The sequence below is a fragment of the Streptomyces sp. WP-1 genome, from assembly GCF_030450125.1.
GTDB lineage: Bacteria > Actinomycetota > Actinomycetes > Streptomycetales > Streptomycetaceae > Streptomyces > Streptomyces incarnatus.
This window is the reverse complement of record NZ_CP123923.1, coordinates 7,450,498-7,618,767: the sequence shown is the minus strand read 5'-3', so window position 1 is coordinate 7,618,767 and position 168,270 is coordinate 7,450,498. Positions and strand designations below refer to the sequence as shown.

The window sequence follows — 168,270 nt, the reverse complement described above, 5'->3', positions numbered from 1 at the left end:
AAACACCACCCACACCCACACCCACACCCACAACGCACCCCGGATTCCCCGCGCGTGGCTGATACGGCACACCCGTCACCGGCACGTGCCCGCTGGACTCATCCCCCGGCGGGCAACCAGGTGCCGCGCAGGCCCAAGGGAACTTCGGTGCGGCCGGTGCCCGCCGAGACGACCAGGCCGTGGTGGGGGCGCGCGATGGACCGGTCGTCGATGCGGGGCAGTTCCACGCGGGCGTCGTTGAGCCGGGTGCGCCGCACCGTCCCCGCGGTGAAGACGGCGACTGCCCGGGGCAGGCCGTGTTCCGTGCCGTGCGGGGCGCGGCCGGTGGGGCCCGCACCGAGCGAGAGGGACGGCCACCGCATATAACCGAGGACGACGCGGCCGTCCGGAGTGTCGTAGGCGTTGACGGTGTGCCACAGCCAGAACGCCTCATCGTCGACCCAGCGGACCGGGCAGCCGTCGCGGGGAATCAGGGCGATGCGCGTGGGCTGCTCGGGGCGCCAGGCAAGCTCGGAACCACCGTTCAGGGCGGCGGCGAGATCGAAGAAGGCCGGTTCCAGAACCAGACAGCGGCTGGTGCGGGCCATGTCATGAATCAACCGGGGGCCCGCAGACCTCGTCCATGGGGGTGGGACCTCGGCGGGCGACGTTCGGGCGGGCCGTGATGCCAGCGGGCCGCCACCCGCCGGAGGTCTCCTCGCTGAGGGCGTCCAGGCCATCTCGCCCACCTGCCCCGACCGACCTGCCCGGACACCCCGCCGACGCCCTCCAGCAGATCCTGCTGCCCGGCCAGGATCGCCTCCAGCAGCTCCCCATGGTTCGCGAGCAGATCCTCGATGTCCATGCCCGGATCCGAACCACCACCGACCAGGTCACCGATCAGACCGACCAGGCCCAGCACCGTCCGGATCGCGTCCAGGAACCGCGCCTCACCACCAGCGCCCCGCGCCCTGCTGCCCGCCAACGCCCGCGGCAACGAGGCCACGGTCACCGTGGTCGACCCCCGCTCCTACATGACCTACCTGCCGTTCCTGCCCGAGGCCGCCGGCGGCAACGTCGCCGACCGCAACCTCGTCGCCCCCCCCTGCGGCCCACCCTCAAGAAGGCCGACGTCGTCACCGGACACGTGGTCGCCGTCGACCACACCTGTAAGACCGCGACGATCGTGCCCCCGGCGGGTGACGAGTACGACCTCCCCTTCGACTACCTCGTCGTCGTCACCGGCTCGGTCTCCCGCACCTTCCCCATCCCCGGCCTCGCCCAGCACGCCATCGGCCTGAAGACCGTCGAGGAAGCCGTCTCCCTGCGCAACCACGTGCTCTGGCAGCTCGACAAGGCCGACTCCACCACCGACCCCGACGCTCGCCGCAAGGCCCTCACCTTCGTCTTCGTCGGCGGTGGCTTCGCCGGTGTGGAGGCTGTCGGCGAGATCGAGGACATGTGCCGTGACGCGGCGGAGAACTACCGCAACATCGGCCGTGAGGACATGCGCTTCATCCTCGTCGAAGCCGCGAACCGCATCCTGCCCGAGATGGGCCCCGACCTGGGCGTGTGGACGAAGGAGAAGCTGGAACAGCGCGGTGTCGAGGTGTACTTGGAGACCTCGATGGAGTCCTGCACCGCCCAGCAGGTCCTGCTGAAGAACGGGGTGGAGACCCCCGCCTCCACCATCGTCTGAACCGCCGGAGTCAAGCCCCGCACGCGTACCGCCAGGCCAAGGTGCTCGGCGACAACATCGTCGCCCGTCTGCGCGGCCGGCGGCAGAAGGAGTACAAGCACGCCAACCTCGGTGCGGTCGCCAGCATCGGCGTCCACAAGGGCGTCGCGATCATGTTCGGCAAGATCAAGCTCAAGGGCCTGCCGGCCTGGTGGTTCCACCGCCTCTACCACGGCGCCATGGTGCCCACCGTCAACCGCAAGGTCCGCGTCTTCCCGGACTGGACGCTCGCCATGTTCATGCGCCGCGAGACCGTCGCGCTGCCGGAGATGGCCCACCCGCGGGACGCGTTCATCGACGCCGCCCTGCCCGGGCCGCAGCCGCGTCGCGCCGATCGAGCCGACGGGCTCGCGCTCGTCACCGGCAAGGGCCACGCTGATGGCGTGACTTCCACTCCATGACAGCGGGGTCCACTGGCGCAGGTTGACGTCACTTCAGCACGGAAAGGTCCGACGCGCCGATACCGCTTCATGACACCTTGGACAGGCAGGTCGAGGCCGCGCAGGGCAAGTCAGCATCCGTTCTTCGCACGGCCTGGTGTTGTGCGGGAACGCGCAGCAACCGCTCGGCCTTCTCCAGGGCCTTGCGCTCCTGGAAGGCCGGTTCCCGCGGCGTGTCACCGTGGGAGGCGGATGTGGATGGTCTTGCCCTGCCCGGGGCCAGGGGTGATGGCCACCGTGTCGGCGAGATGGCGGACCATCGGCCAGCCGAAGCCGCCGGTGCCCCCGACGAGGTCCGGGGTGCGGGGCCGCGGGTGTGCGGGGTTGAGGTCGCTGACGGCGATGTGTACCGCATCGGTGCCGGCCGCGAGTTCGAGGGTGTAATGGCCGCCGCCGTGACGCAGGGCGTTGGTGGCGAGTTCGGAGACCACGAGGGCCAGGGTTTCCGCCGGCTCGGGAGTCGGAGCCGGGTCCAGACCGTCGGCGAAGGCGCGGGCGGCCTCACGCGCATGAGCGATGTCGCCAGGACCGTCACCCACGACGACGGCAGAGGCTCGGGACTATCTGGTGCGCGCCGTCGTCTCCGTGTCACCCATGTGCATCCCCCCCGGCCCCGGATCGGATCGGATTGTGCCACCGGTTCAGCTTGTGCCCGCCGAGCCGGGATACAACCCGGGAACACACTCTTCCGGATGCACTTACGGCAGAACACCAAATGCCCGCCCGGGAGAAAATCTGTCGCGGTGACAGTAGACATTGCCTTGCCGCAGAGCTACAGTCTTGCTCGTACTCAGGAAGTCGCAGAGAGTACGGCAGACACGAACTGCCGTGCGAGCAGGTGAAGCAGGACACGGCTCTCAGGGGTCGTGAGCAGTACCCGTGGTATCCAGCAGTACAGCCGAGTAACCGAAGGTGAGGAGCGAGACGCCATCAGGATCGCCCGGGCGAGGAAGCACTCCGCCCGGGTACCGCAGGCCCCGGATTGGAAGGTGGTCCCCGGTCACGCATCCGCGATCCCCGCAGCCCCGCCCTCCCGGGCGGAAACTGCGGACACAGAAGACCGGCACAGTCGGCCGGTAGATGGTGTTGCAAGCTCGGGGCCCGGACGCCGCACGGCGTCCGGGCCCCCCGACGCGTCCGCTGAAGGAAGAGGTCTATGCCCCCTGGCAGTTCCCGCCCCGTCGACAATCTCGATGACGACGACTACCCCGCCTACACCATGGGCCGGGCCGCCGAGATGCTCGGCACCACTCCCGCCTTCCTCCGCGCCCTGGGCGAACACCGCCTGATCACCCCCCTGCGCTCACAAGGCGGTCATCGCCGCTACTCCCGCTACCAGCTGCGCATCGCCGCCCGTGCCCGCGAACTCGTCGACGAGGGCACCCCCATCGAAGCCGCCTGCCGCATCATCATCCTCGAGGACCAGCTCCAGGAAGCCCAGCGCATCAACGAGGAACTACGCGCACAACACCACCAGGCGCCGTCGAAGACCACTGCCTGACCAGAACACCGGGCCCGGCAGACGCCGACCGCCGACACGACAAGACCAACACCACAACTCCGCACACACCGCCCGGCAGAACATGCCACCCCAGCGCCCCAAGCTCCGCCCCCACCGAGGCCGACTCCGGGCCCGTGTTTCGAGTGCGGTGTGGCAGGGGGCGGCCTTCTCGTTCGTGTGCAGCGCTGGCGGTGAAGCCGCGCAGTCGGTTCGGCATCGGGTGCCGCCAGGAGTGGACAGACGGGACCTGCGCCCCGCTTCAGGGTCGGTTCCGCCCGTACCTAGCAGGCGCTGGAGATCCAGTCCCCGTTGGTGCGGTGGCGGTCCAGCCCCAGGGCCTCGAACTCGTCCTCGCCCGGGCTCCTTCGTGCGCCAAGCCGCCGCAGCGCCTGCGAGACGGGGCTGACCGCTCGCCAGAATCGCTTCCTCGTCGGCTTGTCCAGCGGCCCCAGCGCGAGTGAGCCCTCGGCCCAGACGGCGGCTCGTTGCTCGCCGGCTCCCCCGAAGTATTCCGCCTCCGCATAGGCGATGGGCCCCGCGGCGGACCATTGAGCCAGCAGGGTGTCGAAGCCCCCTGGCAACCGCCAGAACCCCAGGTCTTTTCCCCCACAGCCGTCCGTGGCGCCGTCGAAGACCTCATCGGTCATCGGTATCAGCGACAAGCCCTGGCCGAGAGGCACCACTTGGGATCCAGGAAGCTCTCGCGACACTGTCCGCAGCATCTCGTCGCCCGCGATGACCGCCTGCAATTCGTAACTCACACCGCACCCTCCCCAATCGAACGGAGGTTCAACCCATGCCCCACCTGCGGATCCCCTCCAGCTGGACCATCGCTTCTGCGAACTCGTCGACCCTACCGGGCAGTTCGGCTTTGAACAGGCACCCAAAAGACTTGCGACCGCCGCCCACTCGGGCACATGGCCCTGAGCCCCGGCGGCCATGAACCCATCACCCATCGCACAGCTCACCCTGGCGCAGAGGAAAGCGCAGGGCGCGGCCGGACCGGGTGCCGGGGCAGACGACCTGGACCGCGTGGACGGGGGAGCCCGGAGTCGAGAGGTCCAGGGCTATCGGCTCATGACCGGTGACGACCTGGATCCGTCGGGCGACGTCCACGACCTGGACGGCGAAGCCGCCCGCCTCCGGGGTGAAGTAGGTGATCGCCTCCGACCATGCGGACAGGTGTCGCGGGGGCGGCGCAGGGATGGACGGGGCGTGCAGCCAGGCGAGGTCGCTCGGGAAATCGTCCCGGGTCCCGGCGATGGTCGCCAGCCGCGACTGCCCCGCCTCGGTCAGGGCGCGGGTCAGGGCGATGGCCGGCCGGATGTGACAGCCGCCGCCCGCAAAAATGACCGGGGCGTCCTCGGAGCACAGGTAGGCCACGCACACCGGGAGGTTGTACGGGCCCTCGACCAGCGCCGCCTCCAGGCCCATCCCGGCCGCCGTCAGCCGGTCGATGACGTCCCGGGCGTGCGGGTCATCGACCGTCGTGGGGTCGATCGACGTCCGCAGGCGACCGCCGCACCGCTGATCGCGGTGCAGTACGTCCCGCTCCACGACCTCGAACAGGGCGTGCAGCAGGGCCTCGTCGCGGGTGTTGCCGCACACCAGGCCGGTGCTGGTCGCGCGCAGTAGGTCCGGCGTCCGCTCGGGCCGATGCGCTCGGCGCCGCACCAGGTCGACGGGCAGCAGCACCTTGTCCCCGCTCAGGAGGCCGGTGCCCGGTGTCCAGTCCCACTGGATCTGGGCGAGCGTGCCCTCCGGGAACGGCACGGTGACCGGCAGCGCGGAGACGGGGTAGTCGGGCAACGAAGGCGCAGGCGATGATCAGCACGTCGGGCAGGGCCACGCCGCACCACATCAACATCGAACGCGCTCAGGCATGTCACCAAGTGAACACCACGGCCCGGGGCATCGGCCCCGGACCATGACGTATCTCGAAGTGACGTGAACTGTTCGCAACACCCCAAAGCGGCAGGGCCGTCAGGCGGCCACCGGCTGTTCGCGGTCGGCCGACCCAGCCCGCGCCGCCTGCCCGTGCTCGCCCTTCTCCCGCTCGCCGCCCGGGGTGCCCGGGGCGGAGCCGCGCAGGGTCTTGAGGGCGACCACCAGGCCCGCCGAGGCGCACACGCCGGCCGCGACGGCGATCAAATAGAGGAACGGGTTACCGATCAGCGGGACCACGAAGACGCCGCCGTGCGGGGCGCGCAGGGTGGCACCGAAGGCCATCGACAGGGCTCCGGTGAGCGCGCCGCCCGCCATCGCCGACGGGATGACCCGCAGCGGATCGGCCGCGGCGAACGGGATCGCGCCCTCGGAGATGAACGAGGCGCCCAGGACCCAGGCGGCCTTGCCGTTCTCCCGCTCGGTCGCGGTGAACAGCCGGCCGCGCACGGTGGTGGCCAGGGCCATGGCCAGCGGGGGCACCATGCCCGCCGCCATCACCGCGGCCATGATCTTCATCGCCGAGTCGCTCGGGTCGGAGACCGCGATCCCGGCGGTGGCGAAGGTGTAGGCGACCTTGTTGACCGGGCCGCCGAGATCGAAGCACATCATCAGGCCGAGCAGCGCGCCGAGCAGCACGGCGTTGGCGCCGCTGAGCCCGGACAGCCAGTCCGTCATGCCCTTCTGCGCGGTGGCGACGGGCTTGCCGATGACGACGAACATCAGGAACCCGACGACGGCCGAGGAGATCAGCGGGATCACCACCACCGGCATGATGCCGCGCAGCGCCTGCGGTATCCGCACCCGCTGGATCGCCGTCACCACCGCGCCGGAGATCAGTCCGGCCGCCAGACCGCCGAGGAAGCCGGCGTTGATGGACAGCGCGATCGAACCGCCGACGAAGCCGGGGACCAGCCCGGGGCGGTCGGCGATGCCGTAGGCGATGTAGCCGGCCAGGACCGGGACGAGGAAGGCGAAGGCCACCCCGCCGATCTGGAACATCAGCGCGGCCCAGTTGTCGGCCTGGGTCCAGACGAAGTGGTCCATGACCGAGGGGGCCTTGTTGACCTTGTAGCCGCCGAGCGCGAAGCCGATCGCGATCAGCAGACCGCCGGCCGCGACGAACGGGACCATGTAACTGACGCCCGACATGAGCCACTTGCGCAGCTTGGTGCCGTAGCCCTCGCCGGATTCACCGGTGCGTTCGACCGGGGTGCCGGCGGCGGCCGGGGCGGTCGTCTCACCCCGGGCGGCCTTCTGCCGGACCTCGGCAATCAGTTCGCCGGGGCGGTTGATGCCGGCCTTCACGCCGACGTCCACGGTCGGTTTCCCGGCGAAGCGGTCCTTGCCCCGCACGGGGACGTCGTGGGCGAGGATCACGCCGTCCGCCGCGGCGATCAGCGCCGGGTCGAGGCGGGTGAAGCCGGCCGAGCCCTGGGTCTCGACGACGAGTTCGACGCCCGCCTCCCGGCCGGCGTTCTCCAGCGACTCGGCGGCCATGTACGTGTGCGCGATGCCGGTGGGACAGGAGGTGACGGCGACGATCCTCAAGGGGTGCCCGGGGATGGGATCGGCGGTGGCGGGGCCCGCTGTGTCCTGCGGGGCGGGTGCTTCCGAGGTGGCGGGGGCCGCGTCCGGCGCGCCCGCCTCCGCCGGTGCCGCATCGTCGGCCGGAGAGGTCTGCGCGGCGCCCGAGGCCGCCTCACCCGAGGGCGGGGCCGCCTCCGTCTGCGCCGCGGCGGCCTCCCGCGGAGTCACGTCCCCCCGGATCAGCGCCGCCGCCGTCGCAGTGTCGGCGGCCGAGCGCAGCGCGGCCGTGAACTCGGCGTTCATCAGCTGGCGGGCCAGGGCGGACAGGATCGTCAGGTGGGCGTCGTCCGCGCCCGCCGGTGCGGCGATCAGGAAGACCAGGTCGGCGGGGCCGTCCGCGGCGCCGAAGTCGATCCCGGCGGCGCTGCGCCCGAAGGCGAGCGTCGGCTCGGTGACGTGGGCGCTGCGGCAGTGCGGGATGCCGATGCCGCCGTCCAGGCCGGTCGGCATCTGCGCCTCGCGGGTGGCCACGTCGGCGAGGAAGCCCGCCAGGTCGGTCACCCGGCCCAGGGCCGCCATCCGCTCGGCGAGGGCGCGCGCCGCCGCTTCCTTGGTTTCGGCGGACAGGTCGAGGTCGACCAGGTCCGCGGTGATCATCTCGCTCATCGCGGGCTCCTTCGCACGCGTGTCGCCCGAGCGGCGGGGGAAGCCGGGGCGGGGGTGGGGACGGGGATGCCGTGGGGGGCGGCGGGGGCTGGGGCCGGGGCCCCGGCACGGGTGCCGTCGGGCGCGGCGGAGGCCGTGTGGGCCGCGGGCGGGGAGCCCACGGTCGGGCTCCGGGTCCGGGTTCGGCGCTGGGTTCCCCGGAGAGCGGTGGGGGCCGTAGGGCGGGTCATGGCGCGGGGTCCGTCAGGGGGCGGTCGAGGGGGACGTCGGCCGTCACCGTGACCGCCGCCGGGGACAGGTCGGCCGGGGTGGGCATCACACTGCCGGGCAGCTGGACGGCGGCCGCGCCGTGGGCGACGGCCGAGGCCAGAGCTTCGGGGCCCGCGCCGCCCGCGATGAGGAAACCGGCCAGCGAGGCGTCGCCCGCGCCGACGTTGCTGCGGACGGCGGCCACCGGCGCGCCGCCGTACCAGGCGCTCGCGCCGGTCACGAGGAGTTGCCCGTCGGCGCCGAGGCTCGCCAGCACCGCGCCCGCGCCGAGCGAGCGCAGGTCCTCGGCCGCCTTCAGCGCGTCGCCCACCGTCGCCAAGGGGCGCCCGACGGCCTCAGCGAGTTCCTCGGCATTGGGCTTGACCACGTCCGGGCCCTCGCGCAGCGCCGCCAGGAGGGCGGGCCCGGAGGTGTCCAGCGCGACGCGCACCCCGGCGGCGTGCGCCCGGGCGACGAGGTCGGCGTACCAGGAGGGGGCGAGGCCGCGCGGGAGGCTGCCGCAGCAGGCGATCCAGTCGGCGCCGTGCGCCTGGCGCCGTACGGTCCGCAGGAGCAGTTCCCTCTCCTCGGGGCCGAGTTCCGGACCGGGCGCGTTGATCTTCGTCAGGACACCGTCCGCCTCGGCGAGGGCGATGTTGGAACGGGTGGTCCCGTCGACCGGGACCGGTGCGACCTCGATCCCCTGCGCGGCGAGGAGTTCGGCGACGAGGGCGCCCGGCGCGCCGCCCAGGGGCAGGACGGCGACGGTGCGGCGGCCGGCGGCGGCCACGGCGCGCGAGACGTTGACACCCTTGCCGCCGGGGTCCATGCGTTCGCCAGTGGCGCGGACGACCTCGCCGCGGTCGAGGGAAGGGATCTCGTAGGTGCGGTCCAGGGACGGGTTGGGGGTGACGGTGACGATCATGCGCGGACCACCTCCGTGCCGGCGCGCTCGATGGCGGCGGCGTCCTCGGAGCTCAGGGCGCTGTCGGTGATCAGCAGGTCCACGTCGTCCAGGTCGGCGAAGCGGGCGAAGTGCTCCTGGCCGTGCTTGTCGGAGTCGGCGAGCAGCACCACCCGGCGGGCGGCGGCGACGGCGGCCCGCTTCACGGCGGCCTCGGCGAGGTCGGGGGTGGTCAGTCCGTGCGCGGTGGAGAAGCCGTTGGCGGCGACGAACAACACGTCGGCGCGGATCTCGCCGTACGCGCGCAGCGCCCAGGCATCCACGGCGGCCCGGGTACGGTGCCGTACGCGGCCGCCGACCAGGTGGAGCTGGAGGCCGGGGTGGTCGGCGAGGCGGGCGGCGATGGGCAGGGAGTGGGTGACGACGGTCAGTTCGCTCTCCAGCGGGAGCGCGGCGGCCAGGCGGGCCACGGTGGTGCCGGCGTCGAGGATCACGGTGCCCTCGACGGGCAGTTCGGCCAGGGCCGCCTTGGCGATGCGGTCCTTCTGGTCGGCCGCCGTGGACTCGCGTTCGGTGAGGTCCGGTTCGAAGTCGAGGCGGCCGGCCGGGATGGCACCGCCGTGCACCCGGCGCAGCAGTCCGGCCCGGTCGAGGGCCTTGAGGTCGCGGCGGATCGTCTCCGCCGTCACCTGGAGCTCCTCCGCGAGCGACACGACGTCCACCCGGCCGCCGTCACGGGCGAGCCGGAGGATCTCCTGCTGTCGCTCCGCTGCGTACATGTCCGTCTGCCTCCGACCGATGCCCGAATCTGTGGTTTACCGAGGAGGCTACGCATGCAGTGCGGGAAAGTAAACAGATTCGGGTGGTGTTCGGGCATGAACAGACATCGGCGGGGACAACCGGACACGCTCGGGCCGGCCCTCCCCTGTTCACCGAGCAGGCCGTCAGGGTGCGGGCCGCGAGATGCTTGGGCGTCATGTCCAAGCCGCTGGACTGCCGAGGGCCCCGCATTCCAGCCAAATCCTGGATGCGGGCCGGCGCGCGGGCCTCAACCGGCCTCCTGCCGGGACAGCCGGGCCCGGTCGGTCTTCCCGTTGGAGCTGAGCGGAAACCGGTCGAAGACCCGGCACAGATCGGGCACGCGCGCCGGATCCAGCAGCGTGCCGAGGCGACGCAGCACCTCGGCCGGCGTGAGCGTCGTGACCACGCAGAGCACCATGTCCCGGCGGTCGGTGGGGGGCAGCAGCACGGCATGGTCCACCCCTGGGATGTTCCGGGCGGCGGACTCGATCTCGGCGGCGCTGGTGCGCACACCGTGGCGCTTGAACATGTCGTCGCCGCGACCGTGGAAGTAGAGGTAGCCGTCACCGTCGAGATGCCCGAAGTCCCCGGTGTGCAGCCGCACCTCGCCGGTGTGCGGATCGGTCCGGAAGCGCGCGGCGGTCAGCTCGGGCGCCCGCCAGTACCCGGCCATCACGTGCGGTCCGCTGACCACGATCTCGCCCGCCTCTCCGGGTGCGGCGGGAACACCGTCCGCCGTCAGGATGCGGATGCGTGTGCCGTCGAGCGCGCGGCCTACCGAACCGGGCCTGCGCAGGTCGCCGTCGACCTCCAGTACGGAGATCCGCTTGCACTCCGTGGTTCCGTACATCAACTGGATGCCCGCGCGGGGAAAGTGCTCGCGTAATTGGGCACGCACCGCCTGGGGGAGATCTTCACCGGTGTTGGTGAAGAGGCGGATCCGGCTCGGTCCGGGGTCGCGCCGGGCGCTGTGCAGGAGCATGGTCGCGAGTGAGGGCACCAACGGCACGACGGTGGCGCCGCGTTCTCGCGCGACGGCGGCCAGCCGCAGGTCCGCCGTCCGGGAGAGCAGCACCAGACGGGCACCGGCCAGGGCGCACAGGAAGACCTGGTAGAGGCCGTAGTCGAAGGAGAGGGGCAGGCGGCAGAGGACGATGTCGTCCGTCTGGTAACGCAGCCGCGCCGCGACAGCGCGGGTCGCCCACAGGACCCTCTCGTGTGGAGAGACGACCGCTTTGGGTGCGGCGGTGCTGCCGGAGGTGTAGATCAGCAACGCGGTGTCCGCCGGGGCGAGTTCGGCGCGCGGGTGCGTCATCGGGCCGCCCGGGCGCCCCACCTCCGCCCAGACCTCATGCAGGCTGCACGCCGTGTCCGCTGTCTCGTCGATCCGGTCGGTGATGACAAGGCGGGGTTGGGCGTCCGCGACGACCTGGCCCAGTTGGTACGCCGTTGTCGCGGGGCCGAGCGGCACGAAGACCGCCCCCGCCCGCAGACAGCCGTAGAGGATGGCGACGAACTCACGGCTCGCGGTGGCGCGCACCACCACACGGTCTCCGGCGGACACGCCCCGGCGGTGCAGCCACTGTGCGAACTCACGGCTGTGCTCGGCGAGTTCGTCGTAGCTCCAGTCGCCCTGGTCATCGGTCACGGCGAGCTCGCCGCCGTGGGCGGCTGCCGCGTGGTCCAGCACGTCGACGACATGGCGCAGGGTCGGCCCCTGCCGTGCCTCGACGGTCACGGTGTCGGCTCCCGGGAGAGCTGTCGGTTCAGGACCGACCACAGGGTGGCGGCGGTGCGGAAGGTCTCGCGGTGGAGGCTGTCGTCGGGGAGGCGCACGCCATACGCCTGTTCCAGCGTGCTCAGCAGCTCGACCGCGGCCATGGAGTCGATACCGAGGTCGATGAGCTCGGCGTCGGGCGGCAGCGGCTCGTCGGGAGAGAGATAGGGCAGCGCGGCGCGCAGCAGTACCTCGAATCGGTCATCCCATGGCATCGTCTTTCCACTCCCTTTCGACAGGCACACGTTTCAGTTCCAGGCGGGACGCGGAGACGACGCTCCCGCCGCGTACCACCAGCTCGGTCGGGGCGGGCCTGCTGAGGAAGCCGAGCAGGCCGGTGGTCAGGCCGTAGGCGCCGACGTTCGGGATTGCGATCCGGTCGCCCGGCCGCAGTCGCGGTACCGGCACCTCCCGGCCGAGCAGGTCGGCCGGAGTGCACAGCGGCCCGACGATACGTGCTGACGTCACGGCCGGGCCAAAGACCTGGGCTGCGTCGGAGGCGTCGGCCGCCCGCGGGATTCCGACGGGCTCCACGGACAGGGGAAGCAACCTCCCCGTCCCGGAGAGTCCGCCGAGCGCGTTGACCCCCGCGTCGAGCACCACGAACTGCTTTCCCTTGCTGTTCTTGACCTCGGTGACGGTGCAGATCAGCGTGCCGCAGTCGGCGACGAGATGTCTGCCGGACTCGAAGGCGATCACGGGGGCTCCCGTGCGCCATGCCGGGAACAGCAGGTCCAGGTCCTGCCGGAGCACCTGTGCCAGTCCGGGGTAGCCGGGCCGTCGGCCGGACTGCGTGTAGGGAGCGGCGAAGCCGCCGCCGAGGTCCAGCATCCGCGGTGCAAACCCGTACTGGTCGCATACCGCCGCGGCAGTGGCGATACTGCGACGGAGTTCCTGGATCAGGCTCGGTTCGTCGACGGCGTTGGTCATCGAGAACAGGTGGAGGCCGCTGAGGTCGATCCGCGGACACCGCGCGGCCGCCGCGAGCGCCGGGCCGAGGAGTTCCAGGTCGATTCCGAACTGCGAGGGTGTACCGGTCATGTGCAGGCCGCCGGCCGGGGCCGCACGCGCCCCGTTCACGCGCAGCAGTACACGCGGCCGGCGGTCGTCGACGGCCGCGATCCGGTCGAGCCGCCGCAGTTCGTGCGCCGATTCCACGGAGAAGTCCAGGACACCGTGCCGCAGGGCGTGCGCGATCTCGCCGTCCGTCTTTCCGGGCCCTGTGTACAGGATTTCGACGCCGCGGAACCCGGCGCCGAGCGCGCAGGCCAGCTCTCCCACCGAGCTGATCTCCGCTCGGCAGCCGGCGATGCGCAGTGCCCGTACGACGTCGTCGTGCGGGTTTGCCTTGAGGGAGTAGTAGAGGAGGGTCGGTGCCGGAAGCGCCGCTCGCAGGTCTTCCACGGCGGCCGTCACCCGATCCAGGTCGTACACGTACACCGGGCCGGGGTAGCACTGGGCCAGCTGATCCTCCCATGCCGCGGCGTCGAGGTCAGCCATGCGCATCGAGGCGGTCACGCAGGGCCGACAGGAAGGCCCAGTAGGGCGCGCTGCCCGGCTGCCGCCCGGCAAGGACGTCCGCGAGCATGATGCGGTGCCGGGGCTCGGCCCGGCTCACCCGGACGCTGTTGGTGACATCCGGTGCCGGGCAGGTCACCAGATGGCTGGTGCGGATGCCGTCGGCGTCGTTGAGGGCCCGGGCCCAGGCAACGCACTTGATCTGCTGCACGTTCTCGACCACCAGCACGTGTGTGGTGTCGACGCCAGCCAACGCCTCGATGACGGGCCGGCGGTAGTGCGAGATGTTCGACCGGTAGTAGTCGTAGAGGTAGGTGAAACGGGTCCCCCGCGGATAAGGGTTGTCGTCGACGAGGCGGTGCAGGCCGTCGAGGCCTGCCTGGGGGACGCGGTCGTGGTCCGCCGCGGTCTGTGCCTTGATGGTGGCCCATGCGACCGGCTCACCGGTGCGTACGAACGTCGCGTCGACGCGGCCCCGTGCCCAACGGGTCCCGAGGCCGGCGACGTACTCGGCGACCCGTTGCCAGTCCGCACACCGCTCCTCGCCGCTGGGCACCAGGTGCGTTTCCTCGCCGTTTCCGAGGAAACCGACCATCGGCAGTCCGAGCGCCTCCGCCACCCGGAGCCCGATCAGGAGATCTCCCGCGACGGAGGCGGTGAGCCCGGATATCCGTCCGGACGAGTGGTCGATGCACGGCGAGGACAGCACACAGGTCGCGGCGCGCCAGTCGGCTGCTCCCAGGAGACCGACCACGGGCAGCTGTGTGCTGATCTCGTCGTCCGCCGGCCGCAGCCCGAGCCGTCTCAGGTGGCCCTCGCGGTCCGGGTACATGCCGTGCATCGCATCGGAGACCCAGGCCAGTGGACCGTAGGAACCCTGCACAGGGGGATGGTTCATCCGGAAAGACCTCCGTCTCTCAGCTGCCGTAGGTCGCGGCGACATGGCGCGCACCCCGTCCGCGCTCGGACGCGGCTGTCCTGTGTCGGTCGAACCTGACTCGCTCCCCGAGCAGGTCCTTGGTCGCCGCGCATACCGGCCAGGCCACGTCGACACGCGGGATCGCGCGCGAGGCCAGGGCGTCCTTGAGCGGCCCGCTACCGCCGAGCAGGTCGTAGGTCGCGATACCGCTGCCGTGCCACCGGCGGTGCAGACCGATGGTGGTCAGGAACGCACCGGGAGACAGCTTGGCGAAGGTCTCGGCGTAGGAACTCTGCATGCCGTAGACCACGTCGCCGAGGCGCATCTCCATGAAGTACGCGGCCGGTGCACCCCCGGCCGTCGCGAGAGTGAGCAGGCATTCGTCCCGCCTCAGCAGCGCGCGGTAGAACGCCAGCTCCCCTTCGTCGAGATGGGTGCCCCGACGCGCTTTCCATGATTGTCTCTCGATGTTTTCCATCACGTCGATCGCGGCATCTTCACGCACCGTCGTCACCTCGAACTCCCGGTCCCAGCGCCGGACCCGGCGCCAGAACGTCCGGCCGAAATGCCGTTGCGCTCCGATCAGCATGTCCGCACCGTCGTCGTGCCAGTCGATGACCGGATTCGGCAGGCGCACCACCACTGCGGTGTCCGGCTGATCTGCCAGGCACTTGACGACCGGGGCGTTTCGTTCCGTCTCGTGCAGATGAAAGGCTCTGGCGCCGATTCTCTCCACGGACCGGAGCAACTGCGTGCGCAACATGTCCGCGTCGCCGAAAGGCTCGCTGGCCAGAAAGGGTTCGCGCGGTATGAGCGTGCTGATGACGCCGTTTCGCCGCTGCCGAAGAACGCCGACGGCCATACCGCCGTCCCCTTCGATGACCAACAGCGCCACCTCATGCCGTCCGAGGGCTTCGATGCGCGCGGCGAGGGCGGCCGGCTGCCAGTACGGCAGGTGCGCACCGCCCGACCACAGGTCGTTCACCGCGGACGAGCTCAACAGCCCGAGCATCTCCTCACCGGTCACGAGCAGGGTCACTTTCATCGCACGCTCCCGCGATAGCGTCAGGACAGCCAGCCGCTCAGCCCGACGATTTCCTCAGCGATCTCGTCGAGTTCGCGGTCCGCATCGATCAGATGGTCCCCGATCCCGTTCCGGGCCATGATGTCGGTGAGTTCTTTCGCCCTGGCGAGATTGCGGGCGAGTCCCCGGCCGCGTTCCCTTTGGCGCATGCGGCCTTCCAGCGTTGTCTCGTCCACGTGCAGCCGGTAGACCGAGATGTCGGCGCCCGGCACCGCCTGTTCGATGAGCCGCGTGTCCTCGCGGGTTTCCACGACTCCGCTCAGGACGAGCCGGTCGGCGCCGGCCTCACGGAAGTTGGCCCACACGGCTGCGAGGTTCTTGGCACCGAGTTCCCGGTTGAAGCGGTCGCGGGAGTCGGGAACGTAGCACCAACGGATGTTGTCCATGTCGATCAGGGCGTGGGCTACCTTACGTTCCCTCAGGATTTCGCGGATCTCCCAGCAGGTGACGGTCTTCCCGGTGCCGGAAGGCCCGGTGACCACGATGACGGGCACATGTGCCATAGCGCTGCAATTCCAATCGTCAATGCCATGAGGGCGGTGCCGTGAACTGCCCCGGCGGCTCGGGAGCACCTCTTGGTTTTGGCAACTGTGCGGTGTTCAGGGCGATTGCCGTCGCCAGTGTCAGGTTTTCATCCACTTCCAGCAGGTGGAAGCGTCCTTGGTCGTGTCGGAAGACCCGGTTGCGCTCCAGGGGCACGCCGAGCAGATGGCACAGCAACCAGCTCGACGGGCCGCCGTGCGAGACGACGAGCACCCGCTCGGCGCCGAGCGCTGCGGCCTCCCGCGCCACCGACCTCATCGCCACGACCAAGCGCCGACTCGCCGCGCGTACCGACTCCTCTCCGGGAGGATCGACCAGGTCGGTCGAGACGCGTGCCAGCGCCGTCTGCGCCGGCCCGATCCGCGCCGCGATCTGCGGCAGCGTGAGGCCGGCCAGGGAGGGGAACGAGCGCTCCCCCAGGTCCTCGTGCAGACGGGCGTCGAGGCCGAGTCCGGTGCCCGCGAGTGTCCAGGTCTCCACCGCGCGGCGCAGCGGGGAACACCAGACGGCGTCGGGCGCGAAACGCCGCAGGACGGGGCGCAGGGCGACGGCGTGCGTCCGCCCGCCCTCGGTCAGAACCCGGCGGTCGTCGGGCAGGTAGACCTCCGAGGAGCTGATCGCCGCGGTGTGCCGGAGGAAGGCCAGGATCACCCGGCCTCCTGGCGCTCCGGCGCGGACTGCTCCGCGAGCACGTCGGTGAGGCGCTGCACCACCTGGTGTGCTCCGCGGCTGCCCGTCCGGCCGAGCAGACCGCCCCAGTCCCGCACCGCATGGGAATGCTCGATGGCGGTGGTGATATCCCGCCGCAGTCGGTGGCGCACCCAGGGATGTGCCTGGCGTGCAGCGCGCTCGATCGCCCCGTAGACGACTGACAGGGCCGCGTGTTCACCCCGTGCTCGTACGGCGTCGACCTGCCGCGGATCCAGGACTTCCGACGGCCACGGCACTCGGCAGGCCACGTCGACCGCCGAGGCGAAGCGGTCCCCGTTGAGGATCTGGCTGACGTTCTGCGGTGGAACGCAGACGGTGGGCAGGCAGCGCTGGCCGGCCTCCAGCAACGTGGTCAGGCCCGGCGAGGTGACCAGCAGCTGAGCCTGGTCGAGGAGGTCCAGGAAGTCCTCGTGGGAGCGCGGGCCGGCGTTCACCGCGATGCCGGTGGGGAAGTCCCGCTCCGGAAGCACGGTGGCGTCGATGTTGCCGCAGATCTCCACGGTGCGGAAGCCGGCGTCCGACAGTGCCCGGACGGCCGGTTCCGCCACCAGCCCGGAGTAGGCGTCGGCACTGCCTTGGCTGAAGGGCGAGTGCAGCCCACCGAAGTTGAGCACGGCCAAGCCGGGCGTACCCGCCCGCTGGGTGGGCGCCGGGGCGCTGAGGATCGCCTCGGTCCACGTCAGCCGCTCTATTCTGCGCAACTGCTCCCAACAGGTCCGGGGAAGGGAGTCGCACAACTGGGCGCAGTAGTGGGTCACGTCGTGGGGGATCGTGTCCTTGCCGGTCCACAGGTAGGGCAGGCTGTCCACGAAGACCGTGGGGCAGCCCGCGGCGAGCAGGGCCGCGGCGAACTCCGAGTCCAGTACGACCAGGGCGGCGGTCACCTGGTGCCGTCGCAGCAGGTCCCGGAGTTCGCCGGTGCTGCTCGGCTGGTCGTACCACGTGTCCACGGGCAGCTTCGCGAGCAGGGATCGGCCGAGCACCGTGCCGACTCCGATGAGCCGCGGCGGGGGTGCGGTGCGGGCCGTGAGTTCGGTCAGGACGGCGTGCAGCTTTCCGGCGCTCCCCCAGCCGAAGTCGTGCCCGCAGAAGACGACCGTGGGCCGGGCGGCGCCGGCCGGTGCCGGGACGTCCCGCCACGGTACCGGTGCCGTCCTGTCTTCACCGGCCATGGTCAGGACCCTTCCGTGCCGGGTGCGGACGGCATGGGTGTCCGTCCGACGCACAGCATCATGTCCCCCAGGTCCAGCAGACGGGCGGGGGTGCGCAGATGGCGCAGGAGCGGATAGGTGGCTTTGGCCCAGTTGGGGGCGGCCGGGCACTCCGTGAGCGTCTCCGACAGCTCACGGGCCCGGTAGGCGGCGTCGCGTTCCTGGTGGCTGAAGGTGACAGTGGCGAATCCGGCGCGACGGAGCATGGCGCGCAGCGAGCCCCGGCCGAAGTAGGTGAGGTGGCTGGGGGGTGCGAGGAACTCCCAGGCGTGCAGTACGGGGGCAAACACTCTCCGGCTCACGGTGTGGACGAGCCCGTCGGCCCTCGGCGTCGAGATGAGCAGCACTCCGCCGGGGCGCAGGGCCCGCGCTGCCGCCCGGACGACGTGGAAGGGATTCACCATGTGTTCGAGGGAGCTGAGGACGGTCACCGCGTCGAATCGTCGGTCGAAGTCGATGTCGGGCAGGTCCCCTTGGTAGACCGTCAGCCCGTAGTGCTCGGTGGCGTAGGCGAGGGCGAGCCCGTCGATGTCCGACCCGGCGACGTCGTATCCGCGCTCGCGCAGGAGCGCCGCGAAGTGCCCGTGATCGCATCCGACGTCGAGGACGGACTGTCCGGGCGGGACGTTGGCCAGTACCGCTGCCACCGATGGCGCGTACTTGCTGCGGATCACCTCGGGCGAGTAGGGCTTCCATGTCCGTTTGTTGTAGTAGACCCACATGTCCTGTGCGGTCGGCATGGGATCGACCCAGAGGAAGCCGCAGGCCAGGCACTCGGCGATGCGGAAGCCACGCCGCCAGGTGGCTGGTCGGGTGCCAGCGGACCCGCATGCCTCACATGCGCGCACGTCCGAGTGCGCGGGATGGGCGGCGCGGACGAGCGCGGACGCCTGCTCTCGGGTCAGGGGGGCTTCTCCGTCCCGCAGGCCGAGGTACAGAGCGTCCGCGGATGCCTTGTCGCCACCCGGGGCGCCGGCCGTGGGGTCGCCGACGGTCACGTGGCCTCCTGGTCGAAGATGGTGACCACTTTCCGGATGGCCCTGATCGTGTAGTCGATGTCCTCTTCGTCCAGCCCCGGCCCCATCTCGATGCAGATCTGCCGGGACAGCACGCCCCGTGCGAGGGGCGCGGTGTTCCTGCCGTAGTCGGGACGGTGCTCCGCGGGCAGCGCCCGGTAGAGAGAGGGACGCTGCTCACGGATCCAGTCGATGTCGAGCAGATGCGGGTGGGAGGGGTCGCAGCCCACGTTCTCGGCGCGGACAGCGTCGACGATGGCGTTCCGGTGCGGAGCGAGCCGGGCCGGCAGCAAGGCGTTCTGCTTGAAGTACGCATGGGTGCTGCCGGGAGCCACCTCGGGGAACCGCAGTCCGAGGTCGGCCAGGTCCGCGCGCAGCAGTTCGGCGAGTTTGGTCCTGGTCCGCAACTCGGTCTCCAGCCTGGACAGTTGCCAGCGGCCGAGTACCGCCTGGATCTCCGTCATGTTGTAGCTGAAGCCCATCTCCCGGTAGTCGAACCAACCGGTGCCCTTGCCCTTGTGCGCCAGTGCCCTCGCGGTGTCGGCGAACTGCTCGTCGTCGGTGACGACGATGCCGCCCTCGCCGACGGCGATGTGCTTGCGGCAGCAGAGGCTGAAGGCCGCGGCGAGACCGAATGTGCCGGTTTTCGTGCCGTCCCAGAGGGCGCCGTGCGCTTGGCCGCAGTCCTCGACGAGGGTGAGCCCGTGCTGCCGTGCCAGAGTGGCCAGTTCCGTCATCGGGCAGGGCTGTCCGTACATGTGCACCGGCACGATCGCGCTCGTGCGGTCGCTGATCTTGCGGGCGCAGTCGGCCGGATCCATCGCCCAGCCGGCCGGGTCGATGTCGACGATCACGGGGACCAGACCGGCCTGGATCAGCGCGGACAGCGCCGATACATAGGCGTTGGCGGGGACCAGCACTTCGCTGTGCTCGGGCAGTCGGGCGGCAAGGTAGGAGACGTGCAGGGCAGCGGTCCCCGAACTGACCGCGACGGCATGACGCCTGCCGAACCACTCGGCATAGGCCGCCTCGAACTCGGCGACTTTCGTGCCGCCGTAGAACCTGGCGAGCTGACCGCTGTCCAGGACGCGGAGGGCCTCTTCTTTGGCTGCCTCCGCGATGACCGGATCCGCCGCCTTCTTCGTCGCGCGGACCGGGGGGCCACCGTTGATGGCGAGCATGCCGGAGTCCGGCCTGGTGTTCGTGGTCACAGTGATTCCTCGGGTGCGACGGAAGCGGCCAATTCCCTCAGGACGTGGTTCATCGCTTTGGAACTCGGGTCGCACCGGGAGCATGACCTGTTCGTGCCGGTGGCGCAGCGGTCCCGCAGACTGTGGGCGTCCAGGCTGTTCCAGGCGTCCTGCGCGCGCCACCGCAGGACGTTTCCGAGCGGCGGATCGGCGTAGACGAGCATGTTGCACCCGAAGATGTCGCCGGTGTCAGCGCGCACGTACGCGGTGAAGGTCGGCACCGTGCAGGGCTCGGGGCCGGCATCCAGGAAGGGGTCGTCGGCCGCGACCATCCGGGTCCCCGCCTGGGACATCCGTTCCCTCAGTCTCGGTATGAGTTCCTGCATGCGCGCCCGCTGAGCCGCGCTGGGCCGGAGTGCGTCGTCGCCCCGGACGGGGATGAGGTGCCACCACGACGGCGGGTTGGGCTGTGTCCGGAGCGTTTCGCCCAGCGATGCGAGGTCGTCCGCCCCCAGCGCCTGCAGCACCGTGTTGACGCCGTAGTCCATCTTCGCTTCGTGGAGGTCCCCGATGGCCTCCGTACAGCGGTCGAAGAGACCTGGGGTGCCGCGTATCCGGTCGTGATTCTCTCGCAGCGCGTCGATGCTCAGCACCATCTCCCTGCATCCGCTGTCGATCAAGGCACGGATTTTACCGGGGCCGAGAATACGCCCGTTGGAGATGACGGATACCCGAACGCCTTCCGCGGCCGCCTGACCTACGAGTTCCGGCAGCTCGGCGAAGATCAGTGGTTCACCGCCGGTGAAGCGAACGGCGCGTGGCCGGAGAGACAGCACCGCCGACAGTACATTCCGGTAATGAGCGAGCGGCAGATCGGCTCTCGGGGCCAGCCAGCACTCACACATATTGCACCGGGCATTGCAGTTGTCGAACAGGCCGAAGTAGACCAGTTCCATGGAGGGTGGTGCGCCTAACGGAATTTGTGCGTCCACGTCTCGGCCCCCTGGCGCGAAGATCCTCTCAACAGCGGGAAGAATTCGTTGCCGAACTCATCGGTCGCCGCTGCTGAATAGACACCGGGCCGACCGTAACATCGAATTCCAAGAACCCGCAACCTCTCTTACTGGCCAACATCATTCGAGTCGTGGCCTTGACACGGACTTCGCTTCACTCGAAGCTTGCAGTCGACCCGTCATTTGCTGCAATGACGAGTAAAACTCGGGGGAACGCACGTGCGAAATCCATCACTCACTCTTCCGTGCCGAGCAGGACGCCGGGTACCCCGAGGCGGCTCACTGCCCCGGAAGGGACCATGGCGCTCGCCACTCAGACGCCGTGACGTTGCAGCACATGGGAGTGTCAAGTTTCAGCCATAGGAGAAAATCTCCTGTCGCGGGTGTCGGAATCCGCGGGCGCCGGATCGTCGGCGAACTGACATCAGGTGTACCGCACGGGGTCATCAACGCCCGTGTCACCGGAGAATCCGCACCTGTCCCACACCAAAACTCCTACAACGGAGGGAACCTCTCGGTGAGCCACCCCGAATCGCTTCCCCTGTCCGCCGACGAGCCACTGCACCCTGACGGGAGCAAGCCGCTGGTCTTCGTCGGTGGCCCCTTCAAAGGGCTGCTCGACCCGGAGACGGGGCTTCTTCCGGACCGGCACCGCAGCAACTACCGGGCTCTCATCGACCACTTCACCGCGCTGGGGTTCGAGGTGGACAACGCCCATCGCCGGGAAGCCTGGGGGGCCGAGGTCATGGCCCCGGACGTGTGCACCCGGCTCGACTATCTCGCACTGCGCAAGGCCGTACTCTTCGTAGCGTATCCCGGAGACCCGCCCTCCCCGGGCACGATGGTGGAGCTCGGCTGGATGTCGGCCATGGCCAAGCCCATGATCCTCCTCATCGAGCGAGGTCAGGAAGTGCCGCCGCTCGTCGCGGGGGTGCACACCATCGCTCCGGTGCGATACGTCGGTGTCGAGGACGGGAGATTCGATCCCGACGAACTCGACCGGTGCACCACCGAGTTGCTCGGTCCGGTCATTCCGGCCGGCGGCCGAGCCGAGCTCGTGATGCCACGCACCTGAGACCGGTAGACGAACTGACGTACGCGGGGGTGTGGTTGTGCCGAGAGTTCTTCCCATGCTGGTGAAGTGGATCGAAAAGCAGATGGTCCACCACTCCCGCTTCGATGACAGCCCGTTCATCCCGGAATCGGCGTTCCCGTGGAGCCGTGGACTCGAAGGCAACTGGCGTGACGTCAGAGCCGAACTCGACGCCCTGCTGGAGCACCGCGAAGCGCTGCCCAACTTCCAGGACATCTCCACCGACCAACGCCGCATCACCAACGACGACCAGTGGAAGACCTATTTCTTCTACGGTTACGGGTTCCGATTCGACGCCAACTGCGCACGGTGCCCGCGGACAGCTGAACTGCTGGCCCGGGTACCCGGTCTGAAAACGGCCTTCTTCTCGATCCTCGGCCCGCACAAACACGTGCCACCGCACCGCGGCCCCTACAAGGGCGTGGTCCGCTATCACCTCGCGCTGAAGATCCCGTCGCCCGAGAACGCCTGCGGTATTCGCGTCGGCGGACAAGAGGCGCACTGGACTGAGGGGACCGGGATGTTCTTCGACGACACCTACGTGCATGAAGCCTGGAACGGGACCGACGAGGACCGTGCCGTGCTGTTCATGGATGTCGTACGGCCGATGGCATTTCCATACTCCCTGGTCAACAACATGGTGATCCGAGGGATCGCCCGGAGCCGGTTCGTCCAGGAGGCCAAGGGAAATCAGGACGCCTGGGAGCGGCGCTTCGCTCAGTTGCTGGAACGGAAGTAGCGGCCCTGCCCGGCTCGAGGAGAGGACGGTTCGTGGTGACACCAGGAAAGCGGGTTGCCCTACGCGCCCTGGAACCCGAGGACGCCGACGTGGTCTTTGCATGGTTCCAGGAGGATTACTTCCGCGACATGTTCGGCTACCGCTACCCGGTGGGCCGCGGCGGCTGGCGGGACTGGATCGACAGGCACGGCAAACCCTCGTACCACGACGCGACCTTCATGCTGTACTCGACCGAGGACGGCGCCGCCCTCGGGCTCGGTGCGCTGCGTAACCCCGGCTCCGAGGACAGGTCGGCCGAGGTCTCGCTGGCACTGGGGGACATCAGCAACCGAGGGCTTGGCCTCGGCCGCGAAGCCGCGCTGCTGATGGCCGAATTCGGCTTCCACGTCATGGGACTGCGCCGCATCTACGCCTGGGTCCTCGCACAGAACCTGCCCGCGGCCGCCGCGTGTCAGGCGGCCGGCGCCGTCCAGGAAGGGATCGCGCGCAAAGCCCGGCTGGTCAATGGCACCCCGGTCGACGCAGTGCTCTACGGCGTCCTCGCCGAGGAGTTCGCCGAGCGGATGAGGGTGCTCCACCGGCAGTCGGACACCTCTCAGGTCTGACCGTCGCGATGAGTGAGAACCCGGCGCCGGTGTCCGGCCCGGCCCAGGCAGGTACCCGCCCGGGCCGGCCCCGGTTCGGCCGCGACTTCTGGCTGCTGTGGTTCGGGCAGGGAGTCTCCAGCGTGGGCTCGGCGGCCAGCGATCTGGCCTACCCCCTGCTCGTACTGCACCTTGGCGGCACCCCGTTCAAGGCCGGCCTCGTCGGGCTGGTGAGCACGGGTTCGCGACTGCTGCTGCGCCTGGTGGCAGGCCTGGTGGTCGACGTCTGCTCCAGGAAGCGTGTTCTGATCTGGTGCGACGTCGGCCGGGCCGCCACGGCCGGTGGCCTTGCCGCGGCGGTTCTGACCGGAACGGCCGGCTATCCCCTCATCCTGGGGGCGGCCTTCCTCGAAGGTGCGTTCTCGGTGTTCTTCTTCTCGGCTGAACGCGCGGTGCTCCCGTACCTCGTCCCACGCACGCGGCTGAGCGAGGCCATCGCGCACAACCAGATCTACCTCCAGGCCGCGACCATCGCCGGAGCGCCCGTCGGCGGGTTTCTGTTCTCACTGGGAGCGCCGGTGCCGTTCCTCGCCGACACCGGGTCCTACCTCGTGTCGCTCGCCGCCGTGCTGGGCATCACCACCCGCCTCTCCGGCACGGAGCACAAGGTGCCGCTGGCCACGTCGGAACTGTTCCAGGGCATGCGCTGGGTCTGGCACGACCGGCCGGGCCGGGCGAGCCTGGTCTATCTCTGCGGCATCAACGCGATCGTCGCGGCGATGCCGTTGGGCGTCATCGTCGGTCTGCGTACGGCCGGTGTCGCACCGGCGGTCATCGGGACACTGCTTGCATGCGGCGGTATCGGCGGGGCCGCCGGGGCGCTGGCCGTGCCGCAGCTGCGCGCGAAGTACCGTGACGGCGCCCTGCTGATCGCCCTGGGGTGGCTGTGGCCCCCGATGCTCGCGGTCCTCGCCGTCAGCTCGGCACCCTGGGCCGTGGCGATCGTGATCTTTCTGCTCGCTACGACCATCGCCCCGACACAGAGCATCATCTTCGGCTATCAGACGGCGCACGCACCGGACGAGTTGCAGGGCCGCGTGCACTCGGCGGTGAACCTGCTCAGCAATGCCGTCACGCCATTGGCGCCGGCGGTCGTGGGGGCACTGGTGAGCTGGGGCGGCTTCCCCGCGACAGGTGCGGCACTGGCCGTGGGCGCGCTCACGATGATGGCGTTCGCCACCACATCCCGTTCCATCCGACAGTTCTCCAACCGCTGAGGAGCACAGATGCCCCCCTACGACACGTTCGCACAGGCCTATGCCGGAGAGCTGGAGAACATCCTGTCCCAGGGCGCCAAGGTCCCGTCCGTGCGGGACCCGCTGTCCAAGGCTTCCGGCTTCGGCGCTCAGGACAGGCCCTACCGTGAACTGCTCGCACACACCTTACGCATCGGCTCACCGCGGTCCTGCCTGGCCTTCACGCCCCTGCTACCGGTCCACCTCCCCTACTGCTTCGGCCTGGCGGCATGGTCGCTGGACGGCAGGGACGACGTCGGCACACCCGCCTACTACCGCCGCGGTGCCTACGAATACTCCGACGACCAGCACACGTTGAGCGGGGCGTTCGGCCGACGGCTGCTCGCCGCGGCGTCGGGGAACCAGTTGGAAGCGATCATCGACCGGATCCGGCGGGACCCGGCGCATCGCCGGACATTCGCGGTCGTCCTCGATTCATCGGACCACTTCACACAGTCCCGCGAGCACCCCTGTGCCGCCGGCGTCCAGCTGTTCCTGCGTGATGGCGCGCTCACCTGGATCACCGTGATGCGGGCGCAGCAGGCCCTGACCGTGCTGCCCTACGACGCCTTCTTGTTCATGGTGATGCACCAGGTCGCCGCCGCCCTGCTGGATGCCGCCTGCGGCCCCTACATCCATCAGTCCGGCACCTTCCATGTGTACGAGAACGAGGTCGAGTTGGTCGGCAAGCTGATCTCACAACCGGTGGCACCGGCGGAGCTGCCCGCCCTGCCCAGCGGCCCGGACGACGTGCGCGCCGCCGTACGAGAACTCGTGGACCTCGAACGCGGACTGCGTACGGCGGCCGACGCGGGTGACAGCGCGGCCGTGGACCGCTTCGCCGCCACGAAAGCGTCCTTCGCCTTCACCGAGGTCGCCAGGGCCTGCCTCACCACCTTCGCCTACCGCAAACTCGGCGACGCCGAGACCGTCGTCGAAAGTCCCGCCGTCACCCCTGCGGTCACCGATCTCATGGCGGCGATCTGACGCGCGGAAGGAGCGGAGGAGAGCAGTGGCCAGTCACCAGGGTTTCCCGCCGCACGGCTTCGTCACCGGTTCCGGCCGCTGCGGTACGACATCTCTCGCCGCGGCCCTCGACCGCACGGCCGTCTCCCGCGGGGGCACCCGCGTCCGGGCACGGCACGAGACACACGCGAGGGAGCTGGTCCGCCGTCTGCTCGCCGGTGACCAGGAAGGCGCCGTCGCCCTGTTGCACAGCATCGGACCCGGAATAGAGGTCTCGCCGTACCTGGTGTTCCTCGACAACCGGCCGCTGCCCGAGGTGCCGCTCGTCGCCCTGTGCCGGGACGGCCGCACAACCGTGGCCTCCGGGATGAACGACGGGTGGTACTACTGGACCGTGCGGCCACGCGAGGCCCACTGGTCACGGCTGCAACCCGCCTTCCCCGGCGACCGTTTCGAGAAGTGCTGCCGCTTCTGGTCGTGGACCTACCGCAGGCTGCTGGACTGGGATGCGCCGATCGTCCGCATGGAGGACATCCTCGCCCCCGGCCCGGAGCGGAACCGGATGTGCGAAGCGCTCGGGCTGTCGCCGCTGCCCGATGCGCTGCCACACAAGAACCACGATCGGTTCGGCAAGGCGAAGTTCGCCGTGCTCACCAGGCGGCGGGCGACCGGCCCACAGGACTGGACGCCGGCCATGCGTGCGACGTTCGAGACACACTGCGGCGAGATCATGGACCTGCTCTATCCGGGCTGGCGCCACACCGGATGGGGAGATGGTGCATGAGCATGCGGCCGGATGCCGGTTCCCACGGGGTAGGCTCCCGACATGTCGGGAGCCACGGAACACAGGGACGTCATCCCCGAGGACGAAGCGCGAGATCTCAACCGGCGCAGCTGGGACGAGCGCGCACTGGCCCACGGGCAGGACCCGTCGTACTACGACACGGAGAGCTTCCTCGCCGGCGGCAGCACGCTCCGGGACCTGGATGTCGAACTGGCCGGGGACGTCGACGGACGTGATCTCCTCCATCTCCAGTGCCACTTCGGACTCGACAGCCTGAGCTGGTCCCGGCAAGGCGCCCGCGTCACCGGAGTGGACTTCTCACCGGTGGCGATCGAGCGCGCACGGGAACTCGCCGGGCGCACCGGCCTGGCTGCCGACTTTGTCACCGCAGACGTTCTCGACCTGCCCGCGGACCTGGCGGGAAGCTTCGACGTCGTATGGGCCTCCTACGGAGTGTTCACCTGGATCGGAGACCTCCGGGCGTGGGCACGCAGCGCCACACGGGCCCTACGGCCGGGCGGCCGACTCGCCGTTGTCGATCTCCATCCGCTCGCGCGCATGATCGAGCAACGAAATCCCCTCGTGGTCGACTCCCCGTACGCCGACGACGGGCCGCACCGCTATTCCAGCGCGACGAGCTACGCCGCCCCCGACAGGCCGCTGGAGAACCGGGAGACCGTCCAGTGGTCCCACTCCCTCGGCGAGCTGGTGTCCGCATTCGCAGCCGCCGGCCTGCGGATCGACACCGTGGAGGAACACCTGACGAGTGAACGGAACGACCGGGACGGCGTCCTCACCCAGGGGACCGACGGGCTCTGGCGGCTGCAACTCTGGGAGTACCCCCTTCCGGTCCTCTTCAGCATTCGCGCCACGAAGCCGTAGGTATCCGCCCGGCCCGTCGCCAGGGCCCCGGAGGACAGCCTCGCTCGCCGCCTTCTTCGGCAGGTGCTTCGCGGCCCTGCGAGGCGGCTGTTTCCTCGGTCCGCCGGCAGGTCCAGGCTGCGGCTGACGCGGCGGGTGAGATCGACCGGGACATATCCCAATGGGGTCGGGCCAGATATTCATCCTCGCTGTGTTGATCAACAACAGGCCCCTCTGCCCACCGGCGAAGAGGCTGGCACGCGTCTGAGGGCGCGGCTGCGCCGTCACCACCGGATCTACGACCCGGGTGGTAGGGGCGGATCTCCGCGACCACGCGCAGGGGCGTCCCGGTGCGGCGCCCATGCGGGGGATGGAGGATGTAGGTCGGCGCGCCGGCAGTTCCGGGTCCGCGCACCGGCAGGCCAGGGCGGAAGCAGCGGACCGGCTCGCCTGCTTCGGGCTGTCGGCCCGCTGGCCCCGGGGCCGGTTTGCCTTGGAGTGCGCTCCAGCCGCCACACTGGTCGCGACACCGGGTGCCCGGCACAGAACGGCGGATGAAGATGACCAAGACGAACCAGGCGAGGCACCCCCTGCCGTACGAGACCTACCGGGAGGCGATCGAGCAGGACACCCGCCGGTTCGCAGACGCGGTGCGGGACGCCGACCCGGCCGGTGCCGTGCCGTCCTGCCCCGGCTGGACGCTCGCCGATCTCACCCGGCACGTCGGAGCCCTGCAGCGCTGGTTCTGCGCTCTGCTGTCCCAGCGGGTGCAGGAGGCGCCCCGCAACCGCGACGTCGAGCTGGGGCTGCCCGAGAACGTACGGGACTACGCCGACTGGCTGGCGGCGGGCGTACCCGAGGTGGCGGCGGTGCTGCGCGCCACCGATCCCGCCGCGGTGATGTGGACCTGGGGCGCCGATCCGCACGCGCGGTTCTGGGCCCGGCGGATGCTCTTCGAGACGCTGGTGCACCGAGTGGACGCGGAGCGTTCCGTCGGCCGCGACTTCGGTGTCGATCCCGTGCTGGCGGCGGACGGCGTCGACGAGTTCCTGGTCAACCTGCCGCACGCGGGGCTCTTCGCTCCCGGAGTGACCGAGTTGCGCGGCGACGGCGAGATCCTCACGTTCGGGTGCACGGACGCCGGGGGCACGGTCGGCGAGGAGTGGCGGGTGCGGCTCGAACCGGACGGTTTCCGATCGGTGCCAGATGACAGGAACAGCGCCCGGGCGGCCTCCGCAGCGGTCCGGGGGCAGGCCGCGGACCTCCTGCTGCTGCTGTACGGCCGCCGGACCTGCCGGGAACCGGTCTTCACCCTGTCGGGGGACACGGCGCTCCTGGACCACTGGTTCGCTCACACGGCGTTCTGACCCGGACGCCCGCGCCGTACCGGCCGATGCTCGTCCGGCCCGCCGCTGGTGGCTCCTTGACAGTGAGGCAGACGGGTGAGCGCCGCGATGCCGTCCGGCAGTCCGTCGCCGCTGTAGGCGGACAGATGGCGACGGAGCCGCTCCCGCGGGTTCTCGGGCGGCGGGGGCGCACCGTGCACGCGGGTGCTGCGCGCCCCGCGGCCCAACGGCTGGGTTGAGAACCGGCCGCCGACAAACGTTGTCAGTGGTGTGTTTGACCCCTGACTCCGCCGATCAGGCCGCACGGCGGAGCACCCCTTTCCGGTCGTGCCCTGGACACACGTTTCAGGAGCGATTCAGCGTGCTCACCAACAACTCGCCCTCTCTCGCCGCCCGTCCCGCAGCGAACGCCGTCACCAGCGGGCCAGGACGGCGCGTCCACCATGACGCCCCGCACACGGCTGAGCAATTCGCCCGGCTGGCGGACCTGAGGGACGGCCCGGCGCGCACCGTTCTGCGGGACGAGCTCGTCGCTCTCTGACTGCCCATGACCCACCGCATCGCCTCCCGCTTCCGCGACCGGCTGTGGGCGCTGCGCGTCCCCCGCCGGGTTCAGGAACTACGCAGTGCGTGCCGACGCCGGCGTGCAACGGCTTCTCCTTCGAGGTGAAGACGTCGATTTCATGCCGAGGGCCGCGGCAGTGATGCCGGGCCCGGCTGCCGGCGGCACCCCGGTCGCGGGGAAATGGCACCGGGCCTGCCAGGTACGAGGAACTCTCAGGTCCCCCGTACGTCGATCCGGCCGTGACCGCTTCTCCTGACAACCGAACGGTCGGGTGGAGCCCGGTGTGTGCAGGTGCCAGGCCGTTGGGTGGGCGGTGTCCGGGCCGTCGCACGGGGCGGGCTGTGGCCGGGGCCGTGGGCGCCGGCGCGCGCCCGCTCGCCGTCCCGGGGCCCTGGTCCGCCTTCGACCCATTCGACGCAGCCGAACCGGCAACGCTCAACGCCCGCTGCCCTCGGGGCCGTTGGCGGGTGCCTCCCGCACGGCCGCGGTCCGGGCGCAGGCACCCGAGTCCCCTGCTGCGGCGAGCGGGGACCCGGGCTCCCGCGCCGACCGCCATGGGCGCCGGGGCCGCGCCGGTTGATCGTCGCGGCTCGGGGTAGCGGAGCGGCATGGCCACCGAGAGCACCTCCGCCTCCACCATCGGCCGGCACCGGCCCGAGATAGACGTCCCGTCTCTCACCGCGATCCTCGACGGCGAGTACGCCGGAATCCGGGAGCTTGTCCGGACCAACCTGGTCGCCCATGCCAACATCCTCGGCGAGGCCGACGCGCTCGGTATCGACGCGTTCCGTGAGAGGGTCCGCGAGGTCGTCGTCCAACTGGCCGCGACCGGTCAGACCGGTATGGGCTTTCCCGCCGCGTACGGGGGCGGGGATGACGTCGGCGCGTCGATAGCCGCCTTCGAGACCCTGGCGTTCGGCGACCTCTCCGTGCTCGTGAAGGTCGGTGTCCAGTTCGGGCTCTTCGGCGGAGCCATCCTGCATCTCGGCACCGGTCACCACCACAAGGCCTATCTGCCCCGCCTTGTCACCGGAGAGCTGATGGGCTGCTTCGCGATGACCGAGTCGGGTCACGGTTCCAACGTCCAGGCGCTCGGGACCGTCGCCCGCTACGACCCGGAGAGCCGGGAGTTCGTCCTCACCACCCCCGACGAGCAGGCCCGCAAGGACTACATCGGCAACGCCGCCCGTCACGCCGAACTTGCCGTCGTCTTCGCCCAGCTGGAGGTCGACGGCCGGTCCGAGGGTGTCCATGCCTTCGTCGTCCCCCTCCGGTCGGACGGCCGGGTCCTGCCCGGTGTCGCCATCGAGGACGACGGCCGGAAGATGGGACTCAACGGCGTCGACAACGGCCGTATCCGCTTCGACGGTGTGCGCGTCCCCCGCGAGGCGCTCCTCGATCGCTTCGCCCGGGTCACCCCGGAAGGTACCTATGAGAGCGCCATCGAGGACTCCGGCCGGCGCTTCTTCACCATGCTCGGCACCCTCGTGCAGGGCCGGGTCAGCGTCGCCGGAGCCGGTGTCGGCGTCGCCAAGGTCGCGCTGACGGTGGCCACCAAGTACGCCGACCGGCGGCGCCAGTTCGAGGCGTCCCCGGACACCGGGGAGCAGGTGCTCCTCGACTACGGTCTCCACCAGCGTCGCCTGCTCCCCCTCCTCGCCCGCACCTACGCGCTGCACTTCGCCCAGGACGTCGTACGAGCCCAGCTGCACGAGGTCTTCTCCGGCGCCGAGAACGACCCGCGGGCACGGCGCCGCCTCGAGTCGCGGGCCGCCGGCATCAAGGCGCTCGCCACCTGGCACGCCACCCGCGTCGTCCAGGAGTGCCGTGAGGCGTGCGGCGGCGCCGGCTACCTCGCCGAGAACCGTTTCGCCGCCCTCAAACGCGACAGCGACGTCTTCACCACCTTCGAGGGCGACAACCACGTGCTCCTGCAGCTCGTGGCCAAGGGCCTGCTCACCGACCACGCCAGCGAGTTCGAGGACCTCGACCAGCTCGGCATGGTCCGCTACGTCACCGGCCTCGCCGTCGAGACCGTCATCGAGCGGACCTCGGCGCACAAACTCCTGGAACGCGTCCGTGACCTGCTGCCAGGCGGTGACGCCTGGGACCGGGAGGCCGGGCTCCTCGACTCCGAGTACCAGCTCGCCATGGTCCGCTTCCGCGAGGAGCACATGCTCGCCGGTCTCGCCCGCCGCATCAAGCGCGGTATAGACCGGCAGGATGCGCCCGGGGAGGTCTTCTCGCACGTCCAGGACCACGTCATCGCCCTCGCCCGGGCCCATGTCGAACGGCTGATCACGGAGGCCTTCGTCGACAAGGTGCGTGCTCTTCCCGAGGGCGCCGTAAAGGACGCCCTCGGCTTGCTGTGCGACCTGTTCGCGCTCTCGGCCATCGAAGCCGACCGCGCCTGGTTCATGGAACACGGCCGGCTGACCGTCCAGCGGTCCAAGGCGATCAGCCGCGAGGTGAACGAGCTCTGCCGCAAGGTGCGTCCCCTCGCCGTCGACCTCGTCGACGCCTGGGGGATCCCGGCCTCCGTCCTGCGGGCACCGGATCTCGTCGGCCCCGTCGGCTGAGGCGCCCCCGCCCGGCCCTCGAAGGCGCCCGGCGCCGGGGCCCCGCCCGCGGCCCGCGTCGCCGCGGGACCGCGACCTCGACGAGGAGCACTCAGGCGTCGACGGCAGCGACTGCGACCACGAAGAGGAACGCGGCGGAGTGCAGTGTTCCCTTGCCGCGGCCGGTGCAGGCGGCCCTGATGCCGAGACCGCGCTCGCGGCGGCGTTAGAGGAGAAGGAGGAAAGCGGCCAGCACGCCGCCGTGGAGGCCCGGCGTGCTCGCGTGAACCCGGGGCGTCGTACGTCATGCGCCTTCGGTGCCGGGTGGGCCGGTCAGCAGGCGGTCAGGGGCGTGTCAGCGGGTTCTGGCACGGTAGTACTCGTGAACGGCACCGCAGCGCAGGCCGAACACGAGGAGAGGTGCCCGGAGCGGCTTATCGGGGACCAGGGCAGCAGCCCGAAGTCGGACCCTTGCAGGTCCACGCAGGTTCGAATCCTGCCCTCTCCGCAACACCCCCGAGAACACCCCGCGCCGGACGCCCCGGTCCGTGACGAGTGGAAAGCGGCACAAGCATCCCCCACCGACCCACGGCCCCGACGAGGCGGCCGGGCGCGCGGCGCGCGGCCTTGAGGGCGGCGGGGCGATCGTGGGAAAACACCAGGGCGTATGGCGTAGCCCCGGTGCCGTCCGCGGCGCGTCCGTTCTCGCGGACCGGAGCATCGTGATTCCCCGCGTCCGTCATCCCCGGCTGTGCCGCCCTGGTCACCGGCTCCTCCCAGGGCATCGGCCCGGCCATCGCCACCGGACTCGCCCGCGCGGGAGCCCGCGTCGCCGTCAACGGCCGCGGGGAGGAACGCGTCGCGGACGCCGTGCGCGCCGGCTCCGGCAGCGAGGACGTCACCGGCGCCGCGGGTGACCTCGCGACCGAGCGGGGCGCCGCCGATGTGCTTCGGACCGTGCCCGCGCGCTTCGGACCGTGCCCGCGCTCGACGACGCCGAATGGCGCCGCCACTTCGAGGTCAGCGTCCTGTCCACCGTCCGCCTCATCCGCGCCTACCTGCCCGGCATGAAGGAACGCGGCTGGGGACGGATCCTCGGCCTCCCCAGCGACTCCGCCGTGGCCATCCCCGCCGAGATGACAACCGGCGTCATCCACTGGCAGCTGGTCACCATCCGCGAGGACCAGGTCGCGGACGACTGCGGCAGCACATGTCGTACCCCGTGAACCACCGCATTTGTACCGCCGTGCGCACGGCCGCGTTCGGCGCGGCCCTCACCGCACCCACGTCCCGTACACGCGTAGGGCCGCCGGCAACGGGGAATTCTCGTCGGCGGCCGATGGGACGAGGCAACGGGTTCCCTGTAGGTCAGCGGCCGTCGAGACGGTTGAGACCGCACAGTCCGGGAGTCAGTGGGTGGGAACCGGCTCCGACGACGGCTGCCACTCGCGTCGGAGCAGCCCGTAGACCCACGAGTCGGATACGTCGCCGTTGACGACGCAGTCCTCCCGCAACGTCCCCTCGCGCAGGAAGCCGAGCTTCTCCAGCACGCGGGCGGAAGCCGTGTTGCGCGTATCGGCCTCGGCCTGGACGCGATTCAGCTCCAGCGTGTCGAACGCCCAGTCCAGCAGCGCACGCGCCGCCTCGGTCGCACAGCCCCGGCCCCAGGCCGCGTCGTCGTAGCAGTAGCCGAGCGACGCGCTGCGGAAGGCCGGATTCCAGCTGTTCAGGGTGCACCAGCCGATGAACGCCCCGTCGGAGACACGACCGACGGCCAACCGTGCCCCCGTGCCCTCCTGTTCCATACGCCAGATGTGAGCGTTGCTCTGCAGGGCGAAGAGATCGTCCACATCGCTCGTCTTCGAAGGCACGCAGTCGAAGACGAGCGGTGTGCAACGAGGGGGCGGCAGCGGCACCCTCATGTTCCCTCCCCAGCCAGTGGCCGCCCTGTCAGACATCCGATGCGGGTCGCTCGCAACGGGTTTCCCCGGGGGCCGGCGGACGTGTCCGCTCATCGGCGGGACCGAGTGACCCGCCCCCGGAGCGCGGCGGCTCAACCCGCCATGATCAGGCTGGCGGCGATGAGCGCCCCTCGGCCGTGAAGGACTCTCCTCGCCCACCGAACCTTCCCCGGTCTTCGTGCGTCTTCAGGTGTGCAGGCGCGCATTGACCTCGCGCGCCGATTCGTAGTCGAAGGGGACCGAATTTTCATGAAGCACAAGCTGACCGCCGTGGCTCTGGCAGCCGTTGTCGTCGCCGGCACCGCCGCTGCCGCCGTCCCGGCCTCGGCCGCCCCCGCCGCTCCGACCCGCTGCCACACCGCCGATCTGAAGGCCGGCTTCGCCACGGGGGGCGACGCAACGCCGGAGATGGGGCAGACCAAGAAGCAGACCCAGGCGTTCATCTGGTTCACCAACAAGAGCAAGCACGCCTGCACCCTGGCGGGCTTCGCCGGTGTCGACATGGTCGGCGCCCAGAAGACCGACGGCACCTGGTCGCTCGCGCGCTCCGCCAAGAAGCCCCCGAGGATGACCCTCCAGCAGGGCAGCACGGTCGACTTCAGCATCACGCTGCTCCCCGTCGCCAAGTCCACGGCCCCGAAGGAGAAGTTCGTCCCGGCGAAGTTCCTCGTCACCCCACCGAACGAGACGACTCACTTCACCCTGAAGTGGCCGTTCGGCGGCCAGATCCTCAAGCAGGACGGCGCCACCCACCCGGGCACCTACATCAACCCGGTCGGGCTGTAACCGGCGGCGGACAGCCACAGGCCCGGGGTACCCCACTCCCCCGGGCCGTACCGCTTCCGTACTCATCCCCCGGCAGTCGACCGCCTGACCAGCCGATGAGGGACCCCGAGCGACCGCCTGGCCACCAGGCGGTCAGTGAAGCCCCCCAGGCGAAGTAGGCCACCGTGCTGCTCCCGACTCCGACCGCCAACCTCGTCGGCACTCAGATCCTGCCGTCCGGTCGGGCGCCGCGTCTCGGGTACTCGACCGGACACGAACGCGTAATGCTGCATCTGGATCTCCACCGGCGGCTCGGCGAGCTGAAGCAGCACGCCGTCGGTGAGCTGAATGTTGGTGAACGGTCCTCAGGACGGCGCTTCAGGGAGTTCCAAAAGCTCGCGGAAAAAATATGGGAGGTCCGCGCGCCGAACTGAGGGGTCGCCTTCTGCGCACCCGCTGTAGGACCGGCCCTCCACCGGACAGCCAAACCATGTGTGGCCCAGCGCCGGTCCGGTTGCGCCATTGCCCTGGTGCGTCAGACCTCTGCGCGGGGCGTTTGACCGTTCATCGGTCGCATGAGCACAGAATTCGGTGTGCGTCGGGCGGTGTCCGAAGTTCGTCGCTCCACGAGCAGACCTCGAGCCGCGACAGATACCCGTCCGTGACGAACACCAGTACCTCGCCGACGGCCCCTCCACCCGCGCCGAACAGTTATATCTCAGCCACCACTCGCGTGCCCGTGATCGCAGGGACAGGAGCAACAGCACCCGCGTCGATGCTGAAGTCCGCAGAACCGCAGCCGCACGCACAGCGCGTCTGCAGCCGGAGATGCCGCGTCCGCGGAAAGAGTGCGAACCCCGGGTCGTTCCCCATGCTCAGAATGGCGTCCAGCACGTGGGCAACGTCGGCAGGCAGGGCTTCGGTCATGAGTTCACCGCAGCTGACCTGGGCAGTTGCCAGATGGCTCCGTTCAGCGGGCCGAAGCATCCGGTCCGGGTGGGAGGGTGGCCTCCTTACCGACGGGGCGGAGAAGCCGCGTTCAGGATCAGCTCCCAGGCACAGCCCACAGGCTGGCGTGGTGACTGAAGAGCAGAAGCATGAGCACGTGCAGCCGTCCGGAGTGTGGGCCACGGCGGTTGGGGTGGCCAGGGTGCGGGCGCTGAAGACCGAGCGGGAGAACGCGCTGTTCCGCGATCCACTGGCACAGGCGTTCGCCACGGCCGGCGGGCTGGGGCCCTCCGTGTCGACGCCGCCCGGCGACGAGGCCGCGCGACGGCGTCGGCTGGGTGTCGCGTTCTCCATCGTCATCAGGACGAAGTTCCCCGACGATCTGCTGCGGCAGGCCTCCGCGTCCGGGATACGGCAGGTCGTGCTGCTCGGCGCCGGTATGGACGGCCGGGCCTTCCGGATGGACTGGCCCGCGGGCACCCGGCTCTTCGAGGTCGACACCGCCGCGCCACTGGACTTCAGGGCTTTGGTGCTGCGCCAGGAGCAGGCCGTCGCACGCTGCGAGCGGATCACCGTCCCGGTGGATCTGCGGGAGGACTGGCCCGGCGCGCTGGTGGCCGCGGGGCACGACCCGGCGGTACCGCCGCCCGGCCGCGCCCCGAGTACGCGTGGGCCGACACCCCGTACACCACCGCCGTGTCGCTGCACGACGCGACCGGCCAGGGCGCGCACGACATCGACGGGCTCAATGTGCCCGCCCACACCGCGCCGCCCGAGCGCTCCGCGCTCATCGACTCCGGCGATGCCGACGCACCGGGCGAGCTGACCACCGATATCGACGGTGCACCGGTCGTGGACGACCCGCTCGTCGCCGGCACCGGCACCGGCACCGGCACGACGGGCCGCCCCGACCGAGGTGCCATCGAACGGCAGGACACCCTCACCGTCCCCGGCGACGACATGCCGTCGCCGTCGAGGGGCGTCGCGCCGTTCGTCGCCTCGGTGCGGACCGACGACGCCACCACTTCGTGGGGCAAGCCCATCGCGACGTACTCGGTCGACTTCGGGGACGGCAGCGCCCCGGTCACCCAGGCTCCGGGCGTCGGGAGTCAACTTCCTTGTCGTACCTCCTTCCCGAGCCCGTTCCTGCTGAGCAGAACGGGCCGTGCGCGCACACCCCGGCGAGCACCGCCCAGTCCTCGCCGCGGGTCTCCTTACTCCTGCTGGTCATACTCCTGGCCGCGCTGTTCGTCCTGCTCGCCCGCGGGATGAAGCTCCAGGAGGCCCTCGCCGTCCTGGGGGCCGGCGGTGTGCCGGCCGCCGAGCTGCGTCAGCGTCTGCTCTGACCCGATGCCCTGCCGGGGCTCGTCCCATCGACGGGCCCCGGTCCCACTCCGGGCTCGGAAAGGAGATGGACGCCGTGGCACCGACACCATGACGACGCAGTACCACACCACGCGACAAACCACCCAAACCTGCACCACCAACCGCGACACGGGAGGCTGGTTTCCATGACAGAAACGGCGGCGTGCCCCGCAAGCGCGGGGCCGGGTCACTGGTGCGGCAGGTCAGCTCAGCCCTGGTTGCCCGGAGGTCAGCCCGCCTCGCTGACGATGGTCCGGTCCCCGGACTGGACCGTGGGGATGGAGGCGTCGCCCTCGGCAGTGACGGTGGCGCGCCTCCCCGTGCCACAGGCATTCCACGAACAGCAGGGGCTCGATCTGCCCGAGCGGCCCAGGCACACGGGGTTGTCCGGCGGTCCCGGCCGCCGCCCGGGTGAGGAGGTGAGCGGGCCGATGGCGTTCACCCGTGTTCGGCGGATTGTCCCGTACGGCATCGACGTCTTCGCCGTGGTCACCGGAACGGGGGCACATCACTGACCGTCGGTCGGGTAGACGCGCTGTGCGCACACCATCCACGTCTGGAAGGACAGGATCGACGAGGATGTCGGACAGGATCACCGTCCCGGAAGCGGACGACCGCCCGTGCGAGAGCGGCGGCAGAACATACCGGTGGTGGGCCGCTCTGCGCCGGACGCCCGTCTCCATCTGGAACGACGACGTGACGGACTGGGCCGCCGCCCTGACCTACTACGCGGTGCTCGCGCTCTTCCCCGTCCTCCTCGTGCTTCTGTCGGTGCTGGGGCTCACCATGCCCACGGCGAAACCCGAGGTGATCGACCGGCTCACGAAAATGGTCCCCGCCGAGTCCCGTGGCCTGCTGCGGGACGTCCTGCTGCAGTTGGCCGGCCAGTCGACCGCGGCCTGGCTGCTGCTCTTCTTCGGGGCGGCGGGGGCGCTGTGGTCGGGCTCCAGCTACCTGAGCGTCTTCCGCCGGGCCCTGCACGCCATGCACCACGTCAGTGCGCACCGGCCGGTGTGGCGGACTGCTCCGCGCATCATCATCACGGTGCTCGTCCTGCTCGCGTCCCTCCTGGTCACGACGTTCGCTCTGCTGGTGAGCGGCGGGCTGGCGCGCAGTGTGGGCCGGGCACTGGACATGGGCACCGTTCCGCAGGCCGCGTGGGACGCGCTGCGCTGGCCCGCGCTGGCAGTGGTGGCCGTCGCCTTGGTCCTGGTGCTCTACCGCTCGGGTCCGGCACCGTCGCGTCCCTTGCGCAGGATGGCTCCGGGTGGCGGCCTGGCGATCGTACTGGTGCTGTCGGCCTCCTTCGGTTTCACCGTCTACGCCTCGCACGCGAACACGTACCACCGCCTCTACGGCTCCCTGGCAGGGGTGGTGATATTCCTCGTCTGGCTCTGGCTGGCCAACCTCGCCCTCCTGGCGGGCGCGCAGTTCAACGTCGAACTGGCGAAGCGAGCCCACGGGGATCATCCACCTTGTTCGGTCCATCCGTGCGAATCCTCCGGGTGCGCGGCGGGGAGGACGAACAGGTCCGTCAGGTGAAGGCGGCCGGCACTGCTCATGTCGATCTCGCCGCTGACTGCTACGAGGTGAGCGACACCGTTCTCATCCGCATGTCGGACGCCGGGAGGAAGGGCGTCGTGTACGAACGGTGCCGGTCACCATGGGACCTGCGTGTATCCCGTGTCTTCGGGTACAGCGATTGCATGAGGCTTCTCTCGGCAGCACGCGGAACTCACTGAAAGCGATGTGTTCGTGACCAGGCTCGACGACTCTGGCGGCGATCGTGTGGAGGGACCGGACGTTCGCGCGAACGCCGTTGCACGGGAGATCGCCGACGCCGTGGAGAGTCTCACGAACCTGTGGTCGCTGGCCGCGCAGGAGGCGGCCCTGCGCCTGTCCCTGCACCAGTTGCGGGCGCTGCGGGCGCTTGACGCGGCACCAGGGCTGAACCTCACCGCGCTGGCCGAGCGGTTGGACATCGGGCTCCCCACGGCGAGCCGGCTGTGCGACCGGCTGGAGGCGGCGGGCCTGCTGGATCGTGCGCTGCACCCGGAGAAGCGCCGCGAGGTCCGTCTGCGTCTCACCGTGTCAGGACGCCGGGTGCTGGACGACGTGGCGGAGCGGCGGACCCAGGCGCTGGCGATCGCCCTGGCGGCCATGGAGCCGGCGGAGCGGTCGGCGCTGAGCTGCGGTATGAAAGCACTTCTTGTCGCTCTCAGCAGTACACCGTCGTCTCCGGGAGGGGCGCCGGACGCGGGATGACAAGCCCGTGATCAGGCGCCCGCGGAGGTCGGACGAGCCGCGTCGATGACCCTGCCCGTCCAGTCGAGACAGATCACCGCCGCGTCCGAGACGAGGTCCTTGCTGCCGAAGTGTTCGATCAGTCCGGCGACGACCGAGCGTGCCGTCTCATGCGGAGAGGTCTGCCGTGTCGCGCCCAGGATCTGCCTCAGGGCGCGCTCCCCGAAGACGTCTCCGGTCGCCGAACGGGTGCCGTGCACACCGGTACTGATGGCGACCAGACGGTCGCCCGGTTCCACCCCGAAGGTCTGCTCGTCGTACGGAGTCTCCTCGAACATGCCCAGTGGTAGCTGCGCTTCCAGTTCGATCAGTTCGATGCCGGTGTCGCGCAGGCGGTAGAGCTGAGGAGAACCGGCATCGACGGCGTGCACGATTCCGGTGTCCAGGTCGAAGCGGAGCAGCAGCGTGGCGGCGTACACCTTGCCGCCGTACTGGGCGTAGACGGCCTGGTCCGCGAGGGCGGCCTGGTCGGCGAGGGCGAGGCCGGCACGACGGGCGTTGCGCAGGGCACTCACGGCGAGGTTCGTGAGCAAGGAGGCGTCGATGCCCTGGCCCATGCCGTCGGTGACGGTGAGGTCGAGGTGGTCGGCGCTGGTGGACCAGTCGAAGTTGTCACCGCCGACGGCGTAGGCGGGTTCCAGGTGCGCGCCGATGGTGTACTCCCGGCGGGCGCAGCCTCGTCCCGGCAGGAGCTGCCACTGCATCTCGGCGGCGAGGGTGAGGCGGCGGGTACGGCGGGCTTGCAGATACAGGTCGGTGTCCCGGCCCGCGACGGCGATCTCGTGCCCGAGAGCCGTGGCGAACTCGCCGAGCCGGAGGATCGCCGCCGGGTCGGCGGAGGCGGCGGGTACGCCGACGGACAGGATGCCGAGCCGGTCGCCCCGGACGGTGATGGGCAGGTGCACGCGTTCCGCGGTGGTGCCGGCGATGACCTCGATCACCGGCGTCTGACCGGTGAACGCGGTGCCGGCGGGTCCGTCGTGCGCGGAGACCGGCTCGCTGGTGTGCGGCAGATGCGTGATCGGCTGCAGGGCGGTCAGGCCGTAGTCGGCGAGGAGCAGGGTGACGTCCTCGGCGTCGAATCTCTCGGCCAGGAGGGTGGCGGCGGTGGCGACGAGAGCGTGGGGCGGCACGGCCCGCAGTCGGCTCTCCGCGGACGAAAACGGTTCAGCGGCATTCACGGCGTTCACCCTCCCCATACGGCCTTCACACTATCGCGGCACGAGCCGGTTCCGCTCCGCAGCAGGCGGACGTCGGTGCCGCGTGCGCAGTGGTGGTCCGTCGGCTGGAGCAGCGCTTCGGCGCACCCTGCGGGTTCCCGCGGAGGTGACTCGTCGAGCGCGGCACGGGTACGGCTGGACGGTTCGGCTCCTGGGTGGGGCGCTCCGTCCGGGGTAGTCCCCCTGGGGCGGTCGGCGCGGGCGTCCCAGGGGGACCTCGATACCGGGTCCTTTGTCCGTCGCCGTGGCGGACGGTGGCGAGGCATGCTGCGAAGATCCGCCGCGGACGGCTTCCGTGGCGCAGGTCTTCCGGGCACCGCGGCGGTCATGGGCGCCGGTCCGCCCGGTCTCCGGCCAGGACGGCCACGCAGGTGTCGTCGCGCGCGGGGCTGGCGGGGCTGCTGGCGTCCCGCAGGATGGTCGCGGCCACCACCGCCGGGTCGTGGGCGAGGAGGTCGCCGTCCTCGGGCGGCACCCACCGGCTGGGCAATCCGTCGCTGTGCAGGACGAGCAGGCTGTCCGGCCCCCAGGTCCGGCACCGTACGGGCACCGTGGCGGGGAATTGGGCGCCGACGATGCCGGGGTGGGAGACGAGGTGCTCCCATGAGCTCTCCGCGTACAGCCGGGCGCCGATGTTGCCGACTCCGGCGAAGGTCAGTTCTCCACCGTCCGTGTCGAGCTGGGCGACGGCGACGGCCGCCCCGCGGGTCAGTCGCAGGGCGGGGTGCATCCGGCGCAGGATCTCGGCGACGGGCAGGTGTGCGGAGCGGTGCAGTTCGGCGACCGCTGTGTCGGAGGCGTGTGCGGCCTTGGCTCCGTGGCCGAGGCCGTCGGCGAGCATGACGGTCACCCGGGCGCCGGAGCGTGTCCAGCACCAGGCGTCTCCCGAGTGCTCGTCGTGGGCGAGCGGAACGTTGATCCCGCCCGCCCTGGGCGCTGACCTGGCCTTCTCCTTGCCGTCCTGATCGATGCGGGAGACGGCGACGGTGCCCCGGTGCGTGCTGTAGAGGTCGAAGGCGCTGGAAATGCGCAGGCAGGTCCCCAGACCGGCGCCCAGTGACGCGTCGCTGGTGCTGTGGCCGTCACGCATCGCGGCGCTGACGTCGCCGATGCCGGGGCCGTGGTCGAGGGCGGTGAGCTGGACCGCCGCGGCGCGCGCCTCCTCCGGCGGATGGTCGACGAGACCGATCACCATGCGACCGCCGCCGGCGTGCTTGAGCAGGTTGGTGGCCAGTTCGGTGGCGGCCAGAGCGGCCAGTGCGGTGCGGTGCGGGTCGATGCCCGCGAGGAGGCAGGCCGCCTCGGCCGCCACCCGGACATCACGTACGCGGGTGGAGTCGTGCACCGGGATGTCCCAGACGCGCGTCATCGCACCGCCCGCGCGGTCACGGGCAGACCTGTGGCCCAGGCGATGACGGTGACGGTGGTGCCCCGGCCGGGTTCGCTGTCGATCTTGAATTCGTCCACCAGGCGCCGGGCGCCGCTCAGGCCGAGCCCCAGACCGCCGCCTGTGGTGTACCCGTCGGTCATGGCGAGCCGGACGTCGCGGATCCCCGGGCCGTCGTCGACGAAGGAGAGGCACAGGCCGTCCGTCCCGCCATGTCCCAGCGAAGCGATCTCCAGGTGTCCGCCGCCCCCGTGGACCAGAGTGTTGCGGGCCAGTTCGCTGGCCGCGGTGACCAGTTTGGTCTGCTGGACGAGTCCGAAGGCGAGTTCGGCCGCGCGCTGGCGTACCTGCTGCCTTACCCAGGACAGGTCCGCGTCCGAGCCGATCGGCACTCGTATCGTCATGGCGGGGTCGGAGGCCGTCATCAGGCCGCCCTCTCGGGGAGACCGGGTCCGTCCGGCGCCGAGGGTCGCGCGAGAAGTTCCAGCGCGCGTTCCACGTCGAGGGCGGTGATCAGGCCGGGCAGGGTCAGGCCCAGCTCGACCAGGGTGATCGCCACGGCGGGCCGCATGCCGGCCAGTACGGTGCGGGCCGCCATCAGCCGCGCGCCCGCGGCGATCTCGGCCAGTACGCGTCCCAGGTAGGAGTCGACGATCTCCACTCCGGAGATGTCGATGATCACGCCGGTGACCTCGCTGTCGGCGACGCGGAGGGTGATGTCGTGCTGGAGCTGCTCGGCCAGGGTGTCGTACAACTCCCCCTGGAGACTGACCAGCAGCGTCTGCCCCAGTGCCAGGACCGGCACCGCTGTGGCGCGGTCGGGGATGTGCGCGGTCACCGCAGGCTCGCCCCCGCGGACACTGCGATGTCCTGCCGGCGGAGGGCGTAGGCCAGGGCGTCGGCGAGCGAGGCACGGGTGAGGACGGTACCCAGGTCGATGCCGAGTTGGACGATGGTCTGCGCGGTGGCCGGACGGATGCCGGAGACGATGCAGTCGGCGCCCATCAGGCGGGCGGCGGCGACCGTCTTCATCAGGTGCTGGGCCACGAGGGAGTCGACCGTGGGGACACCGGTGATGTCCAGGATGGCGTACCGCGCACGCTGGGTGACGATGCTCTGCAGCAGCGATTCCATGACGACCTGACTGCGCGCGCTGTCCAGTGTGCCGATCAGCGGCACCGCGACGACGCCCTCCCACAGCTTGATCACCGGGGTGGCCACTTCGAGCAGTTGCTGACGCTGTCGTGTGATCAGCTCCTCCCCCGCGCTGAGCGCCGTCTGCATCACCACCAGTCGCAGGGTGCCCATGAGCGTCGTGAGATCCAGCAGGCTCTCGGTGGCCTCCGCGGCGGCGGGGTCCGGGAATTCCGCCCGGAGCAGCTCGGCCGCCGACGGACGCAGGGCGGCCACCTCGTCGGCGATCCGGGCCGGGCTCAGACCTATGCGGCTGCGGGACCCGGACATGCTGCCGAGTTGCTCGCGGACGGTGTCGAAACCGGGGGCCTCGATGTCCTCGAGTCGCCCGGTCGACGCCACGACGGCGAGGGCGTCCACGACCGACTTGCACGCGTCCACGGCCTCGTCGCGCGAGACGGTGAACACCGACCGGAAGAGCGGGACATCGGCCCACCGCTGAGCGATCTGCTCCCGGCGGTGCTTCAGGAAGCCCGTCAACGCGCGCGCTGAAGGTGTGACCGACTCTTGCTCCGACAACTGCATCGTCTCCTTTTGTACAGGCCCGACGGCCAGCGACTGATCACCAAAAGACAATTATTGCCTCATGACAAACGTAAGCGCTGGAGCGGTGCGCAAACAACACAGGATCGACACACTCAGCGTCCGCGCCAGTCGAGGCAGACGACGAGGGCGTCGTCGTCCGGCACCGACTGACCGCGGTGTCCGGACAGCTCCCGCAGGATGGCGCGCGGCACCTCGGCCGCGGGGAGCAGGCGGGTGGCCTGGATCGCCCGGGTCAGCGCGATGTCGCCGTCGGCCTCGCCCTTGGGGCCGGCGACCGCGTGCACCCCGTCGCTGACGAAGACGAGCCGGTCGCCGGGCTCGACCCGGAAGTCCTGGGTCACGTAGTCGGTCTCCTCGAACATGCCCAACGGAAGCTGCGCCTCGAAGACGACCCGCTCCACGACACCGTCGCGCAGCCGCAGCAGCCGCGGGGAACCGGCATCCACCACGGTGGCGCGGCCCGTCGCGAGATCGAAGTCGAACATCAGCACCGACAGGTAGCAGCGGCCCTGGTAGTGGGCGTACACCGCCTGGTCGGCCAGGGCCGCCTGGTCGTCGATGGCGATCCCGGCACGCCGGGCGTTCCGCAGTGCGTTGATCGCCAGATTCGTCAGCAAGGACGCCTCTATACCCGCCCCCATCCCGTTGGTGACGTACAGCATGAGGTGATCGGCCGTGGTGGACCAGTCGAAGTTGTCCCCGAAGATCGCGTACGCCGGCTCCAGCTGCGCCCCCAGGTCGTACTCGGGGAGGGAGCAGGAGCGCCCGGGCAAGAGCTGCCACTGCATCTCGGCGGCGAGGGTGAGCCGGTCCTTGCGTCGCGCCTGCAGATAGACGTCGGTGTCCCGCTCGGCGACGACCACCTCGTGCCCGAGCACCTCGGCGATGTCCATCAACTCGCCCAGCAGGTCCCGTACCTGGCCGTCGTCCACGAGCGTCACGGACAGTACGCCGAGCCGGTCCCCGCGCACGCTGACCGGCAGGTGTACCCGCACGCGCCGGTCGGCACGGGCCTCGACGACCGCTTCCTGAGCGCTGAAAGCCCGGCCCGCGACGCTGTTGTGCACGGAGACCGGGTTCCTGACGTGCGGCAGCACCGAGACCGGCTGAAGCACCGTCAGGCCGTAGTCGGCCATGAACAGCTCCACCGACTCCGCGGCGTACTGATCGGCCAGCACCCGACGGACAGCGTCGAGCAAACCGTGGGGTGCCGCCGTGCGCAGCGCGCGCTCGGCGGTCACAAATCTGTTCACGATGGTAAAAACACCACTCTTCCGACGGAGACTCAACAGCCTGCTCACGTGAGGAGGTCATACGATTCAGCCGGGTCGAGCCGCCCGGGCCGGCCAAAGCTCTCCAGCTACTGCGGGCGCCTAGTAGGCTGGCGGCCGTCCCAGTGCCTGCGAGAGTGTGACAGTGGCTGCTTTCCGCCCCCGCCCGGAGCCCGTCGAGGTCGCCCGTGTGACCGCGACGGCTGGAGAGTTGCTGGAAGTCCTGTGGGGCCGGGCCTCCACCGCTCCGGCGTCGGCATCCCAGATGCGGGTGCTGCTGACCCTGGAGCACCAGGACGGTATCAACCTGCGCACACTCAGCGACGCCCTCGCCTCCACGCCTCCGTCCACCAGCAGGCTGTGCGACCGCCTGGTCGCCGCCGGCCTCGTCGAACGCGTGATAAGCGCGGTCAACCGGCGCGAAGTGCGCCTGCACCTCAGCTCCAAGGGCCGGGCCTTCCTGGTGGACCTGCGCGCGCGCAGGGAGAAGGAGCTGGAGGCGGTCCTGGCCCTCATGCCCGCGGGCAAGCGAACGGCGCTGCTGGAGGGCCTGGAGGCGTTCTGCCGCGCGGCGGCATCGCAGATGCACGACCCGGCCGAGCGGTCGGACGGCCGGACGGCCTGAGCGGACGGCCGGGCCGCCCGAACACCGGAGCGCCCCACCGGATCTCCCGACGCCGCAGAACGTCGGCGACCACCGCACGGAGCAACCTCCGCCCACCGGAACATTCCCCGCCCTTCCCCGTGCGGCTCGACACGGTCACTTTCTTGCCCCAAGACCATTATTGTCAAATGGCAACAGATGCTCACAGGGGCCCCTACCTGGGTTCGGATACCCCGAGTCCGTCCGCGCACGTCTCCCGGCGGCGACCCGGGCGGCCGCTCGGCGAGTGCCGGACGGATCCCCGCGGAAGAACGGCCGAATCGCCCAAGTGACGGCCGACCGCCGTGGGTCGAGAGTTGTCGCGCGACGCGGCACGCCGCCGACGCGGTGTACGGGGGCGGACGGCAACGGATCACGAGCGGGGAGCGGGGGGCGATCGCTCCTCGTCGGCGCACGCGTCCGGGTCGGCCCGGGGGTCGCGAGGCGCGAGCCCTCACCCGCTCTCGGAGGGGTACAGGACAGCGCCGATCCTGTTCGCAGGTTCGACCGAGTTGGGCGGGTAGCCGGGTGGCGTCCTCCACCCGGTGGATGAAAACCCCCGTCAGCTCGTCAATCGTTGAACGGCGTCGTCCACGCCATCGGCGCCTGTCCCGGCAGTCCAACGGCCGCCTCGGAGGGGGACCGCGCTGGTCCGAGCCGGATCGGGGCAGTGCCGGACTTTCTGCTCCTAGGATTGTGCGGGTGACAGCAAGAACCAGTGACATCGAGCAGGCGGCCGGTGTGCTGCGTGCCGGGGGGCTGGTCGCCCTCCCGACCGAGACCGTCTACGGCCTGGGCGCCAACGCCGAGGACCCCGCCGCCGTCGCCCGCATCTTCCAGGTCAAGGGACGGCCGCCCACCCACCCTCTGATCGTCCACATCGGCCACGCCGATCTGCTGGACGACTGGGTCCAGGACGTGCCTGCGGCGGCGCGTCTGCTGGCCGAGCACCTGTGGCCGGGGCCGCTCACCCTGGTGCTGCGGCGCGGTCGCCGGGTGCCTCTGGAGGCGACCGGTGGTCTTGACACGGTGGCCGTGCGCGTACCCGACCACCCGGTCGCACTGGCCCTGCTGGCGGCCTTCGGCGGTGGGGTCACGGCCCCGTCCGCCAACCGGTTCGGCTCGGTCAGCCCCACCACGACGGACCATGTCCGTGCCGAGCTCGGCAGCGCGGTCGACTTCGTGCTGGAAGGCGGCCCCTGCGCGGTCGGCGTCGAGTCGACCATCGTCGACGTCACGGGCGATACGCCGAGCATCCTCCGGCCGGGCGGGGTGACGCGCGAGGAACTCGAAGCGGTTGTGGGGTGCCCGTTCGAAGTCCCCTCGTCGAGCCGCGTGCGGGTGCCCGGCCAGCACCCGTCGCACTACGCGCCACGGGCGCGCGTCGTCCTCGTCGAGCCGGAGAAGGTGCTCGCCGAAGCGGAGCTGGCGCAGGAGGCGGGGCACCAGGTAGGCGTCTTCCTCCCGGCCTCGTCCGCCGGTGCCGTGGCCAAGGTGCACGCCGTGGTGCCCGTCCCCCGTTCGACGGCCGCGTACGCACGCGAGCTGTACGGGTTCCTGCGTGGGTTCGACGAGCAGGGGTGCGACCTGATCTTCGCGTCCTTGCCGGCGGAGGAGGGGCTGGGACTGGCGATCGCCAATCGGCTGCGCCGCGCCGCGGGGCCGCGATCCACCGTGTGACCGATACAGACTCCGTGTTTCAGCGAGCCGTTCCCGCTGCGGGCGGCCGGTTGCGGGAGTGTCGGGACGTCGTCGGGACGCAGGAGGGGCGGCGTGCCTCCCCCGCGTCCGCACGGCCGGCGGAGATCAGGTGGCGCTGGACACCGGCATGTCGAGTCCTCGGGAGGTGACGAGGTGCGCGCTGCCGTCCGCCAGGCGGTAGCGCAGGCCCACCACGGCGGCCCGGCCCGCAGCGACCTTCTCGGCGAGGACCCGGGACCGGTCGAGCAGCAGGTCGACGGTGTGCCCTATGTGCGTGGCGAGGATCTCCTCGGGTTCGACCTGTCCGGCGGCGTGCGCGGCCAGCACGCTCGGGGTCACCCGTTCGACGACGTCCCGGACGTATCCGGCCGGCGTCATGCCGTTCTGCAGCGCGGCGCACGCCGCGCCCACCGCCCCGCACGAGTCGTGGCCCAGAACCACGATCAGCGGGCAGCCCAGTACGTCCACGCCGAATTCGATGCTGCCCAGCACCTCGGGTCCCATGACGTGGCCCGCGGTGCGGACCACGAACAGGTCGCCCAGGCCGCGGTCGAAAATGATCTCGGCGGCCAGCCGGGAGTCGGAGCAGCCGAACAGCACGGCGAAGGGCTGCTGGGACGGTGCGGTCTCGGTGCGGCGGGCGACGTCCTGGTTGGGGTGCTCGGGGGTGTCGGCCACGAAGCGCCGGTTACCGGCCAGCAGCAGTTCGAAGGCTTCGCGTGGTGTCGGGCTCGGGGTATGGGTCTCGGTCATGCCCGCAGCCTAGATGTACGGCTCGCAGGTTGCCCGCACGGTCATTCGAAGCCCGGCCGAACTGTAGGGACCGAGAGCGGGAGCCGCTGTCGGTCAGGGGCCCTTTCAAGGGTTACGCCGGGCGTGGAGAAAAAGGCGTGCGCGCGTCGCCAGAATGCGGCGGCGGCCACTCCGCGTTCATCGGTGAGTCGGTGAGTCGGTGAGTCAGTGAGTCGGTGAGAACGTCGCCGCACCAGAGGTTGGGGCGACAGCCCGTCCGAGGATGCTTGGGCAGGGGCCCGGGCCCCCTCGGACAGGACTGTCGCGGTGGCGCCTGGTGCGTCACATGCCGGTGTTGACGCAGGCGTTGCCGAAGGCGGGGTTGAGCAAGCCGATCACGTCGACGGTGTTCCCGCAGACGTTGACCGGGATGTCGACCGGGACCTGAATCACGTTGCCCGACAGGACACCGGGCGAGCCGACCGCCGCCCCTTGCGCTCCGCTGTCGGCCGCCGCGGCCGCCGCGCCGCCGAGCAGCACCGAACCCGCGGCGGCCACCAGACCCGCTCCTCGCATCACTCGAGACCGCAGAGACATCATCATGTTCACGCGCCTTCCTCCCTGTCGCGGCGGCAGCCACCGCCGGCCCGCCGCGTGCCGCGACCAGGCACCGGTAATCCGCTGCCACCCTGCGCGCGGACTGGGTATGACGGGCCGGATCACCCGATCGCGCTACATCAGCGGCCATCGCGCAGCAGTCGAGCCCGGCTCGGCCGTCCGCAAGCTTGACCGGGGCCCCTGGTCCAGCGTGACGCGCTCGGTGGACTCCGGTCGGTCGTGCGGAGGCCGTGCGGAGGAGGCCGGCGGCCGTACATATCGCGAAATCGCGTGCGCAGCGTGGCCCCAGGGACCACAGCGCTCGGGTGCGCCCCGCCAGGCCGTCCCGGTCCGGAATTTTCACAAGGTCCCGTTCAGGGCCCCGCGCTCGGCGTCGGCCAGTACGTGGCGACGTATCACGACACCATGATCACCAGCGGTGATCATGTGAAGACGCTGTCCGGGCACCGCGTACGACGACCGCGTACTCGCCGACGCCCAGGAGGTGGTCTCCTGGGATGTCCCCGAGGGCCGTGTACAGCGTGTGGATGTGCCCCGTGGCGGTGTCGAAGGCGAGGTCCTTGACGGTGCCGTGCTCGGTGCCGTGTTCCGTCAGGACCCGCTTGCCGAGAATCTCGTGATGGGTGGGAAATTCGTGCGGGCCGACACCGGCGGAGGCGAGGGACCGTACGACGACGGCGTCCTGTCCCACTCCTTCGATCAGCTCCCACGCGATCGTCGTCGCGTGTTTCGGAGCTCCGGACAGACGCACGCAGACGACACTCCTCGTGCGCGGGTCGACGGTCAGGTCCTCCACGCGGCCCAATTCCTCGGCCTCCGCGGTCGTGATCACCGGCAGGCCACGGGTCTGACTCAACAGTCTCATGACGGGGCCTCTTCGTCGGTCGTGGGCGTGAAGTGGGTCGGCGGCGCGGTGTGCCGGCGGAATGCCTCGACCTGGGCGCCGAAGCTGGGCAAGTCGTCCGCGACGAAGTGGCGGGCCTGCGCCGGGATGACCATGGCCCGTCCGGAGACGGCGAGCGCCTCCCCGCGCGGGATGAACGCCCTGCGCTTCTCGTGGTCGGCACTCTCCTTCATGGCGATCTCGAAGCCGATCACGCGACCGCTGCTGCCGGCCTCGATCACGACGTCCAGGACCGTGCCCGTTTCGGTGCCCTCGTCCGTGAGGACCGGTGCGCCGATGACTTGCCCGTGCTCGGCCTGATGGGCCGCCAGAACCGCCTTCCGCTCCACCAGGACCGCCGTACCGGGAATCATCACGGCGGACGGTCCGATGGCGTGCACTCCGGAGAGCGGCAGGCTCACCTTGAGCGGACCGGCGAGCAGGCCGCGCCCGCTCAAGGTGAAGCCGGTGATCCGGCCTGCCCTGAAGTCGAAGACGGTGTCCTTGACCTGAGCGACCGCCTCGCCGCCCAGGGTCACGACCACCCTCTTGGTCAGTTCCGAGGCGAGCAGGGGGGTGATCACCGCTTCTCCTTCCCGCCCGGCCCGCGACCCGAACGCATGGCGATCACCGTTCCGCTACGGCGTTTGGCCTGGACCACCAGTGCCGCGGCGGCGAGCAACACCACCACCGCGATGAGGAAAACAATCCAGCCAGACCATTCCATCGCCGACCTCCTTCTGCCGTCTCCGCCCGGGTCGTCGCCCCATGTGGCGCTCCCCTGGCTTCCGGCTTCCCGCCCAGCGGGGTTGCACGCCTTCCACCGTGGCGAAGAGCCGGACACCGTCCGGGCGGGGTCAGCCGTCCTGGTGATCCCGCAGCACGAGCATGGCGCGGGCTTCGACCTCGACCTCGCTGCCGCCCTTGATCAGCGGCCGGTACTCGGTGTAGGGGATGGCCGTGTCCACCTCCACCGCCCACCACCGGCCCGTCTCCTCGGGGAGGGTGAAGGTGAGGGTCTGGCTATGGGCGTTGAAGAGCAGGAGGAAGGAGTCGTCCTCCACCCGCAGGCCGCGCAGGTCCGGTTCTGTGATGGCCTTCCCGTTGAGGTGGACCATCAGGGACCTGGCGAAGCCGGTGTCCCAGTCGGTGTCGTTCATCTCGCGCCCGGCGGGGGTGAACCAGGTGATGTCCTTGCCGTCGGCGCTACTGCCGTGAGCCACCCGGCCCTTGAAGAACCGTCGTCTGCGGAAGACCGGGTGATCGCGGCGCAGCGTGATCAGCCTGCGCGTGAAGTCGAGCAGTTCGCTGCCGTCGACGACGTTCGGCCAGTCGATCCAGGACAGTTCCCCGTCCTGGCAGTAGGCGTTGTTGTTGCCGTGCTGGGTGCGGCCGAGTTCGTCACCGTGCAGCAGCATGGGCACGCCCTGGGAGAGCAGCAGGGTGGCGAGGAGGTTGCGCTGCTGCCGGGCGCGCAGGGCGAGGACGTCGCGATCCCTGGTGGCGCCCTCCACCCCGCAGTTCCAGGAGCGGTTGTGGTTCTCGCCGTCCCGGTTTCCCTCGCCATTGGCATCGTTGTGCTTGCCGTTGTACGAGACCAGGTCGCGCAGGGTGAATCCGTCGTGCGCGGTGACGAAGTTGACCGACGCGTAGGGGCGGCGGCCGTCGCTCTGGTAGAGGTCGGAGGATCCGGTGAGGCGGGAGGCGAACTCCCCCAGGGTGCCGCCCTCGCCGCGCCAGAAGTCGCGTACGGTGTCGCGGTACTTGCCGTTCCACTCGGTCCACAGCGGGGGGAAGTTGCCGACCTGGTAGCCGCCGTCGCCGACGTCCCACGGCTCGGCGATGAGCTTGACCTGGGAGATGACCGGGTCCTGCTGGACGAGGTCGAAGAACGACGACAGCCGGTCGACCGCGTGGAACTGGCGTGCCAGGGTGGCGGCGAGGTCGAACCGGAAGCCGTCGACGTGCATCTCGGTCACCCAGTAGCGCAGCGAGTCCATGATCAGCTGCAGGGTGTGCGGGTGGTTCATCCGCAGGCTGTTGCCGGTGCCGGTGGTGTCCCAGTGGAAGCGCGGGTCCTGCTCGGACAGGCGGTAGTACGCCGCGTTGTCCAGACCCCTGAACGACAGCACCGGGCCGAGGTGGTTCCCCTCCGCGGTGTGGTTGTAGACGACGTCGAGGATCACCTCGATACCTGCCTCGTGCAGGGCCTTGACCATCGAGCGGAACTCCTGCACCTGCTCGCCCCGCTGCCCCGAGGAACAGTAGGCGTTGTGCGGCGCGAAGAACCCGATGGTGTTGTACCCCCAGTAGTTCGACAGTCCCTTCTGCACCAGGGCGTGGTCCTGCACGAACTGGTGGACCGGCATCAGTTCCACCGCGGTGACACCGAGTTTGACGAAGTATTCGACCATGGCCGGGTGCGCGAGCGCGGCATAGGTGCCGCGAACGGCCTCCGGGATCGCGGGGTGGGTCCGCGTCATGCCCTTGACGTGGGCCTCGTAGATGACCGTCTCGTGGTACGGGGTCCGCGGCGGATGGTCGCTGCCCCAGTCGAAGTAGGGGTTCACCACCACCGACTTCGCGGTGTAGGGCGCGGAGTCCAGGTCGTTCCGTTGCTCGACGTCCCCGAAACGGTAGGGGAAGAGGGCCTCGTCCCAATGGATCTCACCCTCGATCGCCTTGGCGTAGGGGTCGAGCAGCAGCTTGTTCGGGTTGCAGCGCTCACCCCGCTCCGGACGACAAGGACCGTGCACCCGGAACCCGTAGCGCCGTCCGGGCCCGACGTCCGGCAGGTAGATGTGGTGGACGAAGCCGTCCACCTCCCGTAGTGGGACGCGCTCTTCCGATCCATCTTCGTCGAAGAGACACAGCTCCACGAGCTGCGCGACTTCGGAGAACACGGCGAAGTTCGTCCCGGCGCCGTCGAAGGTGGCGCCCAGCGGCGACATCCGGCCCGGCCGCGGGCCCATCTTCGTGCTCTCTTGCCAGATACGCATGACCACGTCCCTCCCCGGCATGGGTGGGGGAAGCCCCTGCCCGTCGTTCACTTGTGCCCGGGCCGCGCGCGGGCATGCCCCCGGTGCCCGCTCAGCCGCCTCGGCCCGGTCGGCGGCGAACATTGCTGGCGGTGGAGTCGGACAGGAAGCCGGCTTCGGCCTCCATGCCGGGCCGACAGATTGGGACCGTGTTCCTCGAACCAGTCGGCGGAGGATTCGGAGGCCCAAGGCACCGAATGCGCGCTGGTCCGTCAGCCCTTGGCGGCATTGCCGTAGGGGGCCGGCGCCGGATCGCTCGGCCGTCTTCCTCCGGGTCCCCTCCCGAATCGCCGACGTTCCGGCGTCAGCCCCGGACCCGCTGCGCGCGGGGCCTTTCGGGGTCCGCCGTGTCAGCGCGCACGGCGGATGCGGATGGGGCCACGGGCCGTGGCCGGCTCGACAGGACGGCCGGACTGCGTGATCTCCACCGTGCCGGCAGCGACCAGGCGTCGTGCGGCGCGGCGGACCGGTTCCATGAGCGCGCGCCAGCCGTCGTCGTCCCCTTCGTACGCCGCACGCGCGGCGTCGGAGGGGCAGATCGTGGCGGTCGGACCGCGGCGATCCAGCAGTTCCAGGATCGCTCGCTCCAAGCGCCGGTCAGCTTCCCGATCGCTGTGCGCCATCCCACCAGTCTCCCACCGGCCCGGCCGGGACGGGCGTCGAAAGCCTGACAGCGCACCGGTCTCTTTCCGGTGGAGGGGTCAGTCGGCGGTGAGGACGAGGGCCGCCTGGTCGTCGTGTATGCCGTCCGGGCCGGTGAAGGCGTGGACGGCGCGGGTGAGTGCGTCGATGGTCTGCTGTGCGGTGAGCGGGGACGAGGCGTTGCTGAGGGCGTGGACGAGGCGCTCCTCGCCGAATTGTTCCCGGTCGTGGTTACGGGCTTCGGTGATGCCGTCGGTGTACAGCAGGAGGCTTTCGGCCGGTTCGAGGTGCAGGTGGCAGGTGGTGAGGTGGGCGTCGTCGCTGATGCCGATGAGGCCGCCGGGGCAGTCGAGGGGGTGCGCTGTGCCGTGCTGGTCGAGATGGAGGGGCAGGGTGTGGCCGGCTCGGACGAGGGTGAGGTCGAGGCCACCGGTCCGGGCGGGGGTGAAGTGGCCGTAGACGAGGGTGACGAAACCGGTGCCGTGGCTGTGGGGCCGTTGCAGGAGGGCTTTGTTGACGGCTCGGACGACTGCTTCGGGGCCGGGCAGGAGCGGGGCGACGGCGCGGGCGGTGTGGCGGACCAGGGCGGTGGTGGTGGCGGCTGTGGCGCCGCGGCCGCAGACGTCGCCGAGCATGAACGCCCAGCTGCCGTCGTCGAGGGGGAAGAGGTCGTAGAAGTCGCCGCCGATGTCCAGTCCCTCGCCGGCGGGGTGGTAGTAGGCGGCGGCCTGGGCACCGGGCAGGGCCGGGATCTCGGGCAGGAGGAGTCCTGCTTGCAGATCGCGCGTCAGCGCGACGCGCTGGGTGTACTGCCGGGCGTTGAGCGCGGCTGAGGCGGCGCGCCGGGTGAGTTCCTCGGCGAGGGCGATGGTGTGGCCGTCGAAGGTGTGCTCTCCGGTGGACAGCAGGGTCAGGGTGCCGAAGGCGTGGCCCCGGTCCAGGAGCGGGGCGCACAGGTAGCCGGTGACGCCCAGCTCGTGCCAGGGACCGGGACCGGTGGGGGTACGGCGGGCGACCTCGCTCAGGCCGGAGGCCAGGACGCGGGCGACGGCGTCGTCGTCGGTGTCGTAGACGGGGATGTGGGAGGCGAGCAGGTCCTGCTGGGCCTGGGTGGGGGCGGCGGTGGCGATGCGGCGCACCCTGCCTTGGTCGACGATGTCGACCGCGGCCAGCGGGGCCAGCACCGGGATGCAGGAGGTGGCCAGGCGCCGCAGGGTCTGTCCCTGGTCCAGTCCGGAGGTGAGGACGGTGCTGGCGTTGAGGAGGAAGGCCAGGTCGGCACGTGCCGCCTGCTCCTTCCTCTCGGCGGCCCGGCGGGCCTCGTCGGCGTGGTGACGTTCGATGGCCAGGGCGGCGGTGTCGGCGAATACACGGGCCAGTGCGAGGTCGGACTCCTGGGGCGCCCGCGGGGTGCGGTGGTACATGGCAAAGGTGCCCAGCAGGGAACCGTCCCTGGCCAGGATGGGCGTGGACCAGCAGGCCGCCAGCCGCGCGGCCTGGGCGAGGTGCAGGAAGTCGTCCCAGAACGGGTCGGTGGTGATGTCGGAGACGATGACCGGCCGGCGCCGGTGGGCGGCGGTGCCGCAGGAGCCGACACCCTCGCCGGTGGCGATACCGTCGATGGCCTGATTGTAGAAATCGGGCAGGCTCGGGGCCGCGCCGTGCCGCAGATGCTTGCCGTCGGCGTCGGCGAGCAGCACGGAGACCAGGACGCCTTCCGGTGCCAGGTCCTCGATCGCGTGAGCCATGCCCTCCAGCACCTCGGCCAGGGGCGCCTGGCGAGCGATCTGCTCCAGCAGCACGCGGTGCTCGGCCGTGAGCCGCTGGGCATGCTTGACCTGGGTGGTCTCCACCCCGATGACCCGTACGCCGGTGACGTTGCCGCCCGTGTCCGTCCGCGGCTCGTACGTGAAGTCGAAGAACGCCTCCCGTGCCGCGGAGCCGGTCCCGATCATCACCCGGGCGTCGCGCCCGACGTGCCGTTCGCCGGTGCGGTAGACCTGATCCAGCAAGGTGATGAAGCCCTGCTCGGCCAGCTCCGGCATCAACTGCCCCAGCGGCACTCCCACGCGGACCCGCTCCGCGCCGCCGATCGCGGCGAAGAACGCCTCGTTGGCGACCTCCACCATGTGGGCCGGGCCGGACAGGGACGCGAACACCGCCGTGGACCGGCCGAACAGGGCCCGGAGGTCGTGGTCCCCCTCTGGGCCGCCTGGACGGTTCACGGCCTCGACGGGCTGCTGCTCCGGAACGGGGGTCATCGCTGCCTCTTGCCGGCCGCAGGCACGGAGGACGCTCCGTGGTCGCCGGGCACGGTGGCCGACGCGTCGGCCACCGTGCCGTACAGGCCTATGACCTGGTCCAGACCGGTCAGCGTGAACACCCGGGTCACCGAACCGGGCACTCCCGCCAGCCTCAGCACACCGCCGCGCGCCGCCAGCCGCTGGTGCATCCCGATCAGGACATTGATGCCGGAGGAGTCACAGAACTCCAGGGCCGAACAGTCGAGGATCATCAAGGCAGGCGGCTGTGGCCCGGCGAGCACCGCATCCGCCGCCTCCCGCAACTGCGCGGCACTGGCGTAATCCAGCTCACCGCGCAGAGCGAGCACGCACTCACATCCGCCTGGCCCCGCATCCACCGAGAACACCGTCGACCCTCCTCCGCCTTCTGCGCCTCCACCGATTATCAGACAGCCGGTAGCGCCGGGTCCGGCCGGGCTCCGGAGGCCAAGGGGCGCCACCAGCTTTCGCCTGGCGCGCAGCTCGCGCCGGGACCGCGGAGGGGCACGCCGCACTTCAGGTGTGAGCTGCTCAACGCAGTCGCTGCCCCCGGGGGTTGGCTCAGTGTCCTGCGCGAATGTGAGTATGGCGCCATGCATACGGCGCCCGAGAGAAAAGTGCACGTCATACCTCATGAAGAAGTCTTCATGATCGTGGTTCGTGGTGAGACCGATCACGAGGACAGCAACGAGTTCGAGGCCGTCTGGGACGCGGCCGACCGGGCGGCGCTGCCGGTCACGGCGATCGACCTGTCCCAGGTGACCTTCGCCGACAGCATGCTCCTCTACGCCCTTCTCGACGCTCGCCGCCGCCACGCGGCCGCCGGCCGTGATCTCGTCCTGCTGGGCCCGCTCGCCCCGGCGGTCACCCGGCTCCTCACCCTCAGCGGCGCGCTCGCACACTTCCGGGTCGCGGGCGCCGGACCCTCGCCCACCAGCTGACGACGCGCTCTCATGACGAAGCCAACCGTGGGTAGACGCAACAGCGCGAACGGTCAAGACGCGAAGACAGACTCCGGGATCGCTTTCATGGTCACCCCGCTCAGCCAGCAGACGACACGCGAACAAGGACTCCCTTTGCCCCTGCGATACAGCATGGCGTGGGACGCGACGCACACGTCGATCACCGATGCCAGACACGCCGTACGCGTCTTGCTCGACGAGGCGGGCCACCGTCCCGACGAGCGGCCGAGCCAGGACGCCCAGCTCGTCGTGAGCGAGCTGGTCACGAACGCGATCCGGCACGCTCCCGGCCCCGGAGCCCTGACGCTGGAACTGACGCCCGATGCCACCCTGCTGCGGATCACCGTCCGCGACAGCTCCCCCCGCCTGCCCGTGATGCCCGCTCCGGATCCAGGCCGGCCCGGCGGTCACGGCCTTCGTCTTGTCACGCTGCTGTGCGACCGGCTCCATCACACCGCCTTGACGACCGGCAAGCAGATCGTGGCCCACCTCCGGCTGCGCTGACCCGCTCCATCGACCTGCGTCGACCGCACAGTGGGAGTCGGCATCGAGCCACACGGTGGGAGTCGGCGAGCACGGCCGAGGAGGGTCAGCCGGTGGTGAGCATGCCCTCGCGCAGGCGGGCCAGGCAGCGGGAGAGCAGCCGGGAGACGTGCATCTGGGAGACGCCCAGGCGCTCGCCGATCTCCGCCTGGGTGAGTTCCTCGACGAACCGCAGGTGGATGATCCGCCGGTCCCGCTCCTCCAGCCCGGCGATCAGCGGCGCCAGGGCGTGGAAGTCCTCCACCAGCTCCAGCGCGGTGTCCTCGGCGCCGATGAAGTCCCGCAGCACGGACTCGCCGTCCTCGCTGCCGTTGAGGGTGGCGTCCAGGGAGGAGGAGTTGTAGCCGTTCGAGGCCAGCCGGGCCTCGCGCACCTCGTCCTCGGGCAGGCTCATCAGCTCCGACAGCTCCTTGACCGTCGGCTCGCGGTCCAGGCGTCCGCGCAGCTCCTCCGTCGCCCGGGCGAGCTGGACCCGGGCCTCCTGGAGCCGCCGGGGCACATGCACGGCCCAGGTGGTGTCCCGGAAGAACCGCTTGATCTCACCGACGATGTAGGGGATCGCGAAGGAGGTGAACTCCGCCTCGCGGGACAGCTCGAACCGGTCGATCGCCTTGATCAGGCCGATCATGCCGACCTGGACGATGTCCTCCATCTCCTCCGGTCCCCGGCTGCGGAACCGGCCGGCCGCGTAGCGGACCAGCGACATGTTCATCTCGATCAGCGTGTTGCGGGCGTAGCTGTGCTCGGCCGTGCCCTCCTCCAGCGTCGCCAGCTGTTCGAAGAAGAGCCGGGAGAGATCGCGGGCGTCCTTGGGCGCCACCTTGGAGGGCTCGACCACATCGGGCAGGCCGGTGACCCGCGTGCCGGTTGCCATCGTGGTCATGAGCGGCATGTCCCCTCCCGAGGTGGCGTCGGCATCGCAGCCGACCGTCAGATCAACTTTCGGAGCTCCGATTACCCCGCCATTTTGCCTTCATGCATGTGTTCCTGCGGATCCGGGGGTCGGGCAGGGCCCGGGGCCAAGCCGCTGCCATCCGTGTTTCCACGCCCGAGCGAGGCCGGCTTCTCACGGCGACCGCGCGGCAAAGGGAAACCCGCGGTGTCCGCGTTCGCTGGTCCGGCCGTGCCCGCTTCTTCCCGGGACGGCCAGGCCCTGGCCCTCGACGCTGGAGCTACTCCGGCAGCGGGACTCGCGGGAGCGCGCGCACGCCGTCATCTGAGCCGCTCAGAAGCTGTCCGGGGGCGGCCGAAATTCCGGAGGCAGGCGGGCGATGTCAAAGGCGGCAGGGTCGAGGTCCGCGGCCAAGAGCAACAGCCGCAGCGGCTGCTGGCGCAGGCCCGTCACGGTCGTCCGGCGGTTCGGGCCGTCGACCTGAGTGGGGGCGAAAAGGAAGTGGAGACCGGTGACGTCCATGAAAGGCGCGTCGTTCAGGTCCCACAGCAGGTCGGCCACGTCTGCCGGTAGCGCGTCGGCGGCCGCGCGCAGCGCGGGCAGAGTGTCGAAATCGACGTCTCCGCGCCACGATATGCGAGCCGACGTGCCGTCGAGGGTTGTGGTGGCGTACATACTGGGCGCGCCCCCTTCCGGGGGTTGATGAGCCCAAAGACGAGCGCCCCCGTAGCGAAAAGGGGGTCCACGACGATGGCAGGGGCCCGGTGCCCGGGATGGGGGCAACGCCCGGCTCCCCGAAAGACCAGCGCTTGGAGCGGGCCGGTCGGTCTCGTTTGTCCTCCCACCGTCGCACACCTTCCCGGCACAGAGAAAGCGTCAAGGAGAAGGAGGCCCGGCATCTGCGTGTCGTTTCCGCCACTCGAACTTCGTACGCGCAAGGTACGCGATTCGTACGCTCACCGGAGCAAACGGGCGCAATCCCTCTCCTCCGCAGCCTTGGGCGGGCAGGATTCACCGCGGCCACCAGCGCATTCTCGGAAGTGGCGCCCTCGGTTGCCTCACCATCGCTGAGCAGGGCAGTGCCGGTAGTGGTGCGCGATGGGGCCCGGCCGAGCAAACGGCCGGGCCCCACAGGGCGGATGTGTGATGTGCGGTCAGGTCACCATCGGTACCAGCGGCCGCGGCCGCCGCCGGCGTTCGTGGAGCGCACGAGGAACCCGAGCAGCCACACCACGAGGACGACCAGAGCCACCCACCAGAGAATCTGGACGGCGAACCCGGCGCCGAAAAGGATGAGCGCGAGAAGCAGTACGAGCAAAAGGGGAACCATGGTTATCAACCTCCTGACCCGCCGTATGCCCTCCATCGCCGAGGGCACTCCTCGTGCGGCCGGGGAGAAGACGAAGGACGCCTTCGAGCACTGATGGCTCCCTCATCCCTTGGTCCCCAGAATTCTTCGGCCATGACGGGACCGACCGTCTGCCCCGTCCCGACCCTCATCACAACTGCACCCATATGGGATGAATAGGGCGTACGGGGACTGGATACTCCGACAGGCAACCCCGAGAACGGAGAGCGCCCCATGGTGATCAAGAAGATGCACGACCTGGGCATCCGCAGCGAGCACGCTTACATCGCCGGGCTGGCTTCGGTCGGTCTGAGCTTCGTCTCCTGGTTCGCGAGCCTGCAGGCCGAGAAGGCCGGTGTCGAGCGCGCCGACCGATGGGGGATCTTCGTCGGCGAATGGGCACCGACGTTCATCGGTCTCGGCCTCGCACTCTCCCACTACGAACAGCAGGAAGGCACCCTCAACGGCTCCCTGCACTCGGTGAGAGAGACCGGCTGACAGCGTTCCGCCTCCAGCGTCGGCCCCGCGGAACGGGTGTCTCCGGGGCCCCCGAACCGGTCACGCGGCCACGGGAGGCGACTTCGTGAGGCTACTCCACCGTCCATCCGATGTGGCCGATGCCGGTGGAGTAGACGGCGCAGTGCCCCGCCGACTCCTCGGTACGGCCCGGCTGCGCCGTCACGGAGTTGCCTTGGACGTCCGGCGCCCAGCCGCAGACGATGTCGGCGTGGAAGGTGATCGGGCCGCTGGTGTTGTTGGTGCAATCCACCCCGCCGGTCAACGGGTCATTGTTGTGAATCCAGGTGGCGCAGTCCAGGCCGGAGCGGATGTCCGCAGGGGCCGGGGCGGCCGACGCGGGCAGTACCGTGCTCAGCCCGAACAGAGCGGCGGCGACGGCCACGGAGGTGATGGCGCGATTCCTCAATTCTGCTCCCAGCAAGTCGACCTGATGATCCCTCTCACGGTCCTGCCCGGGAAAAGCTGAGCATATCGATCCATTCGAGTGAAACGAATCGAGACACGAACGCCACCGTATTCAACAGGGGGGAGCAGCGTCGCGCTCGCCGAGGCCGGCCGTACCGGAGGAAGCTGCATTGCGCGGCCCAGAGCGGGTACCGCGCGTCCATCGGGACTGTGCGCACAACAGGAGGAGCTGTCGGTGGTGTCAAGGGGGCTGATCGGCGGGCTGATCGGCGGGGTCGTGGCGCGGCAAGGGCGTGTGTGCGCGTCACGGGGGGAGCAGGAGTGAGCGCCGATGCGGGGCTGCCCGGCGCGCTGGCACATCTGCAACCGTTGCTGGACCGGGGCGGCTACGCGGCGCTGGCGTTGCTGGTGGGCCTGGACAATGCGCTGATTCCCGTTCCCGGGCAGACGATGATCATCGTGGCCGCCGTGTACGCGGGCACCGGCCGGATGAACGTCGTCGCCGTCTCGCTGGTCGCCTGGGTGGCCGCCACCGCCGCGGCAGAGGCCGCATACCTGCTCGGCCGCCGCCGGGGCAGCACGCTGATCGACCGTTACGGGCGCTACGTCGGCCTCACCCCGCAGCGCTACGCGCGTGCCGAGACGTTTTACCGGCGTCGCGGCATACCGATCGTCCTGGTCTCCCGCTTCGTGGACGTACTGCGTCAGACCAACGGCCTGCTCGCCGGTGCCAACCGCCTTCCGCATCCGCGGTTCTCCGCCGCCAACGCGCTCGGTGCCGCCTTCTGGACGGTCGTATGGACAGCGCTCGGCTACGGTGCCGGAACCGACATCGGCCCCCTCTACCACCAGGCCATGCGATACCAGCTCCTGCTGCTGCCCGCCCTCGCCCTCCTCCTGGCGGCCTTCGTCGCCCGCGCCTGGCTCAAGCGCCGCCACCAGCAGGCACAGGACCACCCCTCGGTACCCCGATGAGACGATCCCCGTGATCAGCACCACGGTGACCACGGTGAGGACCGTCGCGGCGGAAGAACTCGGCGACGGCACTGCCCAGGACGCACCTCAGAACGCGTACCGGATCCGCAGCCAAGGCGCATGAGCCGCGATCAGCTCGCGCAGGTCGTTCAGAGCTTGTGCCTTGACGTGGTTGCGGTAGCGGACGTTCAGCGCGCCGTTCTCTGAGCGCTTGGCCTGCTGGAGGTGCGGCTGCCAGAGCAGGCTCTCGCCCCTGGGGTGCCAGCCGAGGTTGACCTCGTGCAGGTCCTGGTTGTGGGTGAGCATGATCACCTCGGCCGCCGCCTGGCGTTTGACCCGCTCCGGCAGCACGTCGTCGAGGTGCCTCAGCAGGTCGGCCCACGCGACGCGCCATCCGGGGCGCAGCACGACGGGAGAGAGGTTGAAGTGCACCTCGTAGCCCGCGTCCAGGAAGTCCGCGGCGGCGGCGATGCGCCCGTCGACCGACGAGGTGCGCAGGTCCAGGAGCCGCGAGTCGTCCGCCGGCATGAGGGAGAACCGGATGCGTGTACGGCCGCCCGGGTCGTAACCCAAAAGGTCGGGATTGACGAACTTCGTGGCGAAGGATGCCTTGGCCGTGGGCCACCGCCTGAAGGCGTGCACCAGGTCGGCCGTGTTGTCGCAGATCAGGGCGTCCACCGCGCAGTCGCCGTTCTCCCCGATGTCGTACACCCACGCCGTGTCGTCGCACTGGTTGGGTTCGGGTTTCCTGCCCTGTCGCGCGATGTGGCGGCCCAGGTGGGCGATGATCCGGTCCGTGTTGGTGAAGACGGTGATGGGGTTGGCGTACCCCTTGCGGCGCGGCACGTAGCAGTAGGAGCAGGCCAGTGCGCAACCGTTGGACGGACCCGGGGCGATCCAGTCGGCGGACCGGCCGTTGGGGCGGGTGGTCAGGTTCTTCTTCACCCCGAGGACCAGCGTCTCGCCCTTGACGCGGACCCAGCGCTCCACATTGCCGTCGTTGCCGTGGAGGCCGGGGATGCCCCAATGCGAGGCCACCTCGATCACCTGGGCGTGCGGGAACCGGTCGAGCACCTGCCGGCCGCGCGGTGACGCGGCGGCGGCGGGCTCGGCATAGATCTGCCGTACCGGCAGCAGACGGCGGGCCGTGTCGCTGGTCCGGAACGCGTCGTCGGCTGCTCGCGCGGCGGGCGGGGTGTCCGGCGCACCGAGGGCTTCCAGGCCGAACAGCGCGTCGCGGCCGTCGTCCGGTGTGGCGGACGGTCGGGTCATGGAGGGCTCCGGAGGCGGCGGGCGTTGCGCGGCGGCTCGCCGCGGGGCGGTGGCGACAAGCCGACATCCAAGCGTACGTCGTCGCGGTGGTGCGGCGGTGCGGCGGCAAGCGCCATGAGTCGGCGGCACGGCGTACGTGTGGTCCGTTCCGACCGCGTCGCGAAGTCGGCCGGCGAGGCGCCTGCGAGCTGCCGTCCCACCACATGCGACATGGTGACGCCATCGCGGCACGGGCGGGGCGGCCGCGGCGCGCTGCGCGCCGACGCTCGTGACACGGGACCCGGTGGCGGCCTCGGCTCCGTCCTGGTGCGGCCCGGCGGCGTGACCGGTCGGAGGCGGGCCACTACTCCAGCTCGGCCGGTGTCATGTCCACCAGCTCATGAAAGGCCTGACCGGCCTCTTTGCGCTCGTCGCCGTCCAGGCCGGTTCACTTCTTCTTCAGCGAGGACGGCTTGTGCACCGCTGTCCTGCCGGACTTCTCGCTTCGCACCTCGTACTGCGGGTCGCCCGGCGAGGCGTCCACCGTGCGGCCGGCGGCCTGTGTGCGTCCGGTGATCTCCTTCTCCACGTCACCCTCGGCCTGGCTCCCGTGGCTGCGCCAGGTGACGTGATCGCCCTTCTTCAGTTCGCTGCCCGCGTCACGTTTCTTCGCCATGCCGGCTCTCCTTCGCACCTGTGTCCGCGCACTCCCCCGCTTTCCAGCGTGGAGGCCCTCGGCCGATCCCGCGACGCGTCCGCTCGGCGGCGCGGGGCGTTTCCCATCCCCAGCGCCGCTGTCCCCCGCAGTGCCGCTGTCCCCCGCCGTCTGGGAGAGCAATCCGGCGGGCGTGCCGGACGAGGTGTCCGACCCGGCCAAGAACGGCATCCTCGACGAGCCGCTCACAGTTCTGGGACGCGTACGAATTACCCATGTCAGGCACCGTGCGCGACGTCGGCGGCGGTCAGGCGACTCGGCCCAGCCGCGGGCCGCCCCGGTCGCGCAGTCGTCTGAAGAAGGCCAGGACGCCCGCGGAGCCGCCGGCCCAGGTGGCGCTCGACCGGGCGAGACCGGTGTCCGGGAACACGGGCCGGGACCAGGTGCCGCCGCTGCGGATCAGGATGAGCAGGGCGATGGTCTCGGCCGCGTCCCAGAACTCCTCGGACCCGGACGCCTCCGCGACATCCACCATCAGCTCGCCCGCCCCGGCCAGCCCGCAGCACTGCGTGACCAGCGGCATCCGGGGTGCCAGTGCGGCGCAGGCGCGCGCGGTCCGCCGGGCCAGGTCGAGGTATCCGGGTTCGTCGAGGCGTTCGGCGGCACGGACGAGTACGGTCCCGATGCCGGCCAGGCCCCGGCACCACGAGCCGTAGCGGCGTGTCGCTCCTGGCCCGGTGGCCGCCGCGATGATGTCCGGTGTCACGGCGGCCAGGTGGGCGCCGGCCTGCTCGGAGCGGCTGATCGCGTCCGGGTCCCCGGACACGCCGCCGTATTCGAGGAGGAAGCAGGCGACGCCCGCCTCACCGTGGGCGATGCCCTCGCGGAGCGCGGCGCTGCCGGTCGTGTCCGGGCCGGCCGGGGTCAGCCGGGCGGTGCCCGATGCCAGCATCCGGTCGCAGTCGGCGGCGACGGCGAGGTGCCGGTGTGCGGCGTGCCGGTGACCGGCCCGGAGGGCGTGGCGGGCCAGCAGCAGTCGGCCGAGGCCGATCCCGGCGGCGCCCGCGATCAGGTCCGCCTCCGGTGGGCCGCCGTCCGGTGCGCGGTCCGGCAGGGCGGGGTGCCCGGACCACGTGTCCTCGTACGGTCCGGCTCCTGCTGCCGACTGCGCCTGGGTGAGGAAGAGTTCGACGCCCGTGCGGCCCGTGTAGAAGCCGGGTGGGAGGTTCCTGGACTGTTCCGCCGTCCACCGGGCCAGCGCGGTCACGGTCGGACGCACGCGGGGCCGGTGCACGTGGTGGAGGAGTTCCAGTCCCAGCCCCGAGCTGCCGCCGTAGACGTCGATCGAGGTGGGGACGTTCAGCCGGGCGGCCCGTACCGGGTCCACGATCGCGCTCGCTTCACCGACGCAGAACGCGGTCGTGTGCTCGATGATCTCGTCCAGCAGGTCGTCGTCGATCCGGGGCCGCGCGGGTCGGCGCGTGGTCCCGGCCGTGCCGGTGCGCAGTCGGTCGGCGGTGGCGGTCCGTACGGCCGGGTCGAAGCTCAGGAGGCCGGATATCGACGACCGGATCTCCCGATGGGCGCGCCCGGGCAGTGCCCATGCCAGGCAGGCCAGCGTCCGGTCCCGGTTGACCGCGTGGTCACGGTCGACGATCACCGGGTCCATGCCGGTGGCGGCGAAGAAGAGGGTCGCGCCGAGGGCGTAGTGGTCGTCGGCGGGGGCGGCCGGGCCGCTCGCGGGCAGAACCGGCTCGGTGTATCCGGGGGTCGCTCCTCCCGGGCCGGCGCCGTCCCGCTCGCTGATCCCGAAGTCGATCATGTGGCAGTGGCCGGGGCCGGAGGCGTCGAGTACGACGTTGTCGGGCTTGAGGTCGCGCACGACCACGTTTCGGGCGTGGATGGCGTCCAGGACGCGAAGGAGCCTGGCGGCAAGGGTGGACAGGGTGCGCTCCGGCCGGGTGCCGTCGTCGCGGTACGGGCCGTCGCGCAGGACCTCCCGGCGCAGGTCACGGTCGCCGCAGGTGCTCATCACCAGGTACTCGTCCGACTGGTGGGCGAAGTAGTCCAGTGCGCGGGGCACGCCCGCGACGCCGTCGAGGGCGGTGAGGACCGTGTGTTCGTTGCGCAGCCGGTGGCGGGCGTCCGTGCCGGATTCGTCCTCGCCGACGTAGGCCCTCGCCTGTTTGACCACCACCGGCTGCCGGCAGGTGCGGTCGACCGCGCGGTAGACGTTGCCCTGGGGTGCGCGCGCGATGCCGGCGGTGACCGTGTAGCGTCCGCCGCCGAAGTGGGGTGCGGACGGGTTGTCGCCGGGTCCGGAATCGCTCGCGAAGGGGTCCTCGGCCCAGGGCGGGCACCGGTAGCGGCCGACGGCCAGGCCGTCGAACATCCGGCCGTCCGGGCCGGTCATGACGGATTCGAGCCGCCCGCTCCGGCCGGTCCGGTAGTCGCCGGTGAAGGGGCCGTAGCGGTAGTAGACCGGTGCCGTCGGATCGACCCGCCGGTCGCTGACGACCCGCGGTCCTTCCCGGCCGCGCAGTACGGCGGCGAGTTCCCGGGCGACGTCGACCACCGTGTCGGCCGGGCAGTAGACGGTGATGGCCTTGCCGACGCTTCCGGCGCTCACCATCCCGGAGTTGAGGCGGCGCAGGGTCTCCGGGTCGCGGGCGAACTTGGCGTGGCAGACGTGCCGGGACAGGACCGGCAGAACGAGTCCGGTCACGGTGTCGAGGTCGCCGGGACGCGCCGAGACGTGCAGTTTCCAGCCGTGTTCCATCGCCGGCATCCGCGGGTCGTTGAGGTACGACCACGTCTCGTCGGACCAGCCGCTGCGGCCGGCGATGGAGACGGGCACCGCTACGCGTTCAGGTCACAGGAGAAGCGGGTGGTGGCGGTCACCCAGGGGTCGGCGAGACACGCCGTGGGCTCGCGGTCGCCACGGTCGTCGTCCTCGAACGCGATCGCCTCGTCGTCGATCTCCAGCGGACCCGCGTCGCGGAATCCGTCGGCTTGAAGAAGATCCGGCACGGCTACGGGCATGTGACGCCTCCAGGGTGTGTCGTGCGCTGAAGAGCAGGAAACGGCCGACGCGGGCGGGTGGACCCGCCGGGCCGAGGATTCGCTGCACAAAGGTAAGGAGGGGTGCGCTCACTGACAAGGGGTCACGTCATGCAGTGGGGACGGGTGTTCTGCCGCCATCGGGACGGACTCCGGGATGCGGAAGGGGAACGACGGCCTCCCTCTTCGCGCAGCGGCGCGCGCCCGGGCCGTGGTCCCGGCACGCGTGTCACTGCACGGACCGGGGAGCCGCCGGCCCGCTCCGTCGTCGTGGGAGCGGGGACGACATGGCCGCCGGTCCTACACCGCCTCCGCCCGGTGCCGGGCCGGACAGGTCGCGTTCGGTCAGGAGGCCCGAGCGCGGAACGCGTGCGTCCGCCGGGCGCGGCGCTCATTGCGGAATCTCCGGTCGGTCGCGGTGCGGGCCCCGGGGACGTGTCCGGCGTTCTCCGTCCCGGGCCATGCCGACGATCCGGTGCCGGGCGCGGTGATCGTCCCTCCCTCGGGCGCGGTGATCGCCTACCCCGGCCACGGTGATCGTCTCCCCCGGGTTCGGCGCCCCCGGCAGTGGGTCCGCTCCGGTCACCTGGTCGGCCGCGGCGACCATCCCCGGCCGGACCGCGCCGGACGTGCCGGACGTGCCGGACGTGCCGGACGTGCCGGGCCGCGTCAGACCTCGCCGGACCACCGTCCGGCCGTAGTTCACCGAGCCGCTGCGCCGTACGGCCTCCCGCCCCGGAAGGTGCCCTTCAGGTACGCCGTCCGCCGACGGCGGGCGTCCGCCCCCATGCGGCCAGTGCGCGGAGGAGCGCGTTGCGCCCTCGGTCCGGCACCGTCCATAGCGTCTGTCCCCGCACGCCCCACTGTTCCAGCAGGGCGTTGGCCGCGAGGAAGCCGCTCGTGGCCGCCCGTTCCATGAGGGCCACGGGCAGCCCGGTGCGGACCAGGTCGCCGGCCAGGACCACGCGTGGGTGCGGGGTGCGGACGGTGGGCCGGTCGCGGTAGCCGCCCACCGGGAACATGGGGCAGTCCTCGTGCCACTCGTGACGGGCGTCGAGGACGGTCGCCGTGCTGGTCTCCGGGTAGACGCGGTGCAGTTGGCCGAGGAGGCGCTTCTGTTCGACGTCCCGGGCGGCTCCCGGCGGCACGGCGTAGGCGTGCAGTTCGACGACGGACCCCCCGGTGCGCCCGCTCCAGCGGGCCGCCTCGTCCTCGTAGCGTTCCAGCACGCTGATGTTGTCGAGGGTGCCGAAGCCGCTGGTGCCGAGGAAGGCGGGCCGGTCGGGTGCGACGGGCCGGTCCAGCCACAGCCGGCTGACCAGGAAGGGCGGGGCGGTGCGCAGCCGTTCGACCCGCTCGCGCCAGGAGGCGTCGCCCAGCCGCGGGCACTGCTCGACCAGCGAGCGCAGTCCCGCGCTGTCCAGGGCGAGGACGACCCCGTCGTAGCGCCGCTCGTCCCGTTCGCAGGCGACCACGAGACCGCCGTCCGCGACGGGCGCGATGTGCTGGACCGACGTGCCGGTGCGGATCTCGGCGCGGTGCCGGGTCAGGTAGTCGGCGAGCGGGTCCCACAGGGCGGCCGGGAAGGAGTCCCGGGGCACGTCGAACAGCAGCCCTTCGGCGGAACCCAGGAAATAGATGTGGAACATGAGCGCCATCTCGGCCGCCGACAGGTCCCGCGGGTCGGCGAAGAAACTGCGGGAGAACACCTCGAAGGCCAGGTGACGGGCGCTGTCCGGGAAGCGCACGGCGTCCAGGAAGGCATGGGCGCTGGTGCCGTCCAGCCGGTCGTACACCTCGGGCACACGCACGTCGAGCAGGGGCAGGGCCGCGAACGGGTTCATGGCGCGCAGGTCCGTCGGCCGGAAGGAGGGGCTGAGCGCCACGAAGCCCATGGCGCTGAGGGGCGGGGTGCGCGGGATGTGCCGGAAGCTGTCGCGCAGTCCGTCGGCGTGCAGCAGCGGGTAGTCCGCAAGGGCGGTGAGCCGCTCCAGTGCGGGATCCGTCCGGCGCAGCAACCCGCGCAGGTTGTAGTACTGGCGGAAGAAGGCGTGGAACCCGCGGCTCATGGTCGCCGGGGAGCCGTCGCGCAGCCGGGTCGGCCATCCGCCGACCCGCCCGCCGAGGTAGGGGCGCCGCTCGTACACGGTGACGGCCACCCCGCGCTCGGCGAGCGCGGTGGCGGCGGCCAGGCCGGCGATGCCCCCGCCGACCACCGCCACCGACGGCCGGTCTTCCCCGGCCCGGGGGGCGCCGGGCGGGGCCGGCAGCATCCGGGCCCGCCGGTCGCGGCCCCGGCGTGCGGCGCCCTGGCGAGGGGCGGCCCGGCGTGCCGCGCCCTGGCGGGGGGCGGCCTGGCGGGGGGCCCTCATGCCTCCGCCCCGTGGCCGTACGGCCGCCGCGCGACGAAGGTGTGGGCGATGCCCGTCTGCCAGCCCGGCAGCGGCAGCGCGCGCACCTGGTCGAATCCGGCCGTGCGCAGCCGGTGCGCGAAGCGTCCGGCGGTGTCGAACTCCACGACACTGCGCCACAGATGCCGGTACAGCCGCCCGTCCCCCAGCAGGGTCGCCGCGGGCTGTACGACACCCCGGCACACCAGCGTCCACACCGCGCGGTCGACGCGCCGTCCGCTGAGCGTGTAGTCGTGCACGCAGAGCCGGCCGCCCGCGCGCAACAGGCCGCGCGCGGCGGCGAGTACGGCGTCGGGATCGGTGACGTTGCGCAGGAGGTAGGCCGCGAACACCGCGTCGAAGGGGCCGCTCACCCCGGCCTCGGTCAGGCGTTCGGCGGGGGCGTGTACGAAGGTCACCCCGTCCGCCCACGGTTTGGCCGCGGCCCGCCCGAGCATGCCGGCCGAGGCGTCGACGGCCGTGACCTCGGCGGCGGGGAGGACGGAGCGCAGCGCCGCGGTGGACGCCCCGGTGCCGCAGCCGAGGTCGAGCAGGCGCAGCCCCCGCCCCTGTCCGGGCAGGCCGAGCCGGCGCACCGAGCGGCGCAGGTCGGCGTGGTAGCCGGGGTTGGCGGCCACGAGGGCGTCGTAGCTGCGGGAGGCGTGGTCGAAGGCGGCGGCGAGGTCTTCGTCGCGCAGCAGCGTCATGGGTTCTCCGTCGGGGGGAGGTGCGAGGAGTGCGGACCCGGCGCGGGAAGGGGCGGCGGACACGGTGGTGCGGGCAGGTCGAAGGAGCGGCGCGGCAGGCGGGGCAGTTCCAGGGCGGAGCGCAGCATCGGCGCCACGGGAGCGTGCAGGCCGATGGCCAGGTCCTCGTGCAGGCGGGTGTCTCCGTCGAGGAAGCGCAGCAGCCGTGCCATGGGTACGCGGGCGAACAGGCGGCTGAACAGTTCCGGTCCGTCGGCCCGGCCGCTGTCCAGCGCGCGCAGCAGGACGGCGTCCATGGCCCGGGAGCGCGCCGAGTGGGCGGCGGGGGGCAGTGGGAAGCGTCCGCGGCGCAGTGCGTCGGCGACGGCCCTGGTCTGGCGTTGCAGTCCGGCGAAGGTGTAGCCGGTTGCGGGCCGGGTCGCTCCGCCGGCGGCACCGATGCGGAAGACGCGGGCTCCGGTCTGCCGGGGGATCGGCGCGTCGGTCATCGGGATGAGGCCGGTCTCGGTGGCCAGGACGAGCCGTTCGCCGAGCCGCAGTACCTCGTCGGCGTAGTGCCGTACGGCGGCCTCGTAGCGGTCGGGAGTGAGGGAGCGTCCGGAGAACTCGGTGTACTCCACCAGCGCCTCGCACGGCCCGGTCGGCAGGACGTAACCGAAGGAGAGGCCGTGGTCCGGCTGCGGGGTGCGGAAGTCCATCAGCTCCACGACGGACGGGTCGAACACCGGCCGGGCGGTGCGCACGAACCAGCCGTGGAAGTGCTGGAGCAGGGTGGTGCGGGCGGCCGGCAGGCTGCCCGGGGGGCGGGAGTCGAACACGAAGCGGGCACTCAGCACATGCCCGAGCCCACCGGAGTCCCTGAGGTGGACGTGAGCACCGCCTCGTACGTCCTCCACCGTCTCGACGGTGGCTTCGAGTCGCCGCACATTGGTGCTGCGGGCCAGGTCCCGGCGGACGAGGCGTTCGAAGTCGTCGGAGCGGATCATGCGGTACCGCAGCGGAGCGATGTCCCCCTCGACCGGGGCACCGGCACGCGGGCGCACTCTGAGCCGCTGCCACTCGGCCCGCACCGCCGCGTCGAACCGCCCGCCCCCGGCCGTCCAGTAGCACCAGGTCCGCGGGGGCGGCCGCAGCGGGCCGGGGGGCGCGTCCACCAGTACGACGGACGGTGTGCGCAGGCCGGGAACGCTCCCGGCGAGCCGGTGGGCCAGCGACAGCCCGGCGGCGCCCGCGCCCAGGACGGCCACGTCCGTGTCCGGCACGGTGTCTCCCTTCTGCGGCTTCCTGTCTTCTTCTGCGGCTTCCTGTCTTCCGTCCTGGAGGCGACTTACGGCGACGGTGGTCCACGGCGGTGATGGAGCGCGACGGCGGTCCGGGGAGCAGGGCGGCCCGGCCCCCGGAGTCCCGGGTCCTGTTCTTTCGGATTGTGTACCCCGGCGGACGCAGGGCGCCTCGCGCGGCGAGCGGCTGAGCGCGAGTCAGGGCACGGTAGTGGAGGGCGGATCCCGGTGCTGCCGCGATCCGGTGGGGTGTTCGCGCATCCGACCGTGCCGCCCGCACCGAAGCAGACGGGTGACGGGACCGACCGACCACAACACACGACGGAGGGAACCTGGATGCGTCCCACCCACGCGAAGGACCGCTCCGCCTCGACCGCTGCGCCTCCACCGACGGCCGCGGCGGCCGAGACGTCCGAGGCGGCCGAGACGCCTGGGGCGGCCGAGACGCCTGGGGCGGCCGAGACGCCTGGGGCGGCCGAGACGTCTGAGGCGGCCGGGGCGTCGCTTCCGCGCGGGCCCTGGGCCCGCGGCCGGGAGCGGCACGACGAGGAGGCGTACCCCGTGGCAAGCGCGTCGTTCTTCGCCGGCTCCGCCGAAGTGCGCGAGGCCGACGCAGACGTGCCCGGCGCTGTCGGCCGGGTACTCGACGACGTGCTGGCGGAGCGCCTGCGCCGGGCCCGGTCGGCCGATCCCCTCTTCGCCGAGGAACTGGCCGAACGGGTGGCGCGCTTCACTCTCAAGGGTGGCAAGCGCACCCGCGCGCAACTCGTGTGGTGGGCCGTGCGGGCATGCGCCGGACGGGATCCGGCGGCCGCAGCGGCCGCCCTGCGCATCGGAGGCGCCCTGGAACTGCTCCAGACGTGCGCGCTCGTCCACGACGACGTGATGGACCGGGCTGCCCTGCGGCGCGGCCGGCCCGCGCTGCACGCGGACCTGGCCGAGGGGTACGCCGGTCGGGTGGGGGACGAGCGGGCCGAGCGGTTCGGGCAGTCGGCGGCGGTCCTCGCCGGGGATCTGGCGCTGGCCTGGGCCGACGACCTGGTCGCGGAGACGCCGCTGCCGCCCCGGACGGCGATGGTGGTGCGACGGTTGTGGAGCGACATGCGTACGGAGATGGTCGCGGGCCAGTTCCTGGATGTGCGGGGCCAGATCGCGGCGGCGTGGTCGCTGCCCCGGGTGCGCCGGGCCGCCTGCCTGAAGAGCGCCCTGTACTCGGTGGGGCGGCCCCTCGCCCTGGGGGCGGCCGCAGCGGGCGCCGACGACATGACCGCGCGTCGGCTGGGCGACGCCGGCCGCTGTGTGGGCATGGCGTTCCAGCTGCGGGACGACCTGGACGACGTCTTCGGCGATCCACGGGAGACCGGCAAGGCGTGCGGTGGCGACATCCGGGAGGGCAAGCCCACCTACCTTCTCGCGGTCGCCCGCGCGCGGGCCGAGGCCGCCGGTGACGGTGCCGCGCTGGCCGTTCTGGAGCGGTGGCTCGGCGACACGGAACTCACCGGACGCGGTCTTGAGCAGGTGCGGGACGTGCTGGTCGGGACGGGCGCGCGCGACGCCGTGGAGAGCAGGATCGAGCGGCTCGCCGCGCGGGGGCTGCGGCACTTCGACCGTGCGGTGCTGGACGCGGAGGGCGCCGGGCCGCTGCGCGCCCTGTTGCTCGCGACGGCCGGGGCGCGGCCGGACGAGGAACGGCCGGACGGGGACGCCGCACGTCCACGGCCCGCGCACGGCCCGTACGCGCATCCTGTCCGCAGCGGGGCGGGGAGTGGCCGGTGACGCGCACCCTGCCCGGTCCCACGGACCATGTGGTGGTCGTCGGCGCCGGACTGGCCGGGCTGTCGGCGGCACTGCATCTGCTGGGCGCCGGGCGGCGGGTCACCGTCGTCGAGCGCGAGGAACTGCCGGGAGGCAGAGCCGGGCGCCTCGACCTGGCCGGTTACCGGATCGACACCGGGCCCACCGTGCTGACCATGCCCGAGCTGGCCGACGAGGCGTTCGCCGCCGTCGGCGACAGCCTGCGGGAGCGGGTCGAGCTGATCCCCCTGCACCCGGCCTACCGGGCCTGCTTCGCGGACGGCAGCAGCCTCGACGTGCACACCGGCGCGGACGCGATGGCCGCCGAGGTGGAGCGGTTCGCCGGGGCGGCCGAGGCGGCGGGCTACCGGCGGCTGCGCGACTGGCTCCAGCGGCTGTACCGGGCCCAGATGCGCCGGTTCATCGACGCCAACTTCGACTCGCCCCTGGGTCTGCTCAACGCCGACCTCGCCCGGCTGGCGGCGCTGGGCGGCTTCGGCCGCCTGGACGCCCGGATCGGCCGCTTCCTGGGCGACGAGCGGCTGCGCCGGGTGTTCTCCTTCCAGGCCCTGTACGCGGGTGTGCCCCCGGCGCGGGCGCTGGCCGCGTACGCGGTCATCGCCTACATGGACACCGTCGCCGGCGTGTACTTCCCCCGGGGCGGCATGCACGCGCTGCCGCGGGCGATGGCGGAGGCGGCCGCCGAAGCTGGTGCCGAGCTGTGCTTCGGACAGCGGGTGACCCGGCTGGAGCGGTCGGGCGGGCGGATCACGGCCGTCGTCACGGACACCGGCCGCATCCCGTGCGACGCGGTCGTCCTCACCCCGGACCTGCCCGTCGCCTACCGGCTGCTCGGCCGCCGGCCGCGCAGACCGCTCGGGCTGCGGCACTCGCCGTCCGCGGTCGTGCTGCACGCCGGCACGGACCGCACCTGGCCCCATCTCGCCCACCACACGATCTCGTTCGGCGCGGCGTGGCACTCCACATTCGACGAACTCACCCGCGCCGGGGAGCTGATGAGCGACCCGTCACTGCTGGTCACCCGCCCCACCGCCACGGACCCGGGCCTCGCGCCGCGGGGCCGCCACCTGCACTACGTCCTCGCCCCCTGCCCCAACACCGACATCGGGCCGGACGCGGCGGCCTGGTCCGACCTCGGCCCGCGCTACCGGGACACCCTGCTGCGGGAGCTGGAGCGGCGCGGACTGACCGGGCTCGAAGCCGCCATCGAGGCGGAGTGCCTGGTCACCCCGGCCGACTGGCACGCCCTGGGGCACGCGGCGGGCACCCCTTTCTCGGCCGCCCACACCTTCGCGCAGACCGGCCCGTTCCGGCCGCGCAACCTGGTGCGCGGCACCGAGAACGCGGTCCTGGCCGGCTGCGGCACCACACCCGGGGTCGGTGTGCCGACCGTGCTGCTGTCCGGGAAGCTGGCCGCGGCCCGCGTCACGGGCGTCCCACCGCGCCGAAGCATCCGCGCGCGCCCCTCCACGATCGCCGCCCGGACCGCCGTACGCGCCGCCCGGACCGCCGTACGCGCCGCCCGGACCGCCGCCCCGGCCCCCACGAGTTCCGCGCCGCCGTCCGGGGGCCCGGCCGCCGGGCGGACCCCGGCGGTTGTCCGGCGAGCGGACGCGGCACCGCCCGCCGGGCTCGCCGACGCGCGGGAACCGTCGGCCTCCTCACCGCACCCCCCGGTCGCCGCGAGGCGACCCGATGCGCCGGACGACCTCCTGGCCGACCCCACGAACGAAGGCGGGACGGGATGACCGATCGAGAGCTGGCCGCGGCCGGGATCACCGACCCGGCACTGCGCGCGGCCTACCGCCACTGCCGCGCCCTCAACGCCCGGCACGGCAGGACGTACTTCCTCGCCACCCGGCTGCTGCCGGTCGAGCGCCGGTCCGCCGTGCACGCCCTGTACGGCTTCGCCCGCTGGGCCGATGACATCGTCGACTGCCTCGCCTCCGGGGCCGGCGCCGAGGTGCGCGCGCGGGCGCTGGCGCGGCTCCAGACGGAACTGGAGGAGGGGCTGCGGCGGGGCGGCAGCGGCGAGCCCGTGGTGCACGCGCTCGCCGACACCGCCCGCCGCTACGCCATCGACCACGCCCATTTCCGGGACTTCATGGCCGCGATGCGCTCCGACCTGGTCGTGACGGCCTACCCCACCTACGCCGATCTGCGGGCGTACATGCACGGCTCCGCGGCGGTGATCGGTCTTGAGATGCTGCCCGTGCTGGGCACGGTGGTGCCTCGGGAGGAGGCCGCGCCGTACGCCGCGGCGCTCGGCGTCGCCTTCCAGCTCAGCAACTTCCTGCGGGACGTCGGCGAGGATTTGGACCGCGGGCGCGTCTACCTGCCCGGCGATCTGCTCGCCGGTCATGGCGTCGACCGGGAACTGCTGTCCTGGAGTCGCGCGGCGGGGCGCCCGGACCGCCGGATCACCGCCGCGCTCAGGGAGTTCGAGGCACTGATCCGCGGTGTCTACCGGTCGGCGGTCCCCGGGATCCAGCTGCTCGATCCGGTGGCGCGGCCCTGCATCCGTACCGCCGCCGTCCTGTACGGCGGCATCCTCGACGCCGTCGCCCGCGACGGCTACACCGTGCTGCACCGGCGGTCGGTGGTCGAGCGGCGGCGCAGAGCGGTGGTCGCCGTCGACGGGCTGGTCCGGGTGGCGGCGGCCCGGCTGCGGGCGCGGACCGGTCCCGTGCCCCGGCCAGCCACCGACGGCCCCCGTTTCCTGCCCGCGGCGGCGCTCGCGCCGGGGACGGCGGTCCGCTCCGCCGAGGAGGTCGCGTGAACCGCCGTCGCCTGCCGCTGTCACTGCGCCGCGACGCCGTGCCCTGGGAGCGTCAGCGCCCCACCTGGCGCGAGGCGCGGCCCGCGGTGATCGCCGGGGCGCTGAAGCGGGCGCAGGCCCGCCCGTCCGGGAACTGGTACGTCGTCGGCGCCTCCCGTGCCCTGCGCGGTGACGGCAAACTCGCCCTGAGCGTGGCGGGGCACGAGGTCGTGGTGTGGCGAGGGCCCGACGGGCGCCCCGTCGGCGGTCCGGGCATCTGCCCGCACCTGGGCGCACCGCTGCGGGACAGCCCGGTGCGCTGCGGCACGCTGGTGTGCCACTGGCACGGACTGGCTCTGGACGGCGGCCCGTACGCGGGCTGGTCGCCGCTGCCGGTGCACGACGACGGGGTGCTGGTGTGGATACGCCTGGACGCGGTGGGCGGCGAGGAGCCGCGGGACGCACCGGCCGTACCGTGGCGGCCCGAGCCCGCGCGCGCCGTGACGGCCGTCTACAGGGGGGTGGGTGTCTGCGAGCCCGAGGACGTGGTGGCCAACCGGCTCGACCCGTGGCACGGGGCATGGTTGCACCCCTACTCGTTCGTCGACCTGACGGTGGTGGACGCGCCCGGGGAACCGCTCGGCGCGAACGACGGCGGTCCGGACGCCCTGACCGTCGACGTGTCCTTCAAGGCGGCGGGCCGGCTGGTCGTGCCGGTCCGCGCCGTGTTCACCGCGCCCGGACCACGTACGGTCGTCATGCGCATCACGCGTGGCGAGGGCGCGGGCTCGGTGGTGGAGACGCATGCCACGCCGCTGGGCGCGGACGAAGCCGGTCGGCCCCGCACCGTGGTCACCGAGGCGGTGGTCGCCGCCTCGGACCGTCCGGGGTTCGCCGCCGTCCGCCGTGCCGCGCCACTGCTGCGTCCCCTGATGCGCGCCGCGGCCGGGCGGCTGTGGCGTGACGACCTGGCGTACGCGGAGCGCCGCTGGCAGCTGCGCTCCACGGGACGCTTCCCCGGCTGAACGGCAGGCGGGCCGACGCCCCCGGGGCGCGATCGGCGTGCCAACCGGGACATCGCCCGTGAATCCGCAGGCGGTAGGACGGTGAGAGAGGGTCCTGCCGAAGGAGGCAACCCACTCCCCTACTCGCCGGGCTCCCCGGCCGTGGCGGGCCGGGCAGCGTGGCCAGGATGTCCCCTGGTGCGCCGCCGCTCCTTCAGCTCCGCCTCGTACAGGTGGTCCTTGCCCGCGACCAGCTCCCGGCGCGCCTGGGCCTCGACGTCCTTGAACGGCGCGTAGTAGGTGGCGTTGTACGCCTCGACGATCTGGAACGTCCAGTGCCCCGGAATCACGTTGCGGCCCAGGATCTCCCGCTGCACCCGGTCCGCCCATCCGGGGTGGCCGGCCTCCCGCAGCAGCGCCACGGCGCGGTCCAGCGCGAAGTCGGCCCCTCCCGTCAGCTGGTGGAAGGCGTAGAGGTGACCACGGGCGCGTTCGGTCGTCTCCAACGCCTCCGACAACGCCCCCAGGGCCTGTACGAGGGTGTCCGACACACCCGGCGGGCGCAGGTGCGCACCGTCCGGACCGTCAGCAGGGTGAGTGTTCATGCACCGACCCTCTCCCCCGCTCGACGGGCCGCGCACCAGCGGCGGCTTGCCGGGCATCCGCGTTCACCCGCGCGGCGGACACGTCCCGGCTGGCCAACGGGCGCGGCAGTGCGCCGGGGGCGGGCCGGCCCGGTGTGATCGTCGCCATCCTCGTGGTGGTCGTCCCCCTGGTGTGGTTCGCCGGAGGGCCGGCGCTGTGCCGGGGGAAAGGCGGTGTCGCCCTGACACCTCGTCGGACGACGCGCCCCTGGTTCTGGACACCCGCTTGTGGTTCACCACGCGCGTGGTGCTCCTCGCCATCGCCTGTGTCGCCTTCTTCGTGAACCTGTCCTACTTCGTCTGACGGCTGGCTGCCCCTCCGCATGACGGGCCCGCCGTGGACAAACGTCCTGTCCGTCCGCCCGGCCACCAGCCTCCCTCGCCGCGGGGGCGGCCCACGTCGCGAGGCCGATCACACCGGGCTGGAGGGGTGGGCCGCCGTGGGCGAGCGGGGTGGCCAGGTCCGGGGTGAGAGGATGCCGAGGACGTAGGCGCGGGCGACCAGTGCCGGGCGTGTCGGAGCTTCGAGGAGGACGCGGAGACGACTCAGGTGGTAGTCCAAGGTCTGCCGCGACAGACGCAGTTCCTCGGCGATGTCCGCGTTGCTGCGGCCCGCCGCGAGCAGGGCGACGATGCGTACCTGGGCGGCGGTCAGGGTGGGCTGGGTCCGCTGGCGTCGGCCCAGGTGCGTGACGACGGCCCACACGCCGGTCACGCCCGGCGCCGCCGCGCCGACGGTGGTCAGCCGGATACGGGCCCGGCGCTGCCAGCCCTCCCCGTCGACGAGCACCGCTGAGGCGCGGGCGCTTCTGCGCCGGCCGGCGATCAGGTCGTCCCAGACTCGTATCAGGGCGCCGCGTTCGGGTGTGTCGGCGAGGAGCGAGGCGGCGCGCAGTCCGGTCAGATCGGAGAGGCGGACGCGCAGGATCTCGGCCGTGGCGGTGCCCGCCTCGCTCACCCTTCCGTCCGGGGCCAGCCGTACGCAGGCCAGTCCGCTGTGGTCGCGCAGTGCGCGTAAGTCCGCCTCGGCGCGGTGCCGTTGGTCCATCGTCCGGACGTAGTCGGTGACGTCGACGTAGATACCCGCGACGCAGCGTTCCTCGCCCCAGCGGACGGGAAAGCGGTAGCCCGCCGCGTGTGCGGAGGTTCCGTCCGGGCGGTGGTAGGTGAGGGCGTGCCGGATGGGCTTGCCGTCGGTGAGGACCTGCTGGTCCATGGCGAGGAAGCGGCCGGCGTTGGCGGGTTCGTCGAGGTCGGACAGGTGGCGGCCGATCACGGCGTCGCGTGTCGTCCCGTACAGGTGGGCGTAGGCGTGATTGGCCCACACATAGCGGCCGGCGCCGTCGCGCATGAACGCGGCGGCCGGGGTGAGTTCGGCGAGGGCTCCGAAGGGGTTACGGCCGGGCGGACCGGCCGCTTCGTCCAGGGGTGCTGCGCGTTCCGTCTCGTCCACGGCCCCACTCCTTCAACACTGCGCGACATGACGTTGGGTGACGTCTCGTGCGTAAGCCGTAGCACCCTGGGAAGACGGGAGGACCGGGCGCTCTCAGGCTCTGCACCATCTGCCCGCTAGCGCATCACGACACCTCCACATGGCACCGATCGCCCAGCGGGGTAAGGCATTTGCCTGAATCGTTCGCGTAGCGCGGCCACTGGAAGGTGAGTTCGGACTGGTTCGCTTGAAGGAGGAGAACCGGCGGGTGTGAGTGCTCCCGACATCAACTGCCGCGACATCGAAGGAGATGGGTCTACGTGAGCCAGGTGCTGTACGTGCATGCCAAGGGCGGTCCCCCGGTGGGCCATGCCCTGACGCGGGTGGCCGGGCGGGCCGCGGTGCACCTGCTGGCGCTCAGCGAGCTGCCCGCGGGGGTGGCGGACGACGCGGCGCGGCTGTGCGCCTCGGTGGTGACGCCTCCTCGGGCGGAGCACCGGGACCTCGTCGAGCTGATCGCGGCGCGCGCCCGCGAGGTGGGGGCGGACGCCGTCCTCACCTTCTCGGAGTACGCGGTGGTCGCGGTGGCCGAGGCGTGCCGGCGGCTCGGTCTGAGGGGCGCCGGGGCGGCCGCCGCCCTCGCCCGCGACAAGCGGCTGATGCGCGCCACGTGGGAGCGTCACGGTGTTCCGCAGCCCCGCTTCCGCCCCGTCGCGGGGCTCGCCGAGCTGGAGCGCGCGACCACTGATTTGTCATGCCCATTATTACTCAAGGCGGCGTGGAGCGCGGGTTCGACCGCTCACCAGATCATCGACGGACCCGGGCAGGCGCGGCACGCCTGGCACCGCTCGCGTCAGGTCATGGCGGAGTCGGCGCAGCTCGGCTTCGCCGAAATGCATGTGCGGGGCGCGGCGGAGGACTTCATCGTCGAGGAGATCGTCACCGGACGGGCCGAGGAGTGGTTCGACGGACCCGGCTGGGGTGACTACGTGAGCGTCGAGGGCGTCGTCGTCGACGGCGATTTCCGGCCGGTCTGCCTGAGCGGACGCCTGCCGACCGTGTGGCCGTTCACCGAGCGCGCCGGCATCACTCCGGCCGCCGTCGACAGCGGGGCCCAGCACCGGATCGTGGAGCTGGCCCGGCAGGCCGTGGACGCGCTGGGGCTGGAGAACTGCGGCACCCACACGGAGATCAAGCTCGGCGCGGACGGCCGTATGTGGGTCATCGAGACGGCCGCCCGGTTCGGGGGCGCGATGACCGTGCCGCAGATCGAGGACGTCTTCGGCCTCGACCTGGTCGGCATGTTCACCGACCAGCTGCTCGGCCGCTCGCCCGCCTGGCCCGCGCGGACGCTGACGCCCGCGGACGCCGAGGGCGCGACGGGCTCCCTGGTGGTGCTCGCGGTCGACGGCGACGGCAAGCCGTGGCAGCGGCGCCATCTGTGGGACTCCTCGGCCGTGATCCGCAAGGCGCCGGTCGGTGCCGGCAGCACGCTGTCCGTGGTCCGGGAGAGTTCCCTTCCGGACGGCTCACCGGTCCCCGTCTACGACCCCGCGGGCGGCGCCAACACGATGGCGGGGCTGTGCCTGCTGTCGGCCGACCGGCCGCAGTCCGTCGTGCGCGACTTCACCGCCCTGGTGGCCGCGCTGCCGGACATCCTGCGGGTGGACACCGCCGAGGAGGCACGCGCATGACGCCCGCGCCGGACGAGGCCCGCGTCCCCGATGCGGCGGGCGACCGTACCGTGGTCGGCGTCAACCTGTCGCTGCCGCTGTTCCGCACGCTGTCCGGTGTGCTGGCCGGTCACCCGTACCTGAAGGTCGTGGTGGACCGGACCGAGGACACCTGGCATCTGCTCGACACCCGGGTGCACCCCTTCCACGTCGACTACATCGCCACGCGCGTACTCGGCATGACGCCGCAGCGGCTCGACGCGGAGCTGGACGCGTTCAACGCCTCGGTGTACATGGCGCCGGACCGCCGCTTCCTGCTGGGAATCCTCTCGCTGCACAGCGACGAGGACTCCGAGGGCGCCGAACGCCCCTTCCTCGTCCTGGAGACGACGGAGGCGGACACCATGCACGGCGCCCTGCTCCAGGAGTTCTACGACTACGTCCGCCACCGCGTGGACGGGCGCCTCCCGTTGCTGCTGAAACCGGCGAACCACGGCCAGGAGCATGAGCTGGCCCTGATCGGCGACGCCCGTATCCCGCGCATCCTGAGCCAGGAGCTGTTCGGCAGCCGCACCCGGACCTGCCTCAACCCGGGTGTGGCGGAGGGGCGTCTGCGGTACTTCCGCAGTCCGCAGGAGTACCGCGCCGGCGCCGCGGACCTCGGCTGGGCGGACATCGTCGCCATGGCGGGCCTGCCCGACGACGTGCCCCGGGTGGCCGGATTCATCAACACCCGCCCCACGACACCGCTTTCGCACACCAACGTGCTGGCCTCGGGCTGGGGCATCCCGAACGCGATCGTCCGCGACCTGGACGCCCTCGTGGAGCGGCACGGCCTGGACGACGCCTGGGTCCGCTACCGGGTGCGGGAGGACGCCGTCACCCTGGAACCGCTGTCCTGCGCCCCGGCGCTGGAGCGGCCGGTCTGGGACACCCAGCGCATCCACATCGGGGCCCCGCTCATCGGGGACGCGCCGATCATGGAACTGCACCGGCTGCGGCTCGACGACCGCGACAGCTACGGCACCAAGGCCGCCCACCTCGGCGAACTGCACCATGTGCTGGACAGCCGTACCGCGGACCTGACGGCCTTCTACGCCCGCCCGCGCCCGCCGCGGCCGGATCTGCTCGCCCATCTCGGCGCGCGGCTCAGTGAGCCGGAAGCGCCCCTGGAGCGGCTCCGGTTCTCGGCCGCCGAACGCGTGTCCCGGACGGTCCGGGCACCGAGGGGCGTGGCGCTGCCGTTCCATCTGCACCATCTGTACCTGACCTCGTCACCGGCGCTCCAACAGGGCATCGGCAAGCTGAAGATGGCGCTCGAACTCGACGCCCTCGACATGATCGACTCGCTCTCGCTGGATCTCCAGCACCTGATGCGCAGCACGCCGATGCCCGAGGACGTGGCGCGCGCCATCACCGGAGCCGTGCCGCGGCTGCTGGCCGACGGCCGCCGTCTGGTGGTGCGTTCCTCCTCCAACGCCGAGGACCTGCCGGGGTTCTCGGCAGCGGGCATCTACGACTCGGTGACGACCGTACGCGGCGCGGAACAGCTGCTGGACGCCGTCCTTCACGTGTGGGCGTCGCTGCTGTCGCCGCGGAGCGTGCGGATGCGGCACCAGGTCGGCATCGCGCTGGACGACACCTACATGGGGGTGATCGTCCAGGAGTACACGCCGGCCGACCTCGGGGGCGTGCTGGTCACCTGCAACCCCACGCGCCGGGAGGACTTCCGGAACACGTACCTCAACTGCACGGCCGGTTCGCCCGAGCGCGTGGTGGACGGCACGGTCCTGCCCCACCAGTACCTGTACAACACGGTCGAGGGCGGCGGCCGTACGGTGGCCGTCGGATCCCCGGGCACGGACCTGCCGGCGGACACGAGGGACGCGCTGGCCGAACTGGCACTGGCGGGCCGCCTGTTGCAGTCCCACTTCAGCGCGGACGACCCGGACGACGCCCTGGACATCGAGTGGCTGATGACCGACGAGGGGGCGTTCCAGCTGGTCCAGGTCCGCCCGTACGCCCGGTGAGGCGCCGTACGCCCGCGGTGTGGCGCCGCGCCGCGCGGGAGGACCTGACCCCGGCGGCCCGCCGGGTGATCCGCCTCAACAACGGGTTCCAGCTGCTGTTCAACCTGCTGTGGTGGATGCCCGTCTTCTACGCCTACCAGCGTGACGCGGGCCTGTCCGACGGCCAGATCTTCGGCATCCAGAGCATCTACTACATCGCCTTCTGCCTCTTCGAGATCCCCACCGGACTCGTCGCCGACCGCATCGGCGCACGCAACTGCCTGTGGGCGGGCGCGGTGGTCATGACGGCGGCGAACCTGATGCCGGTGTTCTCCCCCTCCTACACGGGCTTCCTGCTCCACTTCCTGGCCATCGCCGCCGGACGCTCCCTCACCTCGGGAGCGGCCAGCGCCTGCCTCTACGACGGGCTGCGCGCGGAAGCGGCGGACGCCCACTACCTCCGCGCGGAGGGCACGGCGCGGTCCCTGGGCCTGGCGGCCAAGGTCGTCTGCTGGCCGCTCGTCGGACCGCTGATGGTGCTGGCGCCGCAGGCTCCGTACGTGCTGAGCGCGGCGAGCGCGGCAGGCTCGCTCGGCTGCGCCCTCGCCCTGCCACGGCTCGCTCCGCGCGACGCGGGCGGGGCCGGGCGCGCCTCCGTGCGGCGCCATGCCTCGCCGCTGCGGCACACGGGCGCCGCGCTGCGGGCCCTGCGTTCGTCACCGTGGCTCGCGCTGCTCATGGTCCAGGGGGTGGCCGTCTTCACGCTGTCGCGGATCTGCCAGGTCAACCTCTTCCAGCCGGTGCTGCTGCACCATGGCATCGGCGAGGACAGCCACGGCGGTGTGCTCGCGGCGATGACGATCGCCGAGGCGGTCGCCTCCGCGCGGCCCCAGTGGCTGGGCTCCCGGCTGTCGCCCACGGCCTGGGTGTCCCTGCTGAGTGTCGCGCTCGCGGCCACGCTGGCGGGCACCACCGTCGGCGGCCCGTGGACGGTGGCCGGGCTGCTCTGCGTGTTCGCCGCGATCACCGGCTTCTGCTATCCGGTGCAGCGCAAACTCATCAACGACGCGATCCCGAAGGACGCTCCGCGTGCCACCCTGCTGTCGGTGGAGAGCATCGTGGACCGCGGTGTGTGCGCCCTGGCCGCGGTGGCCGCGGGCGCCTATCTGGCGGCGGGCCGGCTCGACGCCCTGCTGTGGCAGTCCGCCGCCGTCACCTGTGTCCTGATCCCGGCCCTTCATCTGGCGCTGCACCGCGCGAACCGCGCGAACCGGGCGGCGCGAACACGCGGGGCGGGTACGGCACCCGGCGCGGATCCGGGACCGGGGCGGGCGCGGGCGCTCCCGGCTGAAGAACCCCTCGCACTGCCCGTCGACGAGGGAGCCGCCCCGAGGCCCTGACGCGGGGCCCGAACGGACCGGGAACACGCCGGGCACCGGTCGTGGCCGTACGGCCCGGCCCGTCCACCGTGCGAGCGCGGTGCGTGCGTCTTCCCGGCCGTTCGCGCGACGTACACATGCGGAACAGGCTGTGCGTCGCCTGTGAAGGAGGCGTGGGGTTGTTGTCGTTTGCGTTCCGGATGTATGGCGCGAGCGGTCGTTGCTGGGGTTTTCTCTGGGTGTCACGCCAACCCCCCGCGCAACAAGGGGAATTGGTAGACGCAGAGTTTCATTCCCGTATTGGCATGCTCCTGCCATTTCGGGGTGCGCTCTTCAGGTAGCTCACACCGGCCGGCCCCACACCGACCGGGAAATCCCCCCACGGAAAGAGAAGCCTGCATGACCCACGGCACCATACGCAGCCGGCGTACGACCCTCGCCGCGGCCACCGCCGTCGCCGCCGCGGCGGCCCTGCTGAGCACCTCGCTCACCGCCTCGGCCGCCGCCCGGCCCACCGCCGCCACCGCGCGCCCGGCCGGTGCGCCCGTCGCCCTGTCGGCCACCGCCCGCACCGGTCTCCTCCGCGACGCGCAGGCCGGGCTCGCCCAGACCGCCAAGGCCCTCGGCCTGGGCAGCCAGGAGAAGCTGGTCGTCAAGGACGTCGTCAAGGACGGCAACGGCACCGTCCACACCCGGTACGAGCGCACCTACGCCGGCCTCCCGGTGCTCGGCGGCGACCTGATCGTGCACACCTCCGGGTCCGGCAGGACGGAGGGCGTGACCAGAGCGTCGAAGGCCACGCTGAAGCTCGCCTCGCTCACCCCGGGGATCGCCGCGGCCACGGCGCGGAAGCAGGCCCTGAGCCTGGCGAAGAAGGACCGTTCGGCGAAGCCCGCCGTCGAGCGGGCTCCGCGCAAGGTCGTCTGGGCGGCGGGCGGCAAGCCCGTCCTCGCCTACGAGACCGTGATCGGCGGCTTCCAGGACGACGGCACGCCGAACCAGCTGCACGTGGTCACCGACGCCGCCACCGGCAAGAAGCTCTTCCAGTACCAGGGCATCGAGACCGGCGTCGGCAACACCCGGTACAGCGGCAAGGTCGACCTGTCCACGGCGCAGTCGGGCTCGTCCTACACCCTCACCGACGACTCCCGCGGCGGCCACAAGACGTACGACCTGGACCACCAGCAGGACGGCACCGGCGCGCTGTTCTCCCAGGACAACGACACCTGGGGCGACGGGACGACGTCGAACGCCGCGACCGCCGCGGCCGACGCCGCCTACGGCGCGCAGGAGACGTGGGACTTCTACAAGAACACCTTCGGGCGCAGCGGCATCAAGAACGACGGGGTCGGCGCCTACTCCCGGGTCCACTACGGCAACTCGTACGTGAACGCGTTCTGGGACGACAGCTGCTTCTGCATGACCTACGGCGACGGCACGAACGACAGCGACCCGCTGACCGCGCTGGACGTGGCCGGCCACGAGATGAGCCACGGTGTCACCTCCAACACCGCCGGCCTCGAATACTCGGGCGAGTCGGGCGGTCTGAACGAGGCGACCTCCGACATCTTCGGCACCGGCGTGGAGTTCTACGCGAACAACAGCTCGGACCCCGGTGACTACCTCATCGGCGAGAAGATCGACATCAACGGCGACGGCACCCCGCTGCGCTACATGGACAAGCCCAGCAAGGACGGCGGTTCCGCCGACTACTGGTCCTCGTCCGTCGGCGACGAGGACGTCCACTACTCGTCCGGTGTCGCCAACCACTTCTTCTACCTGCTGTCCGAGGGCAGCGGCGCGAAGACCGTCAACGGGGTCGACTACGACTCGCCGACCAAGGACGGCTCGACGGTCACCGGCATCGGCCGGGACAAGGCCCTCCAGATCTGGTACAAGGCGCTGACGACCTACTTCACGTCGACGACCGACTACGCCGACGCCCGCAAGGGCACGCTGTCCGCGGCGACCGACCTGTACGGCGCCGACAGCGCCGAGTACAAGGCGGTCGAGGCGGCCTGGACCGGGGTCGACGTGCACTGAGCCGCCCCGCTCCCGCTCGCACGACACGTGGCACCCGGACCTGTGGTCCGGGTGCCACCCGCGTCTGCCGTGGGATTCGCGGCGGCCCGTCAGCTTCTGCGGTACCAGCCGCTGCCGATTCCCGCGACGTGCAGGGCCAGTGCGGTCAGTCCCAGGAGCATGATGTTGCCGGACGAGAACACGTGATTGGTGCTGATGTCGGCCGCGTTGATGAGGAACGACACGAAGAACAGCACTGCCGCGACGATGCCGAGCATGACGAGCCCCTCTCGGTAGGAAGTGAAACCCGTATGCCCGGCCGGCGCCCTCACAGACCTGCGCGGCCCCTCCGAAAGCCACACCGCGGTGGCGGGTCTCAGGCGTGGGCGTGGGCCTGGCGGGAGTTCGCCGCCTTGTGCGGGGCGGCGTGATGTGCGGGCCGGCCCGTCGCGGGAACGGCGAGGCGGCGCAGGGACAGGCCCGCGGTGACGAGGAGAGCGGTGAAGACGGCCAGGAGCAGGACGGACACCCACATCTGCCGGCTCCCGGGCGCCTGCCAGCCGGACCAGGCCGTGGTCCCCGCCCACAGCAGGACACCCGCGGCGTAGAAGGAACGGACGCGGTGCAACTGCCGCGCGGCCCGCAGGAATTCGATACGTTCGATCTTCGGTGCCATACCGAGCCGGGTACCCCGATGTCTGACGAACATCAGGGCCGACCAGCACTTCGCACACCGGCAAGCCCCGCTCCGGCGCGACGTGACGGGGACGGCGGGCCCTGGGGCGGCTCCGCCGCTGACGGTCCTGCCGCGTGCCATCCGGGCGACACACCGGCATCAGCGCGCCCTCCCGGTGGTAGGTCTGACGGTGTCCGGGCGCGCGCGACCTCCCGGTCACTCAGGCCACGATCAGGAGTGCGAATGTCCCCGACCCCGGCGTCCCGGCCCTCGGGCGGCTTCCGGCGCCCTCCTCTGCGGGAACGCTGGCGCCGGGCGCTGAACGATCACACCGTGCCCGCCCAGCGCTCGCTCATGGCTGCCTGGCTCGGCTTCGGCTGCACCTTCGGCGCGGCACGGCTGATCACTCACGGCATCCGGGGCGGCTGGCTGCCCTGGGGCAACATCTCCGCCGGCAAGACGCATCTGCACCACTACAACTTCGGCATCGCCACGCTCGCGGGCGTCGGGCTGGTGGCGGTCCGTGGCGACGAGACCTATGTCGGCCACCCCGGGATCGGCGCCCTGTACGGTGCGGGTACGGCTTTGATCGCCGACGAGTTCGCCCTGCTGCTCGACCTCAAGGACGTGTACTGGGCCAGACAGGGCCGCATCAGCGTGGACGTGTCCCTGGGCATTCTCAGCGCGCTGGGTCTCTATCTGACCGCGGTCCCGTTCTGGCACGAGATCACCAAGGTCACCCGCGACCACCTCCAGGGGCGCCCGGCCCACGCGGCGTGAGCGCGGTGAACCGGCACCGGTGACGTTCGCGGGCCTCGTTCCGTCCGCCTGGTCTATCCGGTCGCTTCCGTGATGACACCGCGGCCGGAAGGCGAATGGAGCTGCTCACGAGCCGGGCCGCCACAGTGCGCGCACACCACCGCCGCCTCGAAGCGGTGCCCGCAGGCGTGCTGGAAGCGCATCGGCGGGTCCTCGGCGTTCAGATGCCGGTCGCCCCACGCCATCAGCGTCAGCAGTACGTCGTTGAGTTCCGCGCCCGCCTCGGTCAGGTGGTACTCGTAACGCGGAGGATGCGCGCTGTACAGCTCACGGCGCACGATCCCCGTGGCCTCCAGCTTGCGCAAACGTGTGGTGAGAATGTCCCGGGGCGCCCCCGTGTTCGCCGCGATCCCCCCGAAACGCCGCACGCCATGACTGAGTTCACGCACGACAAGAAGAGCCCAGCGCTCCCCCACGAGGCTCAGTGTGTCCGTTATGGAGCATTCCCGAGGTGACATGACTGCGAGAATAACTCGGAGCCGAAAACAGAGACGCGCAGGGGACGAGCCCGAAGGATCAGAGGTCCTGCCCTCTCGCGGGGCGCCGGAGAAGGTGAAGCATGCGGACGGATGACTGGCAGCACACCCATGACCTCGATGACTCCCTCGACTCCGAGAGCAGCAAGCAGGAACGGACGGCGCACAAACCCCGACGACCAGGACACACGCCCCCATCTTCGGGTGGGTAGAGCGGGCAGGTGAGGTCCGCGGACCGCGACACCGCGGCCGCCTTCGCGGAGGCGTGGCAGCGGCGCGCCGGGGTGGGGGCGGTGGTGCGGGTGCGGCTGCGTCTGTACCGGCTCGTCGGCGAGGGTGACCGGGAGCGGCTGATGAGGTGGTGCCGGGAGTTCGCGGCCGATGCCGAAGAGGACGTGACCATCGATGCCGGCACATGGGCGGGCACGCGGTTCGCCCGCAGGCGGTACACCTTCTGGGAGTGCCCGACGGTACGGAGCGGCGGACCGGACCAGGGGGCGATGACGTCACCGGCGTGGTGGTCGGCGTACTCGTCGATCCGGATCGCCACCCCGGACCGGCGCCGGAGCCCGGCGAGGCGCTGTCCCTCGCCCACAGCGTCCACACTGGTGGCATGCATCTGCGCGTCGAAAGTCACACCCTGCCGGGCCGGAACTGCGGCCCCGGCCCCGGCTTCCCAAAGGTCAGCGAGGTCGAGGTCGCGGTCCAGCGCAAGGACCGGCCCGACGAGCTGCTCGAACCGCAGCCCGGCGACGCGCCGACGGCGACCTGGACGCTCCCCTGCGCGTTCACCGTCGACGGCGCGCTGCACGGTCCGTACGTGCAGAACCGGCTCGGCGGACGCTTCGTCTACCTCTCCTGGCTCGGCAGGCGGCCCGGCGAGGAGGTCTCGCGGATGTTCCGGCGCGCCAAGCTGATGCTCGCCGACGTCGCGCCGCAGGTGCTCGCCGAGGCGCGGCTGAGCGGCGTACTGGTGGCCCGGCTCGCCCTCACCGACGCCCAGGGTCTTCCGCTGTGCGGGCGGGTGCTGCCCCCGGCGATCGTCTGGAGCGCCGGCGAGCCGTCGGACGCGTGAGCCTGTGGCCGAGCGTCGCCGCGTTCCGGCGTACGGCTGTACGGCTGTGCGGCTTCAGGCCGCCAGTGCCGCGGGCTCGCCCAGCCGTGTGGCCGCGGTCTTCCAGGCGGCGGTGACGGCGAGGTGGGCCTGCGCGGTGGCCGCCGGTCCGTCTCCGTCGAGCCGCAGTGGCGGTCCGACGTGGAGGTGCAGGCGGGGGCGGCGCAGCGGAGCGGTCGCCAGGCCCGCGAGCTGCTTCACGGCCGAACCGGAGGTGACGCGGCGGGCACCGGATTGGCCGACCGGGATCACGGGCGCGCCGGTGCGGTGCGCGAGCCGGGCGAGTCCGCGGCGGAAGGTGCCCGGCGCGGCTTCGGTCGCGTCCTTGCGGTCGGGCAGGCCGCCCTCGGCGTAGATGAGGATGTGCCGTCCCTGCTCCAGCGCCTCCTGGGCGAGGTCGATCGCCTGGGGCGCGCGGGGGTCGCCGCGGTGGACAGGGATGTGGCCTTCGCGGGCGAGGGCGCGGCCGAGCAGAGGCACCCGCCACAGACCGGCGGTCGCCATGATGACGGGCCGGGCGCCGAGGCGGTGCAGTGCGGCCAGGACGATCGCCGGGTCCGCGAGTGAGGTGTGGTTGGCCGCGATGATCCCGGCCGGGGGGAGTTCGGCGTCTTCGTCGGCGGTGATCGTCAGCCGTCCGACGGCGGGTATCAGGTGATCGGCGAGGCGGCTGAGCATCAGGTTCTCCGGTTCGCTCGGGATGAACCTCATCGTCGCCGATGGAGCGGTGGCGCGCCTGAGTGTCCGTACTCATCTCTCGTGTGCGTCCGGACGGGACGGCAGGCCGGTAGCGGGCCGCAGGCTGGTGTTCGTCGGAGTCTCCGGAGCCGCAGGCGGGCGCCAGCTGGCGGGCGTGCAGCGGCTCGGGGAGGCCTGCGGACCGTCTATGACGGCGCCGACGGGACCACGTGGCCGTGCCGTCGTGTGTCCCGCCCGTGCACGGGCCTGGAGGCGGAGAGGGCAGGATTCGAACCTGCGTGGACCCCATAAGGATCCGACCTTGAGACGAACTCGTCGGTCCCCGATCAACCACTCCGGGCACCTCTCCCTGTTCCCGGCCCCGGTGGTTCCCGGTGCCGTTCACAGGAAGAAGACTGGCAGGGACCGCTGACCCGCCGCTGACGCGGGCGTGCCGTCCCTGCCGTCGGCTACGCCGCGCGCAGGTCGATGACCGTACGCAGCTTCCCGCTGGTCGCGGTGCGCTCGAACGCGTCCCTCGGCACCGTCTCCACGGTGAGGGCCAGCAGGCCCTCCGCCTCGGCGGCGGCCAGCTCCGCCACCTCCGCCGCCAGAGCCCGGTGCGCCGCCCCGGGGTCGTCGGCGTACTGCTCGTCCAGGCGGATCGTCAGCTCCTCCCGGCCGGCGCCGGAACGGACCACGAGCTGCACCTCGCCGTGGTAGGCGAGCCGCTCCTGCGCCGCGGCGACGATCCGCCGGTAGTTGACGAAGTACGTGCCGACGCGCACGACGTCGCCGTAGCGGCCGAGCAGCTCCAGCCGGGGTACGTGGCTGCCGCAGGCGCAGGGGCCCTCGACGGCGCGCCCCAGGTCACCGATCTCGTAGCGCTCCAGCCGCTGGCCCGCGCGTGCCCGGGAGGTGAACACCAGCCGGCCGGGCTCGCCGGGCGCCACCGGCCGGTCGGCCCCCGGGTCCAGGATCTCCAGGGTGTGCAGGTCGGTCAGCACGTGGTGGACCGAGCCGTCGGAGGAGGCGCACTGGTACCCCAGCGGCCCGAGGTCGGTGCTGCCGTACGCGGCGGACCGGATCACCTGGACGCCGAACTCCTCCATGAGGACGCGGCGTTGCTCGCCGGTGAAGTGCTCGCCGCCGTAGAACACCGTCCGGATGCCGCCGTACGCGCGCAGCCGGCCGGCCTCGGCGTGGAACAGCTGCCACAGGTAGGACGGCATGCCGAACACGGTGTCCGCCCGGTGGGCGACCAGTGCCTCGGCGACCGCGGCGTGGTCGGGTCCGGCGGCCATCGGCAGCTGGGTGGCGTTCAGCCGCTCCAGGATGGAGAAGAAGCTGATGAAACTCCCGTACATCCCGCCGCAGTAGAACAGGTTGGCCGCGCGGTCCCGGGCCGGATCGAAGCCGGCGGCGAGCAGCCCGTCGGCGGCGGCCCGCATCTGGTTGTCGTAGTCGTCGACGGTGAACACCGACAGCGCGGGCGCGCCCGTGGAACCGCCGCTGCGGAAGTACAGGTGCGCGTGGCGCGCGTCCAGTGCGGCCAGCGCGCGCTGCACGCCCTCCTTGCCGAGCAGCGGCGCGTCCGGGACCGGGGGCAGGACCGGGGCGGACACCAGGTCGTCCAGGCAGGCCACCGGCCCGAACTCCGCGTCCGCCGCCCGCACGCTGACCCGGCGGCTGTAGCGCTGGAGCGCGTAGACGCCGTCGTGCGGCTCGCCCTCGTAGCCGTCCAGCATGGAACCGACCGGGGTGATCCGGGTGACGCCCGCGGCGAACAGGGCGCGCGACAGCGCGGCCACGTCCGCCCGGCCGCCGCCGACCGCCGCGGTCTGGAGGTAGCGGCGCATGGGCCGCAGCGTCCCGGTGGCCCGGTGCCGGGGCAGCGGCTTGACCCAGACGCTGCGGTGCAGCGGGGAGGCCGCGAGCGCGCAGCGGGTGTCCGCCAGCACCCGCCAGGATCCGTCCTCAGCGGTGAACACCTTGGTGAGGCCCAAGTGCTGTTCGAGCCGGGCGAGTTGCTGCACGGTGGTGATCTCCGCCCGCTCGGCCGGGCCGGGCCGGGGCGCGGGGCGGGCGGCGGAGACCTTCGCGAGCCGTTCGGCGAACCGGCCGGCGAACGCGAAGACCTCCTCGGTGTCCTCGGTGTCGAGGTAGACGACCTGCGGGCTGGAGCATGCCTGCTGCTCGAACCGGCAGACGTCCTCGGCCAGCGCGTCCAGCAGGCCGTCCTCGGCCGCCGCCTCCCGGGTCAGGTAGGCGAAGGAGATCCGGTGCCCCCATGCGACGACGCGGCAGCCGGGCGGCGCCAGTTCACGCGCCGCGCCCTCCGCCTCCTCGCCGCCCCAGACCGCGATGGCGTCGGCCTGCCCGCACAGGGTTTCCAGCCAGTCGCGGCGCGAGGAGGGGAAGCGCAGGGCGATCACCCGCTCGGCGATCAGTCCGCTCGGGTCGGCCGCCGCGAGCGCGGCGAGCAGGTCGAGGGCGAGCGCCGTGTCGGAGCCGCTCGTCTTCAGGACGTTGACGTTCCCCGCGAGCAGGCCCTCGACGACGCTCAGCGGGGCGACCGCGGCCGCGTTGCCGGGCGCGATGTGCACCAGGAGCCCCACCGGCGCCCAGGACTCGAACACCGTCTCGCGGCCGTCCGGCCGGGTCAGCCGCTCCGGGCGCAGGCCGCCCAGTTCCCGGCGCAGCTTGCGTTCCAGTGCCTGCCGGGTGAGCGCGCCCGCCAGCTCGGCCAGGGTGGATCCGGCCTCCGCGGCGGGGAGGTGGGCCGCCAGCCGGGTGTGGAGGGCGGAGCGGGGGTCCGCCAGGTCCGCGCCGACGGCCGCGCAGGCGCCGAGCACGACGTCGGTGGGCAGCGGGCGTTCCAGGACGCGGGCGGCCGCCTCCGGCAGAGCGGCCATCCGCCGTTCCGCCTCGGCGTCGTCGACGAACTCGCCCTGCCAGAGGTGGAGTACGGGTGCGGAAGCGGTCACGACATTCCCTTCATCATTTCGGCGGCGGCGACCGCGCAGCTGCGGTTGCGGCTCACCCCGGCGCGGCCGAGCACGGTGAACCAGTCGGTGGACAGCGGGCAGGGGCACTCCTCGCCCGGGTGCAGCGAGGCGAGGTCGCCCATGACGACGCTCTGCGCCGGTACGGACGTGATGTACGGGCTGACCAGGTGCAGGAAGCCGGGCTCGCCGTACGCCAGCGGGCGCAGCGTCCCCGGGTCGCGGACCGCGGCGCGCGACCACACGGGGACGTGCAGCCGGTGGTGGGCGCACTCGACGTACGGCACGCAGTGCTCGACGGAGCCGAAGGTGTCGCGGACGGACTCGGCCGGGATGCCGAGGCGTTCGGTGACCGCGGCGCGGAACTCGTCCTTGCCGATCTGCCGGTCGGCGTGGCCCTTCCAGCCGCCGCCGAGCACCACCAGCGACCCTTCGGGCAGCCGCAGCGGGGCCATGCCCGTCGACCTCATCCGCTCCAGGGTGAAGTACAGGAACGCCGGGAAGCCGAGGATGCGCACGGGCGCGTCCTCGTCGGCGTAGCGCTGGAGGGCCGCGATGCAGCCGTGTACGTCGAACTCGTGGCCGGAGCCGGTGTGGCGCAGCGCGTGCGTGGTGTGCCGGGCCGGGGCGAAGTCGCACAGGTAGTTGTCGGTGAACGACGTGCCCAGCTTCAGCGAGGGCGCGGGTTCGTAGCTGTAGAGCAGGTAGTTGACCGGCCGGTCGGGGGTGATCCAGCCGTAGTGGTCGAAGATCCGGGCCACCATGCGCTGGGCCGAGCGGATCGTCCACCGGTCGAAGAACATCTGGGACTTCTGGCCGGTGGTGCCCGAGGACGTCAGGTGCAGGAACACCTCGTCGCGGGGGACGGAGAGCACCTCGTGGCGCTTGAAGAACGCGGCCGGCACCAGCGGTGTGCGTACGCCGTCGCCGACGGTGGGCGCCGGGATCTCGGGCTGGTCCTGGAGCAGGGCGGCGAAGAACGGGGACCGTTCGGCGTGCCAGGCGTTGGTCTCGGCCATGGCGGCGGCGAACAGCCTGTCGGTGTCGGCGCCGGTCGCGTACGGGTCCGCCAGGTCGCACAGGCGCTGCACCTGGCCGAGCGCCGCCGGGTCGGGGACCTCGACGGGAGCGAGATGGGGGTTCATCGGGACACCTCGTGAAGGGGCAGATAGGTGGAGGCCCAGGCGCTCAGGTAGGCGCCGAGGTAGGGCTGGAGCAGCGGGCTCACGGCCGTCGTACGGAAGTCGATCTGCCGGCTGGTGCGGGAGAGCACCACGTAGTCGTGCAGCCGGTCGCCGACGCGCCGCATCGCCGGGTAGACCGCGCTCGGTACGAACCCGGAGGCCAGGAAGATCTCCAGGGCCTCGGTGTCGGCCAGCGGCAGCAGGGTCTCGGCGTAGTCGGCGCCGGCCCGGGTGACCGTGGTCATCAGCGCCTCCAGGGCGCCGGTCAGCGCCGCGGGGCGCGGGTGGACGGCCACGAGCGCGCAGCTGCCCGCCACCGGGTCGAGGTCGGCGTACGCCTCGAAGCCGCCGTCGGCCGCGACCAGCAGCGCGTTGGGGGTGTGCAGGGGGAAGAAGCGGTCGGCGGCGCGGGGGAAGCGTTCGAGGAAGCGGCGCCGTACGAAGGCGGGCGCGGGGATCAGCTCGATCGGCTCGGCTCCCACGGCCCGGCGCGGCACGCTTTCGAGGGCGACGGTCCGTGCCGTGCCGGCGCAGTCGATGCCGATGCCCGCGGACGCGGCGGCCAGCAGTCCCGTCAGGCGTTCGGGTACGCGGTCCACGGGAGCCCGCCGCTCCAGCACGCCGTCGGCGTAGCGGGCGAAGAGCGCGAGGCTCTCGCAGCCGTCGACCTCGACGGCGTTGGGCAGCAGGCCCAGGGGCCGGAAGCCGTTGCGTACGACGACGTGCTGCGGGCCCTCGGTGACGACGCGCACGGTGGCGTAGAGCGAGTCGGGCACGCCGGTGGCGAGGGCCGCCTCGCACACCGCGCCGGTCAGCCGGGAGGCCAGTCCGCCGCCGCGGTGGCCGGGGTGCACGGCGAGCCCGAGGAGCTTGCCGACGCGGCTGCCCGCGTCCGTCTGCACGACGGCGGAGCCGACGAGGTCTCCGTGGGGCGTACGGGCGGTGAGCCAGTGCGCGGAGCCGTCGGTGATCATCCGGCGCATCACGGCCGGGTCGCTGCCGAGCGGCACCGGGTAGCCGTGCCCGTACACGTCGAAGTACAACTGCCGCAGCTCGGCGATGTCCTGGACCGCCGCCGGGGCGAGGACGACGGTCATGACGTCTCTCCCGCCGGGGTGAGGTGCGCCGTCGCCGCGTTGGCCGGGGAGGTGCGTGGTGCGTCGGGCCGCGCGCGGCCGCCGAGCCACCACAGCGCGAGCGCGACCGGGACCAGTCCGGCGCCCTGGACGAGGCAGAGGGCACGCGCGCCCAGGTGGTCGCCGAGCGCGCCGAAGACGAGGGAGGACAGCGGGAAGGTGGCTCCGAGGAGGGCCTGCATGACCGCGAAGAAGCCGGGCTTGTCGGCGGTGGGTACGAGCCGCTGGAACAGTGCCACGAACCGGACGCCGATCACGCCGACGCACCACCCGGCGACGGCCAGCGCGCCGATCGCCGTCGCGTGCCCGGCCCACAGGCCCGGCAGCCCGAGCGCCACGGCCATCACGGCCAGGCAGGCGCTGCCGACGGCGACCGGCCGCCCGGGTACGCGCGCCCCGGTGAAGGAGCCGACGAGGGTGCCCGCGCCGAGCGCGGCCTCCAGGGTGGCGACGGTCGAGCCGGTGGAGTGCAGCACCCCGCGGGTGTACAGCGGCATGACGACGTAGACGGCGGTGGTGAACAGGTTCGCGGCGGCGAAGCAGAGCAGCACGCGGCGGATGAACGGGAGTCCGGCCAGGACCTGGCGCAGCGTCCGGGGCGCGGGTGGTGTGCCGTGTCCCGCTCCTGCGGCCGTGGAGCCGTCCGGCGCGTCCTGCGGCACGTCGGACGCGCCGGACGCATCGGTCGCGTCGGTCGCGTGGCGGAAACGGGCGGAGGCGACCAGTGGGGCGGCGAGCAGGTAGGCGGTGCCGCAGACGGCCACGACCGCCGGGAGGCCGCCCGCGTCGACCAGGAGCGGTCCGAGCAGGCCGCCACCGAGTCCGGCCAGGGACTGGGTGGACAGTTCGAAGCCGGTGGCGGCCTCGATGTCGGCGTCCTCGACCAGTTCGGGCACCGATGTCGTCAGACAGGGGTCGAACACCGCCTGGCAGGCGGCCAGTGCCAGGCCCACCGCGTACACCGCGGCCATGGGCAGGTCACCGGTGTACGCCCAGAGCGCCGCCGGTAGCGCGACGGCGCCCGCCACGGCCGCGGCGACGGCCAGCACCGTGCGGTGCGCGTGGCGCGCGACGACGCGGGCGACCACGGGGGCGAGCGCGACCGCGGGGAGGGTGCTCACCATCAGGAAGAGGCCCGACTCCAGGCCGCGCCGCTCGCCCCCGGCGAAGCCGACGAGCCACCAGACCGCGCCCACCTGGAACATCCGGCCGGCGGCCTGGGTGAGGAGCTGAGCGGTCCACACCCGGCCGAAGGAGGGGTTGCGCAGCACCAACGGCAGGCGCCGGGCGCGCGGTTCGGCCGCGCTCATGAGTGCGGCCGTTCGTCGACGACCCGGACCAGCTTGCCGGAACGGGAGTTGACGGCGAGATCCTGGTGCCGTGCCCACTCGACGGTGAGCGGGTTCACGTGTCCGGCGTCCGCCGCCCCGGTGTAGGCCGGCCGCTCAGCGAGAACGGCCGCGGCGACGGCGGCTCCCAACGCGCCGTGCCGCACGGCGGGTTCGCCGGTGGCGAGGCGCAGTACGAGTCCGTCGCGGCCGTCGCGGCGGCGTATCACGAGCTGGAGCCCGGTGATCTCGTCCGCCGTGTCGGCGCCGCGCACGATGTCGTGGACGTCCTCGGTGTAGAGGGAGACGGGGCCGACCCGTACGCCCTCCTCGGCGCGGCCGAGGATGCGGAAGACGCCCGCGTCCCGGTCCACCCACTCCGCGCGGTCACCGGCCGGATAGCGCAGCACCGGCATCAGTCGCCGGCGCAGATCGGTGACGACCAGCCGTCCCGGGACACCGGTGCCCCCGACGGGTACGTCGGCCTCGTCGTCGAGGATCTCCACGGCCGTGTGCGGGACGAACGCGCGGTGCACCCACGGGTCGCCGCCGGGTACGGCCTCGCCGAGGAGGCCCGCGTCCACGCTCGCGTAGCCGAGCGAGCGGGCCTCGGCGTTCGGGAACGCCTTGCCGAGCAGCGGGAGTTGGTCGCCGAAGAGGCATTCCCCGCCGAAGAAGAGGAGTTCGACGTCGGGCAGGGTCCGGCCGGCCGCGGTGAGGCGTTCGGCGAGCGCGCACAGGGTGGTCGGGGTGCCGGCGACCACCTCGACGCGGAACTCCTCCAGGGTGGCCGCGGTGGACTCCCAGGGCGTCGCGCCGCCCAGCGGTAGCCGGACGTTGGCCACCGGGGAACGGTGCAGTGAATCCAGTATGAAGCTGAAACTCGCGTACAGGTCCCCGGCGTAGAACAGATCGGCCACTCGATGACCCGGCCGCAGACCGGCGTTGACAAGTCCGGCACCAAAAGCGGAGGTGAATTCCCGCCATTCCGTGCGTGTGTAGAAGGAGAACTTCGGGGATCCCGTGGTTCCGCCGCTGCGAAAGACGACGGCTTCCTGAAGCGGGGCCGTCAGCAGCCTGTTCTCGCGGGGTGAGTTGGCCCGCCAGAATTCCGCCTGGGGCACGACCGGCAGGTCCGTGAGCCGCGTGACCTGGTCGGGCAGATGCGAGTAAAGCTGTTGGTAGAACGGCGAGTTGAGGCGCGCGAAGCGTACCAGCTCCGCCAATGATTGAACGGGCATCAATTCCTGCTCGAAGAGAGGTTTCGTCGGCGATCCATGGGCACGACGGGGGTACGGGGATTTGGTCCACCCGGAAGGTCGGGCCGGAGGACCGTTTCATCGACCGGTGCGACTGATCGTATCTCACCATTCGGAACGGACTTGCATCAACGTGCCTTTCAGGCAAGGGGATTGGCCCGCCGCGAACGAATTCACACCGCTCCAGGTTCCCGTCGGAGCGGAGACGGTGGTCACACGTCACCCATTTCCATAAGGGATGGTTGAGTGCGCTAAAAGGACCCTTTTCATGTGGCGCGGAGGCTGGTGAGTGGCGAGGCGGTCGGCGCTCCGTGCGGGGAGGGGGCGCCGGGGTCCGGGGCGGCGGACCGCCGAGTACGGCACGTACCCTTTGCGAATATTTGAACCGGCCACCGTGGGGCGGCGGTTGGGGGGCGGACGGGATCGGGCCCGCGGGAGGCCAGTCGCTCGCACGCAAGTGCCCATTGGGTGGTGCCTGGTCCGCGGCCTACAGTGACCGGTGGTCCGCGGTTCGGTTCGGTGCCGAGGGAGGGGGCCGCTCATGGCCGGCGAGTTTCAGGAGCGCAAGCTCAGGGGGATGTTCGCCGCGTTCGACGCCGACGGGGACGGCTGTCTGCGCGAGGAGGACTTCAGGGCACTGGTCGCCCGCTGGAGCCGGCTGCCCGCGGTGGGCCCGGGGACGGAACTGCGCGCGCGGGTCGAGACCTTGCTGATGGGGTGGTGGTCGGCCCTGCGCGAGGCAGGGGGCGCCCGGGGAAGCGGTACGGTCGATTTGCGCGAACTGCTCACGGTGGTGGACAGGCTGCCCGCGATGGCGGCGGAGGTCACGGCCACGGCGAACACGGTCTTCGACGCCGTGGACGCCGACGGGGACAACCGCATCAGCCCGGAGGAGCACCGGCAGCTCGTGGAGACCTGGAACGGGCGGCCGGTGGACCTGACGGGCGTCTTCGAACTGCTCGATGCGAACGGCGACGGCCATCTCGACCGCGGGGAGTTCGCGCTGCTGTGGCGCCAGTTCTGGACGAGCGACGACCCCACGGAACCGGGCAACTGGCTCTGCGGCAGGTTCGCCGCCACGCCCTCGTCCTCGGGCGGGCAGGCGCCGGGCTGAACCGGATCCCATCGCCGGCAACGGCACCGGTTGCAGGTTCTCGCGGCGCCTTCGACCGTGGCCGTACAGGTCGCCCGCCGCTCATGAGGTAGAGCTGGTGCGCGGTGATCGGCGCGCTGGTGGCGCCCCGGCACGCCACGGGCACGAGTGGATGGGTGAGACGGGCCGGGAGGGGCAGGGAGTGTCGCCGGACCGGGCCCGCGATTCGGGGCACCGGGACGCGGGCCGTACGCGGCCCGGCCGTCGGCGCCGCACCGCCCCCGGCTCGGCTCCGCCCGGCTCGGCTCGGCTCGGCTCGGTGGAGGGTACGACGACGGTGCCGGCTTCGCGCCGCGTCCGTCCCGTGCGGTGGCGTCGCGGGTGTGCGCGCGTGCGGCGGCGCGGTCACCGGTTGGCCCAGTGACCGCGCCCCATTCTTCCCGGGAGTCGCCCGGCTCATCGGCCGGGGCGGTGGACGTCTTCGGATCGGTCCCCGTGAGCGGTCGTCCGTCACCGGTCCGGCCGGGCGGAGTCCACGGCTTGCGCGGTCACCGGCGATGCGGAGTACACGGCTTCCGTGGTCACCGGCGATGCGGGGTGTCCGGTATCCAACTGCCGTGGAAGCCGGAGGGGACGCGTCGCGGGAGTTCCACGGTGGCCGTCCGGGTCAGGTCGTGGGCGTCGAGGACGAGTAGTTCCGACGCGGCCGTCGGGCCGTGGGACACGATGGACAGCAGCCAGCCGGCGTCCTCGTCCGAAGCGTCGGACGCGGGAACGAACACCGCTTCGCCCGGGGCGGTGCCTTCGCCGGTACCGTAGGCCGTGCCGACGCCCGCGACCGTGTCGTACTTCATGATCGCGTTCTCGCTGATGGTGTAGAGGTAGCGGCTGTGGCGTCCGGTCCGGCCGTCGTTGATGGTGGGCATCTCCACGCCCCGGTCGTCGAGTTCCTCCTCGCTCACGCGGCCCGTGGCCGGGTCCAGCAGCCAGCGGTGCACATGTCCGCCCTGGCTCGCGCCCAGGGCCCAGTCGCGGCTGTCCCGCACCTGCTCGACTGTCCCACCCATCGCCTGCCACATGCTGTCGAACGCCTGGCGCGAGTAGCGCACCGCCTCCAGGACGACACGTCCGGCCGCGTCCTCGTGCGCGTTGCCGACGTGGAAGATGTAACAGGGGTCCACGTCGAACCACCTGACCTCGCCCGCGGCGTCACGGCGCATCAGGCCCAGCCGCGCGCCGTAGGTGTCGGACCAGCGCATGGGCATTCCGCCGCGGGCCAGCAGGGCCGGGTCGAAGACGACGGGCAGGTCCAGCCAGACGACGTAGTTCTCGGTGATGGCGAAGTCGTGCATCATCGTGCCCGCCGGAACCTCGATCTCCCGGCTCTCCACCAACTCGCCGGCCGCCGAGAGACGGTGGTAGGTCAGGTACGGGGGCCTGGCTCCGTAGCCGAAGAAGAGGAGCTCACCGGTGACGGGGTCTTCCTTGGGGTGGGCGGTCATGGCGGTGGTCAGGCGTCCGCCGAAGTCGCAGGGGCCGACGGTGTCCAGCTCGCCGGTGACCTCGTAGGGCAGGCCGCTCTCGACCAGGGCGAAGAGCTTGTCGGCGTGGGCGATGACATGGGTGTTGGCGTTGACCGCGGCGAGGTCGCGGGTTCCGTCGGGGCGTATGGAGGGTGCGCCGGCCAGCTTGGCGGTGCGGACCCAGCGATTGCGGTACCACTCGGCGCGGCCGTCGCGCAGCCGGACCCCGTGCAGCATGCCGTTGCCGGTGAAGACGTGCCCCGGGTCCTCGCCGGGGCGGGGGTTGGGGCCGTTGCGCAGGTAGCGGCCGGTCAGTTCGGGCGGCAGGGTTCCGGTGACCTTGAGGTCGAAGGCTTTGGTCTCGTCGGTCACCGGAGTGTAGTGACCTGCCAGGTAGGTCTGGGTCGGCTCGGTGGATTCGGGTTCGCTCGTCATGGCCTTCTCATTCGATGGGCTGACTGGTGGCGGCCGGTTCAGGGGGCGGGCCGAGGCGCTGGATCGGGAGTCGATCGGCGGCGGGGGGCGCGGCCGTTGCAGCCGCGCGGGCGGCGCTCCGATCGGTGCGGCGCCGGATGCGGAGCGGCGTGCGGGCCCCAGGACATGCACAACACTACATGTCATCTTTTACATGTCAATGCTTGCGGTTTGCGGAGTGAGGGGTAGGTCGCCGCCGCGTGGCGTCGCCGTCGGTGAAGGCGGTTCGACGTCGACCAGGGCGGTCGGCGCGATGTACCGGTCGGCGCGGTCGATCTGCCCGCCGCCGACCGTGCGGCCGGAGCCGAGGAGCGGTGATGCGGTCTAGATGGTGCGGCAGCAGGGCGGCGAGCAGCGCGGACGTCGCGGCCGCGCACTCGGACGGCTTAGCCACGACCGCGTTGCCGGCCGCCAGCGCGCCCGCGACCGGCACCAGGAGCAGATTGATCGGGTACTTCCACGCGGAGTTGGCCAGTCCGACACCCAGAGGCTCCAGCACTCCGACACCCAGAGACTCCAGCACGGTGTGCGCATCGGTGCCTTCCGGCAGGGAGGCGGGGACGGCGACCGGCTGCCGCGCCGTCCACGTGTGCAGGTGCTCCAGGAGGTCGTCGATCTCCCGGAGGGTCGCGCCGATCTCCGCTCCGTCGGTCTCGGCACGGCTCTTGCGCAGATCCTTGTGCAGGGCGGCGGCTGTCGCGCTCCTGTTCTCCGTGAGCAGGGCCCGCAGTCGGGTGAGCTGCGCCCTGCGCCAGGCGAGGGGCCCGGTCCGTCCGGTGCCGGACGTCGCGCGCAGCGTGCCGACGAGCGCGGCCACGGCGGCACCGACCGGGTCCGGGGGGAAGTGATGCGGGGGCCGCTACGGGCGAGCGGCACGCGTGGGAAGGGGTGCGCTCACCCCAGCGAGGCGAGGGAGGCCGCCCTGGTCGCCTCGCTGTCGAGGTTCCGGCGCGGGGCGGGCAGGAACAGTACGGCGATGAAGGCGGCCGCGGCGCCGATGACGGAGAGCCAGGGCAGGGCGCTGGCCGTGCCGGCGGCCTGGGCCTGGCGCAGCCCGTCGTGGATGTGGCCGGTGACGGCGTCCGCGTAGAGGCTGCCGCCGATGGCCAGGGCGATGGAACCGCCGATCTGGCGGAAGAAGGTGATGTTGGAGCTGGCGGTGCCGAGGTCGGCGGGGCCGACGTTGGCCTGGATGACGATCGTCAGCCCGGAGAGCATCGGGCCGATCCCGAGGCCGATGAGCAGCATCCACAGCGACATCGTCAGCAGCGGCGTGTCGAGGGCGAGCCGGGTGAACAGCGCGGCTCCCGCTCCGGCCAGGACGGTCCCGCCGAGCAGCCAGATCCTGTAGCCGCCGGACTTCCTGATCATGGTGGCGGTGAGCAGGCTGCCGGTCACCATGGCGATCATCAGCGGGTACAGGTGAAGACCGCTGGAGCTGGCGCTGTGGCCCAGCGCCTCCTGGAAGAAGCGGGGCAGGAAGATCACGGCGGCGAAGAGGCAGAACGCCGAGAAGAAGGAAGCGGCGCTGACGAGGGTGTACGCGCGGTTGCGGAAGAGGCCCAGCGGCATGATCGGCTGACGGGCCCGCTTCTCGATCAGGACGAAGGGCACCAGGAGCAGGGCGGCGAGCAGGATGGGGCCGAGCACGACGCCGTCGGTCCAGGTGTGGCCGTCGATCCCCTTCATGGTCAGGCCGAGCAGCAGCGAGCTGATCCCGACGGACAGTACGCCGATGCCCGCGTAGTCGGGGCGGCCGGCGTCCGGTATGCCTCCGCCGCCGGGCAGGAGCCGCCAGACGATGCCGAGCACGACGGCGCCGATGGGCAGGTTGACCAGGAAGACCCAGTGCCAGCTGGCGTGGTCGGTGAACACGCCGCCCAGGTAGGGGCCGATCACGTAGCTCAGGGCCATGACACCGCCCACGGCGCCCTGGGCCTGGCTGCGCCGCTCCGGCGGGACGGTGTCGGCCACCATGGCCAGGGACAGCGGCATCAGGGCACCGGCCCCCAGGCCCTGGAGACCGCGGAAGGCGATGAGTTCGCCCATGTTCTGCGACAGCGCGCACAGTGCGCTGCCGGCGAGGAAGACGACCATGCCGATGATCAGCAGCCGCTTGCGGCCGTAGACGTCCGACAGCCGGCCGTACAGCGGGACGGTGACGGTGGACGTGAGGAGGTAGGCGGTCACCGTCCACGTGTAGAGGTCGTCGCCTCCCAGGTCCTGGATGATCCTGGGCAGGGCCGTGCCGACGATCGTCTGGTCCAGCATGGACAGGAACATGCCGCCGAGGATGGCGACCAGCAGGAGGCCGTGGTGTGGCGCGGATTTTCTGTGCTGCTTCATAGGTAACGCCCTACAGGTAGTTTTTGACATACGGGACCAGAGGTCGCCGAGGGTGCCGAAGGGGGTGGGGAAATGCCTCGGAGGCGGGAAAAGCCTCGCGCCCCCGCATCCGGGCGCCGGGCGACCTCAAGCGGGCCGGACGCGACCGTCCGGCCTATGTAGACAGTGACAGGTAGAGAGTTACAGGTCAAGTTCGAGGTATGCTGAGGGCATGTCCCTCCGGATCGCCCTCCTCGGCACACTCGCCTTCACCGGCCCCGCCTCCGGCTACGAGCTGGCCAAGCAGTTCGACAGCTCGGTCAACCACATCTGGCAGGCCAAACACAGCCAGATCTATCCAGAGCTCGCGAAGATGGTGAAGACGGGTGCCGTCACCGTCGAGGAGGTCGGCGACGGTCGGGGGCGCAAGATCTACACCGTCACCGACGCGGGCCGGGAAGAGATCACCCGCTGGGCCTGCGACGGCGATCCGCACCGCAACGTGCGCGACGAGACCGCGCTGCGCGGCTTCCTCGTCACCCTCCTGCCGCCGGCCCAGGGAGCAGCCGTGATGCGCGCCGAAGAGAGCAGATTCGCCGCCCGGTTGGCCGAGATGGAAGCGCTCAAGGCGGAAGTGGAGGCCCGTACGACAGCGCAGTCACCGCGCTTCGGCCTCTACGCCATCGACCTGGGTCTGCGCACCCATCAGATGCTTCGGCAGTGGGCGGCCGACACGGCGGAGGATCTCGAAAGGCGTGCCGACGCCTGAGCGATCGATCGCGGGCGGGGCGTCGGCAGGCGGCGGGCCGGGGCCCGGCCGACGAGTGCTTGAGGTCGGCCGCCGACGCCTTGCGGCGTGCGCAATCCACCGGGCTCACCTCGGTCCCGGTCGCCGGCGGTGGTCCCGGTCAGCGGTTGGAGGCCCGACCACTACGCCGTCCGGGCCCCGGTGACCAGCATCCTGCGGGCGGCGCCGTCGTGGTCCTGTCGGCATAGTCGACCGGCTGCGTCCCGGCACCCGCGCGATCGCGGCCTGTCCCTCACCGAGCCGGTCGGCCATCCCCCCGTCCTGCCACAGGCGATGGCTCACGCACCGCGAGGCGCCGGGCTGCCGAGGCCGGTGTCGCCGAGACCCCGCGCCGGATCCCTCCCGCAGGGCGAGTTGGCGGCAGTCGAGGTAGGGGAGGCCGGGGCCGACGTGTGCGGTGGCCGGCGACGACGTGCGACGACGGCTGCGTTCCGGCCGTCGCGCACTTCGGGATCACGGCCGACGCCGTGGTCGTCCACGATCAACTCGCCACCGCTTCCGCCGTCATCCACTCCCCCGCATCACCCGCCGCCCGGTGGCTGAGAACGTCGTCATGGCCGGGGGGAATTCGGCGCCGTCCTGGTCGCCCGGGAGGTGACCGACACCCTTTTCTGCCCATGGAGCACAAGGTGGGCGTGGTGTCGAGCCGCGTCCCCGGGTACGAAAGCTCCACCGCCGTCGGTCTCAACGGCCCCGGCCGAACCGTCACCGCCCGAGGCACCGCCCGCCTCCGCACCCCGGAGCGGGACGACATGACCGAGGGCGGGACGACATGATCGTCATCCCGCCCTCGGCCGCTGCCGCTGCCGCGAGAACAGCGGGCACCCCGTCCTGCTCGACCCGGTCGACAACTCCGGGGCCCTCCCCCACTCAGCCCCGGACGGGGATGGCGGACCTGGCGTCGACGACCCGCCCAGCATCCTCGATCAGCTCCGGCGGTCGTCGTCTCGCGAGCCGCGCAGCCCCCCGGCCGGAGCGGAGGCCGGTCACATACTCGGCTCAGATCACATACTCGGCTCAGACGACCGACAGCACGATCTTGCCGGTGGTACGGCCCTGCTCACCGATCTCGTGCGCCTTCGCCGCCTCGGCCAGCGGTACGACGGTGTCGACCACCGGCTTCAGCGCACCCCGCTCCACCAGGGCGCTGATCTCCCGCAGGCCCGAGTGGTCGGGCTCGACCAGGAGCCACACCACCCGCACCCCGTCCGGGGCCGCGGGGACGTCGTCCGGGCCGGGGAGGGTGATCAGCCGGCCACCGGGCCGCAGAACCCTGAGGGACCGCTCGGCCGTCTCTCCGCCGAGTCCGTCCAGCACCACGTCGATGTCGCTCACGGCGTCCTCGAACCGCACCGCGCGGTAGTCGATCACCTCGTCCGCGCCGAGCCGGCGCACCAGGTCGTGCTTGGCGGCGCTGGCCGTACCGATGACGTACGCGCCACGGGCCTTGGCGATCTGTACGGCGAGATGGCCGACCCCGCCGGCGGCCGCGTGCACCAGCACCCGCTCGCCGGGCCGCAGACCGGCGGTGTCCACGAGGGCCTGCCAGGCGGTGAGTGCGGCGAGCGGCAGGGCCGCCGCCTCCACGTGCGTCAGGGACGCCGGCTTGGGGGCGAGATGCCGGGCCGGTGCCACCACGTACTCGGCGTACGCGCCCGCCTGGCGGGGGAACGACGGCATTCCGAAGACCTCGTCACCGGGGCGGAACAGGCCCACCCCGGGGCCGACGGCCTCGATGGTGCCGGACACGTCCCAACCGACCGCCGGCACCGCGCCCCACTCGATGAGGGCTCCACTGGCACGCGTCTTCCAGTCCACCGGGTTCACCCCGGCCGCGTGCACCCGGACCAGGACCTCGTTCAGCCCCGGTTCCGGGCGCGGGATCTCGCGCTCGACCAGGTTCTCGGGCCCGCCCCACTGCTCCACGACCACCGCACGCATCGTCTTCCTCGCCCTTCGCTGTTCTTCGCTTCGTATGGGTGCGCGCCGGCAGGTCCCCGACGCGACGCAGCCCAGCATCGGTCACCGCGCTCCGCCACGGTGTTGGCCGTACGGCCACTATGTGCCAGGATCTGGCCATGGATGACATGGAGTGGACGGCCACGGAGAGCGAGACCGGCCGGGCGGGTGGCCCCTTGCGGCGGCACCGGATCGCCGTACTTGCCCTGCCCGGGGTCCCGCCGTTCGAGCTGGGTATCCCCTCACGTGTCTTCGGCAGCGTGCAGGACGCCGGGGGCCGTCCGTTGTACGACGTCACCGTCTGCACGGCCGACGGCGCTCCCGTGCCCAGCGACGCGGGCTTCACCGTCCAGCCCGCGGCCGGCCCCGAGGCCCTGGCCACGGCGGACACCGTGATCGTCCCGCCCACGCACGCCATGCCCGAACTGAGCCGTGGCGGACCGCTGCCTCCCGGGATCGCCGCGGCCATCGCCGGCATCCGGCCCGGTACCCGGCTGGTCTCCATCTGCACCGGGTCCTACGTCCTCGCCGCGGCCGGACTGCTCGACGGCCGCCCGGCCACCACGCACTGGAACCTCGCCCCCGAGTTCCGCCGGGTCTACCCCAGGGTCAAGCTCGACGAGGAGGTCCTTTTCGTCGACGACGGCGACGTGCTGACCTCTGCCGGGGTGGCCGCCGGCGTCGACCTGTGTCTGCACATGATCCGCCGTGACCACGGGGCCGCCGCCGCGAACCGGGCCGCCCGCATGTGTGTCGTACCGCCGTGGCGGGACGGCGGGCAGGCCCAGTACATCGACCGCCCGGTGCCCGAACCCACCGTCGCCACCACCACGGCGACCCGCGCCTGGGCACTGGAGCACCTCGGCGAGCCGCTCACCCTCGCCCGGCTCGCCGAGCATGCCCGGATGAGCCTTCGGTCGTTCAGCCGCAGGTTCCGCGACGAGGTCGGCATGACCCCGGTGCAGTGGCTCACCGCACAACGCCTGGAGCTGGCCAAGCAGTTGCTGGAGACGACCGACCTGTCCATCGACCTGGTCGCGCACCGGGCCGGCTTCGGCACGGCGAACTCGCTGCGGGCGCACATGAGAACGGCCTTCGGGGTGGCGCCCGCCTCCTACCGCCGTACCTTCAGCGCGAACGAACCCGTGTCAGCCGGCCGTCATCGGGCCGCTGGGCAGTCCGGGTTCGGGATGCCCGCCGGACCGAGCGCCCGAGTTCCCGCGCGGAGCGCCGACGCGCAGGGGGCGCTCGGAGTCTGACGACCCGGCAGGCAGCGCGCCACCCGCGCCGAGCCGGTGGTGTCCGCCGCGGATTCCGGTCCCGGCGCCCTCCCGGCGATGCCGATGCCCTGAGCGACGCCGAGCGGTGCCCGCCATGTGAGCGGAGGGTGGCACGCCACAGGCCTGCCGCATGTCAGGCGCGCCCACTGCCGACAACGCCAGGGTCCGTACGCCCGCACGATTCCCGGTGATGACACCGACCGCCGCGCAGCGGGAGACTCTCCCCACGGCTCTGCACCGAAGGAGAAGTCCGTGCCGAAAGGACGGTTACGCGGCGCACGCGAGTACGCGCTCATCGTCGGCGTGTTCATCGGCCTCCTGTGCATCGTGTACGGAGGAATCGCGGCTGCCACATGGGCCCTCAGCGAGGTGACCGGTTGCGGCCACCACTGCCCCGCCCATGCCCCCGACACCGGCGGCGGTGGAGGAGGAGGTGGCGGATAGCCGCCGACCGAGCCGCCCCGCACCAGGACTCCGGGACCTCGGGAACCCGATGTTCGAGCCGTGCCTGCTCGGGTGTCGCTCCGGGCGCCGAGAGAGGTCCCGGCGGAGTCAGGGGGGCGGCCAGGAGAGTACTGCGCCGCCGTCGCGGGTGACGGCGTCCCTCAGCCGATGCGGACGCTCGTTTCCGGGGCCAGCCGGTGGTAGCGGGCCGGGGTCCCGGGGCCCCGCTCACCGAGGAAACCCTCGACCATCGCCGTGCCGACGTCGTTGAGGGCGCCGTCATGCACGGCGTAGGCGTCGCGAGGAGCGACCTCGCGCAGATAGTCGATCAGATCGCCGACCGTGGACCAGGGAGCGTGCACCGGCAGCAGCAGCGTGCCGACCGGGGCCCCGGGGACGGTCAGGGCGTCGCCGGGGTGGAAGAGGGCCCCGTCCACCAGGAAGCCCACGTTGGGGATGCGCGGGACATCCGGGTGGATGACCGCGTGCCAGGCCCCGTGAACCGTGATGTCGAAGCCCGCCACGCTGAAGGCGTCGCCGTCCCCGGTGGCGGTGACCCGCGTGCCCAGGCCGTCCAGTCGCTTCGCGACGGAGGAGTCGGTCCAGATACGCAGCCCCGGACGTGCCGCGGCGGCCCGGCGCAGGACCTCCTCCGAGAAGTGGTCGAAGTGCTCGTGCGTCACGAGCACGGCGTCGGCGTCCTCCAGCGCCCTCGGGTCGGTCAGACCGCCCGGGTCGATGACCAGGCGGCACCCGTCCTTCTCAAGCCGCACACACGCATGACCGAACTTGGTGAGCTCCATGGCCGGCACATCCTTCGTCGTTGTTGAATCTAGATTATTGAACCTAGTTGTACAACTTAACTGTACAACTGGGTGTGAGATCAACGGGTTAGAGTGACCCCATGGACGAAGACACGCTGGCCGAGGAGCTGCGGCGGTCACTCGGCGAGCTGGTCCGGGCGGTGCGGGCCGTGGACACCATGCCGCCCGGCGAGGCGGCCATTCTCGGATTCCTCGACCGCGGCGGCCCGTTGACCACGGCAGACCTCGCCCGTCTGCGCGGCGTCACGCATCAGTCGGCCGCCAAGTCGGTCAAGGACCTCGCCGCCGACGGCCTGGTCCGCGGGGAGCAGCACCCCGACGACGCCCGGAAGCTCCTGCTGCACCTCACCGACGCGGGCCGCGCCCGCCTCCAGCGGGAGCGCACCCTGCGCGCGGGCGCCCTCGGCGCCGCCATCCGCGAGACCTTCGACCCCGACGAAAAACGGCGGCTCAGCGACTCCGTCGCCCTGCTGTCCCGCCTGACGGCCCGCCTCACCGGCCACTGACCGCTCGCCGGGCGATCAGCCGACCCTGCCGACCGGGTGCATCAGCGCAGTTGCCGTCTCCTTCCCACGGCAGGAGCCGTCTGCCATGAATTCGGGCACGCCCCCTCGGCTGCCCGCGGCGACCGGGCCGTGCCCACACCCCGCGCGAACACCGTGCACCGCAGGGGCAGCGGCCGACCCTCCGCCCGTCGCGCGGCCATCGGTCGGGCGTACCGTCCGGGACGACGACGGGCTCGCGGAACGCCCGCTGCCGGCCCCGAGGGCGAGGCGCGCGTCCGGCGCGGCACGGACGCGTCGGCGAAGACGACGGGCCTTCGGCGGCACAGATCCGGCGAGGGCGCCGGACCCTCCGGTCAGTGGCCCAGGGGCGTCGGCGGTTGCCGCTGGTCGGCGAGGTGGTCCTCGACGTGGCGGCGGAACGTGTCCGTGGCCGGATGGCCGGGGCGCGCGGGCCACGCCAGGTGGACCGTGACCGGCTCGGCGTCGCGCACCGGCAGATAGCACACGCCGGGATGGGGGTGTTGATGCACGGTCCCTTCGGTGGTGACCCCGACCGCCGCGCCGGTCGCGATCGTCGTCAGCCACTCGTCGACCCCGGGAACGGTCACCGTACGGGGCCGCCGTCCGGCCGGCCACAGCTCGGCGCTGGTCGTCGCGGCGCTCGCGCACAGTGCCACCGTCTCGTCGCCCAGGTCGGCCAGGACCACCTCCGAACGGTTCGTCAGCGGATGCCCGACCGGTACGGCGGCCATCCGCCGCTCACTGGTCAGCGCACGGTGAACGAGGTGCCGATCGTCCGGGTCCGGGCTCAGTCGCAGGAAGGCGAGATCCGCCTCGCCGCGGCGGAGCAGCGCCGCCGGATCGTCGGCCCGGCGGATGTGCACCTGGATCTCGGGGTGCCGCTCGCGCCAGGTCCGCAGCAGCGGCACGGTGTGGCTGCCCAGCGCGGCCCAGGCGAAGACGAGTCGCAGCGGACGCGCCGTCCGCTGCCCGGCGGCATCGGTCAGGGCGTCGTCGAGTTGGCCGAGGATGCGGTGGGCGTTCTCCCACAGCCGTTCGCCGGCCTCGGTCAGGTGCAGGCTGCGCGTCGAACGCTCGACCAGGTGCACGCCAAGGCGCTGTTCCAGCTGGGCGAGGGTCCGGGAGAGGGCGGGCTGGGTGATGTGCAGCGTACGGGCGGCGCCCGTCAGCGTGCCCTCGTCGCCGATGGCCGCAAGGGCCCGCAGATGACGTAGCTCCACATTCATGACCAGCAAGCATAAGCCGTGGGCAGAAGGCATTTCCCCGGCCCACGGCGGCACGCCTAGCGTGGTCGTCATGACCAACTCCCAGCAGAACATCCTCCTGATCGGTGCGGGCGGCACCCTCGGCCGCGCGGTGCGGCAGGCCCTCACCGCCCGCGGGCACCGGATCCGGACGGTCGGCCGTACCTCGGGCGATCTGCGTTACGACATCACCGAACCGGCACAGGTCACCGCCCTCTACGAGGCGGCCGGGCCGCTGGACGCCGTGGTGAGCGCGGCCGGATCGGTGCCGTACAAGCCGCTGGCCGAACTGGGCCCGGACGACTGGCAGGCCGCCTTCACCGGCAAGGTCCTCTCCCAGATCGAACTGGTCCGCCAGGGCATCGCCCATGTCGCCGAGCGCGGCTCCTTCACTCTGATCACCGGCATCCTCGCGCACGAGCCGATCGTGACCGGCGCCGCCGCCTCCCTGGCCAACGGCGCCGTCGAGGCCTTTGTGCGCGCCGCCGCGATCGAGGTCGCCCCGCAGCGGGTGAACGCGGTGTCCCCGAACGTCTTCACCGAGTCCCTCGACACCTACGGCGACTTCTTCCCCGGTATGGGCTCGGTGCCGCTGGAGCGCGTCGCCCAGGCGTACGTGCGGTCCGTGGACGGAGCGCAGACCGGACAGATCTACCGCCTCTGAGCCCGCCGGAAGCCGATCACCTCCCGCTCGCCGCGTCCCGGGAAGCCGCACTTGGGGAGATGCGCCTCTTGGACGGGCGTTGTCCTCCCCCTTGCCGGCCACGTCGACCGCTTCGAGGTGGCCGGCAAGGTCCTTGGACGCGGCGGGGCGGTGGCCGGTGAGGCGGATCTCGATCCCGGCGCGTTCGCCCGCACGGGCGACGATGTCGCCGGTGGAGTCGGGCGTCAGGCCGACCTCCACGACGGTGTGCCGACGCCAGGCAGAGCCGCCCGGATCGGTGAGGCCGGCGACCTCCCCCACCCCTGATCCCTGCGACGCGCGGACCGGACATATCAAGGCGCAGTTTGGTCATGCAGGCATCTCGACCTCCGACACCCGATGGAAGGTTCCATGCCCGTGCCCTCTTCGGCCTGCCCGCGACCGGTGCACCGGCCTTCGGCGATGAGAACGCCTCGCGGCGGGAGTCTTCCCTGCAGCACCAGCCGGTCCAGGCCCGCCCCACCGTAGAGGAGCAGCCCCATGAACACCCCCAGCCCCCTTCACGCCCTTCTCCGCCGCGCCGTAAACGCCGGTGGTGTGCCCGGTGCCGTCGGGCTCGTCGCCCAGGGGGACGAGGTCGAGGTCGTCGCCGTCGGGGAGGTGGACGTGGAGGGCAGTGCGGCGATGCGGCGGGACACGCTGTTCCGGGTGGCCTCCTTGACCAAGCCGGTCACCGCCGCGCTGGTGATGACGCTGGTGGACGAGGGGCGGGTGGGGCTGGAGGAGCCGGTGGACGCGTGGTTGCCGGAGCTGGCGAAGCCCAGGGTGCTGCGGGCGCCGGACGCCGAGGTGGGGGACGTCGTCGGGGCGCGGCGACCGATCACCGTCGAGGATCTGCTCACCAGCCGCGCGGGGTGGGGGTTCCCCGCCGACTTCTCGCTGCCCGGCGCGGCCGAGTTGTTCCGCGTCCTGCCGGGCGGCCTGCACCCCGCGCACATGCCCCCGCTGGACGCGTTGCTGGCCGCCCTCGCCGAGGTCCCTCTGCTCCACCAGCCGGGCGAGGGGTGGCTGTACAACACCTGCTCCGACCTCCAGGGCGCCCTCGTCCAGCGGGTCACCGGCCGGCCCCTGGCCGACGTCATGGCGGAGCGGCTGTTCGAGCCTCTCGGGATGGCGGACACGGCGTTCCACGTGCCGGCGGCGCGGCGGGGCCGGTTCACCAGCATGTACGCCCCGGCCGACGGCGGGCTCACCCTCATCGACTCCCCGGCCGACGGCGAGTGGAGCGCCCCGGCCGCCTTCGCCTCCGGGGCCGGCGGCCTGGTCTCCACCGCCGACGACCTGCTGGCCTTCTTCCGGATGCTGCTCGCGGGCGGCACTGCCACCGAAGGCCGCCGGGTGCTGTCCACGACATCCGTTCGCCGGATGACCACCGACCACACGACCGCCGGTCAGCGCGAGTCCGGGGCGCTCTTCCTCCGGGGCCAGGGCTGGGGGTACGGCGGCCAGGTCGATCGCGACCGCGCCGAGCCGTGGAACGTCCCCGGCCGCTACGGCTGGGTCGGCGGCTCCGGCACCACGGCGCACATGGTCCCCGCCACCGGCACCGTCGCCGTTCTGCTCACCCAGGTGATGCTGACGGGCCCGAGCCCGATGCCGCCGCTCCTGGAGGAGTTCTGGCGGACCGCCGCCCTCACCGGATGACGCCTGCCCAGTTCTTCTACGCCGTCCCGCTCACGTCCACGGCTGATCTGCTGTGGTGCGTTCGACTGGGGGTTTCGTTCGGGTCGGTCGGTCGTTTGGCCGGTTGTGGCGTCGGCTGATACCTGGTGGGCGCGGTTCGGGCCGTTGCTCGCGGACCGCGCGCCGAAGCGGGGTGGCCGCCGGCGAGACCATCGTGAGGCGGTCGACGCGCTCGCCTACAGGTTCCGGACCGGCGCGCAGTGGGTCCGCCTGCCGGAGACGTACGGCGGCCGGCGGGGTGTCCGCGGCCGGCTGCGGATGTGGGCCGTCGATGGTTCCCACCTGATCCATCATTTGATGATCTTTGAAGACGGATTCCAGTCCCCCGGGGCTTCGTCGTGTTCCGGGCGGATCGGCCCGGCGTTGGTGGCAGCGACAACCGGCGGGCCGTGGCTTTGGCGCGCACGACGAGGACGGCCCCGATGAGGCCCCCGTACGTTGTGCCGACCAGGCGCGAACGAAGGGCGGAGCCCCAGATGGCCGAACTGATCCCGGTGGAAAGCACGCGGCCGGCGCCCGGGGTGGGCAGACGCACCCTCGGTGTGCTGCCCCTGGTCGGAATCTTCTTCTTCACGGTGTCCGGAGGCCCCTTCGGGCTCGAAGCCGCACTCTCCAGCGCCGGTCCGGGCATGACCCTGCTGATGATCGTCCTGGTGCCGGTGGTGTTCGGCGTGCCGAACGCGCTGGTGGCAGCGGAGTTGAGTGCCGCCATACCGGTCGACGGCGGCTACTACTACTGGACGAAGATCGCGCTCGGCAGAGGTGCGGCATTCGTGTTCGGGGCCTGGAATTCGATCGGATCGGTGCTGAACCTCGCCCTCTACCCGATCCTGCTGGTCGACTACCTGGCCACCTGGGTCCCGGACATCGCCCGCGGGAAGGGGCTGGTGATCGTGGACCTGTTCCACGGCGGTTTCGTCGTGGACCTGCACTGGATCGTCACCGTCGCCCTCATCGTCCCGATGGCGTACCTGAACTACCGCGGCTCCAAGGCGGTCAGCGAGTACTCGGTCGGGATGATGCTGCTGATCCTCGCACCGTTCGCGGTGCTGACGGTCCTCGGCATCTGGCACGGGATCGGCAACGGGATCAACGTGCTCTCGCCCTTCATGGTGCCGGGGCAGAGCGTCCACTCGTCGGTGGCCGGCGCGCTCAGCGTCATCGTGTGGCTGTATCTCGGCTTCGACGGCCCGAGCACCGTGCTGGGCGAGGTCGCCGACGCGCACCGGACCTATACCCGGGCCCTGGTCATCTCGGTTCCGCTGATCATCACCGCCTACCTGCTCCCCACCATCGCCGCCATCGGCAGCGGGCTGCACCGGGGCGCGCCCGCCGACTGGGTCCAGGGCGACTTCATCGTGGTCGGCGGCGCCCTGGGCGGCATCTGGCTGAAGGTGCTGCTCTCCCTGGGATCGGCGCTCTCCCTGGTGGGGCTGTTCATGGCGATCCTGCTGACGAGCACCCGGGTCCCGCGGGCGCTCGCCGCGGACGCGTACCTGCCGCGCTGGATGGCCCGGGACAGCAGACGGTTCAACACACCGGTGGGTGCGCTGCTGGCGAGCACCACCGTCGTCGTCGTGCTCTCCGCCGTCGACTTCAGCTCGATCCTGCGGGCCACGGTGCTGCTCACCCTGGCCTCGATCCTGCTGGAATTCGTGGCCTTCCTGGTCCTGCGCTGGAGGTATCCGCGGATGCTCCGGCCGGTTCGGGTCCCCGGCGGCTGGCCCGGCGCGGTCCTGGTCGTCCTGCTGCCCACGGCGATGATCGTGTACCTGGCGTGGAGTACGGCGGTCGACGAGGCCGCGATGTTCGGCATGAGTCTCGCGGTGGCGCTGCTGGCCGTGCTGCTTTATCCGCTGTGCCGGCGGTTCGTCAAGGGCGACCGGCCGGACGCGGAGATCGATTCCTCCCGGGTCGAGCTGGGTCCGGACCGGTTCGCGGGATTCGGTTCGCGGAAGGCGGGCGTCTGATGGATGTGGAACGGGTGGTCACCGGGCTCGCGGAGCGGTTGCGGAGCTGGTGGCCGGTGCCGGGAATCGCGATCAGCGTTGTCGACGGGAGCGGGGAGTCCGCGTTCGTCACCGCGGGATTCGCGAACGCGGAGTCCGGTGCGCCGCTCTCCCGCCGTACACGGTTCGAGATCGGTTCCATCAGCAAGACCTTCACCGCCTTCCTGCTCGGCATACTGGCGGACGAGGGGAAGGTGGACCTCGACGCTGCGGTCGCCGACCACCTGCCCTGGTTCGCCCCGAACGGCGGCTCCCGCGCGATCACCGTACGGCACCTCCTGCGGCACACCTCCGGCCTGGTGGCCGGGGCCGACGCGCTGCCCGACGCCGCCGCACGCGGCTACGCGCTGCGCGATGCGAGGACCTGGGCCGAACCGGGTGAGCTGTTCCACTACTCCAACGAGGGCTACAACCTGCTGGGGCTGATCGTCGAGCAGGTGACGGGGGAATCGCTGGCGGACGCCATGGCCGGACGGCTGCTGAGGCCCCTGGGCATGCGCGACTCGGCGGCGCGGATCACTCACGAGGACATCGCCCGTCTCGCCACCGGGTACCGGTTCCTGCGCGACGACCGCCCGCCGCTGCCGTCGGCCCCGCTCGCGCCGGCCGGCTTCTTCGAGTATTCGTCGGCCGACGGGAACGTTCTGGCGACCGCTTCCGACCTGGGGCTGTTCGCCCGCATGCTGCTGGGCCGGGGCACCCTGGACGGCACCAGGATCATCGGGCCGGAGCATTTCCGGCAGATCATCACGGTGCCCGCCGACGCGGTCGATCCCAGTTACGTGCTCGGCGTGGACGTGGAGGTGATCGACGGCCGCACCTGGCTGACGCACGCCGGCGGGATGGTGGGATACCGCTCGTACCTCGCCGTCGACACCGACGGCGGGTACGGAGTCGCCGTACTGACCAACGCACCCGGCGAGTGCCAGATCATCGACCGCTTCGCCCGCCATGTGCTCGCCGTCGTCCAGGGCGCCCCGGCGGACCCGGCGCTGTTCGACCCGGAGCGGATCCCCGACGCCCGGCGCTACGTCGGGATCCACGGAACGGCGCCGCGTCAGATCCGTGTCGAGGCCACGGGGGACGACCGCCTCTCGCTCACCTCGGACGGGGTGACCGGCAGGCTGTACGACGCGGGGGACGGGCGGCTGGTGTGCGATCACCCGGGATGGTCCGCCTACCACCACTCCCTGGACGGACGCTGGCTTTACGGACCCGAGTCACTGGGCGCCGGCCCGTGCGCGCCGGCCTCTCCCCCGCACGCGCTCGTGGGTCACTACCGGAGCTACACCCCCTGGTATCCCGGCTTCAGCATCGTGCAGCGGGCGGGACGGCTGCACATGATCGCCGCGACCGGCGTGGAAGCGCCCTGCGACGAACCGGAACTCGTGCCGCTCGACGACGGGACGTTCCGCGTCGGAGCCGACCCCCGGCTGCCGGAGCGCCTGACGTCCGGCCCCGCCCCGGACGGCGCGGTGCTCTGGGTCGACCTGGACGGGTGCCGCTACACGCGCTCCTTCCGGGATCAGCCGGAGCCCCGGGAAGCGCCCGTCCGCAGTTCATGCACCCGGAGCTGAAGGTGCGCGAGCAGCATGGCGTCGGCATCGGCGAAGTCCAGCCCGGAGACCTCGCGGATACGGCGCAGCCGGTAGCGCATGGTGTTGGGATGGATGTGCAGGGCCTCCGCCGCGGTGTCGGTGGCTCCCGCGGCGGCGAGATAGGCGGCCAGGGTCGCCGCCAGCGGACCGTCCTGGCCCTCTTCCTGGCGCAGCCGGTGCAGCGCGCCGCCGGCGTCCGGCAGGCCGAGCGCCTCGGTCGCGTCGGCGAGGCGCAGCAGCAGCACCGCCAGCGCCATGTCCGCCACGGTGCGCACGGCCGGTCCGCGGACGGCAGGGTGCCGCAGGGCCCGCAACGCGGCGTCCACCCGCGCCCGCACGTCGGGGATCCGGCGCATCGATTCGGCCGGGCCGCCGACGGCGACCACGTACTCACCGGCCAGTGGGGTCCGCGCGAGGAAGTCGCGGGCCAGGGCGACGGCCGACTCCAGCGGCGTGGCGTGTTCCGGAGGCCAGGCGGCCAGTACGTACACCGCTCCGGTGCCCGTCACCAGGACTGAACGAGGGTGTACGGCCGCCAGGAAGTACTCCAGGGTGTCCGCGAACCGGCGCAGCCCGGCGGCGTCCAGCGCGTCGGGGCCCGTGCCCCCGGCCGGCCGCGGGGCCGCGGCCAGGACGCAGACCGGGCCGGAGCCCAGTTGCAGCCGGCTCGCCTCCACCGGGTCGGCCGCCCCGCCGAGCACGGCGGCGGCCAGCTCGCCGCGCTGGCGGCGGGCGTAGCTGGTCTCCGTGCGCAGGCCGACCAGTTGCAGCGCGACCACGGGCGCGAATTCGCGCAGCCGGGCTGTGGCCGCCTCGTCGAGCGGCCCGGTGACGGCGGCCCAGATGTAGCCGAGGACGTCCGAACCGGCCCGGACCGCGATGGCCACCCTTGCCAGCTGATCGGCCCCGGTCGCTTCCATGTAGACCGGTTCGGTGCTGGCATGGAGCCGCTCGAACTCCTGGCGCTCGCGCTGTTCGGCGAGCGTCCGCTGGTGCACGGCCCGCCCCAGGATGGTCTCGATCCGCTCGGAGTCGGTCCGGTCCTGCCCCTGCGACCAGGCGACCAGCGCGGAGGAGCGGTCCTCGATGGTGACCGGGGCGCCGACGGCCTCGTAGACCGCGTTCGCCAGGGCGAACAGCTCCGCGCCGCTGCCGGCCGAGCGCACGCGCGTCCTCGCGTACTCGAGCAGCTGCTCACGGACGGTCGTCGCCACGTGCATCCAGGACGCGTCCGCGTTGACCTCGATGATCGCCGGCCCGTCGTCGGCCGACGGCGGCACCGGGGCCTTCACCGCCAGCACCTCCGCGCCGGCCTGCCGCATGGCCGCGGTCAGCTCGCGCAGCCCGGCCTCCGTGGTCACGCCGACCCCGAGCACCACGCACCCGGGTCCGAGCCGTGCCGGCGCGCCCGGGGCGTGGATGACGATGTCGGTGAGCGGCCCGCCGCTGCCGGTCCCCTCCTGGACCAGGCGCAGCAGCGCCGGCCCGATGTTGTCCACGAGCTGGCGGACGGGCAGGTGCCTCTGAGCGCCGAACTCCCGCATGGTGCACCCCCGGCTCGAAGGACTGTTGAGGGCGTCAAGTCTGGGAGGCCCGTATTGACGTTGTCAACGATGATCCTGAGTGACCGCAGCGGGAGCATGGCGGGAGAACGCGACGGATCAGTGGCACATGGAGCGCGGGTGGCAACGACGCAGACGCACGAAGGCCGGGAACTGCTGGGGCTGTTCCCGCCCGGGACCACCCGGGACGGGAGCGGCGGGCTGGTGATCGGCGGCGTACCGGCGGCAGAACTCGCCGAGTCCTACGGCACTCCCGCGCTGATCCTCGACGAGGCGTCGGTCCGCGCCCGCGCCCGCCGGTACGCCGACGGCCTGGCCGCCCGTTGGCCGAACTCCCGCGCCGTCTTCGCCTCCAAGGCCTTCCCCTGCACCGCCGTCATACGTCTGCTCGCGCGGGAGGGTCTCGGCATCGACGTGGCCGGCGGCGGCGAGCTGACCCTCGCCCTCGCCGCAGGGGCGGACCCGGCCGGCCTGGTCGTCCACGGCAACGCCAAGACCGAGGAGGAGCTGCGCCTCGCCGTCGAGGCCGGCGCCGGGACGATCGTCGTCGACAACTTCGACGACATCGACCGGCTGGAGAAGATCCTCGCCGGCACCGCTGCGGAGCAGGCGGTACTGGTCAGGGTCACCCCCGGCATCCGCCCCGACACCCACGAGGCCGTGTCCACCGGCCAGGACGGCTCCAAGTTCGGTCTGCCCCTGCCGCAGGCCCGGGCGGCGATCGCGCGACTGCGCGGCAGCGACCGGCTGCGGCTGGACGGCGTCCACGTGCACGTCGGGTCGCAGATCCTGGACCTCGCGCCCTTCGCGCGGGCCGTCGAGGCGGTCGCCGGACTCGGCGAGTTCGCCGTCTACGACCTGGGTGGTGGCCTCGGTTCCCGCTACACCTACGCCGACCGGCCGCCCACGGTGGAGGCGTACCTCGACGCCGTCACCGACGTCGCCCGACGTCTGCTGCCCGCCGGCGCCCGCATCCTCATCGAGCCGGGCCGCTCGATGGTCGCCGAGTCCGGCGTCTCGCTGTACCGGGTCGTCTCCGTCAAGCGCGGCGACGGCCACACCTTCGTCGCCGTCGACGGCGGCATGGGCGACAACCTCGAAGTCTCCCTGTACCAGCAGCGCTTCGAGGCCGCCGTCGCCGACCGCCCGACCGGCGACGGCGAGCTGTGCCACCTGGTGGGCCGGCACTGCGAGTCCGGCGACACCCTCAGTGCCGGCGTCCCGCTGGCGGACCCGCGCGTCGGGGACCTGATCGCGGTGCCGGTCACCGGCGCCTACACCTATGCGCTGAGCAACAACTACAACGGCGCGCGCCGCCCGCCGGTGGTCTTCGTCCGCGACGGCGCGCACCGCGCCGTGGTACGCCGCGAGACCTACACCGACCTGACGCGCCGGGACCTTCCGTAGCGACGCGGCCGACGAGCCGGGCCGGTGACGGCCGGGGGTGGGGCCGGTGCCGGTCCAGCACCTGAGCAGGTCCTGAAGCGTATGAGCTTCCGGGCCGAGCCGCCGGAGAGCGCGGGAGGCCGGGGTCGGTGACGAGGGTGTCATGGTGGTGCCGGCCACGCCGTGCGCGGCCTTCGCAGCCGCGACGAGAACCGCGGGCCGACCCGCCGGTCAGGATTGTCCCGCCCGATTACGGACCACTTCGTCCGTGTCCTCGGCGATCGGCACCGTACTCGTCTTCGACAAGGGCTACAGCTCCAAAGCGGTCCGGGCCCGACTCAGGCGGCGGGGCGTCGGCCACACCATCCCCGAGCGGGCCGACCAGATCCGCAACCGGCTCCGACGTGGCAGCCGAGAGGGCGCCCGCCGGCCTGCGACAAGCAGCTCTGCAAGCGGCGCACCGTGGTCGAACGCTGCTTCGACCGCTTGAAAGAGTGGCGACGCATCGCCACCCGCTACGACAGGACCGCCGGGTCCTACCAGGCAGCCGTCACACCTTGGCATCGCTCTTGATATGGGCGTGACATATGAAGTCAGCCTCCTGGAACGGGTGCCCGGTCCCGTACAAGGGCCCGGGCGGGAAGCACGCCCCGCCGCGCCGTTCTCACGGGCGTGCAACATCGGGCCTCTTTCAACACCGTTTCCGGCTCCACCTCCTTTCCGGCGCGGCCCTTCGTTGGTGCACTGGTCGGACCCCGCGCTTCTTCCGCCCCCTCCCTCGGCACGACCTGCCGCTTCGGGCGACGGCGCATCCCCGACGAGGACCCGTGGGGTCCTGCCCCCGGGAGGTCGGAACAGGTGAGTTCGGACAGCGAGTGTTGTCGGTGGCCGCGCGGCGCGGTGGCCCCGGACACCCCACTCGGACAGCGGACGCGGGACGGCCGGCATACGAGCCGCCGACGTGACGGCACGGCCCTTGCCGCGTCGGCCCCCTCCCCCTCACCGGAGGCACGGGCCCGCGTCCCCCGGAGCGCTCGACAAGCGGCGGACCGCTCCCGCTCCGCGCCCGCCCTTCCGGCCCTCCCTTCAGCCGTCCGTGCGGCAGGACGAGCGCCCGTCCGCGCGACGGAGCAAGAGGACAGCCGGGCGGACGGCTGGAGCAGGGAGCGCGTCGAGCGGACGCTGTTCGCCCAGTGGACGCGCGGCGGGGGCGACCTCCCGCCTCCGGAGACCGCCGTACTCGCCCGCGCCCTGGTGCTGATGCGGCGGACCGGCCTCGACCACTACGGCCCACTGGTGCGGCACGCCCTGGCACGGGCCGAGGGACCGGTGCGCTGCCCGGTGGCTCTCGCCCAGGCCGCGCGGCTCGCACTGCCCCCGGGCACGACCGTGGCCCTCCTCGGTGAGCCTCACTCCGGCACGGTGACGCACGTGGTCGTCTGCCTGGCCCACGAGGACCTCTACCCGGCTCCCTGGTACGTCGTGGCCTGCGAGCCTCTGGGGGTCTGCCGGGCCCACGGCGCCGACGAGATCGAACCGGTCGGCCCCGAGCGGTAGTTCGGCGCCCGCGCCAACCGGTGGGAGGCGCGCGTGAGCCGCTTCCCCGGCCCCGCCGGTGCCCCGCCCGATCCACGAAACCACCCGATCCCCCTGCGCGGAAAGGCGATGCGACCATGCTGGTGTCCGGTCTCGGCCCGAAAGCCGAACACCACCTCCTCGAAATCGGCTTCAACCCCCGCCCGACGCCGGCGGGCGGCTGGCGGCTCGCGACCGCCCCCGGTGGTACGGGACCGCTCACCGTCGAGCCCGCCGGAGCCCCCCAGGACGGCGGGGCGATCAGCGACAGCGGGCCGAGAGCGACCCGCGAGGGGACCGCCCAGGCCGCGTGCGGGCTGATGCACCTGTACGGGCTACGCGAGGGCGAGGGCCCCCGCAGGCTCGGTCTGGACCACACCGCCGTCGTACGCGCCGTGGTGACCGGGCAGGGGGCGCTCGCCGGTCTGCTCGCCCGCGCCCGGGGTCTGAGCCCAGGGCGCGTCCGCGTGGACCCGACCGCGGCGCTGCTGCTCACGCTGGGGCACTACCTCGCGATCGCCGAGGCCGCCCCCGACACCTACACACCCCGCGCGATCCGCACGGACCCACCGGAGCCCACCGGTCACGCCGACGGCACCGACCGCACGGCCTTGCTGCCCCGCGCCGACGCGGGGCTACCGCCGCCCTTCCTCACCCGCGACGGGCGCTGGGTGGAGATCGAGACCTTCCGCGCCCACCGCTGGGGAGCGCTGTGGCAGCGGCTGGGCGCGGACGGTGTCGCGATCGGCCGGGCGTGGCGTGAGCACGCGGCCCGCCAGTGGACGGCCCGGTGCACGATGCCCGAGGCGTTGCACCGGGCGGTCGCGGCCCACTCTCTCGCCGAGCTCCGGGACGCCGCCCACGCGTGCGAGGTGGCCGTGGTCGAGTTGCAGCCACCGGACAGGTACCGGCCCTGCCCGCGCCCCTGGACGAGCCGGACCGGCCCCGTACCCGTACCCGTACGGGAACCGGTCCGGACGTCCCTCCCTCACGACCTGCCGCTGACCGGGCTGACCGTGGTGGAATGCACCCGGTTCCTCCAGGGCCCCTACGCGGGCAGGGTTCTGGCCATGCTCGGAGCACACGTCGTGCTGGTCGAGCTGCCCGACGGCGACCCCGCCCGGGGAATCGAGCCGGTGGTCGACGGGTGTTTCGCGGGCTTCCGCGCGCTGCACCGGGGCAAGCACCCCGTCCGCCTGAACCTCACCACGCCCGCGGGGCGCGGCGCCCTGCGCGAACTACTCGACACGTCCGATGTGTTCCTGCACAACTGGCCCGTCGGCCGGGCCGAACGCCTGGGCCTGGAACCGGAAACCCTCTGGCGCACCCACCCGCGCCTGATCTGCGCCCATGCCTCCGGCTGGGCGCCCTTCCGGGATCCCCTTCTGCCCCCGGTCGCCAGCGACTGGTCCGCGCAGGCCCACTCCGGACTCGCCCATGCCCAGCGCCCCGACGACGAGCCGCCGGCCTGCAGCGTGGCGACCCTGCTGGACACGCTGGGCGGCCTGGCGTGTGCCGAGGCCGTCCTGGCCGCCCTGCTGCGCCGCGAGACGACCGGCGTCCCCACCGCCGTGGAGACCTCGCTGCTCTTTGCCGCCCGGCTCCTGCTGAACGGGGCGAAGCGCCCACCAGCCGGGCCCCTCTTCCACCCGCTGCCCACCGGGGAGGGGCATCTCGCCCTCGTCGACACCCCTCGGGCCCGGTCCGCCCTCGGTCTGCCACCGGGCGCCGACCGGCGGGCGTTCGTACACGCCCTCGCCGGGGACTCGGCGGCGAACTGGGAGAAGCACCTCAACGCCTCGGGCGCCCCGTGCGCCCGGGTCCGCTCGATCCACGACGTCCTCACCGACCCCGCCCTCGCGGGCCATCTGGTGTACGAGAACGGCGTCCACGTCACCACTCCGTGGGAGTTCTCATGACATCCCTTCCCCCCGAACCAAACACCACCGACTGGGCCGCCGAGCGGTACCAGACCCTCGCCGCCCGCCTGCAGCCCATCAGCGAGGCGCTGTGCGCCACGGCCGACCTGCGTGCCGGCGAGCGGGTCCTCGATGTCGCCTGCGCCACCGGGAACGCGGCGCTGGCGGCGGCGAGGCGCGGCTGCGCGGTCACCGCCGTCGACCTCGACCCGGGGATGCTGGCCGTGACGCGCCGCCGCTCCACCACAGAGCACCTCCCGGTCGAGGTGTACGCGGGCGACGCGCAGCGCCTCCCCTTCCCCGACCGGTCCTTCGACGCCGTCCTGTCCGCCTACGGGGCCATGTTCGCGCCGGACGCGGGCGCCACCGCCCGTGAGCTGGCCCGGGTGTGCCGCCCCGACGGCCGCATCGCCCTCGCCAACTGGTCCCCCGGCGGTGTCATCGACGAGGTGTTCGCCGCCCTTCACCGCCACCTCCCGGGGAGCCCCGACCTGACGCGGGCGGTCGACGCCTGGGGCACGGCGGGGAAGCTGCGCGCGATCTTCCCCGCCGCGCGCGTGACCACCGCCGCCCGCCACCTCGATCTGCGAAGCACGTCCCGCGAGGCCTGGAGCGACATGTTCCTCCACAGCTTCGGCCCTGCGGCACCGGGCCCCGCCGACGTCACCGGCACGGCGACCGCGCTGCGCGCGGGGCTCCTCCGCGCCTTCGGCAACCACACCTTCCCGGACGGCCCGGGGGTACGCATCCGGCACGCCTACCTGGAGGCCGTCATCACCCCTCTGCGGTAGGGAGCCGCCCCGGGCGGCCCCCCACTCCTGACCCAGGTGCCACTTATTCGCCACGTTCCATGGAAACCGCCCCAGGGAGCGAAGGCACGGGACGCGCCCGTCCTGCCCACGCCGCGATGGCCCGTGCGATCGACGCGGAACGTGCCGTCGTACGGCGGCGGTTCCCGGCCGGGCACGTCAACCCGACACCGGGCATCCTGGCCGAGGCCGCGGCGGCACTGTTGTACTGACTGCCCTCAGCATCACGCATGCTCGGATCAGGCCCAGGAGACGACGCACCCCCGAGTTCCTCAACCGCCGCTGGGGACGCCGGGACCGTCTGGGATGAGGTCGACACCACTGACCGCAGGGGCCTTGCTGGTCACGGCACGCGGCCGGCGCATGGGGACTGAAGGCTCCCAGCGATGACGGACGCCCTCGGCGTCCTCGTACCAGATGTACTGCTCCTCGGAAGTTCTGGTCATGCCGAAGTCGTAGAGGGACGGCCGGCCTGCGCTCGTCCAGCGCTCCCGCCCCTGCGCGATCTCGTCGGCCAGAAGACGAGGACCGCCCTGCACGGCGGCACCGGGGCCGTCCCCGTGGTCCGCGGTGATCACCGCCCAGGAGGCACGGCCGTCGTGCAGCCAGGCGGTGGCGTCATCGTTCGGCGATACGGTGATCCGGATGTCCGGAGACAGCACGCGCAGAGCGAACAGCAGCCCGCCGTCGGCCAACTCGCGCACCGGGCGGGGGAAGCGACCCCGGGACTCGTCCTGTCCGTCGCGCGGGATCTGGCTTAACTCCAGCCCCTGGTCGGTGCCCCGGGCGGGCATGAACGTCGCGAGACCCTGGACCCAGCCCGAGGCGCTCCGCCCATCGTCGGCGACAGTGAGCGCGACATGGCCCAGCCGCCCCCAGGGAGTGACGATGCGCCCACCAGGCCGGGTCTGCTCCACCCAGGCCCACGGCACGGACTCCACCGCGTAGGTCGCGATCAACCGGTCGTAGGGCGCGCCGGCCGGGAGGCCCGCCGCCCCGTCGCCCGTGTGCACCTCGACACTGAACCCGGCGGTCCGCAAGCGTGTCCGGGCGGCGGCCGCGAGCTGCGCGTCGACCTCCACGCTGACCACGCGGCCGGGCCCGGCCCGCTCCGCGAGGAGCGCGGCGTTCCAGCCCGGGCCCGTGCCGAGTTCGAGCACCCGGTCACCGGGGCTGAGTTCGAGCGAGTCGAGCATGTCGGCCACGACCGAGCCGCACGACAGGCTGGAGGTGGGCAGACCGTCCGTGATCTGGGTGACGGTGGACTCGTAAGGGCCGCCGTAAACGGCCGATGTCCAGCGCTCGGGGTCCGTGGTCCGCTCCACGGATGCCCAGGAGCTGCCGTCCCAGACCCACAGCAGATCAGGTGCGTACTGATGCCGGGGGGCCTTGTCCACCATCGCCGGGCGGATCCATGGGGAGTCCTTCGGCCAGCAGCCGGAGGCCTCCATGCGGGCCTCCCAGCAGCGGGCCTCCCCGTGCGTCACTTTTTGTGCTTGCCGTTGGAAGGGGGCGGGGGCGGCACCTGCCCGTCCGAGTTCCCGGGCGGCGGCTTCCCCTGGGACGGGTCGGGTTCCGGCTTTCCGTGCGCACCCATGGCGGCCTCCCGATGCGGATGAACAGTGGTATCGATCGTTTCGCACGGAGATATGCGTCTGCCGGCTTTTCCTCATCCGTGGCCGAAAGCCCCACCGGGACCAGGAGTCCGCAGTCGATCCCGGTCACCCGGCTGTCAGCATGGACATCCTTGGCGGACTCTTCCCCGCCGACCGATGCTGAACGGCCCGTAACAAGACCGCGTCCTCGACGAAGCAGCCGAAAGCGCCGACCTGTTCAGGCCGATGCGCATGTTCGACATCACGGAGCAGACCGCCATCTGCCGCATCACCGCCGCCCGCCCCGAGCGCACTGCCAAGCTGCCCAGAAGCCCGCTTGATTCAGCCCTGGAGGGTGGCAAGCCAGTCGGTCAGCAGGCGGTTGACCTCGTCGGGGCGCTCCTGCTGGATCCAGTGGCCGCAGCCGTCCAGGAGGTGGGCGGCCGAGAGGCCGGGGAGGGTGGTGGGGTAGGCGTCGATGGCGTCGGACATCCAGGTGGTGGAGGCGTCCAGGGTGCCGCCGATGAACAGGGACGGCTGCATGATCGGGGCTCCGCGGTGCGGGGCGAGGTCTTCCCAGTCCCGGTCCATGTTGCGGTAGCGGTTGAGTGCGCCGGTGACCCCTGTGCGCTCGAACTCCCCGGCGTAGACGTCGAGGTCGTCCTCGCTCAGCCAGGCCGGGAGGACCCCCGTGGGGAAGCGGTCGCGCAGCCGGCCGCCGCGGGCGACGAAGTGCGGGTCGGGCTCGCCCTGGGCAGGCATGGTGTCGGCGGACAGGGCCGCGTAGAAGCCCGCGAGCCAGCCCCGGACGTCGGGCTCGATCTCCGCCTCGGCTCGGCCGGGCTCCTGGAAGCAGGAGACGTAGAACTCCTGCCCGGGGCCGCCGATCCGGCCGAAGATGTCGGTGGGACGGGGGCCGCCGGGCGGCGCGTAGGGGACGCTCAGCAGGCCGACGGCGCGGAAGACGCCGGGGTGGAGCAGCGCGGAGGCGGCGGCGATGTTGGAGCCCCAGTCGTGGCCCACGACCACCGCGCTCTCCTCGCCGAGGGCGTGCACGACGGCGACGTTGTCCTCCACCAGGTCGAGCATCCGGTAGGCGTCGGTCGTCCCCGGCTTGGAGGAGCGGCCGTAACCGCGCACGTCGATCGCCACCGCCCGGTAGCCGACCGCGGCGAGGGCCGGGAGCTGGTAGCGCCAGGAGTACCAGGACTCGGGGAAGCCGTGCACCAGCAGGACCAGCGGGCCGGTGCCCTGCTCGACCAGGTGCAGGCGCCCGGCCGGAGCCTCGACGGTACGGTGGCGGAGCTCGGCGGTCGGCTCGGGCTGCATGGGTTTCTCCTCGGTTCGCGGCGGGCGCGGCTGTCCGTCGATCATGCGACGCGACACCGGCCCGACGCGATCAGCGTTGCCGTACTGGCAAACTTGCAGGACAGAGCGGTGGAGCGGCACTGTCTACGAGAGGGAGCGGGAGTGGTGGCGGTCGAGGACGTGGACGGCACGCCGGCCGCGATGGGGCCCCGGTTGCGGGCCGCGCGTGAGCGCCACGGCGGGACGCTCGCCGGTGTCAGCCGCGCGACCGGCATCTCGGCCAGCACGCTGTCCCGGATGGAGACCGGCCGGCGCAAGCCCACCCTGGAGGTGCTGCTTCAGCTGTCGAGGGAGTACGGCGTCGGCCTGGACGAGCTGGCCGGTACGGCACCCGCCTCCGCGGTCGAGCCGCGCCGCACGGCGCCGCTGAGCTTCGGCGACGACAAGGCGGTGCTGCCGTTGACCCGGTACGTCGGCGGCCTGCACGCCCACAAGCACGTCCTGCCCGCCCTCGACGGGCCGCCCGCGCGGCCCCGTCAGGTCTCCCACGACGGCTACGAGTGGCTGTGCGTCCTGTACGGGCGGCTGTGGCTCGCGCTCGGCGACCAAGACCTCCTCCTCACCCCCGGAGACACCGCCGAGTTCGACACCCGCACTCCGCACGCGGTGGCGAACGCCGGCCCTGGCGGCCCGGTCGAGTACCTGATCATGTTCGGACCGCAGGGCGAGCGCCTACGTCCACGCACCCCTCCAGCCCCAGGCCGCGGAAACCACCGGCCGGAACGCGCCCCGGCCGACCGGGAAGAACACCCGTAGGCTCCGGACTCCGCTCCGACAAAACAGCGAAACCACGCCCCGCACGCAGGCTCGCGCCCAAGGGCTGCCCGGATTCCCGGAATTCGCGTGCTGCCGACCGCGCGATGTCCAAGGTCCCCAACGGCGAGCGCGGCCGTCGTGAAGTGGCGTCGAGCAGGGCCTGGGCGCCCTCGGCGCCCAACCCGATGACGAGGGCAAGCCCGGCCGAGGATCGCTGGAGAAAGTCCTGCGGGCCGTCGGCGCGCGGGGCAGCCGGCGCTTCTGCGGGCGGCTTGTTGCTTCTGCCGCTTGGTCGAAGACGCTACCAGGGCGTCGAACTCGCGGACGCTGAGTCCCACCCAAGGCGCCCTTCTCTTCGACTACTTGATCGAGATTCCCGACGCCTCCGAGTGATGTCAGCGGTGGCGAGGCCGACAGCACTCCTTCCGCCACGCACAGCGCTGGGGGCCATGGCGGTGCACCTGGACCGGCTGCGCGCGGCTGCGGCTGCGGCTGCGGCTGCGGCTGCGGCTGCGGCAGATCCTCGTCCTTCGGGCCGTGTGCCCGGGGCTGCCCGAGATCGCCGGGTCCTGGCCGAGCAGGTCGGCGAGGTGGAAGCTCTGCGCGGCCACCACCGGCGGCTGCTCGGCCAGGACCCGGCCGGCCGGACTCATGGCCGCCGGGCACCGTGTCGACGCCGAGCCGGTGCAGTCCGAGATCGACGCCCGGTACCGGGCCCTGACCGCGCTGCGCACCGTGACCGCCGACGAGTACCGGGCCATGGGCCGCTCCTGCGTGGACAACGACGCCTGGCGCGCCGCGTCGTGCGTCGATGGCGTGGCCGCGGTGTCGAGGTCGGGGCCGAGCAAAAGCTCAGACCAAGCGTCGCTTTCCACGACGCCTGCGGTCTGCCTGAGCACGCCAAGATGCTCACGAGGGTACTGGCCGCGAGCCGTCGCGCGGTGTCTGCCGAGTCGTACGCCCGGCTGACCGGAGCTGTCTGCCGCCGGAGTTCTGATCAGGTGGTCCTCGCCGTCAGCAGTCGGCGTCGTCCGCCGCGATGCCGTCCTGCGCGCTCTGCGCTACGCGGGCGAGCAGGGTGCGCAGCTGGAGGGCGTCGCGTTCGTCGAGGCCGGTGAGCAGTTCGGCTTCCGCAGCGGCGAGTTGGTGGCGCACCTCTGCCAGGCGGGTGCGTCCGGTGCCGGTGAGCAGGACCTGGCGGGCACGGCGGTCGCGGGGGTCGGGCCTGCGGGTGACGAGGCCGTGGGCTTCGAGGTCGTCGAGGAGATAGGTCATCACGGTCCGGTCGAGGCTGACCGCTTTGGCGAGGGCGAGCTGGGAGGGCGGCTCACCACTCGCGAGGGCGACGAGGACGAGGTAGGCGCGCGCGCCGCCCGGCAGGTCGGCGACGGATGCGGTGGCGATTCGGCGGAAGGCCGAGGACACCATGCGGATCGCCCAGCCCAGGTCCGTGTCCAGCGCCAGCTCGGTGCTCTCGCCGGGGTGCTTGTCGGACGTCGATGCGCTCATGACCGCACCATAACACAATGCTATGCATCCAAGATGTTCTTGCTAACAGAACATCTGAGATGCATAGTGAATTACGTAGTCGCGGCGGCAGCACGGCAATCGCTGATCGCCCGGATCGCCTAGCGCAAGGACATGAGGAAGATGAGCAGCAGCTACGTTCTGCGGGGCCGTACGGCACTGGTGACCGGAGCCACGTCAGGGATCGGCAGAGCCATCGCCCGAAACCTGGCCGGGCAGGGTGCCGCGGTGGTGCTCCACGGCCGCGACCAAGGGCGCGGTGAGGCGCTGGTGAAGGAACTCGCGGCCGAAGGCGCCAAGGCGCGTTTCATCGCCGCTGACCTCTCCGACGCCGAGGACACACTGCGGCTGGCTGCCGAGGCCGGCGCGGTCGACATTCTGGTGAACAACGCAGGCCTGTACGAGCTCGCGTCGACGCCCGCGACGGATGCCGCGAGTTTCGACCGGCACATCGCCGTCAACACCCGCGCCCCGTTCCTCCTGGTCGGCGCTCTGGCGCCGGCGATGGCCGAGCGCGGGCATGGGTCGATCGTGCTGGTCGGCTCCAGCTCCACCCGCATGCCCGCACCCATCGGTGCCGCCTACGGCGCTTCCAAGGCCGGTGCGGAGATCCTCACCCGCTACTGGGCCACCGAGTTCGGGCCGTCCGGCGTGCGGGTCAACGCGGTCTCCCCGGGTCCGGTGCACACCGAGGGCACGAGGGCGATGCTCGGCGAGCACATCGCTGTCCTGGACTCCGTCAACGCCCGCGGTCGCGCCGGCGATCCCGCCGAGATCGCCGAGATCGTCTCCTTCCTCGCCGGCCCGGCCAGCTCGTACGTCAACGGTGCCGTGCTGTTCGCCGACGGCGGCGAGCGCGGCGCCCTTCCCACCTGAAGAGCATCGTCGTGGACATCTTCGTCATCGGAGCCACCGGTTTCGTCGGCGGCAATCTCGCCCGCCACCTGACCGGTGAAGGCCACGCCGTCTCGGGCGTGGCCCGCACCAATACCGCTGCCGCCGCCCTCCAGGAGCTGGGTGTCGCCCCCGTCGCAGCCGATCTGGACGCGCGCCGCCCGGCCGCGATCGACGCCGCGCTGGCCGCGGACGCGGTCGTCTACGCGGCCCGGGCCGACCCGGAGCAGGAGACCGCGACCGTCGCAGACCTCACCCGGGCGCTGGCCGGGACCGGTAAGACGCTGGTCTTCCTGTCCGGTAGCGGTGTGCTGATGCAGCGCACCGCAGGCGCCTGGAGCCCGGACATCTTCGCTGAGGACGACCCGTTCGTCACCGAGCCGCTGGCCGGCTTCCGCAAGGCCGCCGAGGACACCGTCCTGGCCTCCGCCGCAGACGGGGTACGCGCCATGGTCATCCGGCCCGGCCAGATCTGGGGCCCGGGCGACCACGGACACATGTCGATGGTCTACCGGTCCGTCGCCGCACTCGGAGCCGCCGCCTACATCGGCAACGGGCTGGCCGTCTACAGCCACGTCCACATCGATGACGTGACCCGCCTGTTCAGCCTCGCCCTGGCCGAGGGACGCCCGGGCGGCCTGTATCACGCGGTCGCCGGCGAGACGCCGAACCGGTGGATCGCGGAGAAGGTCGCCGAAGACCTCGGCGTCAAGACCCGCAGCGTCACCCCCGAGGAAGGCGAGCAGATGTGGGGAGTGTTCGGCACCCTCATCATGGCCGCCTCCAGCCGTATCCGCGCCGTCACCGCCCGGCAGGAACTGGGCTGGCAGCCCCAGCACGCCGACATGTTCACCATGATCGGTGATCAACGGCTGCGTGACCTGACAAAGCCCGGCTCCTGACGCCGGCGCCGCCCCTTCCGCCTACAGGGGGGGACGGCTTTCCCACACCTTCTCCGGCTCGAAAGGAAACGCCCTGTGCGTACAACCGACTGGCTTCCCGACGGCTTCACCGTAAAGCGGATCGCCACCAACGACACGCACCTCTCTGTCGCGGTCGGAGGCAACGGACCCGTCCTGGTCCTCCTGCACGGCTGGCCCCAAACCTCCCGCGCCTGGGCCCGCGTCATGCCCGCGCTCGCCCGCACCCACACCGTCGTCGCCCCCGACCTGCGCGGCACCGGCGAGAGCGACCGTCCCGAAGACGGCTACGCCAAGACCCACCAGGCCGACGACGTCCGCGGCGTCCTTCACTCCCTGAACCTCGCAGGGCCGGTCGCGGTTGCCGGCCACGACATCGGCGCGATGGTCGCCCTGGCCTGGGCGGCCTCCCACCCCGACGACATCTCGCGTCTGGTCCTCATCGACGCCCTGCTGCCCGGTTTCGGCCTGGAAGAGGCGATGAACGTCGCGGAAGGCGGCATGTGGCACTTCGGGTTCTTCATGACCCCGCACATACCGGAGATGCTCTTCGACGGCCACGAACTCGAGTTCGTCACCGCCACGTTCACCGCCATGGCCAACCCCGGCACCTTCTCCAAAACCGACCTCGTCGCCTACGCGCGGGCATACACCGGCCGAGACCGGCTGCGCGGAGGGTTCAACCACTACCGCACCCTCCTCGACGACGGCCGCGACAACCGCGCCCTGCTCGCCCGGCGCAAACTGCCCATGCCCGTCCTGGCCATCGGCTCCAACCACTCCGGCACCACCACCGCAAAGGCCCTTGAGCCCCACGCCGTCGCCGTGGAAGGCGCCGTCGCTCCCACCGGGCACTTCGTCGCCGAAGAAGACCCCACATGGTTCACCGAAACGGTGACATCTTTCCTCGCCTGAACGAATTTCTCCGGTGTCGGAGTGGGGCACCCGGCGCGTCAGCGGCAGCCGCGCCCTCGCCGCAGGGCTACACAGTCAGTTGGGACCACGGGAATACACGCAACAAGGCGCCCACCGCCACCAGGCCGTATTCCGGCGCGGGCCGGCTTGGGCATACGGCTCGCGGACACCTGCACATCGGCGCCCGGCACTAGGCAGTGCCTTCACATGATCACCGTTGGTGGATCATGATGCCGGGATACGTCACCACGAACTGTCCAATGCCGACTGGGAGTTCGTCCGGCCGCTGTTGCGCGGGCGGAAGCGGGTGGACGACCGCAGGGTCCCGAACGGGACCGTGTGGAAGTTCCGGACCGGGACAGCCTGGCGGGACGTGCCCGGGCGCTATGGTCCGGGGGCACGCCGCATACGCGTTTTCGCAGGTGGGCGGCGGACGGGACGTTCGACCGGATGCTGCGAGCCCCGCAGGCGAAGGCGGACGCGGCGGGAGACATCGAGTGGCTGGTCTCGGTCGATTCCACCATCGTCCGCGCTCATCAGCTGCGGGCGGGGCCCGAGAAGGGGGCTCCGGGACCCGTCCCCCGGCCGGTCCAGAGGCGGCCTGACCAGCAAGATCCACCTGGCCTGCGACGGCCGGGGCCGCCCGCTCACCTTCGTCGTCACGGGCGGCAACACCAACGACCGCACCCGGTTCACCACCGTGATGGAAGCGATCCGGGTGCCCCGGCCCGGACCGGGACGACCCCGCATCCGGCCCGAGCGGATCGACCAGGTCAACGACCGTATCCGCCGAGGCGAAAACCTGTGCCGGCTCGTCCGGGCCGCCTACCGGCGCCGCAACGTCGTCGAGCACTGCTTCAACAAGCTCAAGCACAACAAAGCCCTCGCCACCCGCTACGACAAACGCGCCCGCCGCTACCAGGCCATGGTTGCCTTCGCCTGCCTACACCTCTGGCTCCCCTGACATTGCGGACCCAACCTGGGGCGAGGGAGACGGGCCCGCTCTACCTAGAGAATTTCCTGCTCAGGGGGTCTCTTTTGATCTTCCGGTCTGCCAAGGCCGGTCGGTTCGCGGTCGCTGGGCAGCGCGGTGTCGGTGCCGAGCGGGTGCAGGCCCATTTCCTGCGGAGCCTGTTCCGCTCGGGCGAAGAAGTGGGTGCGGACCGAGCGGGTGTGGTGAGGGAGCGCGGACGTGTAGGCGGCGTGGCCCGCGGGGGTGAGGGAGACGGTCATGAGTCTGCCGCGGCCGGCGGATGTGCGGTCGATGAGGCCGCGGCGCTGCATGCGCGTGAGTTGGTGCGAGAGCCGGGTCACGCTCCAGTGGACGAGTTCGCCGAGGCGCTTCTGCGGCATCCGGCCGTGCTCGGTCTCGTACAGGCGCGCCAGGATCTGGAAGTCCGCACCGGATAGGCCGGTCGTGGTGAACAGGTCTCGCTCGACCGCGGAGACCACGCTCTCGCTGAACTGGAGGAAGGCCCGCCAGATCTGCTGCTCCCGCTGCGAGAGCAGTTCGGGCGGAGGGTCGCTTTCCATGATCTCCCTTGTCGTGTGCGGTCCTGACGAGTATCGTCCAGACTACGACTTGATGTGTCAACTTGATGGATCAATTCATGGGGATGCGAGGTGCGGCTGATGCGGACGGTAGCGGTGCTCGGGACCGGCGACTCCGGCTCGGCGATGGCGCGGCGACTGCGGGAACGCGGCTTTTCGGTCCGCGCGTGGAACCGGACCGAGGCCCGCGCGCGGCCACTCGAAAGCGATGGCGTGGCGGTGTTCCCCACCTCTGCGGAGGCAGTACGCACCGCCGACGTCGTCCTGGTCACGGTGTTCGACGCGACCGCGGTGCTGGACGTGATCGGGCAGATCGCGTCCTTCGTCGAACCCGGTGCGGTGGTGGCGCAGTGCGCGACCATCGGCGACGACATCGAGGCGGTCATCGCCAGGGCGGGAGACCTCGGCGTGCCCCTTCTCGACGCGCCCTTCCTGGGCAATCCAGGACCTGCGCGGCGCGGCGAGCTGACGATCATGGTGGCGGGCGCACCCGACCACAAGCGGCTGGCCAGCCCGGTCTTCGAAGCGCTCGCGACCAACGTGGTCGACGTCGCCGACCGTCCGGGCGGTGCGAGCAGGTTGAAGCTGGCCTGCAACACGTGGCTGTTCGGTATGAACGCGGTGGCTGCGCAGGCCGCTGTCCTGGCCGAGTCCTTCGGGCTGGACTCCAGGCTCTTCCTGCGCGCCGTGAGCGGATCGAACGCCGACAGCGCGTACCTGCACTACCGCTCGGCCCAACTGACCGGCGCGACCGACGCCGTGCTCAGCCCGGTCCGCGCCGCAGTCAAGGACCTCGCCCACATCCGTGCTGCCGCGGTGTCGGCGGGAATCCCGGACCTGCTGTTGGGGAGAGTCGAGCAGCTCTACACCCGCGCCGCGGACGCCGGCCTCGGCGACCGCGACCTGACCGCGGTCCGCGCGGTCCTCGACGGGCAGGTCATGAGGCGACAGGGCGCGGAGCCGGCGGTCCTGGACGGAATCCACCACCTGAAGTTCCCGGTGAGCGATGTAGACCGGAGCCTGGCCTGGTGGGAGCGGGCGTTCGGCGCGGTACGGCGACCGCACCTGGACCACCGCACACCGGAGGGCGTCCTGTTCGGATACGTCATCGCGGTCCCCGGAGTCCAGGAACCGGTCGAACTGCGGCTGGCCCCCGGATCGGCCGGCGCGGTCAGCGGATTCGACCCGGTGACCTTCGCTGCACCCGACCGATCGGCAGTCCAGGCGTGGGTCGACCGTTTCGAGGCGGCGGGCGTGGCCAACTCGGGCCTGCTGCGCGGGCTGAACAGCTGGCTGGTCGTCGTACACGACCCCGACGGCGTACCGATCAGGATCTGCAGCCGGGAAACGCACGCCTGGGACGCCGAAGGCGTGGATTTCGACTCCCCGTGGATCACACCGCTGGTGCGCGACCAGCTTTGACGACAGCCGCACTGGGTCTCCGTACAGACTCCGGCCCCGATGCTGCCCGGAACGATGGGGGCGTAGTCACCGTGCCGACACCGCCTCCGGCCCACGCCGACAGCGTTTGTCACAACCGAGCCGACCGGTCCGTGCCACACGTCCAACGCCTGCTCGTACTCACCGGAATCGTCGAACGAGAAGCACGACAACTCACCAGCTTCCTCCGCGGCCCTGACCCCCTCGCCCACCGTCGCGAAGGTCTCGGTGAAGCCACCCCACGGCGTCGCCGACGGCGCGTAGTCGTCCATCGACGCCAGCTGCGGCATGCGCGGCCAGCGCGTCGAAGACGGAGGTCGTGCGCGGCGGGGCGGCCGAACGCCTCTTCGCCTGCTGGGCCGCCCGCTTCTGCTGCGCCCTCTTGTCCGTCGTTCCTACCCGCGCTGATCGTGTTCTGATATCAACCGTTCAACGGCTTATCAGGCCGCGCGTTAAAGAATGTCGCCCAAGAGGTTGCCCATGTCGTCGGGGCGCCGGCTCAGGCCACTTCACCGGGCAGCGGCCGGGAAGGCGGTCAAGGACTTCGAGAAGCGGTTCGGTAACCCGGGGGGACGGACAGGGCCGTCCCCCCGGGTGAGGGCTTCCCAGGGGACGGCACGGACGGTCAGCGGAAGAGGCGGAAGAACCCGCGCACCTGCTCGACCAGCGACTCCGGCTGCTCCAGCGCGGCGAAGTGGCCACCCTGCGGCAGTTCCTCGAACCAGCGCAGGTCGGTGAACCGCAGCTCGGCCTCCCGCCTCGACGGGCGGCTTATGTCGCGCGGGTAGACCGACAGGCCGGATGGCGCGGTCACCTTGTCCCGGAAGTTGGCGAAGCTCTCCCAGTACAGGCGCGCCGACGACGTGGCCGACGCGGTGAACCAATAGACCGAGATCTCGTCGAGAATCGTCTGCCGCGACAACGCGTCCTCGGGATGGCCGTCGTTGTCCGTCCACGCCCAGAACTTCTCGGCGATCCAGGCGGCCTGCCCCGCCGGGGAGTCGGTGAGGCCGTAGCCGAGCGTCTGCGGCCGGGTCGCCTGGATCGCCGAGTACCCCCGGCCGGTGCGCTGCATCTCCTTCTCGGCCTCAAGGTTCGCCAGCTCCGCGGGCGTCGGGTCGTCGAACGTGCCCGCCGCCACGGATCCCAGGTTCAGGTGCACGCCGGCGACCCGCTCGGGCGCCACCTCACCCAGCACCGCGGACACCGCCGAACCCCAGTCACCGCCCTGCGCGCCGTACCGTTCGTAGCCCAGCGAGACCATCAACGTGTCCCAGGCGCGCGCGGTGCGACGGACGCCCCACCCGGTCGTCGACGGCTTGTCGCTCCAGCCGTACCCGGGCAACGACGGCGCGACCACGTGGAACGCGTCCGCCGGGTCACCGCCGTGCGCGCGCGGGTCGGTCAGCGGGCCGAGGATCTCCAGGAACTCGAGCACCGAACCCGGCCACCCGTGGGTGAGCACGAGCGGGAACGCGTCCGGCTCCGGCGAGCGGACGTGCAGGAAGTGGATGCCCAGCCCGTCGATCGTGTCGCGGTACTGCGGGAACACGTTCAGCCGCTCGGCGAACCCGAAGTCGTAGTCCTCGGCCCAACTGCGGCACAGCTCCTGCGCATACGCCAGCGGCAAACCCTGGGACCAGTCGTCCACCGGCTCGCGCTCGGGCCACCGTGTCCGTCGCAATCGTTCACGCAGGTCCGCGATCTCGGCTTCGGTGATGCTGACCTCGAATGGCCTGGCGGGCATGGCAAGGCTCCTTACTGGTCAAGGCGTTATCGGATCAGACGCGGGGGGACCGTCATCGCGGGCTCCCACACGTGGCGTCGGGTTCGGAGCGGCGGTCGGCGGAAGGACGCCGGGTCAGGCTGAGGACGAGTCCGGCCAGGGGAAGTGCCGCGAGCATGGCGAGGGCCACCGGCACCGGCACGATGCCGGACAGGCCCGCGACAGCGGCCGGACCGATCCCGCCGCCCAGGGCGGTCATGAAGTTGAGCAGGCCCTGTGCGGTGTCGCGGTCGTCCGCGGCGACCAGGTCCGGCGCGAGGCTCACCAGTACGGCTTGGGCACCGGCGAACCCGCACACGGTCAACGCCGTACCGACGACGATCGGGATCGGCCCGGCGAAGATCGCGACCACGAGCACGCCGACGACGGTGAGTGCCGCAAGCCCGGCCGACACCTGCCAGCCGGCGAACCGGTCGGTCAAGGTGCCGACCAGCCGCCCGGCCAGCACCGAGCAGGCGGCGGCCGGGACCAAGAGCACGCCGGCTTCCAGAGGGCCACCGCCCGTGGCCTGCTCGATCAGGGACGGGGCGCGGAACAGCACCCCGTAGTAGCCGGCGAAGACGGTCCCGCCGATGAGCCCGGCGGCCAGGAAGCCGCGGGATGCGATCACCCGCCGGGGCACGAACCCGTCGGGCGTGCTTCGTACGCGCCACCACAGGCTCACGGCGGCGAGCGCCCCGGCGGCAACCACAACGAGCATGACCGGCGCGGGCAGGCCGACCGAGTGCGCCTGCAGCAACGTGATCAAGGAGCCGGCGAGTACCGACAGCACGGCCGCGCCGACGATGTCGAGTCGTCCGGCCGAGCCGTTCCGCTCGCCGCCACCGCTCCGCGTCAGCGCGCGCCTACTCGGCCATGCGGCCAGCAGGAGAGGCAGCGCGAGGACCGGGATGGCGAGCACGGCACGCCACCCGAGCCAGGTGGTCACCGCCCCGCCCATCAGTGTCCCGCACCCCGACGCCGTCGCGGCGGCGGCCGCGATGATTCCCAGGGCGCGGATCCGTTGCCGTCCCGGAAGGGCGGTGGCCGCGGCAAAGACGGCGATCACGGTCGCGCCCGCCCCGGCACCGCCGATCAGTCGGCCGACGATCACGACGGACAGCGTCGGCCCGGCTCCGGCGAGCGCGGAGCCCGCGGCGAGCGCCACGACCCCGGCGACGAGGACCTGGAAGGGGCTCCAGCGGACCAGCAGCCGACCCGCGACCGGCATCGCGAGCGCGGAGGTCAGCGACCACGCGGCGAGAATCCATGCGGTGGCCCCGAACGGCACCGCGAGTGCGCGGCCGATGGCCGGCAGGGCCACCGACGGCGCTCCCAGTGCCACGTACATCGGCAGCACCAGCATCCCCAAGGTCAGCCCCAGCCGACGCCCGTCCGGGGCGTCGGTTCGCTCCGGTGCCGGGGTCCCACCGGGCGGGATCGTCTGCGGTGTCGTCTCCCGCCGAACATGCTGTGACATGCTAAAGCTCCTTTGGGTGTAACGTTACGGAGCAGTGAGGAGATACGTCAAATGCAGGATGCGTATTACAGCCCGTCGGTGGTCCAGACGGCCGTCGACCTGGCCAACACCTTGAGGCCGATCAAGGGAGAGGACGCGCTCAAGACCGTGGAGCAGCTCCGGAACTTCCTTGACGACCATCCCGCGGTTGAGCCTCCGACTTCGGCCGCGGACCAAGGAACAGGTCCGCGGCATCTCACCCGCGCCGACCTGGCGGAAGTCCGCGCGTTGCGCGAGACGGTGCGTGAGGTGCTCGAACGCGCGAACGCGGACGCGGTCGAAGCTGCGGCTCTGATCAACGACGGTCTGCGTCGCAGCCGCGCCACCCCGGTACTGCGCCACGAGGACGACCGCTGGTGGACCGAGGTGACCTCCGACACCGACCGCTACTCGGCGCACCTTGCCGCGACCATGCTCAGCGCGCTGGCCTCCGTGATCGCCACGCTCGGTCCCGCTCGTCTCGGCGTATGTGCCGGGCCGACCTGTCGGGCCACTTTCGTGGACCTCTCGCGCAACGGCTCGAAGCAGTACTGCACCCGAACCTGCGCACACCGGGCCAGCGTCGCGGCCTACCGGAGCCGGCGCAGCCCACGTTGAACGCCCGCGCCTGACCCTGCCAGGCCAGCGCTGGGGTTCCGTCCGAGCCCGCCTTCGGCGCACTCGCTCGGGCCGCCGAGGGCGTTCCGCGGATCCGCGCCACGCACTCCGGCGCTCCCTGCTCGCCCTGCCGATCAGCCTGCGCTCCATCAAGCAGACCGCGAGCGACGGTGACGGCCACCAGACCGTTCTCCCCCGCCGTCACCCATTCGACTGATGGTCGTTTCAGATGCGAATCATCACTCTGATGTGCAGAAGGTCTGGTGGCCTTCCTTGGTGAAGGCGGACGAGGTGAGGTCGAGCGGCGGAGTGGGCGGTGGGTGACAGGCCATCAGGGATGGTCACCTGGCGGAGAGTTCTCTCCCGGTCGATACCAGGTCAGGCCATCGGTGTGAGTGTCCCTGCGGCTGCCCGGACGAAGGACTCCACCGGGTTCAGGTAGGGGAGCTTGTCGAGCGGCTGGTCGGTGAAGAAGTGGCCGATCAGGTCGGCGAGTTCGGTGTCCCGTTCGATCTGGACGAGGTGGTCGGACTCCTTGATGGTGGTGAACCGGCCGCCGAGTTCCTTGGCGACGCTCCGGCCGATCGGGGGCGGGGTGATGGTGTCGAACTCCCCCGTGAACACCAGGACCGGGGCGGTGACATCCGGTTCGGGCACGCTCCAGGGGTGAGTGAGCAGCCGTTCGTGATGCACCATGTCCATGGCCAGCTCACGTTCGGTGAGGGTCGCGAACCTCTGGCGCATCAGCCGCGCCACGGCGGCCTTGCGGCGCACGAATCCGTGGCCGTCCGGGGCCATGAACTGCTTGACCATGTCCTGGGCCAGCGCGTCGAAGTCCCGGTCCTCGGCCATGGTGCGCCACCGTCCGGATGCCTCCCGGTACTCGGGGGAGGTCGTCCTGGCGGTGCCGCCCAGCATCAGGCGGGCGACGCTTTCGGGGTGCCGCTGCGCCAGGCGCAGGGCGATGGCGGCTCCGAAGCACGCTCCGAAGACGTTGACGCGGCCGAGGGACAGTGTCCGGGCGGTGTGCTGGACCGTGTCGGCCAGGAAGTCCATCCCGTGTTCGACCGGCAGCGGGTCCGCCTCCCCGTACCCGGGGAGTTCCAGGGTGACCACGGTGGTGTGGGGCAGGAGGCGCTGCTCGTATCGCAGCCAGGAGAAGCGATCCTGCGAGGAGCCGCCGAGGAGGATCAAGGGCTCGGTCGTCAGCTCCGGTCCGGTGCCCGTGTCGGGCGCGACGGCGGTGCGGACGAGGTACCCGTAGCCGTTGAAGTTCAGTCTGTGCTCCGTGGCCTCGCCGTACGAGGGAGAAGAGGTCATGGGCCGTGTGTAGCCGGGGGCCGCCGCCCGTATCCGGAGGTCGCGGGCCCGATCACTCGTATGGGTGAAACGTTGCCGCCGCAGGGCACAGTGGCACTGTTCCCCTCTTGGGGCACCGGTTCAGTGCCCATACTCGCCTGGATAAGAGTGCTGCTGGTGGCGTGGGGCAGCTACAGGGACGCGCGCCGCCGTACGCCGTGCTGAGCGTTCGCCTGCAGGCCACGGGGGTAGGGGTCACCCTCGTCACCTCCGAGCGGCTGGCCGCGCTATTCCGGCGCCACGGTGTTCCGGTGCGCGACCTGCCTCTGACCGAGCATGAGCAGTCCGCGCTGGCACCGGACCGGTTCGACCGGGGACAGGCCATCGCACGGCTGCGGCGGAGGAAGCGGAACACCCAGGGCCATCGCGCTCGTGGCAGCAGCGTCCACGGTAGCGGCAGCAGTTGACGCCATTGTCTGTTCATCCTGCCTGCCGCAGACCGCGGCCCGCCGCCCTGGCCCCGAGTATCCGCAGCTGCTCGGGCTTTTGACGCAGCAGAAACGCCGGTGACGGTACGGGGGACTGCGGCGGCAGGCGACCACGACCGCGCCCGCATCGAGGTGAGGGACCCGAACAACCGGACCCTGCCCGTCATCCGAGCCGCGACGGAGACGCAGGAGTACGGACGCGGACTGGCGCTCGTCGCGGCGCCGGCGGAGAGATGGGGAGCGGAACCGGGGTCAGACGGCAAGACGGTGTGGTGCGAGCTTTCCGCACCAGTCGTCCTGGGTCCCGGACACCGAGCCGGCACCGGGTGATGCCCGGCCAGGCGGACGACGCCCGACCCCGGAGGGGCACGCGCCAGTCCCGGTGCCGCCACGGCTACCGCGGCTGCCGCACCGGGACTCGGCCACCGCGGCGCCGGTGTCACGCCCTGGCGCGGGGGCCGACCAACTCCTCGTACAAGGCTCGGCGTTGCGGCGAGACCTCGTCGGTCTTGGCGAGTGCGCTCTCCCAGTCGCGCTGGATCTCGTCCAGGTAGGTTCGCCAGTCGCCGCTGGGGTGGGAGGCGCCCATCGCCCGCAGGTCGACGAGGCGTTCGTTCTTGCCGAGGCCGCCGGAGCCGACCTTGTCCGCCTTGTGACCGTGCAGGACCGACTCGGGGTTCGAGGTCGCCTCGGTGGAGCGGAAGTCGTGCTCGTAGCCGACCGGGCTGTCCGCGTGCGGTGCGATGGTCTCGATGCCGATCTGGAGGGAGCCGTCCTTCTCCGTGGTGGGGCGGTGGTAGACCAGCAGGACGTGGCCGTACGAGCCGTTCGGAAGGACCATGTTGCCGTTCCAGTCCTTGGAGCCGAATCCGCCGCCGGAGATGTCCTGGCCCCACAGCTTGGGGCTGGCGGCGCCGACGGAGAGCTTGTTCGTGAGGGACGCCTTGATGCCGCCCTTCTCCTCGAACTTGCCGGGCTTTTCCCCCTTGTTGGCGCCGATGGAGGTGCGGTGGGTGGCGAAGTCCCGTTCCGTCACGCCGTCCGCGGGCTCTCCCTTGGTGTCGTCCTTGGTCACGCCCAGGAAGTGCGGGAGCTGGTAGGCCGCCTCATCCTTCGAACTCAGAGCAGGTATACGGATGTTGACGCGACCGCCGTGGGCCAGCGCGCGGATGACGTCCTTCTCGTAGTCGGCTTCGTGCTTGCGCTTCGCCGGATCGTAGAGCTCCAGCCCGTGCCGCAGCACAAGGAGGATCTTGGTGAGCATCTCACGGCCCTGGGCGTCCTTCTTCGCGTAGTCGGGGGCCTTGCCCTTGCCCTTGCCCAGCGCGGCGCCCTCGGCCGGTACGGCATCCCCGTGCCGGCGCGCGTCGGCCATGCCCTCCGGATACAGGGTGTCGACGGCGGTGTCCCGGATCTGCTGGTTGCGCTCCTGCTCCAGGTCCTGCCGTTCCTCCGGCGTGGTGCCGGGCGCCTGGGTGAGCATGAACCGGCCGAGCGTGTAGGCCGGGTCCGTCGGCGTGTTGATCCCCGGGGCACGCAGGGCCGGGTGGTTCTTGCGGACGGCCAGGGTCGCGGTGAGGACGCGTTTGCCGGCGGCCAGTTTCAACCAGTCGCTGAACGGCCCCTCGGTGTACTTCTCGGCCTCGTCGTACGTGCCGATCCCCACGTCTTTGAGCCACCGCTGGTTGACCGAGGAGAGCTGCCTGATGTCCTCCAGGTCCTGATCGCTGAACGCCTCACCCCGCATCACCCTCCGGTCCAGGTTCTTCCGCAGCCGGGCGGGGCCCTGGACCATCCACTGCTCGGGCCACCACGTTCCGGGGGCGAAGATGTTCCGTTTGGACTTCTTCTGAACGGTGTTCTGCTCGATCGACTGGCTGAGGCGGGCGATGATCTCCTTGCCCTTGGGAGCCGCTTCCTCCGCCGGTCCGGCCGCCTCGGTGACGGACTCCTCGGCGGTGTCGGTCGGCCCCGTGCGCTGGACCGCCGTCTCCGCGGACCGGGCGTCAGCGTGACCGTGGCCCTCAACGGCACCCCGGCGGCCCGCTCCCTCACCCAGGACCGTGCTGGTGCCGCCGGAGCGCATCCGCGAGGCGTTGGACTCCGCCTCCCGTTCCTCGCCGTCGTCCGGGCGCGTCATGTTGAACCCACCGCCCGTCGGATGCCCGACCGAGGCCCGCTGCCGGTTGCGGACCGCGTGCGTCAACTCGTGGTCCAACGTCTGGGCGTCACCGCCCCCTTCACCGATCACGATGTCCTGGCCCACGGTGAACGCCCGGGCCTGAACGGCGGCTGCGGCCTGTGCCGCGGACGGGCCGGTGTGCAGCCGGACATCGGACAGGTCGGCCTGGAACTGCTCCTCCTTGCGGACCCGCGTCGCGTGGTCCAGAGGGCGGCCCGGCTCGCGCAGACCGGCCTCCACGTCGGAGCGGTCGGGAGCGTGCGAGCCCGCCTCGGCATCGGCGCGCTGCACGGCCTCCCCCCGGCGAGGCTCGTCCCCTTCCCGCTCGCGGCGCATCATCCTCAGCACCGCCTGGTTGCCGACGCTCGCCTGCAACCCCAGTAATCCGCCGGGCGCGGCCGGGCGGACGGTCTTTTCCCGGCCGTCCGCGGCTTCCGAACGCTTCCTGTCGTGCGCTCTCATCGATGCCCCTCACCGAGACGATGACATCGAAGGTAGAACCACCGGCATCGCATCCGGAAGCGCCGGCCGGCGGAGCGAAGGACCCCCTGTCCCGCGACGCGCGCCTCATCAGTGGCGTTGCACCATGCGGACACCCGTCCTGTCGTAACTCTGCCCGACAGGGCAGTTCATCTGCCTCTTCGGCTCATCCGCCTCTTCGGTGTCAGGATTTCGTCGGTACCGGCGCGAGCGCGTCGACCTGTGGCTGGTTCGCGGTGCCCCGCACGACGTCGACGGTGACGGTGGCGGCGCCGCTGTACGGCACGGTCGTCCTCCCCGCCGACGCGGGGGTGTTCCAGCGTGCACGCCCACCTGCTCGTCGCCGAACCGGCCGACCGGGACGCGCAGACGAGGAAGTTGTGGTCGGCGCCGCCGACCCTGCGGCGCTCCGTGGCCGGGAATGCGGCCGCGCTCCGTGTACCGAGGCCCGCGCGTGTGCTGGAGCCGGAACTGGCAACGGCGCGCACCGTGCGGCCGGGCCCCCGGACTGTGCGCAGGGCGCCGAGTGAGCGGGCAGCCCGCAGCCCGAGGAAACCGAGCAGCAGCTCCGGCAGCGCGTCGCCGAGATGGGGATGCGGCCGGCGGCCGCCGGTCAGCCGGCCGCGCCGTAGTCGGGCAGCAGCAGCCCGGAATGCGCCGCACGCCCCTCCTCCGCGCCCGCCGTCACCAGGGCCCGCGCCGCCGACGCGGGGTCCCGCACCACCGCGTTGCGGGCCTCCAGTTGCTCGCGTGTGGTGGGCGTGACCACGGTGCCGCCCCCGGTGGCCAGTGCCTGGTTGCGCTCCGCGAAGGGCCGCATCCGGCGCTCGTACGCGGCGAAGGCCTCCTGGTGGCCGGCGTGCGTGGCCAGCTCGCCGGCCAGGACGTAGGCGCCCACCAGCGCGACGCTCGACCCCTGCCCGGACAGGAACGAGGTGGCGTGCGCGGCGTCACCGGCCAGTGCCACCCGGCCGTGCGACCACTTGGGCAGGTGGATCTGGCTGACGATGTCGAAGAACAGGTCGTCGGCCTCCCGCATCGCCGCCACCAGGCGCGGCAGGTGCCACACCCGCTCCGGGAAGCGGGCCGCAACCAGCTCGCGCTGCGCCCGCGGGTCGCGGAACGCCTCGAAGGGGGGCGTCTCGCGGGTGAAGGTGAGGAAGCCGTGCAGCCGCTCGGACGGCTCGTGGGCGTACAGCACCGCGCTGCGGCCCGGCTCGTTCCAGATCGCGGCCTCGTGCTCGAGCCCGAACTCGTTCGGCAGGGTGAAGCCCGCGAAGACGTGCCCGAGGTAGTGGTGGAAGGGCTCCTCGGGGCCGAACACCAGCCGACGCGTGTTCGAATGCAGTCCGTCCGCCCCGATGACCAGATCGAAGCTGCGGCGGGCGCCGCTGTCGAACACCACGTGCACCGCGTCGCCGTCGTCGTCCAGCGTGGCGATGGAGTCCTCGAAGAGGAACTCGACCCGGTCGCGCAGCGGCGTGTACAGCACGTCGGCCAGGTCGCCGCGCCGGACCTCCAGGTCGAGGCCGGCCGCGCCGCCGGTCATCTGCTCGGGCGCGAGCGAGCCGACCGGCTCACCCGCCGCGTCGATGAACGTGATGCGCTGGGTGTCGACGTGCGCGGCCCGCAACCGCGGCAGCAGGCCCATACGGTCCAAGGCCTCGCGGGCGGTGCCGCGTATGTCGATGGCGTAGCCGCCGCCGCGCACGGTCGGGGCCTTCTCCACGACGGTGACCTCGAAGCCGTAGCGGTCGAGCCAGTGGGCGAGTGCGGGACCCGCGATGCTCGCCCCGGAGATCAGGACGCGGCGCACCGGGCGGGAGGTGCGAGACATGGTGGACCAAGCCTTTCGCCGGATGGAAGATGCCTACCTTAGGTATCCTTTTAAAGGTCATGCGGCAGTGGCCGACACGAACCCTCCCCGTCAATATAGATAACTGACTCAGGTATGTAAATGGAGGTGCCATGACCCCCGACTCCCCCGGGGCGTCCGGACCGGAGACTCCCCACTCCGACCTGCTCACCGTGTTGCCCCGGATCACCCAGCTCAGCGCCGCCTTCAGCAAGGGCCGCCTCGTCGAGCGGGCCGTCGAGGCGGCGGGCCTCACCCTCGACCGGCCCGCGATCGGCGTCCTGCTCTCTCTGCGCACGGCCGACGGGGCGCTGCGGATCGGCGAGATCGCCGAACGCATGCAGGTCGTCGGCCCGCACATCACCCGTCAGGTCCAGACCCTGGAGAAGCGCGGTCTGGTACGGCGCGTCGCGGACCCCCACGACCGACGCGCCAGCCTCGTCGAACCCACCGAGACCGGCCGGGAGGCGGCCGACCGGTACCTGACCTCGATCCTCGGCTGGTTCGCCGACGCGCTCACCGACTGGGCCCCGCAGGACCGCGACGACCTCGCCCGCCTGCTGACCCGGCTCGCCGACGACGTGACGGCCCGGCTGGCCCGGCTGGAGGACGAGGACTGAACACCGGGCCTGCCCGGGCCCCGGGCCGCGCTACGGGCGTCAGGCAGGCGCGAGTTGGGGAGCGGCGGCCTCCAACTCGGCGATGCCGCCCGACAAGATAGCGCGCACGTGCTCGGTGATGTGCTCCACCGGCCGGTCCCACGCCACCGCCAGGAGCCGGGCGGCATCCGCGTCGTCGTACCGGATGCGGGCCAGTCGCGGCCGGATTGCCGCCCGCCATCCCGTAGTCGGGCACGTCGCACGTGACCGCAGCGCCGCTGGCGACGAGCGCGCCATGGCCGATCCGCACTCCGGGCATCACCGTCGCGCCGTTGCCGATCCCGGCGTCGTGGCCGACGACCGCGTCCCCCGACCCGGCAGATTCGTCAGCAGGTCGAAGCGCTCGGACCAGGAGCCACCCATCGCGGGGAAGGGGGACGTGAGGGGCCGTCCATACGATGGCTGGCGCCATTCATGTCGACGCCGAAGTCCATGCTGCTGTCGTCCTGGGTGAACACGCTGAGCGTGTAGTCGTGGCCCGCACCCTCGAAGGCGCCCAGGCTGTGCACCCGCCAGCCGTGCGTGGCCCGCTCCAGCCAGCCGTTCTCGACGTGTACGGCGACGGTGGCGGGGCACCTGCCGGGGCCCCCGGCGCTGCTCGGGGACGACCTGGCCCATCAACTTGAGGCGTAGAAGAGGGAGTTGTCGCTCAGCACGCTGTTCTTGGCGGTGCCGAGCTGGAGCAGCTTCTGCTCGGCGGTGACGTTCTCCTGGGTGAGGCTCCGGTAGCCGTCGGCGCCGGGCACGGCCTTCGTCATGCCGGCGGCGGCCAGGAACCCCTTGGTCTTGGCGTCGCCGAGCCGCTTCCACAACGCGCTGATGGCGTCGTTGTCCGAGCGATCATGGCCGTGGCCGGATCGGACTCGATGTCGATCAGATACCGGCCGTTCTCCTTGGCGTCCCACAGCAGGGCCGCGAGCAGCTCGGTCACCTTGACGGTGCCGGCCGAGTCGAAGGCGGTGGTGGCCCGCAGCGTACGGGTGGTCTTCGTACCGCGGTCGTACAGGCCGACGGCGACCGTGCCGGTGCGGTTCGCCAGAGCGGCGGTAGATGTCCTTCGTCAGCTTGTCGGCGAGGCCGCCCTGGCCGACGTACAACTCACGGCGGTCAGTGCGGCGGTGACCGGGGCGGCCCTCACGGCCGACAGGAGCGCAGCGGCGCCGAGGTCGGCCGCGAGTGGGCCACCCCGGCCGGATATCCGGTAAGGCATGAAAAGTGCCCCCTTTGAGTTCCTTCGCACGAGGGCGTGTTCGCAGGACCCGGAATTGAGGACGACGCTGGGGTAACCGTGCGCGTACGGCTGACGCACCTGCCCCTTAACTGCCGTTTCAGGGCTGCTTGTTGAATCCAGCCGGAAGCGCCGGTGAAAGCGGCTTTCTTCCCTCCCTTTCCGTCACCCGGGCGTCACCGCCCGTGCAACTGCGGTAAAGAGCCGCTAAAGGAAGGGGTTTGACTCCCCCTCTGATCTTCCGGTGACGGCGCCTTTCGGGGAAAAGTGCCGCCCCAGAACCCACAAGGTTTTCACAGGAGATTCCCACCTTCGACCGGGCGGTGAATCTCCTGCGCTCCCCCACAGCGAAAGGCACTTTTCGTGCGCAGATCTCCCATATGCACGCTGACCGTCACGGTTGTCATGGCGTCGACAGCCGCATTGACCGCCGGCACGCTCGGCTCCGCCTCGGCCGCTCCCCACTCCACCCCGGCCGCTTCCCACGCGATCACGGCCTCCGCGTCGCGTACCGCCCCGGCTCACGTGGTGGCCGCCGCGAGCGCCGCCGCCCACGCCCACGCCACCGCGACCGGTGTCGGCCCGCACGACACCCTGAAGGCGACCGAGGCGCTGGTCGACCCCGACGGCAAGAAGCACGTCCACTTCGTCCGCACCCACCGCGGCCTGCCGGTGCTCGGCGCCGACCTGATCGTGCACCTGGACGCCCACGACACGTACCTCGGCGTCACCCGGGCGACCACCCGGACCATCGACCTCGCGAGCACCACGCCGAAGAAGTCCGCCGCCGCCGCGCGGACCGCCGCCGCCAAGGCGGGCAAGGGCACGGCGGGCAAGGCGAAGCTGGTCGTCAGCGCCCTCGCCGGGCACGCTCCCGCCCTCGCCTACCAGGTGCGGGTGACCGGCGGCAGCACGGCCGAGGGCACCGGCGCCCGGACGGTCGTCGTGGACGCCCGGACCGGCGCGGTCCTCAGCGACACCCCGGTCAGCGACCCCTTCCTCTCCCCCGGGACGCTCGCCAAGCTCCGCGAGCGGCACGCCGGTTCGTCGGCGACGGCCGCGCCCCGGCGCGACGCCGCGGCCCCGCTCCCCGGCCTGGCCGCGAAGGCGGCGGTGTCCGGCACGGCCGCGACCGGCTACTCCCTCTACGACGGCACGGTGTCCCTCACGGCCTCCCCGTACACGTACCAGGGCACCCGGTACTACATCCTGAAGGACCCGAACCGCGGCAACACCGAGGTGCGGGACGCCGACAACCAGGAGACCGAGAACTTCGACGACGGCTACCTCGCCGCCAGCACCAGCACCACCTTCGGCAACGGCTCCACCAGCGACCGCAACACGGCCGCCGTCGACGCCATGTACGGCATCACCAGCACCTTCGACTTCTACAAGAGCACCTTCGGGCGCAACGGCATCGCCAACGACGGCACCGGCGCGCACGGCATGGTCCACTTCGGCAACAAGGTCGGCAACGCCTTCTGGAACCCGGACTGCGACTGCATGCTCTACGGCGACGGCGACGGCAGCACCTTCAGGAACCCGCTGGTCGTGCTGGACGTCACCGGGCACGAGCTGACCCACGGCGTGGTCGGCGCCACCGCGAACCTCCAGCCGACCCGGGTCGACAGCCAGGGCAACCAGTACGGCGAGCCGGGCGCGCTCAACGAGTCGCTGGCCGACATCTTCGGCACCGGCGTGGAGTTCGCCGCCAACAACGCCAAGAACCCGCCGAACTACCTGATGGGCGAGAAGCTCGGCCTTTCCCAGGGCTTCCTGCGCCGCCTGGACCAGCCGTCGCAGGACCGCCTCGAAGGCACCATCGACTACTGGTCGTCGTCCGTCACCAACACCGAGGTGCACGCCGGCTCCGGTGTCTCCTCGCACGCCTTCTACCTGCTCGCGGAGGGCAGCGGCCGCAAGACGATCGGCGGGGTCTCGTACAACTCGCCGACCTACGACGGCGGTTCCGTCACCGGCATCGGCCGGGCCAAGGCGCTGAACATCTTCTACTACGCCCTGACCCGCTACATGGTCTCCACGACCACCTTCCATGGTGCCCGCATCGCCACGCTGAACGCCGCCAAGGACCTCTACGGCGTGAACAGCACCGAGTACCGGACCGTGGACCGGGCCTGGGCGGCGGTCAACGTGACCGCGAGCAACGGCTGATCATCCCTGCCGACGGTCGGTAGCGACCGCGCCGGCGCCGGGCCCCTCGGGCACCCGGCGCCGGCGCGTCGTGCGGTTCACGCCGCTTGTGCTGCTCGTGCGCTGATGCGCCCCCTCGCGCCTCTTACGCCGGCGCACTCGGCCCGGCGAGGCTCTGCGCCACGCCGCCGTCCCGCCGTGGGACGGGGGCGCGACCCTCGGGAGGGCATACCGATGGACAGTGGAACCGGCAGGACCTGCGGGCGTCGCATAGCGGCGGCGGCCGGGGCGGCGCTGCTGGCGGCGCTCGGCGCGGTGGCCGCCACGACGTCCCCGGCGGCAGCGGCCACCGGGGATGTCCTGATCGTCCAGAAGGGCAGCACGGGCAACCTGGTCTCCACCCAGACCTTCGTCTTCATCAAGGGCGTCACCGAGCAGGGCGACGGCGTCCAGGTGGGTGCCACCCAGTTCGCGGTCACGAACCTGACCGACCGGACCCTCACCCTGACCGAGAAGACCCCCGCCGGCGCCGTCGTCCACAGCGGCACGGCGGCCTCCGGCAGCGACGGCACCTTCGCGGTGACGGGCGGCGACACGGTGTTCCTGACGGTCCCGGCGAACTAGTACTGCGACGGTGCTTGCTGCGACTGCTGGCCAGATCGGTCGTTGGTGTGGTCATGGGTGGGGACCTTGCTGATGTCGGGTTGTGGGCGGGTGAACCGGAGGCTGTGCACGAGCGGTTCTTGCACCGTTTCAGGAGGCCGGAGCCTCGGGCGTCGGCGCTGGCGGAGGAAGCCGGCCATACGGGCCCTGACCGCATCCAGCGGATGCTGAACCGGATCGACTGGAAAGCCGATGAGGTACTCGATGACGTGCGCCAGTACGTGGTCGACAACCTCGGCGACCCCGACCCCCACCCCGACGCCGTCCTGGTCGCCATGTATGACACGGGCTTTTTGAAGAAGGGGACGCGGTCGGCCGGGGTGCGGCGACAGCACTCCGGCACCGCCCACCGCCGGGCGGAGGGAGAACTGCCAGGTCGGCGTCTTCCTGACCGATGCCACCGACCGCGGGCGGACACTGATCGACCGGCGTCTGTATCTGCCCACCTCCTGAACCGATGACCGTGAAAAGTGCCGCTGGGCCGACATTGACGACACCAGAGTCACCGACTATGTCGACGTCCGCTGATCCGCGTCACAACCGCGGCCTACCTGGTCGGTTCGCGCGGCCTGTCGTCGTACGTCAGCGGGTCAGCAGCAGGTTGGACACTGCTGCTGGGACGGCACGTCATCGACGTCACCGACCAGGTTCGGTCCGGCGAAACATGTGAATACCGGGTGATCTGGCAGACGACGAGTGGGCGCGGACCGCGCCGAATCTGCCGAAGTCCGGTCGCCGGGGCGGGCGATGGAACGACCACAGGACGGTGATCAACGGGGTCCTGCTCCGGACCTGCACCGGCATCCCATAGCGGGACCCGCCGGAGCGGTCCGGAAGGTGGAAAACCGTGTACGAGCGGCATCGCCGCTGGTCTGCGGACGGCACCTGGAACCGGATCTTCCAGGCCGTCCTGGCGGATGCCGACGCCGACGGGCGGATCGGCTGGAGCATGGTGAGCCTGGACTCCACGGTGTGCCGGGTCCGTCAGCACGCCGCTGGAGCACCGCCCGGGGCGCCCCGGATCCCGAAACGGAGATCGATCCCTCGCCGGCACCGCTCCGACGAGGGACTGGGCCGCTCCCGAGGCGGCGTGAGCTGCCAGATCCACCTGGCTGGGACGTCGCGTCGTCGTCCTGGTCGTGGTCGGAATGTCCGCCCGCGAGCCTCACGTTCCGAGACTGCCGGGGGCCCTCAGAGCGCCGCCACTACCCGCCGTTCCGGTCCTCCCCGCGCGTCAGGCGGCGCAGTGCCTCTCTGCGGGTGAGGGGGGCGACGCGGGAGCCGTGGCGGTTCAGCCAGTCCGTGACGAATTGCGGGTCGCGGGTGGAGGTTTCGCGCAGTACCCAGCCCAGTGCCTTGCGCAGGAAGAACTCCTGCTCGTGGACGAGTGCGTCCGCGTAGCGGGTGAGCCGGTCGTGGTCGGGCCGGCCGGCGCGGATGGCGGGCAGCAGCGCGAGGAGCGCGGCGCGGCGGAGCCAGAAGTCGGGGTCCGAGATCCACCGGTCCAGCACCTTGCCTGCGGCTGCGTCCCGCAGGGCGACGGCGCCGGCGCAGTGCACTGCCAGCGGGTCCACCAGTGCCCAGGTGTGGCACTGCCGCAACAGCGCCTCGCCGTTCTTGAGGTCCGCGGCATCCAGCGCCCCCGCGTACTGCACCAGAATCTCCACCGCTGCCCGGCGGTAGTCGTACACGGGCTTCTCGGAGCCCTCCTGAGCGGACCACAACCCGCCCGCGAGAGCCGGCACATCGCAGCCGGGCTGGGCACCCAGGACCCGGCGGGTCCGGGTGACGCAGTGGCGCAGGTCGGGCACGCGGACTCCCAGATGATCCAGGTCGCTGTGCAGATATGCGCGCTGTTGCTCGGCACGAGCGGGGTCGGCCAGTTCCCGCAAGGCGGCACGGAGGTCTTCCGCAGGACGTGCTGATGCGCTGTCGGCGGTGTTCACGCGCCCTCCTCGCGTGTGGTCGCGGTCCGGCCACGCGGGCGCGCACCGTGCACTTGGCCGGCGGCATCGGCCCAGTCGCCCGTCTGGCGGGTCAGCCGTCGCAGCACCTCCCGGGCGGCCGCCAGGTCGCTTGCCGCGATGCCCTCTGCCATGACCTGGTGCGCGGTGACGGCCCGGCCGGTGATGGCACCGAGCGTCCTGTGCCCGACAGCGGTCAGGGCGAGCAGCGGTGAGGTGCGGTGGTCGGGGTTGTCCCGGTACTCGGCGAGACCGTCGCGGACCAGTTCGTTGGCGATGCGCTGCACGCCCTGGCGGGCGACCCCGAGGCGGCGTGCCGCGCGGGCCACGGGCAAGGGCTGGTCGCTGACCGCGCTCATCAGCTGCCAGCGCGCCTGCGTCTGCCCTTCCGCCGCAGCCAGCGCCTCGCCCGCGCGGCGCAGCGCGCCCGCCGCCTCGTAGACATCGGCCACAAGAAGTGCCAGTTCGTCCGCCATCCGGGAATCCCACCTCCACATTCGACAACGTGTTGTCACTATGCCAATATGATGCCACAGTGGCGCGCCGCCTCCAAGGCTCATGCGCGCCCAGACCAGAACCACCGGAGAGACACCATGACCACCGATGCCATCAGCCGACTCCAGGCCGCCATGGAACGCGGCGCGGCCGCCCGCCCGAAGGCCGGGGGCTTTCCCTACCTCGCCGAGAGCCTGCGCCAGGCCGGCGTGACCCACTGCCGGATGGCCGTCCCGGCCAACGCCTTCCTGTACCTGACCGAGCACGGCGACGTCGTCGTCCAGGGGGAACCACTGGTCACCGGTTTCGCGCTCGCGCCGCGGTTCGACGAGGCCGCCCTGATCGCGGCGCTCCGCGCGGACCAGGCCGGCGAGACGACGTTCCCCGAATTCGTCCGCGCCTGCTGGGATGCCGGGATCGCCTGGTACGACGTCGACACCGCCGCCCGCACCTGCACCTACTACGGCACCGACGGCGACCACTACGCCGAGGACTACCCGTCCGTCACGCTCCCCTGAGGGGCCGCGACGCCGATGACGCCCTTCCGCGCCGCGGAAATCCCGCCGATGAGTTATCGAGGGTCGTGCGGTCTACCCGTCGACGAAGGGAGCGCACCATGCGCAAGATCATCATTTGCACCTTCCTGACGCTGGACGGCGTCATGCAGGCGCCGGGCGGTCCGGACGAGGACGCTGAGAGCGGCTTCGAGCACGGCGGCTGGCAGAAGCCGTCGGCCGACGACGAGGTCGGCACGGCCATCGCCGGTTGGTACGAGTCCTCCGACGCGATGCTGCTCGGCCGCAGGACGTACGAGATCTTCGCGTCGTACTGGCCGACCGCCGATCCTGACAACCCGTTCACCCATCGGATGAACGGCATGCACAAGTACGTGGCGTCTCGCACCCTGACCTCTGTCGAATGGCAGAACTCCACGCTGCTGGAGGGCGACACCGTCGACGCCGTACGCAAGCTCAAGGCGTCCGACGGCGGCGACATCAACGTCGTGGGCAGTGGCGACCTCGCCCAGACCCTCATGCGGCACGGCCTCGTCGACGAATTCCGGCTGACCATCCATCCGGTGATCATCGGCACCGGCAAGCGGCTGTTCGCCGACGGAGCGATGCCCACTGCGCTGGAGCCGGTCAGCGTCTCGACGACGAAGGGCGGCACCGTCATCGGCGTCTACCGGCCGAACGGTAAGCCCACGTACGACAGTTACTAGGCATTGTCTTCGAACAGCACGCCCGCGTCAGAGGCGATTCGAGGGTGACGACGACTGCTGGAGACGTGGGGCCCGCCCCGGCCCGAGGCGGGCACCCGTATCGCGGCCGTCACGGCGGTGAACTGGGGGGGGTGGTCGTCGTCCGAGCGGCAGAGGTTCGGGACCCTCGCCGCCGTCGTGCCGGGCGGGATCATCACATGGGTCACGGAGGAGGGGCCGTCGCCGGAGCCTTCGAGGCGGTCGTACTGCTCGATGGAGGCGGGCCCGTTGCTTCGGACGCCCAGCCGACCTCCGCCGAAAAGCCGTCGAGGTCATAGGAGCCGCCCCGCTGCGACCGGGGTCTCGACGTAGCAGCGAGCCCCGAAGCCGGCGCCTCCCACACGACCGTACTCGCACTTGCTGAACTCCTCGCCGAACGCGAGCCCCTGGCTGACGCGCATGGCGATGTAGACGCCCGTCGTGGGCCGGGGGCTGAAGTTCGTGAAGCCGAGACGTAGTTCAGCTTCTCGCCGTCGCACATGTACAGGAGCTGCTGCTTCTCGACGCGGGCGGCAGGGGGCTTCAGGCTCAACTCAACTGGCCTTTGACGGCCGTGGCGTCGGGACTGCCACCGTGAAGTCCGTCGCTGCTACGACCCGGTGTTGCGATCCTGCGAGTAGGCGGTGGCGCAGTCACCCTGGTACGGCGGCACCGGCAGCGGGTTGCCGCCTCCGGAGACGGTGGACTCCAGTGTCCGCCCAGTCTCCGCGGCCTGGCCGGGGCAGGGGGCGCCCAAGGTCAGCAGGCCCGCCGCGAGGGCGGCGACACCGCCACGGCAGGCGTGTGATCGCTTCCGGTGCCAGTACGCACGGTTCCGCCACGCAACCCGCATAGTCCTCCTCGTACGTTTAAAGGGCATGACCCGCCGCGCCACTGGAGCCGTACTTCGGCCGACGTCGACAGGCCACCCGGAGACGGGCCGGTCACCTGGGGATGACGGGGATCTCCAGCGTGGAAGCGTTTCCGGGGGCCCAGAAGATGGTGGCTTTCCCCGAGGTGGTCGGTTGGTAACGGGTGGGGAAATGACCGAAGAAGGGGTTGCGGGGTTGCTGGTACCGGCCGGCCACCGTGAGCCGCAAGGTGTCACCGGCGTGGAAGAGGGTCGCCGAAGGGCTCAGCGGGATGAGCACGTCGACTTCTTCGCCGTCTCGGACCGGTTGGAGCGTCCGGAAGGTGTGCTCGGGCTGGTGGGGGGTGCTGAGCACCGGGTCGATCTTGCGGAGCGCGAGGCGGAGGCGGCCTTGGGCGACCAGGTCGCGCCCGTAGCCGTAGGAGCCCTCGAACGGGACCGGCGCGCCGTGCGACCACTTCTCGACACCGGCGAAGAGCCGCGGGTCCTCGGCGCCGGTGGTGGCCACTCGCAGGCGCAGCGTCATCGGGCCGCTCAGCTCCGTGTCCTCGTCGAAGAGGTAGTCGAAGACGGCCGCGTTGCGGCGCAGGTCGAAGGTGACGCTTCCCGTGCCGCCCTCCACATCGCGCAGGGCGCCCCCGGCGCCGAGCCGGAGCCGGCGCCAGTCGGTGCGAGCGAGCGGCCATTCCTGCTCGTCTCGTACCTGAACGACGTGATCGAGCCGGTCCCTGATCTCCAGCCGCAGGCGGGGCAGCGGGGGAACGTCCCGTTCGCGCAGGTGCCGGTCGAAGAACGCGAGCTGGGCCCGAAGGGCCTGCGCACCGTAGAACGAAGCCCACTTGGGTCCGCGATGCGTGTACGCGTGCCGCTCGGCGGACCCGACGCGCTGGAAGGCGCGCATCGATCCCACGCTGTGGAGATTGCTGTCGGAGAAGCTCGTACAGACCAGGATCGGGACAGTGATCTCCGACAGGCGAGGGGTGAGGGATTCCCACCATGCGTCTCGCAGGGGGTGCCCCCGCCGCTCGGCCGCGATGTCGGTCTTCAGGCGGGCCACTCGGCCGGTGAGGAACAGCCAGACCCGGGCGAAGCCGTTTTCCACGACACCGCCGGGGGTGAAGAAGTCGCGGTAGGCGTCGGTGAACCCCTCCCACGGAGAGATCGCCTTCAGGGCGGGCGGGTTGAGCGCGGCGGCCTTGTACTGGGACAGAGCGAGATACGACACGCCGAGCATGCCGACACGGCCTGTGCACCACGGCTGCGCGGCGGCCCACGCGATCACCTGAGCGATGTCGTCGGCCTCCTGGTCGGAGAGCAGGTCGCCGCGCCCTTCCGAGCGACCGCCGCCACGGGTGTCCAGGTTGATGACCGCGTAGCCCCGCTGCGCCCACCACACCGGGTCCGGAGCCTCCCAGCTGGTCTGGTCCGAAATTCGTAGCGGCTCCGGCTGATTCATGATCCGGAACTGCGGGTTCAGCGACCACTTCCCGCGCCTGCGCTTCGGCACGGAGTCCTTGCCGTACGGGTGCGCCGACAGGAGCACCGGGAACGGGCCGTCACCGGCGGGGCGGAACAGATTCAGGCGCAGCGTGACCCCGTCACGCATCCGCACCGGCACGTCCTCGTCCTTCCTGATGTCCGGCGGCATCGGGTAGACGGAGACCGGAGGGCGCAGCGCCCTCGCGACCCTGCGGCGTGCGTAGGCGGCGGCGCCGGGGCGTTTCCAGGGCCGATCGACCGTGCTCTTCTTCATGGCACCGTCCTATCATGCTTTTAAGTGGTGTTCTAGGTCGTCTGATCGCCACTTAAAAGCATGGAGTACGCTGCTGTCATGACCGTTGACCAAGCCGGTGAGCCGAAGCCCCGGAGCCGCCAGAAGAGGGTCGGGGACGCGCTACGGCGTGACACTCGCGATCGGCTGCTGGAGGCCGCCGCCGAAGAGTTCGCGGCACACGGGTACGCGGGGACGACGGTCACCCGGCTCGCCGCCGCAGCCGGAGTGTCCGTGCCGACCCTCTATCTGGCGTGGGGAAGCAAACGTGAGCTTCTTCGCGGATACATGGAGAAGGCCCTTTCCGGAACCGCTTCGTCCCCGGAGGACGCGGCCTCGCGATTCGCGGGCATGCCACCGCGGGAGCGCCTCGCGGAACTGGCCGATCTCGTCGCGGAGGTCGCCGAGCGCGCCGCGACCGGCTGGCGCCTGTACCGGGACGCCGCAGCAGTCGACCCCGAGATCGCCGCCGACTGGAACGAACTCCAGCTCCTCCGCCACCGGCTCTTCGCCCGAGTGCTCGACGGAATCCCCGAAGCCGCACTGGCCGACGGCCTCACCCGCGAAGCCGCGATCGACACGGCATGGACGATCGCGAGTCCTGACACCTACGACCTTCTGGTTCGCCGTCTCGGCTACGAACGCGACGACTTTCGCGACTGGATGAGACGAACCCTGACCGCGGCCATACTCGCCCCCGCCGCCGGTGCCGACACGGCCAGGGCGTGAGGTCGTGATCCGGGTCCGCGCATCGGTCCCGGTTCGTGTATCGATCCCGGTTCGTGTATCGATCCCGGTTCGTGTATCGATCCCGGTTCGTGTATCGACCTCGATTCGTGTATCGATGCCGGGATGCCTCGTGCAGATCTGACACTCGACCAGCCAGCGGCTTGCGACGCGAGGGCGGTCCGGCTGGGCAGCGGCGTGCCATCTCGCCTCCCGCTCATGCGAAAGCCCCAGCGCTGGGCCGGGCTTCGGTCTGGGGAAGGTCAGATGCGGCGACGGAAGAGGCAGACCAGGCCGATGCGCTCGCCGCTGAGAGTCCTGCTCTCGGCGGCGGCCATCTGGTCGAGCCGCCGGGCCCTCCGCCTCCACCGCCTCGATCTGTTCGCCGATCCCGGCCATGGGCGCGGTCGCCGCGCTCGTCTTGTTCGCCTCGATGAACCTGTAGACGAGGACGGTGCGCCCCTCGGCTATGGCCTTGCGGGCTTCGTCGGTGGTCGCGGCAGCGCCGGTCGCCGGTGCTCAGTGGCGGTAGGCCGTTGTCGCGATCTCGATGAAGGATCGGATCAAGGGGTTGGTGTCACCCTCGTTCCACACCGCCACCACTCGGCTCGGCGGCATGTCGGTCAGCGGCACCACGGCCAGCTCCGCGGGCAGGTCGTGTCCCAGCGGGGCCAGGCCGATCGTGCCGTTCCACAGCACGGCTTGCAGGCACTCCTGGACGGTGCGCACCACGGGGCCCTCGCGCGGCCGGCCACCGTTCCAGTACGACTGCCAGACGGGGTCGGTGCCCTGCGGGAACTGGAACCAGCGGCGGTCGCTCAGCTCGGCCAGCAGCAGCCCGTCGCGGCCGGCCAGCGGATCGTCGGCGCGCAGGACCACGCCGACCGGGTCGGACCGCAGTGCACGCACCGTCAGGGCCGTCGTGTCGAACGGCGCCCGGGTGAGGGCGACATCGACCAGTCCGGCGCTCAGTCCGCACGTCGGGTCGGTCAGGTCCGTGTCGCGGACGCGGATGTCGATGTCGGGGTGGTACCGGCTGTAGGCGGCGGCCAGCCTGGCCACTCCCGGGTCGGTGCCGTCGCCGAGAATACCGATGGTGATGGCCGCGACGCCGGCCGCCGCGCTGACGCGTGCCCGGACGCGGTCGGCATGGTCGAGCAGGTCCCGCGCCTCGTCGAGCAGCACCGCGCCCACCGCGGTGAGGGTGACGCCGGCCGGCGAGCGGGCGAAGAGCAGGGCCCCGACGTCGGCCTCCAACTGCTTGATCGCCCGGCTCAGCGGCGGCTGGCTCATGTGCAGGCGGGTGGCGGCCCGGCCGAAGTGGAGTTCCTCGGCGACCGCCACGAAGTAGCGCAAGGTCCGTAGCTCCACGCTGCAACGATACCCGTGAGGTATCGGCGCCGCAGGACAGGTCTTGGACAGCCCGGGGGTCCCGGCGGTGGACTCGTGGGCATGACCGAAGAAGCGCAGAGCAGTGAGCAGCAGACCCGCCCCGCGGTATCGGTGGTGGGTCCCGGTGATGGCGAGATGATCGTTCTGGGCACCACGCGGATGCGGGTCCTGGAGGACGGCAGCCGCACCGGGCACCGCCTCGCGATCGCCGAGTCCGTCCTCGCCCCGCACACCCAGGGGCCGCCGCAGCACCGCCATGCCCGGCACGACGAGGGCTTCTACGTGCTGTCGGGCACCGTACGGTTCACCGTCGGGGACGAGGAGTACGACGCCGGGGCGGGCACACTCGTGATGGTTCCGCCCGGGACGCCGCACACCTTCGCCAACCTGACCGACCAACCCGCCGTCATGCTGAGCACGTTCACCCCCGACCTGTACGTGCAGTACTTCCGGGACCTCCAGGAAGTACTCGCCACCGGCCGGCCGCTGACGCCCCAGGCCAACATCGACGTGATGAGCCGCTACGCGACCGAGCCCGCCACCGAGCCCGCCTGAAGCCGGGGGCACCCCACGGCGCCCGGCCCCCTCCCGACCGGCAGGTCACAGCCGCGCCTCGGCCTCCAAGCCCCTCGGACGACGGGCCGGGCCTTCGCCGGGGCTCTTCCGGTAATCGACTGATCGACACAATCGACGGGCCCCGGTGACCCGGTGGCCCATGAACGGGAACCATGAACATCGCCTACTGGACCCTCGCGGGACTGCTCGCCATCTTCTACGTCTACGCAGGCGCGCTGAAGATGATCCGCAGCCGCGATCAGCTCCGGCCGATGATGGCCTGGGTCGACCACATGCCCTTGCCCGCCCTCAGGGCGCTGGGGGCGGTCGAGATACTCGGCGCGACCGGCCTGATCCTGCCGCCACTGACCGGCATCGCCCCCTCACTGGCGTTCGCCGCGGCCATCGGCTTCGTACTCCTTCAGACGGGCGCGATCGCCGTCCACCTGATGAGCGAAGACCGCCGGATCGCGCTCAACGCCGGGCTCGTCGTCACCGCGGCGGTGACCGTCTGGCTGGCCGCCCGGATGTGATCGAGGACAGCCCTCGGCCGGTGCATGCGAGTGCAGGGTGCCGGTCGCCGGTTGTGGACGGATCACAGCCAGAGGGGCAGCGGGTCGCTTCTACCGGGCAGGCGGTCGACCTGAAGACCAGTCAACCTGACCTCGATGAGTAGGCGTTCGTCGGCGGGCGGCCCGTAGCATCGGCAGACCGGCCGGCACCTGCCGCAGCCTGGGCACGTCCACCTGTCTCGGGACCGTCCCGCACCCGGCCGCCCTGACGATAGCGTGATCGACATGACCGCTGACGGGGAGACGGCAAAGGGCGAAGCCCTGGTCGGTGGCATGACGAACGCAGGCGCGGTCCTCCGCCACGGTGGTCTGGTCGAACGCCCGGCGTCGCGCACCGCGCGCGCCCTCCATGCCCATCTCCTCGCGCTCAAGGATCAGGGCTCCGACGCCGATCCGTCTGACCTCGGACGGCCGCGAACAGCTGACCTTCATCCCGGGCGACGTCGCTATACCCCGGTTTCCGCGCTGAGCAATGACCAAGATCGCGTTGAGATCGGTGGGAGAACTGCTGCGGCAGGGCTGCCGCACGGCCGTCGCGGAAGATGACGTTCTCCGGGCACACGCCGTTGTGGCACAGCATCGTTCCTCCCGCCGGGTCGACCAGCCGTAAGGCGTCATAGCTGGGTAAACATGCGATTCGGCAAGGCATGGAAAGAAAAGGGTGACCGAAAGTATGCCCGTATCCGATGTGGCGCATGATCGGCGCCGACCAGGGAGAAGGAGAGGCCGTCATGGCGATTCAGCGGATGGACAACGTCGGCATCGTCGTCGAGGACATGGATGCCGCCATCGCGTTCTTCGTGGAACTCGGTATGGAACTGGAGGGCAGGGGGGAGGTCGAGGGCCTCTTCGCCGACCGGTGCACCGGGCTCGACGGCGTCCGCTGTGACATCGCGATGCTCCGGACCCCCGACGGTCACAGTCGGCTCGAACTGGCGAAGTACCGCAGCCCGGAGGCGATCAGCGCGGGGCCGCGCAACCGGCCGCACAACATCCTGGGCACGCACCGCGTCATGTTCGCCGTCGACGACATCGAGAACACCGTCGCCCGCCTGCGCCCGCACGGCGCGGAACTCGTAGGCGAGATCGCCCGGTTCGAGGACAGCTATCTGCTCTGCTACCTCCGCGGCCCGGAGGGCGTCATCGTCGGACTGGCCGAACAACTGCGCTGAGGAGGAGGAACCGAGCGCACCAGGCAGCCGAACGAGATCATCGAGTTCTGAACCGCCGGATGCTCGGAGCGCAGTCGCCCGGCTCGTTCACTGTCTTCCGCACCGGCCACCTCGATCAGCGCGGTACCTCCGGCCACTCCCGGTGTCAGGAAGCCAACTCGCCGCCGGTCAAAGGGTTCTGCTGGGCCGAGCCGGTCCGTGGCGCCCCCGGACGCGTGAGACGCGCGCCCCCGGGTAACCGCCGATGACATGAACGCGTTGACGAAACGGCCGCAGAGGTCGCCGTACGAACGGGACAGCGAACCACCGGCCACCACCCGCACCGTCGGACCGAGGAGGTAGACGTGCTCTTCCTGGTCGTCGCCCTGCTCCTGCTGGGCATCATCCTGGGCTCGGCCGCCTACCTTCCCTGGCCCGTCACCCTGGTGGTCGGTGCCGTGATCGTCGGCTGGCTCGTCGTGTTCGCCGGACGCGAGCGGCGCCGGCGCGGCCGGACGAGGAGGGTCTGACCATGCGACTGACCGCACCACCCTCCGCCCGCACGGGCCGACGGGACACCGAGGGCATGGCGGTGGCCTCCTTCGTCCTGGGACTTCTCGGACTGCTCGTCTTCAATCTGGTCCTCGGCCCCATCGCCATCGTGCTCGCCGTCATCGCCCTGCGCCGGGACACACCGCGCCGGTTCCGGGCACGGCTCGGACTGGGGCTCGGCATCGCCGACCTGGTCGTGTTCGCCGTCCTGGCGTCCGTGCACGGAGCCACGTCCTGGTCGGTCTGGGGCGGCTGAACGGTCCGGGGCGCCCGTACATACGTGCGCAGGTGCCCCGGGCTTCGGCGCGCTGCGGAAACCACCGGCGCAGGTGCGCAGATCGGCCGACCCGGCGCAGTCGGCGCCGTACGTCGACCGTTCGCTCCGAGGACGGCGGGCAGGGCGCCGGTGAGGACGAGGGTGTCGAGGGGCTCAGGCGCTCGGGCCGGCGGTGGCTTCCAGCTCGGGTTCCGCCGCGGGTGCCGTGGTGTCGCTCAGGCCGAGACGAAGGTGTTCGACGTGGTAGATGGCCTGGTCGATGAGTGCGGCGACGTGGTTGTCGTAGAGCGCGTAGACGACGGACCGGCCCTTGCGGGTGCCGGTGACGAGACCGAGGTTGCGTAGCAGGCGCAGCTGGTGGGAGCAGGCGGACTGCTCCATGCCGACCTCGCCCGCCAGCTCCGTCGCGGGCAGCGGCCCCTCACGCAGCCGGGCGAGGATCAGCAGTCTTGAGGGAGTGGCCAGCGCCTGCAACGTGGTGGCCACCCGGGCGGCGTGCGCCGCGTCCAGGCGTGTGCGCGGAACGTCGTCGGCAGGCGGTGCGGCTCCATGACCCATGCGTCTCATACTACGGCCCCCCTTCATGAATACATGAACGTCTCTTCATTCGTTCCTGCTACGGTGGAGTGGTTCCGCCCCTCCCCGTGCGAAGGAACCCGCGCCGATGTCTTCCACCCTCACCCGCCCGGTCTCGCGCACGGAGACCCGCGAGAAGGCGGCACCACGGCGGCGCACCAGGGTCTTCGCCCTGCCCGAGGCCCGCTGGACCGGCGCCGCGCTGATGCTGTTCCTGATCGCGCTGCCGCTGTACCTGGCCGGGGCACCGGCCTGGTCCTGGGGCCCGCTGCTCGCGCTCACCTACGCCACCGGGGGCTGGGAACCCGGCTGGGCGGGCCTGCGGGCGCTCAAGGAGAAGACCCTGGACGTCGACCTGCTGATGGTCGTCGCGGCGCTGGGGGCGGCGGCGATCGGACAGGTCCTGGACGGCGCGTTGCTGATCGTCATCTTCGCCACCTCCGGCGCCCTGGAGGCGATCGCCACCGCCCGCACCGCGGACTCCGTGCGCGGCCTCCTCGGCCTCGCCCCCACGACGGCGACCCGCCTGGCCGACGACGGCAGCGAGGAGACGGTGCGCACCGAGGAGTTGGCCGTGGGCGACGTCATCCTGGTACGGCCCGGGGAGCGGGTCGGCGCCGACGGCCGCGTCCTGGACGGCACCGGCGAGGTGGACCAGGCCACCATCACCGGGGAGCCGCTGCCCGTGGCCAAGGAGGAGGGCGACGAGGTCTTCGCCGGCACCCTCAACGGCACCGGGGCCCTGCGGGTGAAGGTCGAGCGCGATCCCTCCGACTCGGTGATCGCCCGGATCGTGGCCATGGTCGAGGAAGCCTCCGAGACCAAGGCGCCCACTCAGCTGTTCATCGAGAAGGTCGAACAGCGCTACAGCCTCGGCATGGTCGCCGCCACGATCGCGCTGTTCGCGCTGCCGCTGTTGTTCGGCGCGGACCTGCGGCCCACACTGCTGCGGGCCATGACCTTCATGATCGTCGCCTCCCCGTGTGCGGTGCTGCTGGCCACCATGCCGCCCCTGTTGTCCGCAATCGCCAATGCCGGCCGCCACGGTGTGCTCGTCAAGTCCGCCGTCGTGATGGAACAGCTGGGCCAGATCGACGCGGTGGCGCTGGACAAGACCGGCACCCTGACCGAAGGCACCCCGCGCGTGACCGGCATCCGACCGCTGGCCGACGCCGGCCTGAGCGAGGAGGAGTTGCTGCGGATCGCGGCGGCGGCCGAGCACCCCAGCGAGCACCCGCTGGCCCGTGCCGTCGTGGACGCGGCCCGCGCCCGTGGCCTGGACATCCCCGCGGCGGAGGACTTCGCCTCCGCCCCCGGCAGCGGCGTGACAGCCACCGTCGAGGGCAGGGCGGTAGCGGTCGGCAGCCCCGCCCGGCTGCTGAAGGGGCGTACCGATCATCCGGCCGCCGGTGTGGCCGCCGGGCTGGAGGACGAGGGTCGTACCGCCGTCCTGGTCGAGGTCGGGAACACCCCGGTCGGGGTGCTGGGCATCGCCGACCGGCCGCGCGCGGAGGCCGCCGCCACCGTCGCCGCTCTGACCGGCCTGGCCGGAGCCACGCCGGTGCTGGTCACCGGCGACAACGCGCGCGCCGCCGCCCGCCTCGCCGGGGAGGTCGGCATCACCGACGTCCGTGCGGGCCTTCTCCCCCAGGACAAGGTCGCCGCCGTGAAGGAATTGCAGCGGGCCGGGCGCAAGGTGCTGGTGGTCGGCGACGGCGTCAACGACGCTCCCGCGCTCGCCGCCGCCCACACCGGCATCGCCATGGGCCGCGCCGGATCCGACCTCGCCCTGGAGACGGCCGACGCCGTCGTCGTCCGCGACGAGCTGGCCACCGTCCCCGCGATCGTCGCGCTCTCCCGCCGCGCCCGGCGGCTGGTGGTGCAGAACCTGGTCATCGCGGCGGTCTTCATCACCGGCTTGGTCGTCTGGGACCTGGCCGGGAGCCTGCCGCTGCCGCTCGGCGTCGCCGGGCACGAGGGCTCCACCGTCATCGTGGGCCTCAACGGCCTGCGGCTGCTGGCCGACGACGCCTGGCGCCGTGCGCGCGGCGGGGTGGGACCGTGAACAGCGCGGCGTCCTCGGCGGAGGAGGTTACGGCGTCGGCCTCGCCCTCACGGATCCGCGTGCTGAAGTAGGGGGTCGTCGCGGGTGAGGGCCGTAGAGGCCCAGGAGCACGCGAGCCCGGCCCTGGCATTCGTGTACGTCTCCGGTGACGGCACCGACCCCACCGGCAAGAGCCGTCAGATGTGGGCCCGCGTCACAGGCCGTACGGAGAACGACCTCCAGGTCCTGCCCATGGCCGCCGCGAAGGGCTGGCTCCCGCTTTCCGCCACCCACGACTCGGCAGGCAGATGTGCCATGCCCCTGCCACCAGCGATCCTCGGCCGGTGGCGGCCGTCCGGCGGACGGCGGCGCGTCTAGAAGACGGCGGCTGCCGCGGTGCGGCGCAGGCCTTCCACCGTGTCGAGCTGAGTGCGCGCGCGGTCGAGCAGACGGTTCAGCTGTGCCGTATCCAGTGCGGTCCGTTTCTCGGCCTGCGCGAGGAGCGTGAGCCAGAGCAAGGACTTCCCTTCGACGCCCAGACGCAGAGTTTCGAGTTCCATGACGGTGTCGAGGCCGGCGTGTCGTTGCAGGATGCCGTTGGGTTTCAGCCGGCGCAGTCTCTCCGCGGCCCATCCCGCGACTACTTTGTAGCGGTGGGCGGGTACGCCGAGACCGTCCATGATCGCCAAGAGGCTCTGCCGGTCCTGGGCGATCTCATCGGCGATGCGTTCCAGGAGTGAGGCGCGGGCACTGTGCCGATGACGATGGGCCAGGTGCCGCGCCAGGTCGGCGCCGACCGTGGCTCCGGCCAGGTGGTCGTTCAAATAGATACCGAGTACGTCGTGTTGCACCGTCAGCCCTTCGCAGCGTTCCTGCCGAATCCCCGACGCCTACGATCGTCCGCCGGATCTCTCGCCACCGCGGCGCGGCATGCCCACGGAGTCACCTGTACCGCCCTCTGTCGCGGCGCACTCGGCGTATCGGGCAGCTCAAGGGGCCGCCTTCTTGGCCACGGCCTTCCGGGGGGGGAACGGCGGCATTCGGTCGGTCGGCCGGCGTTCGAGGAGGGCGACGTGTGAGTGAGGCGGCCGCCCCAGGCCGGGGCGGCCGCCTCACTCTCGTTGTCTCCGGTCCGCTCAGCCGCGGACGATGTTCTGCGCCTGCGGGCCCTTCTGCCCCTGGCCGATGTCGAAGGTGACGTGCTCACCCTCGGTCAGCTCGCGGTAGCCGCCGCCCTGGATCTCGGAGTAGTGCGCGAAGACGTCCGGTCCCCCGCCGTCCTGCTGGATGAAGCCGAAACCCTTTTCGGCGTTGAACCACTTCACGGTGCCGCTGGCCATACTGGTCGATCCTTCATGTCATGCCCAGGAGCAGCCCTTCAACCGGGCGTGCTCCGGCTCGCGCAACCACACGAGCCAACTGCTGTTCTACCCCGCAACGGCGTACTCATCCACCTGAAACTCATCCGTACGAGCAGGCGCGAGGGAATCCACGCACCTGGGCGCGGAGCCGATGGGCGGCAACGGGCTGGGCGGAGAGGGCAGGATTCGAACCTGCGTGGGCCCCAGAGGGGCCCGACCGTGAGGCGAGCTCGCTGGTCCCCGATCAACCACTCCGGGCACCTCTCCCTGCCTCCGGCATTCGGTCTCCCGCGCCGGCGACAGGAACAACAGTGCCAGGGGCTGCTGACCGCCCCCTGATGTACCGCTGACTCGCACCCGGGCCGGGAGCCGGAGATCTCCAGCAAGTCGATGCCAGCCTCGGTCAGGGCGAGGATCACCTCGGTCGACCCGTCTTCCGTCATCCCGCCGCGCCGGAAGTCGGCCGAGTCGAGTTCACCCCGATCGGGATGCGCGGGCCGAGTCCGGCGCGTACCGCGCGCGGCGACGCTCCGATCAGCCGCATCAGCGTCGACCGCTACCCCGGCAATCCCGAGCAGTCCAGAACCCACCACCGAACCCATCCTCTGACCTGGGACGACATGCCCTCACCGCCACCTGCCGGGGCGAGACGATGCGCCGGCGGGCCGAGCACAGCCGCTTCCCGCTCTACCCCGGCGAATCCGTCTGGATCGAGTCGTCATCAGGGCCGATGTGGCCCGAAGACGGACCCTGGCGCAGGGCTCCGGCTGCGCGTACTTCGGCGAGCGCCTGCCGGGCCAGCGGGCCGAAGTCTTCGCTGTTGCCGGTGTCGATCCACCGGTCGTAGGCGATCTCCCAGACGAGCGTGCCCAGCTGGGCGGCCACGCGCGCGGTCAGGAGCGGCAGTCCGCGGCGGTTGAGGGCCTCGATCATCGAGGCGGTGAGGTCGATCCTCTTCAGGGCTTCGCGTTCCCGCAGTTCCGTATTGGCGTTCAGCACGGCCTGGCGCCGGCCGCTGTACTCGCGGCGCTCGGCGGTGAAGAACGTCCGGCCGAGCGCGTCGAGGGCCTCCGCCACCACGTCGAGCGGCCCGGCCGTCGGCGGCGCCGAGGCGATTCCCTCGACGAGCACACCGGTCACCGTGCCCCTGTCGAAGAGCACCTCGCGCTTGTCCGGGAAGTACCGGAAGAACGTGCTCTTGGTGAGCCCCGCGCGCTCGGCGATCTCGATCACGGTCGTGTTCTCGTAGCCGCGCTCCTCGAAGAGGTCGAGGGCGGCGGCGGCGAGTCGTCCGGGTGCGTCGGGTTGCCAGCGAGCCATGGGAGCAGTGTACGGGACTTGGTCCCATCACTGGTGTACGGTCGATAAGACCAAGTCCCATCACTGGCCAGGAGAGGTCACCGATGAGTAAAGCTGTCCGTTATCAGCGCTTTGGCGGTCCGGAAGTACTCGAACTGCGGGAGATACCCGAGCCGCACGCCGCGCCGGACGAGGTTCGCGTCAGGGTCACGGCCGCCGGGCTGAATCCGATGGACTGGCAGATCACCACCCAGCCCGACATGGCGGCGCGGTTCGGCATCACCTTGCCGGCCGGGTTCGGCAGCGACTTCGCCGGTGTGGTGGACGAGGTGGGCGCCGAGGCCACGGGATTCGCGATCGGCGACCGGGTGTACGGGGCCGCGATCGGCCGGTCCGTCGCCGATTTCGTGCTGGTCAAGACACCTACGGAACACCTCTGGCCCACCCCGGCGGGCGTCGGCGACGAGGTGGCGGCCACGCTTCCGGTCTCCGGTCTGACGGCCTCCGCCGCGCTCGCCACGATCGGGCTCGACGCCGGGGACACCGTCCTGATCGGAGGAGCGGCGGGTGGCGTGGGCATCTTCGCCGTGCAGTTGGCGAGGCTCGCGGGTGCCCGGGTGCTCGGCACCGCCTCCGAGAGCACGTTCGGATTCCTGCGCGGGCTCGGCGCCGAACCCGTGGCGTACGGCCCTGGCCTCGCGGACCGGGTACGGGCCCTGGCGCCCGAGGGGATCACCGCCGCGACCGACCTGTTCGGAAGGGAGGCCGCCGAGACCGCTCTCAAGCTCGGCGTGGCACCCGAGCGGATCTCCGTCGTAGCCGACGGCCCCGCCCCGCCGCCCGGTGTGCGCACGGCGGGCGCCCTCGACGCGGGTCCGGGTGTCCTGGAACGGATCGCCGACGCGATCAGTTCCGGCGCGATCACGGTGCCGATCGCGGCGACCTTCCCGGTCGAGCGGATCCACGAAGCCGTGACGACGCAGGCCGAGAGGCATGTTCACGGCAAAATCGTGATCGCACTCTGAAGGCAAGCAGGTCGTTCCCGCCCTCGCCGAAGCCGCCCCCGGACTGGATCCGCACGCCCGGAGGAGGCCGCGGCTCCTGATCGCCCGGTTCACTGCCGTTGTCGAGGGTGACGGTCCGCATGAGCGAATGCCGTGTCGGCGGGGAGGCGGGTGCTCAGGGGCGGAGGAGGGCCTTGAGGACCCGGCGGTCGGCCATGGCCCGGTAGGCGTCCGGGGCCCGGTCGAGGGGGAAGGTCTCGTCGAAGACGCGGCCGGGGGCGATCGTGCCGTCCAGGACGTCGGGCAGCAGCTGCTCGATGTAGGCGCGGGCCGGGCCGGCGCCACCGGTCAGAGTGATGTTCCGCATGAACTCCGCCGGGCCGATGGCGCCCTCCACGTACTGGGGGACGCCGAGGCGGCTGACGATGCCGCCGTCCAGCACGGCGCCGAGCGCGGTGCCGAGGGCCTGGCGGGTGCCCACGGCCTCGATCGCCTTGTCCACTCCCCCGGTCAGCTCACGGATGCGGGCGATGCCCTCCTCGCCGCGCTCGGCGACCACCTCGGTGGCGCCGAACTCGCGGCCCAGACCGGTGCGTGCCTGGTGGCGGCCGGCGAGCACGATCCGCTCGGCGCCGAGCCGCCGCGCGGCGATCACCGCGCACAGGCCGACCGCGCCGTCACCGACGACGAGCACGGTGTCCCCGCGGCCGACGCGGGCGGTGACCGCGCCGTGGTGGCCGGTGGTCATCACGTCCGACAGCGCCAGCAGCGACGGGACCAGCACGGGGTCGGCGGCCGCCGGCACCTTGACCAGGGTGCCGTCCGCGTACGGGACGCGGACGGCCTCGCCCTGTCCGCCGTCGACGCCGTACCGGCCGCCGTCGCGGCACGAGATGTGCAGCCCCTTGGCGCAGTAGTCGCAGGTGTTGTCGCTGTAGGTGAACGGGGCGACGACCAGGTCACCGGTCTTCAGGGCGGTCACGTCCGCGCCGGTCTCCTCGATGACACCGAGGAACTCGTGCCCCATGGGACGGCCGGTGCCGGTGGCGGGCATCGACCGGTAGGGCCACAGGTCGCTGCCGCACACGCACGCGGCCAGCGTGCGCACCACCGCGTCGGTCGGCCGGACGATCCTCGGGTCGGGCCGGTTCTCGACGCGGACGTCGCCGGCTCCGTACATCACTGCCGCACGCATGAGAGCTACTACTCCAGGAGGAAAAGGGGGGCTGGGTCGTGGGGAGGTTCAGCGTTCGAGCATCCGCGCCTGGTCCGCGGTGTGGGTGGCGCCGGCGGCGGGCGGCAGGCTGCCGAGCTTGTGGAGTTGCCCGCTGGTCAGGGTGACCGCGTCGGCGGCGGTGTTCTCCTCGACCCGCTCGACGCGCTTGGTGCCGGGGATCGGGGCGATGTCGTCGCCCTGGGCGAGCAGCCAGGCCAGCGCGACCTGCGCGGGTGTGGCGCCGGCCTCGGCGGCCAGGGCCCCGACCTCGTCGGCGAGCACGAGGTTGCGCCGGAAGTTCTCGCCCGTGAAGCGCGGGTTGCCGCGGCGGAAGTCGCCTTCGTCGAACTGCTCGGCGGAGCGGACCGTACCGGTCAGGAAGCCGCGTCCGAGCGGGGAGAAGGGTACGAGGCCGATGTTCAGCTCCCGAAGGACGGGCAGGACGCGCTCCTCGATGCCGCGGGTCCACAGCGAGTACTCGGACTGCACCGCGGTGACGGGCTGGACCGCGTGGGCGCGGCGGATCGTTTCGGGGCCTGCCTCGGAGAGGCCGAACGCGCGGACCTTGCCCTCGGCGATCAGCTCGGCCACCGCGCCGGCGGTCTCCTCGATCGGCGTGTCCGGGTCCACCCGGTGCTGGTAGTACAGATCGATGTGGTCGGTGCCCAGCCGCCTCAGGGAGCCCTCGACGGCGGCGCGGACGTTGGCCGGGCTGGAGTCCAGGTTCCACGGGCCGTCGCCTCGGTGCGAGACCAGGCCGAACTTGGTGGCCAGCACCACCCTGTCCCGGCGCCCCTTGAGCGCCCGCCCGAGGAGTTCCTCGTTGGTGTACGGGCCGTAGATCTCGGCGGTGTCGATGAGTGTGACGCCCAGCTCCAGCGCCCGGTGCACGGTCCTGATCGACTCCGCGTCGTCGGTGCCCGAGCCGGTGTAGCCGTGGGACATTCCCATCGCGCCCAGACCGATCCGGGAGACCTCCAGGTCACGCAGCTTGATGTACCGCATCTCGCCTTCTTCCGCTACAGGGGTGTCGCCCGGTCTCCCGCCTCGCCCGGCCCGGTAGGTCGTGCCGGTGGGAGCCCGGGCGGCGGCGAAAGGGGCGGCGGCTGTCTTCCTTCCTCACCCTCGCCCGGATCGCTCCGGTTCGGCAGGGCGGGCTCTTCGGGGGTAATGACAGGGCCCCC

149 protein-coding genes, 1 tRNA gene and 14 pseudogenes are annotated in these 168,270 nt (G+C 71.5%); 74 read left to right on the top strand and 90 right to left on the bottom strand.

The window, feature by feature from the left end:
- Positions 1-98 precede the first annotated feature (98 nt).
- Entirely contained in the window at positions 99-587 is a 489-nt protein-coding gene (locus tag QHG49_RS33980) for a carotenoid oxygenase family protein (RefSeq protein ID WP_370530555.1), read from the bottom strand.
- 8 nt (positions 588-595) lie between these two features.
- Complete coding sequence (locus tag QHG49_RS33975; RefSeq protein WP_301493017.1) at positions 596-985, bottom strand: hypothetical protein; 390 nt, start codon at positions 983-985, stop codon at positions 596-598.
- A 28-nt stretch (positions 986-1,013) separates the two neighbouring features.
- On the opposite strand from QHG49_RS33975, the pseudogene QHG49_RS33970 reads away from it, so the two are divergent.
- A pseudogene (locus QHG49_RS33970) lies at positions 1,014-2,118 on the top strand (NAD(P)/FAD-dependent oxidoreductase).
- A gap of 215 nt (positions 2,119-2,333) precedes the next feature.
- On the opposite strand, the gene QHG49_RS33965 reads toward QHG49_RS33970, so the two are convergent.
- Positions 2,334-2,696, bottom strand: a complete 363-nt coding sequence (locus tag QHG49_RS33965) for an ATP-binding protein (protein WP_301492643.1) — start codon at positions 2,694-2,696, stop codon at positions 2,334-2,336.
- A gap of 617 nt (positions 2,697-3,313) precedes the next feature.
- On the opposite strand from QHG49_RS33965, the gene QHG49_RS33960 reads away from it, so the two are divergent.
- A complete protein-coding gene (locus tag QHG49_RS33960; protein ID WP_159707746.1) occupies positions 3,314-3,658 on the top strand; it encodes a MerR family transcriptional regulator in 345 nt (114 codons plus the stop codon).
- A 281-nt stretch (positions 3,659-3,939) separates the two neighbouring features.
- Here the strand turns inward: QHG49_RS33960 and QHG49_RS33955 are convergent, their stop codons facing one another.
- From QHG49_RS33955 to QHG49_RS33880, 16 genes are all read right to left on the bottom strand, one after another.
- On the bottom strand, positions 3,940-4,305 hold the full coding sequence (locus QHG49_RS33955) for a hypothetical protein (RefSeq protein WP_301492642.1): 366 nt from the start codon (positions 4,303-4,305) through the stop codon (positions 3,940-3,942).
- A gap of 301 nt (positions 4,306-4,606) precedes the next feature.
- The gene (locus tag QHG49_RS33950) at positions 4,607-5,467 is read right to left on the bottom strand and encodes a YcaO-like family protein (RefSeq protein ID WP_301492640.1); all 861 of its coding nucleotides are present in this window, start codon (positions 5,465-5,467) and stop codon (positions 4,607-4,609) included.
- A 174-nt stretch (positions 5,468-5,641) separates the two neighbouring features.
- The gene (locus QHG49_RS33945; RefSeq protein WP_301492639.1) at positions 5,642-7,798 is read right to left on the bottom strand and encodes a fructose-specific PTS transporter subunit EIIC; all 2,157 of its coding nucleotides are present in this window, start codon (positions 7,796-7,798) and stop codon (positions 5,642-5,644) included.
- Between the two features lie 226 nt (positions 7,799-8,024).
- Positions 8,025-8,972, bottom strand: a complete 948-nt coding sequence (pfkB, locus tag QHG49_RS33940) for a 1-phosphofructokinase (protein ID WP_145491925.1) — start codon at positions 8,970-8,972, stop codon at positions 8,025-8,027.
- Positions 8,969-9,730, bottom strand: coding sequence for a DeoR/GlpR family DNA-binding transcription regulator (locus QHG49_RS33935; protein WP_145491923.1), 762 nt, complete (start codon positions 9,728-9,730; stop codon positions 8,969-8,971). The genes pfkB and QHG49_RS33935 overlap by 4 nt, the downstream gene beginning before the upstream one ends.
- 269 nt (positions 9,731-9,999) lie before the next feature.
- On the bottom strand, positions 10,000-11,490 hold the full coding sequence (locus QHG49_RS33930) for a class I adenylate-forming enzyme family protein (RefSeq protein WP_301492636.1): 1,491 nt from the start codon (positions 11,488-11,490) through the stop codon (positions 10,000-10,002).
- The gene (locus tag QHG49_RS33925; RefSeq protein ID WP_301492635.1) at positions 11,487-11,744 is read right to left on the bottom strand and encodes an acyl carrier protein; all 258 of its coding nucleotides are present in this window, start codon (positions 11,742-11,744) and stop codon (positions 11,487-11,489) included. Before QHG49_RS33925 ends, QHG49_RS33930 begins: the two co-directional genes overlap by 4 nt.
- Positions 11,731-13,029, bottom strand: coding sequence for an alanine racemase (locus QHG49_RS33920; protein ID WP_301492634.1), 1,299 nt, complete (start codon positions 13,027-13,029; stop codon positions 11,731-11,733). Before QHG49_RS33920 ends, QHG49_RS33925 begins: the two co-directional genes overlap by 14 nt.
- Positions 13,022-13,945: a hypothetical protein gene (locus QHG49_RS33915; RefSeq protein WP_159707736.1), complete on the bottom strand. Its 924-nt coding sequence runs from the start codon at positions 13,943-13,945 to the stop codon at positions 13,022-13,024. The genes QHG49_RS33920 and QHG49_RS33915 overlap by 8 nt, the downstream gene beginning before the upstream one ends.
- Before the next feature lie 19 nt (positions 13,946-13,964).
- On the bottom strand, positions 13,965-15,011 hold the full coding sequence (locus QHG49_RS33910; RefSeq protein ID WP_159707734.1) for a GNAT family N-acetyltransferase: 1,047 nt from the start codon (positions 15,009-15,011) through the stop codon (positions 13,965-13,967).
- Positions 15,012-15,031: 20 nt separating this feature from the next.
- Positions 15,032-15,544, bottom strand: a complete 513-nt coding sequence (locus QHG49_RS33905; RefSeq protein WP_167532452.1) for an AAA family ATPase — start codon at positions 15,542-15,544, stop codon at positions 15,032-15,034.
- Between the two features lie 28 nt (positions 15,545-15,572).
- The gene (locus QHG49_RS33900) at positions 15,573-16,244 is read right to left on the bottom strand and encodes a histidine phosphatase family protein (RefSeq protein ID WP_159707730.1); all 672 of its coding nucleotides are present in this window, start codon (positions 16,242-16,244) and stop codon (positions 15,573-15,575) included.
- Complete coding sequence (locus QHG49_RS33895; protein WP_159707728.1) at positions 16,241-17,476, bottom strand: hydroxymethylcytosylglucuronate/cytosylglucuronate synthase; 1,236 nt, start codon at positions 17,474-17,476, stop codon at positions 16,241-16,243. Before QHG49_RS33895 ends, QHG49_RS33900 begins: the two co-directional genes overlap by 4 nt.
- Positions 17,477-17,478: 2 nt before the next feature.
- A complete protein-coding gene (locus QHG49_RS33890) occupies positions 17,479-18,513 on the bottom strand; it encodes a bifunctional 2-polyprenyl-6-hydroxyphenol methylase/3-demethylubiquinol 3-O-methyltransferase UbiG (protein WP_301492632.1) in 1,035 nt (344 codons plus the stop codon).
- Positions 18,510-19,742: a DegT/DnrJ/EryC1/StrS aminotransferase family protein gene (locus QHG49_RS33885; protein ID WP_301492631.1), complete on the bottom strand. Its 1,233-nt coding sequence runs from the start codon at positions 19,740-19,742 to the stop codon at positions 18,510-18,512. Before QHG49_RS33885 ends, QHG49_RS33890 begins: the two co-directional genes overlap by 4 nt.
- Entirely contained in the window at positions 19,739-20,677 is a 939-nt protein-coding gene (locus QHG49_RS33880) for a radical SAM protein (protein ID WP_301492629.1), read from the bottom strand. Before QHG49_RS33880 ends, QHG49_RS33885 begins: the two co-directional genes overlap by 4 nt.
- Before the next feature lie 574 nt (positions 20,678-21,251).
- Between QHG49_RS33880 and QHG49_RS33875 the strand changes: the two genes are divergently transcribed.
- The 11 genes and pseudogenes from QHG49_RS33875 to QHG49_RS33820 all read left to right on the top strand — a co-directional run.
- Entirely contained in the window at positions 21,252-21,809 is a 558-nt protein-coding gene (locus QHG49_RS33875) for a hypothetical protein (protein ID WP_301492627.1), read from the top strand.
- 55 nt (positions 21,810-21,864) lie between these two features.
- Positions 21,865-22,566: an aspartyl/asparaginyl beta-hydroxylase domain-containing protein gene (locus tag QHG49_RS33870; protein WP_301492626.1), complete on the top strand. Its 702-nt coding sequence runs from the start codon at positions 21,865-21,867 to the stop codon at positions 22,564-22,566.
- Between the two features lie 32 nt (positions 22,567-22,598).
- A complete protein-coding gene (locus QHG49_RS33865) occupies positions 22,599-23,171 on the top strand; it encodes a GNAT family N-acetyltransferase (RefSeq protein ID WP_301492624.1) in 573 nt (190 codons plus the stop codon).
- Between the two features lie 8 nt (positions 23,172-23,179).
- Positions 23,180-24,427, top strand: coding sequence for an MFS transporter (locus QHG49_RS33860; protein WP_301492621.1), 1,248 nt, complete (start codon positions 23,180-23,182; stop codon positions 24,425-24,427).
- Positions 24,428-24,436: 9 nt separating this feature from the next.
- Positions 24,437-25,432 (top strand): thymidylate synthase, encoded by a 996-nt coding sequence (locus QHG49_RS33855; protein ID WP_301492620.1) that lies wholly within the window; start codon positions 24,437-24,439, stop codon positions 25,430-25,432.
- Positions 25,433-25,457: 25 nt separating this feature from the next.
- Complete coding sequence (locus tag QHG49_RS33850; protein WP_301492618.1) at positions 25,458-26,195, top strand: hypothetical protein; 738 nt, start codon at positions 25,458-25,460, stop codon at positions 26,193-26,195.
- A 42-nt stretch (positions 26,196-26,237) separates the two neighbouring features.
- Positions 26,238-27,077 carry a class I SAM-dependent methyltransferase gene (locus QHG49_RS33845; protein ID WP_301492617.1) on the top strand — a complete coding sequence of 280 codons (840 nt, stop codon included), beginning with the start codon at positions 26,238-26,240 and terminating at the stop codon, positions 27,075-27,077.
- A 533-nt stretch (positions 27,078-27,610) separates the two neighbouring features.
- Complete coding sequence (locus QHG49_RS33840; RefSeq protein ID WP_301492615.1) at positions 27,611-28,423, top strand: maleylpyruvate isomerase family mycothiol-dependent enzyme; 813 nt, start codon at positions 27,611-27,613, stop codon at positions 28,421-28,423.
- 1,152 nt (positions 28,424-29,575) lie between these two features.
- Positions 29,576-31,546: an acyl-CoA dehydrogenase gene (locus QHG49_RS33830; protein WP_301492614.1), complete on the top strand. Its 1,971-nt coding sequence runs from the start codon at positions 29,576-29,578 to the stop codon at positions 31,544-31,546.
- A gap of 393 nt (positions 31,547-31,939) precedes the next feature.
- Positions 31,940-32,033: transfer RNA gene (locus QHG49_RS33825), tRNA-OTHER, on the top strand.
- Between the two features lie 233 nt (positions 32,034-32,266).
- A pseudogene (locus tag QHG49_RS33820) lies at positions 32,267-32,664 on the top strand (SDR family NAD(P)-dependent oxidoreductase); the annotation flags it as partial.
- Positions 32,665-32,934: 270 nt separating this feature from the next.
- Here QHG49_RS33820 and QHG49_RS33815 read toward each other — a convergent pair.
- Positions 32,935-33,460, bottom strand: a pseudogene (locus QHG49_RS33815) (GNAT family N-acetyltransferase).
- A gap of 275 nt (positions 33,461-33,735) precedes the next feature.
- Here QHG49_RS33815 and QHG49_RS33810 point away from each other — a divergent pair.
- Entirely contained in the window at positions 33,736-34,272 is a 537-nt protein-coding gene (locus tag QHG49_RS33810) for a DUF4232 domain-containing protein (protein ID WP_159707704.1), read from the top strand.
- Positions 34,273-34,523: 251 nt separating this feature from the next.
- Here QHG49_RS33810 and QHG49_RS33805 read toward each other — a convergent pair.
- Positions 34,524-34,658 (bottom strand): annotated as a pseudogene (locus QHG49_RS33805) (VOC family protein); the annotation flags it as partial.
- A 713-nt stretch (positions 34,659-35,371) separates the two neighbouring features.
- Between QHG49_RS33805 and QHG49_RS33800 the strand changes: the two are divergent.
- The 4 genes and pseudogenes from QHG49_RS33800 to QHG49_RS33785 form a co-directional block, all read left to right on the top strand.
- A pseudogene (locus QHG49_RS33800) lies at positions 35,372-35,842 on the top strand (SAM-dependent methyltransferase); the annotation flags it as partial.
- A gap of 475 nt (positions 35,843-36,317) precedes the next feature.
- Positions 36,318-36,545 carry a hypothetical protein gene (locus QHG49_RS33795; protein ID WP_301492612.1) on the top strand — a complete coding sequence of 76 codons (228 nt, stop codon included), beginning with the start codon at positions 36,318-36,320 and terminating at the stop codon, positions 36,543-36,545.
- Between the two features lie 598 nt (positions 36,546-37,143).
- Positions 37,144-38,106 carry a YihY/virulence factor BrkB family protein gene (locus QHG49_RS33790; RefSeq protein WP_301492611.1) on the top strand — a complete coding sequence of 321 codons (963 nt, stop codon included), beginning with the start codon at positions 37,144-37,146 and terminating at the stop codon, positions 38,104-38,106.
- 213 nt (positions 38,107-38,319) lie between these two features.
- The gene (locus QHG49_RS33785; protein ID WP_145491872.1) at positions 38,320-38,829 is read left to right on the top strand and encodes a MarR family winged helix-turn-helix transcriptional regulator; all 510 of its coding nucleotides are present in this window, start codon (positions 38,320-38,322) and stop codon (positions 38,827-38,829) included.
- Positions 38,830-38,840: 11 nt separating this feature from the next.
- Here QHG49_RS33785 and QHG49_RS33780 read toward each other — a convergent pair whose 3' ends face one another.
- From QHG49_RS33780 to QHG49_RS33755, 6 genes are all read right to left on the bottom strand, one after another.
- Positions 38,841-40,067: a PP2C family protein-serine/threonine phosphatase gene (locus tag QHG49_RS33780; RefSeq protein WP_370530554.1), complete on the bottom strand. Its 1,227-nt coding sequence runs from the start codon at positions 40,065-40,067 to the stop codon at positions 38,841-38,843.
- 346 nt (positions 40,068-40,413) lie between these two features.
- Positions 40,414-41,457 (bottom strand): SpoIIE family protein phosphatase, encoded by a 1,044-nt coding sequence (locus QHG49_RS33775; RefSeq protein ID WP_145491867.1) that lies wholly within the window; start codon positions 41,455-41,457, stop codon positions 40,414-40,416.
- Positions 41,454-41,900, bottom strand: coding sequence for an ATP-binding protein (locus QHG49_RS33770; protein WP_145491865.1), 447 nt, complete (start codon positions 41,898-41,900; stop codon positions 41,454-41,456). Before QHG49_RS33770 ends, QHG49_RS33775 begins: the two co-directional genes overlap by 4 nt.
- Entirely contained in the window at positions 41,900-42,313 is a 414-nt protein-coding gene (locus QHG49_RS33765; protein WP_159707696.1) for an STAS domain-containing protein, read from the bottom strand. Before QHG49_RS33765 ends, QHG49_RS33770 begins: the two co-directional genes overlap by 1 nt.
- Complete coding sequence (locus QHG49_RS33760) at positions 42,310-43,194, bottom strand: STAS domain-containing protein (protein WP_301492607.1); 885 nt, start codon at positions 43,192-43,194, stop codon at positions 42,310-42,312. Before QHG49_RS33760 ends, QHG49_RS33765 begins: the two co-directional genes overlap by 4 nt.
- A gap of 113 nt (positions 43,195-43,307) precedes the next feature.
- On the bottom strand, positions 43,308-44,468 hold the full coding sequence (locus QHG49_RS33755) for a PP2C family protein-serine/threonine phosphatase (RefSeq protein ID WP_301492605.1): 1,161 nt from the start codon (positions 44,466-44,468) through the stop codon (positions 43,308-43,310).
- A gap of 157 nt (positions 44,469-44,625) precedes the next feature.
- Here QHG49_RS33755 and QHG49_RS33750 point away from each other — a divergent pair, with 157 nt between their 5' ends.
- Both QHG49_RS33750 and QHG49_RS33745 read left to right on the top strand, forming a co-directional pair.
- A complete protein-coding gene (locus QHG49_RS33750; protein WP_186337975.1) occupies positions 44,626-45,111 on the top strand; it encodes a MarR family winged helix-turn-helix transcriptional regulator in 486 nt (161 codons plus the stop codon).
- A 720-nt stretch (positions 45,112-45,831) separates the two neighbouring features.
- Positions 45,832-46,809 (top strand): L-threonylcarbamoyladenylate synthase, encoded by a 978-nt coding sequence (locus tag QHG49_RS33745; protein ID WP_301492604.1) that lies wholly within the window; start codon positions 45,832-45,834, stop codon positions 46,807-46,809.
- A gap of 126 nt (positions 46,810-46,935) precedes the next feature.
- Here the strand turns inward: QHG49_RS33745 and QHG49_RS33740 are convergent, their stop codons facing one another.
- From QHG49_RS33740 to QHG49_RS34250, 9 genes are all read right to left on the bottom strand, one after another.
- The gene (locus QHG49_RS33740; protein ID WP_301492603.1) at positions 46,936-47,583 is read right to left on the bottom strand and encodes a carbonic anhydrase; all 648 of its coding nucleotides are present in this window, start codon (positions 47,581-47,583) and stop codon (positions 46,936-46,938) included.
- A 321-nt stretch (positions 47,584-47,904) separates the two neighbouring features.
- On the bottom strand, positions 47,905-48,138 hold the full coding sequence (locus QHG49_RS33730; RefSeq protein WP_370530597.1) for a chaplin: 234 nt from the start codon (positions 48,136-48,138) through the stop codon (positions 47,905-47,907).
- A 451-nt stretch (positions 48,139-48,589) separates the two neighbouring features.
- Positions 48,590-49,045 carry a PRC-barrel domain-containing protein gene (locus QHG49_RS33725; protein ID WP_159707688.1) on the bottom strand — a complete coding sequence of 152 codons (456 nt, stop codon included), beginning with the start codon at positions 49,043-49,045 and terminating at the stop codon, positions 48,590-48,592.
- Positions 49,042-49,644 (bottom strand): PRC-barrel domain-containing protein, encoded by a 603-nt coding sequence (locus tag QHG49_RS33720; RefSeq protein WP_167532453.1) that lies wholly within the window; start codon positions 49,642-49,644, stop codon positions 49,042-49,044. Before QHG49_RS33720 ends, QHG49_RS33725 begins: the two co-directional genes overlap by 4 nt.
- Positions 49,644-49,790, bottom strand: a complete 147-nt coding sequence (locus QHG49_RS33715) for a hypothetical protein (RefSeq protein WP_167532448.1) — start codon at positions 49,788-49,790, stop codon at positions 49,644-49,646. The genes QHG49_RS33720 and QHG49_RS33715 overlap by 1 nt, the downstream gene beginning before the upstream one ends.
- Positions 49,791-49,920: 130 nt before the next feature.
- Positions 49,921-52,062: a glycogen debranching protein GlgX gene (gene glgX / locus QHG49_RS33710; protein WP_145491841.1), complete on the bottom strand. Its 2,142-nt coding sequence runs from the start codon at positions 52,060-52,062 to the stop codon at positions 49,921-49,923.
- A 389-nt stretch (positions 52,063-52,451) separates the two neighbouring features.
- Complete coding sequence (locus QHG49_RS33705) at positions 52,452-52,724, bottom strand: DUF3253 domain-containing protein (protein ID WP_145491837.1); 273 nt, start codon at positions 52,722-52,724, stop codon at positions 52,452-52,454.
- Between the two features lie 78 nt (positions 52,725-52,802).
- A complete protein-coding gene (locus QHG49_RS33700) occupies positions 52,803-55,004 on the bottom strand; it encodes a SpoIIE family protein phosphatase (protein WP_301492601.1) in 2,202 nt (733 codons plus the stop codon).
- A complete protein-coding gene (locus QHG49_RS34250; RefSeq protein WP_370530553.1) occupies positions 55,001-55,354 on the bottom strand; it encodes an STAS domain-containing protein in 354 nt (117 codons plus the stop codon). Before QHG49_RS34250 ends, QHG49_RS33700 begins: the two co-directional genes overlap by 4 nt.
- A 264-nt stretch (positions 55,355-55,618) precedes the next feature.
- Between QHG49_RS34250 and QHG49_RS33690 the strand changes: the two genes are divergently transcribed.
- Both QHG49_RS33690 and QHG49_RS33685 read left to right on the top strand, forming a co-directional pair.
- Positions 55,619-55,966 carry an STAS domain-containing protein gene (locus tag QHG49_RS33690; protein WP_145491828.1) on the top strand — a complete coding sequence of 116 codons (348 nt, stop codon included), beginning with the start codon at positions 55,619-55,621 and terminating at the stop codon, positions 55,964-55,966.
- A 135-nt stretch (positions 55,967-56,101) separates the two neighbouring features.
- Complete coding sequence (locus QHG49_RS33685) at positions 56,102-56,491, top strand: ATP-binding protein (RefSeq protein WP_313958884.1); 390 nt, start codon at positions 56,102-56,104, stop codon at positions 56,489-56,491.
- A gap of 85 nt (positions 56,492-56,576) precedes the next feature.
- On the opposite strand, the gene QHG49_RS33680 is transcribed toward QHG49_RS33685, so the two are convergent.
- The 3 genes from QHG49_RS33680 to QHG49_RS33670 form a co-directional block, all read right to left on the bottom strand.
- The gene (locus QHG49_RS33680) at positions 56,577-57,422 is read right to left on the bottom strand and encodes an RNA polymerase sigma factor SigF (RefSeq protein ID WP_370530552.1); all 846 of its coding nucleotides are present in this window, start codon (positions 57,420-57,422) and stop codon (positions 56,577-56,579) included.
- Between the two features lie 333 nt (positions 57,423-57,755).
- A complete protein-coding gene (locus QHG49_RS33675) occupies positions 57,756-58,097 on the bottom strand; it encodes a hypothetical protein (RefSeq protein WP_301492600.1) in 342 nt (113 codons plus the stop codon).
- Between the two features lie 484 nt (positions 58,098-58,581).
- Positions 58,582-58,752: a hydrophobic protein gene (locus tag QHG49_RS33670; protein WP_145487627.1), complete on the bottom strand. Its 171-nt coding sequence runs from the start codon at positions 58,750-58,752 to the stop codon at positions 58,582-58,584.
- A 252-nt stretch (positions 58,753-59,004) separates the two neighbouring features.
- Here QHG49_RS33670 and QHG49_RS33665 point away from each other — a divergent pair, with 252 nt between their 5' ends.
- Entirely contained in the window at positions 59,005-59,268 is a 264-nt protein-coding gene (locus tag QHG49_RS33665; protein WP_093682045.1) for a hypothetical protein, read from the top strand.
- Positions 59,269-59,359: 91 nt separating this feature from the next.
- Here QHG49_RS33665 and QHG49_RS33660 read toward each other — a convergent pair whose 3' ends face one another.
- Entirely contained in the window at positions 59,360-59,695 is a 336-nt protein-coding gene (locus QHG49_RS33660; protein WP_301492597.1) for a hypothetical protein, read from the bottom strand.
- Positions 59,696-60,015: 320 nt separating this feature from the next.
- Between QHG49_RS33660 and QHG49_RS33655 the strand changes: the two genes are divergently transcribed.
- Complete coding sequence (locus tag QHG49_RS33655; RefSeq protein ID WP_301492595.1) at positions 60,016-60,669, top strand: DedA family protein; 654 nt, start codon at positions 60,016-60,018, stop codon at positions 60,667-60,669.
- A gap of 87 nt (positions 60,670-60,756) precedes the next feature.
- Here QHG49_RS33655 and QHG49_RS33650 read toward each other — a convergent pair whose 3' ends face one another.
- The 4 genes from QHG49_RS33650 to QHG49_RS33635 form a co-directional block, all read right to left on the bottom strand.
- On the bottom strand, positions 60,757-61,941 hold the full coding sequence (locus QHG49_RS33650; RefSeq protein ID WP_301492593.1) for a spore photoproduct lyase family protein: 1,185 nt from the start codon (positions 61,939-61,941) through the stop codon (positions 60,757-60,759).
- A gap of 427 nt (positions 61,942-62,368) precedes the next feature.
- On the bottom strand, positions 62,369-62,596 hold the full coding sequence (locus QHG49_RS33645) for a DUF2945 domain-containing protein (RefSeq protein WP_301492591.1): 228 nt from the start codon (positions 62,594-62,596) through the stop codon (positions 62,369-62,371).
- Between the two features lie 286 nt (positions 62,597-62,882).
- On the bottom strand, positions 62,883-65,432 hold the full coding sequence (gene lanL, locus QHG49_RS33640; protein WP_301492589.1) for a class IV lanthionine synthetase LanL: 2,550 nt from the start codon (positions 65,430-65,432) through the stop codon (positions 62,883-62,885).
- 2 nt (positions 65,433-65,434) lie between these two features.
- Positions 65,435-65,617, bottom strand: a complete 183-nt coding sequence (locus QHG49_RS33635; RefSeq protein WP_145487634.1) for an SflA family class IV lanthipeptide — start codon at positions 65,615-65,617, stop codon at positions 65,435-65,437.
- 551 nt (positions 65,618-66,168) lie between these two features.
- Between QHG49_RS33635 and QHG49_RS33630 the strand changes: the two genes are divergently transcribed.
- Entirely contained in the window at positions 66,169-66,336 is a 168-nt protein-coding gene (locus QHG49_RS33630) for a hypothetical protein (RefSeq protein WP_301492587.1), read from the top strand.
- A gap of 48 nt (positions 66,337-66,384) precedes the next feature.
- On the opposite strand, the gene QHG49_RS33625 is transcribed toward QHG49_RS33630, so the two are convergent.
- From QHG49_RS33625 to QHG49_RS33615, 3 genes are all read right to left on the bottom strand, one after another.
- Positions 66,385-67,908, bottom strand: a complete 1,524-nt coding sequence (locus QHG49_RS33625; RefSeq protein ID WP_301493006.1) for an FAD-dependent oxidoreductase — start codon at positions 67,906-67,908, stop codon at positions 66,385-66,387.
- A 95-nt stretch (positions 67,909-68,003) separates the two neighbouring features.
- Positions 68,004-68,732: a class I SAM-dependent methyltransferase gene (locus QHG49_RS33620; protein ID WP_145487636.1), complete on the bottom strand. Its 729-nt coding sequence runs from the start codon at positions 68,730-68,732 to the stop codon at positions 68,004-68,006.
- Positions 68,729-69,994: a lycopene cyclase family protein gene (locus QHG49_RS33615; protein WP_301492585.1), complete on the bottom strand. Its 1,266-nt coding sequence runs from the start codon at positions 69,992-69,994 to the stop codon at positions 68,729-68,731. Before QHG49_RS33615 ends, QHG49_RS33620 begins: the two co-directional genes overlap by 4 nt.
- A 354-nt stretch (positions 69,995-70,348) precedes the next feature.
- Between QHG49_RS33615 and QHG49_RS33610 the strand changes: the two genes are divergently transcribed.
- The 4 genes and pseudogenes from QHG49_RS33610 to QHG49_RS33595 all read left to right on the top strand — a co-directional run bounded on the left by QHG49_RS33610 (position 70,349) and on the right by QHG49_RS33595 (position 75,610).
- Positions 70,349-71,788 carry a polyprenyl synthetase family protein gene (locus QHG49_RS33610; RefSeq protein WP_301492583.1) on the top strand — a complete coding sequence of 480 codons (1,440 nt, stop codon included), beginning with the start codon at positions 70,349-70,351 and terminating at the stop codon, positions 71,786-71,788.
- A pseudogene (crtI, locus tag QHG49_RS33605) lies at positions 71,785-73,272 on the top strand (phytoene desaturase family protein); the annotation flags it as partial. The gene QHG49_RS33610 and the pseudogene crtI, both read left to right, overlap by 4 nt.
- Positions 73,273-73,571: 299 nt before the next feature.
- Complete coding sequence (locus QHG49_RS33600) at positions 73,572-74,606, top strand: phytoene/squalene synthase family protein (RefSeq protein ID WP_301492581.1); 1,035 nt, start codon at positions 73,572-73,574, stop codon at positions 74,604-74,606.
- Positions 74,603-75,610 carry a DUF5914 domain-containing protein gene (locus QHG49_RS33595; RefSeq protein ID WP_301492580.1) on the top strand — a complete coding sequence of 336 codons (1,008 nt, stop codon included), beginning with the start codon at positions 74,603-74,605 and terminating at the stop codon, positions 75,608-75,610. The genes QHG49_RS33600 and QHG49_RS33595 overlap by 4 nt, the downstream gene beginning before the upstream one ends.
- Positions 75,611-75,729: 119 nt before the next feature.
- Here QHG49_RS33595 and QHG49_RS33590 read toward each other — a convergent pair whose 3' ends face one another.
- Together QHG49_RS33590 and QHG49_RS33585 are read right to left on the bottom strand one after the other, a co-directional pair.
- On the bottom strand, positions 75,730-76,194 hold the full coding sequence (locus QHG49_RS33590; protein ID WP_159707658.1) for a hypothetical protein: 465 nt from the start codon (positions 76,192-76,194) through the stop codon (positions 75,730-75,732).
- A gap of 451 nt (positions 76,195-76,645) precedes the next feature.
- Entirely contained in the window at positions 76,646-77,686 is a 1,041-nt protein-coding gene (locus QHG49_RS33585; protein ID WP_301492577.1) for a helix-turn-helix transcriptional regulator, read from the bottom strand.
- Positions 77,687-77,985: 299 nt separating this feature from the next.
- Here QHG49_RS33585 and QHG49_RS33580 point away from each other — a divergent pair, with 299 nt between their 5' ends.
- The 4 genes from QHG49_RS33580 to QHG49_RS33565 all read left to right on the top strand — a co-directional run bounded on the left by QHG49_RS33580 (position 77,986) and on the right by QHG49_RS33565 (position 84,769).
- On the top strand, positions 77,986-79,359 hold the full coding sequence (locus tag QHG49_RS33580) for an acetyl-CoA carboxylase biotin carboxylase subunit family protein (protein ID WP_301492576.1): 1,374 nt from the start codon (positions 77,986-77,988) through the stop codon (positions 79,357-79,359).
- The gene (locus tag QHG49_RS33575; RefSeq protein WP_301492575.1) at positions 79,356-81,368 is read left to right on the top strand and encodes a PEP/pyruvate-binding domain-containing protein; all 2,013 of its coding nucleotides are present in this window, start codon (positions 79,356-79,358) and stop codon (positions 81,366-81,368) included. The genes QHG49_RS33580 and QHG49_RS33575 overlap by 4 nt, the downstream gene beginning before the upstream one ends.
- Positions 81,365-82,747 carry an MFS transporter gene (locus QHG49_RS33570; protein ID WP_301492574.1) on the top strand — a complete coding sequence of 461 codons (1,383 nt, stop codon included), beginning with the start codon at positions 81,365-81,367 and terminating at the stop codon, positions 82,745-82,747. Before QHG49_RS33575 ends, QHG49_RS33570 begins: the two co-directional genes overlap by 4 nt.
- Positions 82,748-83,125: 378 nt before the next feature.
- Positions 83,126-84,769 carry a M4 family metallopeptidase gene (locus QHG49_RS33565; RefSeq protein WP_301492573.1) on the top strand — a complete coding sequence of 548 codons (1,644 nt, stop codon included), beginning with the start codon at positions 83,126-83,128 and terminating at the stop codon, positions 84,767-84,769.
- A gap of 89 nt (positions 84,770-84,858) precedes the next feature.
- Here QHG49_RS33565 and QHG49_RS33560 read toward each other — a convergent pair whose 3' ends face one another.
- Entirely contained in the window at positions 84,859-85,026 is a 168-nt protein-coding gene (locus QHG49_RS33560; RefSeq protein ID WP_167532341.1) for a hypothetical protein, read from the bottom strand.
- A 98-nt stretch (positions 85,027-85,124) separates the two neighbouring features.
- Positions 85,125-85,424: a hypothetical protein gene (locus QHG49_RS33555; RefSeq protein ID WP_301492572.1), complete on the bottom strand. Its 300-nt coding sequence runs from the start codon at positions 85,422-85,424 to the stop codon at positions 85,125-85,127.
- 243 nt (positions 85,425-85,667) lie between these two features.
- On the opposite strand from QHG49_RS33555, the gene QHG49_RS33550 reads away from it, so the two are divergent.
- Positions 85,668-86,204 (top strand): hypothetical protein, encoded by a 537-nt coding sequence (locus QHG49_RS33550; protein WP_301492571.1) that lies wholly within the window; start codon positions 85,668-85,670, stop codon positions 86,202-86,204.
- Positions 86,205-86,257: 53 nt separating this feature from the next.
- Here the strand turns inward: QHG49_RS33550 and QHG49_RS33545 are convergent, their stop codons facing one another.
- A complete protein-coding gene (locus QHG49_RS33545) occupies positions 86,258-86,659 on the bottom strand; it encodes a helix-turn-helix domain-containing protein (protein WP_244320280.1) in 402 nt (133 codons plus the stop codon).
- A 520-nt stretch (positions 86,660-87,179) separates the two neighbouring features.
- Between QHG49_RS33545 and QHG49_RS33535 the strand changes: the two genes are divergently transcribed.
- On the top strand, positions 87,180-87,794 hold the full coding sequence (locus tag QHG49_RS33535) for a DUF5990 family protein (protein ID WP_370530551.1): 615 nt from the start codon (positions 87,180-87,182) through the stop codon (positions 87,792-87,794).
- Between the two features lie 54 nt (positions 87,795-87,848).
- On the opposite strand, the gene QHG49_RS33530 is transcribed toward QHG49_RS33535, so the two are convergent.
- From QHG49_RS33530 to QHG49_RS33500, 7 genes and pseudogenes are all read right to left on the bottom strand, one after another.
- Positions 87,849-88,544, bottom strand: coding sequence for a lysophospholipid acyltransferase family protein (locus tag QHG49_RS33530; RefSeq protein ID WP_370530550.1), 696 nt, complete (start codon positions 88,542-88,544; stop codon positions 87,849-87,851).
- A 241-nt stretch (positions 88,545-88,785) separates the two neighbouring features.
- Positions 88,786-88,881: pseudogene (locus QHG49_RS33525) on the bottom strand.
- Between the two features lie 100 nt (positions 88,882-88,981).
- Positions 88,982-91,498, bottom strand: a complete 2,517-nt coding sequence (locus QHG49_RS33520) for an acyl-CoA reductase (RefSeq protein WP_301492570.1) — start codon at positions 91,496-91,498, stop codon at positions 88,982-88,984.
- Positions 91,495-92,661 (bottom strand): acyl-protein synthase, encoded by a 1,167-nt coding sequence (locus QHG49_RS33515; RefSeq protein WP_159707640.1) that lies wholly within the window; start codon positions 92,659-92,661, stop codon positions 91,495-91,497. The genes QHG49_RS33520 and QHG49_RS33515 overlap by 4 nt, the downstream gene beginning before the upstream one ends.
- Positions 92,658-93,797 (bottom strand): GNAT family N-acetyltransferase, encoded by a 1,140-nt coding sequence (locus QHG49_RS33510; RefSeq protein WP_301492569.1) that lies wholly within the window; start codon positions 93,795-93,797, stop codon positions 92,658-92,660. The genes QHG49_RS33515 and QHG49_RS33510 overlap by 4 nt, the downstream gene beginning before the upstream one ends.
- A complete protein-coding gene (locus QHG49_RS33505) occupies positions 93,794-95,146 on the bottom strand; it encodes an MFS transporter (RefSeq protein ID WP_301492568.1) in 1,353 nt (450 codons plus the stop codon). The genes QHG49_RS33510 and QHG49_RS33505 overlap by 4 nt, the downstream gene beginning before the upstream one ends.
- Complete coding sequence (locus QHG49_RS33500; RefSeq protein WP_301492567.1) at positions 95,143-96,405, bottom strand: phenylacetate--CoA ligase family protein; 1,263 nt, start codon at positions 96,403-96,405, stop codon at positions 95,143-95,145. Before QHG49_RS33500 ends, QHG49_RS33505 begins: the two co-directional genes overlap by 4 nt.
- A 559-nt stretch (positions 96,406-96,964) precedes the next feature.
- Here QHG49_RS33500 and QHG49_RS33495 point away from each other — a divergent pair.
- Positions 96,965-97,537 (top strand): EF-hand domain-containing protein, encoded by a 573-nt coding sequence (locus QHG49_RS33495; RefSeq protein WP_145487671.1) that lies wholly within the window; start codon positions 96,965-96,967, stop codon positions 97,535-97,537.
- Between the two features lie 560 nt (positions 97,538-98,097).
- On the opposite strand, the gene QHG49_RS33490 is transcribed toward QHG49_RS33495, so the two are convergent.
- The 3 genes from QHG49_RS33490 to QHG49_RS33480 all read right to left on the bottom strand — a co-directional run bounded on the left by QHG49_RS33490 (position 98,098) and on the right by QHG49_RS33480 (position 101,859).
- Positions 98,098-99,474 (bottom strand): carotenoid oxygenase family protein, encoded by a 1,377-nt coding sequence (locus QHG49_RS33490; RefSeq protein ID WP_301492565.1) that lies wholly within the window; start codon positions 99,472-99,474, stop codon positions 98,098-98,100.
- 196 nt (positions 99,475-99,670) lie between these two features.
- Complete coding sequence (locus QHG49_RS33485; protein WP_301492564.1) at positions 99,671-100,330, bottom strand: aldehyde dehydrogenase family protein; 660 nt, start codon at positions 100,328-100,330, stop codon at positions 99,671-99,673.
- Between the two features lie 77 nt (positions 100,331-100,407).
- Positions 100,408-101,859, bottom strand: a complete 1,452-nt coding sequence (locus tag QHG49_RS33480) for an MDR family MFS transporter (RefSeq protein WP_301492563.1) — start codon at positions 101,857-101,859, stop codon at positions 100,408-100,410.
- A gap of 211 nt (positions 101,860-102,070) precedes the next feature.
- Here QHG49_RS33480 and QHG49_RS33475 point away from each other — a divergent pair, with 211 nt between their 5' ends.
- The gene (locus QHG49_RS33475) at positions 102,071-102,607 is read left to right on the top strand and encodes a PadR family transcriptional regulator (protein WP_145487677.1); all 537 of its coding nucleotides are present in this window, start codon (positions 102,071-102,073) and stop codon (positions 102,605-102,607) included.
- A gap of 656 nt (positions 102,608-103,263) precedes the next feature.
- A complete protein-coding gene (locus tag QHG49_RS33470) occupies positions 103,264-103,422 on the top strand; it encodes a hypothetical protein (protein WP_301492561.1) in 159 nt (52 codons plus the stop codon).
- Between the two features lie 241 nt (positions 103,423-103,663).
- On the opposite strand, the gene QHG49_RS33465 is transcribed toward QHG49_RS33470, so the two are convergent.
- Entirely contained in the window at positions 103,664-104,587 is a 924-nt protein-coding gene (locus QHG49_RS33465) for an NADP-dependent oxidoreductase (protein ID WP_301492559.1), read from the bottom strand.
- A gap of 146 nt (positions 104,588-104,733) precedes the next feature.
- On the opposite strand from QHG49_RS33465, the gene QHG49_RS33460 reads away from it, so the two are divergent.
- Entirely contained in the window at positions 104,734-105,864 is a 1,131-nt protein-coding gene (locus QHG49_RS33460) for a GlxA family transcriptional regulator (RefSeq protein ID WP_301493003.1), read from the top strand.
- 626 nt (positions 105,865-106,490) lie between these two features.
- Here the strand turns inward: QHG49_RS33460 and QHG49_RS33455 are convergent.
- On the bottom strand, positions 106,491-107,132 hold the full coding sequence (locus tag QHG49_RS33455) for an MBL fold metallo-hydrolase (RefSeq protein WP_301492558.1): 642 nt from the start codon (positions 107,130-107,132) through the stop codon (positions 106,491-106,493).
- Between the two features lie 101 nt (positions 107,133-107,233).
- Between QHG49_RS33455 and QHG49_RS33450 the strand changes: the two genes are divergently transcribed.
- Entirely contained in the window at positions 107,234-107,659 is a 426-nt protein-coding gene (locus tag QHG49_RS33450; RefSeq protein ID WP_159707622.1) for a MarR family winged helix-turn-helix transcriptional regulator, read from the top strand.
- A 353-nt stretch (positions 107,660-108,012) separates the two neighbouring features.
- On the opposite strand, the gene QHG49_RS33445 is transcribed toward QHG49_RS33450, so the two are convergent.
- Positions 108,013-108,906, bottom strand: coding sequence for a LysR family transcriptional regulator (locus QHG49_RS33445; RefSeq protein ID WP_301492555.1), 894 nt, complete (start codon positions 108,904-108,906; stop codon positions 108,013-108,015).
- Positions 108,907-108,976: 70 nt separating this feature from the next.
- Between QHG49_RS33445 and QHG49_RS33440 the strand changes: the two genes are divergently transcribed.
- The 5 genes from QHG49_RS33440 (at position 108,977) to QHG49_RS33425 (ending at position 114,896) form a co-directional block, all read left to right on the top strand.
- Positions 108,977-109,588, top strand: coding sequence for a short chain dehydrogenase (locus tag QHG49_RS33440; RefSeq protein WP_145487684.1), 612 nt, complete (start codon positions 108,977-108,979; stop codon positions 109,586-109,588).
- Between the two features lie 519 nt (positions 109,589-110,107).
- Positions 110,108-111,271, top strand: coding sequence for a serine hydrolase (locus QHG49_RS33435; protein WP_301492551.1), 1,164 nt, complete (start codon positions 110,108-110,110; stop codon positions 111,269-111,271).
- A 105-nt stretch (positions 111,272-111,376) separates the two neighbouring features.
- Positions 111,377-111,736, top strand: coding sequence for a transposase (locus tag QHG49_RS34245; RefSeq protein WP_370530549.1), 360 nt, complete (start codon positions 111,377-111,379; stop codon positions 111,734-111,736).
- A 50-nt stretch (positions 111,737-111,786) separates the two neighbouring features.
- Positions 111,787-113,280 (top strand): APC family permease, encoded by a 1,494-nt coding sequence (locus QHG49_RS33430; RefSeq protein WP_159707615.1) that lies wholly within the window; start codon positions 111,787-111,789, stop codon positions 113,278-113,280.
- Positions 113,280-114,896, top strand: coding sequence for a serine hydrolase (locus QHG49_RS33425; protein ID WP_301492550.1), 1,617 nt, complete (start codon positions 113,280-113,282; stop codon positions 114,894-114,896). The genes QHG49_RS33430 and QHG49_RS33425 overlap by 1 nt, the downstream gene beginning before the upstream one ends.
- Here the strand turns inward: QHG49_RS33425 and QHG49_RS33420 are convergent.
- Positions 114,845-116,461, bottom strand: coding sequence for a helix-turn-helix domain-containing protein (locus QHG49_RS33420; RefSeq protein WP_301492548.1), 1,617 nt, complete (start codon positions 116,459-116,461; stop codon positions 114,845-114,847). The genes QHG49_RS33425 and QHG49_RS33420 overlap by 52 nt on opposite strands.
- A gap of 138 nt (positions 116,462-116,599) precedes the next feature.
- Here QHG49_RS33420 and lysA point away from each other — a divergent pair, with 138 nt between their 5' ends.
- The 5 genes and pseudogenes from lysA to QHG49_RS33395 all read left to right on the top strand — a co-directional run bounded on the left by lysA (position 116,600) and on the right by QHG49_RS33395 (position 122,150).
- Complete coding sequence (lysA, locus tag QHG49_RS33415) at positions 116,600-117,886, top strand: diaminopimelate decarboxylase (RefSeq protein ID WP_301492547.1); 1,287 nt, start codon at positions 116,600-116,602, stop codon at positions 117,884-117,886.
- A 435-nt stretch (positions 117,887-118,321) separates the two neighbouring features.
- Positions 118,322-118,438 (top strand): annotated as a pseudogene (locus QHG49_RS33410) (IS5/IS1182 family transposase); the annotation flags it as partial.
- 687 nt (positions 118,439-119,125) lie between these two features.
- A complete protein-coding gene (locus QHG49_RS33405; RefSeq protein ID WP_301492546.1) occupies positions 119,126-119,422 on the top strand; it encodes a hypothetical protein in 297 nt (98 codons plus the stop codon).
- A gap of 116 nt (positions 119,423-119,538) precedes the next feature.
- Positions 119,539-121,359 carry a CoA transferase gene (locus QHG49_RS33400; RefSeq protein WP_301492545.1) on the top strand — a complete coding sequence of 607 codons (1,821 nt, stop codon included), beginning with the start codon at positions 119,539-119,541 and terminating at the stop codon, positions 121,357-121,359.
- Entirely contained in the window at positions 121,356-122,150 is a 795-nt protein-coding gene (locus QHG49_RS33395; RefSeq protein WP_301492543.1) for a class I SAM-dependent methyltransferase, read from the top strand. The genes QHG49_RS33400 and QHG49_RS33395 overlap by 4 nt, the downstream gene beginning before the upstream one ends.
- A gap of 290 nt (positions 122,151-122,440) precedes the next feature.
- On the opposite strand, the gene QHG49_RS33390 is transcribed toward QHG49_RS33395, so the two are convergent.
- Positions 122,441-123,655 (bottom strand): methyltransferase domain-containing protein, encoded by a 1,215-nt coding sequence (locus QHG49_RS33390; RefSeq protein ID WP_301492542.1) that lies wholly within the window; start codon positions 123,653-123,655, stop codon positions 122,441-122,443.
- Positions 123,656-124,105: 450 nt separating this feature from the next.
- On the bottom strand, positions 124,106-125,092 hold the full coding sequence (locus tag QHG49_RS33385; protein WP_301492540.1) for an alpha/beta fold hydrolase: 987 nt from the start codon (positions 125,090-125,092) through the stop codon (positions 124,106-124,108).
- A 144-nt stretch (positions 125,093-125,236) separates the two neighbouring features.
- Here QHG49_RS33385 and QHG49_RS33380 point away from each other — a divergent pair, with 144 nt between their 5' ends.
- Positions 125,237-125,887, top strand: coding sequence for a helix-turn-helix domain-containing protein (locus tag QHG49_RS33380; protein ID WP_301492538.1), 651 nt, complete (start codon positions 125,237-125,239; stop codon positions 125,885-125,887).
- A 395-nt stretch (positions 125,888-126,282) separates the two neighbouring features.
- On the opposite strand, the gene QHG49_RS33375 is transcribed toward QHG49_RS33380, so the two are convergent.
- Positions 126,283-126,648, bottom strand: a complete 366-nt coding sequence (locus QHG49_RS33375) for a hypothetical protein (RefSeq protein ID WP_301492536.1) — start codon at positions 126,646-126,648, stop codon at positions 126,283-126,285.
- A 253-nt stretch (positions 126,649-126,901) separates the two neighbouring features.
- Positions 126,902-127,396 (bottom strand): MarR family winged helix-turn-helix transcriptional regulator, encoded by a 495-nt coding sequence (locus QHG49_RS33370; protein WP_301492534.1) that lies wholly within the window; start codon positions 127,394-127,396, stop codon positions 126,902-126,904.
- Between the two features lie 141 nt (positions 127,397-127,537).
- Here QHG49_RS33370 and QHG49_RS33365 point away from each other — a divergent pair, with 141 nt between their 5' ends.
- From QHG49_RS33365 to QHG49_RS33350, 4 genes are all read left to right on the top strand, one after another.
- Complete coding sequence (locus QHG49_RS33365) at positions 127,538-128,290, top strand: SDR family NAD(P)-dependent oxidoreductase (RefSeq protein WP_301492533.1); 753 nt, start codon at positions 127,538-127,540, stop codon at positions 128,288-128,290.
- Positions 128,291-128,301: 11 nt separating this feature from the next.
- The gene (locus QHG49_RS33360; protein WP_159707595.1) at positions 128,302-129,210 is read left to right on the top strand and encodes an NAD-dependent epimerase/dehydratase family protein; all 909 of its coding nucleotides are present in this window, start codon (positions 128,302-128,304) and stop codon (positions 129,208-129,210) included.
- A gap of 75 nt (positions 129,211-129,285) precedes the next feature.
- Positions 129,286-130,143, top strand: a complete 858-nt coding sequence (locus QHG49_RS33355) for an alpha/beta fold hydrolase (RefSeq protein WP_301492531.1) — start codon at positions 129,286-129,288, stop codon at positions 130,141-130,143.
- A gap of 220 nt (positions 130,144-130,363) precedes the next feature.
- A complete protein-coding gene (locus QHG49_RS33350; RefSeq protein WP_301492530.1) occupies positions 130,364-131,107 on the top strand; it encodes an IS5 family transposase in 744 nt (247 codons plus the stop codon).
- Between the two features lie 44 nt (positions 131,108-131,151).
- Here the strand turns inward: QHG49_RS33350 and QHG49_RS33345 are convergent, their stop codons facing one another.
- Positions 131,152-131,676: a MarR family winged helix-turn-helix transcriptional regulator gene (locus tag QHG49_RS33345; protein ID WP_159707591.1), complete on the bottom strand. Its 525-nt coding sequence runs from the start codon at positions 131,674-131,676 to the stop codon at positions 131,152-131,154.
- Between the two features lie 99 nt (positions 131,677-131,775).
- Between QHG49_RS33345 and QHG49_RS33340 the strand changes: the two genes are divergently transcribed.
- On the top strand, positions 131,776-133,116 hold the full coding sequence (locus tag QHG49_RS33340) for an NAD(P)-binding domain-containing protein (RefSeq protein WP_301492528.1): 1,341 nt from the start codon (positions 131,776-131,778) through the stop codon (positions 133,114-133,116).
- 643 nt (positions 133,117-133,759) lie between these two features.
- Here QHG49_RS33340 and QHG49_RS33335 read toward each other — a convergent pair.
- Both QHG49_RS33335 and QHG49_RS33330 read right to left on the bottom strand, forming a co-directional pair.
- Positions 133,760-134,881: an epoxide hydrolase family protein gene (locus QHG49_RS33335; protein WP_145487710.1), complete on the bottom strand. Its 1,122-nt coding sequence runs from the start codon at positions 134,879-134,881 to the stop codon at positions 133,760-133,762.
- A gap of 52 nt (positions 134,882-134,933) precedes the next feature.
- On the bottom strand, positions 134,934-136,379 hold the full coding sequence (locus tag QHG49_RS33330; RefSeq protein WP_301492526.1) for an MFS transporter: 1,446 nt from the start codon (positions 136,377-136,379) through the stop codon (positions 134,934-134,936).
- 51 nt (positions 136,380-136,430) lie between these two features.
- Here QHG49_RS33330 and QHG49_RS33325 point away from each other — a divergent pair, with 51 nt between their 5' ends.
- Positions 136,431-137,015 carry an ABATE domain-containing protein gene (locus tag QHG49_RS33325; protein ID WP_301492525.1) on the top strand — a complete coding sequence of 195 codons (585 nt, stop codon included), beginning with the start codon at positions 136,431-136,433 and terminating at the stop codon, positions 137,013-137,015.
- Positions 137,016-137,393: 378 nt separating this feature from the next.
- Here the strand turns inward: QHG49_RS33325 and QHG49_RS33320 are convergent, their stop codons facing one another.
- From QHG49_RS33320 to QHG49_RS33310, 3 genes are all read right to left on the bottom strand, one after another.
- Positions 137,394-138,335: an alpha/beta fold hydrolase gene (locus QHG49_RS33320; protein ID WP_301492523.1), complete on the bottom strand. Its 942-nt coding sequence runs from the start codon at positions 138,333-138,335 to the stop codon at positions 137,394-137,396.
- Positions 138,336-139,241: 906 nt separating this feature from the next.
- The gene (locus QHG49_RS33315) at positions 139,242-141,446 is read right to left on the bottom strand and encodes a DUF4157 domain-containing protein (protein WP_301492522.1); all 2,205 of its coding nucleotides are present in this window, start codon (positions 141,444-141,446) and stop codon (positions 139,242-139,244) included.
- Positions 141,447-142,077: 631 nt separating this feature from the next.
- Entirely contained in the window at positions 142,078-143,301 is a 1,224-nt protein-coding gene (locus tag QHG49_RS33310; protein WP_301492520.1) for an FAD-dependent monooxygenase, read from the bottom strand.
- Between the two features lie 131 nt (positions 143,302-143,432).
- Here QHG49_RS33310 and QHG49_RS33305 point away from each other — a divergent pair, with 131 nt between their 5' ends.
- Positions 143,433-143,939 (top strand): MarR family winged helix-turn-helix transcriptional regulator, encoded by a 507-nt coding sequence (locus QHG49_RS33305; RefSeq protein WP_159707579.1) that lies wholly within the window; start codon positions 143,433-143,435, stop codon positions 143,937-143,939.
- Positions 143,940-143,978: 39 nt separating this feature from the next.
- Here the strand turns inward: QHG49_RS33305 and QHG49_RS33300 are convergent.
- Together QHG49_RS33300 and QHG49_RS33295 are read right to left on the bottom strand one after the other, a co-directional pair.
- A pseudogene (locus QHG49_RS33300) lies at positions 143,979-144,394 on the bottom strand (antibiotic acetyltransferase); the annotation flags it as partial.
- Between the two features lie 3 nt (positions 144,395-144,397).
- A pseudogene (locus tag QHG49_RS33295) lies at positions 144,398-145,188 on the bottom strand (hypothetical protein); the annotation flags it as partial.
- Between the two features lie 423 nt (positions 145,189-145,611).
- On the opposite strand from QHG49_RS33295, the gene QHG49_RS33290 reads away from it, so the two are divergent.
- The 4 genes and pseudogenes from QHG49_RS33290 (at position 145,612) to QHG49_RS34240 (ending at position 148,831) form a co-directional block, all read left to right on the top strand.
- Positions 145,612-147,378, top strand: a complete 1,767-nt coding sequence (locus tag QHG49_RS33290; RefSeq protein ID WP_301492517.1) for a M4 family metallopeptidase — start codon at positions 145,612-145,614, stop codon at positions 147,376-147,378.
- Between the two features lie 213 nt (positions 147,379-147,591).
- Complete coding sequence (locus tag QHG49_RS33285; RefSeq protein WP_301492516.1) at positions 147,592-147,981, top strand: hypothetical protein; 390 nt, start codon at positions 147,592-147,594, stop codon at positions 147,979-147,981.
- Positions 147,982-148,034: 53 nt separating this feature from the next.
- Positions 148,035-148,470 (top strand): annotated as a pseudogene (locus tag QHG49_RS33280) (transposase); the annotation flags it as partial.
- A 220-nt stretch (positions 148,471-148,690) separates the two neighbouring features.
- The gene (locus QHG49_RS34240) at positions 148,691-148,831 is read left to right on the top strand and encodes a transposase (protein ID WP_370530596.1); all 141 of its coding nucleotides are present in this window, start codon (positions 148,691-148,693) and stop codon (positions 148,829-148,831) included.
- A gap of 394 nt (positions 148,832-149,225) precedes the next feature.
- Here QHG49_RS34240 and QHG49_RS33270 read toward each other — a convergent pair whose 3' ends face one another.
- A complete protein-coding gene (locus QHG49_RS33270) occupies positions 149,226-149,864 on the bottom strand; it encodes a DNA alkylation repair protein (RefSeq protein ID WP_301493001.1) in 639 nt (212 codons plus the stop codon).
- A gap of 98 nt (positions 149,865-149,962) precedes the next feature.
- Positions 149,963-150,460, bottom strand: coding sequence for a MarR family winged helix-turn-helix transcriptional regulator (locus QHG49_RS33265; protein WP_145487727.1), 498 nt, complete (start codon positions 150,458-150,460; stop codon positions 149,963-149,965).
- A 117-nt stretch (positions 150,461-150,577) separates the two neighbouring features.
- Here QHG49_RS33265 and QHG49_RS33260 point away from each other — a divergent pair, with 117 nt between their 5' ends.
- Positions 150,578-150,997: a DUF1398 family protein gene (locus QHG49_RS33260; RefSeq protein WP_301492514.1), complete on the top strand. Its 420-nt coding sequence runs from the start codon at positions 150,578-150,580 to the stop codon at positions 150,995-150,997.
- Positions 150,998-151,095: 98 nt separating this feature from the next.
- A complete protein-coding gene (locus QHG49_RS33255) occupies positions 151,096-151,701 on the top strand; it encodes a dihydrofolate reductase family protein (protein WP_301492512.1) in 606 nt (201 codons plus the stop codon).
- Between the two features lie 962 nt (positions 151,702-152,663).
- On the opposite strand, the gene QHG49_RS33250 is transcribed toward QHG49_RS33255, so the two are convergent.
- Entirely contained in the window at positions 152,664-154,343 is a 1,680-nt protein-coding gene (locus QHG49_RS33250) for a CocE/NonD family hydrolase (protein WP_301492511.1), read from the bottom strand.
- A 78-nt stretch (positions 154,344-154,421) separates the two neighbouring features.
- On the opposite strand from QHG49_RS33250, the gene QHG49_RS33245 reads away from it, so the two are divergent.
- Positions 154,422-155,090 (top strand): TetR/AcrR family transcriptional regulator, encoded by a 669-nt coding sequence (locus tag QHG49_RS33245; protein ID WP_301492510.1) that lies wholly within the window; start codon positions 154,422-154,424, stop codon positions 155,088-155,090.
- Positions 155,091-155,606: 516 nt separating this feature from the next.
- Here the strand turns inward: QHG49_RS33245 and QHG49_RS33240 are convergent.
- Positions 155,607-156,458, bottom strand: a complete 852-nt coding sequence (locus QHG49_RS33240; RefSeq protein WP_301492509.1) for a LysR family transcriptional regulator — start codon at positions 156,456-156,458, stop codon at positions 155,607-155,609.
- A gap of 81 nt (positions 156,459-156,539) precedes the next feature.
- Between QHG49_RS33240 and QHG49_RS33235 the strand changes: the two genes are divergently transcribed.
- The 3 genes and pseudogenes from QHG49_RS33235 to QHG49_RS33225 form a co-directional block, all read left to right on the top strand.
- A complete protein-coding gene (locus QHG49_RS33235) occupies positions 156,540-157,034 on the top strand; it encodes a cupin domain-containing protein (protein ID WP_301492508.1) in 495 nt (164 codons plus the stop codon).
- A gap of 173 nt (positions 157,035-157,207) precedes the next feature.
- The gene (locus QHG49_RS33230) at positions 157,208-157,567 is read left to right on the top strand and encodes a DoxX family protein (RefSeq protein WP_301492507.1); all 360 of its coding nucleotides are present in this window, start codon (positions 157,208-157,210) and stop codon (positions 157,565-157,567) included.
- Positions 157,568-157,831: 264 nt separating this feature from the next.
- Positions 157,832-158,072: pseudogene (locus tag QHG49_RS33225) on the top strand (aminoglycoside phosphotransferase family protein); the annotation flags it as partial.
- A 48-nt stretch (positions 158,073-158,120) separates the two neighbouring features.
- Here the strand turns inward: QHG49_RS33225 and QHG49_RS33220 are convergent.
- Positions 158,121-158,210: pseudogene (locus QHG49_RS33220) on the bottom strand (aminoglycoside phosphotransferase family protein); the annotation flags it as partial.
- 127 nt (positions 158,211-158,337) lie between these two features.
- Between QHG49_RS33220 and QHG49_RS33215 the strand changes: the two are divergent.
- From QHG49_RS33215 to QHG49_RS33205, 3 genes are all read left to right on the top strand, one after another.
- Complete coding sequence (locus QHG49_RS33215; RefSeq protein WP_145487745.1) at positions 158,338-158,778, top strand: VOC family protein; 441 nt, start codon at positions 158,338-158,340, stop codon at positions 158,776-158,778.
- Between the two features lie 344 nt (positions 158,779-159,122).
- Positions 159,123-159,287: a hypothetical protein gene (locus tag QHG49_RS33210; RefSeq protein WP_167532347.1), complete on the top strand. Its 165-nt coding sequence runs from the start codon at positions 159,123-159,125 to the stop codon at positions 159,285-159,287.
- Between the two features lie 2 nt (positions 159,288-159,289).
- A complete protein-coding gene (locus QHG49_RS33205) occupies positions 159,290-159,565 on the top strand; it encodes a DUF4190 domain-containing protein (protein WP_159707555.1) in 276 nt (91 codons plus the stop codon).
- Between the two features lie 174 nt (positions 159,566-159,739).
- Here the strand turns inward: QHG49_RS33205 and QHG49_RS33200 are convergent, their stop codons facing one another.
- Positions 159,740-160,144 carry a metalloregulator ArsR/SmtB family transcription factor gene (locus QHG49_RS33200; protein WP_301492506.1) on the bottom strand — a complete coding sequence of 135 codons (405 nt, stop codon included), beginning with the start codon at positions 160,142-160,144 and terminating at the stop codon, positions 159,740-159,742.
- 106 nt (positions 160,145-160,250) lie between these two features.
- On the opposite strand from QHG49_RS33200, the gene QHG49_RS33195 reads away from it, so the two are divergent.
- Complete coding sequence (locus QHG49_RS33195; protein WP_301492505.1) at positions 160,251-162,227, top strand: heavy metal translocating P-type ATPase; 1,977 nt, start codon at positions 160,251-160,253, stop codon at positions 162,225-162,227.
- 84 nt (positions 162,228-162,311) lie between these two features.
- Positions 162,312-162,584, top strand: a complete 273-nt coding sequence (locus QHG49_RS33190) for a hypothetical protein (RefSeq protein ID WP_301492504.1) — start codon at positions 162,312-162,314, stop codon at positions 162,582-162,584.
- Here QHG49_RS33190 and QHG49_RS33185 read toward each other — a convergent pair.
- From QHG49_RS33185 to QHG49_RS33170, 4 genes and pseudogenes are all read right to left on the bottom strand, one after another.
- Positions 162,581-163,057 (bottom strand): hypothetical protein, encoded by a 477-nt coding sequence (locus tag QHG49_RS33185; protein ID WP_301492503.1) that lies wholly within the window; start codon positions 163,055-163,057, stop codon positions 162,581-162,583. The two genes, QHG49_RS33190 and QHG49_RS33185, sit on opposite strands and share 4 nt — an antisense overlap.
- A 285-nt stretch (positions 163,058-163,342) precedes the next feature.
- Complete coding sequence (locus QHG49_RS33180; protein WP_145487754.1) at positions 163,343-163,546, bottom strand: cold-shock protein; 204 nt, start codon at positions 163,544-163,546, stop codon at positions 163,343-163,345.
- A 192-nt stretch (positions 163,547-163,738) separates the two neighbouring features.
- A pseudogene (locus QHG49_RS33175) lies at positions 163,739-163,834 on the bottom strand.
- A gap of 420 nt (positions 163,835-164,254) precedes the next feature.
- Complete coding sequence (locus QHG49_RS33170) at positions 164,255-164,887, bottom strand: TetR/AcrR family transcriptional regulator (protein ID WP_159707546.1); 633 nt, start codon at positions 164,885-164,887, stop codon at positions 164,255-164,257.
- Between the two features lie 83 nt (positions 164,888-164,970).
- On the opposite strand from QHG49_RS33170, the gene QHG49_RS33165 reads away from it, so the two are divergent.
- Positions 164,971-165,891, top strand: a complete 921-nt coding sequence (locus QHG49_RS33165) for an NADP-dependent oxidoreductase (RefSeq protein ID WP_301492499.1) — start codon at positions 164,971-164,973, stop codon at positions 165,889-165,891.
- A 154-nt stretch (positions 165,892-166,045) separates the two neighbouring features.
- On the opposite strand, the gene QHG49_RS33160 is transcribed toward QHG49_RS33165, so the two are convergent.
- On the bottom strand, positions 166,046-167,065 hold the full coding sequence (locus tag QHG49_RS33160) for an alcohol dehydrogenase catalytic domain-containing protein (protein ID WP_301492497.1): 1,020 nt from the start codon (positions 167,063-167,065) through the stop codon (positions 166,046-166,048).
- Positions 167,066-167,113: 48 nt separating this feature from the next.
- Positions 167,114-168,091, bottom strand: coding sequence for an aldo/keto reductase (locus tag QHG49_RS33155; RefSeq protein ID WP_301492494.1), 978 nt, complete (start codon positions 168,089-168,091; stop codon positions 167,114-167,116).
- Between the last annotated feature and the right edge of the window lie 179 nt (positions 168,092-168,270).

Bases quoted from the DNA above. Each gene is read 5' to 3' on its own strand.
- QHG49_RS33980 (WP_370530555.1), bottom strand. From the start codon at position 587: ATGGCCCGCACCAGCCGCTGTCTGGTTCTGGAACCGGCCTTCTTCGAT.
- QHG49_RS33960 (WP_159707746.1), top strand. From the start codon at position 3,314: ATGCCCCCTGGCAGTTCCCGCCCCGTCGACAATCTCGATGACGACGAC.
- QHG49_RS33955 (WP_301492642.1), bottom strand. From the start codon at position 4,305: ATGACCGATGAGGTCTTCGACGGCGCCACGGACGGCTGTGGGGGAAAA.
- QHG49_RS33945 (WP_301492639.1), bottom strand. From the start codon at position 7,798: ATGAGCGAGATGATCACCGCGGACCTGGTCGACCTCGACCTGTCCGCC.
- pfkB (WP_145491925.1), bottom strand. From the start codon at position 8,972: ATGATCGTCACCGTCACCCCCAACCCGTCCCTGGACCGCACCTACGAG.
- QHG49_RS33935 (WP_145491923.1), bottom strand. From the start codon at position 9,730: ATGTACGCAGCGGAGCGACAGCAGGAGATCCTCCGGCTCGCCCGTGAC.
- QHG49_RS33925 (WP_301492635.1), bottom strand. From the start codon at position 11,744: ATGCCATGGGATGACCGATTCGAGGTACTGCTGCGCGCCGCGCTGCCC.
- QHG49_RS33920 (WP_301492634.1), bottom strand. From the start codon at position 13,029: ATGGCTGACCTCGACGCCGCGGCATGGGAGGATCAGCTGGCCCAGTGC.
- QHG49_RS33915 (WP_159707736.1), bottom strand. From the start codon at position 13,945: ATGAACCATCCCCCTGTGCAGGGTTCCTACGGTCCACTGGCCTGGGTC.
- QHG49_RS33910 (WP_159707734.1), bottom strand. From the start codon at position 15,011: ATGAAAGTGACCCTGCTCGTGACCGGTGAGGAGATGCTCGGGCTGTTG.
- QHG49_RS33895 (WP_159707728.1), bottom strand. From the start codon at position 17,476: ATGGCCGGTGAAGACAGGACGGCACCGGTACCGTGGCGGGACGTCCCG.
- QHG49_RS33880 (WP_301492629.1), bottom strand. From the start codon at position 20,677: ATGGAACTGGTCTACTTCGGCCTGTTCGACAACTGCAATGCCCGGTGC.
- QHG49_RS33870 (WP_301492626.1), top strand. From the start codon at position 21,865: ATGCTGGTGAAGTGGATCGAAAAGCAGATGGTCCACCACTCCCGCTTC.
- QHG49_RS33860 (WP_301492621.1), top strand. From the start codon at position 23,180: ATGAGTGAGAACCCGGCGCCGGTGTCCGGCCCGGCCCAGGCAGGTACC.
- QHG49_RS33855 (WP_301492620.1), top strand. From the start codon at position 24,437: ATGCCCCCCTACGACACGTTCGCACAGGCCTATGCCGGAGAGCTGGAG.
- QHG49_RS33845 (WP_301492617.1), top strand. From the start codon at position 26,238: ATGTCGGGAGCCACGGAACACAGGGACGTCATCCCCGAGGACGAAGCG.
- QHG49_RS33840 (WP_301492615.1), top strand. From the start codon at position 27,611: ATGAAGATGACCAAGACGAACCAGGCGAGGCACCCCCTGCCGTACGAG.
- QHG49_RS33830 (WP_301492614.1), top strand. From the start codon at position 29,576: ATGGCCACCGAGAGCACCTCCGCCTCCACCATCGGCCGGCACCGGCCC.
- QHG49_RS33810 (WP_159707704.1), top strand. From the start codon at position 33,736: ATGAAGCACAAGCTGACCGCCGTGGCTCTGGCAGCCGTTGTCGTCGCC.
- QHG49_RS33790 (WP_301492611.1), top strand. From the start codon at position 37,144: ATGTCGGACAGGATCACCGTCCCGGAAGCGGACGACCGCCCGTGCGAG.
- QHG49_RS33780 (WP_370530554.1), bottom strand. From the start codon at position 40,067: ATGGGGAGGGTGAACGCCGTGAATGCCGCTGAACCGTTTTCGTCCGCG.
- QHG49_RS33775 (WP_145491867.1), bottom strand. From the start codon at position 41,457: ATGACGCGCGTCTGGGACATCCCGGTGCACGACTCCACCCGCGTACGT.
- QHG49_RS33770 (WP_145491865.1), bottom strand. From the start codon at position 41,900: ATGACGGCCTCCGACCCCGCCATGACGATACGAGTGCCGATCGGCTCG.
- QHG49_RS33760 (WP_301492607.1), bottom strand. From the start codon at position 43,194: ATGCAGTTGTCGGAGCAAGAGTCGGTCACACCTTCAGCGCGCGCGTTG.
- QHG49_RS33740 (WP_301492603.1), bottom strand. From the start codon at position 47,583: ATGACCGAGACCCATACCCCGAGCCCGACACCACGCGAAGCCTTCGAA.
- QHG49_RS33730 (WP_370530597.1), bottom strand. From the start codon at position 48,138: ATGCGAGGAGCGGGTCTGGTGGCCGCCGCGGGTTCGGTGCTGCTCGGC.
- QHG49_RS33725 (WP_159707688.1), bottom strand. From the start codon at position 49,045: ATGAGACTGTTGAGTCAGACCCGTGGCCTGCCGGTGATCACGACCGCG.
- QHG49_RS33715 (WP_167532448.1), bottom strand. From the start codon at position 49,790: ATGGAATGGTCTGGCTGGATTGTTTTCCTCATCGCGGTGGTGGTGTTG.
- glgX (WP_145491841.1), bottom strand. From the start codon at position 52,062: ATGCGTATCTGGCAAGAGAGCACGAAGATGGGCCCGCGGCCGGGCCGG.
- QHG49_RS33705 (WP_145491837.1), bottom strand. From the start codon at position 52,724: ATGGCGCACAGCGATCGGGAAGCTGACCGGCGCTTGGAGCGAGCGATC.
- QHG49_RS33700 (WP_301492601.1), bottom strand. From the start codon at position 55,004: ATGACCCCCGTTCCGGAGCAGCAGCCCGTCGAGGCCGTGAACCGTCCA.
- QHG49_RS33690 (WP_145491828.1), top strand. From the start codon at position 55,619: ATGCATACGGCGCCCGAGAGAAAAGTGCACGTCATACCTCATGAAGAA.
- QHG49_RS33680 (WP_370530552.1), bottom strand. From the start codon at position 57,422: ATGCCGCTCATGACCACGATGGCAACCGGCACGCGGGTCACCGGCCTG.
- QHG49_RS33675 (WP_301492600.1), bottom strand. From the start codon at position 58,097: ATGTACGCCACCACAACCCTCGACGGCACGTCGGCTCGCATATCGTGG.
- QHG49_RS33670 (WP_145487627.1), bottom strand. From the start codon at position 58,752: ATGGTTCCCCTTTTGCTCGTACTGCTTCTCGCGCTCATCCTTTTCGGC.
- QHG49_RS33665 (WP_093682045.1), top strand. From the start codon at position 59,005: ATGGTGATCAAGAAGATGCACGACCTGGGCATCCGCAGCGAGCACGCT.
- QHG49_RS33650 (WP_301492593.1), bottom strand. From the start codon at position 61,941: ATGACCCGACCGTCCGCCACACCGGACGACGGCCGCGACGCGCTGTTC.
- QHG49_RS33645 (WP_301492591.1), bottom strand. From the start codon at position 62,596: ATGGCGAAGAAACGTGACGCGGGCAGCGAACTGAAGAAGGGCGATCAC.
- QHG49_RS33635 (WP_145487634.1), bottom strand. From the start codon at position 65,617: ATGCCCGTAGCCGTGCCGGATCTTCTTCAAGCCGACGGATTCCGCGAC.
- QHG49_RS33625 (WP_301493006.1), bottom strand. From the start codon at position 67,908: ATGCTGCCGGCCCCGCCCGGCGCCCCCCGGGCCGGGGAAGACCGGCCG.
- QHG49_RS33620 (WP_145487636.1), bottom strand. From the start codon at position 68,732: ATGACGCTGCTGCGCGACGAAGACCTCGCCGCCGCCTTCGACCACGCC.
- QHG49_RS33610 (WP_301492583.1), top strand. From the start codon at position 70,349: ATGCGTCCCACCCACGCGAAGGACCGCTCCGCCTCGACCGCTGCGCCT.
- QHG49_RS33600 (WP_301492581.1), top strand. From the start codon at position 73,572: ATGACCGATCGAGAGCTGGCCGCGGCCGGGATCACCGACCCGGCACTG.
- QHG49_RS33590 (WP_159707658.1), bottom strand. From the start codon at position 76,194: ATGAACACTCACCCTGCTGACGGTCCGGACGGTGCGCACCTGCGCCCG.
- QHG49_RS33575 (WP_301492575.1), top strand. From the start codon at position 79,356: ATGACGCCCGCGCCGGACGAGGCCCGCGTCCCCGATGCGGCGGGCGAC.
- QHG49_RS33565 (WP_301492573.1), top strand. From the start codon at position 83,126: ATGACCCACGGCACCATACGCAGCCGGCGTACGACCCTCGCCGCGGCC.
- QHG49_RS33560 (WP_167532341.1), bottom strand. From the start codon at position 85,026: ATGCTCGGCATCGTCGCGGCAGTGCTGTTCTTCGTGTCGTTCCTCATC.
- QHG49_RS33555 (WP_301492572.1), bottom strand. From the start codon at position 85,424: ATGGCACCGAAGATCGAACGTATCGAATTCCTGCGGGCCGCGCGGCAG.
- QHG49_RS33550 (WP_301492571.1), top strand. From the start codon at position 85,668: ATGTCCCCGACCCCGGCGTCCCGGCCCTCGGGCGGCTTCCGGCGCCCT.
- QHG49_RS33530 (WP_370530550.1), bottom strand. From the start codon at position 88,544: ATGAGGTTCATCCCGAGCGAACCGGAGAACCTGATGCTCAGCCGCCTC.
- QHG49_RS33515 (WP_159707640.1), bottom strand. From the start codon at position 92,661: ATGAACCCCCATCTCGCTCCCGTCGAGGTCCCCGACCCGGCGGCGCTC.
- QHG49_RS33510 (WP_301492569.1), bottom strand. From the start codon at position 93,797: ATGACCGTCGTCCTCGCCCCGGCGGCGGTCCAGGACATCGCCGAGCTG.
- QHG49_RS33505 (WP_301492568.1), bottom strand. From the start codon at position 95,146: ATGAGCGCGGCCGAACCGCGCGCCCGGCGCCTGCCGTTGGTGCTGCGC.
- QHG49_RS33500 (WP_301492567.1), bottom strand. From the start codon at position 96,405: ATGCCCGTTCAATCATTGGCGGAGCTGGTACGCTTCGCGCGCCTCAAC.
- QHG49_RS33495 (WP_145487671.1), top strand. From the start codon at position 96,965: ATGGCCGGCGAGTTTCAGGAGCGCAAGCTCAGGGGGATGTTCGCCGCG.
- QHG49_RS33490 (WP_301492565.1), bottom strand. From the start codon at position 99,474: ATGACGAGCGAACCCGAATCCACCGAGCCGACCCAGACCTACCTGGCA.
- QHG49_RS33480 (WP_301492563.1), bottom strand. From the start codon at position 101,859: ATGAAGCAGCACAGAAAATCCGCGCCACACCACGGCCTCCTGCTGGTC.
- QHG49_RS33475 (WP_145487677.1), top strand. From the start codon at position 102,071: ATGTCCCTCCGGATCGCCCTCCTCGGCACACTCGCCTTCACCGGCCCC.
- QHG49_RS33470 (WP_301492561.1), top strand. From the start codon at position 103,264: ATGGAGCACAAGGTGGGCGTGGTGTCGAGCCGCGTCCCCGGGTACGAA.
- QHG49_RS33465 (WP_301492559.1), bottom strand. From the start codon at position 104,587: ATGCGTGCGGTGGTCGTGGAGCAGTGGGGCGGGCCCGAGAACCTGGTC.
- QHG49_RS33460 (WP_301493003.1), top strand. From the start codon at position 104,734: ATGGAGTGGACGGCCACGGAGAGCGAGACCGGCCGGGCGGGTGGCCCC.
- QHG49_RS33455 (WP_301492558.1), bottom strand. From the start codon at position 107,132: ATGGAGCTCACCAAGTTCGGTCATGCGTGTGTGCGGCTTGAGAAGGAC.
- QHG49_RS33450 (WP_159707622.1), top strand. From the start codon at position 107,234: ATGGACGAAGACACGCTGGCCGAGGAGCTGCGGCGGTCACTCGGCGAG.
- QHG49_RS33445 (WP_301492555.1), bottom strand. From the start codon at position 108,906: ATGAATGTGGAGCTACGTCATCTGCGGGCCCTTGCGGCCATCGGCGAC.
- QHG49_RS33440 (WP_145487684.1), top strand. From the start codon at position 108,977: ATGACCAACTCCCAGCAGAACATCCTCCTGATCGGTGCGGGCGGCACC.
- QHG49_RS33435 (WP_301492551.1), top strand. From the start codon at position 110,108: ATGAACACCCCCAGCCCCCTTCACGCCCTTCTCCGCCGCGCCGTAAAC.
- QHG49_RS33430 (WP_159707615.1), top strand. From the start codon at position 111,787: ATGGCCGAACTGATCCCGGTGGAAAGCACGCGGCCGGCGCCCGGGGTG.
- QHG49_RS33425 (WP_301492550.1), top strand. From the start codon at position 113,280: ATGGATGTGGAACGGGTGGTCACCGGGCTCGCGGAGCGGTTGCGGAGC.
- QHG49_RS33420 (WP_301492548.1), bottom strand. From the start codon at position 116,461: ATGCGGGAGTTCGGCGCTCAGAGGCACCTGCCCGTCCGCCAGCTCGTG.
- QHG49_RS33405 (WP_301492546.1), top strand. From the start codon at position 119,126: ATGCGGCGGACCGGCCTCGACCACTACGGCCCACTGGTGCGGCACGCC.
- QHG49_RS33400 (WP_301492545.1), top strand. From the start codon at position 119,539: ATGCTGGTGTCCGGTCTCGGCCCGAAAGCCGAACACCACCTCCTCGAA.
- QHG49_RS33395 (WP_301492543.1), top strand. From the start codon at position 121,356: ATGACATCCCTTCCCCCCGAACCAAACACCACCGACTGGGCCGCCGAG.
- QHG49_RS33385 (WP_301492540.1), bottom strand. From the start codon at position 125,092: ATGCAGCCCGAGCCGACCGCCGAGCTCCGCCACCGTACCGTCGAGGCT.
- QHG49_RS33375 (WP_301492536.1), bottom strand. From the start codon at position 126,648: ATGGCCCGGTACTCGTCGGCGGTCACGGTGCGCAGCGCGGTCAGGGCC.
- QHG49_RS33370 (WP_301492534.1), bottom strand. From the start codon at position 127,396: ATGAGCGCATCGACGTCCGACAAGCACCCCGGCGAGAGCACCGAGCTG.
- QHG49_RS33365 (WP_301492533.1), top strand. From the start codon at position 127,538: ATGAGCAGCAGCTACGTTCTGCGGGGCCGTACGGCACTGGTGACCGGA.
- QHG49_RS33345 (WP_159707591.1), bottom strand. From the start codon at position 131,676: ATGGAAAGCGACCCTCCGCCCGAACTGCTCTCGCAGCGGGAGCAGCAG.
- QHG49_RS33340 (WP_301492528.1), top strand. From the start codon at position 131,776: ATGCGGACGGTAGCGGTGCTCGGGACCGGCGACTCCGGCTCGGCGATG.
- QHG49_RS33335 (WP_145487710.1), bottom strand. From the start codon at position 134,881: ATGCCCGCCAGGCCATTCGAGGTCAGCATCACCGAAGCCGAGATCGCG.
- QHG49_RS33330 (WP_301492526.1), bottom strand. From the start codon at position 136,379: ATGTCACAGCATGTTCGGCGGGAGACGACACCGCAGACGATCCCGCCC.
- QHG49_RS33325 (WP_301492525.1), top strand. From the start codon at position 136,431: ATGCAGGATGCGTATTACAGCCCGTCGGTGGTCCAGACGGCCGTCGAC.
- QHG49_RS33320 (WP_301492523.1), bottom strand. From the start codon at position 138,335: ATGACCTCTTCTCCCTCGTACGGCGAGGCCACGGAGCACAGACTGAAC.
- QHG49_RS33315 (WP_301492522.1), bottom strand. From the start codon at position 141,446: ATGAGAGCGCACGACAGGAAGCGTTCGGAAGCCGCGGACGGCCGGGAA.
- QHG49_RS33310 (WP_301492520.1), bottom strand. From the start codon at position 143,301: ATGTCTCGCACCTCCCGCCCGGTGCGCCGCGTCCTGATCTCCGGGGCG.
- QHG49_RS33305 (WP_159707579.1), top strand. From the start codon at position 143,433: ATGACCCCCGACTCCCCCGGGGCGTCCGGACCGGAGACTCCCCACTCC.
- QHG49_RS33290 (WP_301492517.1), top strand. From the start codon at position 145,612: ATGGCGTCGACAGCCGCATTGACCGCCGGCACGCTCGGCTCCGCCTCG.
- QHG49_RS33285 (WP_301492516.1), top strand. From the start codon at position 147,592: ATGGACAGTGGAACCGGCAGGACCTGCGGGCGTCGCATAGCGGCGGCG.
- QHG49_RS33265 (WP_145487727.1), bottom strand. From the start codon at position 150,460: ATGGCGGACGAACTGGCACTTCTTGTGGCCGATGTCTACGAGGCGGCG.
- QHG49_RS33260 (WP_301492514.1), top strand. From the start codon at position 150,578: ATGACCACCGATGCCATCAGCCGACTCCAGGCCGCCATGGAACGCGGC.
- QHG49_RS33255 (WP_301492512.1), top strand. From the start codon at position 151,096: ATGCGCAAGATCATCATTTGCACCTTCCTGACGCTGGACGGCGTCATG.
- QHG49_RS33250 (WP_301492511.1), bottom strand. From the start codon at position 154,343: ATGAAGAAGAGCACGGTCGATCGGCCCTGGAAACGCCCCGGCGCCGCC.
- QHG49_RS33245 (WP_301492510.1), top strand. From the start codon at position 154,422: ATGACCGTTGACCAAGCCGGTGAGCCGAAGCCCCGGAGCCGCCAGAAG.
- QHG49_RS33235 (WP_301492508.1), top strand. From the start codon at position 156,540: ATGACCGAAGAAGCGCAGAGCAGTGAGCAGCAGACCCGCCCCGCGGTA.
- QHG49_RS33230 (WP_301492507.1), top strand. From the start codon at position 157,208: ATGAACATCGCCTACTGGACCCTCGCGGGACTGCTCGCCATCTTCTAC.
- QHG49_RS33215 (WP_145487745.1), top strand. From the start codon at position 158,338: ATGGCGATTCAGCGGATGGACAACGTCGGCATCGTCGTCGAGGACATG.
- QHG49_RS33205 (WP_159707555.1), top strand. From the start codon at position 159,290: ATGCGACTGACCGCACCACCCTCCGCCCGCACGGGCCGACGGGACACC.
- QHG49_RS33200 (WP_301492506.1), bottom strand. From the start codon at position 160,144: ATGGGTCATGGAGCCGCACCGCCTGCCGACGACGTTCCGCGCACACGC.
- QHG49_RS33195 (WP_301492505.1), top strand. From the start codon at position 160,251: ATGTCTTCCACCCTCACCCGCCCGGTCTCGCGCACGGAGACCCGCGAG.
- QHG49_RS33180 (WP_145487754.1), bottom strand. From the start codon at position 163,546: ATGGCCAGCGGCACCGTGAAGTGGTTCAACGCCGAAAAGGGTTTCGGC.
- QHG49_RS33170 (WP_159707546.1), bottom strand. From the start codon at position 164,887: ATGGCTCGCTGGCAACCCGACGCACCCGGACGACTCGCCGCCGCCGCC.
- QHG49_RS33165 (WP_301492499.1), top strand. From the start codon at position 164,971: ATGAGTAAAGCTGTCCGTTATCAGCGCTTTGGCGGTCCGGAAGTACTC.
- QHG49_RS33160 (WP_301492497.1), bottom strand. From the start codon at position 167,065: ATGCGTGCGGCAGTGATGTACGGAGCCGGCGACGTCCGCGTCGAGAAC.
- QHG49_RS33155 (WP_301492494.1), bottom strand. From the start codon at position 168,091: ATGCGGTACATCAAGCTGCGTGACCTGGAGGTCTCCCGGATCGGTCTG.